Below are 230,686 nucleotides of genomic sequence, written 5' to 3'. Positions count from 1 at the left end.
TCCACACACTATTGTTATTGGTGATCGTAACCTTGATAATGGTGATGTAGAATATAAACATCGTGCTGGTGGGGATAAAGAATTGGTAAAAGTAGATCAAATCCTTGAATTTATTAAAAGCCGTCAACAATAAACATAACAATAGACAATTGTAGTAATGATAAATAGAACACAACAAGTAATAGCTCACTTTGGTTTGCAAATCGCCAAAAGAGTGAACATTATATTGTTGTGTTGCTTGATTTTTTTTATTAGCAGTTGCCAGTCAAATATTAATTCCAACCTCATTCCAAATAACTTTTATCAAGTATCTAACGATATATATCGTTCTGAACAACCCTCGTTAAAACAGATAAAACAGCTTGATAAACTCGGCATTAAAACCATAATTAATCTGCGATTATGGCATAGTGATCGAGATAAAGTTGTCAATACAGGCATCACTGAGGTTTGGATCAATATGCGAGCAGGAAATATTTCTGATAAAAAAATAATTCAAATCCTTAAAACAATCAAAAATTCACCTAAACCGATATTGATTCATTGTTGGCATGGCAGTGACCGCACAGGCGTAGTTGTTGCTATGTATCGCTTAATTTTTCAAAACTGGAGTAAACATCAAGTTATTGATGAATTAATGCAACCTGAGTTTGGACATCATTATAATATTTATCCCAATATCAAAAACTATATTGAAAATGTTGATGTAGAACAAATTCGCCACGCAGTATTTGAATAACATTCATTATTTAAGATTATTAAATCGAGTAAATAAAATAATATAGAAGTAATAGCTCAAATTGATAAAATATTCAAAGTGATATTGTCTTTTTTTTAAGCTAGAATACTTAATTATCAATCTTTTTTATGAGTTAAAAGTATGTTAAAAAAAGCAATCGCATTAATAGTATCTACGTCGTTATTATTGCAAAATGCATCGATCGTTTATGCAGATAACATTAAGCTACCCGATATGGGCACCGCAGCTGCAGCTACATTAAGCATCGGGCAAGAAAAAGAGATGGGCGATTATTATATGCGCTTGTTACGTGGTAGTGCTCCGATTATTAATGATCCGGTTTTAAATCAATACATCAATGATTTAGGAAAAAAATTAGTTTCCAAATCTGAATCAGTACAGACGCCTTTTCACTTTTATGTTATGAGAAGTAATGTACTTAATGCCTTTGCTTTTTTTGGTGGCAATGTCGTCGTTCATTCAAGATTAATATTAGATACCGATAATGAAAGTCAATTAGCATCGGTAATGGCTCATGAAATCGGGCACGTGACACAACGCCATTTGGCTCGAGCAATGGAGGCTCAAAATAGTAATAGTCCATACGTTTGGGGGGCAACACTTGGCTCGTTATTACTAACTTTAGCCAATCCAGAAGCGGGTATGGCGGCAATGACAACTACTATGGCTAGTTCAACACAAAGTATGATTAGTTTTACCCAATCAAATGAACAAGAAGCGGATAGAGTTGGGCTTAGAACATTAACTAAAGCTGGATTTGATCCTTATGCTTCTTCTGAGTTTCTACAAAAACTTGCCGATCAAAGTCGCTTTAGCAGTAAGCCACCTGAAATCTTAATGACTCACCCTTTACCTAATAGCCGTTTATCCGATATTCGTAATCGTTCATTACAATACTCAAAAAAGAATGTTACGCCATCTTTAAATTATTATCTAGCCAAAGCTAGAATAGCAATATTGATGAGTAACAAAACTAATGCAAGATTATTGATTGAAGATTATCGTAAACTGAATAATGAACAAAGTAGAATGGCGGTAATTTATGCTAATGCTTTAGTTGATTACAATAATAATAATTACCAAAAAGCCAAACAGCAATTACAACCATTACTGGATAATGAGCCCAATAATATTTGGTATATTGATCTAATGACGGATATTGATTTAGCACTTAATAATAGTAGTACTGCTATTAGTCGTCTTCAATCAGCATTAAAAAGATCACCTGATAGTTCCGCATTGCAATTAAATTTAGCTAATGCCTATGTAAAAGCACGCAATTACCAACAAGCAGTAAGTTTATTACATCGTTATACTTTTGATCATAATGATGATACTAACGGTTGGGATTTGCTAATAACCGCTTATGGTGGACTCAAGTCAAGAGCTCAAGAGATGAGTGCACGGGCTGAGTCAATCGCTCTAGAAGGAAATTTTACTGACGCGATTCGATTATTAACTAATGCTAAAACTCAAGCAAAAGGTAATCAAACCTTAATTGCAAAAATTGATGCCAGAATTAATAAATTAAAACAGTTGCAAAAACGTTATGCTGTTTATAGTAGAAGATAAACTCACATTTCAGGCTAATGCTACTAATAGCATTAGCCTGAAAATGTCAAAGAGCAATAGTAATTAATCGTCTAAATGATCAACATTATTATAAAATTTAACTGAAAATTCGCCATCTTGTTGATCATTGTTCTGTTTATAATTAACCACGCTAATACTGGTATTTAACATTCGAGGAAAATAGTTTTCATCACGATGTTGACGCCAATCACCACCATTTAAAACACAAAGTAATATTCGTAACACCGTACCATGCGATACAACTAAAATATTACCATTATCTTGTGGCGCATTTTTGACAATTTCATTTAAAGCATTTTTCATACGAGAAAGGACATCAAGATAATTTTCACCTTGATTAATAGATGCATCAAACTTTTCTGGTTCAGTTAAATAGGTATTAAATTCTGGGAATTCTTTTTTTAGTGAAGGTACATGTCTCCCCTCCCAAAGCCCAAAATCCATTTCTCGCAAACCTTCCAGTTCAAAAGTAGGAATTACATTATCATTTTCATTAATAATATAGTCCCGAGTTTCCATTGCTCGTTGTTGAGGGCTAGAATAGGCTTGTATAAATGGCGTATTTTTTAGATGCTTTCCGGTTATTTTGGCACCTAAAATGCCATTTTCAGTAAGAGGCGAATTTTGTGACCCCTGCATCTGATCTTTAATATTCCATTCTGTTTGACCATGTCTAATTAAGTATAAATTAAGATCTTTCATGCTTATTAATTACCTTCTCATTTTAATCATTCTGTTTGTTGATATTTGTCATCTCTAATCTTTGTCAAACAATTTTGCAATACATCATCCAACGGAGCATTTAATTGCATCTCTTGTAAAGTTTTCGGATGAATAAATTTTACATTAGCGGCATGTAAAAATAATCGATTAAGTTTACTATCAGTTAATAATGCATCAAATTGACTATCACCATAGCGATCATCAAATGCAATTGGATGATTAGCATATTGAGTATGCACACGAATTTGGTGCGTACGACCAGTTACTGGGCTTGCCTTAACTAAGGTTGCAAAACCGAAACGTTCTTCTACTTTAAATCTCGTTTCTGAAGGTTTACCTTCGGCATTGACCTTAACCACTCGTTCACCACTTTTAAGAACATTTTTTAGTAATGGTGCTTGTACAACTTTACATTCAGAAGGCCAATTACCTTTCACTAAAGCTAAATAATTTTTTTGCATCTGTTTCAAACGTAATTGTTCGTGCAGTGACTTTAACGCAGAACGTTTTTTCGCAATCAATAAAATACCTGATGTTTCGCGGTCAATTCGATGCACTAATTCTAAAAATTTTGCTTCTGGTCGTAAGGCTCTTAATCCTTCAATAACACCAAAACTTAGACCACTACCACCATGTACGGCAATTCCGGATGGTTTATTAATGGCCAGAATAACATCATCTTCATAAATGATCGCTTTCTCCAAATCAGCAACTTTATTTAGTTTTGTGGAAATCTCAGGCACTGTTTTTTCAGAAACGCGTATAGGAGGGATACGCACTTGGTCACCAATAGCTAACTTGTATTCTGGTTTTATTCTTTTTTTGTTAACACGGACTTCACCTTTTCTAAGTATGCGATAAATCATACTTTTAGGCACACCTTTAAGATATGTAATGAGAAAATTATCAATGCGTTGAGCCTCATTTTCTTCACTAATTGTGACAAATGAGACTTGTTGTTTTGTTTGTTGAACTTTTGAGTCCATAAGAAAAGATTAATCCACCGTTTATAAATAAAAGTCGTTTCACATTATTAAAAAATAAACTACACTACTAATGGCTAAAAATTAATATCGATTAATTTCAATAAAATGAATTTAACACGATTATAACGGAATCCGGAGGAATAAAACAGTATGTTATCTCTGCTCAATCAATACTCTCGCGGTAGAGTTGCTTGGTTTTTATTATTTCTTTCCACCTTTATTTTTGAAATAACCGCTCTCTATTTTCAACATGGCTTAGGTCTAGCCCCTTGTACATTATGTATTTATCAACGTTGTGCAATTTACGGCATTATGCTTGGTAGCTTAATTGGGCTGATTGCGCCTAGCAAACTAATTTTTCGTTTAGCGGGTATTTTGGTGTGGTTATTTAGTGCCATTAAAGGTTTTAACTTAGCAATGTTTCATGCCCATTTACAGTTTGAACCAAATTTAGGTGATACCTGTGCTATTAATGTGCAATTTCCTTCTTGGTTAGCATTAAATGAATGGTTGCCAAGCATGTTTAATGCTTATGGCTCATGTGCAGACAAAATTTGGTCTTTTTTAACTATTGAAATGTCGCAATGGATGATCATTATTTTTGCTTGTTACCTTTTGGTGAGTTTGGTGATACTCTTTTCTCAACTCTTTTCACCGAATAAAAAGTCAATCTGGAGTAAATAAACTTTTCGACTAGCACTTTTTGCTGAGTTTGTTAGAATGTGTGGCAATTTAATTTTACAAATTATCACACATTCATGCTTTTGGAATATCATCCCCCCATTGATCCGTGGCTAACTATTTTATATCAAGATGATCATATTGTTGTTGTTAATAAACAACCCGGTATATTATCTGTTTCAGGCAATAAGCCACAATTTATAGATAGTATTATCCATCGTTTACAACAAAAATATAGTTATGTTGAATCAGTCCATCGTCTCGATATGGCAACTAGTGGTATCATGGTTGCAGCTTTATCAAAATTGGCTGATAGAGAAATTAAAAAACAATTCCGCGAACGAATACCGAAAAAAAATTATATTGCCGTAGTTCATGGCCATCTTGAAAATGATATTGGCCAAGTCGAATTACCATTAATTTGTGATTGGCCTAATCGCCCACGGCAAATGGTTGACCACGAAAATGGCAAATATGCATTAACCCATTATCAAGTTATTGCTCGTAATGATGATAATACCACTAGAGTTGCACTATTTCCGTTCACAGGACGCTCCCATCAATTACGAGTTCATATGCAAGCAATCGGACATCCAATATTAGGGGATAAATTTTATGCTCATCCTGAAGCATTTTCGATGTCAAAACGATTATTGTTACATGCACAACTACTCACAATAAATCACCCTAAAACTGGGGAGAGTATGACATTTTGCTGTGAGCCTGATTTTTAAATTTTAAGCAATATTTCTATCAGTAATATTCAATTTACTAATAGCGATATAACACAAATTAGTTATGGAGTCATAAAATGCAAAAAATTGTTTTAGCTACCAACAATCAAGGAAAAGTCAACGAATTACAACAACTTTTAGCCAACGCAGGCTTTGATGTTGTAGCCCAAAGTGCATTCAATGTTCCTGATGCTGAAGAAACCGGTTTAACATTTATTGAAAATGCTATCTTAAAAGCTAGACATACTGCTAAGCTGACACAATTACCGGCGATTGCTGATGATTCTGGCTTAGTTGTTGATGCGCTCAATGGTCAACCAGGCATATATTCAGCTCGTTATGCTGGAGAACATGGCAATGATAAAAGTAATAATGAGAAATTATTACTTGCATTAAAAGATGTAGCAAAAGAAAAAAGAACCGCATCCTTTTATTGTGCACTTGCTTTTATGCGACACGAAAATGATCCAACGCCTATTATTTGTTTAGGAAAATGGAACGGATTAATTTTGAATGAACCACATGGCAATGGTGGATTTGGTTATGATCCATTATTTTTTATTCCAGAACTTAATTGTAGTGCAGCAGAACTCACCAAAGAGCATAAAAGCCAAATTTCTCATCGTGGACAAGCACTTAAACAATTAATTGCCAAAATAAAAACTGAGTACTAGCCAGATAATCTGGCTTTTCAGATCGCTGTTTATTTTCAATAATTGAACATTTTGAACTAAACAGTATATACTAGAACACCAATTATTTTGGAGTTGATATTGTGATATTATTGATAGTTAGTGGCCGTTCAGGTTCGGGTAAATCAATTGCATTACGTGCACTAGAAGATATGGGATTTTATTGTGTTGATAATATTCCTATTGCATTATTGCCCCAACTGGCTGAATCATTAAAAGATAATAATACCCCTGTTGCGGTCAGTCTAGATATTCGAAATTTGCCTGATCATTTTGATTTTAATCATGATATTCTCCAACGTTTACCTTCTTCTGTCACACCTGAAATAATCTTTTTTGATTGTAGTCGTAATACACTGATTCGACGTTATAGCGAAACCAGACGAATACATCCACTTACCAATCAAAAATATTCATTAGAAGAAGCCATCGATCGAGAAGAAACCTATTTAGAGCCTTTAAAATCACATGCGAGTTTGATGATAAATACCGACAACCTTTCTGTTCATGAGTTATCAACTATTCTTAGAACCAGAGTTTTAGGTAAAAAAGAACGAGAATTAACCATGATCTTTGAATCATTTGGATTTAAACATGGTTTACCCGTCGATGCTGATTTTGTGTTTGACGTTAGATTTTTACCGAATCCCCATTGGGATATCAATTTACGTCCATTAACCGGCTTAGATGAACCAGTTAAAAACTATTTATTAAAACATGATGAGGTAGCGAATTTCATTTATCAAACCGCCAATTATCTACAACAATGGTTGCCAATGTTAGAAAAAAATAACCGTAGCTACCTGACTATTGCCATTGGTTGTACTGGTGGGCAACATCGCTCTGTATTTATCGCTGAACAATTAGCCGAGTTTTTTAAAGCGCAAAATAAACAAGTTCAAATTCGTCATCGTACGCTTGAAAAGCAATAACTGTTGTTATTCTAGAGAATTAAGATTTGATATATCTATAAATCGTTTTTTATATTTTTCAAATATATCTTTAATTGTCGGTTTAAGTTTAGTTTTAGTTCGTGGTGTTGTAATCAACTGACTAACTTTTACTAGTTCAATATCGTCAGGTAAATTAGCTAATTTTGTACGTAAGACATTCACGGTTTGTGGATGAGGGTGACCAATAGCAATGGCATGTCCATTTTTTTGAGCTATTTTTATTGCCAAATCAAACTGCCGAGCAATAGCATATTCTTTTTGTTGATCATCTAAAAATACATCACGTCCAATAACCGCTATATTGTATTCACTTGCAGCATTTTTAACTTGAGTCTTACCTATTGTTTTACTATCTAAAAAAAACATTGAATAGTGACTTAACGCCTTCATGACGTTATGCATACCATTTAAATTTGCAGTCATTAAACTGCCCATATGATTATTCACACCAATGGCATAAGGTACACGCGAGACTGCATCATCAACGATTCTTTTTACTTCTAACTCACTCATATAGGGAAATAAAGTATCTTTCTCTAGAGGTTGTTTCCCCAAAGGAGCCATGGGTAAGTGAATAATAACATCATTACCATGTTCATGAGCAATGGTCGCAATCCGTCTAGCATTCGGTGAATGAGGTAGAACGGCAATTGTGATGTTGTTGGAGAATGAAATAATCTGTTCTTCATTGTGCTGGCGATAACCAAAATCATCTATTACTAATGCTAATTTTGCTGCTAATACATTCTTAGCATTAAATAATAAAAATAATACTCCTATTTTTAACAGATGTTTTATCATTTTAGCCAACCACTTGGATCTAATGCTTTACCATCTCGACGAATTTCAAAATAAAGGCCAGAGGTATTTTGACCACCACTGGAGCCAACAATAGCAATGGGTTGTTGAGCCCTAACTTTTTCACCTACTTCAACTAAAACTCGTTGGTTATAACCATATAAACTCATATCGCCCTTACCATGTTCAAGTGCAACAACAAATCCATAACCTTGTAACCAACTAGCTAAGATAACTCGTCCATCAGCAATGGCTTTAACTTGAGTACCATCTCTAGCATCGATGACCATCCCTTTCCAACGAAGTTCACCTTGTAATGCTTCACCAAATCGATGAACAGTATTTCCATTTACTGGCCAATTAAATTGGTGTTGTGGTTTACCAATACCACTGACTCGAGCCATTAATGCCCGCTCATTAGCATTAAGTGTGTAATTGGTATTCTTTTGTTGTTTTTCTTCTATATTTTTTGCTTGCCTAGCCTCTTCTTCGGCTATTTTTCTGCTTTCTCGTTCCGCTTGGGCAATTCTAGCCTGTAATTTTGCTTCATTATCTTTTAGCTCGTCTAATTTTTGTTGATTTTTCTGCATTGAGGATTCAAGTAGATTGATAGTTTTTTTACGATTTTGGTGATTTTTTTCTAGGGCTAACTGTTCTTGTTTCTGCTTAGTATTCAATGTTTTTTGCGTGCTCTGTGTCTTTTTCAAAGCCGTTTTCTTTTCACTAAGTTGTACTTGTGTTTCGCGAAGCATATTTATTTGCTGTTGTCGTGCTTCATTAATATAACGAAAATAAGTAATAAGACGCTCATTACGCTCACTTTGTTCGCTAGCAAAAATGAGTTTAAAGTTGGTGTTTTTTCCTAGCTTGAATGCACTTTCTAACTGTTTTGCTAACTCATTGCGTTGTTGTTGTTGTTTAATTTTTAAATCATCGATTTGCTTAATTAAAGAAATGATTTCACTATCTAGCTTTTTAAGTGTAAGACTATTTTTCTCAATTGATGTTAGTAATTTTGCTATTTCTGTTTCTTGCTCTTTAAGATCACTCATTAATTGAGTTCGCTCTTTTTTTTGCTCTGCTAAACGTTTCTCTTGTTCTTCGATTGAACGACGTAACGATTGTAATTGTTGATTATCATCAGCATACACAAAATGTGTATTTATTAATCCAATAAAAAATATAATCAACAGTTTATGATAAATAGACATGGCCTTTTTATTTTTGATTTTTTACCAAGCAATATAGATGACTTCACTATACCGATAAATGGCTAAAGATGCAAAATGAAAACTATCTTGTGTAGCTTAATCAATATAAAGTAATTAGGCATTTCACAAGCACTAATAAAAAGTATAAAATGTAGCACTATTTAATTTGTAGAAAAAATTAATTCAACCATAAAGATAACATCATGCAAAAGTTTAATGTCAAAACCTTTCAAGGGTTAATACTTACGTTACAAGATTACTGGGCTAATCAAGGTTGTACAGTGATTCAGCCATTAGATATGGAAGTAGGTGCCGGTACTTCTCATCCAATGACGTGTTTACGAGCACTTGGTCCGGAACCAATTAATGCTGCTTATGTTCAACCATCTCGCCGCCCAACTGATGGTCGTTATGGTGAAAATCCGAATAGGTTACAGCATTATTATCAATTTCAAGTTATCTTAAAACCATCACCAGACAATATTCAAGAACTCTATCTAGGATCGTTAAAGGAACTTGGTCTTGATCCAACTATCAACGATATTCGTTTTGTAGAAGATAACTGGGAAAACCCAACATTAGGTGCATGGGGATTAGGTTGGGAAGTATGGCTAAATGGCATGGAAGTAACTCAATTTACTTACTTCCAACAAGTCGGTGGGCTTGAATGTAAACCTGTCACCGGTGAAATTACCTATGGATTAGAACGACTAGCAATGTATATCCAAGGTGTAGATAGTGTTTACGACTTAGTTTGGAGCGATGGAGCATTCGGTAAAACTACTTATGGTGATGTTTTTCATCAAAATGAAGTCGAACAATCAACCTATAATTTCGAATACGCTAATATTGATTTCTTATTTTATTGTTTTGAACAACATGAAAAAGAAGCAAAATTATTACTTGAATTAGAAAAACCGCTGCCATTACCAGCTTACGAACGTATTTTAAAAGCGGCGCACTGTTTTAATTTATTAGATGCTCGTAAAGCGATTTCGGTAACTGAACGCCAACGTTATATATTACGAATCAGGACATTAACCAAAATGGTGGCTGAAGCATATTACGCATCTCGTGAAGCACTAGGATTTCCAATGTGCCAAAATTCAAGTTCTAACCAAAATGCAGCAAAGTAGGAGTTGATATATTATGCAAAAAACATTTTTAGTGGAAATCGGTACTGAAGAGTTACCACCAAAATCGCTCCGTTCTTTAGCTGAAAACTTTGCAGCTAATTTTATTGAACAACTTGATAATGCTAATTTAGAACACGGTGAGGTACTTTGGTATGCATCACCACGCCGTTTAGCGTTAAAAGTTTTGAATTTAAATGATACTCAACCAGATAGCCAAATCGTTAAAAGAGGCCCTGCAGTCAGTGCAGCATTTGATGCAAATGGTAACCCAACAAAAGCAGCCGAAGGTTGGGCTCGTGGTTGTGGAATTGATATATCACAAGCAGAACGAATTCAAACCGATAAAGGCGAATGGCTATCGTATACTCACAATCAAAAAGGACAACCTGTTGTTAATTTACTTTGTGATATGGTTAAAAATGCCCTAAATAAATTGCCGATTCCTAAACCGATGCGCTGGGCAGCTCGTCAAGTTGAATTTATTCGACCTAGTCATACAGTCACGATGTTATATGGCGATGAACTAGTACCTGGTATCATTTTAGATATTGAATCAAACCGAATCATTCGTGGTCACCGCTTTATGGGCGAGCAACAATTTACTATTGATAATGCTGACCAATATCCTGAAATTCTTGAGCAACGCGGAAAAGTTGTCGCTGACTATGACAAGCGAAAATCAATCATTAAACAGCAAGCTGAAGAAGCAGCTGCTAAACTAAATGGTAAAGCAGATTTAACTGAAAGCTTACTTGAAGAAGTTTCATCATTAGTTGAATGGCCGGTGGTATTGACTGCTAAATTTGAAGAAAGATTTTTAGCGGTTCCAGCTGAATCATTGGTATACACTATGAAAGGTGATCAAAAATATTTCCCTGTTTATGACAAACAAGGAAAATTGTTACCAAATTTCATTTTTGTTGCCAATATTGAATCCAAAGACCCGCAAGTTGTTATTTCTGGGAATGAAAAAGTCGTTCGTCCACGTTTAGCAGATGCTGAATTCTTTTATAAAACAGACTTGAAACAAAGCCTAGAAGATCGTCTTCCTCGCCTTGAAACGGTTTTGTTCCAACAACAACTAGGTACAGTTAAAGATAAAGCACTCCGTATTGAAGCCTTATCTGGTTTTATTGCTGAAAAAACTGGAGCTAATGTTGAACAAGCCAAACGAGCAGGAAAATTAACTAAATGTGATTTAGTCACCAATACTGTATTTGAATTTCCTGAAACTCAAGGCATTATGGGACGATACTTAGCGATTAAAGATGGTGAAAGTATCGAAGTTGCCACAGCTATTGAAGAACAATACAAACCACGTTTTTCTGGAGATGAGTTACCAGGTACAGCAGTTGCTAGCGCTGTCTCAATTGCTGAGAAAATGGATACACTAGCGGGTATTTTTGGTATTGGACAACATCCAAAAGGAGATAAAGATCCTTTTGCGCTTCGTCGTGCAGCTATTGGTGTATTACGCATTATTGTTGAAAAAGATTTACCTATTGATTTAGTTGAATTAGCTAATTTTGCCACATCATTATATGGCGATAAATTAACTAACCAAAATGTTGTTGATGACATTGTCAACTTTATGCAAGGTCGATTCCGAGCTTGGTATCAAGAAAAAGGATTTGCTATCGATACGATTCAAGCAGTACTCGCCATCAATCCAACCAGACCAGCTGATTTTGATGCCCGTGTCAATGCTGTAACACATTTTAGAACGTTGCCAGAAGCGTCTTCATTAGCTGAGGCTAATAAGCGAGTATCAAATATTTTATCGAAGATCGCAGATACTATTCCTGAAAATATTAACGCTTCATTGCTTGAAGCTGGCGCTGAAGGCGAATTAGCGATGCAAATAGCGGTATTAACAGATAAGTTAGCTCCTTATTTTACTAAGGGACAATATCAACAGGCTTTAGTTGAATTAGCATCACTTAAAGCACCTATAGATACCTTTTTTGAAAAAGTTATGGTAATGGTTGATGATGAAAAAATTAAACTAAACCGATTGGCTCTTTTAAAGAAATTACAAAATTTATTTTTAAAAGTTGCCGATATTTCATTATTACAATCATAATTATTAAATTGAATTTATACTCCGTGGTAATACTTGTATTACCACATAGAAGGAAACATGATGGATTCACAAAGAGACCTTTCATTTACTGCTATTTTTCAACAAACGATTAACTTTATCCGTAATCGATTTTCTCTAATAGCGATATCAAGTATTGTACTTGGGTTAATTAATACCCTAATTATAAATTGTGTAATTGATCTCGAACGCCTATTGGTAGATTTAGAATTATTTAATCAATTCGGTATGGTCACCAATTATGTTATGCAATCCCTCCTAGTTCTATATTTGGTGAATGTAGTTTTGGTTTCAATCATATTGAGCATTATCAGTAATTTATCAATGAGTAACAAACTTAATCCAAGTTTAATATTCTCGCGAATACTATCAATATGCCTGAATATACTTGGTTTTTCTGTTTTATATATGTTAATTTGTATTCCTATCGTTATTGTATTCTTACTGGTCCTTAGCATAATAGGATTGCTTCTACCCCAAATGGTATCATTACTATTAATATTGATGATAGGTTGCACCGCTTTAGTAATTTATAAGTCGATTTTTAATTATTTTCTCGTTTCAGCAGCACAACCTAACTCGATGCCTTTTTTTCAAAGATTTAGTGCCTGCCACAAGTTTTTCTTCCAAAATTGGAAAGCGCCTGTTTTAATGATTTTAATCAGCGTTATTTTTACTGGAATACTGAGTGGTATAAGTTCTTTATTAGGAAAAAATATTGTTATTGATGTTATATCTACCTCACTAGCTGTGTTTGCTGATTTCTTTATATTTAGCTTCTTTTATCGTTTATACAGCGTAAATAATAGTATTGAATCGACAAAATTAGACGATAATGACAAACTAATAATTTCTTAATTATCATTAATCCCTATTAATAAAATTTAATAGGGATTATTAATTTCTAATTCTCACCGAAAATCTTTATGTTACGGTTATTATTATGACGCCAGCCATTAGATTACTAAAAAATCAGAAAATAAAATTTAATATTCATCAATATCAGCACGATGCCGATCAGACTCGTTATGGTCAAGAAGCTGCCAATAAACTTGGATTAGAACTTAATATTGTTACCGGTCAAATATTTAAAACCTTAATCGTGAGCATCAATGGTGATAATAAGACATTGGCAGTTTGTGTTCTGCCTGTTGATTGTTCTTTAGATCTAAAACAAGTTGCTAAAATACTAGATTGTAAAAAAATTGAGTTGGCTGATCCACATTTAGCACAAAAAACGACTGGTTATGTAGTGGGTGGAATCAGTCCTTTGGGTCAAAAAAAATTATTACCGACACTGATTGATATTAGTGCTAAACAGTACCAGACAATGTTAGTTTCAGGTGGCAAACGAGGATTAGAAATCGAAGTATCCCCATATGATTTAGCCAATCTATTGAATGCCAAATTTAGCAAATTGACCACTTAAATAACCATTGAATTGATAAAGATTGATAATAATTATGAAAAATTAATAGGCTAGAGAACAAAAAAGAAGAGAACTTGATATATTAACAACAAGGCCATAACTTATCCATGTATGGCCTTTGATGCTACCCTATCAATAATGATAGGAAAAAAGCAAACAATAATTATTTGATTGCTTCTTTTAAGCTTTTACCAGAAACAAATGCTGGTACTTTGCTTGCTGCAATTTTAATTTCTTTACCAGTTTTTGGATTACGACCAGTACGAGCTTTACGAGCATTAACTTTAAATGTACCAAAACCAACTAGTTGAACCGGCTCACCAGCTTTTAGTGATTCAGTGATAGCAGCAAGAGTTGCTTCTAACGCTGTTTTAGCGGCAACTTTAGTAATATCAGCTTTACTAGCGATAGCATCTACAAGTTCTGTTTTATTCATGGAGATATCCTTACATATTTATTTTATTGTTAAAGTTAACATTTTTAGCAAAATTTAATCACTTAATTTTGCTTCTGTAAACATCATTCAGATTACATTGCTGTTAAATGTAGTCTATATTTGTGTAATGTTAAAGAAAAATTTAATAAAAATTAAAAAAATCACTCCGCAAGCGATTTAATCGCTCAAAAAAACACCAATATTACTCGTTTTAGTAGATCTTATATCCTCCTTTAAGCCTTTAATTAGATCAATCATTTCATTGTTTTCATTACTTAATAATCGAAAAATATCCCATTGTAAGTCAAACTCTTCAATAACACTAGGTAATTGCGATTGTTCTTGCTCCGAAAGTTCAATATTGTCCCTTGTCATTTCAAATTCAGCTACCGTTGTTGCCGAGATACTACTTACTTTAGCCGAATGTTCGACTATTTCACCACTGATATAAGAATGTAAAATCTCACTCAGCGCCTGACAAGCATCAATAGCTGGATAAACCATATACGGACTATCTTCATTGAGGATTGGAATTATCAATTCCAGTTTTTCGAGTTGTAAATCAAAATTGATTTTAACATTTTCTACTAATAATGACTCCCAAATTAAATCAAGAATTTTTTTATAGCCGACAGCTGATTGTTCATCTTGTTGTAAATAGCAATAATAAACAAAGTTTGGATACATTCGTTCACATAAGCAAACCATGAATAAACGCTGTTGCCATATAGCTAACTTTGCTATTCTTAATTGAACTGGATTTTTAATCATAAGTGGAACCTTTTGGACTGTTGATGTACTGCTTTTACTAAATATTGTACATGCTCAATTGGTGTATCTTGATGAATACCATGCCCTAAATTAAAAATATGGCCATTATAGTGACCAAAATCAGTCAGCACCGATTCAACTTGAGACTCTATGGTTTCTTCATTAGCGTACAATATTGAAGGATCTAAATTACCTTGTACAGCAATATTACCTTTTTGAGCAATTAGATTCAAATCCACAGTCCAATCAACACCTATTGCATCACTTCCTGATTTACAAATTGTGTCCAACCATAACCCCCCCCCTTTGGTAAATAGCGTAACAGGGACATAAGAAGTAATATTGTCACTTTTCTTACCACGCTTTAATTGGGAAAGAATTAATTGCATATAATGCAAAGAAAATTCACGATAACTCTGATGGGTAAGTACTCCACCCCAAGTATCAAATATCATAATCGCTTGCGCACCGGCATCAATTTGTGCATTTAGATACAGTGCCACACTATTAGCCAATTTTTCTAATAATAGATGTAACGCTTTGGGTTCGCAATAAAGCATTTTCTTTATTTTAGTAAAAGCTTTACTACTGCCACCTTCAATCATATAAGTGGCTAATGTCCATGGACTACCAGAAAAGCCGATTAAGGGTACTTTCCCGGCCAACTCTTGTTTAGTTAAACGAATAGCATCCATCACATATTTAAGTGATTGTTCTGGATCGGGTATTGGCAATTGTTCTATATCTACCAAACTAGAAATTGTTTTTTCGAATTTGGGGCCTTCACCAGCTTCAAAATACAATCCAAGTCCCATAGCATCGGGAATGGTTAAGATATCAGAAAAGATAATTGCGGCATCAAGTTCAAAGCGTCGCAACGGTTGTAAAGTCACTTCACATGCGAGTTCTGGCGTTTGACACATTGTCATAAAATTGCCGGCTTTTGCTCTAAGCTGTCGATATTCAGGCAAATAGCGACCAGCTTGACGCATCATCCAAACTGGCGTGTAATCTACCGGCAAACACTGTAATGCGCGTAAGTAACGATCGTTTTTCAATTGGCTCATCTTTTAGTTCTATAAATTTGCTAGTTGGTAATAAAATAGTTAAAGCGACATTTTAGTTAGCTAAAAAATAGTTTATGCGACAGTTATTTTCGTTCCGCAGGCTGAGATAATATACGCTGCGCATAACGAATTAACGTTTCGGAAATATTTTGCATTACACTACTTTCAGGAGCAAAGCGATGCCAATACAGCATCCGTCTTTGGAATAAACCTTCAGTTAAATTAACTAATTCCCCTGTTTTTAACTCTTGCTCTACTTGTAACATAGGAATCATACAACATGCAGAACCTTGTTTAGCTAACTGAACAAAAGCTTCTGACGAACTAGTGATATGGCAAATTACACTGCCTGGTGTCAAATTAAAATTTTCCTGTAAAAATGCTTGATGCATATCGTCTAAGTGATCAAAAGCGACCGCTGGTGCTTTTAAAAGTGATGAACGGGTTACCCCATTCGGAAAATATTTTTTTGCAAATTCGGGCGAAGCAACAAAGATATAATCTAATGCGCCTAATAAATCTGATAAACATCCTGGTAAAGGATTTGGTTGAATACTAATTGCCGCAACAACAGTACCTAAACGTAAAAGTTCTAAGGTATGCTCTTCATCTTTAACTTGAATATCAAAACGTAAAATATTTTTATCAAGAACTGGTTTTAATGCTGGTAAAAACCATGTTGCTAACGAATCAGCATTAATAGCAATTGATAGTGACAATGGGGTAGTATTTTGTTCATTATCACCTAACCATTGCTGTTCTAATAATTCGACTTGATGTAATAATCCGAGAAGATGTTCGCCTTGTTTGGTCGCTTTTGGAGGAATAGTTCGTACTAATAGTTGCTGACCAAAAAAGCTTTCCAATTGCTTAATACGTTGCGAAACCGCTGGTTGTGTTATACACAATTTATCGGCCGCTCGTTCAAATCCTCGTTCTTTTATCACTGCATCTAATGCTTGTAATGCTCTATAATCTGGACGCTTCATAATCTCTTTACTAATGATTTGATCTTTGCTTGGTCATTCAAGCTATTTTTATTTTGCAAAAAATTTGAAATCGATCTAAAACTTTATAGATTTTCTTAAAATACTAATGATTTTTGCTTTCCAATTGGTTACTATGCCATATATTGAACAATTTTGCTTTTAAAATTTTAAAATTTTTTTGATCAAAATCATATTTACATACGGTGATATCATGACACAAGATGAACTAAAAAAGGCTGTAGGCTGGTCAGCGCTAAAATATGTTAAGCCTGATTCATTAGTTGGCGTTGGAACTGGGTCTACTGCGGCGCATTTTATTGATGCACTTGCGACAATAAAAGATCAGATAAAAGGAACTGTCTCTAGTTCAGAAGCATCAACTGAAAAATTAAAAAGCTATGGAATTCCTGTATTAGACTGTAATGAAGTAGATAGCTTAGATATTTATGTCGATGGTGCCGACGAAATTAATCATCATATGCAAATGATTAAAGGTGGTGGAGCAGCACTAACCCGTGAAAAAATCGTATCAGCTTTAGCTAAGCAGTTTATTTGTATCGTTGATGAATCTAAAGTTGTCGATGTCCTTGGCAAATTTCCTTTACCAGTAGAAGTCATTCCTATGGCTCGTTCTTATGTTGCTAGAGAATTGTTCAAACTTGGTGGCAAACCAATTTATCGCCAAGGTGTTATTACCGATAATGGTAATGTCATTTTAGATGTTCATGATCTTGTTATTGCCAAGCCAATAGAACTGGAAAATCGTATTAACAGCATTGCTGGAGTAGTTACTGTTGGATTATTTGCCAATAAAGGGGCTGATATTGCCTTAGTCGGTACTAGTTCTGGTGTAAAAGAATTAACAAAATAAAAGATTGCATTTTTGATGGATAATTTTGTGTTTACAATCAATTAAAATATTAAGCATAGAGAGGAATAAATGGCTGTTCAGGCATTAACGAAAGACGAAAACAAGTTTATATTACTTGAAGGTATCCACCCTAGCGCAGTTGAAACACTTAAATCGGCGGGCTTTAATAACATTGAGTATCATAAGGGGGCACTATCGAAATCTGAGCTTGAAACAGCTTTAAAAGATGCCAGATTTATTGGTATTCGTTCCAGAACCCATTTAACTAAAGAGATCATCGATGCAGCGCCAAAATTAGCCGGTATTGGTTGTTTTTGTATTGGCACTAATCAAGTTGAACTTGACGCAGCGACGGTTAAAGGTATTCCGGTTTTTAATGCGCCATTTTCAAATACTCGCTCTGTAGCAGAGCTGGTATTAGCTGAAGCAATATTATTACTTCGCCGAGTACCTGAAGCTAACGCTAAAGCCCATCAGGGTAAATGGAATAAACTAGCCACAGGTTCGCACGAAGCTCGAGGTAAAAATTTAGGTATCATTGGTTATGGTCATATTGGTAGCCAATTGAGTGTATTAGCTGAATCATTAGGAATGAATGTCTTTTTTTATGATATTGAAACCAAATTATCACTAGGAAATGCCAAACAAATTCCAACAATGCGAGAATTACTTGCTATCAGTGATATTGTCAGTATGCATGTTCCAGAAAATCCAACCACAATTAAAATGATTAGCCAGCCTGAAATTGATATGATGAAAACAGGTGCAATATTGCTCAATGCATCACGTGGTAGCGTGATTGATATCGAAGCGCTAACACAAGCTTTAGAAACCAATAAACTAAGCGGTGCTGCAATTGACGTTTTCCCAACGGAACCTGCTACCAATAATGATCCTTTTGAATCACCTTTATGTAAATTTGATAATGTTATTATTACTCCTCATATTGGCGGTTCAACCAGTGAAGCACAAGAAAATATCGGTATTGAGGTTGCAACTAAATTAGCGAAATATTCCGATACTGGTGCAACCCTTTCAGCGGTTAACTTCCCTGAAGCTTCATTACCGATTCCAGCAAAAGGTTCAAGCCGTTTTATCAATATTCACCATAATCAACCTGGGGTATTAACGGCTATCAATACATTATTTGCTGAACAAGGTCTAAATATTTCTGCCCAATATCTACAAACTGATGCTAAAATAGGTTATGTCGTTATTGATATTGATAGAGTTGAACAAAATAAAGCCGAAGAGTTATTAATTAAGCTGAAAAGTGTTACAGGTACAATTCGAGCAAGATTATTGTTTTAATTTTTATCATTAAAAATGATTTGGGTCGTTATTATTTAAAAGATTAAATAATAACGACTTTCCCAAAAACATATACTCGAAAATTCCATTACGCTATTTAGTAAAAAAACTGGTAACAATTTAGAACAATTTTAATATAATAGTAAAAATGTAGCGTTTGTTACCAAATTTAACCAATAATTTCAGGCTAAAAACCCCTTTCCTCAATTTTTTTGATTTATATATTTATAATTATTTTGCTTATCTCATGATTTTAGATTTTTAAAAATAGTAAATAGCATCAGTCAAGATTGTCATTCAGAGTTAAAGTAAGTCAACAAATATTAGTTTAACAAATAAATTTAATTATCTAATTTATAAAAATATTGATGCTATAAATGATTTAAAATGGCTTTAATTTGATCATAATTTGCAAAATTAATTATTATTTTGAAATTGATTTTTAACGATTTAGTAAATATTTTTTTGATTAATTTATCCATAGACTATTGATATAACAGCAATAGTTAATAATGACTGTTTTTTACTGATGAGTTGGCGTAATTTGATATTACAAAGTTATTTTACTTTTCAATTAACAGGAGAATCTAATATGGCTAAAAGTACGACTTCGGCAAAAAAGCTACAACAAGCAGCGATTTTGTTTCCAACTGATTTAGGTCAAAAGGCATCAAAAGATATTTCCGGTGCCATGAACTCTGTATTAGCAGATGTATTTGCTTTATATTTAAAAACCAAAAACTTTCATTGGCATGTAAGTGGTCCTCATTTTCGTGATTATCATTTAATGTTAGATGATCATGGAGAAGAATTATTTGCAATGACTGATCCAATTGCTGAACGTGTCCGGAAATTAGGCGGTACAACTCTACGTTCAATTGGTCATATTTCAAAATTACAGAGTATCTCTGATAACGATGCTGATTTTGTTGAACCATCGGATATGATAGCTGAACTCTGCCAAGATAATATTAAACTTACTACTCGTATGCGTGTAGCCCATGATATTTGTGATAAATATAATGACTCGGCAACAGCAAGTTTAATTGAAGAATGGATAGATCAAACTGAAAAACGCGCATGGTTCTTATTTGAAACAGGCCGTAAATTGGACTCTTCTGGTCACTAAAATCTAGTGGCGATGAGTGATCATCCCGAATAAGAGACACATATTGTGTCTCTTTATCTTTTGAATAAGGGAGAATTACAAATGAGTAAAAAAATTGCTGTACTTGTTGGTAGTTTACGTAAAGATTCCTATAATTTAAAAGTCGCAAAAGTATTACAACAGATAGCGCCACAATCACTTTCTTTAAATATTATTGAGATTGGTGATTTACCGTTTTATAACGAAGATATTGATGTAGATTCACCACCCAAATCTTATGAACGTTTTCGTCAACAAATTGCCAATTGTGATGGTGTTATATTTGTGACACCAGAGTATAATCGAGGCTTGCCGGCAGTGATTAAAAATGCTTTAGATGTGGGTTCTCGCCCTTATGGTAAAAGTGTTTGGTCGCAAAAACCAGCTGCGGTAGTTTCTGTCTCTCAAGGTGCTATTGGTGGTTTTGGTGCAAACCATCAATTACGACAATCATTCGTTTTTCTTGATATGCCAACACTACAACAACCAGAAGCTTATATTGGTAATATTAACAGTGCTTTTGATGAAAATGGTAATATTAGTGAAAAAACTAAAGCATTTCTTTCATTGATCATTAATGGTTATGCTAATTGGGTTGAAAAACTAAGTTAATAATGATTTATTTTAATATCCACAGCCAATATAATTAGTTGTGGATATGATAAAAGTTATTTAAAACAGATTAAATGAAAAATTTCCAACCTTGCAATGAACAAGAATTATTAAACCGAGCCAGACTCGCTGCAGGTTATAGTTTCGGTGAGATCGCTAACTATTTAAATATTGCTATTCCAGCTAATCTTAATAAACAAAAAGGATGGGTAGGTAATTTAATTGAAACTTTTTTAGGTGCTAATGCTGGTAGTAAAGCCGAACGTGATTTTGCTAATTTAGGTATCGAATTAAAAACCATTCCAGTTAACAAACAAGGTAAACCACTCGAAACTACTTTTGTCAGTGTCCTCCCTTTAATGGCTAATCATGGTATAATTTGGGAAACAAGCCATGTGAAATATAAACTAAGTAAAGTTCTGTGGATCCCTATTGAAGGTGAACGAAGTATACCGCTAGCCCAGAGAAAAGTTGGCCACCCCATATTATGGACACCAACTGAACAACAAGAGCAACAACTTAAACAAGATTGGCAAGAGTTGATGGATATGATTGTACTTGGTCAGGTTGAAAAGATTACTGCCCGTTATGGCACTTATCTACAGATCCGTCCTAAAGCAGCTAATGGAAAAGCTTTGACTGAAGCTATTGGTGAAAACGGCCAAATTATATTAACGCGTCCACGAGGATTTTATTTAAAAAAATCATTTACGTTACAAATTTTGCAAAATGCGAATTGTTATATTTAAAGTGGGTCAACAATAGTATTCATCCCCCTTTAATCTTGCTTATCTTTTCTATTTTCAATAATGCTATTTCTTCCATAAATAATAAGCAATTTTTTACCTTCTACATAGAATCATATTGATAGTTTATTGATATAGCCATCGTTTACCTTAAATTAATAATTAGGCCATCTTATATTTAGTCAAAATAAAAAAGTCCAACTTGAATAAATTGGACTTTTTAAACTTGATATAGTTAAACTAAATCAAACATTAAAATTTTCGAATTTCTTTGATAATTATAAAGTTGTTTCTTTTTAATAGGCAGGTCATCGACTTCAGCTGGATTAAAGCCTTTTTCACGAAACCAGTGAATACTACGAGTAGTCAACACAAAGATCTTTTCTAACCCCAAATTGTGAGCCGTTTCTGCAATTTTTTCTAATAATAGATCACCGCGTGACGAGTTTCGGTATTGAGGATGAATAGCTACACAAGCCATTTCGCCCATTTTTTCTTCCGGATATGGATAAAGAGCTGCACAGCCAATCGTCATATTATCACGCTCAATAATGGTAAATTTATCAATTTCAATTTCTAACTGTTCTCTTGAGCGTTTAACCAAAATACCTTGTTCTTCAAGTGGACGGATTAATTCTAAAATACCACCGATATCATTTATCGTTGCGGTACGGACTTGTTCTGAATGTTCCATTGACACTTGAGTTCCAATACCATCACGAGAAAATAGTTCTTGCAGAATAGAACCATCCACTAGATAACTGACTAAATGGCTACGACGCACACCATTGCGACATGCTTTTGATGCAGCACGTAAAAAACGCGCTTCACTAGATAAATGCTTACCACTTTGCTCTTTGTTATTAACGTAATTATCGGCATCAATCGGAAACAGATCGGTAATAACATGATTGTTTTCATCAAGCACACCTTGCTCAGCACAAAAGCTTACTAATTTCTCAGCTTTAAGGCGAATAGCAACTTCAGCGGCAACATCTTCGGACGATAAGTTAAAACTTTCACCAGTAACTGATACCCCTACAGGCCCTAATAATACAATTGATCCTCGGTTCAATTGTTCATCAATTGCCTCATTGTTAATTCGCCGAATTTTCCCAGTGTGACAATAATCCACTCCGTCATCAACACCTAATGGCTGTGCAATAACAAAATTACCGCTAACAACATTGATATGTGCACCTTGTAACGGCGTATTATTTAAGCTCATTGATAAACTTGCTGTTATATTGAGCTGTAATAATCCGGTCACCTGTTTAACAATGTCTAAAGTTGCTGCATCAGTAATTCGAGTATTTTTATGATATCTAGGTTGGATATTATGACTTTTGAGTGATTCATCTATTTGGTTACGAGCACCATTCACAATAACCAATTTAATGCCTAAACTATGCAATAAACCAATGTCACTAATAATACTTGCATAATTATGACTCTTTAGCACTGCACCTGTTAATAAAATAACGAAAGTTTTTCCTTGATGAGCATTAATATAAGGTACCGAATGCCTTAAACCATCAACCAATTCAGTTGTTCTTTCTTTCATCTTATCACCACCAAAATGAATATTTATTCATATTTTTTGTATTTTTATTTATTTTTTAGTTAATAGCAAGTCTTTTTTGATAAGTTCAACAAGCTAAAGTTCGATACTGACGTAGGAAAAAACTTTTGTTAAATTAGCTAGGAATTGACAAAACATTAATTTATTAACAATGCTTATAGACAAGAGCCGTCATTAAGACGGCTCAGTAATTATTTTAGTTATTCGAGTGATTCACATTTAAATCTTCTTCATATCAATAACTTTAATAAATCTGCAGTAAACAATTAGTCCTAGTAAGGTACTCATTACGGCCATTATCAAATCAGCTAAGATAGCATAACTAACATTAATTTCGGCCAATTCAGGGATAACTCTCGGGATAATAAAGAAAGACAGGCCACTGAAAGTATACATACAACCCACAGCAAGCCCTTTGCGAGTTGGAAACATTTGTTGCATCACAACTAAGGTTAATTGTAAAACACCTCCAGCAGCAAAAAATCCCATCCCGATTGCGGTGATTAAACACATTAATGGCGATAGGTCAAAATAAAATAATAGTAAAACCAATGATGACATTGCAGGTAAGATAAAAATACAATAAATTGGTTTCAAGAATTTTTTCACTATAAAAGCAGTGATAAAGACAGAAACGATTGAAGCAGAACTATAAAAGCTAATAAGCTGTTTAGCTTCAATTGATGGCATATTAACCGCCTTAATTGCAATCGCAGGTAGCCATTGCCAAATAATCACAAAGGTTGCGGTGGTTGTGAATCCCATAATTATCAATAAAATGCCTTCAAAAGCAAAATTTGGTTTACGAATAAAGTAATCATCAGAACCTTGATTACCTTTAATTCTGGTATCTTTAGGTGGAAATTTTTTTGGTAGCAAATTAATTGCATTAATAATTAGATAGGCAGTAAAACCTAAAAATGCCCATCCATACCAAATATCGTATTTATAAAATAATCCAACAATTAGTGGCAGAATAAAACTTCCCATTGAGATAAAAGCTTTAATCAAAACACTTGCCGAACCAGATGAGCGAGGAAAACATTCAGTTAATGCAGGCATAGACCCTGTATCTAAGAAAGAGTTACCTATACCGATGGCAATAGCTAAACAAAACGCAATATCTATATCATGACAAAATGGCATACTGACGAAAAAGATAATATAACAAGCCATACCTAAATAGATAAACAATTTTCGTCCAAATTTATCAGATAGCATTCCACCGACAAACATTAATAAAATTTTTCCAATACCGATTCCTGATGCAACATAGCCAAGACCGACATTTACATCGGTATTAAGCTGTTTTGAAATGCCTTCTGCGAACTGCATAATAACAATTAAAGCAATACTTTGTATTATGTAATTAGCATATATAGAGCCAGCAATCCCATAAGAATTGACTCTTTGATTATCCATGTGTAAAACTCCAATATTAATTTAACTAGTTTAAGCGACTTAAAAAACGCAATCGCAATTAATATACAAGTGTTCACTACTATCTGAAAGTAATATATATCAATTACTTACTATTAATAGACTATTTTATTTGCTGTAATTCAAGAATCTTCAAAATTATTAAATTTATGATATGTAGATTGTTTAAATTACAAATTGATGTACTAACATTATGCCGAGGCAAATAATTTATATTTAAATAAAAAAATGGCTATTTGATTAATTATTTTGCAATTTTTCTAATATTTCAGTAAGAATTAAATTTTCGTCTTGGTCAACATTAACAACATGATGAGCGGCATCGTGATATAGAGGTAAGCGTTCAGCAAGCACTTTCTCCATCTCATCGGATATCGACATACCCGTCAATGATGGTCTCTGCGCTACATTTGGATCTTTCATCAAACGTGCCGCTAATGTCGCAGCTGGAGCTGAAAGAAAAATAACTGTGCCATGCTGTTTCATAAACTGACGATTTTGCTCAGCCAGTACCATGCCACCACCAGTTGCAATAACTCTATTGGGTTTAGCTGTCTCAATAAGCACTTGGCTTTCTCTAGCTCGAAACCCTTCCCAGCCTTCTTTTTCAACAATTTCCGCTACAGTTTTTTGCGTTGTTTCGAGTAAATGACAATCTGTATCAATAAAAGAAAATGATAACTTATTGGCTAACATTTTACCCATTGTTGTTTTGCCAGCGGCTCTTGCACCAACTAAAAAAATTGTTTTCTTCATTGTGGGTCCTTTTAAATATACAGATCTGGAAATAAGTTATCTATGCTAGAGATTCATTTAACTTTTTGCAATATTTTTTTACAGTCTAATTTAACATCATCGTAACAATATGATTTAAATAAATATAATAAAAAATAACTGTAAATAATTTATTACACATTCAATTTTAATCATAGCCTATGTGTCAAATATAGTCATTAACACAATTTTTCTAACCCTCTAAAATAGAGTTCAGTGGCAATCGATTGATGTAATCGCCATTGCAAAACATCTAAGTCAGGGTTAACTTTTTTGAATTCTGGATAACTCATAAAATAACGAATGGTGTTACTACCTACACGGTCATTAATGCTGTTTATAATCAGTTTTATTTTCTCGTTGCGAAAAGATTTTAATTCTTTCATAGCTATTGCCACATTTTCAGGAATAGGCAATGAACCGTTTTCCCACTCACGCCATGTTTCGACATCAGTCTTACCAATGTATTCACTGGCTTCTGACACTTTTAACATTAAAAATCGGCGATACGCTTGTAATTCTAAATTAGTCATAACTACTCCTTTTTAATCAATTTTAAATTTATTAAACATGGTTACTTTATTGCTTCCATAAATATTTAAAATGATGATTAAATACCTAAAATCTTAAAATATCGCTCTCATAAAATGAGAGCGAGGCTATTTATAATTTTATTTTCCTGCTAAGGCATCAATTACAGCTTGTTTTGCTTTCTCAGAAAGATCTTTGCCGGTCCAAATTTTAAATTGGGCATTTGCTTGACCAATAAACATTTCTCGACCAGAAATCGATTCCCATCCGGCTTTTTCTGCTTCTTGTCTAAATTTGGTATTGTATGGTGTATATACTATATCGTATGCAATCCCTTTACCTTTAAACCAAGCTTGTTCGTAAGGTGTCTGATCTTCAAATTTGCCTTGCATACCTAATGGGGTAGAATTGATAATAATTTGCGCTTCAACTTTATCTCTATCTTCCCATGCAACCGTTTTAAGATTAAATTCTTTAGCCAATGCCTCTGGAAGATCAGTAACAATATCCGTTACTGTAATGTCATGATAACCAAGGTCTTGTAAACCAACAACCGCAGCCCTAGCCGCACCACCAGCGCCAAGTAGTAAAACCTTCTTATACTCAGCAGGTAGTTTTTTTTGTGCTAATGGTTGCATAAAACCAATAATATCAGTGTTATCACCGCAAAGTTTGTCACCATCCCAATAAACTAAGTTAGCAGCTCCCGCTTTTTTGACGTGTTCGGTAACTTCATCTAAATAAGGAATAATAGTTTGCTTATGTGGAATAGTGACACATAAACCACGAATATTAAGTAATCTTACTGATTTAAATAAAGTAGCAATATCTTCGGGTGGTGTAGGAAATGGTACCAATACGGCAGGAATACCATAATCTTGGAATGATGTTGTATGAATAAGTGGGCTCATACTATGCCCTAATGGATAACCGATAATGCCATAGATACTGTATGGCGTGAACTGACTCATACTATCTCCTTGAAAGTAAGAAAATTAGGCCTAACAGATAATATCTGAATTCAATAGTATTAAAACATATTTATTATAAAATTAAATAGTTTTATATTGCACAACTCAACATAAGCTACGATATAATAGTTTTATTAATAATAACAACTCTCGGTATATTTATTTTTTTCAATTAGAAACTTATTTTTAAGCATAAATAAGATAATGCTTGAGAATTTGCCAGTAAAAGCGTATACTTCGCTACCTCATTATTATGGGTGTAGTGTGAGAGGTGAGACTGCTTCTCAAAAGAACTGCAGCGAACTAAAAGCCTGACGAGGTTAATTCCATTAACATATTACGCCCTAGGCTTAAGCATAGAAATTTTGGAGAATTATTGACATGTCACGAGTATGCCAAGTAACAGGAAAAGGTCCTTTAGTGGGAAATAATCGTTCTCATGCGATGAATGCTACTAAACGTCGTTTTCTACCAAACCTTCAAACTCACCGTTTCTGGATTGAGAGTGAAAAACGTTTTGTAAAATTGCGTGTATCAGCTAAAGGTATGCGTACTATCGATAAAAAGGGTATTGATGCAGTTTTAGCTGAACTTCGTGCCCGTGGTGAAAAGTACTAATAAGGAAACCATATCATGGCTAAAGGTGTACGTGAAAAAATTAGATTAGTTTCTTCTGCTGGTACCGGTCATTTTTATACCACTAGCAAAAACAAAAGAACCATGCCTGAAAAAATGGAGATCAAAAAATATGATCCTGTTGTTCGTCAGCATGTTGTTTATAAAGAAGCTAAAATTAAATAGTTTTATCTAGCAATAAAAAACCCAGCTTAAGCTGGGTTTTTTTATATTTTGAATAATCTCACCATTAAATTTATTAAATTAGATGTATAAAAAAGCTTCATTTACCTGAAGCTTTTTAGAGTAAATTTCTATTTTAAATATTCTTGCTCATAGGCTCTTGCCTTTTTATCATCAAAGACATGTTCCCAACGCGCAATAACAATTGCCGCTAATGCGTTACCCACAACATTAACAACTGTTCTACCCATATCTAAAATTCGTTCAACACCCATAATATAACCGATACCTTCAAGTGGAATACCAACACTACCAAGTGTTGCTGATAATACTAAAATTGAAGCGCCTGGCACTCCAGCAATTCCTTTTGATGCAATCATTAATGTTATTACAATGATAATTTGATCTAAGATACTTAAATCCATACCAAATAGCTGTGCTAAGAAGATGACCGTGATACTTTGGTATAATGTTGAACCATCAAGATTAAATGAATATCCAGTAGGAATAACAAAGCTTGTGATCGCTTTTGGTGCTCCATAGGCCTCCATCTTTTCAATGATTTTTGGTAATGCTGTTTCTGAACTTGCTGTAGAAAAAGCAATAACTAATTCTTCCTTCAATATTTTTAATAAGGTAAAGATATTGAACTTACATAGTTTACAAACTGCACCTAATATCAATAATGTAAAAATGATCATTGCAGAATATACAGTTAAAATCAGTTTTAATAGCGGTAGTAAAGAAGCAAAGCCATATTTAGCAACGGTTACGGTAATTAATGCAAATACACCAATTGGAGCATAACGCATAATCATATTGGTCACTTTAAACATAGTATCTGAAACTACTTTCAAGAAGAACACAAATGGTTCGCGTTGTTTATCTGGTAAAGACATTAAACCTAAACCAAAAAATACACAGAAGAAAATAACCGGTAAAACTGCACCATCAGTCATTGCTTTAAATATATTTGCTGGAATCATATCTAAGATCATGACAATCAAACCGTGAGGTTTGCCACTTAACTCTTCGGCTGCTTTAGTATATTTACTAATATCAGTTGTAGCCAAAGTTGAAGAGTCAATACCTGCACCCGGTGCAAAAACATTACCCCATAAAAGGCCTAATAAAATAGCAATTGTTGTAATGATTTCGAAATAAAGAATGGTTTTAAATCCTAATGTTCCTAAACGTTTAGATCCACCAATTCCAGCAATACCTAATGTCAGTGTACTAAGAATAATTGGTAAAACAATCATCTTAATTAAACGAATAAAGATATCACCTGCTGGTTGAAAAATATTAACAATTGAAAATTGGTAATATGAATGTAACGCATGATTAGGATCCGCTAGTTCATATAGAAAAGCACCAACAGCTACACCTAAAATCAAGGCAATTAATATTTGCCATGCAAGATTAGTTAAGATTTTTTTTATTAAGAAAGACATGTAATTCTATTCCTTATCACTGTTTTAGAAAATAAAAAAGGATTAGTCTGTGTGGCTAATCCTTTTTTATAATTAAAATTATTGCTCGGATTCTTGGGTTGAATCATTATTATCCTCACTCTGTGGCGATAGTTCCGATTCAACATCATCCTCTGTTTCAGCAATTCGCTGTAATCCGACAACCTTCTCATTTTCAGCTGTTCGAATCAACGTAACCCCTTGCGTGTTTCGTCCAACAACACTAACTTCTGATACTCGAGTTCGTACTAAGGTTCCGGCATCAGTAATCAGCATGATTTGGTCGGTTTCTTCAACCTGTACTGCACCAACTACAGCACCATTTCGCTCACTCACTTTAATAGAGATTACGCCTTTCGTTGCTCGTGATTTTGTTGGATATAACTCTTGTTCAGTACGTTTACCATAACCATTTCGAGTTGCGGTTAAAATTGCCCCATTACCACGAGGGACAATAAGTGAGACAACTTTATCATCACCTTCTAATTTAATACCTCGAACACCTGTTGCTGTTCTACCCATACAACGGACTTTATTGGCCGGGAATCGTACAACTTTACCATTGGCTGAGAATAACATAATATCTTCAGTATTGGAAATTTGCGAGACCTCATCACCATCGTCAAGCTCATCAACAATAACATCATCATTGAGTTCTTCATCATCAACAGCATCTGCTGTTTCGTTACTAGTTAAATCAACACCAATTAACTCATCATCATCACGTAAGTTAATAGCAATAATGCCACCACTTCTCGGACGACTAAATTCAATTAATGAAGTTTTCTTAACCGTACCTTGAGCTGTCGCCATAAACACACAATGCTCATCATCAAATTCACGAACAGGTAGAATCGCTGTAATACGTTCATCTGCTTCCAATGGTAATAAATTAATAATTGGACGACCACGGGAGCCTCGACTGGCTTCAGGTAATTGATAAACTTTCATCCAATATAATCTGCCACGACTTGAGAAACAAAGAATCGTGTCATGAGTATTTGCAACCAGTAATTTTTCGACAAAATCTTCTTCTTTAATTTTCGTTGCCGACTTGCCCTTACCGCCCCGACGCTGAGCTTCATAATCAGATAACGGTTGGTATTTTACATAACCTTGATGAGAAAGCGTAACTACAACATCTTCTTGAGCAATAAGATCTTCAATATTGATATCCGCACTACTTGCTGTAATTTCAGTTCGTCTTGCATCTTGGAATTGATCGCGAACAGCTTCAAGCTCTTCGCGAATAACTTCCATTAGTCTTTCTGGACTCGCTAGAATATGTAACAAACCAGCAATTTGAACTAATAGTTCTTTATATTCATCAAGAATTTTTTCGTGTTCCAGTCCTGTTAAACGATGTAATCGAAGATCTAAAATTGCTTGGGCTTGAGCTTCAGAAAGATAATAATGGCCATCACGAATACCAAATTCAGGTGCTAAATCTTCAGGACGAGCGGCATCATTACCCGCTTTTTCAAGCATTGCCGCAACATTACCTAGTTGCCAAGCTTGCGATAATAATTTAGCTTTCGCTTCAGAAGGAGTCGCCGCAGCACGAATTAATTCAATAACAGGATCGATATTAGCCAATGCTATCGCTAAACCTTCCAACACATGCGCTCGTTCACGAGCTTTGCGAAGTTCATAGATAGTTCGACGCGTTACGACTTCACGGCGGTGAAGAACAAACGCCTCGATCATTTCTCGTAAGTTTAATAGTTTCGGTTGACCTTTATGTAAGGCAACCATATTAATCCCGAAAGAAACCTGTAGTTGAGTTAATGAGAAAAGATTATTTAAAACGACTTCGCCAACTGCATCACGTTTGATTTCAATAACAATGCGCATACCATCTTTATCTGATTCATCACGCAATGCTGAAATACCTTCAACTTTTTTGTCTTTAACTAGTTCAGCTATTTTTTCGATCAGTTTTTTCTTATTAACTTGATAAGGGATCTCATTAACAATGATCGTTTCACGACCACTATGATCATCTACTTCAATCGTCGCCTTTGAACGAATATAAATAATACCACGGCCAGTTCGATAAGCATTTTCAATACCTTTACGGCCATTAATCAAAGCAGCAGTAGGAAAATCTGGACCATGAATATATTCCATTAATCCATCAACAGAAATATTTTCATCCTCAATAAATGCTAAGCAACCATTGATAACTTCTGCTAGATTATGAGGAGGGATGTTGGTTGCCATACCAACAGCAATACCTGACGAACCATTAATTAATAAATTAGGAATGCGAGTTGGCAACACGTCAGGAATCATTTCTGATCCATCGTAGTTTGGTGAAAAATCTACTGTTTCTTTATCTAAATCAGTTAATAATGCACCGGCAAACTTTTGCATGCGAATTTCGGTATAACGCATTGCCGCCGCAGAGTCACCATCGACAGAACCAAAGTTTCCTTGGCCATCAACAAGCATATAACGTAATGAAAATGGTTGTGCCATACGAACAATGGTATCATAAACGGCTGAATCACCATGTGGATGATATTTACCGATTACGTCCCCAACAACACGAGCAGATTTTCGGTAAGGTTTATTCCAATCGTATCCAGCTTCATGCATTGCGAATAAAACCCGTCTGTGAACAGGTTTAAGTCCGTCGCGGACATCAGGTAAAGCTCGCCCAACAATAACAGACATCGCATAATCAAGATAAGAGGATTTTAATTCGTCTTCAATATTGACGGGGGTTATTTCTTTGGCTAGTTCGGTCATAACACCAGGTTCTCTTATTAACTTAAATCTTAAAATAGTTCATAATTATAGCATAAAAATCGCTATTAATGCAGAACAAAACTGTTTTTATTTCAACTTATTCTGTATGAATAAACAATGTATTTTCAATTAATTGGCTTAAGCAGTTTAAAATCATTGCATGCATTTCATAAGCCATCACCTTTTTATAAGATGGAATTCTAATTTCAATATCATTTTGCCCAAGTAATCCGATCACTTCTCCACCATCAAATGCAGTTAAGGCAACAATTTTCATATCTTTAATTACGGCTTCTTGAACAGCACGAATAATCGAACGGCTATTCCCTTCACAAGTTGAAATAACTAAGATATCACCTTGTTGACCTAAAGCTTGAATTTGTCGAGCATAAATTTCTTCGTGATTAGATATCGCACTTAACAATACATTATCAGAAACTAATGCAATAGCCGGAATACTCGGTCTTTCAATATCAAGACTGGTAATTAACCGAGAGGTAAAACTTTGTATATTTGCAGCAGCTGAGCCATTACCACATCCCATAATTTTATTACCATTAAGTAATCCTCCAACGATAATATTAGCCGCTTTTTCAATTGAAGAGCCTAGAGATTCAGCCATAACAATTTGAGTTTGAATACTTTCAGTAAAATAATTTTTTATTAAATCTTGCACGTTTTTCACCTGATCATTAAAACGCATTAATTATCCATTTTTGACTTTTTCCCGTTATGGCAAAAACATCAAACCTAAACTCTGTATCTTCAATATTTAAGTTATTATTTAACATCCAAAGTTGAGCTGCCTGTTTAATTTTGTTTTGCTTAGTGAGCGAAATAGTCATTTCAGCCTCGCCAAAGTTAGCATTTTTGCGATATCTAACTTCAACAAAAACCAAACAACTCTTATCTCGCATGACTAAATCAATTTCACCAATTTGATATAGGCTATTTTTATCAAGCAACACCAGCCCTTGATTGGCTAAGAATTGGCAAGCAATATATTCATAATGCTTGCCAATATCTTTATTTTTCGTTCTGTTCTGAGGACGATTGGGATGTAACATAGGCATATTGTTGCCATGCAAGAGATCGAGTCACTTCACATTGATTACTGGTTGATAATTTACCAGTCATTCCAGCTAAAAAATTAGGCTGATAAGAGTCTAATTGATTAAAGCGATTAGCCAATCGCCAAGCATCAATTCCCATAGCGTATAATCGAGTTAAAGAATAGTCTTTTTGAATATTGCTAGGAATCATTGCCGTTGTTTTTTCTGATGAATTAATAATCAACGGAATGTCAGAATATTCAGTTTGATTCATATCATAATTAAAGTCATTCGAAGCATTTGCCACATGACTTTTAGAACTTGAATAAAGCGCTATGGATGAAGAGCCATTACCGATTGTCTTTCCTGCTCCCATATCTAGCATTGGTTTTATCAAGGTTAATTCATCATAAGATGCATAAACATAAATTGCATCAAATCCAGAAGAAGAACCATTTGAGGACATTGAAGCCGAGCCATCATCATTATTAAATGCAATCGGACTACCGGTTAAACTTATACCGCTACTATGATTAATATTGGCACGTAGCGTATTTAAATTACCAACATATTGCACATAAGCTTGTGAACCATTAGAAATTTGCGACCATTGTTTAGCAAAACTTTGAGCTACTCTTCTGCCCAACTCATTTTGTGGTATAACTAACAATGGCTTTTGTTTGTTTTGTGCAAAAATATGATCAGCAGCATCCTTTGCTTCATCTTCAGGAGATAACGCAAAAAAGCACATTTTGTTAGCGGAAACAGTTCCATCATCAACTTTATTTAATGCTAACACAGGAATAGATGGTGCTAACTGCTTTATTTGGCTTACATCAGATTTCAGTAATGGACCAACGATTAAATCAACATTTTGCTCTTGCGCTTGCTGTATTAAATTATCCATTGGTACTGATGTTGTATCTAAAACAATAACATTTTGTTGTGGTTCTTGTGGATAAAACTTAGCCGCATCAACATATCCTTGACGAATAGTGTTACCAAATATTCGAGAAGACCCACTTAGTGGTAATAATAAAGCTACTTTTTTGGAATTTACATTATCAACAGCAAGCGTTTGTTCACCAGTTATAATCGCAACAATATCTTGTGCAGGATGATTAGGATATTTTGTAGCCCAATCCAAAATAGCTCGTTTTAGTTGATTTTTGCGGTTTGTATTTTTTGCTTCAAGGACTTCTGGGCTATCACCATCTTGAACAGGTGCTTTTATATTATTACGTTGATATGTATAACTTAAATCAATCCACCCTTTCAATGTTAAGTCATTTTCAGGTACAGAAATTTTACTTAGTTGATTTGTCGATAATTTGCTAAAAAAATTCCAGGTATTATTTAAGATTTGTTTTTTTAATTTTTCTGGTGCAAATTTTTGTAAAGATAAGTAATCATACGCTTGCTCATTAAGTTTTTTAGATTTTCTATCTAAGGCTAATTTGATTGAATAATAACGATATGATTGTGAATCATTTAATTTTTCGATAGTTAATTGACTAAGATTAAATGGTTGTCCTTTTCTAATTGCTATTTCACCTTGAGATAACAATTGGTCTTTTTGTTGTTCTGCATTAAGATTAGCCGGTAGTTGAGATAATAATTTATTTGCTTGAGAAAGTTTATTCTCATTTATTAATGCTCTTATCGCCAATAACTGCCAATCGATTTTAGCACTTCCAGAGCTAGTATCTACCTGCGACAAATAATAATTGGAATCTTTAGTTTCATCATATTTAGCACTCTTTGATGAGTTAAGATGACATCCAACTAAAAGTGAAAATAATGCTAAAATAACAATAGCATAAAAGGATTGTTTTAATTTCATACACATTCTCTTATAATTTCTCATCCCCAAATTCGCTGTACATGTACAGTGACTTCTTCACGATCATGAAAAAGTTGCTTAGCCTGAATTTGTACATTTATTTGGTTGTTATTTAGTTCTTCTATTAGTAATTGTAAATTTTGTTTTACTTCTTCATAACGTTTTTTCATTGGTAGTTTGAGATTAAAAATTGCCTCTCGACACCAACCATTAATTAGCCATTTAGCTATTAACTCTGTTACTTTGGCTGGTTTTTCAACCATATCACACACCAGCCAATAAATATTATGCTTTTTAGGCATAAATTTAAAGCCATCTTCACGATAATGTTTAACTTGTCCTGTTTCCATTAGTTTTTCATTCATAGGACCATTATCTATAGCATATACCATCATACTTCTTTTGACTAATTGATAAGTCCAACCACCTGGACAAGCCCCTAAATCAACAGCATTTAAACCACCTTTAAGTCGTTCATCCCATTCTTCATAAGGAATAAAAATATGAAAAGCTTCTTCCAATTTTAATGTTGAACGACTTGGCGCATCAGCTGGAAATTTTAACCTTGGTATTCCCATATAAAAAGGAGAGTTATTTTGACTCAGGGAATAGCCAACATAACAACTATTATTATTGATAAATAATAAATGAATAACTGGTCGTGATGGATTTTGTACTTTTAACAAAATACGTTTGTTGCGTAATGCCTGACGAAGTGGAACAGTAAACTTGCGACAAAATCCTGCTAATTGCTTACCATCATTAGTATCTGCAACTTCAACACGTAAATCGCCAGCTTTATCAACAGTACCCGATAAAACATTAATTATTGGCGTAATACGATCTTCAGTTGATAAATTAGCTAATAAATCACCAGCAACAAACATTTGTCTTGCAAAAATTAACGTTCGAAATGAAATTTGTTTAATTAATAATTCAGCTTGATCGTCTTGGTAACACTCAAATATTACATAACCACTATTTTCTTTAACCTTGGCAAAACCAAATATTTCTTTTTGTGCGGCTCTATCCGTTATTTCTGCTGCACATTCTTTTTCAAACCCTGGTCGGCAATACAAAATTATTTTGTTCAGTTTTTGCATATTCTTTCTTTCAATTATTTGAAAATATTATAAAGTCATCAAACTAATCTGATTGGACTTTATTTGTATATAAAGGCGCCTCACCTTTAGGACGAGTTTTAAAGCGTCGATGTAACCACATATATTGTTCTGGTGCTTTTAATATTTCGTGTTCAATCGCTTTGTTCATAAAAGTAGCCGCTAGCACATCATCATCTATAGGATAGCCTTTAAGCTCAGGTGTAACGTAAACAGTATAGTGCCCATTCTTTTCTCGTTTAGGCGTGAAAGGAATAATTGAAGGCTGACTTAATTTGACTAAAATTCGAGTTCCAATGGTCGTCGCTGCTTTTTCTACCGCAAAGAGTGGTGCAAAAACACTATTTTTAGGACCATAATCATGATCTGGCGCATACCAAAGCAATTCACCATTCTTTAAGGCTCTTATCATGCCTTTAGTATTATAGCGATCTAACATATATTTATTCGATTTTAAACGCCCTTTTAATTGTACATAATCCATAACAGGGTTGTCGTTTGGTCGATAAACACCTACACCAGGATGACTCATACCTAAAATACGTGCACCGAGTTCTAGCGTTAAAAAGTGAATACCAATTAACAAAACACCTTGTCCAGACTGTTGTATCTGAGTGATATGTGAATCACCTTCAATTGAAGAGTGTTTTTTAAGTCTTTTGTCAGACCAGAACCATGCCATACCAGTTTCAAATATAGCAAGTCCTGTAGAAATAAAATTATCTCTTAATATTTTATCTCGTTCTTGTTCAGATTTTTCAGGAAAGCATAATTTTAAGTTTTGCCTTGCGGTCTCTTTACGCTTACCAATTAATTTCATCGAAAGTAATCCTAAACCTTTTCCTAATTGATAAATAACCGGATATGGCAGTAAAACGATCAAATATAAAATAGAAATGCCAAACCAGGTTAACCAATAGCGAGGATGTAATAATCGTTTTGTAAAAATAGGATGAATTTCTTGATTTTGACTCATATTAAGATTAAATAACCATTTAAACAAAGTTAGTCATTATATACCAATATCTTCTGTTATGCGGCAGAAAAATAAAATAATCAAAGATAACTAAAGTGCTTATCATGAAGTTGTTTGAAAAGATTACATAAAAAACACATATTAAGGATTAAATTAATTAATCCCTAATAATCAATTTCTACTTATAATTTAGAAAAAATATACCCTAAAATAGCGTTCCTCAAAATTTGTTAAGCTTTAAATTGCTACTGGCGCTTTTATTGCTGGATAAGGATCGTAATCAACAATTTCAAAATCTTCAAATTCATAATCAAAAATTGTAGGTGGTCTGCGTTTAATAACAAGCTTAGGCAAAGTTTTTGGCTCACGGCTTAATTGTAAATGTGTTTGTTCCATATGATTGGAATACAAATGGGTATCGCCACCTGTCCAAACAAAATCACCGACTTCTAAATCGCATTGTTGAGCAATCATATGAACTAATAACGAATAACTAGCAATATTAAATGGTAATCCTAAGAATACGTCACATGAACGTTGATAAAGTTGACATGACAGCTTACCTTGAGCGACATAAAATTGAAACAGAGCATGACATGGTGCTAACGCCATTTGATCAAGCTCACCAACATTCCATGCTGAAACTATCATTCTTCTAGAGTCTGGATCATTTTTAATTTGTTCGATTAGTTGCGAAATTTGATCTATTTGTCGACCATCCGCAGCACCCCAAGCGCGCCATTGTTTGCCATAAACAGGTCCAAGATCACCATTTTCATTGGCCCATTCATCCCAAATTGTTACTTTATTATCTTTTAAATAATTAATATTAGTATCACCTTTAAGAAACCAAAGTAACTCATAGATGATTGAACGTAAATGACATTTTTTTGTGGTCACTAATGGAAAACCATCTTGCAAATTAAATCGCATTTGATGACCAAAGATCGATAAAGTCCCTGTACCAGTTCTATCCGATTTAGCCGTTCCTTCGTTTAAAATTTTTTGCATTAGTGATAAATACTGTTTCATTTTTTAATAGCCTTATTGTTAAATCTATATGCATATAAAAGCATCAAGATACCACCAATGATCATAGGGAGACAGAGAATTTGTCCCATACTGATTATATTTAAAAATAATCCTAATTGTTCATCGGGTTGTCTAAAGAACTCAATTATAAACCTAAATATGCCATAACAAACTAAAAACAGTCCTGAGGCTGCACCAACTGGACGAGGTTTGCGAATAAATAAATTTAAAATAATAAATAATACTATACCTTCAAATACCATCTCATAAAGTTGTGAAGGGTGACGTGGCAAAACGCCGTTTAATTGGCTGTATAAAGAAAACCATTCTGGATTTGCTTGGACAAACATAAAATCAGCATGTGATGAAGTAGGAAATAACATACCGATTGAAGAGTTAGTTACTCGGCCCCACAATTCACCGTTAATAAAATTACCAAATCGGCCAAACATTAAACCGAGTGGTACTAATGGAGCCACAAAATCAGCTACTTGCATAAAGGTCTTTTGTGTTTTTTTAGCAAAGATAGCAATAACACAAATGGCACCAATCAAACCGCCATGGAAAGACATCCCCCCTTCCCAAACTCTGAATAGAATAGTAGGCTCTTCAAGAAATGCATCAAAATTATAAAATAATACATAACCTAAACGTCCGCCAATAAAGAGGCCCAAAAACCCCCAGAATAATAAGTTTTCAACTTGTTGTGATGTCCAATTGCTATTGAGTTTATTAGCACGACGTTTAGCTAAAAACAAGGCGCCAAGCACACCAAATAGGTACATGGCACCATACCAATGTAATGAAATAGGGCCGATTGAGAAAGCTATTGGATTAAAATTGGGAAATTGTAAAAATTGATTCATTTTTTAACACGCTGTTTATTTTTTCGTTTGTGAGCAAAGAAGTTAAACCGTTTTTTCTTAGAAAGATTTGTTACAGGTTCTTCTACTTCAGATTGTATAGTAAATGCAGGCAAAGAAAACTCCTTCATTGCTTTGCGATATACATCACGCTTAAAAGCAATAACCTGTCGTATAGGATACCAATAACTTACCCACTTCCAATCATCAAACTCAGGAGTTGAAGACATATTCAAATTAATCACTGAAGTATCAGAAATCAATTCTAATAAAAACCACTTTTGTTTTTGACCAATACATACCGGCTGATTATCCCAACGAATCATGCGTTTTGGTAATTTATACCTTAGCCAACCATTGGTCACCGATAATATTTTAACATCTTTAGGTAGTAATCCTACTTCTTCATTTAGTTCACGAAACATTGCCTGTTCTGGCGTTTCATTAAGTTTTATTCCGCCCTGAGGAAATTGCCAAGAGTTTTGTCCATAACGCCGAGCCCAAAGCACTTGACCATACCTGTTACAAATAACTATTCCTACATTTGGACGGTAGCCATCATTATCAATCACTGACTACCTCAAAAATTTATTTTTTATATTGTTAAATTGTTTCACACATATAACAATAAATAAATAGAAAAATGATACTAATAGAGTAAATATAATATTATACAGCCGATTTTGGTGATAATTTAATAATCGTTATAATGTTAATTATCGCAAAGGTAACCTCTATAGCTAAACTACCTAAAGAGCCTATCCATAAGCTATATATTATCCATAAAATACTACTTAACAATATTAGTAATCGCATCTTTTGTTGTTCAAATCTAAATAATGCAATTGTTACTAATGTTGTACCAATAACCGAGAAATAATGTATAAATTGTCGCCAATCAGGCGTTGTGAAAAAGTAAAATATCCACATCAATCCTATAAAAAACATCATGGCTAAAACATTCTTGGTATAAGTTGATGTGATGTTTCTAAAAATATTTACTATATTAAGTATAGCAGCAGGATAGGATTCTGGTCCTAATAAATAAAAATGCACAGTCATAATAATATTAACAATGGTTAATTGCCATCGAAAAGCATTATCATTACGTTGTAAAAAAGCACTAACTCCAACAAGATAACCTAAAATACCAATTAATTGCGGAATTGTTGTGTATTTTTCAATAAAATCAGAGCCAAAAAACTGGTATAAAAAGTTTAGATTATCCACTATTTACTCCTTAGACAAATGGCTTTGATAAATAACTAACAAAAAATACATGAATCCTAAAATGCAAAAAAGCCCAGCATCGCTGCTGGGCTCGTATATTTAAAAGTCTGGCGGCACCCTACTCTCACATGGGTAATACCCACACTACCATCGGCACTACGGCGTTTCACTTCTGAGTTCGGCATGGGGTCAGGTGGGACCACCGCGCTATTACCGCCAGACATATTCTGTCTTCTCTTATCTCTATTGCTGTGCATTATCTCATATCCACAACAATCCCTCAATCCGGAACAAACTGTTTGATTATCTCATAATCTATCTCTACCTTCGCGTATCCAAAACAACTCCGAGTTGTAAGGTTAAGACTCTCGGTTCATTAGTATCAGTTAGCTCAATGTATCACTACACTTACACACCTGACCTATCTACGTCTTAGTCTCAAACGGACCTTACTGATTCTCATCAGGGAAAACTCATCTCGAGGCTAGTTTCGTACTTAGATGCTTTCAGCACTTATCTATTCCGCACGTAGCTACCGGGCAATGCAATTGGCATCACAACCCGAACACCAGCGGTGCGTTCACTTCGGTCCTCTCGTACTAGAAGCAAACCCTCTCAATTTTCCTACGCCCATGGCAGATAGGGACCGAACTGTCTCACGACGTTCTAAACCCAGCTCGCGTACCACTTTAAACGGCGAACAGCCGTACCCTTGGGACCTACTTCAGCCCCAGGATGTGATGAGCCGACATCGAGGTGCCAAACACCGCCGTCGATATGAACTCTTGGGCGGTATCAGCCTGTTATCCCCGGAGTACCTTTTATCCGTTGAGCGATGGCCCTTCCATTCAGAACCACCGGATCACTATGACCTACTTTCGTACCTGCTCGAGCCGTCACTCTCGCAGTCAAGCTAGCTTTTGCCATTGCACTAACCTCCTGATGTCCGACCAGGATTAGCTAACCTTCGTGCTCCTCCGTTACTCTTTGGGAGGAGACCGCCCCAGTCAAACTACCCACCAGACAGTGTCCCTTACCTCGATTCAGAAGTATAGGTTAGAACATCAAACATTAAAGGGTGGTATTTCAAGGTCGACTCCATGCATACTGGCGTACACACTTCTTAGTCTCCCACCTATCCTACACATTAAGGCTCAATGTTCACTGTCAAGCTATAGTAAAGGTTCACGGGGTCTTTCCGTCTTGCCACGGGTACACCGCATCTTCACGGCAATTTCAATTTCACTGAGTCTCGGGTGGAGACAGCCTGGCCATCATTACGCCATTCGTGCAGGTCGGAACTTACCCGACAAGGAATTTCGCTACCTTAGGACCGTTATAGTTACGGCCGCCGTTTACTGGGGCTTCGATCAAGAGCTTCTGCTTACGCATAACCCCATCAATTAACCTTCCAGCACCGGGCAGGCGTCACACCGTATACGTCCACTTTCGTGTTTGCACAGTGCTGTGTTTTTATTAAACAGTTGCAGCCAGCTGGTATCTTCGACTGATTTCACCTCCATCCGCATGGGACTTCAATTACCATCAGCGTGCCTTCTCCCGAAGTTACGGCACCATTTTGCCTAGTTCCTTCACCCGAGTTCTCTCAAGCGCCTTAGTATTCTCTACCTGACCACCTGTGTCGGTTTCGGGTACGATTGACTATAACCTGAAGCTTAGAGGATTTTCCTGGAAGCAGGGCATCAATTACTTCAGCACCTTAGTGCCTCGTCATCACGCCTCAGAGTATCAGTGACCGGATTTGCCTAATCACACCCCTACACGCTTAACCCACCATCCAATAGGTGGTAAACCTAGCCTTCTTCGTCCCCCCATCGCAGTTATAGCCAGTACGGGAATATTAACCCGTTTCCCATCAGATACGCCCTTCGGCCTCTCCTTAGGGGTCGACTCACCCTGCCCCGATTAACGTTGGACAGGAACCCTTGGTCTTCCGGCGAGCGGGCTTTTCACCCGCTTTATCGTTACTTATGTCAGCATTCGCACTTCTGATACCTCCAGCATACCTCACAATACACCTTCTACGGCTTACAGAACGCTCCCCTACCCAACGTATCTAAATACGCTGCCGCAGCTTCGGTGCATAGTTTTAGCCCCGTTACATCTTCCGCGCAGGCCGACTCGACTAGTGAGCTATTACGCTTTCTTTAAATGATGGCTGCTTCTAAGCCAACATCCTAGCTGTCTAAGCCTTCCCACTTCGTTTCCCACTTAACTATGACTTTGGGACCTTAGCTGGCGGTCTGGGTTGTTTCCCTCTTCACGACGAACGTTAGCACCCGCCGTGTGTCTCCCATGATTAAACTTGTCAGTATTCGGAGTTTGCATCGGGTTGGTAAGCCGGGATGGCCCCCTAGCCGAAACAGTGCTCTACCCCCAACAGTTACTCATGAGGCGCTACCTAAATAGCTTTCGGGGAGAACCAGCTATCTCCCGGTTTGATTGGCCTTTCACCCCCAGCCACAGGTCATCCGCTAATTTTTCAACATTAGTCGGTTCGGTCCTCCAGTTAGTGTTAACCAACCTTCAACCTGCCCATGGCTAGATCACCGGGTTTCGGGTCTATACCCTGCAACTTAACGCACAGTTAATACTCGGTTTCCCTTCGGCTCCCCTATCCGGTTAACCTTGCTACAGAATATAAGTCGCTGACCCATTATACAAAAGGTACGCAGTCACTATTACCTAATGGTAAAGCTCCCACTGATTGTACGTACACGGTTTCAGGGTCTATTTCACTCCCCTCCCGGGGTTCTTTTCGCCTTTCCCTCACGGTACTGGTTCACTATCGGTCAATCAGGAGTATTTAGCCTTGGAGGATGGTCCCCCCATCTTCAGACAGGATATCACGTGTCCCGCCCTACTCTATAAGCTTCCACATAATGCATCTTCGTGTACGGGACTTTCACCCTCTATCGTGCGACTTTCCAGACGCTTCCACTAATACATTATGCTACCCGCTTGGGCTCCTCCCCTTTCGCTCGCCGCTACTTAGGGAATCTCGGTTGATTTCTTTTCCTCGGGGTACTTAGATGTTTCAGTTCTCCCGGTTCGCCTCATCTGACTATGGATTCATCAGATGATAGTGTAGTCACCTACACTGGGTTTCCCCATTCGGACATCAACGGCTATAGCGCCTTTTATCGGCTCACCGTCGCTTTTCGCAGATTAACACGTCCTTCATCGCCTCTGATTGCCTAGGCATCCACCGTGTACGCTTAATTTCTTAACCTTACAACTCACAGTTGTCTTGGTTTTAATTACGCTTTTTTCTCTTTCTTATCTCAATCCAACATATTTTCATACATCAGCTTGCGATAAAAACGAGAACTCGTTTCTTTCAGCTTGTTCCTAATTGTTAAAGAGCTTTATCTTTCTATTCATTCGAATATCAAATAAATACAAACATAATTTTTTTGAAAAATAGTTTCATCACATTTAATGGCGTCCCCTAGGGGATTCGAACCCCTGTTACCGCCGTGAAAGGGCGATGTCCTAGGCCTCTAGACGAAGGGGACTTAACTATTTTTCGACAAACAAACAATCTGTGTGAACACTTACGAGCGCTTCGTAAGGAGGTGATCCAACCGCAGGTTCCCCTACGGTTACCTTGTTACGACTTCACCCCAGTCATGGACCACACCGTGGTAAACGCCCCCCTTGCGGTTAAGCTATCTACTTCTGGTGCAACCCACTCCCATGGTGTGACGGGCGGTGTGTACAAGGCCCGGGAACGTATTCACCGTGACATTCTGATTCACGATTACTAGCGATTCCGACTTCATGGAGTCGAGTTGCAGACTCCAATCCGGACTTAGACGTACTTTATGAGGTCCGCTTGCTCTCGCGAGGTCGCCTCCCTTTGTATACGCCATTGTAGCACGTGTGTAGCCCTGGTCGTAAGGGCCATGATGACTTGACGTCGTCCCCACCTTCCTCCGCTTTATCAACGGCAGTCTCCTTTGAGTTCCCGACCGAATCGCTGGCAACAAAGGATAAGGGTTGCGCTCGTTGCGGGACTTAACCCAACATTTCACAACACGAGCTGACGACAGCCATGCAGCACCTGTCTCACAGTTCCCGAAGGCACTCTCGCATCTCTGCAAGATTCTGTGGATGTCAAGACCAGGTAAGGTTCTTCGCGTTGCATCGAATTAAACCACATGCTCCACCGCTTGTGCGGGCCCCCGTCAATTCATTTGAGTTTTAACCTTGCGGCCGTACTCCCCAGGCGGTCGATTTATCGCGTTAGCTTCGGAGCCCATCACTCAGGGCAACAAACTCCAAATCGACATCGTTTACAGCGTGGACTACCAGGGTATCTAATCCTGTTTGCTCCCCACGCTTTCGCATCTCAGCGTCAGTATCTGTCCAGAAGGCCGCCTTCGCCACCGGTATTCCTCCACATCTCTACGCATTTCACCGCTACACGTGGAATTCTACCTTCCTCTACAATACTCTAGTTAACCAGTTTTAAGTGCAATTCCTAGGTTGAGCCCAGGGCTTTCACACCTAACTTAATTATCCGCCTACATGCCCTTTACGCCCAGTCATTCCGATTAACGCTCGCACCCTCCGTATTACCGCGGCTGCTGGCACGGAGTTAGCCGGTGCTTCTTCTGTAATTAACGTCAATTGATGCACCTATTAGATACACCACCTTCCTCATTACCGAAAGTACTTTACAACCCGAAGGCCTTCTTCATACACGCGGCATGGCTGCATCAGGGTTTCCCCCATTGTGCAATATTCCCCACTGCTGCCTCCCGTAGGAGTCTGGACCGTGTCTCAGTTCCAGTGTGGCTGGTCATCCTCTCAGACCAGCTAGAGATCGTCGCCTTGGTAAGCCTTTACCCTACCAACTAGCTAATCCCATATGGGTTCATCAAATGGCGCATGGCCCGAAGGTCCCATGCTTTGGTCTCTCAACTTTATGCGGTATTAGCAGTCGTTTCCAACTGTTGTCCCCCTCCATTCGGCAGATCCCCATACCTTACTCACCCGTCCGCCACTCGTCATCAAGTGCAAGCACTCATGTTACCGTTCGACTTGCATGTGTTAAGCCTGCCGCCAGCGTTCAATCTGAGCCATGATCAAACTCTTCAATTTAAAGTTTGATGCTCAATAACTGTCTCTGACATTATTCAAATGAATCTTCAGTGTCACTTATCAAGACTTAATTTTTTTAGTCCGTAGACTTTTAATTTTTCGTCTCGCAAGTGCCCACACAGATTGTCTGTTTCTTCTTTTTAAAGAGCTGACAGCTTTTTAATTTACTTCACAATTTCTTGTTTCAGTTTGCTGTCTCAAGGGCTGCGTATACTACGCTACACCTTTTCATTCGTCAAGATCTTTTTTTAAAATTTTTGACCTTGCTCACTAACACGACCTTTGTCTGCTTGTCGCTGACGCCGTGTCAGTGGATGCGCATTATAGGCACTTCATTTTTTTTGGCAAGTGAAAAATTGCAATTATTTATTTGTTCGAATAAGCTTTAATCAGCATGAACGCTAATACAATGATATTTATTAAGATTATATTCAGTGAATTTTTTAGTTAATTTTTCAACCTGCTGATTATGTAATGTACTTATCACAATATTATCTAGAGTGGATAGTTCGCTTAAACTATTTAGATCATACTGATCATTAAGCAATGTATTGACTCTTGAAGCAATTGCATATCCTGAATCGATGAAAGTTGTATTAGGAAAAAGTATTTTTAACTCATCTTTAATAAATGGATAATGAGTGCAGCCAAGCACAATAGTATCGGGGATAGTAGATAAATTAAGCCATGGCTGCAATAATGTTTCAAGTTGCTGCATATCAACAGCAATCCCTTGTAGCTTATTTTCAGCGATATGAGCTAATTCTGATAAACCAAGTAACTTTACACTACAATCTGGCGCAAATTCTTGGATCAAATTATTTGTATATGCCCGTTGTATTGTTGCCTTTGTTGCCAATAAACCTATGCATTTATTTTTAGTAACTTTGCTGGCAGGCTTAATTGCAGGTACAACACCAACAATTGGAAAGGTAAAGTTTGTTCGTAAACTGGGTAAACAAATAGTGCTAGCGGTATTACATGCAATGACTGCTAAATCAATAGAGTATGATTGTAAAATGGTAGCAATGATACGATTCACTCTAGTGATTAAATATTCAGATGATTTATCACCATAGGGAAAACCTTCATTATCAAAAGCATAAATATAATGTAGATTCGGTATTTTATTATAGATTTCATTATAAATAGATAATCCACCGATACCCGAATCAAAAACTAATACTGTGGGAGATTGTTTTACAATATTCATATATAGTTAATGAAGGTTAAAAAAATAAACGAGCCATATCCTAAATTGATTAAAATTTTATGCAAGTAATTTTGTTTGCGGTAATGCTGGCTTTTTTTAGAATAAATCATTAAAATGGACGTCTAGATGGTAAAACTGCTAAACATAAGCATCTTTCATAGTTATTTTATATTTAGAGAATTGCACTAAATAAGTTAAAGAAGGTAAAACATGTCAGAATTTCTATTTACTTCAGAATCTGTATCAGAAGGTCATCCAGATAAAATAGCCGATCAAATATCTGATGCAGTATTAGATGCTATTTTAGAACAAGATCCTAAAGCACGAGTTGCTTGCGAAACTTACGTAAAAACCGGTATGGCATTAGTCGGTGGAGAAATTACAACTTCGGCTTGGGTTGATATTGAAGAATTAACCAGAAAAACCATTAATGATATTGGTTATACTAGTTCAGAAATGGGCTTTGATGCCAATTCTTGTGCAGTTCTCAATGCAATTGGTAAGCAATCGCCGGATATTAACCAAGGTGTTGATCGTCAAAATCCACTGGAACAAGGTGCTGGTGACCAAGGTATTATGTTTGGCTATGCTACCAATGAAATGCCTAACTTAATGCCAGCAGCAATTAGTTATGCTCATGATCTTATGCGTCGTCAAGCTGAAGTAAGAAAAAATGGTAGTCTCCCGTGGTTAAGACCTGATGCCAAAAGCCAAGTCACATTAATTTACCAAGATGGAAAAATTCAAGGCGTTGATACTATAGTTTTATCGACCCAACATTCAGAAGACATTGAACAAAAAGCGTTACATGAAGCGGTAATGGAAGAGATCATTAAACCAACCCTACCAAGCGAGTGGTTAACTTCAAGAACAAAATATTTTATCAATCCTACTGGACGTTTTGTTATTGGTGGTCCTATGGGAGACTGTGGTTTAACTGGTCGAAAAATTATTGTTGATACTTATGGTGGTGCCGCACGACATGGTGGTGGAGCATTTTCAGGGAAAGATCCTTCAAAAGTGGATCGTTCAGCAGCTTACGCTGCAAGATATGTTGCCAAAAATATTGTAGCCGCAGGACTTGCTGATAAATGTGAATTACAAATTTCTTACGCTATCGGTGTTGCTCACCCAACTTCTATTTATGTTAATACTTTTGGCACTGAAAAAATTGCTCAAGATAAAATTATCTCATTAATAAAAGAATTTTTTGATTTACGTCCTTATGGATTAATTCAAATGCTTGATCTTATCCAGCCAATTTATCAAAAAACGGCAAGCTATGGCCATTTTGGTCGAGATATCTTCCCATGGGAAAAAACCGATAAGGCAGCTATTCTTCGCGATGCAGCAGGATTATAAACGCGTACCAATTTATCTCCAAAATCAAGTATTGGCTTGTTTAAGAACACACTTAATTCAAGCCAATCAAATATTAACAACCAATTATAAAGAGCCTAAAATCAGTTACAAACCAAAAGGTACTATTGCTGGATGCGCATTATTAACCCGTTGGGAAATACAACTTAATAGCACAATGCTCTATGAGAATAGGGAAGATTTTATTAATGAAGTTGTGCCTCATGAATTAGCTCATCTCATTACTTTTCAATATTTTGGTAAAGTAAAACCACATGGCAAAGAATGGCAATATGTCATGTCTGAAATAATGAAAAAAGAACCAAAAGTGACCCATAATTTCAAGATTAAACGCAACGAATATATATATTTTTGTGACTGCCAAGAGCATTATTTATCACCAATACGACATAACAAAATTATAAATAATAAAACTAGTTATCGATGTCGTAAATGCGGTACTATACTAAAACTTAAAAACTTTAGTTAATTTTAAAATAAATTATGCCTAATTTTGATACCCACTTTTACAAAAGTTCTATATTTATTGTACTCTTAAGCTTTTTCTTATATATCGTAGGTAACTTTTGTCTGCCATTATATGGCAAACTAACCGTAAGTTTAGTCGAACATCTCCAGTCATTATTTTTATTATTTATGTGCGGTTATAGCTATTTTTATGCGAAAAGTGTTAAAAATCATTCAAACCTGTATAAATTTTGGATTTGGACAATATTTTGGTGGTTTATGCTGTTTGGTAGAGGTATCAGCTGGGGACGAGATTTTTTCCCAGATGTTCCTCGTTTTTATTATAAAATTATTGCTGGTATTATCATGGCAATTCCATTACTAACTACATTTTTGCCAACTATTCGCCAAGAAATAATTCGTCGATATAAATATGAAACAATTCCGGTCTGGCATCTATTTTTCGCCTTTTTATTCTTAGGTATCGCCGATACTGCTGAACACCGTCGTTTAGGTTACCAATTTTTGGTGTTAGATCCACAGCGCAAAGATTTAATTGAGGAGTTAATGGAAATACCCTGCCTGTTAAGTCTAGCTTTAACTACTTTTTATATGCAAAAAAATGAAAAAAAGAGGTTAAATAAGTCATGTTAAGCTATCGTCATAGCTATCACGCAGGCAATCATGCCGATGTATTAAAACATATTGTATTAACATTATGTATTAACTCATTAAAAGAAAAAGAAAAACCATTTTTATACTTAGATACTCATTCTGGAGCTGGTCGTTATTTACTACAAAGTGAACATTCTGAAAAAACAGGAGAATATTTATCTGGTATCAATTTAATTTGGCAACAATCCGAAACGCCTGAGTTACTAAGCACCTATTTATCGGTTTTAAAACGTTATAATCCTTTCGATAATTTAAAATATTATTTAGGCTCCCCTTTAATAGCTAAACAATTACTAAGAGAACAAGACAAAATCAATCTTACAGAACTTCATCCTACAGATTATCCATTATTGCGACAAGAATTCAGTAAAGATAAACGGGCCCGAGTTTTAAGAGAAGATGGATTTTCACAATTAAAATCAAAACTACCTCCCGAATCTCGTCGAGGAATTGTTTTGATTGATCCTTCATATGAAATAAAAGATGATTATCAAAAAATCCCTAAAGCATTATTAGAAGCATATAAACGTTTCGCAACTGGCATTTATTTAATTTGGTATCCGGTTGTTTCTCGAACTCAAACGCAAAAGATGATAGATGAAATAGTTAACTTAGGTATTAAGAAAATTTCTCAATTTGAATTTGCAATCAAACCAGATAATAATCAGAAAGGTATGACGGCTTCAGGTATGATCGTTATTAATCCGCCATGGAAATTACAACAACAAATGCAAACCATTATGCCATGGTTGAAAAACACCCTTGATACAGAAAAAACAGGGAATTATCTTATTAAGGAATTAGTTCCAGAATGATTTCTAATGGTTATAGATCAAAAATGCGAGAATCTCTCGCATTTTTGATAAACAAAGAAAAATTGGGTTCTTGTTAATCAAGGAAAGAAGTGGCAAGCAAACAGATAAATCCATAAAATTATAGTTAGTAACAAGGAAAGAAAAACCGCTGCAGAACCATAATCTTTTGCCCTACCTGATAGTTCATGCCTTTCACTACCAATACGATCAACTACGCATTCAATGGCACTATTGAGTAATTCAACAATCATCACAACACCAATTGATCCCAATAATAAAATGCGTTCATAAATTGAAAAATCGATTAACATTACTGTTATATAAGCAAGAATTAATACAATTAATTCTTGACGAAATGCGACTTCATATTTAATTGCAGACTTAAATCCCTTCAAAGAATATTTTGTTGCATTAATAATGCGTTGCAATCCGGTCGGTTTATTCATATTTACCTTCGATCCCTAAATTATCGCACATAACCGTAGTTCATAAGGCGTTGGAATCTTCTTTCAAGCAGTTCAGGTAATGCTAAACCTTCTAATTCATCCAGATCAGCTAATAATTGTTTTTTAAGTGAATTAGCAATAGCGGTATAGTCACGATGAGCACCACCAAGAGGTTCAGGTACGACAGAATCGATCAGATTCAATTTTATCAATTTGTCAGCTGTCATATTCATTGCTTCTGCTGCTACTGGTGCTTTATCAGCACTTTTCCATAAAATCGATGCACATCCTTCCGGAGAAATAACGGAGTAAGTACTATACTGTAGCATATTGACTTTATCTGCGACACCAATTGCAAGTGCTCCACCCGAGCCACCTTCACCAATGACAGTACAAATTGTTGGTACATTTAAGCGTGACATCTCACGCAGGTTACGCGCAATTGCTTCTGCTTGTCCTCTTTCTTCTGCACCAATTCCAGGATAAGCTCCTGGCGTATCAATAAATGTAATAATTGGTAACTTAAACCGCTCAGCCAGTTGCATTAATCTCAATGCTTTACGGTAACCTTCTGGAGCTGGCATACCAAAGTTACGATAGATTTTCTGTTTAGTTTCACGACCTTTTTGATGGCCAATCACCATAACAGGGCGATCATCTATACGCGCTATACCACCAACAATTGCCTTATCATCAGCATAGGCTCTATCTCCAGCTAACTCATCAAAATCAGTAAAAATTTCATTGATATAGTCTAATGTGTAAGGACGATTAGGGTGCCTAGCTAACTGAGCCACATCCCAAGGCGATAGATTAGAAAATATTTTTTTAGTCAATTCACGACTTTTCTGATTTAATTGCTTAATTTCTTTATCTAAATTAATATCTAATTCAACTTGTTGCGAATCAATATTCTTTAAGGAATTAATTTTTGCTTCTAATTCCGCTATCGGCTTTTCAAATTCCAAAAAATTGTTCATAACGCTTGTGATTGCCTCTTGTATTATTTGTATTTTATAAAAAATACGTTACTAAATTTAGTATACAGACTATTTATTAAAATAAAATTAAATCAATTTTACTATGTAATTGTCATTGAAGTCATCAATATTTATTATTAATACACTTAAACAGGTTAAATAGCACCTTTAATGTCTATTTAAATCTTTACATCTAAATAGCCCAGATTTTTTATTACTTATTCGATTAATATAACTTAATTAATCAAATTCAAAATTCACACGTTCATTACCTAGTAAGGTTTTTAGTTCTATTATTAATGCATCTTCAGGTACTATACGCCAAGTGGTACCAAATTGCAGACGTACGATGGAGTCTTCTCTTTGATAATATAAATTAACAGGCACACTACCGTGTCGATAAGGTTCAATAATTTGTTGAAGCCTTTGTAGGATTGTCCGATTAACCTCAATATCAGTTAATGTAACAGCTAACCCCTTAACATATTTAGCCCGAGCATCTTTTAAGTCAACAATGTCTCGCACAGATAATTTAAACCCACCATTGAAATCATCATGACTTACTTGACCAGAAACAATTAAAATTTTATCTTTTACAAGTAAATGCCCAAATTTATCTAATGCTTCAGAGAAAAGCATGCCATCAATTCGTCCTGACCTATCATCTAAAGTGAATAATCCAATTTTATTACCTTTTTTGGTAATCCGAACTCGGGCATCAACAACTATACCGGCAAAAGTAGCCATTTTTCCCCATCCAGTAGGTGCTGCCTCACTAATACGAACACCTCCAGAATATCGATTGAGTTCTTTTAAATATTGGGTAACCGGATGTCCGGTTAAATAAAGTCCTAATGCTTCACGTTCACCATCAAGTAAAACTTGTGCTGGTAATTCAGGTACAGCGGCATATGCGTGCTCAACTTGTTCTGGCTCTTCAGCAAGGACGCCAAACATATCTTCTTGACCAATATTCTGCGCTTTAGCGTATTGATCTGCCGCTTGCATAGCATCATTGATACTATGTAAAATAGCCGCTCTATGTGGTCCTAGTTTATCAAAAGCACCAGCCATAGTTAATTTTTCTAACACTCGACGATTAATTTTTTTCATATCCGTTCGAGCACAAAGCTCGAAGATATTTTTAAAATAACCACCGCTATTACGAGCTTCAACAATAGCTTCTATTGGGCCTTCCCCTACTCCCTTTATAGCACCAATACCGTAAACAATTTCACCTTTATCATTCACATGAAAATGGTAAAGACCACTATTAATATCAGGAGGATTAACTTGCAACCCCATTCGTAGACATTCGTCAACTAAACCAACAATTTTATCAGTATTGTCCATATCAGCAGTCATTACTGCAGCCATAAATTCAGCCGGATAATGTGTCTTTAACCATAAAGTCTGATAGGAAACAAGTGCATAAGCAGCAGAGTGAGATTTATTAAAGCCATAACCAGCAAATTTTTCAACCAGATCAAAAATATGCATTGAAAGTTCACCATCAACGCCTTGCTTTTCCGCACCTTCTTTAAAAACAGAACGCTGCTTAGCCATCTCTTCTGGTTTTTTCTTACCCATCGCTCGTCGTAACAAGTCTGCGCCACCTAGCGTATAACCAGATAGTGTTTGGGCAATTTGCATAACTTGTTCTTGATATAAAATTATGCCATAAGTTGGTTCTAATATTGGTTTAAGAGATTCATGTTGGTGATTGATATCTGGATAAGATACTTCTTCTCGTCCATGCTTACGGTCAATAAAATTATCCACCATCCCTGACTGTAACGGCCCAGGTCGAAATAAAGCAACTAAAGCGATCATATCTTCAAAACAGTCGGGCTTTAACCGCCTGATTAAATCTTTCATACCACGCGATTCCAATTGGAAGACCGCAGTTGTTTCAGCCTTTAATAATAATTGGAAAGATTCTTCATCATCTAATGGAATACGAGTAATATCAACTGTTGGCTTACCATCCCTTAACTGGCGCTCATTAATCATTTTAATCGCCCAGTCAATAATGGTTAAGGTGCGTAATCCTAAGAAGTCAAATTTAACCAGTCCTGCATATTCAACATCATTTTTATCAAATTGAGTTACAGGATGGAGCCCCTCGGGATCACAATAAATAGGAGAAAAATCAGTAATCTTAGTTGGTGATATTACGACACCTCCAGCATGTTTACCCGCATTTCGAGTAACACCTTCCAACTGTCTTGCGATATCAATAAGAGACTTAACTTCTTCATTATTATCATAAAGCTCTTGCAATTGTGGTTCAGCTTCAAATGCTTTAGCTAAGGTCATACCAGGATCAAGAGGAATTAATTTTGATATACGATCAACAAATCCATAAGGATGGCCAAGTACTCGCCCTACATCACGAATAACCGCTTTAGCAGCCATAGTACCAAAGGTAATAATTTGAGATACCGCATCTCGACCATACATATCAGCAACGTGATCAATAACCATATCACGCTTTTCCATACAAAAGTCGACATCAAAATCCGGCATGGAAACCCGTTCTGGATTCAAAAAACGTTCAAAAAGTAAATCAAATGCTAATGGATCTAAATCAGTTATTTTTAAAGCATACGCAACCAGTGATCCTGCCCCTGATCCACGCCCAGGGCCAACGGGAATATCGTTATCTTTTGACCATTGAATAAATTCCATCACGATCAAAAAGTAACCCGGAAACCCCATCTGATTTATTACGTTTAATTCTGTTTCTAATCGCTCATCATATTCTGGACGTTTTTGTTTTCGTTCTTCCGGATCAGGAAAAAGAAATTCTAATCTCTCCTCTAAACCTTCTCGAGATTTATGTACCAAAAAATCTTCCGTCGACATATCACCAGTAGGAAATTGCGGTAGGAAATATTCACCAAGCCTTATAGTCACATTGCATCGCTTAGCTATTTCTACGCTGTTTTCTAATGCCTCTGGAATATCTGAAAATAAATCGCACATCTCTTGTTCAGTACGCAAATACTGTTCAGCAGAATAATTTTTCGGTCTATTAGGATCTTCAAGTGTATTACCATCATGAATAGCAACTCGAATTTCATGAGCCTCAAAATCAGAAGGTTTCAAAAATCGCACATCATTAGTCGCCACAACAGGTAAGGAATATTGTTCAGCTAGCTGAATGGCGCTATGAATAAATAATTCTTCATTAAGGCGATTAGTACGAACTAATTCAAAATAAAAGTGTTGATTAAAATTTTCTCGATAAAAGTTAATTGCATCTTCAATAATTTCCTGATTATCGCGAATAATACCAATACCTATATCACTGTCACGACCAGCTAATATAATTAAACCATCGCGATGCGACCTTAACCATTCCTGATCAACAACCGGCATATCTCCAATATAGCCACGCTGGTAAGCTTTAGAGATTAATAATGTAAGATTTTGATAGCCTTCATTGTTTGCTGCTAACAATGTTAATCGATAAACATCATCACTTAATTGTGAATTTTTAACGGCTAAATCGGCACCAATAATCGGTTTGATGCCCTTACCCATTGCTGAACCATAAAACTTCACCAGTCCACACAGATTGGTAAAATCAGTAATGGCAAAAGCAGGCATTTGCAACTTGCTTACTTCATTAACTAAAGTACCTACTTTAGCTATGCCATCAATCATTGAAAAATCGCTATGTAAATGAAGATGAATAAACTTAGGTTCAGTCATATTTACCAAAAATAATTACCCAGAAAATTAGCCACAATTATAGCATAAACCATATGAATATTCTTATTGTCTTTATTTATCACTAAATATACCAACTAATCAATTACAAAAACGTCCGTTATAAAACAACGGACGTTAATCAAATTAGTGTAGATAAATGCGAAATGTTATTTGCGTCGTAAACCTTCAGCATTTGCAGCTTTTATTGCTGCAAATACTGTGTCGGGAGTGATTTCAGCAGGAGAATTATAAATTGACTCACCTTGCGCACAAGCTAAAATTGCCACTTGCATTAAGTCATCATCGCTAACATTAGCTAAGCCAATTTCTGCTAATGTGATTGGCAACCCAACGGACTGACAGAAATCATAAACGGTTTCAATCATTTGTGGATCACTATCAATTAACATTAACATAGCAAGTGTACCAAACGCCACTTTTTCACCATGCCAGTAATCATGTGTCTCTTCTAATGCAGTAAATCCATTATGAATGGCATGTGCAGCTGAAAGGCCACCACTTTCAAATCCTAATCCAGAAAGTAACGTATTAGCTTCGATCACATGTTCCAGTGCTGAGGTTACTACTTTTTGTTCACAAGCATTTTTAGCTTGTACACCATATTTTAACAATATTTCAAAACAAAATTTTGCTAGCGCAAATGCGGTCATTGGGCCAGGTCGCCCACTCATATTCCCTGCTTTTGATTGCCTACAATCTTCGGCTTCAAACCAAGTTGCTAAAGCATCGCCCATACCTGCAACTAAAAATCTTGCAGGCGCATTAGCGATAACTTTTGAATCAACTAAAACAACATCAGGATTTCTTGGTAGCACAAAATAGCGTTTAAATTCACCTGTTGAAGTGTAAATTACTGATAAAGCACTGCAAGGTGCATCTGTTGAGGCAAGCGTTGGCACAACAACACAAGGATAATGAATAGTTGCGGCTACAGCTTTCGCTGTATCAATAACCTTCCCTCCACCTATACCAACAATCACATCAATGTTTTGAGTTTTGGCTAACTCAATTATTCTTGTAATTTCTTCATCACTACATTCTCGGTTAAAAATATCAACGACACTTTCAATCTTATCTGATAGTGATTTTTCGATAGTTTTAGATAAATTTTTGTGGGCAGATGGACTTTCAAGCAATAACGCTTTTTTTCCAAGTCTCGCTAATTCTTCGCCTAAACTATTTTCAATTGCATTAAAGCCTTGAATGTATCGATTGGGGAAAAGTGCAGTAGTAATCATAATAACAGCTCCTAAAAATTAAAAAATCCTGCATAGATAAATCTTATTACCATTATTCAGCAAAATATTTTTTATCCATGTATTAAGTTAAAACATACGCTTTTATTAATATTAAGCTACTAAATATTTTTAAAAATGAGGTATATGCCACATTTTTTAATCTGTGAAGTGTATTATCAAAAAAAAGATAATAGAATAGGTGATTCCCATCACTTAATTGTGATGGGAAGAAAAAGATTAGATCTTCTTGAATAAAACTGAACCGTTAGTACCACCAAAACCAAATGAATTACAAAGCGCATATTCTAAGTTTTTCACTTGACGAGCTGTATGTGGAACATAATCCAGATCACAACCCTCATCAGGGTTATCAAGATTAATTGTTGGTGGAACAGCTTGATCACGTAATGCAAGCACCGTAAAGATAGATTCAACAGCACCAGCAGCACCTAATAAATGCCCAATCATTGATTTAGTTGAACTTACCATTACTTTATTAGCATTTTCTTGGAAAATACTTTTAACTGCTTGCGTTTCTGCTTTATCGCCAGCCGGAGTTGACGTACCATGCGCATTAATATATCCAACTTGTTCCGCCGTTATACCTGCATCACGAATAGCACATTTCATAGCTAATGCTGCACCACTACCATTTTCTGGAGGTGAAGTCATATGATAAGCATCGCCACTCATACCAAAACCAACGATCTCAGCATAAATTTTAGCGCCACGTTTTTTAGCATGTTCATATTCTTCTAAGAACATGATACCTGCACCATCACCAAGCACAAAACCATCACGATCTTTATCCCACGGGCGACTAGCAGCTTTAGGATTATCATTGTTTGTTGATAATGCACGAGCAGCACCAAAACCACCAATACCCAATGGTGTACTTGCTTTTTCACCACCACCGGCTAACATTGCATCGGCATCACCATAAGCAATCATACGTGCAGCATGACCAATATTATGCACACCCGATGAACAAGCAGTAGCAATAGTAATACTTGGCCCCTTTAATCCGTAGATAATTGATAAATGACCAGCAATCATATTAACTATTGTTGATGGCACAAAAAATGGGCTAATTTTACGCGGTCCACCATTGACTAATGCACTATGATTTTCTTCAATTAATCCTAGTCCACCAATACCTGAACCGATAGCACAACCGATGCGTTCTGCGTTTTCTTCAGTAACTTCAATGCCAGCATCTTGCATTGCTTGCATACCTGCAGCAATACCATATTGGATAAAATAATCCATTTTACGAGCATCTTTACGTGAAATATTATAATCTTCGCCATTAAAGTCTTTAACCATCGCTGCGAAGCGCGTTGCAAAAGGGGCTGTATCAAAGTGTTCTATAAGTTCTACGCCACTTTGACCTGCTAATAAAGCTTGCCAAGTAGACTCAACTGTATTACCTAATGGAGATATCATGCCCATTCCAGTAACAACAACTCTGCGTTTAGACACATTGTCCTCCAGAAAAGGATTGAAATGAAATTTGAATCATTGAAAATTTTATTATGAGTTTTCAGAATTAAATTATGTCAAATTCACTCTATAAAAATAGAGACATAAATAAAAACTAGGCGATCATTTGACCGCCTATTGTGAAAACTCTGCTAACCTTATTGATTTGCAGTAATATAATCAATTGCTGATTGTACAGTTGTAATTTTTTCAGCTTCTTCATCAGGAATTTCTGTATCAAATTCTTCTTCTAAAGCCATAACTAATTCAACTGTGTCAAGAGAGTCAGCGCCAAGATCTTCAACGAAAGAAGATTCATTCTTAACTTCGTCCTCTTTCACACCAAGTTGCTCAACAATAATTTTCTTAACTCGCTCTTCAATAGTGCTCATACTCTTTTTTTTCCTATAAATATCGCCGAAAGTGGCGGTGAATGTAAGTTTATAAAATGTTGAAAAAGATGCCAATCATTTTTCAACCCAATTGCTTATTTTTTGTTCAAAACTTCAAATTATTGGTTCATTTTACACTATTCTGATCAATTACACCATATACATGCCGCCATTGACATGTAAAGTTTCACCTGTAATGTAAGATGCTTCATCAGAAGCCAAAAATGCCACCGCATTAGCAATCTCAGCCGGTTCACCTAAACGTCCTGCTGGTACTTGCGCTAATGTTAACGCTTTTTGCTCATCCGTTAGTGCTTCTGTCATATCAGTTGCAATAAATCCTGGTGCAACAACATTAACTGTAATACCACGAGATGCAACTTCACGTGCCAAAGATTTACTAAATCCGATTAATCCGGCTTTTGCTGCAGAATAATTAGCCTGACCAGCGTTACCCATAGTACCTACAACTGAGCCTATAGTAATAATTCGACCATAACGTTTTTTCATCATAGTACGCATTAATGCTTTTGATAAACGAAAAACTGATGTTAAGTTAGTATTTAAAATATCTTGCCATTCGTCTTCTTTCATTCGCATTAATAGATTATCACGGGTAATACCTGCGTTATTAACTAAAATATCAATATCGCCAAACTCCGTTTTAATTGCATTAATAACTGATTCAATAGATGCTTCGTCAGTTACATTTAGTGCTAAACCTTTTCCGTTAGAGCCTAAATATTCACTTATGGCCTGTGCGCCTTTTTCTGTCGTTGCAGTACCAATCACTGTTGCACCACATGCAACTAATTTTTCTGCAATGGCCTTTCCAATTCCACGGCTTGCACCAGTTACTAAAGCAATTTTTCCTGATAGGTTCATAACTACCCCTTTTGTATTCTATTTAGTATTTTCAATTGCAACATCTAATGACGCTTTATCATTAACAGCACAAGCTGATAATGAATCAACAATTCGTTTAGTTAAGCCCGTTAAAACTTTACCTGGACCCATCTCAACTAACAGTGTTACACCTTGTTTTGCCATTTCTTCAACCGTTTCAGTCCAACGAACTGGGCTATATAACTGGGCTATTAATGCCGCTTTAATATTATCTGCCGATGATTCAACTTTAACATTAACGTTATTAATCACAGCAAATTGAGGTGGATTAAACGTCATGTTATTTAAAGTTGTCGCTAGTTTATCAGCGGCTGGTTTCATCAATGCACAATGAGAAGGAACACTTACCGCCAATGGTAACGCACGTTTAGCGCCGGCCTCTTTACAAAGCGCACCAGCACGTTCAACAGCTTCTTTATTACCAGCAATAACAACTTGGCCTGGTGAATTAAAATTAACTGGCGCAACAATTTGACCTTGAGCCGCTTGCTCACATGCTTTTTGAATTGAATCGTTATCTAAACCAATAATAGCAAACATTGCACCAGTACCACTTGGCACTGCCTCTTGCATTAATTTACCACGTAACTCGACTAATTTAATAGCATCTTTAAAATCAATCACACCAGCACATACTAATGCTGAATACTCACCCAAACTGTGACCAGCCATAAATTCTGGTTGAGGGCCATTAATACTTTGCCAAACTCGGTAAATCGCAACCGATGCAGCAAGTAATGCCGGTTGTGTTTGCCAAGTTTTATTTAATTCTTCAGCTGGACCAGCTTGAACTAAAGTCCATAAATCATAACCTAATACTTGTGATGCTTCATCGAAAGTTGATTTCACAACTGGATAATTTTCAGCAAGATCTTTTAACATACCAACAGCTTGTGAGCCTTGTCCTGGAAATACCATTGCAAATTTGGTCATTTTGAAATCCTTGATTACCTAAATAATTTATAAAATTAAAATCTAACGAGTGCTGAGCCCCAAACAAAGCCGCCACCGAAAGCTTCTAATAAAATTAGTTGCCCACGTTTAATACGTCCATCTCGTACACCTGTATCTAATGCACAAGGTACTGATGCAGCAGACGTATTTCCTTGTTTATCAAGTGTAACAATCACCTTACTCATATCCATATCAAGACGTTTAGCTGTAGCTGAAATAATCCGTAAATTAGCTTGATGTGGCACTAACCAATCTAAATCAGATTTATTGAATGTATTTTCGGTTAAAAGTTCATCAACTAGATTAGAAAGTTCTTTGACTGCAATTTTGAATACATCGTTGCCTTGCATTGTCATATAGAGAGGATCATTAAGTGAACGGCGATCAACATATGGGTATTTTAATAATTCACCATAACGGCCGTCGGCATGTAAATGAGAGGCAATAATACCTGGCTCTTCAGAAGCACCAACCACAACTGCTCCAGCACCATCACCAAAAATGATAATTGTACCTCTATCTGTTGGATCAACACCACGAGTTAACATATCAGAACCAACAACTAAGGCATATTTTATTACACCACTTTTTACATATTTATCAGCAATATCTAATGCATAAATAAATCCAGAACAAGCTGCCGACACATCGAAGGCAACCACATCACCGAGATCTAATTTAGCTTGTAATTCTGTAGCCGAGCTAGGAAAAGCGTTAGCAGACGTTGCTGTTGCAACAATAATCAAACCAATCTCTTGTTTATCAATATCCGCCATTTCAATAGCTTTAATCGCCGCTTCATAGGCCATACTAGTAACAGTTTCATCGGGTGCAGCTATCCTTCTTTCTTTAATACCCGTACGAGTAGTTATCCATTCGTCACTAGTATCCACCATTTTTTCAAGATCGGCATTAGTTCTTATTTGTTTTGGAAGATAACTTCCTGTTCCTAATATTTTTGTATACATCGAATTATTCGCTCTTGGGTAGTGCAGAAGAAAGGCTATTGGCAATCTTCTCTGGTATATTTGTTTCGATAGCTAAAATAGCTTGCTCTATTGCTGCAAAAAATGATTTTTGATTGGCACTACCGTGACTTTTAATCACAATACTTTGAAGACCAAGTAAACATGCGCCATTATATCGCCCAGGGTCTAAATAACCAAAATTTTTTACTAATTTTCTTTGCAGCCATTTACTCAAAAACTTCATAACTAATGAGTTGTGCCCTAAAAGCATTTTGAACGAAGATAGAAAAATTTTAATTAACCCTTCTACCGTTTTCAAAGTCACATTACCAACAAAGCCGTCACAAACTAATACATCTGTTTTACCAGTTAATAGCTCATTACCTTCTAAATAACCAATATAATTAATTTGATGATTAGCTTTCAAAATAGACGCAGCAGCACGAATTTTATCCAATCCTTTGATGTCTTCTTCACCAATATTAAGCAAAGCAACACGAGGATTTTCAATATGAAGAACCGATTTTGCTAGTATTTCACCCATTATAGCAAATTGAACCAGCATATCGCTATCACATTCAGCATTTGCTCCCAAATCAAGTACCACAGTATTTTGATTATTTAACGCCGGAATGGTGGCAACTAATGCTGGTCTATCAATACCGGTTAGAGAATGTAATAATAACTTAGACAACCCCATCAGCGCACCCGTATTACCAGCACTAACACAAGCTTGAGCTTTATTATTTTTTACTAACTCTAATGCAATTCTCATTGACGAACCTTGACTATGCCTAATCGCATAAGAAGGTTTCATATCATTAGTAATGATAGATGTTGATTCTGTCACCATCAAGCGACCAGTTTCTTGGTACTGGGTAACTAGCTTGGTATTTTCTTTAGATAAAAAAAATCTAACTTCCTTTATGTCACCAACAAGAAAGATAGAAAGATTTGGATAATGATGTAATGCTTGAATTGCAGCAGGAACAACAATACGAGGACCAAAGTCCCCGCTCATAGCATCTAACGCAATGGTTAGATTATCCAAAATGTCACCTGAAGATTTCTAATTACTAATTAATTATTTAGAAATCACTTTTCGGCCGCGATAATAACCATCAGCGGTTACGTGATGACGTAAATGAGTTTTACCTGATTCATCAACTGAGATATTAGCAACAGTTAATGCATCATGAGAACGACGCATACCACGTTTTGCACGAGTTTTACGATTCTGTTGAACAGCCATGGATTTACCCCTTATTCTTTAAACTAACTAAAATTGCAAATGGATTTGGTTTTTCATTCTCAGCAGGAATTTCACCAAACACCATATCTGCCTCTGACACTTCGCAGTGTTTACTATCATGCACCGGCGCAATTGGTAATGAGAGAATAATTTCGTCCTCAATTAACGCTAATATATCTACTTCACCAAACTCGTTAACTAAAACGGGTTCATAATGTTCCGGTAATGTCTCTGCTTGAGCATCGCTCTTAACAGGACTAAATTTATTCATCACATGAACTTCAGTGATAAAAGGTTTAAAACAACGCTGACAAATTTGTTCTAGCGTCATTTTTGCATCAATAGTGATAACGCAAAGTCTTTGCTCATCAAAATCAAAAGACAAATGACATTCGATATCACTTTTTGGACTTTCAATCCTTGTTGCACTTTTTGCTGGATAATATCCAACATAATCAAGTCTTTTTTGTGCTGCTTTGATTGGGTCAATTGTTAATGGTAATTTATTTTGCATAAGATATGCATGCCTACCTTAAAAATTATTAAGTGCAGCTAAAAACCACACAAAGCCATAAGGCGCGCATAATACCTTTAAATCACCATTTCGTCAATGGGCAAGCACATGATAATTTGTTTTAATTGTTGATTATTTCTTAAATATTTATAATTATAATTTTACTTATTTCTTAACAAAAAATTTTGAGGAACGGGGTTTTTTAGCGTTCACAATTGTTATTTATTTAATCACTAAATAACTTGTGTTACTCGCTTAGTTAAATCCCTTTTTTAATTGCAAATTAAATCGAGTTTATTACGATAAACGCCCAAAACTATCTTTTACAATAGCTTGAAAATCATCAAAATTACGACTATTTAACAACCGCTTAGTTGATCTCTCTTTAACAAAATTGACGACTAAGTTATAAATTCGCATCGCATCTTCGTATTCATCTTTGCTAATTGCTAATAAGAAAATAACATGCGCAATTTCATTTTTATTCCATTCAATACCTTGAGGAGCCAAAATAGTGGTAACTACTGTCTTTTTGGCCAACAACCCAACTGAATGAGGAATAGCAATATTTTCACCTATTAAAGTCGATACAATACTTTCTCGTTCTACTACCGATGGATAAAAGTCCTGTCCCACATATCCAAATTTTTCCAGCCGTTGACAAACTCTCTGGAATAGTTCGCTTTGTGTCATCGGTTTGTCAATAATTAGGAAAAATTTTTCATTAAAAAAACGCTCAATAATATATGGCATAGTGCGATCAACCATTGATAAACGCCCTAATTGTTCTAGTTGATAAGGCGTTGGAAATGGTGCTATTTTCACTATTTGCTTATCTTTTTCGTTTAAGCGAACCGTCGATACCACAAAATCTTCTTCAATATGCGTTAACTGTTCATATTCTCTATAAGAAATCGTTCGATTAATTAAAATATGAGGAAAATCGCGTTTAATTTTTGATTCAATCATACGCAAAGTAGCGTTACCCAATTCACTGACTAATAAAATTTGCACTAATCTTTTATATCCTGCACTATAATTGCGCTCTAATGCTACCCCTATATGAATTGCTAAATAGCTAATTTCGTCTTCAGTCATTTTCACATCAGTAAACTTAGGAATATTCGCTAATGCCGATAAAGTAATATCATAAGCAAAAGGATAATATTGTTTAATTTCATGTAATAACGGATTAGAAGTATGAATTTGATATTTTATACGAGATAGCAACGATGAAATATGAATTAACATATCTTGACGTAGCTTCATATCTTGTTTCAAATTATAGTGATAAGAATCATTGATATAAGATAAGATATGTTCAAATAACTCTAAACTTTTAGCTTGATTAGGTGATTCCATAATAGTGCGCGACATAATCTGCACACATAAATAGTTAAATTCAGCATCAGAAAGGGTACTACCTAAAAAATAGGAGAAGCCTTCAGAAACCTCACGTGCAGCGCCAATAACTGTCGAATCAATATTATCGACTTGATATTCGACTAATTCATACCCTTGCGTAATTCTGGTGATTGAAACGGCACAACAATAGAGCAAATACCCTTGCCCTTCCGAGGTTAATTTTAATTCAAAACGTTCAAACTGATTTTGTAGTACACTTTCCAGATAATCTAAATCAATATCAGATAATATCGTCTGAATTAACCGATTAACATTGATAGTGTCCCCTGTGATATGATGTTGCCATAAAATATCAGTTAAACATGCTCGAATAGCGGATTCCTCACCAACTAATCGCATACCTGAATAAGGACGATTATCCAGCGATAAATGGTATTTATCCAGATATTGCTTAACTTCAATAACATCATTTTGTAATGTATTACGGCTCAAAAACCATTCACCAGCAATATCATCCAATTTTACCGACTTTGATTGAGTTAAAAATGCAATTAATAAAGCGGAAACGCGCTCTTTATTAGTTCGAGGAACTCGTTCTATTTGCTGAACAATCGGAATGGTTGCATACAGATTAGGATCTGTTATGACAAGGTGATAACCAACGTTTTTAATATAATCAACTTGCGCACCATACTTATTTAATACATCGTTAAGCGCAACAATATCAGACCGAATTGTTCTGATTGATACTGTAAAACGATTTGCTAGCTCTTTTTGAGGTAGCAATTCGTTTTTTATCGTATCAAAAATATACGCTAATCGTTGATAAGGGAATAGCAATTTAGATGCCATTACTCATCCTGCTAACTTTTGCGTAATCGCTAATAGTTGTTTAACATCTTCAGTTCTTGTCGCCCCAGTTGCTTTATCAATAATTGAGGTATAAATATGTGGAATAACTTTTTTCACACCGGCATTTAAGGCAATTTTTAAAATTGCTTCATAATTGTCTAAATCTATACCACCAGTAGGTTCTAGATAGAAATCATGTTCAGCACAACATTTAGCCACATACTCATATTCATCTATATGTTTTAACCCACCCATAGGGAAATATTTAATTGAGCTTCCCCCCATATCTTTTAATAAAGCAATAGCGGTTTCAACCGGAACGATAGCAGCTGGTGATTTTGAGCTTAGTGGCCCTGTAGCTATATTAACTAATCCTACTTTCCCTGTTGGTGATACAAGACCATTAATTACCGTTTCTTTTTGTCCTAATAAAGCACGACTTGTTGCCACCCCTGTAAAAACTTGATTAACATGTTGAGGCTGTAGAACTGCAGATATTTCTGACACCATAGTAGATTGATTAGGATCACCCGCTCCCAGACCAACTGAAATAGCATTATCAATGGCTAACGCATATTTTTTCATATCTTCTATTGCTTGCTGATTATCTGGATAATTTTTAGATAACACTCCCACAACAACATAAGTTTGTGCAGCTTCATAAATAGCACTAGCATTATCAATTGAATTGGCTAATACGTTTAAACAAACGCGATCGTTAAAATAATTTGGTGTCAATTGCATTATTTAACTCCTTGGATAATTTTTATAATTTTGTTATAGACAATATCAAGCTGTTCCGCCGTTACACTACGAACATCTGCATCTACTTTACCCTCATTGGCTTTATATTCCCGAAAATAGACTGCAATCTCGCCTTGCTTCATCAGGTCTATCATTTCAACAGCACTTTTACCAATAACCTTTGCATCAAATGATATTTCTGCACGAGCAATATCTCGGCCAGCACCATCCCAGACAACTTTTGCCGATATACCATTAATAGAATTTAACTTTTCGATAAATGGTGTCATTTTGACAACCATTTCTTGCCCAGTTTCTTGTTTAGGATCGTTAATATATAACTCAATTGCCCTGGTTAAGCCTAAAATACCTTCTTTACCAACCTTCATTGGTCGGCCAATACCTTGAGACTGAAGTTTAAGCCATTCAATAGCTTGGTGGCGGCCAATAACTAAGCCACTAGTTGGCCCTTCAATTGCTTTTGCACCACTATAAATAACTAAATCAGCGCCTTGTTGATAATAGGTTTGTAAATCCTCTTCCGCTGCGGCATCAACAATTAATGGAATATTATATTTTTTGGCCACTGTTACGGCTTGCGCAACTGATAACATACTTTTTTGCACACAATGATGTGATTTAACATATAAAATAGCCGCGGTATCAGAATTAATTAATGATTCAATGTGCTCTGGTTTGCACTCATTTGCATAACCCGCTTCAACCACAATTCCACCACCTAGAGCGACCATAGTACTAATAGGAGCACCAAAATTGACGTTATGTCCTTTTGGCACAATAATTTCCCTTGCTACCCATTTATCAGAACTATGTAAATTAAATAATAAATCACGATCATCTTTAACGATTAAACCTGCGACAGCTTGCGCAATGCCAGCCGAGGCACATGATACGACCACAGCGTTTTCGACATTGAGTAATTTAGCAATGTATTGACCAGTTTTATCAACTAAATCTTTTATTTCAAAATATTCATTTAATCCGTGGGATACAGTATCAACCACTTCTGCTCTAGGTGTTGAAACACCTAAAATAGTCATTCGCCCCGAAGCATTAATCACTTTTTTCAAGTGGTATTTACTGTATATTTCTTTTTCAGTTTGAGATTCTGAGCTCATTTTTACTACCTTCTTGTGTTATTTCAATGTGTGTAACTTTTTTGGTTGTATTTGTTACGATAGCGGCTAAAGGAACAAACTGTTCATGGCATTCCCTCTGCTCACCTTCTGAATCAGTTAAAGAGACGGTTTGCTGTTTTATATCAAAAATAGTCAAATCGGCATCATAGCCAATAGCTATTTCCCCTTTATTGTTTAAATGCAATATTTGTGCCGCATTTTTAGTGACACTATCAATAATTCTAGTTTTGCTATAACCTAGACAGATAAATTTATTCATCACATTTGCTAAGCTAAATACAGGACCTTGCAAGCGATTTTTAGAATATATATCAGAGCTAATAGTGTTTGGATAAACATCTAAGCATTTAGCTCGCTCAGCTACTGCAAAACTGAAACTTTCACCACCATGACCAATATCTAAAATCACCCCACGTCCAATGGCGCGTTTAATTGAATCACGCAGATTATTCTGCTTATCAAATATTTGGTTTGGCTTACCATTAAAACAATGAGTAATAATATCGCCTTTAGTTAATAAATCTGCAATTTCATCAAGTTCAGGCGGATTATTTCCTACATGAATCATTAGTGGCAACCCCGTCTTTTTCTGCATCTCTTTCGCTTTGATTAACGGTAAAATACCATTTTCGCCAACAACGCTACGACTCATCCTAACTTTTATTCCAATAATAAAATTAGGATATTTAACTAAAGTTTGGTCAAATAACGGCACATCTATATCTTGCATATCAGCAAGCTCACTTTGTCTTATTAAACCAATTTTTGAGATATTTAAAAAAGAATAAACATGAGTTTTAGCCTGCATCGCTAAATCATAAAATTCGTCCGCATCAAGTGCGCCAACACTACCAGCATCAACCACTGCCGTCACACCAGTTTTAACACCAATGAGATCTGGTTCATCGTGGTAAATTGGTGAGTGAGCAAAGCAATGAGTATGGGAATCTATCCAGCCGGCACTTATATAGTGTTGATTTTGTAAATCCAATACTTGATTTGATGTTGCGATTATATTTTTGCCAATTTCCACAATTTTGCCTTGTTGAATGGCAATATCGGTTATTGAATTATCAATGAGTTTGGCATTTTTTATAATTAAATCATACATAATTTAATCCAATCCCCTCGACCATAATCATGATAGAGGGGACATAATATTATATAATTGGGAAGATACCGCCAAAAATCATGGCACCTAATATTGCACCACCTGTAATAGGCTTTTTCCATACATAAAATAATAGTGCACCAAGCAATGACCCTATACCAATAGGAATAGATGCAACCATAGCTGATAAAATAATCATTGGACCAAGAAATCGACCTGATGCATTTCCCGCTCCCATCATGACATCTGCGCCAAAGGTTGATCCACCACCACTGTTAACTGTAAATTTACGAATAAGGATGATAAGTAAGCCGATTACCATACCGAGCAGTAAGCCGGTTAATAACGCTACCAAAAAATTCTCAATTGGCAATGTATAGCCACCCGCTAATAACAACGCTGGCACACCTAAACCAATACCTGTTTGTAGCGCACCACCAATATCAAGTATCCCAACCAGCGATCCCTCAATGACACGCGCAAATAAAAAGCTAGCACCAAAAGCGGCTACGGCACCATAATCACCTGTCGTCATACCAGATTTAAGCATTGCAACAAATGCTATTTCGTTAAAAGCACCAATCCCATATACATAAAAAGTATGTGTTCCAGCGAAAATACCTGCAGAGAGTAATCCACAAAGAATAGGGAATGACCAATCGGCATACCAAAAACTTTTATTAATGGTTGTTTGAGTATTCATAATCTGTTGTTCCCTATATTATTTAAACCAATAAGACAAACCATCTCGGAATGAATTAATCATTTTCATATCAAATCCACGGAAATATCCGCTCATGATAAATAAAACAATTACCGCAGCTAACATGATTTTCATCACTCGATTCCAACCACTATCATCCACTCCTTTACCAATCAAAATACCTAACACTAAACCAGGTACTGCATTACCCATAATTAATTGCGCTAGCCCACCAAACAAAGTTCCCCAAAAACCACTTCTTCTACCGGCATCTAAAGCTGCCAACCAGAAAATAACCGGCATCACAGTCGCGACTAGTAAATTTGCGGCTGGAACTAAAACTTTAGTTGCGGTAATTTTTAAAGAATCAGGAATAACCGAGGTGGTTGTATTTAAAAATAACACAACAATCACACCGATAAATGCACAAGCAAAGGCCATTTTCTTAGGATCATGTAACGTTTGTGCTAAATTTCGGTTTTTTATCATCAATAGTGCAGCACCCCAGTTTGGAATGATACGATGATCAACATCTTGGGTAAATGAACCAGCAGCAACAGATGAAGCCCAGGCATTAAAAAAGAATCCTAAGCCAAATGAAAAATGTGCAGCAGGATCACCCTCACAAGAATTAAGTTCACCTAGGGTACGAAAAGCCCCCATACCTTGATAAGTTGGAGCATGAAACATTCGAGCTGCACCAGCGCCTACTCCAAATCCACACAGTCCACCAATTACAATGGACTTCAATGCTATAATTAGAATTTCCATGACTTTCCTTTTACGTTATTTAGAGATAAATTTAATATCGTTCAGATCGATAAACGTAACATTTACTGAGACATCGAGTGTGATGTCATAAAATGTCTTTTTTCTAGGTAAAAAGATAAATAAAAAGCGTTCTGTAGTTATCTTTTCAATAGCAGAAACAACACTAATATTAAGCGGTTCAATTCGTAACATGACATTATTAGTATTTTTAAGTACCTGCTTTTGCACTTGATTTAGCGCTATAGCGAACGCACGCTGCTTCGAATCTCCTTGCCCAGTTACTCTTACTTGTATCTGCTCAGTTTTTTTCATATTTCTAACCTATTTAAGAACGAGGATATTTTTTCAAAAATGCTTGGGCTATACGTTGGCCAAGTTCTACTGTATCCATAAAACCAAATCCTAGTACTTTACAACCGTCATTAATGGCTGTTTCACCTTCTTCAATTGAACGCATACCGTGTCGTTGAGAATAGCCATATTTATTTTGTGCCGTTATGGCACCTGCACCTCCACTGCCACAAAACGAAAGCCCTAGATCTGCATTCTCACTATTCATTACGTCACCCAATTTCATATCAGCTGCCATACCTGGAATAACAATTGCACGACACCCTTCTATAGAATTAATTCCCTCTGCAATTTTTTGTCCTTTGCCCATTCTATCGCCGATGACAATGATTACTTCTGCCATAATTATGCTCCTATCAATTATTGTTTTTTAAATTTATTAATTCGTTTAATTTGCTATAGCTACTTCATAATGAACAGCCAGTAAATAAGCCTCTTCCATTGGTAGACTATTGAATAATTGTATGGTTTTACGTGCAAGCATTAAGGATTGCTCTGAGAGTTCATCAAATAAAGAAGGATCAACCTCAGGTAGTTTTTCTAGCGTTTTCGCTCTTTCAACCATTGCTTTAACATGTGATAACAACATCGCTTTTTGCACGTCATTTTGGGATATTTGATGATCAGTCAACCAACGATTAATAATTTCTATCGTTTGCGCAGTCACAACTTCGGGATCTAAATCATCTTCGATCATACGGAATTGTATTTGTGCCATAGTCATTCTAATTCTCTTGTTTCTTTTTAAGATGACTTAGCCTAAAGGAAATAATTATCAATGTGGAGAGAGACTTTTTCCTATTGCAAAAGGAAATTTATTGTCAGGCAGGCTAAAAGCTATTGTAAACAAGGATTATTATGTAGGATGTAATTGAAGATTAACTAAATTGATTTTAAATTTAAATAAACTATTACTTAAAAGTATCATTAATAAATTTTTATGATATAAAAAACCCCTCTCCTCAAAATTTTTCAAGCACAGATAGTTATTTTTGCTATCGAGGCTATGAACCTAGGTAGTATTTTTGTTAAAAGAGTAAATTGCCAATTTCTTTTGGTACTTTTTAAGAAAGTTTACCAGCTGCCAGAGGCACCACCGCCACCACTACGGCCACCGCCTCCACCACCAAATCCGCCGAATGAACCTCCGCCAAAACCACCACCATTACCCCCACCGAAACCGCCTCCTCGACCACCACGTCCGCTACCGCCACTCATAGTTAAAATTCCACTTAAAATCGCACTGGCAACAAATGCTAAAAATATTAGAGGTAAGACAATATGTAATGAATAACCATTGAACAAAGTAAAACCGCCAACTGATATACCATTTAGTAAACCAGTACCTAAACTTCGGCTAGCACTACGTTTAGAGGAAGTAATCGAAAATAAGCTAGCAATAGTGAAACAAATAAAAAAGGATGCTAATCCATAACTAAATAAATTGGCACCAAAATCACCAGCAAGTACCGTTTTGAGATCTGGATCACTATTAGTCGCTGGTACCTGTTGAGAATCATTCAACTTATTAATTAAAACTGAAAGCGCATCATGTATACCTTGATAATAGTTATTTTGTCTAAATTGTGGCGCTAATTGTTCACGAATGATATGACTAGCAATTAAGTCGGTAATGATGCCTTCAAAACCATAACCAACTTCGATTCGCATCAACTTATCATCTTTAACAATTAATAATAAAATACCATTATCTTGCTCTTTTTTACCTATTTTCCACTTAATAAACACCCTATCAGCATACTGTTCAACCGTTTCATTATCGAGTTTGGGGATCATTAATACCGCGATCTGTGCACCATCAGTTCGCGTTTTTTCAAAAGTAATCAAGCTTGATTCCAAATCATCTATTTGTGATGGTTCTAAAGTATCTGATGTATCAATAATACGGCGATCAAATGTTGGAATTTCAGTTAATGCATAACTTACAGCACTAAAAAACAGTAAACAAAAGAGCAGATAATATTTTTTCATTATGCTTATTGTCCAAAATTGACTGCTGGTGGATTCGAAATTTGTTGTTCATTTTCAACAGTAAACTGTTGTTTTGGTTGTACCCCTATAACATTTGCAATCCACTTGGTTGGTAATTGACGGATATAAGTATTAAATGATTGTACTGTTTCTATATATCGACCTCTAGCAACCGTTATCCGGTTTTCAGTACCTTCCAATTGGCTCATTAAATCTTGATAAAGAGTGTTTGCTTTAAGTTCAGGGTAATTTTCACTAACAGCAATTAAGCGACTTAATGCGGAACTTAACTCTGATTGGGCTTGTTGGAATTTTGAAAATAAAGCGGGATCGCTAAGTTGATCTGCATTAATTTGGATCGAACCCACTTTCGCTCTCGCATCTGTTACCTGTGTAAAAACATCTTTTTCATGAGTTGCATATCCTTTTACTGTATTGACAAGATTCGGAACTAAATCTGCTCGACGTTTATACTGATTAATCACTTCCGACCACGATGCAGCAACTTTTTCGTCTTGAGTTTGAATACTGTTATAGTCTTTAAAAAAGAAAAATCCACCAACAATGATTAAAATAAGAATAAGCAATAGTAATTTCGATTTCATGGCAAGCCCCTGTAAATAGTTAAACTTTCAAATAACTTAAAAAAGCAATGATAATTAGAAAATACTAACCAGTAGCCTAAAAATTTTGTTACTAAACAAACTGAAAATGCTTAATTGAGGAATATATTTTTAAAACTTTTTATAAAAATAATTATGAACTATAAAATACAAAGAAGAGACTTTTAGATAGTAGATTTAATTTACATGGACTGCTCAAGTTCTTTAATAGATGTTATGCCCATGTAATTTTATTTGATTATATCTTTTTTTATGCAATTTGCGAAGAATTATCATCGGTAATTTTTTATTGGTATTGCTCATAATGCTTATTTTTAAATTTGATTTTTTAGTTTAAAAATTACTTAGATAATGACTTCAAAACATTCAAGTTGAGCCGGTTCAAAATAGATATCTGCGTTATTTGGACGGCTATCTGTATTACGGTGAGTATGTTTGAAATGAGCAGAATTAACCCAATTTTCAAAATCTTGTTTTGATTCCCATTCGGCATATGATGAAAACAATGTGTAATCTTCATAAGTTTTTCCTTTAAGGAAATAAAAACGATTAAAACCTTTCATCTCTTTTAAATGGCTATCACGATTACGCCATATTTCAATAAAAGTGTCTTCACTACCTAACTTAATTTTAAAACGATTCATTACAATATACATCTAATACTCCTTTCATACCCCATACACTCGACAAAAAAAATAGCACGTGATAACACGTGCTACTTTAGTCGATTTATCTAAAATCTATTGATTTTCTTCTGCTGAATTCAATAATTCCGCTAAGTTAGCTGTAGCTTCCTCAGCTGAAACAGTTGTTGGTTGAATTGCATCATCAGATGGCATTGCACGTTTACGCAAACGCTCTTTATGATATGCATAACCAGTACCTGCTGGAATTAAGCGACCAACAATAACGTTTTCTTTCAGACCACGAAGTTCATCATTTTTACCTGCAACTGCTGCTTCAGTTAATACGCGAGTCGTTTCTTGGAACGATGCCGCAGAAATAAATGACTCAGTAGTAAGTGATGCTTTAGTAATACCAAGCAAATCATGCAAGTAAACAATTGGTTCTTTACCTTGTGCTTCAAGCTCACGATTAATAATCTTCAAGCGTGAAACTTCAAGTTGTTCACCATCAAGTAAACGAGAACCACCAGGATGAATAACAGTTGCTTTACGTAACATTTGACGAACAATAACTTCAATATGTTTATCATTAATTTTTACACCTTGTAAACGATAAACTTCTTGAACTTCATTCACAATATAACGAGTTACTGCATTAACACCACGTAGACGTAAAATATCATGTGCTGATTCAGGTCCATCAGAAATCACATCGCCACGGCCAACTTGTTCGCCTTCGAATACGTTAAGTTGACGCCATTTTGGAATCATCTCTTCATATGGTTCACTACCATCTAGTGGAGTGATAATTAAACGACGTTTACCTTTAGTTTCTTTACCGAATGAGATAATACCATCAATTTCAGCAAGAATTGCCGGCTCTTTAGGTTTACGAGCTTCAAATAAATCAGCTACTCGAGGTAAACCACCGGTGATATCTTTAGTACCTACAGATGCTTGTGGAATCCGTGCAAGTGTATCACCAACATTAATTTCCGCACCATCTTCCAATTGTACTAATGCTTTACCTGGTAAGAAGTACTGCGCAAGCATTTCTGTACCTGCCACAAAGATATCATTACCTTTAGCATCAACAATTTTAATTGCTGGACGTAGATCTTTACCAACACCAGTACGTTCTGCTACATCTAAGATCACGATAGATGATAAACCTGTTAACTCATCAGTTTGACGAGTAATGGTTTGGCCATCGATCATATCAACAAAACGAACAAAACCTTTTGCTTCCGAAATAACTGGCATTGTATGCGGATCCCAGTTTGCTACTGTTTCACCGGCATCAACCGCTGCACCATTACCTTTGGTTAAAATCGAACCATAAGGAACTTTATAAGTTTCTTTCATTCGACCTAATTCATCAATAATAGTTAATTCAGCATTACGTGAAGTAATAACTAGTTTCTGATCTGGGTTAGTCACAAATTTAGCATTAGTTAGTTTAATACTACCTTTGTTTTTAACTTGAACACTAGATTCTGCTGCTGCTCGAGATGCCGCACCACCGATATGGAACGTACGCATGGTTAACTGTGTACCTGGCTCACCGATTGATTGAGCTGCAATAACACCGATTGCTTCACCTTTGTTCACTAAGTGACCACGAGCTAAGTCACGTCCATAACATTTCGCACAAACACCAAAATCAGTATCACACGAAACGACTGAACGAACTTTGACACTATCAACAGATTCTTGTTCAAGTAGATCACAATAACTTTCATCAAGTAATGTATTGCGAGGGATTAAAATATCCGCACTACCTGGTTTTAATACGTCTTCAGCTGTTACACGACCTAATACACGTTCACGTAATGGTTCTTTAACATCACCACCTTCGATCACAGGTGTCATTACCACACCTTCTAACGTGCCACAGTCATCTTCAATAACAACTAAATCTTGAGCCACATCAACTAAACGACGAGTTAAATAACCTGAGTTCGCTGTTTTCAATGCGGTATCAGCAAGACCTTTACGCGCACCATGGGTCGAGATAAAGTATTGAAGTACGTTTAATCCTTCACGGAAGTTTGCCGTAATTGGCGTTTCGATGATTGAACCATCTGGTTTAGCCATCAAACCACGCATACCCGCTAACTGACGAATCTGAGCTGCAGAACCACGAGCACCAGAGTCGGCCATCATATAGATGCTATTAAATGAAGATTGAACTTCTTCTTCACCTTCTCGGTTAATCACTTTTTCAGTTGATAAGTTATCCATCATCGCTTTAGCAACACGCTCATTAGCTGCTGCCCAAATATCGATAACTTTGTTATAACGTTCACCTGCAGTCACTAAACCTGATTGGAACTGTTCTTGAATTTCCGCAACTTCGATTTCAGCTTCATTGATAATTTGTAATTTCTTAGCAGGAATTTCCATATCATCAATACCAACCGATACACCAGAACGAGCTGCATAAGCAAAGCCGGTATACATCACTTGGTCAGCTAAAATAACAGTTTCTTTCATGCCCAATTGGCGATAACAAATATTTAAAATTCGTGAAATCGCTTTTTTACCAAGCGGTTGATTGATAACAGAGAAACTCATACCTTTAGGCATAATTAACCATAAGATAGCACGACCAACAGTAGTATCAATTACAGAAGTCGTATCTTCCCATTCACCAATACTGTTACGATGACTTTCAGTTATACGTACTTTAACTTTAGCATGTAATTCAACTAGACCTAAACGATACAGTTTTTCTGCTTCTTTAGGGCCGGTTAATACCATGCCTTCACCTTTAGCATTGACTTTATCACGAGTCATATAGTAAAGACCTAATACCACGTCCTGAGATGGAACGATAATAGGTTCACCACTTGCTGGTGAAAGAATATTGTTGGTTGACATCATTAACGCACGTGCTTCTAATTGCGCTTCTAACGTTAATGGAACGTGAACCGCCATTTGGTCACCATCGAAGTCAGCATTGAATGCCGCACAAACTAATGGGTGCAATTGGATCGCTTTACCTTCAATTAGGATAGGCTCAAACGCCTGAATACCAAGTCTATGAAGTGTTGGTGCACGGTTTAATAATACCGGATGTTCACGAATAACTTCATCTAAGATATCCCAAACAATTGCATCTTCACGTTCAACCATCTTCTTAGCAGCTTTAATGGTTGTTGCATAACCACGACGCTCTAATTTACCGTAGATAAATGGTTTAAATAGCTCAAGAGCCATTTTCTTCGGTAAACCACATTGATGTAAACGTAAGTATGGACCTACAGTAATTACTGAACGGCCAGAATAGTCTACACGTTTACCTAATAGGTTTTGACGGAAACGACCTTGCTTACCTTTAATCATATCGGCAAGTGATTTTAATGGACGTTTGTTTGAACCAGTGATTGCACGACCACGACGACCATTATCTAATAATGCGTCTACAGATTCTTGTAGCATACGTTTTTCGTTACGTACAATAATATCTGGTGCAGCTAAATCTAATAAACGTTTTAAACGATTATTACGGTTGATAACACGACGATATAAATCGTTTAAGTCTGATGTTGCAAAACGACCACCATCAAGTGGTACTAATGGTCGTAAATCTGGTGGCAACACAGGTAATACATTTAAGATCATCCATTCAGGTTTATTTTCTGATTGGATAAATGCTTCAATGATCTTAATTCTTTTGGTTAACTTTTTACGTTTTGTTTCAGAATTAGTGGTTGAGAGTTCATCACGTAATGCTTCACATTCAGCTTGAACATCAATATTACGTAATAATTCTTGAATAGCTTCTGCACCCATGCGTGCATCAAACTCATCACCGAACTCTTCTAACGCATCTAAATACTGTTCTTCAGTTAAAATTTGTCCACGATCTAAATTTGTCATGCCTCCATCAAGAACCATAAATGATTCAAAATAAAGTACACGTTCAATATCACGAAGTGGCATATCAAGTAATAAACCAATACGAGATGGTAATGATTTTAAAAACCAAATATGTGCAGTTGGTGATGCAAGTTCAATGTGGCCCATACGTTCACGACGTACTTTCGCTTGTGTGACTTCTACACCACATTTTTCACAAATAACACCACGGTGTTTTAAACGTTTATATTTTCCACACAAACATTCATAATCTTTAACTGGCCCGAAAATACGCGCACAAAACAATCCATCACGTTCAGGTTTAAACGTACGATAGTTAATTGTTTCAGGTTTTTTAACTTCACCAAAAGACCATGAACGAATCATATCAGGAGAGGCTAGGCCTATCTTGATAGCATCAAAATCTTCAGTTTTTGTTTGTGCTTTTAGAAACTTTAGTAAGTCTTTCACAATTGACTCCTATGGAGTTAAACCAATTAGATAACTTATCATTACTGATAAGTTATCCCTATAAATAGAAATCATTTTAGTTAGCTAAGATTACTCTTCATCTAACTCGATATTAATACCTAACGAACGAATCTCTTTTAACAATACGTTAAATGATTCAGGGATCGCAGGTTCCATACGATGATCACCATCTACAATATTTTTATACATCTTAGTACGACCGTTCACATCATCTGATTTAACAGTTAACATTTCTTGTAAGGTATAAGCTGCACCATATGCTTCAAGTGCCCATACTTCCATCTCACCGAAACGTTGACCACCAAATTGAGCTTTACCACCCAATGGTTGTTGCGTAACCAGACTATATGAACCTGTAGAACGGGCATGCATCTTATCATCAACTAAGTGATTCAATTTCAACATGTACATATAACCTACAGTTACTGGACGTTCAAATTGTTCACCGGTACGTCCATCATACAAGGTGATTTGACCTGAAGTTGGTAAATCACCAAGTTCAAGTAATGCTTTAATTTCTTGCTCTTTTGCACCATCAAATACCGGTGTTGCAAGTGGCATACCATTACGTAAATTTTGCGCCAATGTCATCACTTCTTGATCAGTAAATTCAGCAACATTTACTTTTTGTGCTGCACCTAAACCAAGGTCATAAGCTTTTTGGATAAAATCACGTAATTTAGCTAACTCTTGCTGTTCTTTTAGCATTGCGTCGATCTTTTGACCAATACCTTTCGCCGCCATACCCAAGTGAGTTTCTAAAATCTGACCGATATTCATACGAGAAGGAACACCTAGAGGATTCAATACGATATCTACTGGGCGACCTTTATCATCATATGGCATATCTTCAATTGGGTTGATTTTAGAGATAACCCCTTTGTTACCATGACGACCAGCCATCTTATCACCAGGCTGAATTTGACGTTTAACCGCTAAGTAAACTTTAACGATTTTGAGTACACCTGGTTGTAAATCATCACCTTGAGTAATCTTCATTCGTTTAGCTTCAAGTTTTTTGTTAAACTCAGCTTTAATTTCTTCGTGTTGTTCAGCTAGTTGCTCTAATTGAGCTTGCTTACTTTCATCGGCAATACCAATGGTTAACCATTTTTCACGTGGTAACGCATCTAATTTATCTGCTTTAATGCCACCAGAAATTAATACATCACGAATACGAGCAAATAATGCTGCTTCAAGGATTTTAAGTTCTTCTGTTAAGTCTTTGCGAACTTGTTTAAGTTGCATCTCTTCAATTTCAAGTGCACGTTTATCTTTCTGTACACCATCACGAGTAAAGACTTGAACATCAATAACTGTACCTGAAACACCATTTGGTACACGAAGTGAAGTATCTTTAACATCTGACGCTTTTTCACCAAAAATAGCGCGTAGTAATTTTTCTTCTGGTGTTAATTGTGTTTCACCTTTTGGTGTTACTTTACCAACCAGAATATCGCCACCTTTAACTTCAGCACCAATATAAACAATACCTGATTCATCTAGTTTAGAAAGCGCCGCTTCACCAACATTTGGAATATCTGCGGTAATTTCTTCTGCACCTAGTTTAGTATCACGAGATACACAAGATAATTCTTGAATATGAATCGAAGTGAAACGGTCATCTTGTACCACTTTTTCAGACACTAAAATAGAATCCTCAAAGTTATAACCATTCCATGGCATGAATGCCACACGCATGTTTTGACCTAAAGCCAACTCACCTAAGTCAGTTGATGGACCATCCGCAAGGACATCACCGCGCTCAACTTTTTCACCTAATTCCACACATGGAATTTGGTTAATACAGGTATTTTGGTTTGAACGGGTATATTTAGTTAAATTATAAATATCAATCCCTGTTTCACCAGCGTACATTTCATCATCGTTAACATTAATTACAATGCGTGATGCATCAACATATTGTACTGTACCACCACGACGAGCAACTGCAGTTACACCTGAGTCAACCGCTACTGCACGTTCCATACCTGTACCAACAAATGGTTTTTCTGCCTTTAATGTTGGTACCGCTTGACGTTGCATGTTTGCACCCATCAATGCACGGTTCGCATCATCATGTTCTAAGAATGGGATTAATGAAGCACCAACCGATACGATTTGTTGAGTTGATACGTCCATATAATGAACTTGTTCAGGACTATATAAACCAGACTCACCATTTAAACGACAAGTCACTAAATCTTCTTTAAAACGACCATCGTCATCAAGATTTGAGTTAGCCTGGGCAATAACAAATTCACTTTCGTCAATTGCTGATAAATAGTTAATTTCATCAGTTACCACACCATCAACTACTCGGCGGTATGGAGTCTCAAGGAATCCATACTCATTAGTACGAGAATAAACCGCTAGTGAGTTAATCAAACCGATGTTTGGACCTTCTGGTGTTTCAATCGGGCATACACGACCATAATGAGTAGGATGTACGTCACGTACTTCAAAGCCCGCTCGTTCACGTGTTAAACCACCTGGACCTAATGCAGAAATACGGCGTTTATGCGTAATTTCAGATAATGGATTGTTTTGATCCATAAACTGAGATAATTGGCTTGAACCAAAGAATTCGCGGATAGCTGCTGAAATTGGTTTAGCATTAATCATATCTTGTGGCATTAGTGAATCTAAGTCACCTAATGATAAACGTTCTTTTACAGCACGCTCTACACGCACTAAACCAATACGGAATTGGTTTTCTGCCATTTCACCAACACTACGGATACGACGATTACCTAAGTGATCGATATCATCGACTTCACCGTGACCATTACGAATGCTGATCAATTTCTTCATTACATCAACGATATCAGTTTTAGTTAAGACACTTTCGCCTTCAATATCGTCACGGCCTAAAGAACGATTAAACTTCATACGACCAACTGCTGATAAGTCATAACGCTCATCAGAGAAGAATAAGTTATCAAATAAAGCTTCAGCTGCTTCTTTTGTTGGCGGCTCACCCGGACGCATCATTCGATAAATTTCAACTAATGCACCTAGTCGATCTCGAGTAGAGTCAACATTTAATGTTTCAGAAATAAATGCACCATGATCTAAATCATTAGTGAATAATGTTTCAATTTTCTTATAGCCAGCATTAGTTAATTCAAGCAATAGCTCTAGTGAAATTGGTGTATTAGCAAAAGCAACAACTTCACCTGTTTCTTGATTTACATAATTTTTCGCTAATACTTTATTAACAATATATTCAACTGGAACATCAATCTTAGTTACTTTATCTTTTTCAAGCTCACGAATATGACGAGCTGTAATACGACGACCTTTCTCTGCGTAAACTTTGCCTTTTGATTCAATATCAAATAACGCTGTTTCACCACGTAAACGCTCTGGCACAAGATCCATTTTTAATTTTGATTTGCCCACTTCGAAAATAGTTTTTTCGAAGAACATATCTAAAATTTCTTCAGTTTCATAACCTAACGCACGCAAAATGATTGTTGCAGGAAGTTTACGACGACGGTCAATACGAGCAAAAAGATTATCTTTTGGATCAAATTCGAAATCAAGCCAAGAGCCACGATAAGGAATAATCCGAGCATTATATAAAACTTTACCAGAAGAGTGTGTTTTACCTTTATCACTATCAAAGAACACACCTGGACTACGGTGTAATTGTGAAACGATAACACGTTCTGTACCGTTAATCACAAACGTACCATTGTCAGTCATTAAAGGAATTTCGCCCATATAGACGTCTTGCTCTTTAATATCTTTAACTGTTCCTTCTGGCGCATCTTTATCATAAATAACTAAACGTAATTTAACGCGCAATGGTGCTGAGTAAGTGATCCCTCTAATTTGACATTCTTTTACATCAAATACAGGTTCGCCCATCTTAAAGCTCACGTATTGTAACTCAGCGCTACCACTATAACTTTTTATCGGAAATATTGAACGAAAAGCGGCTTCTAAACCATATTGACCTTCAGGGTCTTGCTCAATAAACTTCTGGAACGAATCAAGTTGAATAGAAAGAAGATACGGTATATCCAAGACTTGTGGACGCTTACCAAAATTCTTACGAATTCGTTTTTTCTCGGTATAAGAGTAAACCATTAGTTCCTCAACTTGCTTATCTGCTATTTTAGCATGATTAAATATTCATCAGGGTACTACGAAATAATAACGCCTGACACCTCATCGAAAATATCTATAAATATCAAATGATTAGGCTTAATAAATATATTATTTCTTTATTACTTTTTATTGATAATCTTCAAATAAAATTCTTTGACTTATTACAGCGCAAAAAGGCTGGAGGTATAAAACCCCCAGCCAGTTAGCTTGTTATCGATAAACTTACTTAAGTTCGACAACTGCACCAGATTCTTCAAGTGCCTTTTTAAGTTCATCTGCGTCAGCTTTACTAACACCTTCTTTAACAGTTGCTGGAGCTGATTCAACAAGGTCTTTAGCTTCTTTTAAGCCTAAACCAGTTGCACCACGAACTGCTTTGATAACAGCTACTTTGTTAGCGCCAACATCTTTTAAGATTACATCAAATTCAGATTTTTCTTCTGCTGCTTCAGCTGGACCAGCTGCTGCAACTGCTACAGCTGCTGCTGCAGAAACGCCAAATTTTTCTTCCATCATAGATACAAGTTCAACAACATCCATTACAGACATTTCAGCAACTGCATCTAAAATTTGTTCTTTAGTGATAGACATAATATAGTTTCCCAAATTTACATTTTTTTAATTAATAAAATTCACAATCATACTGCTATTAAGCAGCTTCTTTTTGATCGCGAACCGCTGCAAGAGTACGAACCAATTTGCCAGCTGCGGCTTCTTTCATGGTTGACATCAAGCGAGCTAATGCTTCTTCATAAGTAGGTAATGTTGCTAAGCGATCAATGTTCGCTGCAGTAATCAACTCACCTTCAAAGGCTGCGGCTTTAATCTCAAAATTATCATTTTCTTTTGCAAACGCTTTAAAAATACGCGCTGCAGCACCTGGGTGCTCATTTGAAAACGCAATTAGAGTTGGACCAACAAACGTATCTTTTAAGCACTCGTATTGAGTTCCCTCAACAACACGGCGTAATAAGGTGTTACGAACAACACGCATATAAACACCAGCTTCACGAGCAGATTTACGTAATGCAGTCATTTTTTCTACAGTTACGCCACGAGAATCAGCAACAACTGCAGATAGCGCACCTTTGGCTATTTCATTAACTTCAGCAACAATTTCTTGTTTATTTTGAAGATTTAGTGCCATTGGTATTGCTCCTGGATTAAACTAGGCAAAGCCTAGAATTACTTTAACTAACTACAAATGTAGTTAGCACAATCACGATGAGCAGAATTCCTGTATTATATCTTATCAGGTTCTGTCACCGTCTACGTAGGAAAATTAAGTAATCAAATATCAATTACACCTACGGTCTTGGACGGGGTCTGGTTAAGGCCAGACACCAACCGATTCTTTGTTTAATTGTTAATTAAACAGATGTATTTAAAGTTGCTTGATCGATAGCAACACCAGCGCCCATTGTAGTAGAAAGGCTAACTTTCTTCACAAATACACCTTTTGAAGATGCTGGTTTTGCACGTTTTAAAGCAACAAGTAATGCTTCTAAATTCTCTTTAAGTTTATCTGCATCAAAATCAGCTTTACCGATAGTAGTATGGATAATACCATTTTTATCATTACGGTAACGGATTTGACCTGCTTTAGCATTTTTAACCGCTTCAGCTACGTTAGGTGTTACAGTACCAACTTTAGGGTTTGGCATTAAGCCACGAGGTCCTAAAATTTGACCTAATTGACCAACAACACGCATTGCGTCTGGAGATGCGATAACAACGTCAAAGTTCATTTCGCCTTTTTTGATTTGATCTGCTAGATCATCCATACCAACTAATTCAGCACCAGCTTCTTTAGCAGCATCAGCATTTGCACCTTGAGTAAATACAGCAACACGAACACTACGTCCCGTACCATGTGGAAGAACGATAGCGCCACGCACATTTTGATCTGATTTACGTGAGTCGATACCTAAATTAACAGCAACATCAACGCTTTCAGTAAATTTAGCTGTAGCAAGTTCTTTCAATAAAGCGACTGCTTCATTGATATCATATAGTTTAGTAGCGTTTACTTTTTCGCGGATAAGTTTAGCTTTTTTAGATAATTTAGCCATGAATTAACCCTCCACTTCCAAGCCCATTGAACGTGCAGTTCCTTCGATAGAACGCATCATCGTTTCAATGGTTGCACCATTCATATCAGCAGCTTTTAATTCAGCGATTTCGCGAATTTGAGCGCTAGTTACTTTACCGACTTTTTTCTTATTCGGTTCACCAGAACCAGACTTGATTTTAGCCGCTTTCTTTAATAATACTGCAGCAGGCGGAGTCTTAGTTATAAAAGTGAATGAACGGTCAGAATATACAGTGATAACTACTGGAATAGGTAAACCTTTTTCCATGCTTTCTGTTTTAGCATTAAATGCTTTACAGAATTCCATAATATTCACACCGTGTTGACCAAGTGCTGGACCAACTGGTGGACTAGGATTTGCTGCACCAGCTGCAACTTGCAACTTGATGTAGGCTTGTACTTTTTTTGCCATTTTAGTTTCCTTCTCTCGGGTGCAAACGCCTCTATTAATAATAGTTATTAATAAATAGACAGCTCCCCTAAGTTAAATGAGGGCGAAATTATCCTACAACTAATACAAAAATGCAACATTTATTTGTTGAAGGATAAAACAAAAGCAGAGTTCATTACTCTGCTTCTATATATACAATAAAAAATATTAGAAAGTTTTACAGTACGTCGATAGAGTTAAGTTCTTTAAATGCAAGTTCTAAACGAGCAACTAAAGATTCTTGACCTTTACGTAACCATACTCGTGGATCGTAATATTTTTTATTCGGTGCATCGATACCTTCAGGGTTACCTAATTGACCTTGAAGATAAGCTTCATTTGCTTTGTAGTAATCTAAAACACCCGCCCAGTTTGCCCATTGAGTATCAGTATCGATATTCATTTTAACAACACCATAGCTAACTGCTTCAGCAATTTCTTCTTGAGTTGAACCTGAACCACCATGGAAAACGAAGTTTAATGATTTAGCTGGTAAATTAAATTTCTCAGATACATATTTTTGAGAATTATCTAGAATTTTTGGCGTTAATTTCACGTTACCTGGTTTGTAAACACCGTGAACATTACCGAATGATGCAGCAATAGTAAAACGTGGGCTAATTTCGCTTAAACGCTCATAAGCATAAGCAACATCTTCTGGTTGTGTATATAACGCAGAACTATCCATATGGCTATTATCTACACCATCTTCTTCACCACCAGTACAACCTAGTTCTAACTCTAATGTCATTTTCATCGCAGACATACGAGCAAGGTATTGACAACAAATATCAATATTATCTTTTAATGTTTCTTCAGAAAGATCGATCATGTGAGAAGAGAATAAAGGTTTACCTGTTTTAGCAAAGTGAGCTTCACCAGCATCAAGTAATCCATCAACCCATGGAAGAAGTTTTTTAGCACAGTGGTCAGTATGAAGAATAACTGGCACACCGTATTTTTCAGCCATAAGATGAACATGTTTAGCTCCTGAAACCGCACCTAAAACAGCAGCTTCTTGTCCATCTAATTTTAAGCCTTTACCAGCGATAAATTGAGCACCGCCATTAGAAAATTGAACAATTACTGCTGAACCAACTTTAGCTGCAGTTTCAATTACTGCGTTAATTGTATTTGTATCAACACAGTTAACAGCAGGTAAAGCAAAATTATTCTCACGCGCGATTTGAAAAACTTTTTGAACATCATCACCAGTAACAACACCAGGTTTAACGACATCAGAAATCTTTGTAGCCATTTTAATTCCTATAGATTTATTTATATAAAAAGTAAAGGATGAGTAATTGGCTCATCCTTATTATCGAAATAGAATATTAAGCTTTTGCTCTCTCTTCTAACATTGCAACAGCTGGTAGTTTTTTACCTTCAACAAACTCAAGGAATGCACCACCACCAGTAGAAATATAAGAAATTTTATCTTCAATACCAAATAAGTCAATTGCAGCTAATGTATCACCACCACCAGCGATTGAGAAACCTTGGCTATCGGCAATTGCTTTAGCAACAATTTCAGTACCACGACGGAAATTAGGGAACTCAAATACGCCAACAGGACCATTCCATAAAATAGTTTTTGCGTTTTTGATAATTTCAGCTAATACTTCTGCTGATTGATCACCTAAATCAAGAATTTGTTCATTTTCTTTAACATCTTTAACTGATTTTTCAGTTGCAGTCGCTGTTTCACTAAATTCAGTTGCTACACGAACATCGGTAGGAACAGGAATTTGACAGTTAGCCATTAATTTTTTTGCTTCAGGAATTAAATCAGCTTCGTAAAGAGATTTACCAACATTGTAGCCTTCTGCTGCGATGAATGTATTTGCGATACCACCACCAACAATAATTTGGTCAGCAATTTTTGATAAAGAATCAAGAACAGTTAGTTTAGTTGATACTTTAGAACCAGCAACAATCGCAACCATTGGACGAGCAGGATTATCAAGTGCTTTACCTAATGCATCAAGTTCAGCTGCCAATAATGGGCCAGCACAAGCAACAGGAGCAAACTTACCAGCACCATGAGTAGAAGCTTGAGCACGGTGAGCTGTACCAAACGCATCCATTACATAAATGTCGCAAAGTGCCGCATATTTTTTAGATAAAGTTTCATCATCTTTACCTTCACCTACGTTAAAACGTACGTTTTCAAGAACGACAAGTTCACCTTCGTTGACTTCAACACCATCAAGGTAATCTTTAACTAAACGAACTGGGAAAGAAACATGTTCTTTTAAGTAATCAACCACAGGTTGTAAAGAGAACTCTGGGTTATATTCGCCTTCAGTTGGTCGACCAATATGAGAAGTAACCATTACTTTAGCGCCTTTTTTAATGGCTTCTTCAATAGTAGGTAATGATGCTTTAATTCGCGCATCTGAAGTAACCTTACCATTTTTAACCGGCACATTAAGATCTGAGCGAATAAATAAACGTTTCCCTTTTAGATCAAGATCTTGCATTCTAATGATAGACATGAGACTTCCTCTTATAAATATAAAAACAATAAAATTTTTGCTATTCTAACATAAAATTTCTAATTAGGTTACAATCAATATCGGTTATATAGTAAACATTTACTCGAAATTAGTGATTTATACTTTTTATAGTAAATTTTTTTATGTAACAGCATTGACAATGGAAAGAAAATCAGGCATATTTCCCCGCCTTATTAATATGTATTTTTATTTAAACTTGGGAGTTGACTTTGGCTAATATCAAATCAGCTAAAAAGCGTGCGGTTCAATCCGAAAAACGTCGTAAACATAATGCTAGTAACCGTTCAATGATGCGTACTTATGTTAAAAAAGTTTACGCAGCTGTTGCAGCTGGTGATAAACAAACAGCTGAAGTAGCATTCAAAGACATGCAAGCAGTTGTTGACCGTCAAGCGGCTCGTGGTCTAATCCACAGAAACAAAGCTGCACGTCATAAAGCAAATTTAATTAAACAGATTAAAGCGCTAGCTTAATTTTCTAATCTGTTGACAATAGAGTTAAAGAAAATTGAAAAAAAGTGGTGTAAGCCACTTTTTTTATTTATATACTGTCATTTAAATTTATATGAATAAAAGAAAAGAGAGCATATTGTGGTTCAACGTGATTATGTAAGAAAAAAGAGCCAATCAAAATCAAAAGCTAAAAAAAATAAGTCACGAATATTGCCATCGTTAATGATATTTCTTGCGATTATCATTATTATTCTGTTTTCTGCTATTTTATACTTACTTTCAACAAATCATCCTGAAAAACCTATTGAGCGTCCAAAAGTAAAAACTGAGTCACCAGTAGCAACTCTACCTGAACAACCACAAGAACGTTGGACTTATCTTAAAGAATTAGAAACACCAAATGCGAGTAGTGGTACTAACTCTACTACAAGTGAAAGACAACAAATATTAGATAGTTTTATCAATAATTCTTCTACAACGACTCCGACTACATCAACCAATATGGAAGATAGTAAATGGTTACTACAGTGTGGTGCATTTAAAGAAAAAACAAATGCAGACACACTAAAAGCTTCTCTAGCTATGACCGGTATTAGTGGTAATATAACCATAAGTCAACAATTATATCGAGTTACTGTTGGCCCATATACAAATAAAACTGATGCACAAAAAGTATTAAACACATTAAAAACTAATGGGATCAATAATTGCATTATATCTAACTAAATGAAGGTATATTATGGGTATACTTAAGCATATGCAGTCATTTTTAGTAATGTTGTGGGCTCGAATAAATCATGATAGATTAACTACTTCAGCAGCAGAACTAGCTTACACAACCATACTTGCATTAGTCCCTCTGATAACGGTAATTTTTGCATTACTCTCAGCCTTTCCTATGTTTGACGAGGTGAGTCAATCATTAAAACAACTCATTTATAGTAATCTCGTTCCAACTGCTAGTGATACTATCCAAAATTATCTTGAGCAATTTATCGCCAATACCAAAAAAATGACCTTGGTCGGAATTATCGGCTTAATAGTGACATCACTATTACTTATTAACTCTATTAATAATGCACTTAATCGTATCTGGCGAACTAAGCGGAAACGTTCGTTCATGTATAACTTAACTATGTATTGGACTATTTTGACTTTAGGTCCTATTTTAGTTGGTTCAAGTGTTGCTGTAAGCTCTTATATATTCTCACTAAAATGGTTATCCGATGCAGCCAGTGGTGATGTACTACTAAGTACCTTACCATTTATTATATCTATTGTCGGATTTTGGTTACTTTACAGCATTATACCTACCGAATCGATACCATTTAAAGAAGCTGTAATTGGCGCATTAGTCGCTGCGATATTATTTGAAATTGGTAAACGTGCTTTTGCGCTGTACGTGACATCATTTCCTACTTATCAACTTATTTATGGTGTAGTATCCTCAATTCCTATTATGTTAGTTTGGATATATTGTTCTTGGTGTATTGTCTTATTTGGCGCTGAATTTGCAGCAACACTCACTGACTATAATAGACATAGCAAAATGCCCTTAAAACATTCTTCCCAATCGGAGTAATATAAAAATGATTGCCTTAATCCAACGAGTAAAACAAGCTTCAGTTTCTGTAAATAACCAAATTATTGGTGAAATAAATCAGGGATTATTGGTTTTACTTGGTGTTGAACAAGGCGATAATGAACAGAAAGCGCTCCGTTTAAGTGAAAAAGTGCTTGGCTACCGTATTTTCAGTGACAATGACGGCAAAATGAATCTCAATGTGCAACAAATTAATGGCAAACTATTAGTTGTTTCTCAGTTTACACTAGCGGCTGATACTCAAAAAGGTATGCGGCCAAGTTTTACAAAAGGGGCTTCGCCAGATATGGCCAATGAGCTTTACCAATTTTTTGTCAAACAGTGCCAACAGCATATTGAAACACAAACAGGGCAATTTGCAGCCGATATGCAAGTATCACTGATTAATGACGGCCCAGTAACATTTTGGCTACAAGTTTAATTATGCTGTCTTAAAGGAATGATATTCTAAAGTTTTTAATTAAATATAACGTATTTATTTAATTTTATTTAGCCATTTTAATACCACTCCTTGGTCGGTAAGCCCCCAGTTATTTAATTTATTTTCATAGAACTTCTTCAATTCGTCCCATTGATAATAAGGGTAATCGTTGGTTTTTAAAGGTAAATGGACTTCTCGCTCATTTAACATTACTTTAACTAATATAGGCTGATCAGCTTGTTCACTTCTATAAAATATCCATTGAATATTTGCTGACATTGGAATAATTTTATCGGCTTGCCAAACGGAAGGATAATCAGTTACTGGATTAGCTACCGTATTGGTACCTTCAATTTCCATCAATGTTGCTAATGGTGATACAGTTTCGGCATGAGCAAATCGCAAATTGGCATCAATATCCTTATTAGCTATCGCACTATCAGCTGTTTTTAACATATCTAATAATAGTGGTGCAGCAATCTTAATTTGGATGCCATTACTATCAAAAGCAGGACCAATTTGTAAATAATTTTTTGCTGTGACGACAGTATTAAACCATAATAGCTGATCTTGTGTGAAGTAACCGCTAAAATCAAGATGATTATCAGCTAATACTAGTGGTGAAAAGGATAATAATTCTTGATAAAGCTGATAAACAGAAAGCACAAAATTTTGCGTTTTAACTAAAGAATTTTCTGATAGCAAGATACCATTATTTAATTGATGAATAAAATCAGATGTGAAGATCAAACTTGCGATATTTTCACTCATCTCTACTGATTTAGTATCATTTTCTAAAGATTTTAGTGTATTTTTAATTATGCTATTTTTCTTATATTTAGCATAAGCAGGCGAATATTCAAAAAAACGTAACAACGTTTGCTGATCTTCTAGTTGTTGATTAACGTTTAGCTTGGAATATTTGGTTTTGAATGTATTAATAAAGATTTCAGCCGTTTCTTTAGCCCGTGGAGAGGTTGATGAAATAACCGCTATTTTTTGACCTTTAAACACTGTTGGATTATTCTTTAACATCCGTTGACTAATTAAACTTATATCTTTTCGCCCAAGATCACTAAGTTCACCATAATGATCTTTATTAAGTTCTCTAATAGTAGTAATTTGCGTTAATAATAATTTCCCTTTTTCAGTTAATTGATTATTTTTTTCCGCCAATACCAAAATTTTATAAGCAATATCTTCATATTTAGCTTTGCTGATATAGCGGGAACCATGACGACCAATATGATCAATATAAAACGCTTGATACCCACTAGGCGCAGGAGTAAGAGATTGTCTTGCATCATATTGATATGCAGTCTTTGAACCAGAAATCATCATTCCAGCAAAACTCAATGGCGTAAAAAGCGTAAGCATAATGGCTAATATCTGATTTGCTGGTTGAGTAATAGAAAAATTTTTTATAAAAGACATAATTACCCCTATCTATAATTAATAATATAAGAGCAAAATAACAGGCCATTACTTATAAGCTTATTTTATCTCATTAATAACATTATTTAACTGAAAATAATGCAATTATTTTAATAACACTCTTTCAATTTTTGAAAAAAGGATTATCTTATTATGTATTTTTTCCAACTCATTTAATTGATTTAAAACATAATGAAATTATATGGCCTTTCTGGTACTAAAATTAGTAGTGCATTTATTTCGGCATGCATTAACACCCCTTATAACACAACTCGTTTTCTTAAAGACTTGATTGCCGGAATAACTGTTGGCATTATTGCTATTCCGCTTGCTATGGCGTTAGCTATAGCAAGTGGTGTTGCACCTCAACATGGCTTATATACTGCGATTATCGCTGGTTTCGTGATAGCACTGACAGGTGGTTCTCGTTTTAGTGTTTCCGGCCCAACAGCAGCTTTTGTGGTAATTTTATATCCGGTTTCGATACAATTTGGTTTATCAGGTCTATTAATTGCTACCTTACTTTCAGGCATATTTTTAATATTAATGGGCATAATTAGGTTAGGTCGCTTAATAGAATATATTCCTCTACCTGTGGTATTAGGTTTTACCTCTGGTATTGCAATAACAATTGCAACAATGCAAATTAAAGACTTTTTTGGTTTAACACTGGAACATATGCCGGAAAACTACATCAATAAAGTTATTGAACTAGTGAAGACGTTGCCAACGATTAATATCGCCGATACATCAGTAGGATTAATAACACTTATTGTGCTAATTGTTTGGCCAAAATTTCGAATGAAAATTTCTGGCCATTTACCAGCATTAGTCGCAGGAGTATTAATAATGCTAATCTTCAATCAATTTGGCTATCAAATAGAAACAATTGGTTCACGATTCACGTATACATTGGCAGATAATACTACTGGTCATGGTATTCCGCCAGTGTTACCAGAATTTATCTTACCATGGGAACATGCTGGTTTTACTTGGGATTGGACAACATTCAGTGCGTTAATTCCAATTTCAATCACTATGGCAATGTTATGTGCTATTGAATCACTACTTTGTGCCGTAGTTTTAGATGAAATGACACATACTAAACATCATTCGAATAGTGAATTGATTGGCCAAGGTCTAGGTAATATCATTGCGCCATTTTTTGGTGGAATTTCAGCAACAGCCGCTATTGCACGTTCAGCAGCAAATGTAAAAGCTGGAGCGACTTCACCCATTGCTGCGGTATTGCATGCGTTAATTGTTTTATTGGCACTCATCTGTTTTGCGCCACTATTATCCTTTATTCCATTATCAGCAATGGCAGCATTATTATTAATTGTTGCATGGAATATGAGTGCCGTACAGCGAGTTATTTATATCATTAAACGCGCACCTAAAGATGATATTATAATCATGCTTATTTGCATGTCACTGACTGTATTATTCGATATGGTTATTGCTATAACAATTGGTATTGTATTAGCTTCTATCTTATTTATGCGTCGTATTGCAAGAATGACTCGTTTAGTCGAATTAAATCAAGGAAATGAGAAAACATTAGTACTGCGTATTAGTGGTCCATTGTTCTTTGCCGCTGCTGAGCGTACCTTTTTAGAGTTATACCAAAAAATTAATGGTTATCAAAACATTGTTCTACAGTGGGATGCAGTACCTATTCTTGATGCTGGGGGCTTAAATGCGCTTATTCATTTCATTGATGAATTACCTGCGCAGGTGGAGCTCTCAATTTGTGAATTACAATTTCAACCATTAAAAACTTTAGCCCGAGCAAAAATTGTACCAATTCCAAACAAATTAATGTTTTATTCAACTTTAGATGAAGCACTGAAAGATAAAATTTAAATGCGAAATTCGTTTTATTATATTGCTTAAATACTATACTTAGTGAAAACATAGTATCTGATTTTCACTAAGTATTTTGCATCACCTATATACCTTGTCCTTTTCCAAAATAATATAAGTAAAAGTTAGCCTTGCAAGATAGTACTTGTTTAATTCTTTACATTAACAACAAAAATAGGAAATTAATATGACAACTAATAAAAACACTATTCAAGATGTTAAGCATAAAGCGAATTGGTTTATTGTAATTGGTGTGATTTTAATTGTTCTCGGTTGCTTGGCATTGGGTTATCAATTCATGGCTACCGTTTTTTCTGTTTATTTTATCGGGTCACTACTGTTAATCGCCGGCATCATTCAAGTTATACACGCATTTAATATCAAAGGTTTTGGCCAAACAGCCTTATGGGCAATCATGGGGATTTTATATATCTTTATCGGTGGGATGGCTTTTTTCCAACCGATAGCAGTTTCATCAGCACTAACTTTATTGATTTCATTATTATTGACTATTAGTGGATTTAGCCAAATTTTTGCTGCCATGAGTAATCGCAATATCCCTCGTTGGGGATGGGTAGTTTTTTCGGGAATTATTAACATCATTTTAGGGCTAATGCTAATAGCTGGTTGGCCATATGATAGTGTTTGGGTATTAGGAATGTTTTTAGGTATCGATCTAGTTTTCCAAGGTTTTGCCTATATTGCTATTGGTTTCGCATTAAAAAATCACTAAATAGCGATAGTTTATCTTATTGCTCACAACACAGCTTGTGAGCAAGCAAAATTCCGCAACATATCAAAAATAAAAATCTGATAATTAGCAATGGCTATTTATAACTTTTATTGGTTTTCGCTTTAACCTCACGCATTGATTGCAAAATTCGATGATAATTATCTAATCTTGATGGTGCGATAGCTCCTTCTGATACCGCTTTTTGTAATAGACACCCTGGTGTATCTAAGTGATTGCAATCTCTAAATTGGCAACCACCTAAATAATCATCAAACTCAACAAAACCACCAATAACTTGCTCGGGCTCTAAATGCCATAAACCGAATTCTCGGATTCCCGGCGAATCAATAATATCGCCACCATTAGGTAAATGGTAAAGTCGAGTTGAAGTTGTGGTATGTTGGCCAAGACCCGATATCTCAGAGACCTCACCAGTTAACGTCGCTTGATCATGAGGTAATAGCAAATTAATGATACTTGATTTACCCACACCAGATTGGCCAACCAATATAGATATTTTGTCATCCAGCACCTTTTGTAAAGGTTCAATACCCTGCTGTGATAAACATGAAACATATAAAACTTGATAACCAATTTTAGTGTAAATTTGTAACTGCTGATCAATTTCCTGTTTTTTGTACTTATCAAGCAAATCGATTTTATTCAAAACAATAATCGGTGTGATATTGGTTGCTTCACAAGCAACTAAATAGCGATCGATGATATTAAACGATAATTCCGGCAATACTGCAGAAATAATAACAATTTGATCGACATTTGCAGCAACAGGCTTAACCCCATCATAAAAATCAGGTCGCACTAATTCAGAATGGCGCGGATGAACGGCTTCAATAATACCATTAGTATTTGGTTCTAAACTTTCACGCCATAATACTTTATCACCCGTTACCAAAGATGGCAGCGTACGACGAATACTACAACGATAAATAATTCCAGTGTTATCTTCAACATCAGCAGATTTGCCAAAGCGACTAATCACCACCCCTTCTTGTGGCGCAGAGAAATTAGACAGATTTTCATCTAGCTTAGTTTCTAAACGCTGCTGATGCTTAGCGGCCATACGCCTTTGTTGATTTTTTGAAAGTTGTTTTTTTGCCACGATAACTAATTTTTTGCTCAAACGATTTAGTACTTATGCTACACTACTCGGCATTAAAAAGAAAATTAATACCGCAAATTATGACTACACAATCAAATATAAACAGTAATAATCTAATCTGGATTGACCTTGAAATGACAGGGCTCGATCCAAACAGAGATCGTATTATTGAAATTGCCACCATCGTAACTGACTCTAATTTAAATATCCTTGCTGAAGGTCCAGTTATTGCTGTTCATCAATCAGATGAACAACTTGCACTTATGGATGATTGGAATCAAAAAACTCATGGTAAATCAGGCTTAATCGAACGTGTTCGACAAAGTACCATTGCCGAACAGCAAGCAGAACAACAAACAATTGAATTTTTAAAACAATGGGTGCCTGAAAACTGTTCACCAATCTGTGGCAATACCATTGGTCAAGATCGCCGTTTTCTATTTAATTACATGCCAAATTTAGAAAAGTATTTTCATTACCGTTATCTAGATGTTAGTACGATTAAAGAATTAGCCAGACGTTGGAAACCGGAAATATTAAAAGGTATCAGTAAACAGAGTTCACATCAAGCGTTGGATGATATTCGTGATTCAATTGCCGAATTAGTTTATTACCGACAACACTTTTTTAATCTAACTAATGAATTATCATGAGTATTTTATACACGATTTTACTTTATTTAATTCAACCGTTTGTCTGGATAAGACTACTTTGGCGTAGCCGTAAAGCGCCAGATTATCGTAAACGCTGGTTAGAACGTTATGGATTTTGCAAAAATAAAGTCAAATCAGGTGGAATTTTAGTACATGCCGTATCGGTCGGTGAAACCCTTGCTGCAATTCCGCTGATTAAAGCGCTGCAAAATCAATATCCACAGTTACCCATTACTGTCACAACCATGACTCCTACCGGATCAAAACAAGTTAAATCATTACTAAAAGACAGTGTTAGTCATGTCTATTTACCTTATGATTTACCTTGCGCAATACATCGTTTTTTTAAAACAGTCCAACCTAAATTAGTAATAATTATGGAAACAGAGCTTTGGCCAAACTTAATTAGCCAATGTCATAACAAAAAAATTCCACTGATCATTGCTAATGCCCGTTTATCTGAACGCTCAGCCAAAAGATACCATAAACTAGGGAAAGCAATTAGTAAATTATTCGCTAAAATCAGCACCGTTGCCGCCCAAAACAAACAAGATGGTGATAGATTTATCTCATTGGGCCTACCTGTCGATCACTTAGCGGTAACGGGTAGTATTAAGTTTGATATTGAACTCACTGACAAACAGCAACAAAATATTGCAAAGTTAAAACAGCAATGGCAACTACATCGGCCAGTATTAATCGCTGCCAGCACCCATGCTGGTGAAGATGAAATCATTTTATCAGCATTTAAACAACTCCTTAAAAATCACCCTAACTTATTACTTATTTTGGTCCCTCGCCATCCTGAACGTTTCAAAACCGTTGAAAAATTAATTGTTGATAATGATTTGAATTATATTAAACGAAGTACCAAACAGAATCCAACATCTGAAACACAAGTAATTTTGGGTGATACTATGGGAGAGCTGTTAGAACTTTATGGGATGGCAAATATTGCTTTTGTTGGCGGTAGTTTAATTGAGCATGGCGGTCATAACCCGTTAGAACCAGCACTACACCATATTCCAATTATTAGCGGTAAACACTTTTTTAACTTTAAAGTCATTGGCGAACAATTGATCGATGCTAATGGTATGCTGGTATGTAATAGTGATATTGATTCGCTTTATTTAACCATAAATAGTTTATTAAATAATGAAAGTCGTTGTCAGCAAATTGGCGAAAATGCCTATCAAGTATTAAAAAGTAATCAAGGTGCTTTAAATCGTCTATTGACGATTATTCATCACTATCTTGAGGAATGACTTGTGAATAAAAAACAGGGATTATTGATAGTTAATTTAGGAACGCCAAGTGCCGCAACGCCAATGGCAATTCGCAACTACTTGACTGAGTTTTTACTCGATCGTCATGTTGTCGATCTACCTGCTTTTATTTGGTATCCAATTTTAAAATACCTTGTACTACCTAAACGCGTCCCCTACATCATCAACCATTATCAAAAAATATGGATTGAGGGTGAATCACCATTACTTCATTTCAGTAAACGCTTAATTAATCAATTACAATTAGCATTACCTAATATACAATGTGAATTAGCCATGACCTATGGTGAACCAAACTTACTCTCGGCGTTAAATAACTTAAAGTCATGCGAACAAATTACATTATTACCGTTATTTCCACAGTATTCTACGACGACAACTCAAGCGGTATTAGATAAAGTTAAGCAACTTATTGCAGATAATAATATCAAGATTAATCTTAGCTATATTCATGATTATGCCGACCATCCAAGTTATATTGATGCTCTTTATTCACAAGTCCTGCAAGCGTTTTCAATCCATGGACAGCCAGATGTATTACTCCTTTCTTATCATGGTATTCCTGAACGCTATATTGATAAACGCCAAGACGACTATGTGCAAAGATGCCAGTTAACCACTAAATTATTGACAAACAAATGCCAAGAAAATGGTATCGACTTAACAATAAAAATGGCTTATCAATCAAAGTTTGGTAAAGGGAAATGGGTTGAACCCAACACTAGCGATATATTAGAAAAATTGGCTAAAACAGGCTCTAAATATGTCCAGGTTATCTGTCCAGGTTTTTCAGCGGATTGTATTGAGACCCTTTATGAAATTGATGAACAAAATCGAGAAATATTCCTAAATGCTGGCGGTGAACAATTTTATTACATCCCGGCCTTAAACGATACGTCTCAACAGGTTGAATTAATCAAAGATATACTTGAAAAACCGCCTTTCCTCAAAAAATTTTAACTGATTAAGATTTATTTTTAACAGGAATCAAATCTTATCAACACAACTTTAAATTGATTAATATTAAAGCCAAATAACCAACTAATCTAACTAGTGTGATTAACCTGTGTTACGATGATAGTTAAAAATTATTTGCGCTCAAAGGAGAACACTCGATGAAAATAATCATCATTGGCGCTCAAGCTGCTGGTGCCAGTGCCGCAGCAAAAGCCAAAAGAAAGGATCCTAATGCAACCATTCGCATTTATGAAAAATCAGATATTGTTTCATTTGGTGCTTGTGGATTACCTTACTTTATTGGCAATCATTTTCAAGATGAAAATGAAATGATATCTAGAACACCAAATCAATTTGCAAAAGATGGGATTGAAATCAAGACGTTACATGAAGTTATTGCTATTGATGCAAAATTAAAAAAAATTACAGTCAAAGATCTTAATACCAATAACTGTTTTGATGATGATTATGACAAATTACTTATTGCGGTTGGAGCAGTACCAATAATTCCGCCTTTAGAAAATCGCCAACTGGAAAATATTTTCACTTTACGTGATATATATGATGGTCTGGCAATAAAAAGCGCCTTGGCTAATCCACAAAATACCAATGTTGTAGTTATTGGTGCTGGTTACATAGGACTTGAAGTAACCGAATCTTTAGTGGAATTAAACAAAAATGTAAAATTAATTCAATTAGATGATAGAGTATTGGTCGATGCCTTTGATCCGGAACTTACCGAGATTATTGAAGAAAACTTAAAACAACATTGTGATTTACATCTACAAGAACGAGTACAAGGTTTTGAAGGTGTACAGACAGTTACCCACGTTATTACCGATAAAGCTAAATATGCAGCTGATATTGTCATTATAGCTACAGGGGTAAAACCTAATAGTGAAGTATATAAAGATCTGGATATTGAAACACTTAATAATGGTGCAATTATTATTGATAATTATGGCCAAACAAATATTGCAGGTGTTTATGCTGCTGGTGATTGTGTCGCACTATATCATCGAGTTAGTCAATCAATGACTTATATACCACTAGCTACTGGTGCCAACAAATTAGGTAAAACAGTTGGTGACAATTTAGCTGGTGGAAATAACCAATTCCCAGGCACACTTGGTACATCAGCATTGAAAGTCTTTGATATTGAAGCCGGACGAACAGGTCTAACAGAATCACAAACAATCAAAGCAGGGATCCCTTACAAGACAGTAATCGTTAAAGATAAAAATCACAGTAACTATGTTGAAGGGCAAACTGGCGTAATCGCTAAACTCATTTATCACGCCGAAACTCGTATTTTATTAGGTGGCCAAATAGCGGGAGGGAACGGTGCTGCATTAAGAACGAATAGTTTAGCCACAGCCATTTGGGCCAATATGAAAATTGATGAATTAGCCATGATGGACTTTTTATATGCACCTCCTTTTTCAAGACCATGGGATATTTTAAATATAGCCGGTGGTATAGCTAAATAGTATTAAAACATATTAATTATTTACAATATGTTAGGTTATTAACATTAAAAATATGTGGTAGGGTTAATAATTTATTAACCCTACCACAATAGATCATTACAGAATTAATTCAATTTTATCCAAAAGCTGGGGGTAAACCATGTCAGATGCCATTTTTCAGGGGACTTTTTTTGAAAAGTTCTTATCTATCACCCATTATCAAACCTTAATAGGCATTGGCTTATTGCTGTTTTGCTTTTTTGCGATAATGCGACCACTGCAAACCAAAAAAGTTAATTTTTCTATTCGTATGCTAGTTGGCTTAGTACTTGGTGCCGTACTGGGTTTAGGTATTCAAGCCGCTGCAGGTTTTCCAAATAGCTCAACAATTTGGATGCAAGAAATCGCAACATGGTATGGTTTATTCGGCCGAGCCTTTATAGCCTTTATTCGCATGCTAGTTATTCCTCTGATTTTCGTCTCAATTGTAAAAGTGATTATTGATTTTTCTGGTAAAGAAAATTTACCACAAATCGCATTCAGAGGTATTTTTTGGCTACTATTCACTACAGCCATTGCTTGTATTATTGGGATTATCTTGGCTAATGTATTATCATTAGGTGAACTAAGTTCAACCTCAGCCAAAACCGCTGTTGCAAAACAATATACCAATATCATTGATACATTCGTCAATCTTATCCCTAGTAACATCATTGCTTCCATGGTAAAAGAGAATATTGTTGGTTTAGTCATCTTTTCGGCATTAATGGGACTTGCAGCTAATCGCATGGAAAAAAAGAATCCTCAACCTATTGCCCTGTTTAAAACTTTTATTGAAGCACTTTATAAAATTATCATGTCAATTGCCATGACGGTCATCAAATATATGCCTTATGCGGTAATTGCCTTACTTGCTCGCACCATTATTTCCAATGGTATTCCTGCAATAGTCGAAGTATCAAGCTTTGTATTAGCAATTTACCTTGCTACCATATTAATGCTTGCAGTACATATCTTGATTGTGATGGTACATGGTATTTCACCAATCACATTTATTAAAAAAGCACTTGGTACATGGTTACTGGCTTTTACCAGCCGTTCATCAGTCGGTACATTACCTATGACAATATCAACATTGACCGTCAGAATGGGAGTAAATACCGGTACTGCTAATCTAGTAGGATCATTGGGTAGTACAATGGGAATGAATGGTTGTGCTGGATTTTTCCCTGCACTGCTTGCCGTAATGGTTGCCCATATGGTGGGCATTAATACTGATATCCAATTTTATATTATGCTAGTAATTGTGGTCGTTATAGGTTCGATTGGTATCGCCGGTATCCCAGGTACTGCAACTGTTGCAGCAACCGTTGTACTATCAGGCATGGGAATGGCAGAATACTTCCCTTTAATCGGTATGGTGCTAGCCGTTGATCCAATCATTGATATGGCCAGAACCTTAGCCAATGTATCTGGTGCAATGACAGCAGCAATTGCAACCGATCATGAAGTTGGATTAATGAATATGGATATCTATAACGATCCTAACGTGACCTTGGATAATGAGCAGTCAGAAGTTTAATGATAAAAATTACACTTTCGATGTATTCTAAACAAATAGCAAAAAGACGCCAATTGGCGTCTTTTTTATATCAGTTGATTAGGCAAAAAATTAAATCGTTTTTAACCACGCTTTAACATCATCGCCTAAACTTTTATGACGCATTGCATATTGTACAAAAGTTTGGACATAACCTAATTTATTACCACAATCATGGCTTCGGCCTTTAATGCAATACGCATCAACAGCATCATCTTCTAGTAACATCGCAATTGCGTCAGTTAATTGAATTTCACCACCAGCACCTAATGGTGTTTTGGCTAATAAAGGCCAAATTTTTTCTGACAATACATAACGACCTACCACTGATTGATTAGATGGTGCTTCTTCAATTGACGGTTTTTCAACTACACTATACATTTGTGTTACATTACCTGCAGATAACTCTTCACCACGGCAGTCAACAATACCATAAGATGAAACAAGTTCTTTTGGTACCGGCTCAACCATGATTTGGCTATGTTTAGTCTCATGATAATTATGAATCATCGCCGCTAAATTATCTTGAGTAAGATCACTTTCATACTCATCGATAATCACATCCGGTAACACAACAGCAAAAGGTTCATCACCAACTAAAGGATAAGCACAAAGTACCGCATGACCAAGCCCTTTGGCTAAACCTTGGCGAACACTTGTGATAGTAACATGTTTTGGTAGTATTCCTTGCACTTCTTGCAAGAGTTGACGTTTAACTCGCGCTTCTAACATAGCTTCAAGCTCGAAGCTAGTATCAAAATGGTTTTCAATCGAATTTTTAGAAGAATGTGTCACAAAAATAATCTCAGTTATTCCTGCTGCAATACACTCTTTAACAACATATTGTATAAGTGGTTTATCCACCACGGGTAACATCTCTTTAGGAATCGCTTTGGTTGCAGGCAACATTCTCGTGCCAAGGCCTGCGACTGGAATTACGGCTTTCTTAACTTTGCCCTTTAAAGATGGTTCAAAATTTGATGACATTTTAGTTCCTTAAAAATATATTAACTAATAATATTGTTATTACTTTCCACTCTACGACGCCCATTAACAAACGTGTTATAAACTCTTTCAGATTTTAACATATAAGAAATACAAATAACGCTCAAAATAATGTTTTTGGCTATATTAAACAAATCACGGCTTTCAATTTTAAATGTGGTAAATTGATGAGTAATAAACTGATCTAAAAGCATCAATCCAATAACTAACAGTTCAAAACAAATCATCAAAGATGGAAATTTATAATTTTTAGTGAAAAAAAGATAAAGTAAGTAGATATTAAAAAAAATAAGAATCAAATTCATACCAATTTCTAATGGATAAATCCAGTTAAGATTTTCACTATAAAAAATGGAATTTGAATTAGTAAAATTAGCCAATCTTATAAAGATAATGCTTATATAAATAATCAAAAATATATTACTGATACAACTCAAAATTAATCTTATTGCAACAACAATAAGCCAGCCACCTAATCCTCTAAGGGGTAAGTTATCAGTCATATAAATATCCTTATTTAATAATAGATAAATCCGCAGATTCGATTAATGAAGGATTATCTCTATCTTTAGCTAAAGAATCAATGGAAATATAGATAATCTGACAGTTTTCTAATACCGCTTCTTTTACTACAAATTTTGCCTTACGATCACGAGATTCCTTCTGTTTACGACTAATATACAAATCATCATAACCGTCATCATACATTGATGCTCGTTCAAATATATTAGGACTTCGCCAAAATGTCTCTTTCGGATAATCTCGTACAAAAATTTGACCAGTTAATTTGCCTTTTAAACCGACATAGTTAGTTGTTAAATGACGACTAGCTCGACTTTGAGAAAGGTAAATATGGGGATATGTTGAAACATTGCTTTCAAGTTGGTTTAACTTGAATTCAATACCTGAACGATTTTGATACTGGCAATTTTCCATTGTTAAAGGTGCAGTTCGAAAATTCAACGAACTACACCCTACAAGTAAAAATACAAAGAAAATATTAAAAACACGATACATCATTTATTGTTTACTTATAAAATATTTATAAGTAACTCCAGCCACTATTTACATCTTTTCACTAACATTTTCAGCCGTATTCGTAATTGCTTTACCGCCAGATTGAACATCTTTACCGACACCTTTAAACGTGTTACAACCAACTACCATTGTTGTCATCGCAATACTTACTATTAAAATAAATACTTTACGTAACATGTGATTCTCCTCTAGTTAGTCACATTATGATTTTATTGTGGCAAATGCTTCTGCTACACGATGTATATTATGGTGATTTAATCCCGCCACACACATTCTTCCGCTGCCCACCAAATAAACGGCGAAATCATCTTTTAGCTGTGTGACTTGCTCTTTAGAAAAACCTGTATAGCTAAACATACCTCTTTGTTTAACCAAATAATCAAAATTTTGTGCCGGTGCTGCTGTTTTTAATAAATCGACTAAGGTTGAACGCATGGTTACAATACGGTTGCGCATGGTTTGAACTTCATTAAGCCATAAAGCTTTAAGTTCCGTATTATTTAATACATATGAGACCAATTGCGCTCCATACGCAGCTGGGCTGGAATAGTTACGACGAACTGTTGCTTGTAACTGACCAAATACACAATTTGCTGCTTGGCTATCATCACATAATACGGATAATCCACCTACCCGTTCTCCATACAGTGAAAAAGTTTTAGAAAAAGAATTACTGATCAAACCACATAATCCTTTCTCAGCGACTTTTTTGATTGCATAACTATCGCTTTCTATACTTTCACCAAAACCTTGATAAGCAATATCCATAAATGGGATAAGATCACGATTTTGTAAAACTTCAATTACTTTATCCCACTGCGGCTGTGTTAAATCGACACCAGTAGGATTATGACAACAAGGATGTAATAGCACGATACTTTTAGCCGGTAAGCTATTTAATGTATCAAGCATAGCGTCAAATTTTACACCACAAGTTGTTGGGTCAAAATAAGGATATTTATTTACTTTAAAGCCTGCACCACTAAAAATAGCAATATGATTTTCCCAAGTTGGATCACTCACCCATACTTGAGAATTCGGAAAATAGTGATAAAGAAAATCAGCACCAACTTTCAGGGCACCTGACCCACCTAACGTTTGAATAGTTGCAATACGTTTAGCTTGAATAGCAGGATTATCTTCACCAAAAAGCAGTGATTGGATCGCTTGGCAATAACTAGGTAAACCACTCATTGGCAAATAAAGTTGTGCGCCTTGTTGATGTTGATAAATATAATCACGGGCCGTTTTAACACATGATAACTGCGGAACCTCACTGTTTTCATCATAATAATATCCAATACTTAAATTGGTCTTATCCTGACGGCTATCATTATTAAATTCTGCGACTAATGACAAAATTGGGTCACCAGCATACGACTCTACTTTTTCAAACATTTTTCCAACCTAATTAACCAATAAATAGCAATGTATAATTGTAGATTATTGCACCAACTCAATTAGCAATCAATCACTAAATAACAGTTTAAATATAAATAATTTTAGGCGAATAAAATCGACTTTTAAACAGCCAGATACAGATAGAAAAACATCATAACTGATGACCAAAAAATAGGAAAATTTAGCAAGAAAAGCCGCGAAAAAACTTCCCTCAACTTTTTTGCTTCATTAGCACCTATTGGTGCTAATGAATTTGGCAAACTTATTTAACAGCAATAACTTCTATTTCAACTTTAGCATCTTTCGGAATTCGAGCTACTTGCACACAAGAACGAGCTGGAAAGCTTGCTTGATTTTCGGTAAAAAATTCCTCATAGACACTATTAACATCAGCAAAATCATTCATATCAGCTAAAAAAATAGTTGTTTTAACGATATTTTTAACTTGATAACCCGCCTCAGTAACAATTGCTTTAACATTAGCTAAACTTTGCTTAGCTTGTTCTTTCACGCAAGTTGGCATCTCACCCGTTGCTGGATTAATTGGGATTTGACCTGATGCAAATAACATATTACCCAAATCGACACCTTGTACATAAGGACCAATAGCTGCAGGGGCTTTATCGGTATTAACTACTTTCACCATAGATAACTTTCTCCTTTATTTATTATGACTCTCATTTCAACAGGAACACAATTTTGTGTCAAGCCATAACAAATTTATGATCATGGGACTTCTGCAAATTTTCTGATATGATAGGTGATAATTTTTTTAATTTGTTGAGAGTTAGTATGTTTGAGAATTTAACTGACCGTTTATCACAGACATTCCGCAATATTAGTGGTCGTGGACGTCTGTCTGAAGATAATATCAAAGATGCGCTGCGTGATGTCAGGATGGCATTACTTGAAGCTGATGTTGCCCTACCTGTAGTACGGGAATTTATTAACCAAGTTAAACAAAAAGCCGTCGGTTTAGACGTGAATAAAACACTAACCCCAGGCCAAGAGTTTATTAAAATCGTTCAAGCTGAACTTACTGCAGCAATGGGTGAAGTTAATAGCTCACTTAACTTAGCTACTCAGCCTCCAGCGGTAATGCTAATGGCTGGTTTACAAGGTGCAGGTAAAACAACTAGCGTTGCAAAACTAGCAAAATTCTTAAAAGAAAAACAAAAAAAGAAAGTATTAGTTGTTTCTGCCGATGTTTATCGACCCGCAGCGATAAAACAATTAGAAACACTTGCTAAAGCAATTGATGTCGAGTTCTTCCCATCAGATATCAATCAAAAACCAGTTGATATTGTTAATAAAGCAATTTCACATGCGAAATTACAATTTTTTGATGTACTGATTGTCGATACCGCTGGTCGATTGCATGTTGATAGCGACATGATGGATGAAATCAAAGCACTACATGATGCAATCAATCCAATTGAAACACTATTTGTTGTCGATGCAATGACAGGGCAAGATGCCGCCAATACAGCTAAAGCATTTAATGATGCCTTACCACTAACCGGTGTCATTTTAACTAAAGTTGATGGTGATGCTCGTGGTGGTGCAGCATTATCAATCCGCCATATCACTGGCAAACCAATTAAGTTTTTAGGGATGGGGGAAAAAACGGATGCATTAGAGCCTTTTTACCCTGACCGTATCGCTTCGCGCATTTTAGGCATGGGAGATGTTCTCTCTTTAATTGAAGAATTACAGAGTAATGTTGATCGTGAAAAAGCGGAAAAAATCGCGAAAAAGTTAAAAAAAGGCGATAAATTTGACTTTAATGATTTCCAAGATCAGCTTAAACAGATGCGTAATATGGGTGGAATGGGGGCCATGCTGGCTAAATTACCGGGTGTAGGTCAACTACCAGATCATATTAAAGCGCAAATGGATGACAAAATCACCATCAAGATGGAAGCAATAATTGGCTCTATGACATTAAAAGAGCGAGCAAATCCTGAAATCATCAAAGGATCACGCAAACGCCGTATTGCAAATGGATCCGGAACACAAGTACAAGATGTTAACAAACTACTTAAACAGTTTGAAGATATGCAAAAAATGATGAAAAAAATGAAAGGTGGTGGCATGATGAAGATGATGCGTCAAATGAAAGGCTTAATGGGCGGAGGCATGGGTTTTCCGCCTCGATAATCGTTCACTTTACTTCTCTTGCACTTAATTACTATCGCGCTCAAACACGCGATAGTAACTCAATACCCTTAATCTTCTCGATTTAGCGCTTTAATTTTACTTGGTCGATGCATAGTTAATACCGTACCAATCGAAGAAACAATAATAAACATAATAGCTAACCACTGGTAATGTGTTAACTGTTCATGTAAAACAATTAATCCTGAAAATGCCGCAAATACTGGCGACAAACTCATTAAGGTACTAAAAGTTTGGGCTGGTAAACGGGGTAATGCGACCATATCAAGACCATAAGGAATCGCTGATGCTAACAGTGAAACCATGAAAGCTAATGGCAAAATATCCAAGGAAAACATTGCGCTACCACTTTGCCATACTCCAATAGGAAAGAGTAATACTGAAGCAACAATCGATCCGAGTGCAACACTTGGTGCACCATATATTTCGCCTGCCTTACGACCAAAAAGAATATAACCAGCCCAACAGCCTCCAGCACATAAAGCAAGTAAAAGACCTATCGGATCTAAATCACTGGCTGCTTGATGAATAGGCAACAACATAACTAATCCAATTATGGCAATAGCTAACCAAATAAAATCGGTTAATCGTCGACCGGAAAACATAGCGACCATAATTGGCCCCGTCAATTCAATTGCGACAGCAATACCTAAAGGAATACGAGAGATAGCGTTATAAAAAGATAAATTCATGCATCCCATGGCAATACCATATAAAATAATATATTTAATTGCTTGTTTAGAAATCGTTTTACGCCAAGGTTTAAAGATTATGACCAATAAAATAGCGGAAAAAAATAAACGCCAAGCAGTCATTGCTTCTGGACCAAGTACTGGGAATAAATATTTAGCAAATGAAGCGCTTGATTGCACAGAAATCATCGATACAAAAATTAAAAAAACCGGCCAAGACCTTTTGAACATGATAATAACCTTATTTGAACAATGGGATTGTTATAAAAAGGGTACAACCTATTTACATAACATAATAAAATTCAACTTGAAATATTCACCATCAATGGTAAAAAACAATGTTAATTAAACAAATTGTATAACTAATGTATTTAAAATCATCAAATAAACATCACTGTCAGTTTTCCCTTTTTACTGATAACAAGGCCAGATCTTGTAGTGCTTTTTTATAAGGAGAATCTGGTAAAATTGAAATCACATTAAACGCTTTATTTGCCTCTTGCTGGGCTGTTTCTAAAGTAAATTCAAGCGATCCGCATGACTTCATCACCTCTAAAACATGATCTAATAAATGACGGCCATTTCCTTGTTCAATTGCTTGCCGGATTAAAGCCGCATCCTGTGCATTAGCATGATGCATTGCATGTAGTAGTGGTAATGTCGGTTTACCCTCATTAAGATCATCACCCAAATTTTTACCCAATTTTTGATTACTATCGGCACTATAATCTAATAAGTCATCAATAATTTGAAAAGCAGTTCCTAAATATTTTCCATATTCTTGTAAGGCAAATTCTTGTTCTGGGGTCGCTTCAGCAAGGACTGCAGCGGAATGAGATGTCGCTTCAAATAGTCTTGCTGTTTTACGATATATCACTTGTAGATACTGTTCTTTAGTAATATCTGGATCATTACAATTAAGTAGTTGTTGGACTTCACCTTCTGCGATAACATTCGTGGCCTCAGACATAATTTGTAATACTTTAAATGATTCGGTACGAACCATCATTTGAAAAGAACGAGTATAAATATAATCACCGACCAAAACACTAGCAGCATTACCAAATAATGCATTAGCTGTTGATTTGCCTCGGCGTAAATCTGACTCATCAACAACATCATCATGCAATAAGGTTGCAGTATGAATAAATTCAATAAAAGCAGCCGTTATAATATGTTTATCACCCTGATAATTCAGTGCTTTAGCAATAAGTAGCGCAATGATTGGACGAATACGTTTACCGCCACTACTAATAATGTAATTGCCTAATTGATTGATTAATACAACATCAGAGCTAAGCTCTGCTTGTATTGCCTGATTAACCTTCACTAAATCTTCTTGAACTAGATCGAGTATCTGTTTTATCGATGGATTATTCATCAGTCTAACCGCTACAAATGAGAGATATTTACTTACTATTATCTGATAAATATTTTTATGCAACAAGTTATTGATAAATCATATTTAAAAAAATGCTACAAATGATAAGCATTTTCATTTAGAATACACGCCCTAAGGGATAAATTATTACTGCTATGAAGATCAATTTTGATATAGATATCAATACAGAAAAAGAGCCACAATCACCTATTGCTAACAAGCAACAGGATAATTATATATATGTATTTGTATCTATTGCTGTGATATCACATCTACTTTTATTAGGATTATTATTTAGCTCAGCGTTGTTTGCAAATAACATCATGGTTGATGAAGGTGATGATTCAATTAAAGCCGTAATGGTTGATCTTACTCAATTAGCAGCCCCTGAACAATCATTAGTTGAAAATACACCTGATATTAAAGGCGCAGAAAACAGTGAAATCATAGATAATAAACCTATTGAAGAACAACCCGTTGAACCTGTTGTTGAGCCTGAAATCGTTAAAGAAGAAACACCTGATCCTACACCGGAAAAAGAACCCGAAAAACCTACTGTTGAACCTGATAAACCAACAATAGTAAAACCAGAACCAAAACCGAAACCAAAAAAGAAAAAACCACCAACACAAAAAGCCTCTCGGCAACAAGTTAGACAAGAAGCAATTAGTGATAATACTGCCAAAACGTCAGTAGCACCTAAAATTTCTGATAATCAGCAATATTCGGGTAATCCAACACCGATTAGCCGAAATCGCCCAGAATATCCAAGAAGAGCACTAGACATGCGCTTAGAAGGTCATGTTATTGTCATGTTTGATGTAAATAGTGAAGGACGTGTTGAAAATATTAGAATTATTGAAGCTCAACCCAATAATATTTTTAATCGTGCAGTGATCACGGCAATGAAAACATGGAAATACAAACCAATTGCTGGTAAAAATATCAAAATGAAGATTATCTTTAATCGCGATAGTTCAATTAGTTTAGGTAATAACTAAACTGACATTTATCAATCCATAACTATCATTCAATAGTATTTATTTGAAATAAAACTTAATGGCGCTAATCTTAAATTATTGATTAGCACCTTACTTGATCATAAGTTTATTGATTGATTTGCATTAATTGTTCAATTTGTTGAGGATCTTTAGGCACCGTTGCGGTTAAAACTTCATTGCCTGAATCAGTAATTAAAATATTATCCTCTATACGGATGCCAATGCCTTTATAACGTTCAGGAACATCGGCTTCTTGATTAATATAGAGCCCTGGTTCAACCGTTAACACCATGCCTGGAGCAAGGATGCGATCACGATCGCTACCGACATCATGCACATCAATACCTAACCAATGTCCTAAACCATGCATATAAAATGTCATGTAAGCTTTATTTGCAATTAACGTCTCGATATCGCCCTGCATAATGCCAAGTTTAACTAAACCTTCAACCATAATTCGAATAATTTGTTGGTTTACTATTGATATTGAAGTACCTGGTTGTAATAATTTGATTGCCGCGTATTGTGCCGTTAACACAATGTCATATATTTCACGTTGTGACTGATTAAATTTACCGTTTATAGGAAATGTACGGGTGATATCCCCAGCATAATACTGATATTCACAACCCGCATCAATTAAGACTAAATCGCCATCTTTCAATTGGTCGCTATTATTTTCATAATGCAATATACAACCATTATTTCCCCCACCAACAATAGTGTTATAAGATGGCGAACGAGCACCATACCAAGCAAATTCATGTAAAATTTCCGCTTCTAACTGATATTCATACAAACTAGGCTGACACTTTTGCATTGCGCGAATATGTGCCTTAGCACTTATTTCACAAGCTTGGCGCAATATAGCCATTTCGAAATCCGATTTAAACATACGCATTTCATGAACAATAGGTCGCCAATCAATCATTATATTTGGGACAACAAATTTGTTGCGAACACCTTGCCTTAAATTATGTAATGTTGTTTTAACTATTTCATCAGCATATTCGTATAACTGGTCAGCATGATAAATAACCTTTCTACCATTCAATAAATTTGGCAAAAGATTATTAATATCATCAAAAAGATAAGCTTCATCTACGCAAATTTTTTCTAATGCTACCTGCTGACCTAATCGATATCCGGTCCATGTTTCCGCTAAAGGATCCTTTTTACGGTTAAATAATACGTAACGAGCTTGATTATCAGACTCCTTTATCACCGCCAATAGAGCTTCTGGCTCAGCAAAAAAAGTAAAATACCAAAAATCACTATCTTGCCGATAAGGATAGTGAGTATCATTGCTTCGCGTAACCTCTGGTGAAGCAAAAAACAAAGCGATGCTATTTGGCTCCATTTGTGCCAATAATTTATTTCGTCGCGCTAAAAGTTCTGTTTTGCTATGCATATCTACCATAACTTGCACCTTAAAAATCAATGATACTAATATTAATGAATAGTTGGGGTTATATCAGATTCGTTAAATTCATCAAAACAAAGCATCGCCGTAATCCGAACGTATTCTTTAATTTCTTCAAATGCAAAGCCTAACTCTTGCTGATCTTCATTTTCATCATAACCCAATTTAACGATTTGTCTCAGGTCGTATATTGCCTCACCAACATCACCTTTAACACGATTAATTTTAGGTTGAACCAAACCAATTCCTAATAAAAAATGATTAACCCATCCGACTAAATCATCAATCTGAGTAAATAGATCTTGATCGCCGAGTAACAATTGAAATTCAAAATCTTCATCAATAAGTTGTTGTTTAGTTGAATGATATAATTTTTCAATTTCTTTGTTTAAAGGTTCAGCAATGCTTTGCCCATCATTTAACATATCCTTAGTTAAAATTTTCCAGCTTTCATCATGATTACCTCCTGCTAAAATACCTGATAAAAAACCATGTAATTCAGCCGCTGTCATGCCGATTTTATTTTGGATAAGTTGGCGATTAAGCTCATTGTAATTATTGCTATTAGTCATTAAATCCACCTTAGTCTTAAATACCGTGAAAACACACCCCTGCACTTTCACGGATTAATAGTATATAATTTATGCCTAGCTATAAATAATAAACAGGTTATTGTGCTTTATAAAGGAAATATTTTGAACATTTTTAGATTGATCGTAGCATTGCCCTCGCTATTTTTATTCTTTGTTATGTCATTAACTGCATGTAGTTCATGGGTGCCCAATAAAGGCGTGATTGTTCTTAATGTACAGAATCAAACAAATACCTCTATAACTAGCCAAGATTTACCTAAAAATTATCATTTAGGCAACAGCGAACAAGAGCTTGAAAAATTTGAATCTTTTTGCCACGAAGAGATCCGAGCTTCACAACTTGATGGTAGTGAAGAAGTTGTGTTTGAAAATATCAAACGAGGAATTCACGGGCAGGTAGAATTTAAAAAATGTCGTGATAAAATCACTCGAATTTACCGATATTAACAATAATATCGGCTAACTTGGTTGATTTATCACCATCAAAATTAGACGAATTGTTAAAGAACAGTGAAATCTTACTAGCCTTTCACGCTGTTTTTATTTATATTGTCGTCTGAAAAAACATATTTTTGGGAGTAAAATAATTATGTACAAACAAGATGTAACCATTACTGCATCGAATGGCCTTCATACTCGCCCTGCTGCGCAATTTGTAAAAGAAGCAAAAAACTTTAATGCTGAAATTACTGTCACATCAAACGGAAAAAGTGCTAGCGCTAAAAGCTTATTCAAATTACAAACATTAGGCTTAACTCAAGGCACAACGATTACTATTTCAGCCGAAGGTGAAGATGAAAAAGAAGCAGTAACTCATTTAGTAAAATTAATTCCTGAATTGGAATAATACTCCCAATTATTATTGAACGGTTTTAATATTGAATAAGGATTAAATGTTATGGTATCAGGTATACTTGTTTCCCCAGGTATCGCTTTTGCAAAAGCGCTATTATTAAAAGAAGAACCTATTGTAATTAATAATAGGCAAATTCTTGATAACAAAATTGACGCTGAAATCGAGCGCTTTAAAGAAGCGCGTCAAAAATCAAGCGAACAGCTAAATGCTATTATGGAGAGAGCAAAGACCACATTAGGTGAAGATAAAGCTGCCATTTTTGAAGGTCACATAATGCTTCTTGAAGATGAAGATCTTGAACAAGAAGTTATCTCTCGTATCCAAAGTAAACACTCAAGTGCTGATGCTGCCGTTCAATCTGTATTTGAAACGCAAGCAAAAGAGTTAGAAAACTTAGATGACGAATATTTAAAAGAACGTGCTGCAGATATCCGTGATATTGGCAAACGTCTATTGAAAAACATTCTCGGTATTGAAATTGTTGATTTAAGTGCTATTAGCCAACCATGTATCCTAGTTGCAACTGATTTAACACCATCAGAAACTGCACAATTAAATTTAGATATGGTATTAGGCTTTATCACTGATGCAGGTGGCCGTACGTCACATACCTCAATCATGGCTCGTTCATTAGAAATTCCAGCAATTGTTGGTACATCTAATGCAACACAAGCAATCAAACAAGGTGATTTTGTTATTTTAGATGCGATTAACAATGCAATCTATATTAATCCTGATCACACAACTGAAGAAAAATTAAAACAAGTTCAAGCAAAATATATTGCTGACAAAGAAGAATTAGCAAAATTAAAAGATTTACCTGCGGTAACTCTTGATGGTCACCAAGTGGAAATTTGTGCCAATATCGGTACGGTACGTGATATTGCCGGTGCGGATCGCAATGGCTATGAAGGTGTTGGCCTTTATCGTACTGAGTTCTTATTTATGGATCGTGATGCGTATCCTAATGAAGAAGAACAATTCAAAGCATATAAAGAAGTTGCCGAATCAACTAATGGCTTATCAATTATTGTTCGTACCATGGATATTGGTGGTGACAAAGATGTACCTTATATGCATTTACCAAAAGAAGAAAACCCATTCTTAGGTTGGCGTGCAATCCGTATCTGTTTAGATCGTAAAGAGATATTACATGCACAATTACGCGCAATTCTACGTGCTTCAGCCTTTGGTAAATTACGTATCATGTTCCCAATGATTATTTCAGTTGAAGAAATTCGTATCTTAAAATCTGAAATCAATATTCTTAAAGAACAATTAACCGCCGAAGGTAAAGCGTTTGATAAAGAAATTGAAATTGGTGTTATGATCGAAACACCTGCAGCAGCAGTTATTGCTCGTCACTTAGCTAAAGAAGTTGACTTCTTCAGTATTGGTACTAACGATTTAACCCAATATACACTTGCTGTTGACCGTGGTAATGAGCTTATCTCACATCTTTATAATCCGTTTTCACCATCAGTGTTAACATTAATTAAAAATGTCATTGATGCTTCTCATAAAGAAGGCAAATGGACAGGAATGTGTGGTGAACTTGCTGGTGATGAAAGAGCAACTATCCTATTATTAGGTATGGGACTTGATGAGTTTAGTATGAGTGCTGTATCAATTCCTAAAATCAAAAAATTAATTCGTAATACCAATTACGAAGAAGCGAAAAAATTTGCTGAAACTGCACTAGAAAAAGCAACCGCTAAAGAAATAACTGATTTAATTGAAAAATATACTGCTGAAAAGCAAATTTGTTAGGAGGCCATAATGGGTCTATTTGATAAAATAAAACAGTTTGTCTCTGACGATAACAAAAATAGCATTGAAATTATTGCACCTCTTAGTGGAGAGATCGTTAAAATCGAAGATGTGCCTGATGTTGTATTTGCTGAAAAAATCGTTGGTGATGGCGTTGCAATTAAACCATCTGGCAACAAAATTGTCGCACCATTAAATGGTAAAATTGGCAAAATTTTTGAAACTAATCATGCTTTTGCGATTGAGTCAGATGAAGGTATTGAACTTTTTGTTCATTTTGGTATAGATACCGTTGAACTAAAAGGTGAAGGTTTTACTCGTGTTGCTGAAGAAGGACAACAAGTTAAAATTGGCGATACTATCATTGAAATTGATCTACCTTTACTTGAAAGTAAAGCCAAATCAGTTTTAACTCCTGTTGTAATTTCAAATATGGAAACAGTAGTTGAACTAACCAAACTAACTGGTTCTGTTGAAGCAGGTAAAACGCCAATTATGCGTGTTAAAAAATAATCATCTATAAAAAAACCTTCAGTTAAAACTGAAGGTTTTTTCTATCTACTGTAAAACTTGCTCTAACGCCATTTCTTGTATTGATTGATTAAGTTGTTAGTTGAATCATCATGAGAACTCACAGGTTTATCATCGGCTAATTCAGGTAAAATACGACCTGCTAGCTGTTTACCGAGTTCAACTCCCCATTGATCAAAACTAAAGATATTAAGAATAACACCTTGCGTGAAGATTTTGTGTTCATACATAGCAACTAATGCACCTAATGCATAAGGTGTGATTTTTTTGACTAAAATAGAGTTGGTTGGCTTATTACCAGCAAAAACTTTAAAAGGAATAATAGATTTAACTTCATCAAGGCTTTTACCAGCCGCAAGGAATTCTTGTTCTACCTGTTGTTCGGTTTTACCAAAAGCTAAAGCTTCAGTTTGTGCAAAGAAATTTGAAAGTAATTTAGGATGATGATCTCCAACCGGATTATGGCTAATTGCTGGTGCAATAAAATCACAAGGAATCAGTTTAGTACCTTGATGAATCAATTGATAGAAGGCATGTTGGCCATTAGTACCAGGCTCACCCCAAATAATAGGTCCAGTAGTATAAGTCGTTTTATTACCATTACGATCAACGCTTTTACCATTTGATTCCATATTACCTTGTTGGAAATAAGCAGCAAAACGATGCATATATTGATCATAAGGTAAAATTGCTTCAGTTTCTGCGCCACAGAAGTTATTGTACCAAAGACCAATTAACGCAAGTAATGTTGGAATATTTTTCTCAACCGGCGCTGTTTGGAAGTGTTTATCCATTGCATGGCCACCTGCTAAAAACTGTTTAAAGTTTTCAAAGCCAATGGAAAGAACGATTGATAAACCAATTGCCGACCAAGACGAATAGCGACCACCAACCCAATCCCAAAATTCAAACATATTAGCAGTATCAATACCAAACTTTTCAACTTCTTTTGTATTAGTTGATAATGCAACAAAATGCAGTGCTACTGCTTTATCATCTTTAGCTGCATCAAGTAACCATTGACGGGCAGTTTGAGCATTAGTCATCGTTTCTTGAGTTGTAAAAGTTTTCGACGCAACTAAAAAGAGTGTTGTTTCTGGATTAAGATCTTTTAATGCTTCTACAATATGAGTGCCATCAACATTAGATACAAAGTGCATCGTTAAATGGTTTTTATAAGGTCGAAGCGCTTCAGTAATCATGTGAGGGCCTAAATCTGAACCACCAATGCCGATATTAACAACATCAGTGATAGCCTTGCCGGTATAACCTTTCCATTCACCGCTAATCACTTTTTTACTAAAGGACTCCATCTTAGCAAGCACTGCATTGACATCATCCATGACATTTTTGCCATCAACATAAATTGGAGTATTAGATACATTACGAAGTGCAACGTGTAACACGGCTCGATCTTCTGTGTGATTAATTTTTTCACCACTATACATCGCGTTAATTGCGCCACTTAAATCACACTCATCCACAAGCTGATAAAGAATTTCTAATGTTTCTTGTGTTAAACGGTTTTTTGAAAGATCAACCAAAAACTCATCCTCAAACGGAATACTCAGTTTTTCGACGCGCTTTGGCTCGTCTTTTAATATTTCGGCTATAGTTTTATTATGATGTTTTTGATAACTAGCTTGAAGGGATTTCCAAGAAGATGTAGAGGTTGGATCTATTGATTTTAACATAACTCATTCCTTAAATAATATAGCATTGCTACTCATAATATAACTATGCCTAACATGATGCAAGATAAGGATTTATCGATTTAAATACACTAAACAGGAAAATAATAAAAGTTATTTTCTTTTCCTTATCAAGTAACTTGAATATAATGTTAAAGATAAGACACTTAATACACTAAACCGTTCAAAAAATGTTTTTCTAAACAATTAGTATCAATAAAATAAATATATTTCTTACATTATTATATTAGGATATTTCATGCCAAATATTCAGACACTTGTACCAGCATTAGATAAAATTGTCCGTATTTGTGATTATTTAGATAATCACCGAGGGGCTACTTTTAGTCAAATATTTCAGGATCTCAATTTACCTAAAAGCAGTACATCAACACTATTAAATGCCTTAGTTATGCATGGTATTTTGCGACAAGATCAAAATAAGTATTATCTTGGGTTAAAATTACATGAATGGGGAGATAAATCCTTAGAACAGTTTGATATCACTAAAATAGCCGAACCGTTAATGATTAAACTGCGAGATAAAACTAACTTGACCTGCCATTTAGGTGTTCTTGACGGTCTTTATTCTGTTTACATTGCTAAAATTGAAAATGATCAGGCTATTGGTATTCGTACTTGGATTGGTAAAAAATTGCCTTTACATAGCTCTGGTATTGGTAAAGCATTAATAGCTTGGTTACCAGACGAAAAAATTGATCAACTTATTCCCGAAGACAAATTAATCAAATATACCGACACAACAATAACCAGCAAGAAACAGTTAAAAAAAGAGCTTGCAAAAATTAGGTCTCAAGGTTGGGCTTATGATAATCAGGAAGATGTTCAAGGTGTTCATTGTATCGCTGCACCAATCTTCAATAAAAATAACGAACCCATCGCCGCTATTAGTATTTCGGGTGTTCTTTTTCAACTACCTGTGGATAAAATTGATAAATATTCACAATTAGTACGTGATGCATGCCAAAAATTGACGGATAAGTTTTAAATAATATTGAATCACTATGATTCAATATTATTTTAACTCATTGGATAAATTAGCTGTTAAGCTATTTTCTTAAATAACTCAATCAATTTTTGTTTATCAAAAAATACTGGATTTGCTCCGGCACAAGCATCTTTCATCGAATTTTCAGCCAATAATTCAAAATCTGGATTATCAACACCAATTTCTTTTAAAGATTTAGGAATACCTACCTCTTGTGCCAAATCTTTAATTCGTTTTATCACATAATCAACACACTCTTGATCCGTTTTATTTTTAGTCTCTAATCCGATTGTTTCTGCGATAACTCTAAATTTTTCTGGCGCATGTTTAGCATTTTCTTCTTCAACTACCGATAATAACATTGCATTACATACCCCATGAGGTAAATCATAAAGACCACCTAGTTGATGAGCCATAGCATGAACATTACCCAGACCAGCATTACTAAAGGCAATCCCATTTAAAAAACAGGCATAACTCATCTGTTCTCTTGCTTCGATATCGTTACCATTTTTAACCGCTCGAGCTAAATATTTAAAGGTTTGACCAATCGCATATAATGCGGTTGAATCAGTAACATCCATCGCGCCTTTAGCCACTACAGCTTCAATAGCATGAGTTAATGCATCCATACCTGTTGCCGCAGTTAAATTGGCTGGTTTTGAGATCATTAAATCAGGATCACTAACCGTTATTGACGCCAATGTATTCGGATCAACCATAATCATTTTTACATGTCTACTTTCATCGGTAATAACATAGTTGATCGTCACCTCAGCAGAGGTACCGGCTGTTGTTGCTATTGCCACAATTGGTAAGCATTTATGTTTACTTTTATGCATCCCTTCATAGTCAGTAATTTTACCGCCATTTGTCGCTAACACAGCAACTGCTTTACCACAGTCCTGAGGTGATCCACCACCAATAGAGACAATAAAATCACAGTTAGATTCTTGACATAATTTTAGTGCATTTTCAACATTAGCAACGGTTGGATTCGGTTTTACATCGTAAAAAATAACCGATTCAATGCCCTCTTTTGCTAAGATATCTACTACTCTATCTACAGTACCATTGCCCACTAAAAACTTATCACTAACAACAAATGCTTTCTGACAATTAAGTTTTTTAACTGGTACACCTAACTCAGATAAGCATCCTTTACCTAATAAATTAACCGGCGGAATGTAATAAATCATATTTACCTCTTAATTAATAATATTCAAAAATTCCCATAAAAAGAACTATATTTCATTATACGGAAAAATTTAATTAACAAAAAAATTATTTTCGACAATGAGAGGATGATCACAAAATTAATTTTCTTTTGAATTAATACATTGCAATTCTAAATTTTTTTACCAATAATTTGTTCTCGTCTAAGAAATAATGTTCTACATTATGAACAAGGAGAAAAAATGAATTTAGAAAAATTTAAAGGTATATTCCCTCCAGTCCCTACTATCGTTAATAAAAAAGGGGAACTAGATAAAAAAGGAATGGGCAAATTATTAGATCATCTAATCGATAACGAAGCTGATGGTGTTTTGATTCTAGGTAGTGGTGGTGAGTTCTGCCATATGCCGCCTAAGTTGCGATATGAAGTTGCTGAATTCGCAGTAAATTATATCAATAAACGTATTCCAGTTATGCTTGGCATATCAAGCCCAAGCACTGCTGAGACGATTCAATATGGCAAACATGCAGCCCAAATTGGTGCTGATGCAGTTTTAGTTGTTAATCCTTATTATGCTTTATTAAATAGTGATGCGATTTATAACCATTATAAAACTGTTGCTGAAAATATCGATATCCCTGTACTACTTTACAATTTTCCGGCATTAACCGGTCAAGATATAGGTATTGATGTTATTACAAGACTGGCAAAGGATTTGCCTAATATTATTGGTTTGAAAGATACTATTGATAATATCAGCCATACCCGAGAAATCATCAACAGAGTTCACGCCTTCCGTCCAGATTTTATCATTTTCAGTGGCTTTGATGAATATATGTTAGACACCCTTATTCTTGGCGGCCACGGTGGTATTCCTGCAACCTTTAATTTTGCACCAAAAATTACTAAAGGAATTTATAAAGCTTTCGTTGAAAAAGATTATGAAAAAGCATTCAAATTACAACGTCAACTTGCAAAATTAATGCCAGTCTATGCCATTGAATCACCTTTCTTTGGCGTAATCAAACAAGCAATAAAACTTTCTGGCGTCGATATTTCGACGGAAGTTTTAGCTCCAGTAATGCCATTAACCTCCGATAAAAAGAAAGTTCTAGAAAAATTATTATCCGATTCAAAGATTTTATAAAAATTTATTACTAATTAGTTTTAGGAGCAAATTATGAGCGAAGTATCTAAAGTAATCATACTTCATCCCAATGACGATGTTGCCATAGCTCGTTTTCCAGTATCCAAAGGGTACATGATTCAAGAAACAAATGTTTCTGTACTTTCCGATATAAAAGAAGGACATAAAATAGCACTTCACAATATCGAAAAAGATAAACCAATTAAACGCTATAATCAAATTATAGGTTATGCAATTTGTGATATTCAAGCTGGAGAACATATCCATTTACATAATTTAAAAATGGGTGATTATGGACACGAATATGACTTTTGTGCAGATAAACAAGAAACGCCAATGGCTAGTGAAAAAAGGACTTTCATGGGCTATAAGCGTAAAAACGGCCAAATAGCAACCCGTAACTATATTGGCATACTAACATCCGTCAACTGTAGTGCAACAGTTGCACGTCGCCTTGAAGATCACTTTAAAGCTAAAGGATTAGCTGATTATCCCAATATAGATGGAATCGTAGCCCTACCTCAAAGTTTTGGTTGTGCCATGGATATGAAAGGTGATTTGATGAAGATGATGCAACGCACAATGAGTGGTTATGCAAATCATCCTAACTTTGCCGGTATTCTAATAATTGGACTTGGTTGTGAATCAAATCAAATCAAAGATCTTATTCAAGTAAAAGGATTAAATGAAGGTCCTATGCTACAACATATGACTATTCAAGAAACTGGTGGATCACAAAAAACTTTCGATAAAGGTGTAACTATTATTGAAAGCATGTTAAATGAAGCAAATCAATACACCAGAGAAGAAGTGCCTGCATCAGAATTAGTTTTGGCACTTGAATGTGGTGGTTCTGATAGTTATTCAGGCATTTCTGCTAATCCTGCACTTGGCGTAGCTGTCGATTTACTCGTACAACAAGGAGGTACAGCAATACTCGCCGAAACCCCTGAAATTTATGGTGCTGAATATATCCTTACTCGCCGAGCGACTTCCAAAGAAGTGGGCGAAAAACTAATTAATCGAATCTTATGGTGGGAGGATTATGCCAAAAGATGTCACGCAGAATTAAATAATAATCCATCTGCAGGCAATAAAGAAGGTGGATTAACGACCATTCTTGAAAAATCACTTGGCGCGATTTGTAAAGCAGGAAGTACTAATCTGATTGATGTATATGAATATGCAGAACCAGTAACCGCAAAAGGCTTGGTATTTATGGATACCCCTGGATATGACGCATTTGCATGCACGGGCCAAATTGCTGGTGGAGCCAACATTATGTGTTTTACAACAGGAAGAGGATCTGCATATGGTTCAAAACCAACACCATGCATAAAGATCGCATCCAACAACTTTCTATGGCGTCGCCAAGAGGAAGATATGGATATTAATTGTGGTGATGTAGCTGATGGACAAGAAACATTAGAGCAAGCAGGTAAGCGAATATTTGAAACAATCTTAGCTGTTGCTTCTGGTGAAAAGACTAAAAGTGAAAAATTTGGATACGGCTCACTTGAATTCGTCCCATGGCAGCCCGGTGCAATTATGTAATATTTCTTTTAAATCTTAATGATATTACAAATAAGGAGAAAACTATGTCATTTGTTGATGAATTACTTAATGATGTAAAAATACCTAGGATGGTAAGGGTTAAGCAACACTTTGAGTCACCCGAAGAAATTCAAGATATTGATGCCAAAGTTCACGCTGAATTTTCGAAGCCAGAAATCAAAAATTTAATAAAAAAAGACATGTTCATTGCAGTTGGTCTCGGTAGTAGAGGTATAGCCAAAATACACTTAATTGCAAGAGCGGTGATTAATGAGTTAAAAGCTCTAGGCGCTAAACCTTATGGTGTTCCAGCTATGGGGAGTCATGGAGGAGCTACTGCGGAAGGACAAATTCATGTACTTGAAAAATTAGGTATGACAGAGGAATTTTTAGGATGTGAAATTCGCTCTTCAATGGAAACAATAAAAGTAGGACAGTTACCTAATGGGCTTGAAGTATTAATGGATAAAAATGCCATGCAAGCTGATGGTATTATTTGTATTAATCGTATAAAAGCACATAACGCATTTACTGCACCAATTGAAAGTGGAATTATAAAAATGCTTTCAATTGGTTTTGCTAAACAAAAAGGCGCTGATTCTTGCCATACTTATGGATTTGGTTGTATGGCAAATAATATTGTCGAGATGGCAAAAGTTAAAATTGCCAATACACCTTTCTTATTCGGAATCGGAACAATCGAAAACGCCTATGATCAAGTTGTTGATATCGAAGCTATTCCTGCCAATAAACTTGAAGAGCGCGAAAAAATATTGTTATCAAAATCGAAAAGCTATTTCCCAAAAGTGATGTTTGATAATGTCGATGTTTGTATTGTTGATCTAATGGGAAAAATTTATTCTGGTGGAGGTATGGATTGTCATGTAACAGGCCGAGCTTGTACACCATTTATGCAACCTATTGCCACAATCCGTCCTGATCGTATAGTTGTTTTAGATCTACATGAAAAAAGTGGTGGAAATGCTACCGGAATGGGATTTGCGGATTTTTCAACTCAACGTTTGTTAGATAAAGTAGATTTTCCTGAGACTTATCCAAATGTACTAACCTCTCGATTAAGCCAAGATGGCTATGTACCAGTAATATTAGCTAATGATAAACAAGCCATGCAAGCAGCTATTAAGACATGCATTATTTTAGATGGACGAAAAGAAGCACGCATTATCAGAATAGCTAATACATTACATATTGATGAGTTTTATATTTCAGAAAATATGCTTGAAGATGCAAAGTCAAATCCACAAATCGAGATTCTAACTAAACCTGAATACATATCTTTTGATGACAATAACAATGTAACTGATATAGGTATTGGCATGTAAATATGTGATTAATAATAGCTAAGAATTATTAAAAATTTAAATTATAGTCTTCAATTGAAGGCTAGGGAGTTCTCTATGAGTAATATTAACTTATTATCGGTAATAAAAAAAACAAAAATTCGATTAATTCCATTTATGTTAATACTTTATGTTTTAGCATTTTTAGACCGTTCAAATATTGGTTTTGCCAAAGAAAGTTACCAAATTGACATTGGATTAAGTAATGAAGCTTATGCACTAGGAGCAGGATTATTTTTTGTAGTATATGCATTTTTAGGTGCACCAGCAAACTTATGTCTAAAGAAATTTGGTGCCAGAAATTGGATTGGTGTAACTACATTAGCTTGGGGTGTTTTATCAGCAGGAATGGGATTTGCTGATTCAGAAGTTAAATTCTTAACAATCAGGATATTACTTGGTATTACTGAAGCTGGGTTCTTTCCAGGTATGATCTATTTAACATCACAATGGTTCCCTCAAGCAAATCGTGCCGCCGTGATGGGCTTATTTTATATGGGGGCGCCATTAGCTATGGCATTCGGTTCACCGCTTTCTGGCGCTCTTTTAGAACTTCATGGATTTTTAAACCATCCGGGATGGTTTTGGATGTTTATAATTGAAGGTGCACTTGCAATTATTGCAGGTATTTGGACATTCTTCTATTTAGACAATACCCCTGAAACAGCAAGATTCTTATCTGCCGAAGAAAAACAACTACTGGCAAATCAAATGCAATCAGAAGAAAACAACAAGAAAGCTGCTTCAGCTAAGCTTATGGATGCATTAAAAAATCCAAGAATATGGCACTTTGCTATTATTTATGGTTGTATTCAATGTGGTGTATATGGTCTTATCTTCTTTTTACCAAGTCAAGTTGCTAGCATCATGGGAAGCAAAGTTAACTTCATGACATCTTTAGTTACAACATTACCATGGTTATGCGCATTATTAGGTACATTTTTTATACCTAGATATTCAGATAAAGTTCAAGAAAGACGTAATACCTGTGCAACAACATTATTAGTCGGTGGACTAGCATTGGGATTATCGGCTTATGTTGGAGCTGTACCTGCCATTATTGCGCTATGTATCGCGGGTACAGCTTATTTTGCCTGCCAACCTATTTTCTGGATTATGCCTTCATCAATTCTAACTGGTAATGCGTTAGCTGCTGGTATTGGTTTTGTCAATATGTTTGGTGCATTGTTTAGTTTTGGCGCCCCTATTTTAAGACAACATTCTGAAAATATCATCGGTACTCCTGCTGCCGGTTTATTATCAATTGGTATTGTGGTGGTAATTGGTTCTATTCTTATTTTTATTCTGCCCAAAAATGTAGGTACAAATAATTAGGTTATAAAAAAATAACCAAATAAATTAAGTAAGATACAAATTAAATAACTAATCTAAATAATACAATGTATTTAGAATCAATTTTAAGTACATTGTATTTTGGAAAACTTTAAAGGTTTAAATAATGCATATTCATCTGGACATAGTTGGAGGGATAGCAGGAGATATGTTCTGCTCAGCAATACTAGATGCATTTCCTGAACTAGAATCCCCATTACGGATCTTTTTATCTCGTTTAGCTATATTTAACACATATCAATTTGAAATCAAAACAACACGGCAAAAAGAGATTCTAGGTAAACAATTTGTTGTTTTAAAAAATAATCAATCAATTGATGATACTCAACATCTGACATTAAAACCATTAAAAGCGCAATCTCACTTTATCACTCAAAACACTCAAACAACTAATCATGAACACTATACATGGAAAGACATCTTAGAAAAATTAAATCAAATTAAAGCAAATGATAAAATTTACCAATGTGCAAAAGAAATTTATATGATTCTTGCTCAAGCAGAAAGCGAGATACATGGCATTGATTTACAAAATATAGCTCTACATGAAGTAGGTGCCGACGATGCCATAATCGATATAATCACAGCTGCATTTCTAATCACCAATAGCAATGTATCAAGTTGGTCTTGTTCCGCTCTACCATGGGGACAAGGTTCGATAAAATGTGCACATGGAACCTTACCCGTTCCTGCGCCAGCTACATTAAAAATACTAACAAATTTTCAATGGATTCATGATGATGAAATTGGTGAGCGCATCACCCCAACAGGTGCGGCTATTCTTACTTGGTTAATGAAGCACAATTCAAGCTTCTTAAATGGTTCATTTGTTAAAAGTGGTTATGGTTGCGGACAGCGAACTTTTAAACAAAAACCAAATATTTTAAGAGCCAATGTTTTTACAACACAATCACAAGCTAATTTAGAACAAGATAGTATTTTTATTATTCAATGTGATATTGATGATATGACATCTGAAAGCCTTGCAATAGCAGAAGATAAATTAAGGATATTATCTGGCGTAATTGATTTAGTTAGCCTACAAATAAAAGGCAAAAAAGGACGTTGGATGAACCGAATAGAGATATTATGTTTATCTAAACAATTAACCGATATCTGCCACCAATTATTTATAGAAACCAGTACATTAGGCGTTAGATATTGGCCTGTTAATCGTTTCAAACTTTCAAGAAAGCAGATCACGTTAAATGTAGACCAACAACAATGGCCAGTGAAAATCGCTACTCGCCCTAATCATAATTACACGGCGAAATTAGAATCTGACAAATTAAAATTAATAAATCAATCATATGCTGAATGCCAAATAATTAAATATAAAATTGAGCAAACAGCCTTAAAAAACCTTAGTCAAAAATTTAATGATCATGAAAAGGATATCAAATCATGACAACTTTAGATATTGAATCAACCATTTTATCACTAACAAAATGGTTCCAAACAATCACAACATGCACAATTGCGACAAGTGGTGGCATTGATAGTATGTTACTTGCTTATATAGCCAATAAAACTATAGGAAAAGAAGCTCTAATTGCTCATTCAACATCGGTTTCTGTTCCTATTTTAGATGCTAATCGTATCCGAGAATATGCCAACAAATATTGTTGGCATATAGAATTTATTGATGCTGGAGAGTTAAATAATGAATCTTATAGAAATAACCCCGTCAATCGCTGTTATTACTGTAAAAGCTGTCTATTTGAAAAATTGAAAAAACTAAACCATGGCGTTTTGATAACTGGAACAAATCTAGATGATTTAGGTGATTATCGACCAGGACTAATAGCAGCAAAAGAACAAAATGTAAGACAACCCTATGTTGAACTAAACATTGATAAAGCAATGATAAGGGAAATAGCTAATTATTTTCAACTTGATGATTTAAAGGATATTCCTGCATCACCTTGTTTATCAAGTCGTATTGAAACAGGTGTTAAAATTAACGCTAATTATCTACAAACAATTGATAAAATTGAAAATATCATTCGTTTAGAATTAAAAGCATCTTTGGTTAGATTTCGGATACGTAATGATAAAGTAGTACTTGAATTGGAATCTCATATTGTTGAACAATTAACAAATTATCAAAGAGATCTTATTATCAATAAAATAAAAATTATCATTACTCCGCTAGCCATTCCACATGATATCGAAATATCAACTTATGAAAAAGGAAGTGCGTTTATTGGTGTTAAAAACAGTTGATTATATTTCAAAGGAGCAATAAAAATGAAATCCACTGATATTATTATGGATTTTGAACGAAGCCAAAGATGCGGTATTTCAGAAGCTGTGTTTAGCCAATATAAAACAGTTACACAACTTGAAAAGATCTTATCTATTGCTGAACAAAACCAAACATCACTACTATTCACTCGTTTATCTTATAAAAAATATAATAATTTAAATAACTATTGGCAAAAACAAATCAAGTATCATGAAATTAGTCAATGTGCTATATTTGCTAAACAAGAATCAGTATATGAAAAAGAACAAACTCATATAGCTATTGTCTCTGCTGGTTCGTCTGATGCTTCAGTGTGTGAAGAAACACTAATTACATTAAATTACCATGACATAAAAGCAGATTTATATCAGGATATTGGTGTTGCAGGATTATGGCGTCTACAACAACAACTTTCTAACTTACAAAAATACAGCATTATTATTGCTATTGCAGGTATGGAAGCGGCATTACCTACTGTTTTAGCTGGCCTTATTGATACTCCTATTATTGCTGTGCCGACATCCGTAGGATATGGTGTAGCTAGTGGAGGACATGTTGCTCTCAATGCTTGCTTATCAAGTTGCGCAGGAGGAATTATGACAATGAATATTGATAATGGCTATGGTGCTGCCTGTGCTGCAATAAAAATTTATAAAAAAATAATTAAAAATTCAAAATAAAAAGCGAGAAGATTAAGTGATATTAGCGAATAATATTGATGATAATATTTTAAGGGATCTTATCATTTATTGGGCAAACCGAGCAAAAGAGTACAGTCAAACCAATCAAGATGAACTAGCAACTGAAAAAAGAATTATCTGGCAAAAGTTAATTCTGCATCATGCTCCACAAAAAGAAAAACTACGTGTATTAGATATAGGCGCTGGGCCCGGCTTTTTAGCTATCACGTTAGCTTTAGCCGGACATGAGGTAACTGCTGTAGATGCTACTGAAGAAATGATAAATCAAGCAAAAAACAATGCAATACAATACCAAGTAAAGGTTAATTTTGTTTTATCAGATGTTCATTGCTTACCATTCGAAAACAGTAGTTTTGATTTAATTATATTGCGTAATGTTACGTGGAATTTGAGTAATCCAACTTTAGCATATCAAGAATGGTTTAGAGTGTTAAGTGCTAAAGGTAAATTACTTAATTTTGATGCCAACTGGTACCTATTTCTTTTTAATAAAGATCTTTATTCACAATATATGCAGGATAGACAAAATACCATGAATTATGGCATTGAAGATCATTATCGACAAACCAATACGCAAGAAATGGAACGAATCGCCAAATTACTACCATTGAGTAAAGAAATTAGACCTGAATGGGATAAGAAGATTTTACAATCAATTGGTTATAAAAATATTCATATTGAAAACGATATATCAAAGATAGTCTGGGATGAAATTGAACAAATTAACTATCATTCAACGCCAATGTTCTTAATAGCAGCAGAAAAACAATAAAAACATATTTCGCATAGAAATATAATTACTTAGGTTCGAGTTACTGAATTTGATTTGTAAAAATAATTGAGGATTCTATACCATGTTATTAAGTTTTAAGTATGAGTAAACTACTCATAAAAACGTGCAAAAATGAGTAAAGATATAATAACATTAACCTTTAACCAGTGTTTTTGCCAATAGTATGGTATGTATTAATCTTTATCAATCAATATTCTTATTGGTTAATTATTTTTTCAGATAATTATTATCTTTGCTTGATTGATAAAGTTTATTTGTAAAAATAATTGAGGAGTCTATACCACCTAACTAATATTTGCATGTTATCTTATTTATACTACTAAATCGTTTCTAATTTAAAACCACACTATTTCATCATTTCAATTTAAATCACAACATTCAAATTTAAGACATCTTATAAATTAGACTATTTTAAATTCCTTTATATTGGAACAACCCCAAAAATTCCAATATAAAGGAATAACCAATTGTAAATTATAAATTTTTTATGATCAAGTTCACAATAATGCGATTAAATAGTTGTACCAATATTTGATGAAAGTACAATCTACTTCATCCAATATACAGGATAAAAGTACAATATATAGGAATGTATGTCTAAAGTACCCGCTTTACAAAGAACAATCAAAATACTTAACTTTATCTCATCTAAAGGTAGATGCAGTGCCGCAGAAATAATCAATGGCCTACAAATACCTAAAAGTTCTGCTTATCTTTTACTAGAAGAACTAAAGTCATATCAATTTATTAAACAAGATCAGAATGGTGATTATTTTTTATGGATCAAATTAGTTGAGTTAGGTGAGCTTGCTTCAAATTGTTTTGATATTAGAGAAATAGCCAAAAAACATCTTGCCAGATTAACCAATAATACCGGGCTTTTAACTCATTTAGGAATTTTAGATAACAAAACCGCTTATTATATTTTGAAATGTGAATCACACAGCACGATCAGTGTTCGTTCTTATGTAGGAAAACAAGTATCGCTTTATCGTTCTGGCGTCGGCAAATGCTTATTAGCCTTCCAACCTAGCGAAAAAATATCTGAAATCGTTAACCAACTTTCTTTCGAACAAAAAACTGCAAATACAATTATGTCCATTAGTTCATTACATACTGAATTGGCCAAGATTCGTCAACAAGGTTGTAGTTTTGATAATGAAGAGGATTATATCAATATAAGATGCATAGCGGCACCTATATTTAATGCACAAAATAATATTGCTGCGGCAATATCGGCTGTAGGAACAACATTTCAAATAACCGACCATGTATTACCGGAAATTACGATTAAAATCAAGGAATGTGCAAAAGATATCTCAAAAGAATTGGGTTGTCTTATGTACGAATAATTTTTGTAACTTTTAAAGGAGAAATTAAATGAAGCTACCAAAAATAAAAGAAGTAAGAGCTTATTTTATGGGAGGAGCAACCGCCGAGAAAGGTAGTGGCGGGGCAGACTATCACGATCAGGGCGGCCACCACTGGATCGACGACCATATCGCCACGCCAATGAGCAAGTATAAAGACTATGAACAATCACGTCAATCTTTTGGTATTAACGTCCTTGGAACACTTATTGTCGAAGTTGAAGCTGATAATGGACAAATTGGATTTGCCGTATCAACAGGCGGAGAAATGGGATGTTTTATTGTTGAAAAACATCTAAATAGATTTATTGAAGGAAAATGTGTTTCTGATATCAAACTAATTCACGACCAAATGATGAATGCAACTATGTATTATTCTGGTTCAGGTGGTTTAGTGATGAACACGATATCATGTGTAGATTTAGCCCTTTGGGATCTATTTGGTAAAGTGACTGATCTACCTGTCTATAAATTATTAGGTGGTGCAGTCCGTGATGAAATTCAATTTTATGCAACTGGTGCTCGCCCTGATTTGGCAAAAGAGATGGGCTTTATTGGTGGCAAGATGCCTACACATTGGGGACCACATGATGGAGATCAAGGCATCAAAAAAGATGCGGAAATGGTTGCCGACATGCGCGAAAAGTGTGGACCTGATTTTTGGCTAATGCTTGATTGCTGGATGAGTCAAGACGTAAATTATGCCACAAAACTTGCTTATGCTTGTGCGCCTTATAACTTAAAATGGATTGAAGAATGTTTACCTCCGCAACAATATGAAGGATACCGAGAGTTAAAACGCAATGCACCGCCAGGAATGATGGTCACATCTGGTGAACATCATGGAACAATTCAATCATTTAGAACATTATCTGAAACTGGAATTGATATCATGCAACCAGATGTTGGTTGGTGTGGAGGCTTAACCACATTACTTGAAATTGCTGCAATTGCGAAATCAAAAGGACAACTGGTCGTACCTCATGGTTCATCCGTTTATTCTCACCATGCAGTAATTACATTCACAAATACCCCATTTAGTGAGTTTTTAATGACGAGTCCTGATTGTTCAACACTCCGTCCGCAATTTGATCCAATATTGATTGATGAACCCGTTCCTGTAAATGGAAGAATTCATAAATCAGTACTTGATAAACCAGGATTTGGTGTTGAATTAAATCGTGAATGTAAATTAATTCGTCCTTATTCTCATTAATTATATGAGGAAGAATAAGTTTATTTATTGATTTATTGCAGTTTTAAAAGGAACTTAAAACTGCGATTTTAGATTCAATAAAATTATTTTCTTCATATGAACATCATTTATATCTCTGTAATTTTTATGGAGAGGGGGATTTTTATGTCTAATATTCTCGAAAAAGCGGTAAGCAAAACCCGTTTAAGACTTGTTCCATTCATGTTAATACTATACGTATTAGCATTTTTAGACCGTGCAAATATTGGCTTTGCCAAATCAGCATATCAATTAGATACAGGGCTCAGCAATGAAGCATTTGCACTTGGAGCCGGTATTTTCTTCGTAGCTTATGCTTTTTTAGGCGCACCAGCCAATTTATTAATGCGTAAATTTGGTGCTCGTTACTGGATTGGCGGTACAACTTTAGTATGGGGATTATTATCCGCCGCAATGGCTTATGCTGATTCTGAATGGAAATTTTTAACCGTTCGTGTACTGCTTGGTATGGCGGAAGCTGGTTTCTTCCCGGGGATGATCTATTTAACTTCGCAATGGTTCCCACAAAAGCATCGCGCAGGAATAATGGGGTTATTTTATATGGGAGCACCTTTAGCGCTAACATTTGGCTCACCGCTATCTGGTGCTTTATTAGAAATGCATGGCTTTTTAGATCACCCAGGTTGGTACTGGATGTTTATTATTGAAGGTATTCTTGCTGTTATAGCTGGTATTGTTACTTTTATTTACCTTGATGACAACATCAGTAATGCTAGATTTTTAAATGAAAATGAAAAACAAGCATTACAAGAAAAATTATCATCAGAAGAGAGTGTAAAAACAACATCTAAAATAATCGATGCTATCAGTAATGTCACTGTTTGGCATCTAGCCATTATTTACATGATAATTCAAATTAGTGTTTATGGGCTAATTTTCTTTTTACCAACACAAGTTGCTCAATTAATGGGAACAACGGTTGGTTTTAAAGCCTCACTCGTAGCGGCAATTCCTTGGATTGCTGCATTATTCGGTACTTATTTTATTCCTCGATATTCAGACAAAGTTGGAGAAAGAAGAAATATCGCTGCTATAACATTATTGGTAGCAGGTCTAGGTATTGGAATTTCTGCACTTGCAAGTCCTAGTATTGCAATTATTGCCCTTTGTTTTGCGGCGATTGGTTTTATTGCGGTACAACCTGTTTTTTGGACTATACCAACTAACCTTTTATCTGGAGCAGCCCTAGCTGCAGGCATAGGATTTATTAATATGTTTGGTGCATTTGGTGGTTTTTTAGCACCAATTATTCGTGTAAAAGCAGAAACGCTTTTTAATAACAATATAGCAGGCTTACTAACTTTAGCACTGATAACAATAATCGGCACTATAACTATATTCATGCTAAAACAAACTAACAAAAATAGTTAACAAACAGAGCTTATTGATTTTATCAATAAGCTCCTAATACATTAGGGATAACATAATGAAAAAACTATTGGAAAATAAATTTAAACAAGAAATTACCAAAGGAAATTTACAAATTGGCCTTTGGTTATCTTCAGCGACATCTTATATGGCTGAAATTGCTGCAACCTCAGAATATGATTGGTTACTACTTGATGGTGAACATGCACCAAATACAGCACAAACATTACTCACCCAGCTACAAGCAATCGCTCCATATGCCAGTCATCCTGTCGTGCGCCCTTTAGAAGGTAGTCAAGCTAACATAAAACAGATTTTAGATATTGGTTCTCAGACATTATTAATACCAATGGTTGAAACAGGCGAACAAGCAAAGGCTGTAGTTTCAGCGACACGTTATCCACCCGAAGGAACCCGTGGCGTAGGTGCTAGTGTAGCAAGAGCTGCCCGCTGGGGAAAAATTGAAAAGTACATGCAACAAGTCAATGATTCACTTTGTCTGTTAGTACAAGTTGAAAGTAAAAAAGCACTCGAAAATCTTGATGAAATTGTTATGACCGAAGGAGTAGATGGCGTATTTATTGGCCCTGCAGATTTATCCGCATCCTTAGGTTATCCAGATAATGCTGGGCATCCAGAAGTACAAAAAATAATTGAAAAAACAATTAGAAGAATTAGGCAATTAGGTAAAGCTGCTGGGTTTTTAGCTGTTGATATCGAAATGGCGCAAAAATGTATCTCATGGGGAGCAAATTTCGTTGCTGTAGGTGTGGATACAATGCTGTATATGCAGGCTATTGATGAAAGATTAAAACACTTTAAACAGTTAAAAAGCCCCAATAAATCATCTTCAGTTTCATATTAATAAAGAAAGAGGTTAAAAATGAGTCATAGAATGATTTTGAATCAAACCGCATATTTTGGGGTGAATTCGATTCATAATATTATAGATGAAGTAAAAAAACGCGGCTATCAAAAAGCTTTAGTTGTTACTGATAAAGAACTGATTAAATTTAAAGTTGCAACTAAGGTTACTGAGTTACTTGATTCGGCAGAATTAGATTATCAAATATTTGATGAAGTTATGCCTAATCCAACAATTAGTATAGTAAAACAAGGAATAGAGATATTTAAGCAATCAAATGCAGATTATTTAATAGCGATTGGTGGTGGTTCACCGCAAGATACCGCTAAAGCGATTGGAATTGTAATAAATAATCCTGAATTTTCTGATATTCGTAGTTTAGAAGGTTTAGCAGAAACCAAAAAACCGTCTATCCCAATCATTGCTATTCCAACCACATCGGGAACAGCAGCAGAAGTGACTATCAATTATGTTATTACCGATGAAGAAAATAAGAGAAAATTTGTCTGTGTAGATCCTCACGATATACCTGTTTTGACTTTAGTTGATCCTAATATGATGATTAGTATGCCAGCCAGTTTAAAAGCAGCAACGGGGATTGATGCACTGACTCATGCAATAGAAGGCTATATCACAAAAGGTGCATGGGAGATGAGTGATATGTTTCATTTGAAAGCAATTGAAATTATCTCTCGTTCACTACGCGATTCGGTGAATGGTGATCTCAATGGCGTTGAACAAATGGCTTTAGGTCAATATATTGCTGGAATGGGATTCTCAAATGTTGGTCTCGGCTTAGTTCATGGTATGGCACATCCATTAGGTGCTTTTTATAATGTTCCTCATGGTGTTGCGAATGCAATATTACTTCCTCATATCATGCAATATAATGCACCGTACACAGGTGAAAAATATCGTCATATAGCCAAAGCAATGGGGATAAAAAATACTGAAGATATGACAATTGAAGATGCTCGAAATGCAGCCGTGAATGCCGTTTTCCAATTAAATAATGATGTCAAAATTCCAACAAACTTACATATGGTTGGCGTGAAGAAGGAAGACATAACAGCATTAGCCGAAGCAGCGTATGCTGATGTATGTACACAAGGAAATCCAAGAGAAACAAATATATCAGATATTGAAAAACTATATCACTCAGTTTTTTAATTTTAGTAACTTAACATAATTAGCAATATTTAATAATTATCAAATAGATGGAGTTATTCATTTAATAAATCCATCTATCATTAAAGTTAATCATCAATTGTCAAATTACGAGTCGTTAAATCAAATGGCGTTAATTGATAAACGTAATAGTTAAGCCAATTACTAAATAGTAAATAAGCATGACTTCGCCATGTTGCTTTCGGAGTTAAATTAGGATTATTTTCTGGGAAATAATTAAAAGGGATTTCAGGGTTTATACCAGCTTTCAAGTCACGATAATACTCATTAGCCAAAGTAAATGAATCATATTCTGGATGCCCAGTAACAAACGCCATTCGTTTATCAGCGGTTGCCATTAAGTATGGGCCAGTTATATCTGACTCAGCTAAAATATTTAAATCGGTATAGTTTTTAATTTTATCAATTGGAAAATCAGCATTACGAGAATGTGGTGCTAAAAATGTATCATCAAAACCACGGGTTAAAATAGCATTTGGTTGCAAGATTTGGTGTTGATAAACACCGGATAACTTTTGTGAACGGGTGAATTTAGGTAAATCATATAAGACATTTAATGCCGCTTGCACCGCCCAACAAACAAACATAGTTGAAGTTACATGATCTTTCGCCCAAGTAATAATTTCAGCTAACTTAGGCCAATACACAACATCTGAAAAAGCGACTTTACCTAATGGTGCTCCAGTAATAATAAGTCCATCAAAATTCTGTTCACGAATATCATCAAAATCACAATAAAAGCTATTCAAATGTTCTATTGGCGTATTTTTAGATTCACGCTGATCTATTCTTAATAACTGAATATTCACCTGTAAAGATGAGTTAGAAAGTAACCGCAAAAATTGATTTTCAGTCTCTATTTTTTTCGGCATCAAATTTAAGAAAAGAAGCTTAAGTGGACGAATTTCTTGAGTATTAGCACGCGTTGAAGTCATCACAAATACATTTTCATTACGAAGAACATCAACTGCCGGTAATGAATCAGGAATACATATAGGCATAACAAAAGCTCCTAACAATAATAAATTATCTTCTATAACACTGAAAAACGGACGTCTAGAAATCTATATAGCTAAATATAGAGCGTTTTAAAAAATTTGTCGAGTATTTATTGGAAAATAAATAGAATATTTTAAACAAAATCAGAATAATAACTGCGTTATTTGGTTAATGCTGCTGCAAAATAAAACTAAAAAGCTCGAGTATCTGTCCGCCAAGTATCGGCTGTTAATGCTTCACCAAAATAACTATTGATAAGTTTTTGAGTAATATCACTTAGCGGCGAAGCTAAAACTTCGGCAGTATTACCATATTCGACCACTTCACCATTATTCATCACGATAATTTGGTCACTAATATGTTTCATCATACCGATATCTTGTGTGACATAAACATAAGATATCTGTTGCTCTTCTTGTAATGACAACATTAAATTAACAATTTGTGAACGCATTGAAATATCTAATGCGGCTAAAGCTTCATCAAGAATTATCACTTTAGGCTTTAAAATTAGAGCTCTAGCTAAAGCGACTCGTTGTTTTTGGCCTGCAGCCATCACTGACGGATAATAAGAGGCATGTTCCGGTAATAAACCAACTTGTTTTAAAACATCATTGATTAATTTTTCCCGTTCATGACTGCTATAATTGGCATTGCGTTTAAGTGGAATTTCAAGCAATTGGCCAATACGAAGCCGTGGATCAAATGAACTTTCAACATGTTGGAATATCATGCGAATCAGTTGAGAACGATGGCCAAAATCGCCATATTCTACTTTGTTACCATCAATCCAAATATCGCCACTATCTGGTTTAATCATACCAACCAGCATTTTAGCTAATGTCGATTTTCCGGAACCATTTTGTCCAATTATGGCTAACGTTTTCCCTTCATTTAGCGAAAATGACAAAGGTTTGACAGCATCAATTTGTAAATGACCAAAGAGTCCTTTAGGGATTTTAAATCGCTTTGATAAATTTCGGACTTTTAATATTGGGTTCATTAACTATTCCTATATCTCAAACTACTCATCAGTATTTAATGGAAAATGACAGGCTACCGAATGATCTTTGATTGGGATAAGTTCTGGTGCTTGTATACATTTTTTTTGTGCATAAGGACAACGAGGCCCCAATCGACAACCAATGGGTAAATGTTCCAATGATGGAATAACGCCAGGTAAGGTATTTAAAGGGCTTTTATGCGGCATCGCTTTACCAAAATCAGGAATAGCATAAATCAATGCCTGAGTATAAGGGTGATAAGGTGATTTAATCAAATCTTCACTATCAGCAACCTCAACTGTTTGTCCGCAATATAGGACATTGATACGATCAGTCCAGCGAGTAACCATTTGCAAATCATGGCTAATCAATAAAATAGTTGTCCCCATATTTTGATTCATACTCGCAAGCAAACGAAATATTTGCGCTTCGGTTGTCGCTTCCATGGCATTGGTTGGTTCATCGGCAATAAGTAATTTAGGTTGATTAGCTAATGCTATAGCGATCATCACTTTTTGACATTCGCCTTCCGTTAATTCAAATGGGTATGATTTAAGTATTTCTTTATGATCTTTAATCCCAACACGATGTAGTAACTCAATCGCGCGATTCTTACGCCAAAACAGTCGTTGCCACCAATGACCTTTAAATGTTCTTCGCGGAATGGCCTCAATTAATTGTTGGCCAATTTTCATAGACGGATCTAAACAAGATTGTGGCTCTTGGAATACCATCGAAATATTATCACTAATCACTTTTCGCCGTTGTTTCGGTGTCAACTTCAATAAATCAACATCATTAAAATAGAAGCGATCAGCAGAAATCTTCCAATTATGATTAGTGACACCAAGTATCGCTTTAGCAATTAGACTTTTACCTGAACCTGATTCACCAACTAGACCTCGAATTTCGCCTTCTGATAGTTTTAAATTGACGCGATCAATCGCCCGTAACAGGCCATCAGGAGTAATAAATTCAATAGTTAAATTACGAATGTCTAATAGTGCCATGATTAATGCCCTACTCGCTGACCATATAACCCAAAATTGAATAAATAAACCAAAATAATCGTAACAGAGACGGCAATTCCTGGAGCTAAAAAGGCTAATAAATTAACATCCATTATGTCTTTCATCTTAAACATCATCATGCCTAAATCAGGTCGAGAAAAATCATTCGCAAAGCCTAAAAACGTAATGGTTGTGATAGCTAAAATAACAGAACCAAATAATGACACTATCTCGGTCAAATAAACCGGTAGGATATTAGGTACAATATAATGATTTAAAATAGAAAATGAAGATAAACCATCAAGTCGATAAGCGGTGATGTAAGTTTTATTCCATTCTTTAATAACACGTTGATGGATATTATAAATAAATCTTGGCGCATAAGATAAACCAATGATCACTAAGATATTGGTAATATCATCTTCTAATAGCAAACTAATTACAATCACACCCAATAATGGTGGCACAACCATAAAGAATCTAAAGATAAATAAGATAAACGGTCGAATAAATGCGACAAAAAACATCAAATAATTAATCACACCACCAATGATAATGACATAAAAAACCGCTTTTAATGTCATTGAGATAGTTGACCGATAGCCGATCAATAAATAATCGAAAATATCTTGTCCTTGAGCCGTTGTTCCTAATATATGATTGATATCACCAGTTGGCCACCAAGCAGGAGGTAAAGAAGCGACATATACTGGATTTAAATGAGCATGAAAAAACCATTTAGTTGATAATGCAATAAAAGCTATGCCCAAAATCCCATAAAAACTGACAATTAAGTACAAATTACTATGCAGTTTATGCAAGCATATTTTCATGTTCTTGGCTAACTGGTTCATCCTAGACATAATGTTCCTTATGACGTAATGGATAAATAGCAATAGCAGTTATCTCACCTAATAAAGTTAATAAGCTAATTACTGTTCCACAAGCAAGGATTGCTATCGAAATAATAAAATAATTATGATTACGATAAGCCAACATAACCCATTGGCCAAGACCAACACGGTTAAACAAGATTTCAATCACCATCGTTGAAAATAATAGAGTCGTTGTATTATATGTCAATTGTGGGATTGTCGCCGGAATCGAATTTGGTAATAAGTGTCGGCGTAAAATCTTAAATGGTGAGCGCTCGCGTATAATTGCCATTTTAATATAGTTTTGCCTTGAAGTGTTTTTAACATTTTCACTGACTAATTGAATAGTCACAATGCTTGGCTGAATCGCTAAAATGATTGTTGGCAAAAGTAAATAATGCAGTTGTTCCCAAAGTGCCGGTAATTTGTCTGCTCGCGATGAAAGAATAATATCTAATAAAGAACTCCCCGTTACTGATATTGATATATCGAAGTTCATTGACATTGGCAATGTTGATGAAAGATAAAACATCACTAATGTTGCTAACATAACAATCGGACAAGAATAAAAGATTAAACAACCTAATCGAATTGTGGTATTTAGCCAATTTGTATTACTTAAACCAAGAAAAATCCCTAACGGAATACCAATAAATAACGCAACAAGTAACGCTAAAATACAAAGCTCAAATGTCGTTAATAACGTATCGAAAAAAGGAACTGTTTCACCAGACATTAACCTAAATTGACCTTGCAATAGTTGCTTAAAAAAAGCGCTATAGGCATCAATAAAAGTTAAATCACTAAAAATAGATTGAGGAACAAAATAAACCAGACAAAAGCTGATCTGGGCAAGCACGCAGATAATAAATAAAAACGTCACTATTTTTTTTAAAATATAGATAATCATTGTTTATCTTTATCGCTATTATGAGTTAAGAATAACGGCGACATTTGTCACCGTTATTTATCTATACACTACTCAGGTATAACCGGTTTACTTGCTGCAGCATAAGCGTGATCTTGCGCACTTAAGCCACCCGCATTACCTTTACCTTCATAATGATAATCTAACTCTTCTCGAGTTTTTATCCCACTATTAGATTCTACATAATCTGGAGCAGGAGCCTTTGTCATTGCTGATGAAGAATAACCAGCAGTCGTTTCTGTTGCCGGCATGGTGACAACTTCATCGGTCTGAGGTTTATTTTCTTGAACATCAATATCAGCTTGAGAGCTAGTTGCTGCTTTTGGTTGTGGTTTTGGGTCACTAACAACCGCTTTTTCAGCACTATTAGTATTCACCTCATCTTTAATTACGATTGGTAATAAAAGTGAAGGAATGACTGGTACGACGTTATTTGGTTGTTCACTATTCACTTGACTATAATCAACCGCTACCCGACCTAATGCTAGCTCTAAAGACGCAGCAGCAAATGACAACGGCACTGGCGACTGTTTTAGTTCAGTATTTTTACCACGACGTTTGGTACGCGGTGTATTCATACGCAAATGTCGAGATGTGCGTCGTTGACGTTTTGGTTGTGATTCGCCAACAGCTTTATTTTCACCTGTTTCTGGAACAATAATTGGTAACAATAAAGAAGGGATCACAATACGCTCTTTTTCGTTCTGAACTGGCGCATCACTATTTTTGACCCGAACACTCTTAGTTAAGTTTCGTGGTTGTCTGCGTGGCTTAGCTTCTTTTTGTTTTGGTTGTGCAGTCTCATTAACTACTTTATCTGCCTTGATATTATTCGCTGTATTGGTGTTGCCATTGTTATTTTGTTTGCTACGACGATTGTTACGTGTCGGCTCTTTAACTTCTTCAGTAGTTATATTATTTGCTGCAGCTGCCGCATTATTGTTACGATTATTACGTTGACGTCGATTATTTGAACGTTGATTGTCTCGTCGTCTATTTTGCTGAGGTTTAACTTCAGGTTTTGGAGCCTCTTTTTCAGTCACAAATAGTTGGCGAATCTTTTTAAACAATCCACCGAATAAACCAGTTGATGTTTCAACTTTTTTCGGCTCAACTTTTGCTTTTGGCGCTTTGCTTGCTTCTACTTTAGGGCCAGATAATACTGCTTCTTCTACCACCAATTCAGTAACTTGATCTTCTTCCTCTTCTTCAAGCTCACGAATCAATTTAGGTAAATTATAGCTTAATACATCGGTCTCTTCACCACGACGTTTACGAATGACTTTATAAAGAGGAGTTTCCATCTCTTCATCACCAGCAATAACGATTTTAACATCTGGATGCATTCTTTCAATATTGGTAATGGCTCGACGTTTTTCATTAAGCAAATAACTTGCAATTGGCACTGGCACAATCACGTCAATCTGCACAGTATTATCTTTCATCGCTTCTTCTTGAATTAAGCGAAGAATTGACAGTGATAATGAGTTATTATCACGAACCGTACCTGTCCCTTGGCAACGCGGACAAATATGGTGAGTAGCTTCACGCAACGAAGGGCTTAAACGTTGACGAGACATCTCAAGTAGACCAAAACGAGAAATACGTGTGGTTTGAATTCTTGCTCGGTCAGTTTTCATCGCTTCTTTCAAGCGATTTTCAACTTCACGCTGATTACGGATTGGCGTCATATCGATAAAATCGATAACAATTAAACCACCTAAATCACGTAAGCGTAATTGACGAGCAATCTCTTCCGCTGCTTCAAGGTTAGTATTAAATGCAGTCTCTTCAATATCGCTACCACGGATAGATTTCGCTGAGTTGATATCAATAGCAGTTAATGCTTCGGTCGCATCAATAACAATAGAGCCACCAGATGGTAATCGAACTTCACGCTGGAATGCTGATTCAATCTGCCCTTCAATTTGGAAATGGTTAAATAATGGTACATCACCCTCATAAAGTTTTAGGCGACTAACATACTCAACTCGGCCTAAATCAGCTAATCGTTTTTTAGCAATTTCAAGTACTTTTGGATTATCAATGAGAATATCACCAACATCATCACGCAAGTAATCACGGAATGCACGAGTAATAATATCGCTTTCTTTATGGATTAAACTTGGCGCTGGATGATTTTTAGATTCATTTTGAATCGCAGTCCAATAGTTGACTAAAGCATTCAAATCCTGTTGCAACTCATCCTGGCTTTTACCAACCCCTGCTGTTCTCGCAATAACCCCCATACCTTTTGGTTTTTCTAGTGCATCAATAATACGCTTAAGGTCAGCACGCTCTTCACCTTCAATACGACGAGAAACGCCGCCAGCTCTAGGATCATTTGGCATTAAAACTAAATAGCTACCGGCTAAACTAATATAAGTCGTTAAAGCGGCACCTTTTTTACCACGAATTTCCTTTTCTATTTGAATAAGAACTTCTTGGCCTTCTTGTAAATGTTTAATACTACGACGACCAGAGATATTGGAAGGGAAATAGCTTTCAGCGATCTCTTTTAGAGGTAAAAAACCATCTCGTTCACCACCGTAAGAGACAAATGCAGCTTCTAAACTAGGATTGATTTTAGTGATTTTGCCTTTATAAATATTGGCTTTTTTTTGTTCGTGACCAAGGCTTTCGATATCTAAATCATACAAGCGTTGGCCATCAACAAGGGCAACACGCAGCTCTTCTTGCTGGGTTGCGTTGATTAGCATTCTTTTCATTATTCTACACTCTTCATTAATCTAAATTAACTGTAGGTAGAATTTTATTATTAACAATAAACGCTTATTTTTAACAATGATAAACAATAGTACTTACTTAAATATTTTTTATACCGTATTCATTATTTTATTTGTGTTATTTTTGTTATTATTTTATGTGAAATCAGTATAACTTATCCAACATCAATACACTTTTTAGAGGTAATATTACATTCAAAACACCTATGCACTTTTTGAACACCACTAAACATACAATTATTGATATTATTTCAATGATGAGTTTGCAAATTCTATTTTTTCTACAATTTAACAAACCACTAAATCTTTATATGATTGTTTAAAATAAACATATTAATTAATTATAATAATTCTACTTACGCTATTTTATTTTGACAAACTGTAATGTCTAACGCCATTGCTGCATTACATGGATAAAATATCCGTGTCTATTATTCACGTTTCAGCAACGGATAGCAAGTAAATTAAACTGACTATTTTATAAACAATTTAATACTGGTTTTGTACTGCCCTAAAATTAAACTGAAAACACAATAAAAAAAGGCTTTATCCATTAATTTTTCATCATTTAATTGGGAATAACTTTGGCAAATTTTTTATATCAATTTATAACACATTTCATGAATTTAAAAACTTAACTTTAACAATTGTGTATATGCCAATTTAGTCCGTATAATATTAAACAACTATCGATTATAAAATGAACTATGAGATAATATTTAGTTATGGAATCGCCAGAAAAAGTAGCATTGCTTGATTATACCCAGCGTTGGATCGCTCAATTTGAACATGCTCTACAAAGTGAAGAATTACATGGTTTACCCTCGCCTTGCATTATCAAAACTGAAAATCTAGTCGTTTATTGGCAACCTTTTTTACTTAATCCTCCAAGAGATTTAACCATAGCAGAACAAGTTATTAACATCAAAATCCACCCAAGTGCACATACATTTTACGGTACACAATATGCTGCAAATCTGACAGCAAAATTTGCTGACGTTAATTTAATTTTATTGCAAGCATGGAATGACGATGACTTTTCAAATTTAGAAAAAAATTTAATTGCTCACCTATCGCAACAAAAAAAATTAAAGCGAACGCCGACCATTTTTATCGCCTCAACCAATGAAGATACTGAAATCGTCGCATTAAATAATTTGACTGGTGAAGTAGTTAAAGAAGATTTAATAACTGGACAATTGACAACATTATCATCTGATTTAGCGTCATTTCTTGAAAAACTTATCGTTATAGCATAATAATTAGCTTTCGATAATCACTAAGCTGTGGTACAAATGAGGTTCAAGTGCATTGTGGTTTACAAATTGTAACTTGCCAAACAATATGTATATAATGCAATAAGTGTCACTAAAAGAAATAGGTAACTTATGTTTGAATATTTATTAGCAGCACCAGCAGATCCTATTTTAGGCTTAGCGGATCTCTACAACAAGGATGAACGTACCAACAAAATTAATTTAAGTGTTGGTGTTTATAAAGATGAAACCACCAAAACACCTATTTTAGAAAGTGTAAAAAAAGCTGAGCATCTATTGCTAGATGATGAAACCACAAAAAGCTATTTACCCATTGATGGTGTTAATTCATTTAATATTGCCACTCAAGTTTTACTGTTCGGTAGTGAAAATCAACGAGCGAGAACTGCGCAAGCCCCTGGCGGAACCGGTGCATTACGCATTATGGCAGATTTTTTATCTCGCCGTACGAAAATAAAACGAGTTTGGATAAGCAATCCATCGTGGCCTAATCATCGTAGCGTATTTCAAACTGCGGGATTAGAAGTTCGAGAATACCGTTATTATGATGCTCAAACTCGAAGCCTAGATTTTGATGGTTTAATGAGTGATTTGAATCAAGTTATTGCCGGTGAAGCAGTGCTATTTCATGGTTGCTGCCATAACCCTACCGGTATCGATCCGACTCCAGAACAATGGCAAACAATTTCAGAGTTAGCCTTAAAAAATGGTTGGTTACCACTATTTGACCTCGCTTATCAAGGGTTTGGTCAAGGTATAGAAGAAGACGTATATGGACTTAGACTGTTTGCGAATAATCAACCTGAATTACTGATTGCTAGCTCTTACTCAAAAAGTTTCGGTTTATATAATGAGCGTGTTGGTGCATTCACTTTAATTGCAGCTGATAGCGAAATTGCCGATCGAGCATTTAGTCAGGTCAAAACTATTATCAGAGCCAACTACTCTAATCCTCCAGCTCATGGTGCTAAGATTGTCTCTTATATATTAAACAATGCTGAATTAAAAGAAGAGTGGATTGATGAATTAACTGGCATGCGTCAACGTATTCATCGTATGCGTCAACTATTTGTGAAAACGCTACAAGACAAAGGCGCTAACCAAGATTTTAGTTTTATTGCCAAACAAAATGGTATGTTTTCATTTAGTGGTTTAACTGAAGAACAAGTACTTAAATTGCGTAATGATTATAGTATTTATATTGTTAATTCAGGACGAATCAATGTTGCCGGAATGACTATCGATAATATGTCTAGACTTTGTGAATCAATTGTCGAAGTTTTATAGTATAAACTAAAATAACGTATATTCTTCATAATTGGATGTGTTTAAGGTTAAATTGAACCAAATTCACATCCAGTTTTAGTGAAAATATTATAAAAAAAATAATAAATAGATAGTTATAAAACTCACAAAAACTGCTCCTCAATTTTTTCAAAAATTTAATTGAAACATTATTCTATATTCTATTTCCTTTATTAGTTACTAACTTGTTTATATGCTAAAATATCACCATGTTTTAACATCACCTCAATTGAATCTAATTATGCCAATTTGTTATATTGCCTTAGGCAGTAATCTTAACGATCCATTAGAGCAAGCTAATCAAGCTATTGCGGCCTTAAAACAATTACCTGAAACAGTTGTTTCTGATATATCGCCATTTTATCGTAGCAAACCATTGGGGCCACAAGATCAAAATGATTATCTCAATGCAGTCATCAAATTAACCACGTCTCTGACACCAATAGCACTATTAGATCATTTACAAGCCATTGAAAAGTCACAAGGTAGAGTTCGTAAAGAAAATCGCTGGGGGGCAAGAACATTAGATTTAGATATATTGTTATATGATGACTTAGTTATAGATACAGAAAGGCTTACCATACCACACTATCATATGAAAAAGAGAGAATTTGTGCTTTATCCTTTATTTGATATTTCACCAGACCTAATATTACCTGATAACGATAACCTATTTAATTTATTAACAAAATGTCCCATGAATGGATTGAAAAAATGGCATGAATAATTAATCTTATTAATAACATATAGTTGTAAATTTTTATGGTCTAAATGCAAAAAAAATAATAAAAAAAATTTGCCAAAGGCTAAATTATTGCTATAGTTTACCGCTCGCAAATAATCTGTACTTAAGGGGGATTGCTGTGAAAAAGGAACAAAAAGTAAATACATCTTCTCTTAGCCTGCTTGCTATTGCTGGGCTTGAGCCTTATAAAGAGGCGAAAGATGAGGAGTACATGAATCCTAAGCAATTAAAACATTTCAAACTTATCTTAGAAGCATGGCTGTCACAGTTACAAGGTGAAATGGGTAAAACAGTTTCTCACATGCAAGATGAGGCTGCAAATTTCCCAGATCCGGCTGACCGTGCTACTCAAGAAGAAGAATTTAGCTTAGAATTAAGAGCGCGTGACAGAGAACGTAAATTAATCAAAAAAATTGAAAAGACATTAAAGAAAATTGAAATCGATGATTTTGGTTTTTGTGAATCATGCGGTGTTGAAATTGGTATTCGTCGTTTAGAAGCAAGACCGACAGCTGATCTATGTATCGATTGCAAAACATTAGCTGAACTTCGTGAAAAACAAATGGGTATGTAATTTCCATTTAAACTATTATTTTACTCAATACGCCCATGCAATATATTGGTCGTTTTGCACCCTCACCATCTGGACCATTGCATTTTGGTTCGTTGGTGACGGCTCTCGGTAGTTACCTACAAGCCAAAGCCAATTTTGGTAAATGGCTTGTTCGCATTGAAGATATTGACCCTCCACGAGAAGTCAAAGGCGCCTCATCCTTAATATTAAAAACATTAGAAGCTTTCGAACTGCATTGGGACGACCAAGTTTTATATCAATCAAATTGTAGTGAGCGTTATCGAGCCGTATTACAAACGCTTATTACTCAGCAAAAAGCTTATTATTGTGATTGTACCAGACAAAGGATCCATAATCTTAGCAATGGGATATATGATGGCTTTTGTCGTGATCGACAGTTAGCATCAACTAACCAACAACAATGTGCTATTCGATTAAAGCAAAGTCAGCCAGTTTTTTCTTTCGATGATAAAATTCGTGGTCAACAAACTGTTGATCCAGCCAATGCTCAAGAGGATCTTATTATTCATCGCAAAGATGGGCTATTTGCTTATAATTTAGTTGTAGTATTAGATGATAATTATCAAGGAATAACTGAAATTGTTCGAGGAGCAGATCTACTACCCGTTACAGCTAAACAAATTTCGCTTTATCGATTATTTAATTTTACTATTCCTAATTACTGCCATTTACCATTGGCTTTAGATAATCATGGTAATAAGCTGTCAAAACAAAACCATGCTAGCCCTATTGATAGTAAAAATACGAATTTATTAACTGCACAAGCATTACAGTTTTTAGGTCAGCAATTACCGGAAAGCTGGCAAGATGCCTCACAAAAACAGTTATTAGATTGGGCAATAACTCACTGGAAAATTAACCAAATACCGAAACAAAACCAAGTGTTAACCACCGATATAAGATAAATTAGGTGTGATGCCTAGATTATGCTCATGTAATAAATGTTTTTCTGGTTTTATTAATAGTGAAGCTAACACGCGTGCTTTAAGTTGTGCTTTCTGTTCTGGACTGTTTAGCAAATCCCGTAAATCAACAGCTGCATCACCAAAAAGGCAATAATGTAATTTACCAAGCGATGAAACCCGTAATCGGTTGCAACTTTTACAAAAATCCTGCGAATAAGGCATAATTAGACCAATTTTACCCTGATAATCACTATGAGCATAAACTTTCGCTGGGCCAGATAATGCCTCTTTTGCTTGTAATTGCCAACCTTGTTCAACAAGTTGAGACTCCATCGCTTGACCAGCTAAATGAAAATGATTAAATAATTGACGGCTTTCGGTTGTTTCCATTAGTTCAATAAAACGTAATTCTACTGGTCGGTGTTTAATCCAAGCTAAATAATCACTCAGATGATCATTCATATTTTTCATTAGAACGGTATTAATTTTGACTTTCTCAATACCAACATCTAATGATTTTTCAACTCCTTGCATTAACTCTTGGAGTTTGTCTTGGCCAGTTATTCGTTTAAAAATATAAGGAGAAAAACTATCAATACTAATATTAATGGCATTAAGCCCAGCTTGTTGCCAATAATGGACATTTTTTAATAATCGTGAGCCATTGGTCGTAATTGCCAATTGTTTAATACTTGGATAAGCCGAAATAATTGACAAAATATCCATAAAATCTCGACGCAAAGTCGGTTCACCACCAGTTAAGCGAATTTTATGCACACCAAGTTCGGTAAATGTTGATATGACATTATCAATTTCATTTAACGATAAAAATTTATGATCTTTATTAGGTCGATACCCATTAGGTAAACAATACTGACATTGAAAGTTACATAGTTCAGTAATTGATAAACGCAAATATTGAAAGCGACGCTGATAATTATCCACTAATTGCATATATATAATAAACACCTTATCCAAATCGGGAAGCATAGCCATTTCTGTGCTATACCGCGGCTAAATTACCATATGAATAATATTATCACTTAGGCAAATCAGCTTCAGAGTTTAGTTTAGTCTAGCATAGCGTTTATTTTTTGACTATGAACAATTATTTAATATCAATCTAATAAAAAACAATTTATTTTTATCTAACATTCAACATAGTTATTACTATACTCAGTAGCGATAATGCTAAGCCAATCAGGTAATGTCCTTGTTTAGCTGGCTCTAGCCGTAAAAAAAATCTGTTTTCATTGATAACACACTTATTTAATAACTAAAATTGCGATAATTTTTTACTACAATGATATTTAAATCATTGGTTAATGTAATATTGAAAAATTCAATTTGAAAAAATAGTTACATATTTTCATGTTAAATTAATTTAATTGATAAATTAGGTTATTATCAGCTTTACTTATTTTTTATTCTGTTTGAATATATAATGATTTTTTGTCGATAAAACCGTCAAATGGAGGTTGTAATGATTACCCATATTAGTCCATTAGGATCAATGGATTTACTTGCCCAAGCAGAAGTCGATATTCTGAAAAAGTCAGCAAATAGTGAACTATACCAATTATTTAGAAATTGTTCACTAGCCACACTAAATGCAGGTAGCAAAACTGATAATACTCAAGAATTATTGGATAGATTTAAATCTTTCGAAATTAACGTTATCAGCAAAGAACGAGGGGTCAAATTAGAGCTTATTGATGCTCCTGAAACCGCATTTGTCGACAAAAAAATTATTCGCTCCATTCAAGCCAATCTATTTGCGGTGTTGCGTGATATCCTGTTTTTAAATAGCCAAATTAGTGCAATTAAACATTTGGTGCCTAATGATAAACTAGAAAAAGAACACTCCTATTACATCACCAATCTTGTTTTCTCAATTTTACGTAATGCCAATGCTTTACATGTGGGTGAAGAACCTAATTTAATTGTCTGTTGGGGTGGGCATTCCATTAACGAAAGTGAATATTATTATGCTCGTCAGGTTGGTATGCAGTTAGGGCTACGCGAACTCAATATCTGCACTGGCTGTGGACCGGGTATTATGGAAGCACCAATGAAAGGGGCTGCAGTTGGTCACGCTCAACAAAGGATCAAAGATAGTCGCTTTATTGGTATGACCGAACCATCCATTATTGCCGCAGAGCCACCAAATGCACTGGTTAATGAACTTATTATTATGCCGGATATTGAAAAAAGACTTGAAGCCTTTGTGCGTATGGCGCACGGTATTGTTATCTTTCCTGGAGGCCCTGGTACCGCAGAAGAATTGCTTTATATTTTGGGGATAATGCTCAATCCTGCTAATAAAAATCAAACTTTACCAATTATTTTAACTGGTCCCAAAGAGTGTGAAGATTATTTTACTGCAATTGACCAATTTATCCGCAACACCTTAGGAGAAGAAGCAACTAAACTGTATGAAATTATCATTGATTCGCCAGAACAAGTCGCTCGCATCATGAAACATGGCGTCAAACAGGTTAAATCATCACGTTTAGCGACTGGAGATGCTTACGGATTTAACTGGTTACTTAAAATTGATGAATCATTACAGCATCCATTTGAACCAACTCATGAAAATATGGCATCACTTAATCTACATAAAAATCAACCTGTTGAAATGTTAGCAGCTGACTTACGTCGAGCTTTCTCAGGTATTGTAGCCGGTAATGTTAAAGAATTCGGTATGAAGCAAATTGCCGAACATGGACGCTATAAATTACAAGGCGATCCAGAAATTATGAAACAATTAGATAATTTACTGCTTAGCTATGTGAAACAAGACCGTATGAAGCTACCTGGAGGTAGTGCTTACCAACCTTGTTATGAAATTTGTTATTAACGCTAAAATTAAATAACTTCTTTTCCGCCGATAGTTAAATTCTAAGACTAAATTGCAGAATTAAATCGGCGGAATATTTTCAGCAAGAAAAACGCTACAAATCACTTAAAATATCTAGTGCTTCAGATACTTTCTTAACCGCAAAGATCTGCATATTTTCTGGTTTCTTTTTCGGCATATTGGCAATAGGTACTATCGCTTTTTTAAAGCCATGTTTAGCCGCTTCTGAAATACGCTCTTGGCCACTTGGTACCGGTCTGATTTCACCACCTAATCCTATTTCACCAAAGATTACCACATCTTGTGGTAAAGGACGATTACGGAAACTCGATACCAATGCGGCAATTAATGCTAGATCAGCGCTCGTTTCAGTCACTTTTACCCCACCGACAACATTAACAAAAATATCCTGATCGGCCATTTGTAAACCACCATGACGATGTAAAACAGCCAATAACAGTGCCAATCGGTTCTGATCAAGTCCGACAGTTACTCGTCTTGGATTACCATAAACAGAGTGATCAACTAACGCTTGGATCTCAACTAATAATGGCCGAGTGCCTTCCCACAGCACCATTACTGAACTACCTGATAACATCTCTTCACCACGACTTAAAAAGATTGCTGATGGATTACTAACCTCTTTCAAGCCTTGTTCGGTCATGGCAAACACACCAAGCTCATTTACGGCACCAAAACGATTTTTATGGCTACGCAAAGTACGGAATCGAGAATCTGCATCGCCATCAAGTAAAATCGAGCAGTCAATACAGTGTTCAAGCACTTTAGGGCCTGCCAGTGAACCATCTTTAGTCACATGGCCAACCATAATAATGGCAATTCCTTTGGTTTTGGCAAAACGAGTTAAATAAGCTGCTGTTTCTCGAACTTGTGCCACACTGCCTGGCGAAGATTGGATATCAGCAAGATGCATCACTTGAATTGAATCGATAACCATTAATTTTGGTTGAGATTGTTCGGCCAGTAAACAAATCTGCTCGATACTGGTTTCAGACAACATATTAATATTATCAGTAGGTAAACCTAAACGATAGGCACGCATTGCCACTTGTTGCAATGACTCTTCACCAGTAACATAGAGTGTATTCATTTGTGCAGACAATTTACTCATTGTTTGCAATAACAAAGTACTTTTACCGGCACCAGGATTACCACCAATTAAGATAGCACTACCTGGTACCACGCCACCGCCAAGTACGCGGTCAAATTCAGAAAATCCAGTTGAAAATCGAGGTAAGGCCTCTAAACTAATCTCAGATAGTTTTTGGATCTTAGTTTGCCCTGCACCACCAGCATAACCGGTTAATCGATCATTGCGTGATGAGGTACTAGCTAACCTCACTTCAGTAATAGTATTCCAAGCATGGCAAGCACTACATTGACCTTGCCAACGAGGATAATCGGCGCCACAATCATTACATACATAAGCGCGCTTTACTGTTTTGGCCAAATTTTTCTCCTAACCTTCACTTAATAAACTGGTAGATAGAATGCACCATAAACCAGTTAAATCAGCATAATTGATACTAATTCTTGCTTTTTCAACGACTTTCGGCTTGCCGTGATAAGCAACTCCAAGTCCGGCAATTCGAATCATCATTAAATCATTAGCGCCATCGCCAATTGCAACCGTTTGTTCAATCGGAATATCTAAAGAAGCGGCCAATTGTTGTAGCGTTCGCGCTTTATATTTAGCATCAACAATTTGCCCTATCACTTTACCAGTTAACTGGCCTTTTTTAATTTCTAACTCATTGGCATGAGCAGCAACCAGTTTCAACTTCTGTTTTAAATGGTCAGCAAAATAGGTAAATCCACCAGAAACAATAGCAACATGCCAATTTTTTTTATGTAGCTCTTTAACTAAATAAATTAATCCCGGCGTTAGCGGTAGTGTTTTTTTTACTTGCTCTAAAATATCTTGTGGAGCACCAGTTAACGTCGCCACGCGTTTGCGTAAGCTGGAGGCAAAATCAAGTTCACCTCGCATAGCAAGTTCAGTAACTGCAGCAACTTGTTCACCCACACCTTGTAGCTTTGCCAACTCATCAATACATTCAATACCAATAGCTGTTGAATCCATATCCATAACCAATAGGCCAGGAGAATGTAAGGTTGGTAAATTATCGATTGGTGCAACATCAATCCCTAAGCTTAACGAAATCGATTTGGCTTTTTTCGGCATTACCCCTGCAATACGTACAATTTGATAGGTTTTAATTTTCCATGAAGAAACCACAACCATCGGCATTGCTAGCTGTCTTTGAAATTTTGACAGCAAGGTTTTATTTAACTTTTTACCATAAATAATCCAACCGGTTTTTCCGGCATTGTAATCTAATGGGACTACTTCACAACCATTTAAAGATAAAGGTAAACCTTGCCAATATTGTATATTTTCAGGGAGATCACTATAGGTTAATGTGTAAGCCATATTTCGAGAGTCTTAAAAGTGCAAAACAGATTCGGAATTTACCATATCTGCCAAAGATTGTCCAAGTAACGATGATAAGATGTTATTGATTAAATTTTATCGCTTAAAAAACCCCGTTCCTCAAAATTTTTTGAGTAAGAATTTAATTCATCATTAATCATTGCAAATCAACTAACAATTAAAAAGACAAAAATGACAACTAAACTCCTTCACCCCATAAACAGAGTTGTTCAAGCGCGGGACCAACTTTTTCACCAAGTGGAGTTAGTTTATATAACACTTTAAGTGGTGGTTTTTGGCCATAAACACGGCGAATAATAAGCCCATCTTGTTCCAATTTTTTAAGTTGAATGCTTAATGTCATATCGGTAACTTCTGGAATCAATATCTTTAACTCACTAAATCGTTTTTCCCCTGAAAGTAAATAATAAAGGATTACACCTTTCCATTTTCCACCAATTAAATCCATTGCTAAACTTATTGGGCAATAATAAGTTTTATTGTTATAGCGTTTTGACGGTCGTTCTTCACCACTTTGCATACATATTCCTAACTATACTATCAAGTTTGATAGATATTGCTTAAAAAATATTTGTCAATAAACTAAATAGAGTAACTCAATTTTTTATAGTATAAAAACAAAGGAAATTTTATGCCATTAATTATTTTAGCTCATCCTAATATTGAACAATCAACAGCCAATAAAACTATTGTTGAAACCTTACAAAATGAAGTTAAAGATCTTGAAGTTCGAAATATTCATCAGCTTTATCCAAACTATCAAATTAATGTGCAAGAAGAACAAACCGCATTGCTAAGACACGAGCTAATCATTTTACAATACCCGATGTATTGGTTTAATATGCCAGCGATCCTAAAATTATGGTTTGATGAAGTATTTACTTATCAATTTGCCTATGGTTCAAAAGGCGATAAATTAAAAGATAAAAAATTACTAACCAGTTTAACTATCGGACAAGTTGAGAAAAATTATAGTGATTATGACCCTAATATAATCGATCATCTACATCAACCAGTAAAACTATCTGCACTTTATAGCCAAATGCAATACCTAACACCAGTTGTTTTATATGGGGTATCACCAGTAACCGCTGAGCCAAATGAAATAAAGGCCAAAGCAATACAACATAGTGAAAAATTAGTTACAATGATTGAAAAATATAAACAATAGAATAATGGTGATGATTTATATTTGCATAATAAATCATCAAACATTATTACTAATAACTATTCTTTCCTTAATACAGCATAGAAAAAACCATCACCAGCCAATTCAGTCGGTAAAAACTGCCTAAGTTCTCCCTGCTGTTTGGCGTTGGGGGTTTGTTGTAAAAAACGGGCGATTTGTAACTTATTCTCCTCTGGCAATACCGAGCAAGTGGCATAAACTAAAGTGCCACCAGCTTTTAAATAAGGCCAGATACGTGTCAAAATAGCATATTGTAGTTCGGTGAGCTGAGCGATATCGCTATCACGTCGTAACCATTTTATATCAGGATGACGACGAATAACCCCGGTAGCCGAACACGGAGCATCAAGCAAGATGCGATCAAACTGACGCCCATCACACCACTTTTCAGGAGTTAAACCATCACCAACTTTGACTTGTGCATGTTGTTTTAGGCGTGTTAAATTTTCATCAATTCGTTTAACGCGGTTGGCATCAACATCTACAGCTAATACATTAGCTGTTGGCGCAAGTTCTAAAATATGGGTGGTTTTACCGCCAGGAGCGGCACACATATCTAAAATTTGCTCACCATTTTTAGGTGCTAATAGATAAGCCGCATATTGTGCTGATAAATCTTGTACTGTTACCGCTCCTTCAGCAAAAAACGGTAATTTAGTCACATTTACCGCCGTAGTTAAACGAATAGCACAGGGGATATCAGCAAAAGACTCGGAAGCAATCTGTTGTTTTTCAAGTAATTGTTGGTATTCACTAACCGAATAATGGTTAAGATTAACTCGTAACCACATAGGTGGTTTCTGATTATTCGCATTAACAATTGCTTGCCACTGCTCTGGATAAGCTGATTTTAAACGATTTAATAACCAACTAGGATGTAAGGTCTGACTAATTTGTTGTTTACTATCTTGCTGAAATTTTTGTTTTAATGATGCCTGTTGGCGTAAAAATTCACGTAAAACGCCATTAATCACACCTTTTAATTGCGTTTTTTTTAAATCATTAACCGCACCAACTGTTTCCCCTACAGCGGCATGTTCAGGAATTCGAGTATAAAGAATTTGGTACAATCCAGTTAACAATAAGTAATGTAAAATTCTATTTTTCCCAGTTAAGACCTTACTCATTAAGTTATGAATATAGAAATCCAGTTCAGGTAGCACTCGTATTACACCAAAACAGATCTCTTGCACTAGTGCTTTGTCTTTATCAGCAACTTGATGATTCAAAGAAGCTAAAGCCGTACTAAGTGATTGTCCTTCTTCAAGTACCGCAAAGATAGCTTTTGCACAAAACGCACGAATATTTTGGTATGGCTTTTTATTCATAACTAATAATAACCTTAATTCTTTTGATTGTTTAAAGAATCAATGATCCCACCCATCCAGCAATAAATAACGGAATATTGAAATGGGTAAAAGTTGGAATAACACTGTCTCTGATATGGTCATGCTGTCCATCACTATTTAAACCAGCAGATGTGGCTAAAATAGTATCTGAAGGTGGTGAGCCAGCATCACCGATAGCTCCTGATGCACCAATTAAACAAACTGTCGCAATTGGTGAAAATCCTAATTGAACGCATAACGGAACATAAATTGCCGCAATAATTGGAACAGTAGAAAATGACGAGCCAATTCCCAACGTAATGACCAAACCAACTAACATCATCATGAAAGAGGCCACGACTTTGTTACCAGCAAATAACGATGCACTATTAATGACTAAAGGTTCTATTTCATGCGTCTGTTTTAATACTTCGGCAAACCCTTGCGCAGATATCATCACAAAACCAATCATTGCCATCATTTTGATACCATCGGTGAAGATTCCGTCCGCTTCGCCCCATTTGATTGAACCTGAAACAATAAAGCAAATAAAACCAATTAACGCACCTAATATCATCGATCCAGTACAAAGTTGCACGGTGAAAGAAAGAACAATCGCTAATAATGAGATAATAAGTGAACGAGCACTTACATTACTAAACTGTTCGGCATGACTCTCTTCACGGATAAGTTCATACTGTCTCGGTTTACGATAACTGACAAAAATAGCCCATAGTAAACCAACAAACATACCGAAAGCAGGAATAGCCATAGCATGCATGACATTAACATGACTAACATCCATTCCAGACGAAATAATATTTTTTAACAAAATTTGATTTAGAAAGATATTACCGAATCCGACCGGTAAAAACATATATGGCGTAATCAAACCAAATGTCATAATACACGCAATCATTCGTCTATCTAGTTGTAATCTCGACATCACATATAAAAGTGGTGGAATTAAAAGCGGAATAAAGGCGATATGAATTGGAATAATATTCTGTGAGGAAATACTAACTAACCCGATAATAATAAGTAATAACCATTTAATTCGTGTTTTGGCATCATTAGTAGTTAATTGTTTAATGGCTTTATCAGCTAATAATTCTGGTAATCCTGATTTAGAAATAGCCACGGCAAACGCACCTAACATAGCATAAGATAAGGCAATATTAGCCCCGTTACTAATACCTGTATTAAAAGCGTCTATGGTTTCTTTTAGGGTTAGATGACTGCATAAACCACCTGCAAATGCACCAATAATTAAGCTAATTACCACATGAACTCGGCAAAGCGAAAGCACTAACATTAAAATAACAGCAACAACAACTGCATTTACTGAGGAAAACAGCTCAAGAATAGTATTCATAAATAGATTCTTCGTAGCGAGATAAAGGTGGTTATTCTAGGCGATAGCTATTTAAAGTGCAATTGTTAGTATACGCTTACTCGCATAAAGCCTTTTTTAATCACCAATTAACTGACCATGTTAAAATGTGAATCAATAAAACAAATAATATTGTTATATCTTTAGGTTGTAGCACACTTAATCTCGTGTCATTATAAAAACAATAGCAAAACTGAAATTACAATTAAATAATTATCCTATTGGATTAAAAAAGCTAAGGTCTAAATTGCCAGCTTTTTGGCTAAACAAAGTTAATATATACAAACATCATGGTATATGATCAGTTTTGGACAAAATTTAGATTAGTTACGGAGAATTTCAAATGAGAAGTAATATTGATGGTCATTTTCTATTGATTGGTTTAATGGCTTATCCGATTCGTCATAGTTTGTCACCGCAAATGCAAAATACCATTTACTCTAAATTAAATATTCCATTTATTTATTTAGCATTTGAAGTCGATCAACCAAAGCTACTCGATGCAATAAAAGGTTTACGAGCACTTGGGTTACGAGGTAGTGCTATTTCAATGCCCAATAAACAACTTGTTTGCCAATACCTTGATAAATTAACACCTGCGGTAGAAATGAGTGGTGCCTGTAATACGATTTCAAATGATAATGGCGTATTGACCGGTTATAACACTGACGGCATTGGTTATATGCGTATGCTAGCAGAAGCTGGCATTAATATGCTAGATAAAAAAATAACCGTTCTCGGTGCCGGGGGTGCGGCAACCGCAATTGCCGTACAAGCAGCTCTTGATGGTGTAAAAGAAATTGCTATTTTTAATCAGAAAGATGAGTGCTATACAAAGATAGAATCGGTAATAAAAAAATTAAATGAACAGACAAAATGTAAAGTACATATTACCGATCTAGCTGATGAGAATGAGCTAAGAAAACAAATTGCTGATAGCGATGTACTTTGTAATGCCACTGGTGTAGGAATGAAACCATTAGAAAGTCAAAGTTTAATTACCGATCCAACAATCTTGCGATCAGATCTCGTTGTTACAGATTGTATTTATAGCCCACGCAAAACTAAGCTATTAGAAATGGCCGAACAACAAGGATGTAAAACACTCAATGGCATCGGTATGATGCTATGGCAAGGAGCGGCACAAATAAAAATTTGGACAGGCGAAGATGCACCAATTGATTATGTCAAAGAACAAATGGGATTTAATGATTAATTTTGTGGTGAACAGGAAATAAAATGAATATAGTAACAGTTAAACAGCTTGAGATAGGTAAAGGTACTCCAAAAATAATTGTGCCAATTATTGGGAAAACCGAAGATGAACTCATTGATGAGGTAAAGTTTTTACAAACTATTGATTTTGACGTTTTAGAATGGCGAGTTGACCACTTTACGCAAGTTGATAATATTGATGCAGTCAAATCCATAGCACAAAAAATAGCGACCTTATTGCCCAATAAACCAATTTTATTTACTTTCCGTACCGCAAATGAAGGTGGCGTAAAACCATGGCCATTAGATGCTTATATACAGCTAAATAAAGCAATGGCAAGTAGTGGCTTAGTTGATTTAATTGATGTTGAAGTCTTTATTGGCGATGACAATGTAAAAGCAATTATCGATATTGCCCATAAAAATAGCGTATTCGTGGTTGCCTCAAACCATGACTTTGAAAAAACACCATCACAAAGTGATATTGTGTATCGATTAAGAAAAATGCAAGACTTAGGTGCAGATATTCCTAAAATTGCCGTGATGCCACAAAATACTAATGATGTATTAACATTACTTGCCGCAACCAGCGAAATGAATGAAAAATTTGCTACACAACCAATTATTACCATGTCAATGGCCGGTCTTGGTGCAATCAGCCGCATTGCAGGGACAACCTTTGGTTCAGCCATGACATTTGGTGCCGCCAAAAACGCCTCAGCTCCAGGTCAACTCGATGTTAAACAATTACGTTACATTTTAGATGTAATGTATCAAAGCAAAGCTTGATAATAGACTGATGCCATCACGATTTAAACTGGATTGTGATGGCTAGTTTTCGCTCATTAATACAACCATTGTGATAACTTAATTTCAATAAACTATATAGTGTTGCTATTAATATGTCTTTATAATGGGTAGGCATAGGCATCTATAAATTAAAACAATCTAGCTGAAAGATTATGCAAATTAACTAACAGTTAGACAATAACACATATATACTTGGATTAATGTTTATTGTTAAAAAGTAAAATAACAATATAAATTTGCAATTTATGCATCGACAAGTCAGTCGATAAACGAATGGCTAACAATGATTTAATTATATAATTAGCCACAAAATATGAGGTTTATTTTTATGTTTTCTTGGTGGACAAAAGTTTATTTTTCACTAATTCAGATCCCTGTTAAGCTTTTTGTTAAAAGTAAACCAATTCCTACCGATCCTATTACTGAATTGGATCTCGATATCCATCGACCAATTTTGTATGTGCTACCTTATAATTCGCAAATTGACTTAATGGTAGTGAGATCACTTTGTCTTAAATATGATTTGCCAGATCCTTTACTAGGCATTGATATTAATGGTAATACTATTCCTGCTTATATTTATATTGATAAAGGGCCGGGTATTTTTGCGTCTAAAAAACAAAAAAATAAATCAATTGAAATTTTAAGGGAATATATCTCTGCGCATCAACAAAATGATGAACTAGATGTGCAAATGTTACCAGTTTCCGTTATGTTCGGGCGAAAACCAGATAAAGAAGGTAAAAAAATGCCTTCACTACAAGTTTTGGGCGCAACGTATAAACTTTATAAAATCTTAATTTCTGGCCGCGACTGTTATACTCGATTCTCTCGAACGGTATCATTTAAAAATATTAAGGTTGACGATAATCAAGATATCTCTGTTTTAGCCCACAAACTTGCTCGAGTCGCACGCATACACTTTGCCAAACAAAGGGCTGCCTCTGTTGGTCCGAAGTTACCTATTCGTCAGGAGATGCTTAACAAATTACTTACTAATCCTGCCCTTGCCGAAGCTATACAAGAAGAAGCTAAAAGCAAAAAAATAGATCAGGATAAAGCCAAAAAGAATGCCCTATCATTATTAAACGAAATTGCAGCTAATTTTTCTTACCGCATGCTTAGAGTGACCGATTTTGTTCTGACTTGGGCATGGAATAGACTTTATCAAGGTTTAAAAGTTACCAATGCTGACCCAGTTCGAGAATTAGCTGAAAATGGCCATGAAATTGTCTATGCGCCATGTCATCGTAGTCATATGGATTACTTATTACTATCCTATGTACTTTATCGACAAGGACTGGTGCCACCACATATTGCCGCAGGAATTAATTTAAACTTCTGGCCAGCAGGCCCTATTTTTAGACGCTTAGGGGCATTTTTTATTCGCCGTTCATTTAAAGGTAATAAACTTTATACCGCTGTATTTCGAGAGTATTTAGCTGAGTTATTTATTCGAGGTTATGCGGTCGAGTATTTCATCGAGGGTGGTCGATCACGCACAGGTAGGTTACTTGATCCTAAAACAGGAATGTTAATGATGACAGTCCAGACTTTATTGCGCGGTGATCCTCGTCCAATTACAATAGTTCCTGTTTATATTGGTTATGAACATGTTTTAGAAGTTGCCACTTATGCCAATGAACTTCGTGGTGCAAAAAAAGAAAAAGAGAGCTTGTGGCGTACAATTAAAGCATTTTTAAAATTGAAAAAATTAGGCTTTGGTTATGTTAACTTTGGTGATCCTATCCCTTTAAATCAATTTTTAAATCAACAAATTCCCGATTGGCGAGATGCGATTGATCCAACAGGAACACAACGCCCTAGCTGGTTAACACCCACAGCTAACCTGCTGGCTACACAAATAATGGAACACATAAATTCATCTGCTGCAATTAATGCGATGAATTTATGTTGTTCAATATTGTTAGCTGCTGACCAATGTACATTAACCAAAGTAAAATTATTAGAAAATATTGATTATCTCTTAAAATTATTAAAAAACATTCCTTATTCCAACTTAATTACCATTCCTGATCAAACTGCTGAACAGATGTTCGAACATGCTAAAGAAATGGGCAAATTTGTCATTACCACGGATGAAGTTGGTGAAATGGTAGGTTTAACAGCCGATCAAGCAGTATTGATGACCTATTATCGTAATAACATTCAGCATTTACTGATCATTCCAGCAATTGTCGCGCGAATTTTGCTTAAAAATAACCGTATTTCGCTTGATGAAGTACTTATGCAAGTCAAACTGCTGTTCCCATTAATAAAATCAGAACTATTTTTATATCACAATGATGAACAACTAACTGAGTATGTGAATAAAATTATTGCAACTTATGCTGAATTGAATCTAATCAGTTACACGCCAGACAAATTAACCTTGAACTACTTAAAAATGTCAGGTTTACAGCTATTGGCATCATCCTCAAAAGATACATTACAACGCTATGTCATTGCATTTTCATTATTGCAAAAAGATCCAACCATCAGCCGAGCAAGTTTGGAAAAAGAAGGGCGATTAATAGCAGAACGTTTATCGATACTTCATGGTATTAATGCACCAGAATTTTTCGATAAAGGCGTCTTTTCAACATTGGTTGCTTCACTAAGAGAACAAGGTTATTTAGATGATAAAGGTGATGCTAATTTAGCGAAAATCGAAATCATGAATAAAATTCTTAAACCTCTTATTACCACCCGTGTAATGCAAACCATCGACGAAATTAATCCAAAATAATAAATTGGTTAAGGCTTACTTGATTATTATCAGTAAGCCAAATATACTGCATTTATAATCATTAATTTAAACAATTTTTTCACTTAATTAATTTCACTAACAATATATTTATATCTAAATAAAACCCTAAAACAATTAAATAGCAAACGCTATTTTTGACATATATCAAACTTTTGAATATTTATCCCTTTATTTCCATTCAATTAAATATTATCATTACAATTAATAAGGATGTTTATCCATTCCAACATAACAATCTAAATAATGTAATGTCAGCTTTTTAAGGAGTTCATATGCTATTTAACCGTAGACAGTTCTTTAAGATCTGTGCTGGTGGCATGGCAGGAACCACAGTAGCTACGCTGGGTCTTGCCCCGAGCATAGCTCTTGCACAAACTCGCCAATATAAATTATTAAAATCAAAAGAGACGCGAAACAATTGTACTTACTGCTCCGTTGGATGTGGAATGCTCCTCTATAGCCGAGGAGATGGAGCAAAAAATGCCGAATCATCTATTTTTCATATCGAAGGTGACCCTGACCATCCTGTTAGCCGTGGCTCTCTTTGTCCGAAAGGAGCTGGAGTACTTGATTATATTAAAAGCGAACAACGGGTTAAATATCCTGAATATCGTGCTCCTGGTTCTGATAAATGGCAACGGATTAGTTGGGATGAAGCAATTGATCGCATTGCACGACTCATGAAAGCTGACCGAGATAAAAACTTTCAAGAAAAAAATGCACAAGGTACGACAGTTAATCGCTGGACAACAACCGGCTGGTTGGTAACCTCAGCAGCGAGTAATGAAACAGGTTGGTTAGCATTTAAAGTTGCTCGTTCATTAGGAATGTTAAGCCTTGAAACCCAAGCTAGGGTTTGTCATGGTCCTTCTGTTTCTAGCTTAGCTGCGACATTCGGTCGAGGCGCGATGACCAATAATTGGAATGATATCAAAAATGCTAATGTGGTTATCGTTATGGGGGGTAATGCTGCTGAAGCCCATCCGGTTGGATTTAAATGGGCTATTGAAGCTAAAATTACTAACGGTGCAGAACTGATTGCAATTGATCCACGTTTTCATCGAACTGCCTCCGTCGCCGATCATTATGTACCAATTCGTGCTGGTTCTGACATTGCTTTTTTACTTGGCATTATTAACTACCTTATCTCACATAACGAAGTAAACTTTGAATATCTAGTTACCCACTCTAATGCCAGTTTAATTGTCCGTGATGATTTTAACTTCGATACAAATAGTGGTTTATTTAGTGGTTATGATGCCGCTAACCGCCAATACGATCAAACCAGCTGGGCATATCAAAAAGATGAAAATGGTTATGCATTAAGAGATAAAACACTAAGTCATCCACGTTGTGTATGGAATTTATTAAAACAACACGTTAGTCGTTATACACCAGAAGTGGTGAATCAAATAACCGGTAGTCCAATAGACGGTTTTTTACATGTTTGTCGATCTCTTGCTAGTACCAAAACCAATGATCGTGCAGCAACTTTTCTATATGCTTTAGGTTGGACTCAACATACTTATGGTTCGCAAATTATTCGTACCGCGGCAATGATTCAATTGATTCTTGGTAATATTGGTGTCATGGGTGGCGGTATAAATGCGCTTCGCGGTCACTCCAATATTCAAGGATTAACAGATGTTGGTTTACTGTCTAATCGTTTGCCTGCTTATCTTGACTTACCAAAAGAATCGCAAACTTCACTTGAGCAATATCTAACAGAAAAAACCCCTATACCACTCGGTCCAAATGAGGTCAATTTTTGGGGTAATTACCCGAAATTCTTTGTTAGCTTTATGAAAGCGATGTACGGCGAGAATGCCACTCAAGATAACAATTGGGGATTTGATTGGTTACCAAAATGGGATAAAACCTATGATGTTTTAAGATTCAGCAAAATGATGCGTGATGGTCAAGCTAATGGTTTTATTTGCCAAGGTTTCAACCCATTAGCAGCACTGCCTGATAAAAACAGTATCCGTGATGGATTATCTAAGCTTAAATTTTTAGTTAGCATTGATCCAATGCCAACCGAAACCGCCGAGTTTTGGAAAAATCATGGCGAATCCAACGATGTTGATCCAAGCAAAATTCAAACAGAGGTATTTAGGCTTCCGGCTAACTGCTTTGCTGAAGAAAACGGAACAATTGTTAACTCATCACGTTTATTACAATGGCACTGGGCAGCAGCAAGACCACCTTACGAATCACTTTATGATCCAGAGATTATTGCCCGCATTTACTTAAGAATTAAAGAGCTTTATGAACAAGATGGTGGTGCTTATCACGAACCAATTAACAATTTAAGCTGGGATTATCTAGATCCAGAAGGTCCATCGGCTGAAGAACTAGCTAAAGAGTGTAATGGTCGAGCATTAACTAACTTAACTGATGATAATGGCAATATTATTTTGAAGAAAGGCCAACTATTAAGTGGTTTTTCACAATTAAAAGCTGACGGCTCTACCTCATCAGGAATCTGGATATTCTGTGGTTCTTGGACTGAACAAGGTAACCTAATGGCACGCCGAGATCCTAGTGATCCATCCGGTAAAGGTATCCATGCTGGCTGGGCATGGGCATGGCCAATGAATCGACGAGTGCTGTATAACCGCGCCTCTGCCGACGAAAATGGTAAACCATGGGATCCAAATCGAGTATTAATCAAGTGGAACGGTACAAATTGGGATGGTAATGATATCGCTGACTTTACAGGTACATTATCACCAAACTCTGGTGCCGGTGCATTTATCATGAATAATGATGGTTTAGGTGGATTATTCTGCTTAAATCGTTTGGTTGATGGCCCATTCCCTGAACATTATGAGCCATTTGAAACACCAATTTCCAATAATCCAATGCATCCTAAACAGGTGAATAATCCTGTTGCTAGAGCATTTAAAGAAGATCTTGCACGTTTGGGTAAAGCAGACGAGTTTCCTTATGTCGGCACAACTTATAGTATCACTGAACATTTCCATTTCTGGACTCAACATGCAAGACTAGCATCAATAACACAGCCAGAACAATTTATTGAATTAAGTGAAAATCTTGCCAATAAGAAAGGCATAAAATTAGGCGATACGGTAAAAGTTACCTCATATCGAGGTTATATCAAAGCGAAAGCAGTTGTGACAAAACGTTTACCAACTTTGACTGTTGATGGTAAAGAAATCGAAACCATAGGAATTCCAATTGTATGGGGATTCACTGGTCAAACGAAAAAAGGCTTTTTGGTTAATGAATTAACACCTCATTTAGGTGATGCTAATTCACAAACACCAGAATATAAATCTTTTTTAGTTAATATCGAAAAAGTTACTACAGCGGCATAAGAGGGAGGATAAATTATGTCATTACAAACTCAAGATATTATTCGCCGCTCAGCAACTAACGCTTTAACCCCTGCACCTCGTGTACGAGATTATCAGCAGGAAGTTGCCAAGTTAATTGATGTAACTACCTGTATCGGTTGTAAAGCTTGCCAAGTCGCTTGTAGCGAATGGAATGATCTGCGTGCCGAAATAGGTAATAGCGTCGGTGTTTATGACAACCCAGCGGACTTAGAACCTAAAGCATGGACCGTTATGCGCTATTCAGAAGTTGAAATTAATGGCAAATTTGAATGGCTTATTCGTAAAGATGGTTGTATGCACTGTTCTGATCCTGGCTGTCTAAAAGCGTGTCCGTCGGAAGGGGCGATTATTCAATACGCTAATGGTATTGTTGATTTTCAATCGGAACACTGTATTGGATGTGGATATTGTGTGGCCGGCTGTCCATTTAATATTCCTAGAATCAGTAAAGAAGATAATCACTCTTATAAATGTACCTTATGTGTTGATCGCGTTGCAGTTGGCCAAGAGCCAGCCTGTGTAAAAACGTGCCCAACGGGAGCGATTCATTTTGGCACCAAACAAGATATGATTCGTCATGCCGAGCATCGAATTACTGATTTGAAAAAACGTGGATTTGAACACGCTGGTCTCTATAATCCAGAAGGTGTGGGTGGCACACATGTTATGTATGTTTTACATCATGCCGATCAACCTGAACTTTATCATGGCTTACCAAAAGACCCACAAATTAGTGAAATTGTTAAATTCTGGAAAGGTGCTTGGAAGCCACTATCCGCAGCGGCTTTTGTCGCTACTTTTGGTGGATTGCTGTTCCATTATATGGGTGTCGGTGCTATTGAAGTCGATGAAGAAGATATAGAACATGAAAAAGAAGCAGATAAACAAGCAAGAAAACGTTTAGGATTGCCTATTTTTGGCCGAAAAAATACGCCTAATTCGTCGCAAACGGAGGCTCATCATGAATAAAAAAGGAATGATATTAAGAACACCACTTATTGTACGTTTCTGTCATTGGTGTATGGTCTGTTTGTTTATTCTAACGGCACTATCTGGTTTGTCCCTGTTTTTTCCATCCATTAAGCTATTTGGATTTTTTCTTGGTACACCACAACTAGTTAGAGCGTTGCATCCAATCATTGGTTGTGTCGTATTCGTTTTATTAATGTTTATGTTTATAAAACTCGCACATCATAATATTCCAAATAAAAATGATCTGTTATGGATTAAAAACTTTAAACACGTCATTATGGGTAAAGAAGAAGGTATTCCGATCGGTAAATATAATGTTGGTCAGAAATTTCTATTCTGGTGCATTATGAGTCTGATCTTTGTATTATTTGTCACAGGCTTAATTATGTGGCGTCGCTATGTTTCCGATTATTTCCCAATTCAAATAGTCCGTATTGCCATATTTTTACATTCTTTTGCAGCTATATGTCTTATTTTATTAGCCATTGGGCATGCTTATATGGCACTTTGGGTAAAAGGTTCAATAAAAGGTATGATAACTGGCTATGTTTCTCGAGCTTGGGCGCTTAAAAATCATTCATCATGGTACGAAGAAGAAATGAAAAAAGTTTATCAGCAAGAACTTAATGCCGAAAGTGAAACTAAGGTTGAACAATCACCGCAAACTGAGCAAAAACCTGCTTTATAAAGTCTAATAGTAGATCTGCTGATATTAATCAGCAGATTAGCTAAATGGCTAAATCAATTCTGGATAAAACCTCAAAGTGGTAATCAATAATGAGTATAAAAATCATTTCGCAAGAACAACTCGAACAACAAAATATAAGCTCAGTAATTAGGCAGATCCCATTGCTATTTTATCCATCAACGAAAACACTTTATATTCACCGCGCGGCACGTTTAAAAACTTTAGCCGAAAATAACCCATTAAGCGATTATTTACTATTTTGTGCAAAAATAGCAGAGCAACAAGCCAAATTAATTAACCAACAAAACACTATTGAAGCACCAAATTTACTCAATAATGACTTAGCGCCATTAAGTTTAGAGAATTTACCATTAAATGATATTTGGCAAGATTATTTATCTGAACTATTAAATTCTTTTTCCGATACCAGCGAACAAATCGATGCCGTAATTCAACGATTAAAACAAAATAATCCTGAACAACTTCAAGAAAAAGCAATTAGTTTACTACAAGGTAAATTTGATCTAGTCGAAGGCAACGAATCTATATTTATTTGGTCTGCATTATCGGTTTATTACAGTCAACTGGCTAATCAAATTAAAGGAAAAGCAGTCGCTGAAAATACTGATCAAAGTTGGCTATGCCCTGTTTGTAATAGCCTACCGGTTGCTAGTGTGATTCAACTTGGCGGTAATAATGGTTTAAGATACCTTCATTGTAGTTTGTGTGAAAGCGAATGGTATGTACCACGGGTAAAATGTACTTGTTGCGATAATATGCAAGATATCCAATATTTCTCATTAGATAACGAAATGGCAGCAATAAAAACTGAATGTTGTGATGCCTGTCATAGCTATCTGAAAATTTTAGATCAAGATAAAGATCCTCACATAGAAGTTATTGCCGATGATGTAGCATCATTAATCTTAGATATAAAAACAGAAGAAGAAGGATTCGCAAAAAGTGGGATAAACCCATTTGTTTTTGCACAAAAATAAAATTTTCAATTAGGAACATTTTATCTTTTTATAATAATTAATTATAAAAATATTACTTAACATTTTAAATTATTAAGACTAAAATAATATCACTGTACTAGTTTATGAGTTCTTGATAATGAAACGTTATTTATTATTGATAGTGATGTTAGTAATTACATCATTTTCCTGTTTAGCTGATACCATAAAAAATGTTGCGATAACAGCAATTGTTGAACATCCTTCATTAGATCAAATCCGTGATGGGGTAAAAGACGAGTTAATCGCAAGTGGTTTTAAATTGAATGAAAACTTACAGGTACAATATCGAAGTGCCCAAGGTAGTAGTGCTACAGCCGCACAAATTGCACGCCAATTTGTCGCAGCTAAACCTGATGTTATCGTCGCTATAGCGACACCAAGTGCCCAAGCAACGGTTGCCGCGACCAAACAAATCCCAGTCGTCTTTGCTGGAATTACCGATCCAATTGCAGCTAAATTAATCAAAAACTGGGAACCAACACATAACAATGTTACAGGCGTTTCAGATTATCAAGAAATAGGCCCTCAAATTGAGTTTATGAAGAAAATTGTACCTAATGTAAAAGCTGTAGGTTATATTTATAGTCCTAGTGAAATTAACTCAACTGTAGTGCTAAAAAACCTACAACAGCAACTTAGCCAACAAAATATATCATTAATAGCGGTACCTGCTCAACGTACCGCAGATATCTCAACTGCGGCCAATACACTTAAAGGAAAAGTTGATCTTATTTATACGACAACAGATAACAATGTTGTTTCGGCTTATGAATCACTAGTTAAATTTGCCAACGAAAATAAAATACCTCTGTTAGCATCATTCCCCGATGCAATTGAACGTGGTGCAGTTGCCGCTTATGGTATGAGTTATTACGATGTTGGCCGCCAATCAGGCAAACTTGTGGTAAGAGTTTTAAATGGTGAAGCACCAGGAAATATTACGCCAGAAATAGGTCAAGCATTACGTTTGGTGGTCAATATTGATGCCGCTAAGAAGCAAGGCATTGATTTATCAGCAGATGTTATCGAATCAGCCTATAAAGTTATCGGTCAAAAATAAATCCTTATCTTAAATAATCATCAAATCCCTTGCTCATTGAAATGAGCAAGGTTTTAAAAACCCCTCTCCTCAAAAATTATTACTATCGTTTATTGGTAAATAACGCATTTATTTCGACAAAAATAACACAAACTGTAACAAATAATTTACACATATACTTTCTTTTAACTATAGAAAATTGTCCGATTTTGCTTTATAGTAAGCAAATATTTAGATTGAATGTAAAATAAATATTACAGGAGTAGCAAATGCGAAATTCAATAATCAAACTTTTTATGTTACTCAGTTTATCCGCAGTAACATTTTTTTCATCTGCAGATAATAAAACCGAACAAAAATTTGTTGCTATCACCGCTATTGTCGAACATCCTGCCTTAGATAATGTCCGTAAAGGTGTTGAAGATGAGTTAAAAGATAATGGCTATATTGCTGGTGAAAACCTAAAATTGCAATTTGCTAGTGCCCAAGGTAGTAGCGCTAATGCTGCCCAAATCGCTAAACAATTTGTTGCCAATAAACCAGATGCTATCGTAGGGATTGCTACACCAAGTACCCAAGCGTTAGTTGCTACCACTAAATTAATCCCTATCGTTTTTACTGCTGTAACGGATCCAGTTGCAGCTAAATTGACGCCAAGTTGGGAAGCATCTAAAACAAATGTAACCGGGGTTTCCGATGCTTTATCATTAGAATCACAAATCGATATGATGTTAAAAATCAAACCAGATGCAAAAAATATCGGTTATGTTTACAGTCCTAGTGAAGTTAATTCAACAATTGTACTTAAAGAATTACAAGTTGCACTTGAAAAACGTGGCATGAAAATCATCGCTGCACCAGCACAACGAACCTCTGACATTTCAACTGCAGCAAGAAGTTTAAAAGGAAAAGTTGATCTGATTTATACAACAACCGATAATAACGTCGTTTCGGCCTACGAAGCTTTAGCTAAAGTTGCCAATGAAAACAAAATTCCACTAGTAGCATCTGATCCTGATTCAGCTGAACGAGGAGCGATTGCCGCTTTAGGAATGAGTTATTATGATCTTGGCCGTCAAGCTGGTAAAATTGTTATTCGAATTCTTAACGGTGAAAAACCAGGTGATATTGCACCACAAGTTGGCAATATCACACAGTTAACAATTAATAAGAAAGCGGCTGAACGTCAGGGTGTAACGCTATCGGAAGAAGTATTAAAATCAGCGGCAAAAGTTGTCGAAAAATAATTTAAATCGTTTTAATAACTAAACCGCCAAATTTGGCGGTTACTTTTTTAGTGGATTTTTTCATGTCATTTGAATTTTTATTAGGCTCAATTGGAATAGGACTTATTTACGCATTAGTTAGTTTGGGTGTGTTTATCTCATTTAGATTACTTGATTTCCCCGATCTAACTGCTGATGCTAGTTTTCCACTTGGTGGTGCAGTATGTGGATTATGCATGTACGTTGGTATTGATCCATGGATAGCAACATTTTTAGGTATGTTTGCTGGTTGTATTGCAGGAGCAATGACTGGACTACTCTATGTTAAACTTAATATATTGCAATTACTATCCAGTATTATTGTAATGATAGGTCTATATTCTATTAACTTAAGAATTTTAGGGATAGGCCCATATATTATGGACGAAACCCCAAGAATGGCAGGATCTCCTAATTTATCATTGCTAGATGCAAAAACTATTTTTTCACCATTTATGGCTGAAGATTACAGCAATCAATATCTAGTACAACCTATGATAATTTTAGCGTTTGTTATAGTTTTTTGGCTGCTACTTAATCTATTTCTAAATACTCAAGTTGGATTAGCACTAAGAGCAACCGGTACTAATCAACGAATGGCAAAATCTCAAGGCATTCCAACGGGGGCGATCACTATTTTAGGGATGGCAATATCAAACGGATTAATCGCTCTAGGTGGTTCATTATTCGTACAAACACAAGGTGGTGCCGATATCACTATTGGAGTTGGTACCATTGTTATCGGTCTTGCTTCAATTATTATTGGCGAAAGTATATTCCCAACAAAACGAATCTGGGCAGTTATGATTGCAGTTATTTTTGGCGCAATCTTATATCGGTTATTTATCGCTTTTGCGCTCAGTAATGAATTCTTACAAGAAATTGGTGTAGGTACTGAAGACCTAAATCTTATTACAGCAATATTGGTTGTATTGGCATTAGTATTACCAAAACAACTAAAAAAATATTCTAAAAAAAGAGGTAAGTAAGCATGATTAAAGTAGGACAATTACAATTGACGTTTAATAAAGGAACGCCAATTGAAAATCATGTATTACGTGGTTTGAATCTCAATATCAAAAAAGGGGAATTTGTTACTATTATTGGTAGTAATGGTGCAGGAAAAAGTTCATTACTTAATGTCATTAGTGGTGATCTGATTGTTGATTCTGGCCATATTATCATCAATAATAAAAGTGTTACACGTTGGCCAGCTTGGAAAAGAGCTGGAATGGTGGCACGAGTATTCCAAGATCCAATGGTTGGAACTTGTGAAAACCTAACCATAGAAGAAAATTTAGCTATCGCTTACAACCGTGGTAATAATTTTACTTTACGACCAGCTTTAAATCGTAGACTGCGTGCTCTATTTAAAGAGAAACTAGCAACGCTAAATTTAGGTTTAGAAAATAGACTATCAGATATGATGGGCTTGCTTTCTGGTGGACAAAGGCAAGCAGTTAGCCTACTCATGTCAACATTACAACCATCCAAGATATTATTACTTGATGAACATACCGCAGCTCTCGATCCCAAAACAGCACAATTTGTTTTGGATCTGACTAATGAAATTGTTCAGAAAAACCAATTAACCACTATGATGGTGACTCATTCAATGAAACAAGCATTAGAATATGGCACAAGAACAGTGATGCTACATCAAGGACAAGTAGTACTTGATGTGTCAGGAGAACAACGAGATAAGCTAACAGTCACAGATTTATTAGATATGTTTGAAAAAACCCGTGGTGAAAAAGTAACTGACGATGCCTTATTATTAGGTTAATAAATCAAGAAGCAATATTTAATAGCTGAATATTGCTTCTTATCCAACAAGATTCGTTTAAATAATTCATTATTTTTCTTGTAATTGTTGGCGAACATTCATTAAAGCAAATCCAAGCAAATTTTTTCCACACCACATTAGCGGATTATCAATATTAGGATCATCCTGAGACAATCCTATGCCCCATATTTTATCAACCGGACTTGCTTCTACTAATATTCTTTGTTTGGTTGATAATATAAAATCCGTCAACTTTGGATTCTGTGAAAACTTAGCATAATTACCATTTATGACAATATTAAAGCAGTGTTCATCCCAAATATCCGGTATGAATCCTTTTACTTGACGCCCTAATGCCTTTGCTAATCCAGGAGAATTAGCAGTAAGTATTTTTGATAATATTTGCTCATCACCGAATAATCTTGCTTTCTCAGCCATCATATAATGTTCTGCAGTTGGATAGTAAATATTATCAACCTCAAAACGACTTGGATACCATTGGCTAAAACAACTCTTTGTTACGATAGAAGGTTGCTTTTCAACATGTCCCCAAAAGTATATATATTTATATCGTTTACCACTTTTATATTGCTGGCGTAATTGCAATAAATCCATATAAATTCCTTATCATCACTGATGAATATGTTATATGTATTTCCATCAAATACCAATATTGTATTAGTAAAAAATATTTTTTTTTAATAGAAAAGAACTGTATACCATTCATATAACAAAAATAATGATGCCGATAAGAAGTATTTAAGATTATGTATGATATGCAAAAAAATATAACGTTATATTTTTGTGATAAGCGTTGGGCGTTGTATAGAAATTATTTGACTATCTACAATAGTATTATCACATCAACTTATACTAAGAATTTGTTAGCCATGATGGTTTTTATAGGATTGATGTGGATATTTTACTTTTTCACAACGCCTGATTGGCGACAATTTATTAACCCTAGAATGCAAAAAAGCCCAGCATCACTGCTGGGCTCGTATATTTAAAAGTCTGGCGGCACCCTACTCTCACATGGGTAATACCCACACTACCATCGGCACTACGGCGTTTCACTTCTGAGTTCGGCATGGGGTCAGGTGGGACCACCGCGCTATTACCGCCAGACATATTCTGTCTTCTCTTATCTCTATTGCTGTGCATTATCTCATATCCACAACAATCCCTCAATCCGGAACAAACTGTTTGATTATCTCATAATCTATCTCTACCTTCGCGTATCCAAAACAACTCCGAGTTGTAAGGTTAAGACTCTCGGTTCATTAGTATCAGTTAGCTCAATGTATCACTACACTTACACACCTGACCTATCTACGTCTTAGTCTCAAACGGACCTTACTGATTCTCATCAGGGAAAACTCATCTCGAGGCTAGTTTCGTACTTAGATGCTTTCAGCACTTATCTATTCCGCACGTAGCTACCGGGCAATGCAATTGGCATCACAACCCGAACACCAGCGGTGCGTTCACTTCGGTCCTCTCGTACTAGAAGCAAACCCTCTCAATTTTCCTACGCCCATGGCAGATAGGGACCGAACTGTCTCACGACGTTCTAAACCCAGCTCGCGTACCACTTTAAACGGCGAACAGCCGTACCCTTGGGACCTACTTCAGCCCCAGGATGTGATGAGCCGACATCGAGGTGCCAAACACCGCCGTCGATATGAACTCTTGGGCGGTATCAGCCTGTTATCCCCGGAGTACCTTTTATCCGTTGAGCGATGGCCCTTCCATTCAGAACCACCGGATCACTATGACCTACTTTCGTACCTGCTCGAGCCGTCACTCTCGCAGTCAAGCTAGCTTTTGCCATTGCACTAACCTCCTGATGTCCGACCAGGATTAGCTAACCTTCGTGCTCCTCCGTTACTCTTTGGGAGGAGACCGCCCCAGTCAAACTACCCACCAGACAGTGTCCCTTACCTCGATTCAGAAGTATAGGTTAGAACATCAAACATTAAAGGGTGGTATTTCAAGGTCGACTCCATGCATACTGGCGTACACACTTCTTAGTCTCCCACCTATCCTACACATTAAGGCTCAATGTTCACTGTCAAGCTATAGTAAAGGTTCACGGGGTCTTTCCGTCTTGCCACGGGTACACCGCATCTTCACGGCAATTTCAATTTCACTGAGTCTCGGGTGGAGACAGCCTGGCCATCATTACGCCATTCGTGCAGGTCGGAACTTACCCGACAAGGAATTTCGCTACCTTAGGACCGTTATAGTTACGGCCGCCGTTTACTGGGGCTTCGATCAAGAGCTTCTGCTTACGCATAACCCCATCAATTAACCTTCCAGCACCGGGCAGGCGTCACACCGTATACGTCCACTTTCGTGTTTGCACAGTGCTGTGTTTTTATTAAACAGTTGCAGCCAGCTGGTATCTTCGACTGATTTCACCTCCATCCGCATGGGACTTCAATTACCATCAGCGTGCCTTCTCCCGAAGTTACGGCACCATTTTGCCTAGTTCCTTCACCCGAGTTCTCTCAAGCGCCTTAGTATTCTCTACCTGACCACCTGTGTCGGTTTCGGGTACGATTGACTATAACCTGAAGCTTAGAGGATTTTCCTGGAAGCAGGGCATCAATTACTTCAGCACCTTAGTGCCTCGTCATCACGCCTCAGAGTATCAGTGACCGGATTTGCCTAATCACACCCCTACACGCTTAACCCACCATCCAATAGGTGGTAAACCTAGCCTTCTTCGTCCCCCCATCGCAGTTATAGCCAGTACGGGAATATTAACCCGTTTCCCATCAGATACGCCCTTCGGCCTCTCCTTAGGGGTCGACTCACCCTGCCCCGATTAACGTTGGACAGGAACCCTTGGTCTTCCGGCGAGCGGGCTTTTCACCCGCTTTATCGTTACTTATGTCAGCATTCGCACTTCTGATACCTCCAGCATACCTCACAATACACCTTCTACGGCTTACAGAACGCTCCCCTACCCAACGTATCTAAATACGCTGCCGCAGCTTCGGTGCATAGTTTTAGCCCCGTTACATCTTCCGCGCAGGCCGACTCGACTAGTGAGCTATTACGCTTTCTTTAAATGATGGCTGCTTCTAAGCCAACATCCTAGCTGTCTAAGCCTTCCCACTTCGTTTCCCACTTAACTATGACTTTGGGACCTTAGCTGGCGGTCTGGGTTGTTTCCCTCTTCACGACGAACGTTAGCACCCGCCGTGTGTCTCCCATGATTAAACTTGTCAGTATTCGGAGTTTGCATCGGGTTGGTAAGCCGGGATGGCCCCCTAGCCGAAACAGTGCTCTACCCCCAACAGTTACTCATGAGGCGCTACCTAAATAGCTTTCGGGGAGAACCAGCTATCTCCCGGTTTGATTGGCCTTTCACCCCCAGCCACAGGTCATCCGCTAATTTTTCAACATTAGTCGGTTCGGTCCTCCAGTTAGTGTTAACCAACCTTCAACCTGCCCATGGCTAGATCACCGGGTTTCGGGTCTATACCCTGCAACTTAACGCACAGTTAATACTCGGTTTCCCTTCGGCTCCCCTATCCGGTTAACCTTGCTACAGAATATAAGTCGCTGACCCATTATACAAAAGGTACGCAGTCACTATTACCTAATGGTAAAGCTCCCACTGATTGTACGTACACGGTTTCAGGGTCTATTTCACTCCCCTCCCGGGGTTCTTTTCGCCTTTCCCTCACGGTACTGGTTCACTATCGGTCAATCAGGAGTATTTAGCCTTGGAGGATGGTCCCCCCATCTTCAGACAGGATATCACGTGTCCCGCCCTACTCTATAAGCTTCCACATAATGCATCTTCGTGTACGGGACTTTCACCCTCTATCGTGCGACTTTCCAGACGCTTCCACTAATACATTATGCTACCCGCTTGGGCTCCTCCCCTTTCGCTCGCCGCTACTTAGGGAATCTCGGTTGATTTCTTTTCCTCGGGGTACTTAGATGTTTCAGTTCTCCCGGTTCGCCTCATCTGACTATGGATTCATCAGATGATAGTGTAGTCACCTACACTGGGTTTCCCCATTCGGACATCAACGGCTATAGCGCCTTTTATCGGCTCACCGTCGCTTTTCGCAGATTAACACGTCCTTCATCGCCTCTGATTGCCTAGGCATCCACCGTGTACGCTTAATTTCTTAACCTTACAACTCACAGTTGTCTTGGTTTTAATTACGCTTTTTTCTCTTTCTTATCTCAATCCAACATATTTTCATACATCAGCTTGCGATAAAAACGAGAACTCGTTTCTTTCAGCTTGTTCCTAATTGTTAAAGAGCTTTATCTTTCTATTCATTCGAATATCAAATAAATACAAACATAATTTTTTTGAAAAATAGTTTCATCACATTTAATGGCGTCCCCTAGGGGATTCGAACCCCTGTTACCGCCGTGAAAGGGCGATGTCCTAGGCCTCTAGACGAAGGGGACTTAACTATTTTTCGACAAACAAACAATCTGTGTGAACACTTACGAGCGCTTCGTAAGGAGGTGATCCAACCGCAGGTTCCCCTACGGTTACCTTGTTACGACTTCACCCCAGTCATGGACCACACCGTGGTAAACGCCCCCCTTGCGGTTAAGCTATCTACTTCTGGTGCAACCCACTCCCATGGTGTGACGGGCGGTGTGTACAAGGCCCGGGAACGTATTCACCGTGACATTCTGATTCACGATTACTAGCGATTCCGACTTCATGGAGTCGAGTTGCAGACTCCAATCCGGACTTAGACGTACTTTATGAGGTCCGCTTGCTCTCGCGAGGTCGCCTCCCTTTGTATACGCCATTGTAGCACGTGTGTAGCCCTGGTCGTAAGGGCCATGATGACTTGACGTCGTCCCCACCTTCCTCCGCTTTATCAACGGCAGTCTCCTTTGAGTTCCCGACCGAATCGCTGGCAACAAAGGATAAGGGTTGCGCTCGTTGCGGGACTTAACCCAACATTTCACAACACGAGCTGACGACAGCCATGCAGCACCTGTCTCACAGTTCCCGAAGGCACTCTCGCATCTCTGCAAGATTCTGTGGATGTCAAGACCAGGTAAGGTTCTTCGCGTTGCATCGAATTAAACCACATGCTCCACCGCTTGTGCGGGCCCCCGTCAATTCATTTGAGTTTTAACCTTGCGGCCGTACTCCCCAGGCGGTCGATTTATCGCGTTAGCTTCGGAGCCCATCACTCAGGGCAACAAACTCCAAATCGACATCGTTTACAGCGTGGACTACCAGGGTATCTAATCCTGTTTGCTCCCCACGCTTTCGCATCTCAGCGTCAGTATCTGTCCAGAAGGCCGCCTTCGCCACCGGTATTCCTCCACATCTCTACGCATTTCACCGCTACACGTGGAATTCTACCTTCCTCTACAATACTCTAGTTAACCAGTTTTAAGTGCAATTCCTAGGTTGAGCCCAGGGCTTTCACACCTAACTTAATTATCCGCCTACATGCCCTTTACGCCCAGTCATTCCGATTAACGCTCGCACCCTCCGTATTACCGCGGCTGCTGGCACGGAGTTAGCCGGTGCTTCTTCTGTAATTAACGTCAATTGATGCACCTATTAGATACACCACCTTCCTCATTACCGAAAGTACTTTACAACCCGAAGGCCTTCTTCATACACGCGGCATGGCTGCATCAGGGTTTCCCCCATTGTGCAATATTCCCCACTGCTGCCTCCCGTAGGAGTCTGGACCGTGTCTCAGTTCCAGTGTGGCTGGTCATCCTCTCAGACCAGCTAGAGATCGTCGCCTTGGTAAGCCTTTACCCTACCAACTAGCTAATCCCATATGGGTTCATCAAATGGCGCATGGCCCGAAGGTCCCATGCTTTGGTCTCTCAACTTTATGCGGTATTAGCAGTCGTTTCCAACTGTTGTCCCCCTCCATTCGGCAGATCCCCATACTTTACTCACCCGTCCGCCACTCGTCATCAAGTGCAAGCACTCATGTTACCGTTCGACTTGCATGTGTTAAGCCTGCCGCCAGCGTTCAATCTGAGCCATGATCAAACTCTTCAATTTAAAGTTTGATGCTCAATAACTGTCTCTGACATTATTCAAATGAATCTTCAGTGTCACTTATCAAGACTTAATTTTTTTCAGTCTGTAGACTTTTAATTTTTCGTCTCGCAAGTGCCCACACAGATTGTCTGTTTCTTCTTTTTAAAGAGCTGACAGCTTTTTAATTTACTTCACAATTTCTTGTTTTAGTTTGCTGTCTCAAGGGCTGCGTATACTACGCTACACCTTTTCATTCGTCAAGATCTTTTTTTAAAATTTTTGACCTTGCTCACTAACACGACCTTTGTCTGCTTGTCGCTGACGCCGTGTCAGTGGATGCGCATTATAGGCACTTCATTTTTTTTGGCAAGTGATTATTGCAAAATTATTTTTGTTTGTCTTTTTTTTACACAAGGTGAGCTAAAAACAAACTAAAATGATACATTTTGTAGCAATTTTACCTTTTTAATTTTTATTTTGTTAGTTAAATTCTTTAATAAAAGAAAAATCAGATGGCAAAATTTAAAATAACTATCGCCTAAATAACGATATCCATAACCATTTGCTTTTGAACATCCAGCTATATAGTCTTACTTTTTTATTGTTTTCGTTATTCTCTCATCATAAATAGAATAGCGAATATAGTAGTATTATTAATTAATGCGCTATTTTGCGAATTAACATTCACATCATTCACCATTATTAAAAATATACAGCGTTTAAATTAAACGCTGTGGTTCTATTATAATTCTGCTTTAATTTTTTTCGGTAAATCAGCTAAACTATCAATTAACCAATCTGCTTGTGCTAACGCCTCTTCGGTTATTTCATCGCCGGTTTTAACTAATACTGTTTTTTTAACCCCAGCTCGTTTCCCTGATAACAAGTCAGAAACCCTATCACCAACCATATAAGAATTTGCTATATCGATATTGAGTTCTTTAGCCGCAGATTGAATCATACCAGGACTTGGTTTGCGACAGTCGCATTCATCCACTAGTGGATCATGAGGACAATAATAGACACCATCTAAATCAACACCACGATCTTGTAGTGACCAATCCATCCATTCAGTTAAGGTATCAAACTGCTCTTGAGTAAATTTATTTCTAGCAATTCCTGATTGATTAGTGGTAATAACTAATAGAAAACCCATCTTTTTCAATTCTTGCATTGCGTCAATCACACCATCAATAAAGTGAAATTTATCAATAGTGTGTACATAATTATAATCTATATTAATTGTCCCATCTCGATCTAAAAATATAGCAGGTTTCATGTTTAATCATCTTCCTTTTATATGGATTTTTTTCTAACTTTATATAGGATATTATTGATTGACTTAGATGTCTAGACGTCTTAATATTTATCTATTCAGATTTTTGTTGTTATATATCATGATAAAATTAGAACATATCTCAAAAACATTTGAGCAAAATAAAACTATTATTCATGCCTTAAAGGACATTTCACTACATGTTCCAGAAGGTAAAATTTATGGTGTGATTGGCAAATCCGGCGCAGGTAAAAGTACATTAATACGTTGCGTTAACTTGTTAGAAAAACCAACAAGTGGAAAAATATTTTTTGATAACCAAGATATCACCCATTTATCTAATCGAAAGTTAATTGAAGTTCGTCGAAAAATTAGCATGATTTTTCAACATTTCAATTTGCTTTCTTCTAGAACGGTATTTGATAATATTGCTTTTCCTCTTGAACTCAATAGAACACCTAAAGCAGTCATTAAACAAAAAGTAAATGAACTTATTGATCTTGTTGGTTTAAGTGAAAAAGCGAATGTTTATCCAGCTAATTTATCTGGTGGACAAAAACAACGCGTCGCTATTGCTAGAGCACTAGCCAGTGATCCAAAAGTATTATTATGTGATGAAGCAACGAGTGCTCTTGACCCAGAGACAACCCGTTCTATTTTAGAATTATTAAAAGATATCAACCAGAAACTAGGCTTAACCATTTTATTAATCACTCACGAGATGGATGTAGTTAAGCAGATTTGTGACCAAGTAGCAGTAATTAGTGATGGCGAGTTAGTTGAACAATCTTCAGTTGGCGAGATGTTTTCACATGCAAAAACGGATATTGCAAGACAATTCATTCAATCAACATTGCATCTCACAATTCCAGATGACTATTTAGCAAGACTGACACCAGAACATAAAGAAGGACTTAATCCGCTGGTTCGCATGGAGTTCACAGGAGTTTCGGTTGATTTACCACTACTATCGCAAATAGCAAAAGAGTTTGAAGTTGATAGTAATATTATTAGCGCTCAGATGGACTATGCTGGCGGTGTTAAATTTGGTTTAATGTTGACAGAAATGAAAGGCAAACAAAAAAGTACTGCATCGGCAATTGCGTTTTTAGAAAAGAATAATACTAAAGTTGAGGTGTTAGGTTATGTTTGATTTTCTTCCATCATTTAAACCATTTGAATCATTAATATTATATTTATCTCATTTTGATTTTTGGTCAGATTTTATTGCTTTCGCCTCTTCTTTTGAAGGATTTAGTGAAGCGATGATAATAAAAATAGCGCAATCTACTGACGATACTATTTATATGGTTACCTTGTCAGCCTTCTTTGGTCTGCTTATTGGTTTACCTATAGGTATATTGCTTTATACCACACGTAAGGGACAGATATTAGATTGTACTATTTTAAATAATGTTATTTCATTTATTGCAAATTTCTTTCGTTCAATACCATTTATTATATTAATTGTATGGATTGTTCCTTTTACTGCTTTATTAATGGGTACATTTATTGGTAAACAAGCGGCAGTTGTACCATTAAGTATAGGAGTAGCACCATTAATAGCTCGGATGATTGAAAATGCATTATTAGAAGTACCGAAAGGTTTAATAGAAGCAGCGCGCTCTATGGGGGCGACACCATTACAAATTATCTATAAAGTTTTATTACCAGAAGCATTACCTGTCATTGTAAATAGTATGACCATTACACTCATCACATTAACAGGATATATTGCTATGGCAGGTGCTGTAGGTGCCGGAGGCCTAGGTCAACTTGCAATACAGTATGGATACATCAGCCATAAACCAGCAATAACAAATTTAGTAGTGTTTATATTAATAATTTTTGTATTTTTTATTCAATTTTTAGGTAATACTATAGTTAAACGTGTTACCCATCATTAATCATGGAGAGAGTTATGTCTATAAAAAAATTAGCACTAATAACCACACTGGTCAGTGCATTTTTCTTAACTGGTTGTGATAACAAACAAACAACTGCAACTGATAACAAACCTGCAGAACCAGCAAAAGTTAGTCCTTTAAAAGTTGGAGTAATTGCTGGAGCAGACCAAGAAGAAGCAGAAATAGCGCAACAACAAGCAAAAGAACGATTTAATCTTGATATCGAACTAGTTATTTTTAATGATTATGTCACGCCTAATAGAGCCTTAAACGATGGTTTAATTGATGTTAATGTGTTTCAACATAAACCATATTTAGACGAACAAATGAAAGAACAAGGCTATAAATTAGCAGTAGTTGGTAATACTTTTGTTTTCCCAATTTCTTCTTATTCAAAAAAACTAAAACCAATTGCAGCCGATGAGCAAGTTGGAGAAGGTGTCAAAGTAACTTCACCTCGTGGTGAAACATACTTCATTCCAGCTAATTCAACCATTGCTATACCTAATGACCCTACTAATTTAGGCCGTGCTTTACTTTTATTACAACATGAAGGAATGTTAACGGTTGATAAAGCTAAAGGTTTATTACCTACTGTATTAGATATCACCAGCAATCCATATAACTATAAAATTGTTGAACTTGAGGCACCAATGTTGCCACGTTCTTTAGACGACTCACAAGTTGATTTAGCAATAATTAATAACACGTTTGCAGCTCCGGCAAATTTAATCCCAAGCAAAAATGGTATTTTTGTTGAAGATAAAGAATCACCATATGTCAATGTTATTGTTTCTCGTGAAGAGAATAAGGACGATGAAAGAGTTAAAAACTTTGTTAAAGCTTATCAATCTGATGCTGTAGCTAAAAAAGCCGATGAAATTTTCAAAGGTGGCGCTATTCGTGGTTGGTAATAGTACATTCGCAAACTATGATTAACTTACTCCCATCGACTATTGTCGATGGGAGCACATTTATAACAATTACACAATAATTCAATAATGACATCTCAATTTGAGCCGATTGGCATCATTCACTCACCCTATACTGAAAAATTTGCTGTACCACGCCAACCTAATCTTGTAACAGCAGCTGAAGGTGAACTACATTTGCTAGATAGATTTAATGATCCTATGAGTATTAAGGGATTAGAACAGTTTTCACATATATGGTTATTATTTCATTTTCATCATATTGATGCTAATAAACAGAAATTAACTGTCCGTCCGCCTCGTTTAGGTGGCAATAAAAGTTTAGGTGTATTTGCGACAAGATCACCATTTAGGCCCAATAATATTGGGCTCTCAGTCGTTGAATTACTAGATATTATTATTGAAAACAAACAGGTGATATTAAAACTAGGCGGTTTGGATCTAGTAAATGGTACACCAATAATTGATATAAAACCCTACTTACCTTATTGTGATAGCCATCCAGAGGCAATAGCGGGTTATGCGCAACTTCTTCCAACACAAAAACTTAAGGTAACATTTTCATCTGAAGCTGACATATTTTTACAAAGCCAACTACAGCATTATCCACAACTAAGCGAACTAATCGAACAAGTTATTTCTCAAGATCCGAGACCGGCTTATAAACAAAAAAGTCTTCATGAACAAAGTTATGCGATTACCCTATATCATTTCAATATAATGTGGAAAGTATTAGGGGATGCAGCCATTGTAGAAAATATTCAGATAATTAGTTAGTCGTACAAATACACTAATAAAAAATAATAAATTATTGATTTAATATATTTAGGAATTAATCGGACAGTTTGTAAAGATAATTTCAAAAAAAAGTTATGCGAGACCGATAATATTTATTTGGTGTGTTGAAATTATTCTGATAAATTAGCTGTGGGTTTAATTCCTTATATTTCACTTTGCCACTAAAATTTAATAATCTTAGTGGCTCTTTTATAAATCAATGATAATTATTACTTTTCTTGTTTCTTAACTCTGCTATATCAATAGCATCGAACAGATAATGTTTACCGCAGTAATCACAATGAATATCAATCTTACCACCATCTTCATTGAGAATATCATCAACTTCGTTATCTGGTAATGTCATTAAGCTATCTTCACAACGTTGTCGCGAACAACCACACTTAAATACAATATCGTGCGTCTCAAATAAACGAACTTCTTCTTGATTATAAAGACGATATAATATCTCATCAGTTGGCAATTGGAATAACTCATCACTAGTGATAGTCTCCGTCAATGCACCGAGATGTTCAAATGATTGTTCAATATCTTCATTAGCTGGTAATACTTGTAATAAAATACCTGCCGCCATAGGTTTGTTATTATGAACCCCCGTTTTGACAAATAAACGGGTAGGAAGTTGTTCAGATTGCATAAAGTAATTTTCAATACAACCAATTAAAGTGTCTTTTTCAAGGCCAACAATACCTTGATAACGCTCCCCTTTTTTAGGTGTAATGGTAATGACGATATAGCCGTTACCCACCATCTCTTTAAGTGTGGCATTATCCGCTATTTCACCATTAACTCGAGCAACTCCACGTAATTGCTGTTCATTATTACCATTTACTACTGCTAATGTCAGCGGGCCATCACCTTGCAATTGAACCGCGATATCACCATCAAATTTTAAAGTAGCAGTTAACAAACTGGTTGCTACTAACAATTCACCTAATAAATTTTGTACCGCTATAGGATAAGTATGGTTTTCTAAAATTGCTTGGTAAGTATTTTCAAGTCGAGTAATCTCACCTCGAACCGAATGATTATCAAATAAAAACCGATTTAAAGTATCCATATTAATTCTTGTCGCCTTGTTGTCTATCATATTTAAATTTAATTAATGTTCGCCGCTCTTTTTTATCTGGTCGTCGATCAGGATGCGGCATAGTTAATGCATTAAGTTTTCGAGCTTCAGCGATATTTTCTCGTTTGGTGATGCTTTCTAAGGTCTCTTGGTAAAGATATTCAGCTTCTCTAGCAGGCCTACGTTGATCACTAATAGCTAAAACACGAATTGTTTTTTGTTCATTGCCCTGTCTAAGGGTTAATATAGCACCAACTTCAACAATTTTACTTGGCTTTGCTCGTTGACCATTATAGTGGACTTTGCCACCATCAATCATATCACGAGCGATGGAACGAGTTTTATAAAACCGAGCCGCCCATAACCATTTATCTAATCTTACTAGATACATCGTTTCCTCATTTAAAACTTAATACATCTTAAAACAGATATAAGGATAATTTTATTAAAATCAATGCTGTGAATAAATAGAATACTCATTATCGTTAGTAAAAAATGTTCCCGATAGACTAAACGGTGAAATTTCACCATGTAAATCAACACGATAATTTGATGATTCTGGTGGCGTTTGGACTATCTGCCATTGATTTAGCAATTCACTAGTAATACCTTTAGCAATAATATGCAATGATTCAAACTCAGTTTGCAAAGGATTTATCGTTGCAATTGCGTCAAGTTTACCACTATTAATTAATGCGCTAAAACTTAATAACGCTCGATGCTGACTATCAAAACTGAGTGATAAATTAGGATATTTAACCGCAATTTTATTAATTGTTGCATCATTAGCTTTAAAAAATAACGAACCTGAATATATACCAATCCTTTTATCTTCCACTAGCCTAACATTGGTTCCAGAAACATTAAAGCTAGCGAGATTAAATGGATAATCTGACTTAGTGCTGATTAACGTACTTGGCATAACAGTTAACTGATCAATATCGACTTGATTAAATATACTCGGTAATAACCGTTGTTTGAAGTTATCAGGTAACTGATAATTAACACTGGCTAATAATAATGTTTTTAGATGTAATACATTATTTCTCCAGCTACCAGTTAAACGGATATTACCGTCATTCCACTCCGCGATCGCTTTTAAAATGTCTACTTCATCGTCTTTAAAAGATAGTTGTAGTAATAATGATGAAAGTTTTTCATCAAACCATACAACATTATCAGCACTAATAACAAAATTACTTTGTTTTAACTGCCATTGATTATCATCATAATCAATATTGGTTATGTCTATATTACCCTTTTCAATAGTTAAATTAGGCAATTGAATATTACTATCAAAGATTGAAAATTCTTGTAATTTGAATTTTGGCAGTTCAGACAAATATCTGTTTAAATCAGTCTCATTATTGACGTTAAAATGTATATTGTTTAATTTTAATTGTGCTATATCCAAACTATCATCTGCTAGCATTTTTAATTTACTAACAAAAAAACCATTACCAATATTACCACCTAAATTAGTAAGTGAAGTGATACCATCACGATAATATCCTTGCAGTAACACACTATTTACAGCCATTTGCTTAAATAATACTTGCTGGGCAGTTAAATCGAATTGATATGGTTGTTTACTTGACAAATCAAACGGCTTTATACCACCATTAATTTGTTGTAATAACAATGGTTCTTGAGCATTATTCAATGAAAATTTTACGGTTGTGTTGTAAAACCGTAACATATTGGCCGTAAATATCGATTGGCTGATTTGAGAATCATCTAGCGTGCCATCAATGACATTAATATAATTAAAATGATGGAATTGCCACAAATTTTGCTTATCAAACCCAACGATTAATTTGCCAATATTAGCAACTTCTTGCTGATCTTTTTTTACCAATAAATTATCAACGCTTAACTCATAAAAATTAGCAAAGGAATGATTTATTTTGCCAATTGTAATAGAATAGGCACCCAGCTTTGATAATTGTTGGCTTACTATTTTGGCACCAAAATTGGTCTGTAACAAAAAATAACCAACTACAATTAACAACCAGAAAATCGAAAAGAGGATGATTAAACTAAATCGTAATCGTCTCATAAATAAGCTAAATAGTTAGAATGAAGGGTTGAGTTTGTATTACGATACCTGATTTTGGTTAAAATAGCACTTGATTTTGCTATAAATGATTTGTTGTTAAACCAGTTTTGAAGTTAATATATAACTAAAGCCAATTGTAACATTAGAATAACAAACCAAATTAATAATTTATCTCTCTTTTGATTAAGATGAACATTTGTTATTCTTTTTATTTACTATATAAATAGGAAAAAACCGAGATGAAACAGATCCCAATGACAGTAAAGGGAGCCGAATTATTACGTGCAGAACTTGAAGAACTTAAAAATGTAAAAAGACCTCAAATTACTGCCGCTATTGCTGAAGCTAGAGCTCACGGTGATTTGAAAGAAAACGCTGAATATCATGCAGCGAGAGAACAACAAGGATTTTGTGAAGGTCGTATTCAAGAAATCGAAGGTAAATTGTCGCAAGCACAAATTATCGATATCACTAAAGTTAAAAATACTGGTCGCATTATATTTGGTGCCACAGTCACCGTTGTGAATATTGATACTGATGAAGAAACAACCTACCGAATTGTTGGCGACGATGAAGCAGATTATAAACAGAATCTAATTTCAGTTAATTCACCGATTGCTCGTGGACTTATTGGCAAGGAAGATGGTGATACAGTACAAATTAAAACACCAGGCGGTGATGTTGAATTCGATATTGTTAAAGTTGAATATATTTAATTAAACTGTTGCAAAAAAATAGGGCGACTAGCCCTATTTTTTATTTTGGTAGTGTAATTTTTTTATCTTCACTCGGTCTGTATATCGTAAAAATAGAACCCACCTGTTGAACTGCTAAAGCTTTGGTTTCGCGGATGATTGCTTCACAAATTAACTTTTTAGTTTCACGATCTTCAGCGGATACTTTAACTTTTATTAACTCATGGAAATTTAAGGCATTTTCAATTTCTGCTAGCACACCTTCGGTAAATCCATTAGCCCCAATCATCACTATCGGTTTTAAATGATGAGCTTCACTTTTTAAATACTGTTTTTGTTTATTCGATAAATTCATTAATTTTTTATCACATTAAGTTGTAATTTTGCTATTCTACCCTTATATATATTTGTAATCAATTGAAGTGACCTCATTACATTAAGGATTTATTCTCTGTGAGTAACAAAAAACGCTCAGCAAGCTCTACTCGTTGGCTTAATGAACATTTTAACGATCGTTTTGTGCAACAAGCACAAAAAAAAGGCCTGAGATCCAGAGCATGGTTTAAATTAGAAGAAATACAAAAAAGTGACAAATTATTCAAACCGGGAATTACTGTGGTGGATTTAGGCGCTGCGCCGGGAGGATGGTCACAATATGTTGCATCACTCATTGGAAATAAAGGACGAATTATTGCCTGTGATTTATTACCGATGGATCCCATCGTTGGCGTTGACTTTCTGCAAGGTGATTTTCGTGATGAAGCGGTATTAAATGCCCTACTTGAGCGAGTTGGTAAAGAAAAAGTACAAGTTGTTATGTCTGATATGGCACCAAATATGAGTGGACAACCTGCCGTTGATATACCAAGAGCTATGTATTTAGTTGAACTGGCATTAGATATGTGTAAAGACGTTCTTGCTCCAAATGGGAGTTTTATCGTTAAAGTATTCCAAGGCGAAGGTTTTGAAGAGTATCTAAAAACAGTAAGATCACTGTTTAAAACAGTCAAAATTCGTAAGCCTGAAGCTTCGCGAGCTAGGTCTCGAGAAGTATATATTGTAGCAATGGGGATGAAGTAGCCAGCCGTACAATTTTGTAGTACCATACTTGGTTAATTTTAGTCGTAACTATTAATTTTATGAGAGGTTTTTCTTTTGAACGACATGGTAAAGAATTTACTGATCTGGGGTGTTATCGCCGTCGTATTGATTGCTGTTTTCAGTCAATTCAGCTCAATATCCAATAGCGGCCCTCAAGTCGATTACACCAAATTTAATGCGGATGTAACGGGTGGCAAACTTAAAGAAGTGCATATAAATGGTCGCGAAATTGTTGCTACTACTAAAGGTAGCAATAGTTATGTTACCTATATACCTTATTTTGATGAAAAGTTAGTTGATAATTTGGTATTAAATGATGTTGCGGTCTATGGTAGCCCAGACGAAAAACCAAGCTTATTAGTTAACATTTTAATCTCTTGGTTCCCGATTATTTTACTACTTGGTTTCTGGTTCTTTATCATGCGCCAGATGCAAGGCGGTGGTAAAGGTGGGCCAATGTCGGTAGGCAAAAGTAAAGCTAAAATGTTAACACCTGACCAAGTTAAGACTAAATTTAGCGATGTTGCAGGTAGTGAAGAAGCGAAACAAGAAGTTACCGAAGTTGTCGATTTTTTAAGAGATCCTGGAAAATATCAAAAACTTGGTGGTCGTATTCCAAAAGGTATTTTAATGGTTGGGCCACCAGGTACCGGTAAAACATTACTAGCTAAAGCCATCGCTGGTGAAGCAAATGTTCCTTTCTTTAGTATTTCTGGTTCAGACTTTGTTGAAATGTTTGTTGGGGTGGGTGCTTCACGTGTTCGTGATCTATTTGAACAAGCACGTAAACATTCACCATGTATTATCTTTATTGATGAAATCGATGCTGTTGGACGTAAACGTGGTGCCGGCTCAATGGGTGGTCATGACGAACGTGAACAAACTCTTAACCAAATGTTAGTTGAAATGGATGGTTTCGAAGCTAATAGTGGCATTATCATTATTGCGGCAACCAACCGTGTTGATATTCTAGATCCAGCCTTACTTCGTCCTGGTCGTTTTGACCGCCAAGTACAAATTGGCTTACCGGATATGAAAGGTCGTGAACAAATTCTAGCAGTTCATGTGCAAAAAGTGCCACTTGGTTCTGATGTTAATTTATCGGTGCTTGCTCGTGGTACCCCAGGTTATTCTGGTGCAGAATTGGCAAACCTAGTCAATGAGGCAGCACTATTTGCAGCTCGTCGTAACAAACGTTTAGTCACTATGGACGAATTTGAAGAAGCTAAAGATAAGATCAATATGGGTACAGAGCGACGTTCGTTAACCATGACACAAGAGCAACTTATCTCAACCGCTTATCATGAAGCTGGACACGCCATTATTGGTTATTTAATGCCTGATCATGATCCAATCCATAAAGTAACTATCATCCCCCGTGGCCGAGCATTAGGGGTAACATTCTTCTTACCTGAAGGTGATCGGGTTAGTGAAAGCCGAGAAAAACTAGAAGGTGATATTGCCACACTATATGGTGGACGTCTTGCCGAAGAACTGATTTATGGTATTGATAAAGTTTCAACAGGAGCATCAAACGATATTAAAGTTGCCACTCAATATGCCAGAGCAATGGTTACCCAATGGGGCTTTTCTGATCGTTTAGGTCCGTTATTTTATGAAATGGATGATAATTCATCTTATGGACGACCAAAAGATATCTCTGATGAAACAGCGCGAATTATTGATGAAGAAGTTAAAAAAATTATCGATCGTAACTTTGAACGAGCACGTAAAATTTTAACTGAAAATATGGACGTACTTCATGCGATGAAAGATGCATTAATGAAATACGAAACCATTGGCGCAAAACAAGTTGCTGATTTGATTGCTCGTAGACCAATTACTGCTCCAGAAGATTGGACTGAAAGTGATGAACAAGCAGCAAAAGAGATACCAAATGAGGGAACAGACATACCACCTCAATCAGAAAATTAATTACGACTAAATCTAAAACGCGCTTCGGCGCGTTTTTTATCATCCAACAGCAATTAATTTTGTAAAATAATAAACCAGTACTAACAATCATACTTCAGCATTGCAACAGTGCAATTAGCATTAAAAATATTAATAAAATAAGGCCTAAAATCATGGAAATTCGTTTTCAAAATCACGTAATGGATCTCTCTTTTCCTCAAGTAATGGGAATTGTTAATATGACGCCAGATTCTTTTTCTGATGGCGGTAATTACAACAATCTTGATGATGCTATGCGGCGAGTTGATAATATGATTCAAGCTGGGGCAACCTTTATTGATGTTGGCGGAGAATCAACTCGACCTGGTGCTGCTGATGTTTCAACCAGTGAAGAACTTGATCGGGTTATACCGTTAGTGGAAAAAATTGCTCGTTATTTTGACGTTTGGATTTCAGTTGATACATCAAAACCAGAGGTCATCACAGAAGCGGCTAAAGCTGGTGCACATTTAATTAATGATATTCGGGCATTAACTTTACCTGGAGCATTACAAGCAGCACAAAAAACGGAATTACCAGTATGTATTATGCATATGCAAGGTGATCCCAAAACGATGCAAAATGCACCTCATTACCAACAAGATATCTATCAAGAAGTCGATTCATTTTTTACTGAACATATTCAACGATGTGTAACTGCTGACATTGCTCGGGAAAAAATCATCCTTGATCCAGGCTTCGGATTTGGCAAAACGTTAGCCCATAACTATCGTCTATTGGCTACACTGGAAAAATTCCATCACTTCAATTTGCCTATTTTGGTTGGCATGTCAAGAAAATCGATGGTCGGGCAAGTGCTAAATGTTCCCCCTAAAGAACGTGTATTAGGTAGTGTTTCTTGTGCAGTTATTGCAGCAATGAAAGGAGCGCAAATTATCCGTGTTCATGATGTCAAAGAAACCTTCGATGCCATGCGAATAGTGCAAGCCACATTAGCAGAACAATCATTTTAGTCTGTAGAATTTCTTCTTATTGTTATTTAAATAGCTAGCCGTTAAAGATTGTCTAAAACGGCTAACTATTTAGATTGGTTAAACTACTCCGAAATGAACGAGTAATACAAAAGTTATATTATTTTAGGGTTGCCATATATTCTTCTAAGTGTGATTTAATTACTGTCACATGAGGACCATAAATAACTTGAATACCTTGGCCATTAATAATTACACCTTTTGCTCCAGTTGATTTTAAAATATCTTTATCAACTAATTGATTATCATGTACAGAAATTCTCAATCTTGTGGCACAACAATCTACATAAGTAATGTTTTCTTTGCCACCTAATCCATCTAATATAATACTTGATAGCTCATTGTTATTTTTAGCTTTCTTCGCATTTTCAACATCTTTTTTGGTATATAATTTAGTTTCCTCGTTATCGTCTTCTCGACCTGGAGTTTTAAAATTAAATTTTTTGATCAAGTAACTAAATGTAAAGTAGTATATTGGGAACAATGGAAGACCAATCAGAATAACATTAACCCAATGTGTTTTACTATTTCCTTGTAAAACACCAAATAATACGAAATCAATTAAACTTCCAGAGAATGTTTGCCCTACACCAACATCGAAAATATGACAAAGCATAAAAGATAAACCAGCATACAAACAATGAATAAAGTAGAGTAAAGGACCAGCAAATAAGAAAGAAAACTCAATTGGTTCAGTAATCCCTGTCAAAATAGCCGTTAAAGTTGCAGAAACGAGTAGACCTAAGACCATTTTGCGATTTTGTGGTTTAGCAGTACGATAAATAGCCAATGCTGCACCAGGAATACCAAATAAATAAAATGGAAATTTACCAGCCATAAAGCGTGTGGCTTCAACTGAAAATTCAGTTGTATTAGGGCTAGCAAGTTGAGCAAAGAAAATATTTTGTGCTCCAGCAATAAGATTGCCATCAATCATTGCCGTACCACCAACTCCAGTCTGCCAGAATGGCATATAAAATACATGATGCAAACCAAATGGAATTAAAGCTCGCTCAATAAATCCATAAATAAATGTACCTGCATAGCCCGATTCATTGACTAATTTGCCTAATAATAAAATTCCATATTGGATAGAAGGCCAAATATAAAACATTAAAATACCGACAAATAAATAAACGAATGCTGTAACAATAGGAACAAAGCGCGAACCACCAAAGAATGATAAAATAGCAGGTAACTCAATTCGATAATACCGATTATGTAAAGCAGCGACACCTAATCCAACAATAACACCACCAAAAACGCCCATTTGTAGAGTCTGAATACCAACCGCATCACCTAAAGAACCATCTGGTAAGGCACCTTCTTTTAAAAGCCCTTTTAGCTCTAATAGCGCATGAATAGTTGAATGCATAATAAAAAAGCCAACCGCACCAGATATTGCTGCAACCTCTTTTTCTTGTTTTGCCATTCCCATTGCTACCCCAATAGCAAAAAGAATAGGCAGATTAGAAAATATTACACTACCCGCATTTTTCATGATGGTTAAAAAAGCATGTAACAAAGTTCCTTCGCCTAAAAAGCTTTGTAATCCATAGGACACAATTGTTGTTTCATTGGTAAATGACGCTCCAATACCTAACATTAACCCAGCCACAGGAAGAAGAGCAATAGGTAACATAAAAGAGCGACCAACCCGTTGCAATACACTAAAAAAAGTACTTTTCATTGTAGTTAACCCTATTTTTTATTAAAAGACACAGTGAACGCACCAAATAGTTCACAAAAATAATTTTATATGTAAACAAATTTAATTTAAAGAGATCTAGTTCACATAATTTTAATAAAAAATTAATTTATATGGCTTTATTGACGTAAAAACAACAAAAAATAGAGTATAAATTATCTATAATGTTTAATTTTGTGAATTAAGACCTTCATCGCAATAAAGGCCTTAAAAGTTAGGAGAGATTACGGAGTTCATTTAGCGTCTGTTTATAGGATTTATCTTTATTAAACAACCCAGCAGTTCCCAGTATAAAATATTCAACATAAGGCGATAGCTGTTCGATGATATTTGGGCTTATCGCACCATCAATGGCAATAGAAGTATTGAGATTTCTATCTTTAATCATATCACTTAATCGCTTTATTCTATCGATAGAGTTAGCGATAAAAGGTTGTCCGGCAAAACCTGGATTTACTGACATTATCAAAACAACATCAATTAGATCTAAAACATCTTCTAACACACATAATGGTGTACCTGGATTAATAGCAACGCCTACTTTCTTACCTGTTGATTTAATTTGATTTAGAGTTCGATGTATGTGGGTTAATGTTTCAACATGAACATAAATAATATCGCAGCCAAGTTGAGCAAATTTTTCTATATATGGTGATGGATTAGTTACCATTAAATGAACATCATAAGGAATTTTTGACAACTTACTCACCGCTTTAATATCTTCTATACCTAATGCGAAATTAGGTACAAAATTACCGTCCATCACATCAATGTGAAACATGTCTACACCAGATTCTTCTAATGACTTCAATTCAACTTCTAACTTGGAAAAGTCAACACACATAAGCGAAGGACAAAATTTACTCATGAAATTCTCCTTTTTGAATAGCATCGATTTGATCTATTCTATTTTGATGACGGCCGCCTTCAAATTTCGCCATTAACCATTGTTCAACAATCATTTTTGCAAGTTCACTCCCCACTACACGGGAACCAAAAGCAAGAATATTAGTATTATTATGTTCACGTGATAATTTTGCAGAATAAGGATCACTACAAACAACCGCTCTTATTCCTGAACATTTATTTGCCGCAATTGAAATACCAATACCAGTGCCACATATTAATATTCCTAAATCGGCTTCTTTTGAATTGACAGCCCTTGCCACTTTATTGGCATAAATCGGATAATCGGTTCTTTCTGTTGATGGCGCACCAAGATCAATCACTGTAATATTCTTAGTCTCCAAATAATCAATGATATCTTTTCTTAAAATATATCCAACATGATCATAACCAATTGCAATTTTCATATATTCCCACCTCGCTGACTAAAAAAAACACAATTTACTTCACGCTCAAAAATATTAACGTTAATTTATTTTTTTGTAAAGTTATAGGAAGAAATAAAAAAATCTTTTTTTACAATGTGCTTAAATTGAAATTGGGTTAAAATTACCCGAAAAATGTTATGGAGAGAAACCATGAAACAAACACATGATCCAGAAAATTCTAATGCTTTAGCAATTGGAGCAATGATTCGTATTTCACTTTCTAGTTTAAGTAATACTGAACAACGAATTATTGAATGGATGATGACTAAAGGAAATTTAAAGCCTAGAACAAGTATTAAAGAAGTGGCAGAAGAATTATCCGTTTCAGAACCATTATTAGTAAAAGTATCTAAAAAATTAGGTTACTCTGGTTTTAGAGAAATTCGAAAAGCATTACTTTCTTATTTTGATGCGCTACCTTTCGATAAAGAACAAGAACTATCTGAAAAAGATAATGTCGAAAATATTATTGAAAAAGTTTTTAATAACTCAGTACAAGCTTTAAAAGAAGCCCAATCTATTGTTGATGCTAAAATAATATCAAAAGCAGCAGAATGGATTTTTCATGCTAACCGTATCGTTATTCTTGGTGTCGGCGGTTCAGCTATTGTTGGTCAGGATTTTGAACATAAATTATTGAGAATTGGGATTCACAGCCATACTTATAGTGATCACCATTTGATGGTAATGGTGGCGAGTCAATTAAAAGAAAACGATGTAGTTATTGCAATATCTCAATCAGGAAATACAGCGGAAATATGTAATGCAATATTGGTTGCGAAAAAGAATAAAGCTAAGATTATTTGTATTACTAATAATCATCAATCTGAACTAGCTGAAATTTCCGACTTATCTATCTTTAGTCCAGCTAAAAATGGTCCATTACTAGGGCAAAATGCTGCAGCTCGAATTATCCAACTAACTTTATTAGATACATTATTTATCGCAATTGTGGTCTTAGATCACGAAAAATCAAAAGTTCATTTAGAACGTAGTATTGATGTAGTAAAACCATTACATAAAAATGCACAATATATTGAATAATATTATTTTTAATTAAATATAAAAGTTGAGTTATCAAAAACGCCTTTCCTCAAAATTTTTAATTGTGGTTAAAATATGTAAAAAATATTAAGGAATCTATACCATTAACTTGCAAATAATATTTCTGTTTTATTACTAGCAATCGAATAACCTTAAAGGTAGGCAAATGCCTACTTTACCTATATTACAATAGTATTCCGCTTACTAATAAGGCTAGCGCATTAAATTTAATAATTTAAACAGTTGAGAATAATCTTGTAAAAAATATTGAGGAGTCTATACCACCATTTTACTTTTTTACTAAGCAACGCTTTTACAATTTAAGATATATCGTTTAAAGTGATTAATGTTCGCGATGAAAGTTAAATAATGATGGTAAATGTGTTTTTAACTAACCAAGATCGCTATAAATATAAACAATCCTATATAATTATTATTCATAAACGCTTTAAAACAATTGCTTCTATCACGGTCTTTGATTAACCATTGTTGATAAATAAATAGCAATAAGGCGATGATTAAACCAATATAATAAAATTGCTGAAAATGATTGTTTATGCCGATCAATGTCAGGCAAACTAAGGTTATGATTTGCAGTAATCCAATAATAAACTTGTCATAGTCACCAAATAGGATAGCAGTGGACTTGATGCCTATTTTAAGATCATCATCGCGATCGACCATAGCATATTCGGTATCATAAGCTATTGTCCAACATACATTAGCTAGACACAGAAACCAACAAGTTATCGGAAATTGAGCTATTGTTGCCGCATAGGCCATTGGAATTCCCCAGCTAAAGGCAATGCCTAAAGTCACCTGAGGTAAATGTGTGTAACGTTTCATAAATGGATAAAGCATTGCCGTGATTAATGCAAAACCAGCCATTAACCAAGTTAATTTATCCAAAGTAAGCAATAAACCAAGCGCAATAAGCAGTAATACGAATAAAGTGTATAAGGCATTTTTTTCGCTCAATGCACCACGGGCGAGAGGACGATTCTTAGTACGTTCGACTTTACCATCAAAATGCCGATCAGCGTAATCATTAACCACACAGCCAGCTGAGCGCATAACAATCACACCAACAACAAACACAACAACAACATGAACAGATGGCGTAGATGTAGCAAGCCAAATCGCCCACAATGTTGGCCAAAGTAGCAGTAAGGAACCAATTGGCTTGTCTAATCGCATCAGTTGTAAATAAGCTAACATAGGTTGTCATTGTCCCGAATCATAATAGGTGGATTATACCTGTTCGTTAAAAAGCTGCAAACAACAGCTATCAATGCATATTTTGACTTAAATAAGTGAGCGCTTTATTTGCTATATAATCAGAGTTATACCATTTGTAAATATTGTTCAGCAATAATCGCTAATGCTTGATAAAATAGACTGACTTGATTTTGTTTTACGCAATCCAAATACATTGGTGCCCAATTTAAAAGGTATTCGGTCATTAATTGCTGTGCAGCAGCAAATTGCTGCTTTTCTAGTAGTATCGCATATGCCATTAACATCAATCCAAACTGATCTTCTGGCTCATTCATACCCGTATCAAGAGTCAACCCTTGCTGCTGTAAAAATTCCCGATAGCGTTCTTGTGATTCACCCATTAGTAGTTTTTCTTGATCTAAATAGACTGAACCCCATGGTGGCGCCGACATAATGCCTTGCCCTTCAAATAATAGTGAGAATTGATATTCTATTTCTGCATGCTGTATCTGAGTACTCAAGATTTGGCATTGTTCAGTTACTAATTGTTGGTTTGGCCACTTTGCTAACTGATCTAGCTGTAATAATCCATCAATTAAACCAGTGACTTGTTTACTGGTAGGCGGATAATAAAAAAAAGCGCCTAATAATTTCGCCAACGTGATAGAAGTCAGGTTATCCAAATTATTCAATCCTATATTGATTAGCCAATTAATTATGCCATTACCATCAATTACCGCACAATTAAACGGTTATCATCCACAAATTATAAAAAGTGATACGTCCGCAAATTTCTGCGATAAATACGCCAATAAAAGCCAATAGATAAATCATTACCTGATGTTGCTTTCTTAAAATCGCAAATAAAACCAATGTGATAGAAATAATTAATAATGCGCACTGTGCTATTATCCAGCAATATTGATTAGAGGTTAAGTCTGGAGCAATTTCACTCATTAACTTTAAGTAAGGCATTTTTAATAGCAGAATCAGTAAACTACCAATAAAAAAAGCGCAATAACCTGCTCGATATAGTCCTAACCAAGTAACAGCAATTCCTCCCAATACCAACATCGCAGTATACATTTGTATCGCGGTATAACAACTATCCCACGTTTTTATTGTTGCTAACATATAGGTTAATACGATGGTCCAAACAAAAAATAGGCTTAAAATAACCAAGATCATCGCCAATAAATAGTTTAAATGTGGTATACGGTTAATTTTTTGGCATAGAGGTTTGATGATTTGTAATTTGGTACTATTTGGATAAAAGACAAAATAATTAAGCAATACAAAAGCAAATGTCATAGCAAATAATAAGCCAAAGGTAAAAATTTCATTACTCATTGGTGAACGGCCGATACCAAAAATCACATTGAATGCACGTAATGGTTGACCTAAATGAAATGAAGCAATCGCCATACCAATCGCCATGAAAATTAACGCTACTGCATTAATTTTTTGAGTGATAGCTAATTTGTTTTTTGAACGATAAACAAGATAAAACAAACTACTAAGTAAGATCATTCCTGCGGATAATTGTCCAAATATCGTAAAAAATACCAGTGGAAGTTCATGCATACTAGACCTCCTCAGGATTAAGCACTTTACCAAGCGAGTCACCCGATATTTTAGCTTGCGCATGTGGCTTTATCACAATACTTGGTTTGGTTAAATCTGAACTAGGTAATGGAGCAATATCGCACTCATCACCATAACGTTGACGCAAGGTATTAATGTCATCAAAATCTAAAGCGCGTTGAGGACAAGACTCAACACATACAGGTTTTAAACCTTGCGCTACACGTTCATAACAACCATCACATTTAGACATTACCTTTTTTTGATGATCATATTGTGGTGCACCGTAAGGGCAACGCATTTCACAATAGCGACAACCAATACACACATCTTGATTGACTACCACTAACCCATCTTCTTGGCGTTTATGCATAGCTCCTGTTGGGCAACCTTTTACACAGGTTGGCTCTTGACAATGATTACAAGAGATTGACAAATAATAGGTAAATGTATCATTTTGCCAACATCCATCTACTTGCTTCCATGTACCACCGCCATATTCATAAACACGGCGGAAATGGACACCAAGCGCATTATCTTTTTCATCTTTACAACTTACTTGGCAAGTTTTGCAACCAGTACATTTGGTAGAATTAATATAAAAACCATATTGCATTTGAACCATCTCCTTCCGATTAAGATGCCGACGGCATAGCTGCTATTGGTTTAACTTCAACCAAATTGGTATGCTGAGGATTAGATTTAGCAAGCACAGAGGGTCGTAAGGAGGTTAAACGATTAATGCAACCACCAATATCAATGCCAGCAGCATTAGTCTTGGCCCATAATCCTTGCGGAAGAGCGATAATTCCCGGTAGTATCCGTGGTGTCACTTTAGCTGGAATGTAAAGTCGACCGCGGTCATTATAAACTTCAACCAATTGACCATGCTTTATCTGTCTTTGTTCTGCGTCCACTGGATTAATCCAGAGACTACTAGCTACCGCTTCTCGCAGTTGCGGAAGATTACTATAACTTGAATGACAATGCCCTTTGATATGAAAACCGATTAATTGTAATGGATATTTCGCTTGTGTTTGCAGGTCTTCACTGCCCTCTATTGCCGGTAAATATGCCGGTATAGGATAAAGTTTATCATCGTCATCAAACTCCCATTCATTGGCAATTTTGGCTAATGCTTCTGAATAAATTTCGATTTTACCTGACGGCGTATTTAATGGATTTTTTATTGGATCATCGCGAAAAGCTTTTAATCCGATCTGTGCATCGCTATCAGCTAATTTACGATCAACAATCCCCATTCCATCTGTTTCAGCAAAAGTCGGTAAATTAGGATTGAGCTTACGCATTTTTTCATAACTATAAGCAATCCAATCATCTTGACTCCGACCTTCAGTAAATTTATCTTTAACTGCCATTTTTGCTGACAATTCTGTCAAAACCTCATAAGCAGGACGATTTTCCCAAAGTGGTTTTATTGCTCGTTGCAAACGAATAAAATAATGATAAGCACCTGATGCATATGAATTATTGATTAAATCATTACTCTCTACAGATGAAACATCCGGTAACAGTAGATCAGCATATTTTGCTGAAGCAGTCATATGGGTATCCCAAACTAAAATAAATTCACATTTCGATTCGTCTTGTAAAATTTGGTGAGTCCGATTGAGATCGGCGTGTTGATTACCAATAACATTGCTAGCATAGCTCCAGATAAATTTAATACCCACATCTAATTTATCTTTACCTTTTATATAAGAATTTTTCGCAGTCATGCTTAACGGTTCATCAATTGCCTTCGTCCATAAAAAGAAAGGAATACTGGTTTTAACAGGGTTAACCATATTCAAGCCAGGCACAGGATAAGTTACGCTACCACCCCAAGTACCAATGTTAGTACCACGCTTACCAAACTGACCGGTGATAACCGGTAGGATCATAATCGCCCTTGTAGTATGCTCACCATTTTGCCAGCGCTGTGGCCCCCAACCTTGTGAAATCCATGCTGCTTTAGCATTAACAATATCTAATGCCAACTGCCGAATTTGTTTGGCTGGAATGCCGGTTTTTTTAGCTGCCCATTCAGGCGTTTTTGCGGTTCTGTCGTGCCCTAGTCCCAAAATATAAGATTTGTAATCGCTAAAAGGCGGAGCACTATCAGGTAATGTATCAGCATTCCAACCCACACAATATTGGTTAAGCATCGCCTCATCAACACGATCTTCTTCAAGCAACGCATAAATAATTGCAGCGACTAACGCAGCGTCAGTACCAGGAATAATCGGCAGCCACTCAGCATTATAACCAACGACACTTTCACTACGGCGTGGATCAATAATAATTACCCTTGCTTTACTTTGTGCTAATGCAGTATATAACTCAGCAACCTGCCCACCGCCCGACATTCTAGTTTCAGCAACATTATGTCCAAACATCACAACTAGATCAGAATGTTTGATTTGGTCTAGCAACGACTCTTTAGCATTACCATATATAAAAGGCTGAATAGCGGTGATCTGTCCACTTGAATAATCACCATGATAATTAAGGTGGCCACCGATACAACTTAAAAATCGCTTACAGGCATTACGACCTGAGATATTTGCCCCTGTCGTACCCGTACCATATTGGTAATAAATAGCTTCATTGCCATAGCGATTAATAGTGTATTTGAGTTTCTCTGCTAATAGATCGATAGCTTCGTCCCACGAGATGCGTTTAAATTTGCCTTCACCCCGTTTACCGATTCGTAGCATTGGATATTTTAGCCGTTCCGGATCATAAGTACGCCAACGCACAGCTCGTCCTCGCAGACAAGGACGGATTTGATGTTGACCAAAGATCGCATCATTAATCCCTTCTTCAGCAGATATTTTAGTAATAATATCGTTTTTAACATGTACTTTTAACGGGCAACGACTACCACAGTTAACTAAACATGCACTATAAAAAATCTTTTCTTGATTCGTTGGATTAGGTACCGAGGTGTTGGCAAGATCTGTCTCTGGCGAGGCATAAGCAAAAGGTAATTGTAAATCATTAGTTAATGCGGCCACACTACCGATTGCTAATGATTTTTGTAAAAAATCGCGCCGAGTTATCTGATTATCTGACTTGCTCATCCTATTCGCTTATTTATATTTGGCATGTCATTATCATAATACTACAGTTAAAATTATAAAACAGAAAAAAGACTAAAATCGAAATTAACTTAAAATAAATTAATGAAATAAGAATTATTATCAATAAAAAAATAGCTTTGCTTTTTATTATAAATTTAATTTCATGCATCTTAAGGAAAGATTGGTATAATAAGCCCATTTAATCGAATAAACAGAAAAGTTATGTCACAATCCACTTATAATGCAGTTGATATTGAGGTCTTAAAAGGGCTCGATCCTGTTCGTCATCGTCCTGGAATGTATACTGACACCGCTCGCCCCAATCATTTAGGGCAAGAGGTGATTGATAATAGTGTCGATGAGGCTATTGCTGGCCATGCTCGCCAAGTGAAAGTAACCCTTTATGAAGACAATTCACTTGAGGTTATTGATGATGGTCGAGGTATGCCTGTTGATATCCATCCTGAAGAAGGCGTACCGGCTATTGAACTATTACTTTGTCGCTTACATGCTGGTGGTAAGTTCTCCAACAAAAACTATCAATTTTCTGGTGGTTTACATGGGGTGGGTATCTCTGTTGTCAATGCCTTATCCAAACGCGTAGAAGTCACCGTAAACCGTGATGGACAAGTTTACCAAATCGCCTTTGAAAATGGTGATAAAGTTGAAGATTTACATGTAATTGGCACCTGTGGCCGACGAAATACTGGTACAAAAGTACGTTTTTGGCCGGATGAAAAATATTTTGATTCACCTCGCTTCTCAGTACCTCGCCTAACTCATTTGCTTAAAGCGAAAGCTGTACTTTGCCCGGGACTGGAAATCATTTTTAAAGACAAAATTAACAGTACTGAGCAACGCTGGTGTTATCAAGACGGTTTAAAAGATTATCTGATAGAGTCAGTTAGTGGTTACACACTATTACCGGAACAGCCATTTACTGGTAGCCATACAGGTGAAACAGAAGCGGTTGAATGGGCATTACTTTGGTTACCAGAAGGTGGTGAATTATTAACTGAAAGTTACGTTAACTTAATTCCTACTGTGCAAGGTGGCACCCATGTCAACGGTTTACGTCAAGGATTACTTGATGCCATGCGTGAATTTTGTGAGTTTCGTAATTTATTACCCCGCGGTTTAAAATTGACCGCCGATGATATTTGGGAACGCTGTGCCTATGTGTTATCAGTAAAAATGCAAGAACCGCAATTTGCTGGTCAGACCAAAGAACGTTTATCATCAAGACAAAGTGCAGCTTTTGTTTCAGCTATTGTTAAAGATGCATTTAGCCTGTGGTTGAATCAAAATGTACAAATTGCCGAATTACTTGCTGAGATGGTAATTTCCAGTGCTCAAAAACGCTTAAGAGCATCCAAAAAAGTCATCCGTAAAAAACTGACCAGTGGTCCGGCCTTACCGGGTAAATTGGCCGATTGTTCGTCACAAGATTTAAGTCGTACTGAACTATTTTTAGTCGAAGGTGATTCTGCAGGCGGGTCAGCTAAACAGGCTCGCGATCGTGAATATCAAGCAATTATGCCGTTGAAAGGTAAAATATTAAATACTTGGGAAGTCTCATCTGACGAAGTATTAGGATCGCAAGAAATTCATGATATTTCAGTAGCTATTGGTATTGATCCTGATAGTGATGATTTAAGTCAATTACGCTACGGTAAAATCTGTATTTTAGCCGATGCTGACTCAGATGGATTGCATATTGCCACGTTACTGTGCGCACTATTTGTTCGTCACTTTCGAGCCATGGTTGAACATGGACATATTTTTGTCGCCATGCCACCACTGTATCGTATCGATTTAGGCAAAGAAGTTCATTACGCCCTTGATGAAGAAGAAAAAGAAGGGATTTTAGATCAGCTTAAACGTAAAAAAGGTAAGCCAAATGTTCAACGTTTCAAAGGGTTGGGTGAAATGAATCCATTACAACTTCGCGAAACCACAATGGATCCTAACACCCGTAGATTAGTTCAGTTATCACTAGATAATGCCGAAGAAACAATGGCATTAATGGATATGTTACTGGCGAAAAAACGTGCCGAAGATCGCCGAGAATGGTTACAAGAAAAAGGTGACCAAGTTGAACTTGATGTCTAATATACAGAATAATTTAGAGGAACAATAATGAGTGAAATAACTCATGACGGAGTAGAAGTTCAGTCGCTACGAACATTTACCGAAAGCGCCTATTTAAACTACTCAATGTATGTCATTATGGATCGCGCATTGCCGTTTATTGGCGATGGCTTAAAACCAGTACAACGTCGCATTGTTTATGCAATGTCAGAATTAGGGCTAAATGCTCAAGCAAAATTTAAAAAATCAGCCCGTACTGTCGGTGACGTTTTAGGTAAATACCATCCTCATGGTGATAGTGCCTGTTATGAAGCAATGGTATTAATGGCGCAACCGTTTTCTTATCGATATCCATTAGTTGATGGGCAAGGAAACTGGGGGGCACCCGATGATCCGAAATCATTTGCTGCAATGCGTTATACCGAATCACGTCTATCAAAATATGCCGAATTATTGTTAGGTGAGTTAGGACAAGGCACTGTTGACTATACGCCAAATTTTGATGGTACATTACAAGAGCCAAAAATGTTGCCAGCTAGATTGCCGAATATCTTATTAAACGGTACTACCGGTATTGCGGTAGGTATGGCAACCGATATTCCACCTCATAACATTCGTGAAGTGGCGAATGCAGCTATTATGTTAGCTGATAATCCAAAAGCAACACTTAGCGAAGTGATGGAGCACATAAAAGGCCCTGACTTCCCAACAGAAGCAGAGATTATTACCTCTCCGGAAGATATCGCCAAAATTTATAAAACTGGCCGTGGCTCAATACGTATGCGAGCAGTTTGGAAAAAAGAAGATGGCGACATTGTTATTACTGATCTGCCACATCAAGTTTCTGGTGCTAAAATTTTAGAGCAAATTGCTAGCCAAATGCGCGCTAAAAAACTACCGTTAATTGAAGACTTACGTGACGAATCCGATCACGAAAATCCGACTCGTCTGGTTATTGTGCCACGTTCTAATCGTGTAGATCTAGAGCAAGTAATGAATCATCTATTTGCCACTACTGATCTAGAAAAAAGCTATCGTGTTAATATGAACATGATTGGACTAGATAATCGTCCATCTGTTAAAGGATTGGTTGAAATCCTAACTGAATGGTTAGAATATCGACGCATTACCGTAACCCGTCGCTTAAATTATCGCTTAGATAAAATACTAAAAAGACTACATATTTTAGATGGTTTATTAATTGCCTTCCTAAATATTGATGAAGTAATTGAAATCATTCGTCATGAAGATGACCCAAAAGCAGAATTAATTCAGAGATTTGCCTTAAGCGAAACACAAGCTGAAGCTATCTTAGAATTAAAACTCCGCCATTTAGCTAAACTAGAAGAAATTCGTATCAAAGGTGAACAAGCCGAACTGGCTAAAGAGCGAGATCAACTGCAAGCATTATTAGCTTCACCAAGAAAGTTAAGTAATTTAATCAAAAAAGAGCTACAAGCTGATGCTGAAAAATATGGTGATGAACGTCGTTCACCAATTGTCGAGCGCAGTGAAGCCAAAGCAATTACTGAACAAGAGTTAATCCCTTCTGAACCAGTTACAATCGTATTATCAGAAATGGGTTGGGTCAGAGCTGCTAAAGGCCATGATATCGATCCTGTAGGATTAAGTTATAAAGCAGGTGATAGTTTTAAAACCGCAGCAAAAGGTAAAAGTAATCAACCAGTGGTATTTATCGATTCAACTGGTCGCAGTTACGCTATTGAGCCAAGTACATTACCATCAGCTAGAGGACAAGGCGAACCTCTTACTGGTAAACTGGCATTACCAGCTGGAGCAACCATTGAACATGTATTGATGTCAGGCAATGAACAACAAAAATTCTTACTTGCATCGAGTGCTGGATACGGTTTTATCTGTCAATTTAATGATTTAATTGCCCGCAACCGTAATGGTAAAGCAGTGATTAATTTATCTAAAGATGCAGATGTATTAGCACCAATAGAGATTTTATCAGAAGAAAGCTTGCTGTTATCAATTACTAAAGCAGGAAGAATGCTGATATTCCCAGTAAAAGATTTACCAGAATTATCTAAAGGTAAAGGCAATAAAATTATTTCACTCTCTGGTAGCGATGATAGCCTAGCTTATATGATGTTGATAACACCAGAAACATCTATAACTCTATATGTTGGTAAACGCAAACTTACACTTTATCCAGCTGATTTACAAAAATTTAGAGCGGAGCGTGCTCGTAAAGGCACATCATTACCACGTGGATTGCAAAAAATAGATCGAATTGAGGTAAACGAATAATATGTCTTTGATCTGGTCCATTATTACCGGTTTAATACTGAGTTCAGTATTAAAATCTGGGTGGGGATTTATACTCGGATTATTTATTGGCCCAATGCTATATCAAGCATTTGGTAATAAATTGACTGAGAAAAGGACACAATCTAATCCAAACTTATACTTAACGGTTGTTTTTGAAGTATTAGGGCATTTAAGTAAAGCTAAAGGGGTTGTTACTCGTGATGATATTAATCTGGCTCGGCAAGTTATGGATCGTCTTCAACTTGATGCGACAAGTCGTCAATTAGCGCAAGAATCATTCAATCGTGGTAAAGCGAGTGATTACCCACTTCGATCACGATTAAGTGAGTTATATCACCAATATCGTTATCGACGTAATGTCTTAAATATCTTTTGCGAACAATTAATTCAAGCTGCTTTAGTTGATGGTCATTTAGATGACAAAGAATCGGAGATTCTTTTCATTGTTGCCGATGAGTTTCGTATTCCACGGCCGCAAATGGCAATATATATTCAAATGATGATGGGAAGCTTTCATTTCCGTCAAGAATATCAGTACAATCAACAAAACAGTCAACATCAATATCAACAAAATCATAATTATAATGGTTCCCAAAGCAGTACTAGGCAATCAGATTTAGCAAATGCTTATAAAATATTAGGAATAAATTCATCTGCTGAAATTTCTGAAATTAAAAGAGCCTATCGTAAATTAATGAATGAACATCATCCAGACAAATTGGTATCCAAAGGCTTACCAAAAGAGATGTTAGAAGCAGCCAAAAAGCGAGCACAAGAAATTCAAGCTGCTTACGATCTTATAAAATCATCACGTGGCTTTAAATAGAGATTACTATATATGATGCATTGGCGCTCGATTATAAGAATTATCGGTTTATTAATATCACTATTGTCAGTATTTATGTTAATACCTGCACTAGTGGCGTTAATATATCGTGACGGTGCTGGTGCTATTTTTGTTCGTTCATTTTTCGCAGCATTAATTTTAGGTGTGTTATTGTGGTTTCCTAATCGTCATCAACGCCATGAATTAAGTACTCGAGAAGGCTTTTTCATTGTTGTATTATTTTGGGTCGTTTTAGGCACTATTGGCGCATTCCCGTTCCTATTTGATAATCATATCAATCTTAATTTAACCACAGCTTTTTTTGAGTCTTTTTCTGGATTAACAACCACTGGCGCCACTACGATTGTCAATTTGGATCATTTACCCAAAGCGCTACTTTTCTATCGTCAAATGCTGCAATGGTTAGGCGGTATGGGGATCATCGTACTTGCGGTTGCAATTTTACCATTATTAGGAGTCGGGGGTATGCAGCTCTATCGTGCTGAAATTCCTGGTCCTCAAAAAGACAGTAAAATGCGACCACGTATTGCCGAAACAGCCAAAACACTTTGGTCGATTTACATTTTACTCACTACCTTATGTGCAATAAGTTTGTGGTGTGCTGGAATGGATATCTTTGATGCTATTTCACATAGCTTTTCAACGATATCAATGGGTGGTTTTTCTACCCACGATAACAATTTAGCTTATTTTAATAGTGCAACAATTAACTATATTGTTACCTTGTTCCTCATTTTGTCAGGATGTAATTTTGCTCTACATTTTGCTGCGTTAAATGGTATCTCAGTGAAAGTGTATTGGCGTGATCAAGAATTTAGAACCTTTATCTTTATTCTGCTTATCTTAATTATTATCTGCGCTTTAGTGATCTATATTTATCAGCCACAACGCCATCTTAGTGTCGACAAAATTGTTTTACAAGTCGTGTCTGTTTCAGCAACAGTAGGCTTTACCGTCGACGATATTAATACTTGGCCATCGTCATTACCCATCTTTTTATTATGTGCTTCGTTTATTGGTGGCTGTGCTGGTTCTACTGGTGGTGGACTAAAAGTTGTTCGGGTACTACTACTATTTATGCAAGGTTCACGAGAGTTAAAACGACTTATTCACCCTAATGCAATTTATACCTTAAAACTCAATAATCGTGTGGTACCAGAACGTATCATTGAAGCGGTATGGGGATTCTTTTCTGCCTATGCATTAGTATTTTTAGTGAGTTTGTTTATTATTATGGCAACAGGAATTGATGCAACTGACTCATTTTATATCGTTGCTTCATCGCTAAATAATTTAGGCGTTGGCCTTGGTAGTGTCAGTGATAATTTTGCTCATGTCAGTGATATGGTGAAATGGGTCATGGTCGTTGACATGTTATTTGGTCGACTAGAAATATTTACTTTATTAGTTTTATTCACGCCGACATTCTGGCGAAGTTAATTTTTACGCCTAATAAAGGCTTTTAATCAACAATTTTCCATAAAATAGTCAAAAAGTTAAATATTTTATTGATTATTTTGCTAATTACAGACAGAATTACTAAGCAGCATGTGCTGTGATCATTAGAGGTAATCACCTGACATATGGAATGGATCATGGATCCTACAATCTGGATTGGTTTATCCACTCTAGTTGTACTTGAAATCGTCCTTGGCATTGATAACATTGTTTTTATTGCCATTCTTGCGGAGAAACTTCCGCCTCAACAACGAGATAAAGCACGCATTACAGGCCTTGCTTTTGCATTAATAACCCGAATATTGTTATTAATGTTTACTGGCTGGTTAGTTACTCTCACCACCCCACTATTTTCTATATCAGGTATTAGTTTCAATGCTCGGCAATTAATTATGTTGCTTGGCGGAATATTTTTGCTGTTTAAAGCGACAATGGAACTCAATGAGCGTTTAGAAGGTGCATCACACGAGGATGGAAAACCGAAAAAAACCTCACATTTTTGGACTGTTGTTGCACAAATCGTGGTACTTGATGCCGTATTCTCACTTGATTCAGTCATTACTGCAGTGGGAATGGTTGACCATATACCCGTTATGATTATCGCAGTTTGTATCGCCATTGCGATTATGATGGTGGCAAGTAAACCATTAGCCTATTTTGTTAACTCCCATCCAACGATTGTTATTTTATGTTTAAGCTTTTTATTGATGATTGGCTTTAGTTTAGTTGCCGAAGGTTTCGGTTTTGTCATTCCCAAAGGCTATTTATATGCAGCTATCGGCTTCTCGATTATGATTGAATTCTTTAATCAACTAGCCATATTTAACCGTCGAAAAGCATTAAACAAAAAACCTCTACGCGAACGTACCGCCGAAGCTATTTTACATTTACTTAAAGGCGATGCTGAAGAAGATCCTGATAGCCATACCATTGATGTGGTATCTGATAATAATAAAAAAACTTCAGTATTTAATCATCAAGAATTAAACATGGTTGAGCGAGTATTAGGTTTAGCTCAACGTTCAGTAAGCAGTATCATGACATCTCGATTAGATGTTGATATGGTCAATATCAATGATGATCGAGAAGTAATATTAAAAGAAATTTTTGACAATCCTCATTCACGTTTAGTAGTGACTGATAATGCTTCAATTGATGAACCATTAGGTATCATTCAAGTTAATGATCTGTTAAAAGATATTTTACAAAATAAACAACCCTTTGATATTAATTCATTAATCAAACAACCATTAATTTTTCCTGAAACAGTATCTTTACTTGTAGCGCTGGAACAATTCAAAAAAGCCAAAACTCACTTTGCTTTTGTGGTTGATGAATTTGGATCAATGCAAGGTGTGGTGTCAGTGACCGATGTTATTGAAACCATTGCTGGTGACTTTCCAACTGAAGAAGAAGAGATCGATGCTAAACATGACATCCAATGTTTAGATGATAATAGTTGGATTGCAAATGGCTATATCCCAGTAGAAGAATTAGTAAGATTTGTACCGATTCCGATTGATGATAAGCGAGAATATCATACCCTTGCGGGATTATTGATGGAAAAAGCCCAACATCTACTCAATGTGGGTGAAACCATACAGATTGGTGACTATCTATTTGAAGTCGCCGAGATTGAAAGTCATCGGATTTTAAAAGTAAAAATAACTAAAAATAAATTAGATATTTTGGCTAACTAATCTATTGATAATCAGTATGTTATCCAGTGTACCATTAAATAGCTAAAAACTATGTTAGCGCTAAGTTATAAGCATAATTGATCACTAATAAAATGCTATTTGTTATTTAGAATAACGCTTGACCAAAATAAATTACTGGCAATAATAGCGCAGTGTTTTTACGTTTTTTAAAGATATGAAGTAATCACTTTATATCTTTTTTATTTTTACCGTAAATTCACTTCGGTAAAAATAAAGATATAAAATTATATCAAAATGGATCACTATCAACCTAAATTGGGCTTTAATTTATGAATTCACTATTCGAAAAAATCTTTCAATTAAAAGAGAAAAAAACCACCCCTGGTACCGAATTTATCGCCGGTTGTACCACCTTTTTAACCATGGTTTATATCATCTTTGTTAATCCTTCAATCTTATCTGCAACAGGAATGGATAAATCAGCAGTGTTTGTCCTAACTTGTGTTGTCACCGCTTTTGCGACAATTATGATGGGATTATTTGCCAATCTACCGATTGCTTTAGCACCTGCCATGGGGCTAAATGTCTTTTTTGCTTATGGAATATGCGGTGCAATGGGCTATTCTTGGCAAGTTGGGATGGGAGCGATATTTTGGGGATCATTGGTCTTTTTTGCATTATCACTATTTAAAGTCCGCCATTGGTTAATCGAACATATTCCACAATGTTTACGCGCTGGTATTAGTGCTGGTATTGGCTTATTTATTGCTTTTATGGGATTCCAAAATATGGGTATTGTGGTCGCATCGCCAGCTACATTACTAACCTTAGGCAATATTTTGTCACTTAAAGTCTTATTAGGTTCGCTTGGATTTTTTATTATCGTTATCCTTGCTACCCGCAATTTTCATGCTGCCGTGTTAGTTTCTATTCTTGTCGTGACCCTACTAGCACTATGGCTTGATCCAAATATTAGTTATCAAGGAATTGCAGCCGTTCCACCGAGTGTTGGCAGCGTTGTTGGCCATGTTGACCTTGCTGGTTCACTGAATATTGGTATCCTCGGGGTAATCTTTTCAGTAATGATTGTCAGCTTGTTTGATTCATCGGGTACTATTTTAGCTTTAACTGATAAAGCAGGACTTTCTGACGAAAAAGGTCGTTTTCCTAAAATGCGTCAAGCTTTATTAATTGATAGTTTCAGTTCTTCACTTGGTGGGTTATTTGGTACTTCATCTGTATTAACTTACATTGAAAGTTCCGCAGGCATTTCAGTTGGTGGACGTACAGGCTTAACTGCAGTGGTGGTTGGCTTATTATTTTTAATGATGACTTTCTTATCACCTTTAGCACATTTAGTACCACCTTATGCCACATCAGGCGCACTAATTTTTGTTGGTATCTTAATGGTATCAAGTTTAATGAAAGTTAACTGGTCTGATTTAACTGATGCAACACCAGCATTTATTACCGCATTAATGATGCCATTTGCTTTTGCTATTACTGAAGGGGTCGCACTTGGCTTTATCTCTTATGTGATATTAAAAACATTTACTGGTAAATTTAAAGAATTAAATCTTTGTGTGATAGTTTTTGCACTACTGTTTGCTTTAAAATTCATCTTTATCGATCATCATTAATTTCATCAAACTATTTCTACCATTAACATGGTAGAAATAGCTTCTTCCCCCCATAAAATTATTTCATCTGAAATATCAAACAGACTACAACAATCATTTTACCTTCTTTAAACCCTTTATAGAATTTGATCTGAGTCACAAAAAACAAAAAACATAAAATCGCTACAAAATTTAGTAATTGTTGTTGTTGTTAAAACTCATGCATATTGATTACCTGATTTAGCAACGTTTAGTTATCCAGAAAACTTAGTAACCAATATATAGATTTTAAGTTAATTAATGGTATTTAGAGGTACATTATGAGTCAATATTATGAAAAAATAGAAAGAGTTAAATACGAAGGAACACAAACTAATAATCCTTTTGTGTTCAGGCATTACAATCCAGAGCAGATAATTTTAGGAAAAACAATGGCTGAGCACTTACGCTTTTCTATCTGTTATTGGCACACTTTTTGTTGGGCTGGCACCGACATGTTTGGTGCAAATTCATTTAATTATCCGTGGCAAAAAGGGGCTGATCCACTAGCTAATGCCAAAGCAAAGGCAGATATTGCTTTTGAATTTTTTTATAAAATGAATGTTCCTTTTTATGCATTTCATGATGTCGATGTTGCCCCAGAAGGTAATTCAATTCAAGAATACATCTCTAATTTATCCATGATGACGGATATCCTGTTACAAAAGCAACAAGAAACCGGCGTTAATTTATTATGGGGAACCGCTAACTGTTTCACAAATCCAAGATATGCAGCTGGTGCGGCAACCAATCCCGATCCGGAAGTTTTTGCCTGTGCTGCCACTCAAGTTGTCCATGCAATGAATGCTACTCATAAGTTAGGTGGTCAAAATTATGTATTATGGGGTGGTCGGGAAGGTTATGAAACGCTGTTAAATACTAACTTACGCCAAGAACGTGAACAACTCGGTAAATTTATGCAATTAGTTGTCGAAAACAAACACAAGATTGGTTTCAATGGCGCATTATTGATTGAACCAAAACCACAAGAGCCAACCAAACATCAATATGATTATGATGTTGCAACCATTTATGGCTTTTTAAAACAATTCGGCTTAGAAAAAGAAATCAAGGTCAATATTGAAGCGAATCATGCAACACTTGCCGGCCATTCATTCCAACATGAGGTAGCTTCAGCTATTGCCTTAGATATATTTGGTTCACTTGATGCTAATCGGGGTGATCCACAATTGGGATGGGATACAGATCAATTTCCGAATAGTGTCGAGGAAAACACACTAGTTATGTATGAAATATTAAAAAGTGGCGGATTTACCACTGGTGGACTTAACTTTGATGCCAAAATAAGACGACAAAGCATTGATAAATATGATGTATTTCATGGGCATATTGGTGCTATCGATACGATGGCATTATCATTAAAATGTGCAGCGAAAATGATTGAAGATAAATTATTAAATCAAAAAGTAGCTGAGCGTTATGCCGATTGGGACAAAAATTTAGGTAAAGATATTTTACAAGGGAATATGTCCCTACAAGAAATTGCACAATATAGTCTTGCAAACAACCTGCAACCTAAAGCACGTAGCGGTGCACAAGAACAATTAGAAAATATTGTTAATAAATCTATTTTTGGCTAAAAAAATCATTGTGTATTTATCTATCAGAACTATTATATTTATAGTTCTGATAGCTGCATAATGGAGGCAGATATGTATATTGGTATTGATTTAGGCACCTCTGGTGTCAAAGTAATTTTAATGGATGAAAAACAACGCATTATGGCGTCAAATACAAAGTCACTCACCGTAACCCGTCCTCACCCATTATGGTCAGAACAAGATCCCCAGCAGTGGTGGCAAGCAACAGATTCAGCACTACAAGAACTTAGCCATCAACATGACTTAACACTAGTCAAAGCAATTGGCTTAAGTGGACAAATGCATGGAGCAGTACTATTAGATAGTTCATCTCAAATATTAAGGCCAGCAATTTTATGGAATGACGGCCGTTGTGATATTGAATGTCATGAATTAGAACAATTAGTGCCAAATTCTAGAAAAATTACTGGCAATTTGATGATGGCAGGTTTTACTGCACCCAAAATAAAATGGGTGCAAAAACACGAGCCAGAAATATTTGCCAAAATAGATAAAGTACTTTTACCAAAGGATTATTTACGCTTTAAAATTACAGGCGAATATGCATCAGATATGTCTGATTCTGCTGGCACTATGTGGTTAGATGTTGAAAAACGTGATTGGAACGATCAATTGTTAAATGCTTGTGGTTTAAGTCGACGACATATGCCAACCTTATTTGAAGGCAATCAAATAACTGGTTATGTTACTGATGATATTGCTAAACGTTGGAAAATAAATTCAATTCCAGTTATTGCCGGTGGTGGCGATAATGCTGCCGGTGCTATCGGTGTTGGTCTTTATCAACCAGGACAAGCAATGCTTTCACTTGGTACTTCAGGGGTTTATTTCGCCGTTACTGATCGGTTTATCAGCCAACCTGAACAGGCAATTCATAGCTTTTGCCATGCATTACCTAATCGTTGGCATCTTATGTCGGTTATGTTAAGTTGTGCTTCATGTCTTGATTGGGGATGCCAATTGTTAGACATTAAAGATGTTGCTACATTATTTAGCTTAATAGAAGAACAACCATCTGACGATAAACCGCCAATCTATTTTTTACCTTATCTATCAGGTGAAAGAACACCGCATAATAACCCTGAAGCTAAAGGTGTATTTTTTGGCTTAACCTATCAACATAATAAAGTCGATTTAGCTAAAGCAATCTTGTTAGGTGTGAGTTATGGCCTAGCAGATGGTATAGATGTAGTAAAACAAACAGGCATTTCACCCAATAAAATTATTGTTATTGGTGGCGGAGCTAGAAGTAAATATTGGCGCCAATTAATTAGTGATATCTCTGGTTATACTATAGTTTATTGTGAGGGTGGCGAAGTTGGTCCCGCTTTAGGCGCCGCTAAACTGGCACAAATCGCTTGTAACCCAGATAGTGATTTAGGGCAATGGTTAGCACCATTACCAACCATTCAAACTCACCAGCCAGATAGGGAAAAACATGAATATTACCAACAACAGCGTGCTATGTTTAGAAACATTTATCAACAATTAAAACCGCTAATGTCTTGATATTAAAAAGCAGAAGATCTTTTATAACACTCTTCTGCTTTTTAGCCAGTTAATAAATCTATTTTTTAACTTTATGTTAATTTGATTATAGTAAATTAAGATTGGTAAATTTATTTCTGAAATCCTTCGGTGTTATACCATATAACTTTTTAAATAAAAAGTAAAAATATTGCACTGATGGATAGCCACATTGCTCAGATATTGCTTGAATCGATAATGAAGATTCAATTAATAGATATTTGGCTCGATTAAACTTCTCTTCATGAATGACTGTGTGAATGGTTTTACCTAATGATGTTTTAAAGCGAAGTTCTAAATTAGAACGAGATATTTGCAATTCCGAAGTCACTTGATCTACTTTAATACCTTTACAAGCATAATCACGGATATAATGAATAGCTTGTATAACATAAGGATCTTGTATTGAACGGTAATCGGTCGAACGACGTTCAATAACTTTTTTCGGTGAAATTAACCGTGGTGAGGTAGAGACCTTTCCTTTATTAAATATTTTTTGCAATAATTTAGCGGCTTCAAATCCCATCTCCTCGGTTCCTTGTTTTACAGTAGATAAGGAAACCATCGATAGATCATTGATTACTTCTTCATTATCTATACCAATTAAGCATAACTCTTCAGGTATTTTTATTTCAACTCTATCACAAGCTTGTAAAATATGATGAGCTCTAGCATCATTTACGGCAATAATGCCGGTATTAACTGGCAGAGATAATAACCATTTAGAGAGTTTATCTAAGCTATCTTGCCAATTATCAAGAGATGTAGTTGTTCCTTGATAAATAAACCCTTCATAACCCTTTTGACTTACAATTTGCTCAAAAAACTGTTCTCTTACTGCCGCCCAACGACAAGATCGATGTGATGGTAGGCCATAAAAGGCAAATTGATTAATGCCTTTAGAACATAAATGATTAAAAGCACTCTCAATAATCGCAAAATTATCCGCAGCAACATAAGGAACCTTTGGATAACTTGAATTATCATGATGTGAACTACCTACCCCAATTATTGGAATATCAACATTGGTTAGTAGATCTTGAATATCTGGATCATCAAAATTAGCAATAATACCATCGCAATCAAAATGGAAAGCTGTGTTTGTGTCATAACGCATGGTTTCGGAAATATAGATATTCCAGTGAATATTATTCGCTTTTAGAAAATCACCTATTCCTTTAAGGATTTGTCGATCATAAATATTGTTTGCATTAAATAGCAAAACAACTTTGTAACTTTCAACCTGTGTATCTTTCATTGTCACATTTATATATTGGTATTAATTTATATCCCATCTATTAGGATAAACTAGTGCGATAAAAAGCACCAATAAAATAAAAAAATGTATTTTTATTTCGCATTTATTCATGCATAAAAATTATTGATAAATAACATAAAGAACCTGTGCTAATACTTGACATTATAGCTATTGAGGTCTAGAATCTTGCGACCCAAAACTTATATAAATAGGCTTTGGGCTACAGTTATTAATTACGTATCTAAAAAGCAATTTTTAAATTTATTTTAATTAATCAGGAGCTTATTAATGGCAACAATTAATCAGCTGGTACGCAAACCAAGAGCACTAAAGGAAGCGAAAAGTAACGTTCCTGCACTTGAAGCATGCCCGCAAAAACGAGGTGTATGTACACGTGTTTACACCACTACACCTAAAAAACCAAACTCAGCATTACGTAAAGTATGCCGTGTACGTTTAACCAACGGTTTCGAAGTAACTTCTTACATCGGTGGTGAAGGTCATAACTTACAAGAACATAGCGTGATTTTAATCCGCGGTGGTCGTGTTAAAGATTTACCTGGTGTTCGTTATCACACTGTTCGTGGTGCATTAGACTGCGCAGGTGTTAAAGATCGCAAACAAAGCCGTTCTAAATACGGTGTGAAACGACCTAAAGCTTAATGGAACTCCGTTAAGTAAGGCCAAACTATATAAATTCCATATAACTCATTTGAGTTTTGGGTAAACCTGAAAATTTGTAACATATAAACGGAGTATTCCAATGCCACGTCGTCATGTTGTCGGTCAAAGAAAAATTTTACCTGATCCGAAATTCGGTTCAGATTTGCTGGCGAAATTTGTAAATATTTTAATGATAGATGGTAAAAAATCTGTCGCAGAATCAATCGTATATTCAGCTCTTGATAAATTAGCTGAGCGTAGTGGAAAAGACCACTTAGCAGCTTTCGAAGTTGCATTAGATAACGTAAGACCAACTGTAGAAGTTAAGTCTCGTCGCGTTGGTGGTTCTACATACCAAGTTCCTGTTGAAGTGCGTCCTGTTCGTCGTAATGCACTTGCAATGCGTTGGATTGTAGATGCTGCACGTAAACGTGGCGATAAATCAATGGCATTACGCCTAGCGAATGAACTTATGGATGCTTTTGAAAACAAAGGTACCGCTGTGAAAAAACGCGAAGATGTTCATCGTATGGCTGAAGCTAATAGAGCGTTTGCACACTATCGTTGGTAATTTAAGCGCTTATATAAGACGCTTGAAATTAGACTGATAATTAATAGTTATTATCAGTCCCCCAAAAGATATTTTATAAGCAAACGATTCTAAATAGAGGATTAATATGGCTCGTACAACCCCTATAGCACGCTACCGTAATATCGGTATCAGTGCACACATTGACGCAGGTAAAACTACGACAACTGAACGTATTTTGTTTTACACTGGCGTAAGTCACAAAATTGGTGAGGTTCATGATGGTGCAGCTACCATGGACTGGATGGAACAAGAACAAGAACGTGGTATCACTATCACTTCTGCAGCAACTACTGCATTCTGGTCTGGTATGGGTCAACAATTTGAACCACACCGAATCAATATCATCGACACCCCGGGACACGTTGACTTCACAATCGAAGTTGAACGTTCTATGCGTGTTTTAGATGGTGCGGTAATGGTTTACTGTGCGGTTGGCGGTGTTCAACCTCAATCAGAAACAGTATGGCGTCAAGCAAACAAATATAAAGTTCCACGTATCGCTTTCGTAAACAAAATGGACCGTATGGGTGCTAACTTCTTACGTGTTGTTGATCAAATCAAAACTCGTTTAGCCGCTGTACCAGTTCCATTAGTATTACCTATCGGTGCTGAAGAAGGCTTTACTGGTGTAGTTGATTTACTTAAACGTAAAGCAATTAACTGGAATGATGCTGATCAAGGTGTAAGTTTCACTTATGAAGATGTTCCTGCAGATATGGTTGAGCAAGTCGAAGAATGGCGTGCAAACTTAATGGAAGCAGCAGCTGAAGCAAATGAAGAGTTAATGGAAAAATACCTTGGTGGTGAAGAGTTAACTGAAGAAGAAGTTAAATTAGCATTACGTGAACGTGTGCTTGCTAACGAAATCATCTTAGTAACTTGTGGTAGTGCCTTTAAAAACAAAGGTGTTCAATTCATGCTTGATGCAGTAATTGAATATTTACCAGCACCAACAGATGTTCCAGCAATCAAAGGTGAATTACCAAATGGTGAAGCAGCAGAGCGTCATTCAAGTGATGATGAACCATTCTCATCATTAGCATTTAAAATTGCAACTGACCCATTTGTTGGTAACTTAACATTCTTCCGTGTTTACTCTGGTGTAGTAAATTCTGGTGATACTGTTCTTAACTCTGTTAAAGATAAAAAAGAACGTTTTGGTCGTATCGTTCAGATGCACGCTAACAAACGTGAAGAAATTAAAGAAGTTCGCGCAGGTGACATTGCAGCAGCTATCGGTCTTAAAGAGGTAACAACTGGTGATACATTATGTGCTGAAAGTGCTCCAATTATTCTAGAAAGAATGGAGTTCCCAGAGCCGGTAATTTCTGTTGCTGTTGAACCAAAAACTAAAGCTGACCAAGAAAAAATGGGACTTGCTTTAGGTCGACTAGCACAAGAAGATCCTTCATTCCGTGTTCACACCGATGAAGAATCAGGTCAAACAATTATTTCTGGTATGGGTGAGCTTCACTTAGAAATCATCGTTGACCGTATGAAACGTGAATTTAAAGTGGAAGCAAATGTTGGTAAACCGCAAGTTGCTTACCGTGAAACCATTCGCAATGAAGTTGAACAAGAAGGTAAATTTGTTCGTCAGTCTGGTGGTCGTGGTCAATATGGTCATGTATGGTTAAGAATTAAACCATTAGAAGCTGGTGGCGAAGGCTACAAATTCAACAATGAAATTGTTGGTGGTGTGGTTCCTAAAGAATACATCCCTGCAGTTGATAAAGGCTGTCAAGAACAAATGAAAAATGGTGTTCTTGCTGGTTACCCAATTGTTGATGTTGAAGTTACCATCTTTGATGGTTCTTACCATGATGTCGACTCATCAGAAATGGCATTTAAAATTGCCGGTTCAATGGCGTTTAAAGATGGCTTCATGAAAGCTAAACCTGTGCTTTTAGAACCAATCATGAAAGTAGAAGTTGAAACCCCTGAAGATTATATGGGTGACGTTATCGGTGACTTAAACCGTCGTCGTGGTATGATCGAAGGAATGGAAGATACTGCAACTGGTAAAACAGTTAAAGCACAAGTTCCACTTTCAGAAATGTTTGGTTATGCAACAGACCTTCGTTCACAAACACAAGGTCGTGCTTCTTACTCAATGGAGTTCTTGAAGTACAATGAAGCGCCAACCAATATTGCAACTGCAATTATTGAAGCTCGTAAAGCGAAATAATTATTTATATAAATAAGTAACACTTCCCTATTGTTAGGGAAGTGATTTAATAAAGGAACATTAAGATGTCTAAAGAAAAATTTGAACGTACAAAACCCCACGTTAACGTTGGTACAATCGGCCACGTTGACCATGGTAAAACAACTTTAACTGCAGCGATCACATCAGTATTATCTAAAAAATACGGTGGTCAAGCTCGTGCATTCGATCAAATCGATAACGCACCAGAAGAAAAAGCACGTGGTATCACCATCAATACTTCACACGTTGAATACGATACACCAACTCGTCACTATGCACACGTAGACTGCCCAGGCCATGCTGACTATGTTAAAAACATGATCACTGGTGCGGCACAAATGGACGGCGCTATCTTAGTAGTAGCAGCAACTGATGGTCCAATGCCACAAACTCGTGAGCACATTCTTTTAGGTCGTCAAGTAGGTGTACCTTACATCATCGTATTCTTAAACAAATGTGATATGGTTGATGATGAAGAATTATTAGAATTAGTTGAAATGGAAGTACGTGAACTTCTATCTCAATACGATTTCCCAGGTGACGATACACCAGTAATTCGTGGTTCAGCGCTTAAAGCGTTAGAAGGCGATGCAGCATGGGAAGACAAAATTGTAGAATTAGCAGAAGCATTAGACAGCTACATTCCAGAACCAGAGCGTGACATTGATAAACCATTCTTATTACCAATCGAAGACGTATTCTCAATCTCAGGCCGTGGTACAGTAGTAACAGGTCGTGTAGAGCGCGGTGTAATCAAAGTTGGTGAAGAAGTTGAAATCGTTGGTATCAAACCGACTACTAAAACAACTTGTACTGGTGTTGAAATGTTCCGTAAATTACTAGACGAAGGTCGTGCTGGTGAGAACGTAGGTGTATTATTACGTGGTACAAAACGTGAAGAAATCGAACGTGGTCAAGTATTAGCAAAACCAGGTTCAATCACTCCACATACAGATTTCGAATCAGAAGTGTATATTCTAAGTAAAGATGAAGGTGGTCGTCATACTCCATTCTTCAAAGGTTACCGTCCACAGTTCTACTTCCGTACAACAGACGTAACAGGTACTATTGAATTACCAGAAGGCGTAGAAATGGTAATGCCAGGTGATAACATCAAAATGACAGTATCATTAATTCACCCAATCGCAATGGCAGACGGCTTACGTTTCGCTATCCGTGAAGGTGGTCGTACTGTTGGTGCTGGTGTTGTTGCTAAGGTTATCAAATAATTTAAGCTTAACTAAAGAGCATGTTAAATGCTCTTACCAGTTCAAAAAAGGTGCACTTTGTGCACCTTTTTTATTTGCTATCTAATCAATACTATTCGAATAACTGAAACAACTTAACTGATTTCCGCTTACCTGTAGCAAAACTTATCATCCTTTGCACTTTGTTGACTAAAAATAGACTAACTATTCAAATTTTATAAAAATATAGCTAACTAAAATGAACGTTGTGAAGGAAGTGTAAGTTGGTGAAGATAGGTTGTTTTTAAAATTGTTACCTGATTCAATTTAATTTCAATTATTTTTTGTTTACGCCAACTAGAAATTAGTCGGCTTAACGTTTCATAACGGATACCAAGCTTAGTTGCCAATTGACTGCGTGATATTGGTAACACAAAACTTATATCTTGTTTAGAAGATAACGATAAAATATAAGCCGCTAAACGCTGTTCTGCCGAACTGGATGTTAACCAATCGATGTTATTAATTTGTTCGTATAGTTTACTACTAAATTGCACTAACAAGCGTTGCATAACAATAGGATTATTCATACAAACTTGTAATACGCTATTTTTTTCAAGTAATAATAATGAGCAATTAGTTTTTGCTCGAATTGTCATCGGAAAGCGATTATGTGGCATAAACACTGCCGCAATGGCAACTAATTCATAAGGTGAAAAAATTCCAAAAACTTTTTCTTCACCTAAATAAGTATTTCTAAATACCTCGACTTCACCAGCAAGAACCAAAGAACAACCAGAAAATGGCATACCTTCATAGCTAATTAGCTCACCGATACTAAATTCCATATAACTAGCATTTTCAAGGATCGGTATTAATGCATCAGTGGCTAGCCCATCAAACATTTTTACATTATTTAACCAAGTCAAAATCTCATCTTGCGTTGGTATATTTTTGACAAATGTCATAGGGATTACTTAATGATAACTTTAGAATGACTTCAATATAATTGATAATAATTCTTATTTCAATAAATAAAGCTTTATTATTAATCACTAATAAATATATGAAATATAATGTTTTTTGTTAACAATAATAATTTAACTACTTATAACCTATATCATAAGCATTGGCCAAAATAACAATTATATTTTGTTTTGCACTTACTGAAAAACAGGAGCATCTTATGCCAAATAATACTATTCCCCCAGCACAAGAACTCAATTTAGCTTCATTAATTAAACAAACGGAGCAAGGTATTGCTAGTCGAGTGTTAGCTAAAACATCTGGTGGTAACTTAACCTTATTTGCTTTTGATAAAGGACAAGGGCTCTCTGAACATAGCGCACCATTTGATGCGATCGTTATGGTCATAGAAGGGCAATTAAATTTAATTATTGATGGAGAAACAGTTAAAGCAGAGCCAGGAACGATAGTAAAAATGCCAGCTAATATCCCTCATGCTGTTGAAGCACCAACAACAGCAAAAATGCTATTAATAATGTTGAGAGAAATCACATTAAAGACTAATTAAACTAAGGACAGACAATGGAACAAATTAAAAAAGAAGCTGGCCATAAATTTCTTGCTCGTTTAGGGAAAACAAGGTTACGCCCAGGGGGAAAGAAAGCCACGGAATGGTTATTTAAACAAGCAGAATTTACTCCACAAAGTCGGGTTTTAGAAATTGCATGTAATATGGCTACAACATCTATTGACATTGCCAAACGATTTAATTGCCATATTATTGGTATAGATATGGACAAATCGGCATTAACAAAAGCTAAACAAAATGTTATAAAAAATAATGTTAGTCAGTTAGTCGATATACAGCAAGCCGACGCATCCAAATTACCTTTCGCTGATAACAGCTTTGATGTTGTAATTAATGAAGCGATGTTAACCATGTATGCCGATAAAACGAAAGCTCGCCTACTCAACGAGTATTTTCGAGTATTAAAACCAGGTGGAAGATTATTAACGCATGACATTATGTTAGTAGATCCAGAAAACTCTCAAAACGTAATGGCACAGATTCATAATGCGATCAATGTTAATGCACAGCCTATGAGTCATGATGAATGGATTAATCTTTTTTCAACTATAGGATTTATCAATATAAAATCAGAAAATGCCGCTATGACGTTAATGTCACCACGAGGTATGATTACCGATGAAGGATTTTTTGGTGCAATCAAAATTGTTGGTAATGCACTACATAAACAAAATCGACCACAATTTATCCAAATGTTTAAAACATTTAGAAAAAATAAAAAATCCCTTAATTACATTGCTATCTGTAGTGTCAAACCGAAATAATAAAAAAATTAGGTATAGCTGAATATCATGACTAAACAGTCTTTTTTTGCTATAGTGGGCGTCATTTTATTTAATTTGGATTAATGAAAAACTATGGAATCTATACCTAATTGCCCAGCTTGCCAATCTGAACACACTTACCACGATGGTACTTTTTATGTTTGTCCGGAATGTGCACACGAATGGGATCCAAATCAAGAAACTTCGACAACAGATGAATTACAAGTTAAAGATAGCAATGGCAATTTGTTAGTTGATGGCGATGATATTATTTTGATTAAAGATTTAAAATTAAAAGGCTCATCAACCGTCCTCAAAAAGGGTGCTAAAGCTAAAGGCATTCGTCTAGTAGACGGTGATCACGAAATTGATTGTAAAATCGATGGCATGAAAGTAATGCTTAAAGCCTGTTTTGTTAAAAAGGCTTAATGATTTAAAGCAACAAGCAACTTTTTTAATATAAGCTAATAAATTGACTTTGTTAGCTTATATCTTTATTTTTCCAGACCAAATCCACAACCTTTAATAAAAAAACAATATTTCACCACCTATAAAAATAAATACTTCTGGTAATCTTCATTTAAATGTGGTATAAAACGCGCGCTATATTTCAGATTATTTTTATTGAAAATAATAATGAAACATCAGCATAAAATTTAATAATTAATTAACGTTATAACACACACATATCATTACTCTTTGCCGGGGTGCCTTTTACTTAAAGTAATAAGGTCGGATAAAGCGGATATGTGGAGGCATAACCCCAACGTAAAAATGAGGAAATCATGACTACAGTATCAATGCGCGATATGTTACAAGCAGGTGTACATTTTGGACACCAAACTCGTTATTGGAACCCAAAAATGAAACCATTTATTTTTGGTGCTCGTAACAAAGTTCACATCATCAATCTTGAAAAAACAGTACCAATGTTCAATGAAGCATTAGCTGAATTAAACAAAGTTGCTGCGCGTAAAGGTAAAATTTTATTTGTTGGTACAAAACGTGCTGCAAGTGAAGCAATTAAACAAGCAGCTGAAAGCTGTGGACAATACTACGTTAATCACCGTTGGTTAGGTGGTATGTTGACTAACTGGAAAACAGTACGTCAATCAATCAAACGTTTAAAAGATTTAGAAACACAAGCTAATGATGGTACATTTGATAAATTAACCAAGAAAGAAGCACTTATGCGTGCTCGTGAAATGGCTAAATTAGAAAATAGCTTGGGTGGAATTAAAAATATGGGTGGCTTACCCGATGTGATTTTTGTTATTGGTGCAGACCATGAACATATCGCAATCAAAGAAGCTAACAATTTAGGTATTCCAGTCATTGCTGTTGTTGATACTAACTCAGATCCAGATGGTATTGATTACATTGTTCCTGGTAATGATGACGCAATCCGTGCAATTCAATTATATGTAAATGCAGTTGCTGAAGCAGTACGTTCAGGTCGTGAACAAAATCAATCTCCAGTATCTGAAGAAAGCTTTGTTGAAGAAGCTCCAGCAGCAGAATAATAAACTCAAATATTTTCAGGGTCGATAATATCGTCGACCCATTCTAATGAAAATCATCATAATGGTTAAATAGAGGATTTTAAAATGGCTGAAGTTACCGCTTCTATGGTAAAAGAACTGCGCGAAAGAACTGGCGCAGGTATGATGGAATGTAAAAAAGCATTAGTTGAAGCAAATGGTGATATCGATCTTGCTATCGACAACATGCGTAAATCAGGTCAAGCCAAAGCAGCTAAAAAAGCTGGTCGTGTGGCAGCTGAAGGTGTAATTATTTCTAAAATTTCAGCAGATAAAAAAGTTGGTGTTATTTTAGAAATTAACTGTGAAACTGACTTTGTTGCTAAAGATGCTGGTTTCTTAGAATTCAGTGATAAAGTAGCAACAGCTGCTTTAAATGATCAAATCACTGATATCGCAGCTTTACAAGCAAAATTTGAAGAAGAACGTACTGCATTAGTTGCAAAAATTGGTGAAAACATCGGTATCCGTCGTGTTCAACAAATCACTGGCGATGTAGTTGGTAGTTATCAACACGGTGCACGTATTGGTGTTTTAGTTGCAGCTAACAGTGGTTGTGATGAAGAATTAGTTAAACACATTGCAATGCACATTGCAGCAAGCAAACCAGAATATGTTGACCCTAGCGATGTACCTGCAGATGTGGTTGAGCATGAACGTAATATTCAAATTGATATTGCAATGCAATCTGGTAAACCTCGTGAAATCGCAGAAAAAATGGTTGAAGGCCGTATGCGTAAATTCACTGGTGAAGTATCACTTACTGGTCAACCATTTGTAATGGATCCAAGCAAAACAGTTGGTGATTTACTTGCTGAGAAAAAAGCGACTGTTGCATCATTTATCCGCTTTGAAGTGGGTGAAGGTATCGAAAAAGTCGAAGTTGATTTTGCGGCAGAAGTGGCTGCGATGTCGAAACAATCTTAATTGTTTTATTAAAACCGCCTTCATGGCGGTTTTGTTTATCCACAAAATATTTTAAAATGATTGCCAGCTAGTTATGCTAGCTTTTTAAGTAATTAAATAACGAAATAGTGAGACTTCATATGGTAACCCCTTTCTATAAACGTATCCTTCTTAAACTTAGTGGTGAAGCGCTGCAAGGTGATGAAGGTTTTGGTATTGATCCAACCGTTCTTGATCGTATGGCACAAGAAATTAAAGAACTTATCGATATGGGAGTTCAGGTTGCTGTTGTTATTGGGGGTGGTAATCTATTTCGTGGTGCAGGACTTGCTAAAGCAGGTATGAACCGTGTTGTTGGTGACCATATGGGTATGCTTGCCACAGTAATGAACGGTCTTGCTATGCGTGATGCGTTGCACCGAATTGAAGTTAATGCCCGTTTGATGTCGGCAATTCCATTAAACGGCGTTTGTGATGATTATCGCTGGACTGAAGCAATCAGCTTGCTTAAACATGGTAAGGTCGTTATCCTTTCGGCTGGAACCGGTAACCCATTTTTCACAACTGACTCAGCAGCCTGTTTACGAGGTATTGAAATTGAAGCTGATGTGGTTTTAAAAGCAACCAAAGTTGATGGTGTTTATTCAGCCGATCCCGTAAAAAATCCTAATGCAACACTTTATAAAACACTTAATTACGAGAAAGTGTTAGATGATGAATTAAAAGTGATGGATTTAGCCGCATTTACATTAGCACGTGATCATAATCTACCAATTTGTGTGTTTAATATGAATAAACCCGGCGCATTACGTCGCGTCATTCTAGGCGAATCAGAAGGAACATTAATCAATAATCAGGCTACAGTTAGCTGCTAGTCTTATTTATTTAAAAAGGTTTTTTATTATGCTAAATGAGATTCAAAAAGAAGCGCAAGAGCGCATGGAAAAAAGTATTGATGCGTTTCAGAATCATATTTCTAAAATTAGAACTGGTCGTGCATCGCCAAGTTTATTAGATGGCATTATGGTTGAGTATTATGGTAGCCCAACACCACTTCGTCAATTAGCCAATATCGTTGCTGAAGATGCAAGAACCCTTGCAATTACAGTATTTGATAAATCATTAACACCATTAATTGAAAAAGCAATTTTAACTTCAGATTTAGGATTAAATCCGGCATCAGCGGGGACCGTTATTCGAGTTCCTCTGCCACCGCTTACTGAAGAGCGCCGTCGTGATTTAACTAAAATTGTTCGTGGTGAGGCAGAGCAAGGCCGTGTATCGATCCGTAATATCCGTCGTGATGCCAATGATCAAATCAAAGCATTATTGAAAGATAAAGAAATTTCTGAAGATGATGAACGTAAATCACAAGATTTAATTCAAAAAGCAACCGATGCTGCTATTAAAAAATTAGATGCAGTACTTGCTGAGAAAGAGAAAGAATTAATGGAATTCTAATCTATTTCAAAAATTCATAAATATCATTTTGACGCCCAGTTTTATTAAACTGGGCGTTTTTATTTATTTCTTTAACATATTAATACTAGTTGTTGTATTTCAAATTCTCATAAATTAGCGATATAATGTTATTAAAGTAACATTATTTGTTTATATTTGTTATTTTTATAACATTACTATTTAGAAATTAACAACATTAACTAGATTTAACATTAATAAAAAATTTAAGGAAACCTTTATGGATTATGCAAAGTATATTGATCATACTTTATTAGCGATGAATGCGACTGAAGATCAGATTCGAAAACTCTGTGATGAAGCAAAAGAATATCATTTTTATTCTGTCTGCGTTAATTCTGGCTATGTCCCTTTAGTGGCAGAGTTATTAAAAGGTAGTGATGTAAAAGTATGTTCAGTAGTCGGTTTTCCACTTGGTGCTATGCTTACGTCAGCTAAAGCTTATGAAACAGAAATGGCTGTTAAAGCTGGTGCAGAAGAAATTGACATGGTAATCAATGTCGGTTGGCTAAAAAGCAATAATTGGAATGCAGTTAAAAATGATATCGAAGCAGTATTCAAAGCCTGCGGTTCTGTACCATTAAAAGTTATCTTAGAAACTTGCTTATTAACCAAAGAAGAAATTGTTAAAGTTTGTACAATTTGTAAAGATATTGGCGTTGCTTTTGTCAAAACATCTACCGGCTTCAGTACTTCTGGCGCAACAGTTGAAGATGTAAAATTAATGCGTGAAACGGTCGGTAAAAATATGGGCGTGAAAGCGTCTGGTGGTATTCGTGATCGTATGACTGCCGAAAAAATGGTTCAAGCTGGTGCAAATCGTTTAGGCGCAAGTGCTGGTATTGCAATCGTTTCAGGTAGCAGTACATCATCTAGCAATTACTAATCAATCATAACAATAAGTTACATATATATTATGTAGCTTATTGTTATTTAGGAAAAACAATGGAAACTCAACCACAAAAAAGAATAAATGAACTCCTTGAAATCCTAAAAAACACTGACAAGATCCATTTAAAAGCAGCGGCTGAAAAATTAGCCGTGTCAGAAATGACTATCAGACGTGATCTTAACAATTTCCCCTCCTCATTAATTGTCTTAGGTGGCTATATTGTCAATGAAGACCGTCATTCAATCGCAAAGTATTTCGTTTCAGATCAGCAGGATAAGCAAGTTGAAGAAAAAGCTTATATTGCAAAACTTGTTAGTCAATTTATCAATGAAAACGACACAATATTTTTTGATTGTGGCACCACCATGCCTTTTATCATTAACGCAATAGATAATGATATTGCATTTACTGCTATCTGTTATTCATTAAATAGTTTATTGGCACTACAACATAAACCTAAATGTAAGATCATTTTATGCGGTGGTCAATTCCAACCAAATAATGCTATCTTTACAAGTTTACATCAATCCAACCAGTTAGATTCTATCTGTCCGAATAAAGCCTTTATTTCAGCAGCAGGTATTGATTTGCAACAAGGGGTAACTTGTTATCATTTTGAAGAATTAGAGATGAAGCAACAAGCAATGAAAAAATCAGCGCAAAAAATCTTGATTGCCGATCATACTAAATTTAATCAAATAAAGCCGGCATTTATTAGTGAATTGACTTTGTTCGATCAGATAATTACTGATAAACTGCCGGATGAGCAATTTGTCTCTTTTTTTAATGAAAACAACATAAGTTTAATTTACTAATATGAAAAATATCACAATTTTAGGCTCAACTGGTTCAATAGGTTGCAGCACTTTGGCCGTTATTCGACAAAATCCAGATCTATTTAAAGCATTTGCTTTAACTGGTGGGCAGAATGTTGGCAAAATGACTGAACAATGTTTAGAATTTAGACCAAATTATGTCGCAATGGCTGATGAACAGGCGGCACAGCAACTTAGAAAAAATCTGCTTGAGCTAAAATTAAATATTGAAGTATTACATGGTCAACAAGCTATATGCGATTTAGCTGAGCTTACTGAAGTAGATATGGTTATGGCAGCTATAGTCGGGGCTGCAGGATTAAAACCAACCCTTGCCGCCATAAAGAAAGGCAAACGAATTTTATTAGCAAATAAAGAATCTTTGGTAACTTGTGGTCATTTATTTATGCAGGCAGTCAAACAATATGGTGCACAGCTATTGCCTGTTGATAGTGAACACAATGCAATCTTTCAGAGCCTACCTACAACAGTCCAACAAAATTTAGGATTTGCTAATTTAACCGATTATGGTATCACTAAAATTGTCCTAACGGGTTCTGGAGGACCATTTAGAGATTTACCACTCAATCAATTATCTAGTGTCACACCCGAACAAGCTATTGCTCATCCTAACTGGTCAATGGGTAAGAAAATCTCTGTCGATTCGGCTACCATGATGAATAAAGGACTAGAATATATTGAAGCCCGTTGGCTATTTAATGCTAGTGCTGACGAGATGGAAATTATAATTCATCCACAATCAATAATACATTCAATGGTTCGTTACCAAGATGGTAGCGTAATTGCCGAGCTCGGAATGCCTGATATGTGTACACCAATAGCCTATGCTATGTCATATCCAGATAGAATTTCCTCAACGGTCCCAGCATTAGATTTTACTAAAATTTCATCACTCACTTTTACTCAACCTGATTTTAATCGCTATCCTTGTTTAAAATTAGCGATTGATGCATTTAATCAAGGACAAGCCGCGACTACGGCACTTAATGCGGCTAATGAAATTGCTGTAGAGGCATTTCTTCAAAACAAAATCGGCTTTATGGATATTGCTAAACAGGTATCAACAGTTTTAGAAGCACTTGATTTTCCTGAACCAACCACGATTGAAGACGTATTTGCTATCGATCTATGGGCAAGACAAACCTGCATAAAATTATAGCTATACGGCCAAAAAGTTAAGATTAATGTTCTTATATTTAAATCTTAAGAATTATCGCTAGATTGATTATTTTGCACTTGCTCACTAATTGCCTGCACAATAGCTGCCTTATGTACCTCATCGCTATAATCTTGGTTCTTTTCTGGACTAATTCCTAATTTAAAAAATAAAGCATTATCTTTATCGACTTGCGGATTAGATGTAGTTAATAACTTATCACCATAAAATATTGAATTAGCACCGGCTAAAAAAGCCAGTGCTTGCATTTGCTCATTCATTTGTTCTCTTCCTGCTGACAAGCGTATATAAGATTTAGGCATCATAATACGAGCGACAGCTAGCATTCTAATAAAATCAAATGGTTCAATATCTTTTTCATTTGCTAACGGAGTACCTTTAACCTTGACTAAATTATTAATGGGAACACTTTCTGGGTGTTCGTCTAAATTGGCAAGTTGTATCAATAAATTGGCTCGATCTCTTAAAGTTTCCCCCATACCCAAAATACCACCCGAGCAAATTTTAATACCAGCTTCTCTTACATAAGCCAATGTTTGTAAACGCTCACTGTATGTACGAGTAGTAATTATTTGCTGATAAAACTCAGGTGAAGTATCTAAATTATGATTATAAAAATCTAAACCAGCATCGGCTAATGCGTAAGCCTGTAGCTGGGATAATTGTCCCAGAGTCATGCAGGTTTCCATCCCCAGAGCTTTAACACCTTTTACCATCTCCAAAAGATAAGGCATATCGCGATTTGTTGGATGCTTCCAAGCAGCACCCATACAAAAACGTGTAGCCCCAATAGCTTTGGCTGTTTTAGCTTCTTCAACTACTCTTTGTACTTCAAGTAATTTTTCTTTTTCTAAGCCAGTATCATGATGGATAGACTGAGGACAATATTTACAATCTTCAGGACAAGCACCGGTCTTTATTGATAACAGGGTAGAAACCTGTACTTTATTCGCATCAAAATATTGTCGATGTATGGTTTGTGCTTTGAAAATAAGATCATTGAAAGGTAATTGAAAAATATCCATTACTTCAGACAATACCCAGTCATGACGAATGCCATTTAATGACATAGAAAATCCTTTTAACAATCAACATAAATCTGCATGCATCATAATACATAACCCCATATTGTCAACAATTTAAATTTAAAATAGTTTACATTAAAAGAGCTATTTTGCTATACAAAAGTTTATTGAACTGAAAACAGATATCTTGCACATAAAGTTATTCATTCGCGAGTAAATTGATACAAGGCTCGAGCAACAAACTAGCTAATATTTTCTCATTTTCTGTCATTTTATTAGCCATTTGTTTAGCGTATAAAGCAGGATTATCGCTTATAAATGATTGCAAAAATGCACTCTATCATTTAGTGCAATTAATGCGCTTTTAATGTTTTATGTACACGACAAGGGGTGCCCATAGCAATAACATTGCTAGGTATATCACGATCAACAATGCTTCCGGCAGCAATAACACTATTATCACCAATTGTTACACCCGGTAATACAATAACATTACCGCCAATCCAAACATTATTACCAACCGTAATCGGTTTAGCAAACTCCAATCCACTACTCCTTGTTTGGCTATCAAGTGGATGACCTGAAGTATAAAAACCACAATTAGGCGCGACAAGGACATTATCACCAAATGTTACTTTAGCTGCGTCTAATATAATACAATTAAAATTAGCAAAAAAATCCTCGCCGATTTCAATATTATAGCCGTAATCACACTGAAAACCGGGCATTATGGTAAATTTCCGTTTCGTTTTTCCTAATAATGTCTTGAATAATTGTTGCCGTTTATCAATAGCACTTGGCGATAATTGATTTAACTGAAAACAGATATCTTGGGCGTAAAGCCGTTCATTTTCAAGTTCATCGATACTAGGATCATAAAGTAGTCCTGTTAGCATTTTTTGTTTTTCTGTCATTATTTACACCATTTGTTTAGCCATTAGCGCTGGGTTATCACTAATAAAGGATTGTAAAAATGCACTATCCGGTAATGCTGTTAATGCGCCTTTTTTAGTAGTCGCCAATGCCCCACAAGCGCTGGCTATCGTCATCATACTTTCTAACATTAATTTATCTTCCGGCATTCCCGATGAAGCAATACTGCTAAGTAATCCAGCAACAAACGCATCGCCTGCACCTGTTGTATCAATACTATTAACATGGAAAGAGTCAAAACTAAACGTTTTACCTTGCCATAACACAATACAACCGTCTTTACCTTTAGTGATTAATTTAAGCGGTGCATTATAATGTTGTTGCAGTTTATTAAGTGCTACATGCCAATCTTGGCTTTCCGTTAACCAAAATAGCTCTTCATCTGAAAGTTTAAGAATATCTGCATCGTGACAAAATTGGGTAATAATGGTGCGCATTTCATTTTTATCCTGCCACATTTGTTCGCGCAAATTAATATCAAAGCTAATTAAGCCATTTTTGGCAGTCAGTTTTTCAATGGCTGTTTTTAATGTTTGTCGACAGGTTGTGCCAACTAACGCCAAAGAACAAAAATGTAAAATGTCCTGATTAAAATCCGGCAATGCTTGTTCAGATAAAAATTGATCAGCTGAAGGCGAAACAAGAAAAGTGAAACTGCGTTCACCATTATCTCCTAAATCAACTACCACAGTACTCGTTCTATGCTCATCGTCCTTTTCAAGACTTTGACAATCAACATGATGTTCACAAAAAGTTTTTTCCATAAAGTGGCCAAATGGATCATTACCGACTCGACCAATAAAAGCCGATGGTAGCCCTAACTTAGCTATCGCAATGGCAACATTCGCTGGAGCACCGCCAGCACAGGCTCGATAGTTCATTTCACCAAATGGCAATAAGTCAATAACGGCATCACCAAGAGACCATACTTTTGTATTTTTCATTTTGTCACTCATTTTATTGTTAAAAAGGATTGAATGTATGTAACACGATTAATGTTATTGCACTATACTTTTCGATTAAATTAGTTAATTAATGACTAATTAATTGATATGCTGATAATCAATATTAATAATAAACTAAATCATTGATAAAAAAAATCATTGTTAACGTTAAAAATATGTGACTAGTATCACATAAATTAACGGTTATTTTATTATAAGTTAACGTTAACAACTATTTTGAGGTAGTATGTAATTATATTAACTTAACTCAATTTGAACGAAGGTAATGTTATGAATACTGCAATTGATAAAGCAAACCAAGCTGTAGAAAAACTAGAACAACAAATAAATAAACAGTATTACCCTCATTTTCATTTAGCACCACCAGCTGGCTGGATGAACGATCCCAATGGTTTAGTTTATTATAAAGGGCAATATCATGCCTTTTACCAACATCATCCTTATGATGAAAATTGGGGGCCTATGCATTGGGGTCATGCGGTAAGTGATGATCTGATTACATGGCGAAGATTACCTATTGCTATTGCACCCGATCATGATTATGACCAAAGCGGTTGTTTCTCTGGTTCAGCCGTAGATAATAATGGTGAACTGTGTTTAATTTACACTGGTCATATCTGGCTAAATGGCCAAGGTAATGATGAACATATTCGTGAAACCCAATGTCTTGCTACCAGTAAAGATGGTATTCATTTTGAAAAACATGGTACTGTGCTGACACCAAAAGAAGGGATTATGCATTTTCGTGATCCTAAAGTTTGGCAACAACAAGGAAAATGGTGGATGGTGGTTGGGCAACGAGAAGCCAATGACATTGGGCAAGTATTGCTTTATCGTTCAACTGACTTAAAAGATTGGATATTTGATCAAGTGCTTATCAGTGATATTGATCCTAATGTTTATATGCTTGAATGTCCTGACTTTTTCCCATTGGGTGATAAATGGATCTTGATGTTTTCACCGCAAGGCATGCACGCTAAAGGTTATCAATATCGTAATCGATTCCAATCGGGTTATATTGTTGGCGATTGGCAACCTGGTAAACCATTTACCGTCATTAAATCATTCCAAGAGATGGATTTTGGTCATGATTTTTATGCACCACAATCATTTCTTGCCGCTGATGGTCGCC

The 230,686-nt window shown here is 35.8% G+C and carries 205 protein-coding genes, 2 tRNA genes, 6 rRNA genes and 1 riboswitch (2 of these 214 only partly in view); of the genes, 103 read left to right on the top strand and 110 right to left on the bottom strand.

Annotated elements, in window-relative coordinates; translation table 11 throughout:
* The 3 genes from proS to bepA form a co-directional block, all read left to right on the top strand.
* A protein-coding gene (gene proS / locus AC5LWZ_RS03020; protein WP_198201443.1) for a proline--tRNA ligase crosses the window boundary here: on the top strand, positions 1-133 show its end. 1,583 nt of this gene lie to the left of the window's left edge; the window shows 133 of its 1,716 coding nt (coding positions 1,584-1,716); the start codon falls outside the window, past its left edge; it ends in the stop codon at positions 131-133.
* A 24-nt stretch (positions 134-157) separates the two neighbouring features.
* Positions 158-739 (top strand): tyrosine-protein phosphatase, encoded by a 582-nt coding sequence (locus AC5LWZ_RS03015; RefSeq protein WP_198201444.1) that lies wholly within the window; start codon positions 158-160, stop codon positions 737-739.
* A 141-nt stretch (positions 740-880) separates the two neighbouring features.
* Complete coding sequence (gene bepA / locus AC5LWZ_RS03010; protein ID WP_198201445.1) at positions 881-2,332, top strand: beta-barrel assembly-enhancing protease; 1,452 nt, start codon at positions 881-883, stop codon at positions 2,330-2,332.
* A 63-nt stretch (positions 2,333-2,395) separates the two neighbouring features.
* Here bepA and AC5LWZ_RS03005 read toward each other — a convergent pair whose 3' ends face one another.
* Together AC5LWZ_RS03005 and rluC are read right to left on the bottom strand one after the other, a co-directional pair.
* Complete coding sequence (locus tag AC5LWZ_RS03005) at positions 2,396-3,055, bottom strand: histidine phosphatase family protein (RefSeq protein WP_198201446.1); 660 nt, start codon at positions 3,053-3,055, stop codon at positions 2,396-2,398.
* A 26-nt stretch (positions 3,056-3,081) separates the two neighbouring features.
* A complete protein-coding gene (gene rluC, locus AC5LWZ_RS03000) occupies positions 3,082-4,062 on the bottom strand; it encodes a 23S rRNA pseudouridine(955/2504/2580) synthase RluC (protein WP_110448676.1) in 981 nt (326 codons plus the stop codon).
* A gap of 150 nt (positions 4,063-4,212) precedes the next feature.
* Here rluC and dsbB point away from each other — a divergent pair, with 150 nt between their 5' ends.
* The 4 genes from dsbB (at position 4,213) to rapZ (ending at position 7,101) form a co-directional block, all read left to right on the top strand.
* Positions 4,213-4,746, top strand: a complete 534-nt coding sequence (gene dsbB / locus AC5LWZ_RS02995; protein ID WP_110448675.1) for a disulfide bond formation protein DsbB — start codon at positions 4,213-4,215, stop codon at positions 4,744-4,746.
* A gap of 74 nt (positions 4,747-4,820) precedes the next feature.
* Positions 4,821-5,477 carry a bifunctional tRNA pseudouridine(32) synthase/23S rRNA pseudouridine(746) synthase RluA gene (rluA, locus tag AC5LWZ_RS02990; protein ID WP_110448674.1) on the top strand — a complete coding sequence of 219 codons (657 nt, stop codon included), beginning with the start codon at positions 4,821-4,823 and terminating at the stop codon, positions 5,475-5,477.
* Positions 5,478-5,554: 77 nt separating this feature from the next.
* Positions 5,555-6,151, top strand: coding sequence for an XTP/dITP diphosphatase (locus AC5LWZ_RS02985; protein ID WP_198201447.1), 597 nt, complete (start codon positions 5,555-5,557; stop codon positions 6,149-6,151).
* A 101-nt stretch (positions 6,152-6,252) separates the two neighbouring features.
* Complete coding sequence (gene rapZ / locus AC5LWZ_RS02980; protein ID WP_110448672.1) at positions 6,253-7,101, top strand: RNase adapter RapZ; 849 nt, start codon at positions 6,253-6,255, stop codon at positions 7,099-7,101.
* 6 nt (positions 7,102-7,107) lie between these two features.
* On the opposite strand, the gene AC5LWZ_RS02975 is transcribed toward rapZ, so the two are convergent.
* Both AC5LWZ_RS02975 and envC read right to left on the bottom strand, forming a co-directional pair.
* Positions 7,108-7,923, bottom strand: coding sequence for a divergent polysaccharide deacetylase family protein (locus AC5LWZ_RS02975; RefSeq protein ID WP_198201448.1), 816 nt, complete (start codon positions 7,921-7,923; stop codon positions 7,108-7,110).
* Positions 7,920-9,131, bottom strand: a complete 1,212-nt coding sequence (gene envC / locus AC5LWZ_RS02970) for a murein hydrolase activator EnvC (protein WP_198201449.1) — start codon at positions 9,129-9,131, stop codon at positions 7,920-7,922. Before envC ends, AC5LWZ_RS02975 begins: the two co-directional genes overlap by 4 nt.
* Positions 9,132-9,334: 203 nt before the next feature.
* Between envC and glyQ the strand changes: the two genes are divergently transcribed.
* From glyQ to ybaK, 4 genes are all read left to right on the top strand, one after another.
* Positions 9,335-10,267: a glycine--tRNA ligase subunit alpha gene (gene glyQ / locus AC5LWZ_RS02965; RefSeq protein ID WP_198201450.1), complete on the top strand. Its 933-nt coding sequence runs from the start codon at positions 9,335-9,337 to the stop codon at positions 10,265-10,267.
* A 10-nt stretch (positions 10,268-10,277) separates the two neighbouring features.
* Positions 10,278-12,350 (top strand): glycine--tRNA ligase subunit beta, encoded by a 2,073-nt coding sequence (glyS, locus tag AC5LWZ_RS02960; RefSeq protein WP_493464171.1) that lies wholly within the window; start codon positions 10,278-10,280, stop codon positions 12,348-12,350.
* Positions 12,351-12,407: 57 nt separating this feature from the next.
* Complete coding sequence (locus AC5LWZ_RS02955; protein WP_198223317.1) at positions 12,408-13,226, top strand: hypothetical protein; 819 nt, start codon at positions 12,408-12,410, stop codon at positions 13,224-13,226.
* A gap of 85 nt (positions 13,227-13,311) precedes the next feature.
* Positions 13,312-13,797 carry a Cys-tRNA(Pro) deacylase gene (gene ybaK / locus AC5LWZ_RS02950; protein ID WP_493463941.1) on the top strand — a complete coding sequence of 162 codons (486 nt, stop codon included), beginning with the start codon at positions 13,312-13,314 and terminating at the stop codon, positions 13,795-13,797.
* A 163-nt stretch (positions 13,798-13,960) separates the two neighbouring features.
* Here the strand turns inward: ybaK and AC5LWZ_RS02945 are convergent, their stop codons facing one another.
* The 4 genes from AC5LWZ_RS02945 to AC5LWZ_RS02930 form a co-directional block, all read right to left on the bottom strand.
* Positions 13,961-14,233 carry an HU family DNA-binding protein gene (locus AC5LWZ_RS02945; RefSeq protein WP_065558407.1) on the bottom strand — a complete coding sequence of 91 codons (273 nt, stop codon included), beginning with the start codon at positions 14,231-14,233 and terminating at the stop codon, positions 13,961-13,963.
* 177 nt (positions 14,234-14,410) lie between these two features.
* The gene (locus AC5LWZ_RS02940) at positions 14,411-15,004 is read right to left on the bottom strand and encodes a YjaG family protein (RefSeq protein WP_493463940.1); all 594 of its coding nucleotides are present in this window, start codon (positions 15,002-15,004) and stop codon (positions 14,411-14,413) included.
* On the bottom strand, positions 15,001-16,071 hold the full coding sequence (gene hemE, locus AC5LWZ_RS02935; protein WP_493463939.1) for a uroporphyrinogen decarboxylase: 1,071 nt from the start codon (positions 16,069-16,071) through the stop codon (positions 15,001-15,003). The genes AC5LWZ_RS02940 and hemE overlap by 4 nt, the downstream gene beginning before the upstream one ends.
* 83 nt (positions 16,072-16,154) lie before the next feature.
* Positions 16,155-17,060 carry a LysR family transcriptional regulator ArgP gene (locus AC5LWZ_RS02930; protein WP_065578265.1) on the bottom strand — a complete coding sequence of 302 codons (906 nt, stop codon included), beginning with the start codon at positions 17,058-17,060 and terminating at the stop codon, positions 16,155-16,157.
* Positions 17,061-17,271: 211 nt separating this feature from the next.
* On the opposite strand from AC5LWZ_RS02930, the gene rpiA reads away from it, so the two are divergent.
* The 5 genes from rpiA (at position 17,272) to mutH (ending at position 21,750) form a co-directional block, all read left to right on the top strand.
* Positions 17,272-17,931 carry a ribose-5-phosphate isomerase RpiA gene (gene rpiA, locus AC5LWZ_RS02925; RefSeq protein ID WP_294893214.1) on the top strand — a complete coding sequence of 220 codons (660 nt, stop codon included), beginning with the start codon at positions 17,272-17,274 and terminating at the stop codon, positions 17,929-17,931.
* A 69-nt stretch (positions 17,932-18,000) separates the two neighbouring features.
* Complete coding sequence (serA, locus tag AC5LWZ_RS02920) at positions 18,001-19,242, top strand: phosphoglycerate dehydrogenase (RefSeq protein WP_294882456.1); 1,242 nt, start codon at positions 18,001-18,003, stop codon at positions 19,240-19,242.
* 592 nt (positions 19,243-19,834) lie between these two features.
* The gene (locus AC5LWZ_RS02915; RefSeq protein WP_065578262.1) at positions 19,835-20,371 is read left to right on the top strand and encodes a Dps family protein; all 537 of its coding nucleotides are present in this window, start codon (positions 19,835-19,837) and stop codon (positions 20,369-20,371) included.
* Positions 20,372-20,452: 81 nt separating this feature from the next.
* The gene (locus AC5LWZ_RS02910; protein WP_493463938.1) at positions 20,453-21,001 is read left to right on the top strand and encodes an NADPH-dependent FMN reductase; all 549 of its coding nucleotides are present in this window, start codon (positions 20,453-20,455) and stop codon (positions 20,999-21,001) included.
* Positions 21,002-21,075: 74 nt separating this feature from the next.
* Entirely contained in the window at positions 21,076-21,750 is a 675-nt protein-coding gene (mutH, locus tag AC5LWZ_RS02905; RefSeq protein ID WP_493463937.1) for a DNA mismatch repair endonuclease MutH, read from the top strand.
* Positions 21,751-21,982: 232 nt separating this feature from the next.
* On the opposite strand, the gene argA is transcribed toward mutH, so the two are convergent.
* From argA to aroE, 5 genes are all read right to left on the bottom strand, one after another.
* On the bottom strand, positions 21,983-23,311 hold the full coding sequence (argA, locus tag AC5LWZ_RS02900; RefSeq protein ID WP_110448659.1) for an amino-acid N-acetyltransferase: 1,329 nt from the start codon (positions 23,309-23,311) through the stop codon (positions 21,983-21,985).
* A 237-nt stretch (positions 23,312-23,548) separates the two neighbouring features.
* Positions 23,549-24,751, bottom strand: coding sequence for an MFS transporter (locus AC5LWZ_RS02895; protein ID WP_493463936.1), 1,203 nt, complete (start codon positions 24,749-24,751; stop codon positions 23,549-23,551).
* 258 nt (positions 24,752-25,009) lie between these two features.
* Positions 25,010-25,525 (bottom strand): shikimate kinase AroL, encoded by a 516-nt coding sequence (aroL, locus tag AC5LWZ_RS02890; protein WP_198222052.1) that lies wholly within the window; start codon positions 25,523-25,525, stop codon positions 25,010-25,012.
* A 197-nt stretch (positions 25,526-25,722) separates the two neighbouring features.
* The gene (locus AC5LWZ_RS02885) at positions 25,723-26,076 is read right to left on the bottom strand and encodes an Aca2/YdiL-like domain-containing protein (protein ID WP_110448656.1); all 354 of its coding nucleotides are present in this window, start codon (positions 26,074-26,076) and stop codon (positions 25,723-25,725) included.
* A gap of 138 nt (positions 26,077-26,214) precedes the next feature.
* Complete coding sequence (aroE, locus tag AC5LWZ_RS02880) at positions 26,215-27,045, bottom strand: shikimate dehydrogenase (RefSeq protein WP_110448655.1); 831 nt, start codon at positions 27,043-27,045, stop codon at positions 26,215-26,217.
* A 381-nt stretch (positions 27,046-27,426) separates the two neighbouring features.
* Between aroE and rpmB the strand changes: the two genes are divergently transcribed.
* Positions 27,427-27,663 (top strand): 50S ribosomal protein L28, encoded by a 237-nt coding sequence (rpmB, locus tag AC5LWZ_RS02875; protein ID WP_034884345.1) that lies wholly within the window; start codon positions 27,427-27,429, stop codon positions 27,661-27,663.
* Positions 27,664-27,678: 15 nt separating this feature from the next.
* Positions 27,679-27,846, top strand: a complete 168-nt coding sequence (gene rpmG / locus AC5LWZ_RS02870; RefSeq protein ID WP_034884348.1) for a 50S ribosomal protein L33 — start codon at positions 27,679-27,681, stop codon at positions 27,844-27,846.
* A 128-nt stretch (positions 27,847-27,974) separates the two neighbouring features.
* Here the strand turns inward: rpmG and gltP are convergent, their stop codons facing one another.
* From gltP to murI, 16 genes are all read right to left on the bottom strand, one after another.
* The gene (gene gltP, locus AC5LWZ_RS02865; protein WP_181414705.1) at positions 27,975-29,285 is read right to left on the bottom strand and encodes a glutamate/aspartate:proton symporter GltP; all 1,311 of its coding nucleotides are present in this window, start codon (positions 29,283-29,285) and stop codon (positions 27,975-27,977) included.
* Between the two features lie 90 nt (positions 29,286-29,375).
* Positions 29,376-32,069, bottom strand: a complete 2,694-nt coding sequence (gene gyrA, locus AC5LWZ_RS02860; RefSeq protein WP_110448653.1) for a DNA topoisomerase (ATP-hydrolyzing) subunit A — start codon at positions 32,067-32,069, stop codon at positions 29,376-29,378.
* A gap of 97 nt (positions 32,070-32,166) precedes the next feature.
* Entirely contained in the window at positions 32,167-32,745 is a 579-nt protein-coding gene (locus AC5LWZ_RS02855; protein WP_086359253.1) for an SIS domain-containing protein, read from the bottom strand.
* A gap of 16 nt (positions 32,746-32,761) precedes the next feature.
* The gene (locus tag AC5LWZ_RS02850) at positions 32,762-33,142 is read right to left on the bottom strand and encodes a YraN family protein (protein ID WP_198222048.1); all 381 of its coding nucleotides are present in this window, start codon (positions 33,140-33,142) and stop codon (positions 32,762-32,764) included.
* Entirely contained in the window at positions 33,096-34,964 is a 1,869-nt protein-coding gene (locus AC5LWZ_RS02845) for a penicillin-binding protein activator (protein ID WP_493463935.1), read from the bottom strand. Before AC5LWZ_RS02845 ends, AC5LWZ_RS02850 begins: the two co-directional genes overlap by 47 nt.
* 20 nt (positions 34,965-34,984) lie before the next feature.
* A complete protein-coding gene (gene rlmM / locus AC5LWZ_RS02840; RefSeq protein WP_198201471.1) occupies positions 34,985-36,058 on the bottom strand; it encodes a 23S rRNA (cytidine(2498)-2'-O)-methyltransferase RlmM in 1,074 nt (357 codons plus the stop codon).
* Positions 36,059-36,110: 52 nt separating this feature from the next.
* Positions 36,111-37,061 carry a Kdo(2)-lipid IV(A) acyltransferase gene (locus AC5LWZ_RS02835; RefSeq protein ID WP_493463934.1) on the bottom strand — a complete coding sequence of 317 codons (951 nt, stop codon included), beginning with the start codon at positions 37,059-37,061 and terminating at the stop codon, positions 36,111-36,113.
* A gap of 237 nt (positions 37,062-37,298) precedes the next feature.
* A complete protein-coding gene (gene thyA / locus AC5LWZ_RS02830) occupies positions 37,299-38,093 on the bottom strand; it encodes a thymidylate synthase (RefSeq protein WP_198201461.1) in 795 nt (264 codons plus the stop codon).
* Positions 38,090-38,959: a prolipoprotein diacylglyceryl transferase gene (gene lgt / locus AC5LWZ_RS02825; RefSeq protein WP_493463933.1), complete on the bottom strand. Its 870-nt coding sequence runs from the start codon at positions 38,957-38,959 to the stop codon at positions 38,090-38,092. The genes thyA and lgt overlap by 4 nt, the downstream gene beginning before the upstream one ends.
* A complete protein-coding gene (gene rppH / locus AC5LWZ_RS02820; protein WP_198201463.1) occupies positions 38,956-39,528 on the bottom strand; it encodes an RNA pyrophosphohydrolase in 573 nt (190 codons plus the stop codon). Before rppH ends, lgt begins: the two co-directional genes overlap by 4 nt.
* A gap of 97 nt (positions 39,529-39,625) precedes the next feature.
* Positions 39,626-40,186 carry a YgjV family protein gene (locus AC5LWZ_RS02815; RefSeq protein ID WP_198222040.1) on the bottom strand — a complete coding sequence of 187 codons (561 nt, stop codon included), beginning with the start codon at positions 40,184-40,186 and terminating at the stop codon, positions 39,626-39,628.
* Positions 40,187-40,291: 105 nt separating this feature from the next.
* Positions 40,292-40,407, bottom strand: a 5S ribosomal RNA gene (gene rrf, locus AC5LWZ_RS02810).
* A 134-nt stretch (positions 40,408-40,541) separates the two neighbouring features.
* Positions 40,542-43,439, bottom strand: a 23S ribosomal RNA gene (locus AC5LWZ_RS02805).
* 210 nt (positions 43,440-43,649) lie between these two features.
* Positions 43,650-43,725 (bottom strand) — tRNA-Glu (locus AC5LWZ_RS02800).
* A 53-nt stretch (positions 43,726-43,778) separates the two neighbouring features.
* Positions 43,779-45,316: ribosomal RNA gene (locus tag AC5LWZ_RS02795) — 16S ribosomal RNA — on the bottom strand.
* The 16S, 23S and 5S rRNA genes sit together here with 1 tRNA gene alongside, the layout of an rRNA operon.
* 385 nt (positions 45,317-45,701) lie before the next feature.
* Positions 45,702-46,529: a glutamate racemase gene (gene murI, locus AC5LWZ_RS02790; protein WP_110448539.1), complete on the bottom strand. Its 828-nt coding sequence runs from the start codon at positions 46,527-46,529 to the stop codon at positions 45,702-45,704.
* Between the two features lie 210 nt (positions 46,530-46,739).
* Here murI and metK point away from each other — a divergent pair, with 210 nt between their 5' ends.
* The 4 genes from metK to AC5LWZ_RS02770 all read left to right on the top strand — a co-directional run bounded on the left by metK (position 46,740) and on the right by AC5LWZ_RS02770 (position 49,846).
* A complete protein-coding gene (gene metK, locus AC5LWZ_RS02785) occupies positions 46,740-47,891 on the top strand; it encodes a methionine adenosyltransferase (protein WP_198201722.1) in 1,152 nt (383 codons plus the stop codon).
* Positions 47,875-48,378: a SprT family zinc-dependent metalloprotease gene (locus tag AC5LWZ_RS02780; RefSeq protein ID WP_493463932.1), complete on the top strand. Its 504-nt coding sequence runs from the start codon at positions 47,875-47,877 to the stop codon at positions 48,376-48,378. The genes metK and AC5LWZ_RS02780 overlap by 17 nt, the downstream gene beginning before the upstream one ends.
* 257 nt (positions 48,379-48,635) lie before the next feature.
* Positions 48,636-49,010 (top strand): hypothetical protein, encoded by a 375-nt coding sequence (locus AC5LWZ_RS02775; RefSeq protein WP_110448542.1) that lies wholly within the window; start codon positions 48,636-48,638, stop codon positions 49,008-49,010.
* Complete coding sequence (locus tag AC5LWZ_RS02770; protein WP_493463931.1) at positions 49,004-49,846, top strand: 23S rRNA (adenine(2030)-N(6))-methyltransferase RlmJ; 843 nt, start codon at positions 49,004-49,006, stop codon at positions 49,844-49,846. The genes AC5LWZ_RS02775 and AC5LWZ_RS02770 overlap by 7 nt, the downstream gene beginning before the upstream one ends.
* Before the next feature lie 77 nt (positions 49,847-49,923).
* On the opposite strand, the gene AC5LWZ_RS02765 is transcribed toward AC5LWZ_RS02770, so the two are convergent.
* From AC5LWZ_RS02765 to pgk, 32 genes are all read right to left on the bottom strand, one after another.
* Positions 49,924-50,292, bottom strand: coding sequence for a diacylglycerol kinase (locus AC5LWZ_RS02765; RefSeq protein ID WP_144190411.1), 369 nt, complete (start codon positions 50,290-50,292; stop codon positions 49,924-49,926).
* A gap of 20 nt (positions 50,293-50,312) precedes the next feature.
* Positions 50,313-51,272, bottom strand: coding sequence for an acetyl-CoA carboxylase carboxyl transferase subunit alpha (gene accA, locus AC5LWZ_RS02760; RefSeq protein WP_493463930.1), 960 nt, complete (start codon positions 51,270-51,272; stop codon positions 50,313-50,315).
* 240 nt (positions 51,273-51,512) lie between these two features.
* Positions 51,513-54,992 (bottom strand): DNA polymerase III subunit alpha, encoded by a 3,480-nt coding sequence (gene dnaE / locus AC5LWZ_RS02755; RefSeq protein WP_294892994.1) that lies wholly within the window; start codon positions 54,990-54,992, stop codon positions 51,513-51,515.
* A 167-nt stretch (positions 54,993-55,159) separates the two neighbouring features.
* Entirely contained in the window at positions 55,160-56,251 is a 1,092-nt protein-coding gene (locus tag AC5LWZ_RS02750) for a glycerol dehydrogenase (RefSeq protein WP_294892995.1), read from the bottom strand.
* 237 nt (positions 56,252-56,488) lie between these two features.
* Positions 56,489-57,733: a beta-ketoacyl-ACP synthase II gene (gene fabF, locus AC5LWZ_RS02745; RefSeq protein ID WP_065614599.1), complete on the bottom strand. Its 1,245-nt coding sequence runs from the start codon at positions 57,731-57,733 to the stop codon at positions 56,489-56,491.
* Between the two features lie 158 nt (positions 57,734-57,891).
* Positions 57,892-58,125 carry an acyl carrier protein gene (gene acpP / locus AC5LWZ_RS02740; protein WP_025316503.1) on the bottom strand — a complete coding sequence of 78 codons (234 nt, stop codon included), beginning with the start codon at positions 58,123-58,125 and terminating at the stop codon, positions 57,892-57,894.
* A gap of 150 nt (positions 58,126-58,275) precedes the next feature.
* A complete protein-coding gene (gene fabG / locus AC5LWZ_RS02735; protein WP_110448548.1) occupies positions 58,276-59,010 on the bottom strand; it encodes a 3-oxoacyl-ACP reductase FabG in 735 nt (244 codons plus the stop codon).
* A gap of 18 nt (positions 59,011-59,028) precedes the next feature.
* Positions 59,029-59,964 carry an ACP S-malonyltransferase gene (gene fabD, locus AC5LWZ_RS02730; RefSeq protein WP_493463929.1) on the bottom strand — a complete coding sequence of 312 codons (936 nt, stop codon included), beginning with the start codon at positions 59,962-59,964 and terminating at the stop codon, positions 59,029-59,031.
* Between the two features lie 35 nt (positions 59,965-59,999).
* Entirely contained in the window at positions 60,000-60,953 is a 954-nt protein-coding gene (locus AC5LWZ_RS02725) for a beta-ketoacyl-ACP synthase III (RefSeq protein ID WP_110448550.1), read from the bottom strand.
* 4 nt (positions 60,954-60,957) lie between these two features.
* Positions 60,958-62,004, bottom strand: a complete 1,047-nt coding sequence (gene plsX, locus AC5LWZ_RS02720) for a phosphate acyltransferase PlsX (protein WP_232350190.1) — start codon at positions 62,002-62,004, stop codon at positions 60,958-60,960.
* A gap of 33 nt (positions 62,005-62,037) precedes the next feature.
* Complete coding sequence (gene rpmF / locus AC5LWZ_RS02715; protein ID WP_025316508.1) at positions 62,038-62,205, bottom strand: 50S ribosomal protein L32; 168 nt, start codon at positions 62,203-62,205, stop codon at positions 62,038-62,040.
* A 4-nt stretch (positions 62,206-62,209) separates the two neighbouring features.
* Positions 62,210-62,719: a 23S rRNA accumulation protein YceD gene (yceD, locus tag AC5LWZ_RS02710; RefSeq protein WP_086320900.1), complete on the bottom strand. Its 510-nt coding sequence runs from the start codon at positions 62,717-62,719 to the stop codon at positions 62,210-62,212.
* A 297-nt stretch (positions 62,720-63,016) separates the two neighbouring features.
* Positions 63,017-64,936: a BglG family transcription antiterminator gene (locus tag AC5LWZ_RS02705; protein WP_110448552.1), complete on the bottom strand. Its 1,920-nt coding sequence runs from the start codon at positions 64,934-64,936 to the stop codon at positions 63,017-63,019.
* Between the two features lie 3 nt (positions 64,937-64,939).
* Entirely contained in the window at positions 64,940-65,680 is a 741-nt protein-coding gene (dagF, locus tag AC5LWZ_RS02700; RefSeq protein ID WP_198222303.1) for a 2-dehydro-3-deoxy-phosphogluconate aldolase, read from the bottom strand.
* On the bottom strand, positions 65,680-66,819 hold the full coding sequence (locus AC5LWZ_RS02695) for a DgaE family pyridoxal phosphate-dependent ammonia lyase (RefSeq protein WP_198201735.1): 1,140 nt from the start codon (positions 66,817-66,819) through the stop codon (positions 65,680-65,682). Before AC5LWZ_RS02695 ends, dagF begins: the two co-directional genes overlap by 1 nt.
* Positions 66,797-67,951 (bottom strand): amidohydrolase/deacetylase family metallohydrolase, encoded by a 1,155-nt coding sequence (locus tag AC5LWZ_RS02690; RefSeq protein WP_198222305.1) that lies wholly within the window; start codon positions 67,949-67,951, stop codon positions 66,797-66,799. Before AC5LWZ_RS02690 ends, AC5LWZ_RS02695 begins: the two co-directional genes overlap by 23 nt.
* 49 nt (positions 67,952-68,000) lie before the next feature.
* A complete protein-coding gene (locus AC5LWZ_RS02685; protein ID WP_086358844.1) occupies positions 68,001-68,654 on the bottom strand; it encodes a DUF4310 family protein in 654 nt (217 codons plus the stop codon).
* Positions 68,655-68,672: 18 nt separating this feature from the next.
* Positions 68,673-69,425 (bottom strand): DUF4311 domain-containing protein, encoded by a 753-nt coding sequence (locus tag AC5LWZ_RS02680; protein WP_110448556.1) that lies wholly within the window; start codon positions 69,423-69,425, stop codon positions 68,673-68,675.
* Between the two features lie 15 nt (positions 69,426-69,440).
* Complete coding sequence (locus AC5LWZ_RS02675) at positions 69,441-69,737, bottom strand: DUF4312 family protein (RefSeq protein ID WP_110448557.1); 297 nt, start codon at positions 69,735-69,737, stop codon at positions 69,441-69,443.
* Positions 69,738-69,750: 13 nt separating this feature from the next.
* On the bottom strand, positions 69,751-70,119 hold the full coding sequence (locus AC5LWZ_RS02670) for an SFCGS family glycine-rich protein (RefSeq protein WP_198222307.1): 369 nt from the start codon (positions 70,117-70,119) through the stop codon (positions 69,751-69,753).
* 45 nt (positions 70,120-70,164) lie between these two features.
* On the bottom strand, positions 70,165-70,494 hold the full coding sequence (locus AC5LWZ_RS02665; protein ID WP_110448617.1) for a PRD domain-containing protein: 330 nt from the start codon (positions 70,492-70,494) through the stop codon (positions 70,165-70,167).
* A gap of 356 nt (positions 70,495-70,850) precedes the next feature.
* On the bottom strand, positions 70,851-71,768 hold the full coding sequence (locus tag AC5LWZ_RS02660; protein WP_493463928.1) for a TPM domain-containing protein: 918 nt from the start codon (positions 71,766-71,768) through the stop codon (positions 70,851-70,853).
* 5 nt (positions 71,769-71,773) lie between these two features.
* Entirely contained in the window at positions 71,774-72,373 is a 600-nt protein-coding gene (locus tag AC5LWZ_RS02655; RefSeq protein WP_086358839.1) for a LemA family protein, read from the bottom strand.
* A 362-nt stretch (positions 72,374-72,735) separates the two neighbouring features.
* The gene (locus AC5LWZ_RS02650) at positions 72,736-73,047 is read right to left on the bottom strand and encodes an antibiotic biosynthesis monooxygenase family protein (RefSeq protein WP_065614605.1); all 312 of its coding nucleotides are present in this window, start codon (positions 73,045-73,047) and stop codon (positions 72,736-72,738) included.
* Positions 73,048-73,131: 84 nt separating this feature from the next.
* A complete protein-coding gene (rpoC, locus tag AC5LWZ_RS02645; protein ID WP_198201739.1) occupies positions 73,132-77,352 on the bottom strand; it encodes a DNA-directed RNA polymerase subunit beta' in 4,221 nt (1,406 codons plus the stop codon).
* Positions 77,353-77,442: 90 nt separating this feature from the next.
* Positions 77,443-81,471, bottom strand: coding sequence for a DNA-directed RNA polymerase subunit beta (rpoB, locus tag AC5LWZ_RS02640; protein WP_198247865.1), 4,029 nt, complete (start codon positions 81,469-81,471; stop codon positions 77,443-77,445).
* A 243-nt stretch (positions 81,472-81,714) separates the two neighbouring features.
* Positions 81,715-82,083 carry a 50S ribosomal protein L7/L12 gene (rplL, locus tag AC5LWZ_RS02635; protein WP_034901671.1) on the bottom strand — a complete coding sequence of 123 codons (369 nt, stop codon included), beginning with the start codon at positions 82,081-82,083 and terminating at the stop codon, positions 81,715-81,717.
* Between the two features lie 58 nt (positions 82,084-82,141).
* Positions 82,142-82,639, bottom strand: a complete 498-nt coding sequence (gene rplJ / locus AC5LWZ_RS02630; RefSeq protein ID WP_086362789.1) for a 50S ribosomal protein L10 — start codon at positions 82,637-82,639, stop codon at positions 82,142-82,144.
* 223 nt (positions 82,640-82,862) lie between these two features.
* Positions 82,863-83,564, bottom strand: a complete 702-nt coding sequence (rplA, locus tag AC5LWZ_RS02625) for a 50S ribosomal protein L1 (protein WP_198201741.1) — start codon at positions 83,562-83,564, stop codon at positions 82,863-82,865.
* Positions 83,565-83,567: 3 nt separating this feature from the next.
* The gene (gene rplK, locus AC5LWZ_RS02620; RefSeq protein ID WP_110448561.1) at positions 83,568-83,996 is read right to left on the bottom strand and encodes a 50S ribosomal protein L11; all 429 of its coding nucleotides are present in this window, start codon (positions 83,994-83,996) and stop codon (positions 83,568-83,570) included.
* 196 nt (positions 83,997-84,192) lie between these two features.
* The gene (gene fbaA, locus AC5LWZ_RS02615; RefSeq protein ID WP_493463927.1) at positions 84,193-85,272 is read right to left on the bottom strand and encodes a class II fructose-bisphosphate aldolase; all 1,080 of its coding nucleotides are present in this window, start codon (positions 85,270-85,272) and stop codon (positions 84,193-84,195) included.
* Between the two features lie 76 nt (positions 85,273-85,348).
* The gene (pgk, locus tag AC5LWZ_RS02610; RefSeq protein WP_198201742.1) at positions 85,349-86,512 is read right to left on the bottom strand and encodes a phosphoglycerate kinase; all 1,164 of its coding nucleotides are present in this window, start codon (positions 86,510-86,512) and stop codon (positions 85,349-85,351) included.
* A 230-nt stretch (positions 86,513-86,742) separates the two neighbouring features.
* On the opposite strand from pgk, the gene rpsT reads away from it, so the two are divergent.
* The 4 genes from rpsT (at position 86,743) to dtd (ending at position 89,009) form a co-directional block, all read left to right on the top strand.
* A complete protein-coding gene (gene rpsT, locus AC5LWZ_RS02605) occupies positions 86,743-87,006 on the top strand; it encodes a 30S ribosomal protein S20 (RefSeq protein WP_034901681.1) in 264 nt (87 codons plus the stop codon).
* Positions 87,007-87,123: 117 nt separating this feature from the next.
* Positions 87,124-87,711 (top strand): SPOR domain-containing protein, encoded by a 588-nt coding sequence (locus tag AC5LWZ_RS02600; RefSeq protein ID WP_493463926.1) that lies wholly within the window; start codon positions 87,124-87,126, stop codon positions 87,709-87,711.
* 13 nt (positions 87,712-87,724) lie between these two features.
* Positions 87,725-88,567 carry a virulence factor BrkB family protein gene (locus tag AC5LWZ_RS02595; protein ID WP_198201743.1) on the top strand — a complete coding sequence of 281 codons (843 nt, stop codon included), beginning with the start codon at positions 87,725-87,727 and terminating at the stop codon, positions 88,565-88,567.
* Positions 88,568-88,574: 7 nt separating this feature from the next.
* Positions 88,575-89,009, top strand: a complete 435-nt coding sequence (gene dtd, locus AC5LWZ_RS02590; RefSeq protein WP_034901687.1) for a D-aminoacyl-tRNA deacylase — start codon at positions 88,575-88,577, stop codon at positions 89,007-89,009.
* A 54-nt stretch (positions 89,010-89,063) separates the two neighbouring features.
* Here dtd and AC5LWZ_RS02585 read toward each other — a convergent pair whose 3' ends face one another.
* Complete coding sequence (locus tag AC5LWZ_RS02585) at positions 89,064-90,443, bottom strand: histidine-type phosphatase (protein WP_493463925.1); 1,380 nt, start codon at positions 90,441-90,443, stop codon at positions 89,064-89,066.
* A 192-nt stretch (positions 90,444-90,635) separates the two neighbouring features.
* Here AC5LWZ_RS02585 and dauA point away from each other — a divergent pair, with 192 nt between their 5' ends.
* A complete protein-coding gene (dauA, locus tag AC5LWZ_RS02580) occupies positions 90,636-92,309 on the top strand; it encodes a C4-dicarboxylic acid transporter DauA (protein WP_198201745.1) in 1,674 nt (557 codons plus the stop codon).
* A 187-nt stretch (positions 92,310-92,496) separates the two neighbouring features.
* Complete coding sequence (locus AC5LWZ_RS02575; RefSeq protein WP_493463924.1) at positions 92,497-93,042, top strand: HdeD family acid-resistance protein; 546 nt, start codon at positions 92,497-92,499, stop codon at positions 93,040-93,042.
* Positions 93,043-93,136: 94 nt separating this feature from the next.
* On the opposite strand, the gene rsgA is transcribed toward AC5LWZ_RS02575, so the two are convergent.
* Complete coding sequence (rsgA, locus tag AC5LWZ_RS02570; RefSeq protein ID WP_198222363.1) at positions 93,137-94,162, bottom strand: small ribosomal subunit biogenesis GTPase RsgA; 1,026 nt, start codon at positions 94,160-94,162, stop codon at positions 93,137-93,139.
* Positions 94,163-94,242: 80 nt separating this feature from the next.
* On the opposite strand from rsgA, the gene orn reads away from it, so the two are divergent.
* From orn to AC5LWZ_RS02545, 5 genes are all read left to right on the top strand, one after another.
* Positions 94,243-94,815, top strand: a complete 573-nt coding sequence (gene orn, locus AC5LWZ_RS02565; protein ID WP_065614655.1) for an oligoribonuclease — start codon at positions 94,243-94,245, stop codon at positions 94,813-94,815.
* Positions 94,812-96,080 (top strand): lipid IV(A) 3-deoxy-D-manno-octulosonic acid transferase, encoded by a 1,269-nt coding sequence (gene waaA, locus AC5LWZ_RS02560; protein WP_493463923.1) that lies wholly within the window; start codon positions 94,812-94,814, stop codon positions 96,078-96,080. The genes orn and waaA overlap by 4 nt, the downstream gene beginning before the upstream one ends.
* A gap of 3 nt (positions 96,081-96,083) precedes the next feature.
* Positions 96,084-97,061 (top strand): ferrochelatase, encoded by a 978-nt coding sequence (gene hemH / locus AC5LWZ_RS02555; RefSeq protein WP_306244578.1) that lies wholly within the window; start codon positions 96,084-96,086, stop codon positions 97,059-97,061.
* A gap of 155 nt (positions 97,062-97,216) precedes the next feature.
* Positions 97,217-98,548, top strand: a complete 1,332-nt coding sequence (locus AC5LWZ_RS02550; protein ID WP_294882490.1) for a CoA-disulfide reductase — start codon at positions 97,217-97,219, stop codon at positions 98,546-98,548.
* Positions 98,549-98,687: 139 nt separating this feature from the next.
* Positions 98,688-100,109, top strand: a complete 1,422-nt coding sequence (locus tag AC5LWZ_RS02545) for a cation:dicarboxylate symporter family transporter (protein ID WP_198201750.1) — start codon at positions 98,688-98,690, stop codon at positions 100,107-100,109.
* 90 nt (positions 100,110-100,199) lie between these two features.
* Here the strand turns inward: AC5LWZ_RS02545 and galU are convergent, their stop codons facing one another.
* The 6 genes from galU to AC5LWZ_RS02515 form a co-directional block, all read right to left on the bottom strand.
* Positions 100,200-101,114 carry a UTP--glucose-1-phosphate uridylyltransferase GalU gene (galU, locus tag AC5LWZ_RS02540; protein ID WP_493463922.1) on the bottom strand — a complete coding sequence of 305 codons (915 nt, stop codon included), beginning with the start codon at positions 101,112-101,114 and terminating at the stop codon, positions 100,200-100,202.
* A gap of 20 nt (positions 101,115-101,134) precedes the next feature.
* A complete protein-coding gene (locus tag AC5LWZ_RS02535; protein WP_198201752.1) occupies positions 101,135-101,635 on the bottom strand; it encodes a DUF2569 domain-containing protein in 501 nt (166 codons plus the stop codon).
* 10 nt (positions 101,636-101,645) lie between these two features.
* Positions 101,646-102,095 carry a hypothetical protein gene (locus AC5LWZ_RS02530; RefSeq protein WP_110448574.1) on the bottom strand — a complete coding sequence of 150 codons (450 nt, stop codon included), beginning with the start codon at positions 102,093-102,095 and terminating at the stop codon, positions 101,646-101,648.
* 102 nt (positions 102,096-102,197) lie between these two features.
* Positions 102,198-102,347, bottom strand: coding sequence for an entericidin A/B family lipoprotein (locus AC5LWZ_RS02525; protein WP_110448575.1), 150 nt, complete (start codon positions 102,345-102,347; stop codon positions 102,198-102,200).
* Positions 102,348-102,371: 24 nt separating this feature from the next.
* On the bottom strand, positions 102,372-103,568 hold the full coding sequence (locus tag AC5LWZ_RS02520) for an amino acid aminotransferase (RefSeq protein ID WP_294893008.1): 1,197 nt from the start codon (positions 103,566-103,568) through the stop codon (positions 102,372-102,374).
* A 265-nt stretch (positions 103,569-103,833) separates the two neighbouring features.
* Positions 103,834-104,217, bottom strand: a complete 384-nt coding sequence (locus tag AC5LWZ_RS02515; RefSeq protein WP_306244564.1) for a RidA family protein — start codon at positions 104,215-104,217, stop codon at positions 103,834-103,836.
* Between the two features lie 146 nt (positions 104,218-104,363).
* Here AC5LWZ_RS02515 and ffh point away from each other — a divergent pair, with 146 nt between their 5' ends.
* Entirely contained in the window at positions 104,364-105,731 is a 1,368-nt protein-coding gene (gene ffh, locus AC5LWZ_RS02510) for a signal recognition particle protein (protein ID WP_065651701.1), read from the top strand.
* 68 nt (positions 105,732-105,799) lie between these two features.
* Here the strand turns inward: ffh and AC5LWZ_RS02505 are convergent, their stop codons facing one another.
* The gene (locus AC5LWZ_RS02505) at positions 105,800-106,672 is read right to left on the bottom strand and encodes an EamA family transporter (protein ID WP_493463921.1); all 873 of its coding nucleotides are present in this window, start codon (positions 106,670-106,672) and stop codon (positions 105,800-105,802) included.
* A 166-nt stretch (positions 106,673-106,838) separates the two neighbouring features.
* Positions 106,839-107,822 (bottom strand): octaprenyl diphosphate synthase, encoded by a 984-nt coding sequence (gene ispB / locus AC5LWZ_RS02500; protein WP_294893010.1) that lies wholly within the window; start codon positions 107,820-107,822, stop codon positions 106,839-106,841.
* A 155-nt stretch (positions 107,823-107,977) separates the two neighbouring features.
* Between ispB and AC5LWZ_RS02495 the strand changes: the two genes are divergently transcribed.
* Positions 107,978-108,823: a TonB family protein gene (locus tag AC5LWZ_RS02495; protein WP_493463920.1), complete on the top strand. Its 846-nt coding sequence runs from the start codon at positions 107,978-107,980 to the stop codon at positions 108,821-108,823.
* Positions 108,824-108,929: 106 nt separating this feature from the next.
* On the opposite strand, the gene pepP is transcribed toward AC5LWZ_RS02495, so the two are convergent.
* Together pepP and AC5LWZ_RS02485 are read right to left on the bottom strand one after the other, a co-directional pair.
* Positions 108,930-110,243 carry a Xaa-Pro aminopeptidase gene (gene pepP, locus AC5LWZ_RS02490; protein WP_493463919.1) on the bottom strand — a complete coding sequence of 438 codons (1,314 nt, stop codon included), beginning with the start codon at positions 110,241-110,243 and terminating at the stop codon, positions 108,930-108,932.
* A 32-nt stretch (positions 110,244-110,275) separates the two neighbouring features.
* A complete protein-coding gene (locus AC5LWZ_RS02485; protein WP_086362765.1) occupies positions 110,276-110,818 on the bottom strand; it encodes a UPF0149 family protein in 543 nt (180 codons plus the stop codon).
* A gap of 123 nt (positions 110,819-110,941) precedes the next feature.
* Between AC5LWZ_RS02485 and AC5LWZ_RS02480 the strand changes: the two genes are divergently transcribed.
* The 4 genes from AC5LWZ_RS02480 to crr all read left to right on the top strand — a co-directional run bounded on the left by AC5LWZ_RS02480 (position 110,942) and on the right by crr (position 113,978).
* Entirely contained in the window at positions 110,942-111,286 is a 345-nt protein-coding gene (locus AC5LWZ_RS02480; protein ID WP_034901722.1) for a hypothetical protein, read from the top strand.
* 142 nt (positions 111,287-111,428) lie between these two features.
* On the top strand, positions 111,429-111,686 hold the full coding sequence (gene ptsH / locus AC5LWZ_RS02475; protein ID WP_034901724.1) for a phosphocarrier protein Hpr: 258 nt from the start codon (positions 111,429-111,431) through the stop codon (positions 111,684-111,686).
* Positions 111,687-111,737: 51 nt separating this feature from the next.
* Positions 111,738-113,465 (top strand): phosphoenolpyruvate-protein phosphotransferase PtsI, encoded by a 1,728-nt coding sequence (gene ptsI / locus AC5LWZ_RS02470; RefSeq protein ID WP_034901725.1) that lies wholly within the window; start codon positions 111,738-111,740, stop codon positions 113,463-113,465.
* Between the two features lie 9 nt (positions 113,466-113,474).
* Positions 113,475-113,978 carry a PTS glucose transporter subunit IIA gene (gene crr, locus AC5LWZ_RS02465; RefSeq protein WP_065614627.1) on the top strand — a complete coding sequence of 168 codons (504 nt, stop codon included), beginning with the start codon at positions 113,475-113,477 and terminating at the stop codon, positions 113,976-113,978.
* Positions 113,979-114,040: 62 nt separating this feature from the next.
* Here the strand turns inward: crr and pgi are convergent, their stop codons facing one another.
* Positions 114,041-115,690 carry a glucose-6-phosphate isomerase gene (gene pgi, locus AC5LWZ_RS02460; RefSeq protein ID WP_493463918.1) on the bottom strand — a complete coding sequence of 550 codons (1,650 nt, stop codon included), beginning with the start codon at positions 115,688-115,690 and terminating at the stop codon, positions 114,041-114,043.
* A gap of 256 nt (positions 115,691-115,946) precedes the next feature.
* Here pgi and AC5LWZ_RS02455 point away from each other — a divergent pair, with 256 nt between their 5' ends.
* Positions 115,947-116,696 (top strand): IclR family transcriptional regulator, encoded by a 750-nt coding sequence (locus AC5LWZ_RS02455; protein WP_086362760.1) that lies wholly within the window; start codon positions 115,947-115,949, stop codon positions 116,694-116,696.
* A 56-nt stretch (positions 116,697-116,752) separates the two neighbouring features.
* Here AC5LWZ_RS02455 and AC5LWZ_RS02450 read toward each other — a convergent pair whose 3' ends face one another.
* Positions 116,753-117,895, bottom strand: coding sequence for an iron-containing alcohol dehydrogenase (locus tag AC5LWZ_RS02450; protein WP_110448584.1), 1,143 nt, complete (start codon positions 117,893-117,895; stop codon positions 116,753-116,755).
* A gap of 219 nt (positions 117,896-118,114) precedes the next feature.
* Here AC5LWZ_RS02450 and AC5LWZ_RS02445 point away from each other — a divergent pair, with 219 nt between their 5' ends.
* From AC5LWZ_RS02445 to fucO, 13 genes are all read left to right on the top strand, one after another.
* A complete protein-coding gene (locus tag AC5LWZ_RS02445) occupies positions 118,115-119,020 on the top strand; it encodes a dihydrodipicolinate synthase family protein (RefSeq protein ID WP_493463917.1) in 906 nt (301 codons plus the stop codon).
* A 33-nt stretch (positions 119,021-119,053) separates the two neighbouring features.
* Positions 119,054-120,574, top strand: a complete 1,521-nt coding sequence (locus tag AC5LWZ_RS02440; RefSeq protein ID WP_198201760.1) for a UxaA family hydrolase — start codon at positions 119,054-119,056, stop codon at positions 120,572-120,574.
* 44 nt (positions 120,575-120,618) lie between these two features.
* Positions 120,619-121,917 (top strand): nickel pincer cofactor-dependent isomerase, group 22, encoded by a 1,299-nt coding sequence (locus tag AC5LWZ_RS02435; RefSeq protein ID WP_198201761.1) that lies wholly within the window; start codon positions 120,619-120,621, stop codon positions 121,915-121,917.
* A gap of 75 nt (positions 121,918-121,992) precedes the next feature.
* Positions 121,993-123,270 (top strand): MFS transporter, encoded by a 1,278-nt coding sequence (locus AC5LWZ_RS02430; protein WP_198201762.1) that lies wholly within the window; start codon positions 121,993-121,995, stop codon positions 123,268-123,270.
* A 124-nt stretch (positions 123,271-123,394) separates the two neighbouring features.
* Positions 123,395-124,696: a nickel pincer cofactor biosynthesis protein LarC gene (larC, locus tag AC5LWZ_RS02425; RefSeq protein WP_198201763.1), complete on the top strand. Its 1,302-nt coding sequence runs from the start codon at positions 123,395-123,397 to the stop codon at positions 124,694-124,696.
* The gene (gene larE / locus AC5LWZ_RS02420) at positions 124,693-125,514 is read left to right on the top strand and encodes an ATP-dependent sacrificial sulfur transferase LarE (RefSeq protein ID WP_198201764.1); all 822 of its coding nucleotides are present in this window, start codon (positions 124,693-124,695) and stop codon (positions 125,512-125,514) included. The genes larC and larE overlap by 4 nt, the downstream gene beginning before the upstream one ends.
* Positions 125,515-125,538: 24 nt before the next feature.
* Positions 125,539-126,216 carry a nickel pincer cofactor biosynthesis protein LarB gene (gene larB, locus AC5LWZ_RS02415; protein WP_493463916.1) on the top strand — a complete coding sequence of 226 codons (678 nt, stop codon included), beginning with the start codon at positions 125,539-125,541 and terminating at the stop codon, positions 126,214-126,216.
* Between the two features lie 16 nt (positions 126,217-126,232).
* Positions 126,233-127,009, top strand: a complete 777-nt coding sequence (locus tag AC5LWZ_RS02410) for a class I SAM-dependent methyltransferase (protein WP_493463915.1) — start codon at positions 126,233-126,235, stop codon at positions 127,007-127,009.
* Positions 127,010-127,623: 614 nt separating this feature from the next.
* Positions 127,624-128,382, top strand: a complete 759-nt coding sequence (locus AC5LWZ_RS02405) for an IclR family transcriptional regulator (protein ID WP_110448589.1) — start codon at positions 127,624-127,626, stop codon at positions 128,380-128,382.
* Positions 128,383-128,410: 28 nt separating this feature from the next.
* Entirely contained in the window at positions 128,411-129,616 is a 1,206-nt protein-coding gene (gene rhmD / locus AC5LWZ_RS02400; RefSeq protein WP_086362754.1) for an L-rhamnonate dehydratase, read from the top strand.
* A 144-nt stretch (positions 129,617-129,760) separates the two neighbouring features.
* Positions 129,761-131,026, top strand: a complete 1,266-nt coding sequence (locus AC5LWZ_RS02395; protein WP_198222333.1) for an MFS transporter — start codon at positions 129,761-129,763, stop codon at positions 131,024-131,026.
* A gap of 55 nt (positions 131,027-131,081) precedes the next feature.
* Complete coding sequence (gene yfaU, locus AC5LWZ_RS02390; RefSeq protein WP_198222335.1) at positions 131,082-131,888, top strand: 2-keto-3-deoxy-L-rhamnonate aldolase; 807 nt, start codon at positions 131,082-131,084, stop codon at positions 131,886-131,888.
* An 18-nt stretch (positions 131,889-131,906) separates the two neighbouring features.
* Positions 131,907-133,058, top strand: a complete 1,152-nt coding sequence (gene fucO, locus AC5LWZ_RS02385; RefSeq protein ID WP_110448593.1) for a lactaldehyde reductase — start codon at positions 131,907-131,909, stop codon at positions 133,056-133,058.
* Positions 133,059-133,144: 86 nt separating this feature from the next.
* Here the strand turns inward: fucO and metA are convergent, their stop codons facing one another.
* The 6 genes from metA to rne all read right to left on the bottom strand — a co-directional run bounded on the left by metA (position 133,145) and on the right by rne (position 140,621).
* Positions 133,145-134,077: a homoserine O-acetyltransferase MetA gene (metA, locus tag AC5LWZ_RS02380; RefSeq protein ID WP_086362750.1), complete on the bottom strand. Its 933-nt coding sequence runs from the start codon at positions 134,075-134,077 to the stop codon at positions 133,145-133,147.
* 188 nt (positions 134,078-134,265) lie between these two features.
* Positions 134,266-135,078 carry a peptide ABC transporter ATP-binding protein gene (locus AC5LWZ_RS02375; protein ID WP_493463914.1) on the bottom strand — a complete coding sequence of 271 codons (813 nt, stop codon included), beginning with the start codon at positions 135,076-135,078 and terminating at the stop codon, positions 134,266-134,268.
* A gap of 21 nt (positions 135,079-135,099) precedes the next feature.
* Positions 135,100-136,089 carry a putrescine export ABC transporter ATP-binding protein SapD gene (sapD, locus tag AC5LWZ_RS02370; RefSeq protein WP_086362748.1) on the bottom strand — a complete coding sequence of 330 codons (990 nt, stop codon included), beginning with the start codon at positions 136,087-136,089 and terminating at the stop codon, positions 135,100-135,102.
* Between the two features lie 2 nt (positions 136,090-136,091).
* Positions 136,092-136,952 carry an ABC transporter permease subunit gene (locus tag AC5LWZ_RS02365; RefSeq protein WP_198201771.1) on the bottom strand — a complete coding sequence of 287 codons (861 nt, stop codon included), beginning with the start codon at positions 136,950-136,952 and terminating at the stop codon, positions 136,092-136,094.
* Positions 136,945-137,874 carry an ABC transporter permease subunit gene (locus AC5LWZ_RS02360; protein WP_294893016.1) on the bottom strand — a complete coding sequence of 310 codons (930 nt, stop codon included), beginning with the start codon at positions 137,872-137,874 and terminating at the stop codon, positions 136,945-136,947. Before AC5LWZ_RS02360 ends, AC5LWZ_RS02365 begins: the two co-directional genes overlap by 8 nt.
* A gap of 68 nt (positions 137,875-137,942) precedes the next feature.
* The gene (rne, locus tag AC5LWZ_RS02355) at positions 137,943-140,621 is read right to left on the bottom strand and encodes a ribonuclease E (RefSeq protein ID WP_493463913.1); all 2,679 of its coding nucleotides are present in this window, start codon (positions 140,619-140,621) and stop codon (positions 137,943-137,945) included.
* 743 nt (positions 140,622-141,364) lie between these two features.
* Here rne and syd point away from each other — a divergent pair.
* The 5 genes from syd (at position 141,365) to gluQRS (ending at position 145,466) form a co-directional block, all read left to right on the top strand.
* Positions 141,365-141,898 (top strand): SecY-interacting protein, encoded by a 534-nt coding sequence (gene syd / locus AC5LWZ_RS02350; protein ID WP_493463912.1) that lies wholly within the window; start codon positions 141,365-141,367, stop codon positions 141,896-141,898.
* A 129-nt stretch (positions 141,899-142,027) separates the two neighbouring features.
* Positions 142,028-143,203, top strand: a complete 1,176-nt coding sequence (locus AC5LWZ_RS02345; protein ID WP_493463911.1) for an amino acid aminotransferase — start codon at positions 142,028-142,030, stop codon at positions 143,201-143,203.
* 259 nt (positions 143,204-143,462) lie between these two features.
* Positions 143,463-143,948 (top strand): 2-amino-4-hydroxy-6-hydroxymethyldihydropteridine diphosphokinase, encoded by a 486-nt coding sequence (folK, locus tag AC5LWZ_RS02340; RefSeq protein WP_198201776.1) that lies wholly within the window; start codon positions 143,463-143,465, stop codon positions 143,946-143,948.
* Between the two features lie 136 nt (positions 143,949-144,084).
* The gene (dksA, locus tag AC5LWZ_RS02335; protein WP_110448602.1) at positions 144,085-144,540 is read left to right on the top strand and encodes an RNA polymerase-binding protein DksA; all 456 of its coding nucleotides are present in this window, start codon (positions 144,085-144,087) and stop codon (positions 144,538-144,540) included.
* 35 nt (positions 144,541-144,575) lie between these two features.
* Positions 144,576-145,466: a tRNA glutamyl-Q(34) synthetase GluQRS gene (gene gluQRS, locus AC5LWZ_RS02330; RefSeq protein WP_294893018.1), complete on the top strand. Its 891-nt coding sequence runs from the start codon at positions 144,576-144,578 to the stop codon at positions 145,464-145,466.
* On the opposite strand, the gene moaA is transcribed toward gluQRS, so the two are convergent.
* A complete protein-coding gene (gene moaA / locus AC5LWZ_RS02325; protein WP_493463910.1) occupies positions 145,446-146,420 on the bottom strand; it encodes a GTP 3',8-cyclase MoaA in 975 nt (324 codons plus the stop codon). The genes gluQRS and moaA overlap by 21 nt on opposite strands.
* A riboswitch (molybdenum cofactor riboswitch) is annotated at positions 146,417-146,542 on the bottom strand. It overlaps the preceding gene by 4 nt.
* A 407-nt stretch (positions 146,543-146,949) precedes the next feature.
* Between moaA and ppnN the strand changes: the two genes are divergently transcribed.
* Complete coding sequence (ppnN, locus tag AC5LWZ_RS02320; RefSeq protein ID WP_493463909.1) at positions 146,950-148,326, top strand: nucleotide 5'-monophosphate nucleosidase PpnN; 1,377 nt, start codon at positions 146,950-146,952, stop codon at positions 148,324-148,326.
* A gap of 94 nt (positions 148,327-148,420) precedes the next feature.
* On the opposite strand, the gene radA is transcribed toward ppnN, so the two are convergent.
* From radA to AC5LWZ_RS02305, 3 genes are all read right to left on the bottom strand, one after another.
* Entirely contained in the window at positions 148,421-149,797 is a 1,377-nt protein-coding gene (gene radA, locus AC5LWZ_RS02315) for a DNA repair protein RadA (protein ID WP_294912630.1), read from the bottom strand.
* A gap of 9 nt (positions 149,798-149,806) precedes the next feature.
* A complete protein-coding gene (serB, locus tag AC5LWZ_RS02310; protein ID WP_493463908.1) occupies positions 149,807-150,781 on the bottom strand; it encodes a phosphoserine phosphatase in 975 nt (324 codons plus the stop codon).
* Between the two features lie 199 nt (positions 150,782-150,980).
* The gene (locus AC5LWZ_RS02305; RefSeq protein ID WP_086362729.1) at positions 150,981-151,322 is read right to left on the bottom strand and encodes a winged helix-turn-helix transcriptional regulator; all 342 of its coding nucleotides are present in this window, start codon (positions 151,320-151,322) and stop codon (positions 150,981-150,983) included.
* Positions 151,323-151,433: 111 nt separating this feature from the next.
* Between AC5LWZ_RS02305 and AC5LWZ_RS02300 the strand changes: the two genes are divergently transcribed.
* Entirely contained in the window at positions 151,434-151,973 is a 540-nt protein-coding gene (locus AC5LWZ_RS02300; RefSeq protein WP_493463907.1) for an NAD(P)H-dependent oxidoreductase, read from the top strand.
* Between the two features lie 56 nt (positions 151,974-152,029).
* On the opposite strand, the gene rsmB is transcribed toward AC5LWZ_RS02300, so the two are convergent.
* The gene (gene rsmB, locus AC5LWZ_RS02295) at positions 152,030-153,319 is read right to left on the bottom strand and encodes a 16S rRNA (cytosine(967)-C(5))-methyltransferase RsmB (protein WP_493463906.1); all 1,290 of its coding nucleotides are present in this window, start codon (positions 153,317-153,319) and stop codon (positions 152,030-152,032) included.
* A 31-nt stretch (positions 153,320-153,350) separates the two neighbouring features.
* Positions 153,351-154,694: a Na+/H+ antiporter family protein gene (locus AC5LWZ_RS02290; protein ID WP_493463905.1), complete on the bottom strand. Its 1,344-nt coding sequence runs from the start codon at positions 154,692-154,694 to the stop codon at positions 153,351-153,353.
* Between the two features lie 361 nt (positions 154,695-155,055).
* Between AC5LWZ_RS02290 and AC5LWZ_RS02285 the strand changes: the two genes are divergently transcribed.
* From AC5LWZ_RS02285 to AC5LWZ_RS02235, 11 genes are all read left to right on the top strand, one after another.
* A complete protein-coding gene (locus AC5LWZ_RS02285; protein ID WP_493463904.1) occupies positions 155,056-155,928 on the top strand; it encodes a shikimate dehydrogenase in 873 nt (290 codons plus the stop codon).
* 23 nt (positions 155,929-155,951) lie between these two features.
* The gene (gene aroD / locus AC5LWZ_RS02280) at positions 155,952-156,716 is read left to right on the top strand and encodes a type I 3-dehydroquinate dehydratase (RefSeq protein ID WP_493463903.1); all 765 of its coding nucleotides are present in this window, start codon (positions 155,952-155,954) and stop codon (positions 156,714-156,716) included.
* Positions 156,717-157,050: 334 nt separating this feature from the next.
* Complete coding sequence (plsB, locus tag AC5LWZ_RS02275) at positions 157,051-159,486, top strand: glycerol-3-phosphate 1-O-acyltransferase PlsB (RefSeq protein WP_493463902.1); 2,436 nt, start codon at positions 157,051-157,053, stop codon at positions 159,484-159,486.
* Positions 159,487-159,779: 293 nt separating this feature from the next.
* Positions 159,780-162,848, top strand: a complete 3,069-nt coding sequence (fdnG, locus tag AC5LWZ_RS02270; RefSeq protein WP_493463901.1) for a formate dehydrogenase-N subunit alpha — start codon at positions 159,780-159,782, stop codon at positions 162,846-162,848.
* A 15-nt stretch (positions 162,849-162,863) separates the two neighbouring features.
* The gene (gene fdxH, locus AC5LWZ_RS02265; protein WP_086358780.1) at positions 162,864-163,838 is read left to right on the top strand and encodes a formate dehydrogenase subunit beta; all 975 of its coding nucleotides are present in this window, start codon (positions 162,864-162,866) and stop codon (positions 163,836-163,838) included.
* Entirely contained in the window at positions 163,831-164,529 is a 699-nt protein-coding gene (locus AC5LWZ_RS02260; protein WP_493463900.1) for a formate dehydrogenase subunit gamma, read from the top strand. The genes fdxH and AC5LWZ_RS02260 overlap by 8 nt, the downstream gene beginning before the upstream one ends.
* Positions 164,530-164,618: 89 nt before the next feature.
* On the top strand, positions 164,619-165,527 hold the full coding sequence (gene fdhE, locus AC5LWZ_RS02255; protein ID WP_110424358.1) for a formate dehydrogenase accessory protein FdhE: 909 nt from the start codon (positions 164,619-164,621) through the stop codon (positions 165,525-165,527).
* 118 nt (positions 165,528-165,645) lie between these two features.
* Positions 165,646-166,608, top strand: a complete 963-nt coding sequence (locus tag AC5LWZ_RS02250) for an ABC transporter substrate-binding protein (protein ID WP_065578409.1) — start codon at positions 165,646-165,648, stop codon at positions 166,606-166,608.
* A gap of 248 nt (positions 166,609-166,856) precedes the next feature.
* On the top strand, positions 166,857-167,834 hold the full coding sequence (locus AC5LWZ_RS02245) for an ABC transporter substrate-binding protein (RefSeq protein WP_198201785.1): 978 nt from the start codon (positions 166,857-166,859) through the stop codon (positions 167,832-167,834).
* Between the two features lie 62 nt (positions 167,835-167,896).
* On the top strand, positions 167,897-168,841 hold the full coding sequence (locus tag AC5LWZ_RS02240) for an ABC transporter permease (protein ID WP_110448614.1): 945 nt from the start codon (positions 167,897-167,899) through the stop codon (positions 168,839-168,841).
* Positions 168,842-168,843: 2 nt separating this feature from the next.
* Positions 168,844-169,638, top strand: a complete 795-nt coding sequence (locus AC5LWZ_RS02235; RefSeq protein ID WP_198201787.1) for an ABC transporter ATP-binding protein — start codon at positions 168,844-168,846, stop codon at positions 169,636-169,638.
* A 69-nt stretch (positions 169,639-169,707) separates the two neighbouring features.
* On the opposite strand, the gene ybiA is transcribed toward AC5LWZ_RS02235, so the two are convergent.
* The 6 genes from ybiA to gmhB all read right to left on the bottom strand — a co-directional run bounded on the left by ybiA (position 169,708) and on the right by gmhB (position 176,933).
* Complete coding sequence (gene ybiA / locus AC5LWZ_RS02230; RefSeq protein WP_198222361.1) at positions 169,708-170,253, bottom strand: riboflavin biosynthesis intermediates N-glycosidase; 546 nt, start codon at positions 170,251-170,253, stop codon at positions 169,708-169,710.
* Between the two features lie 397 nt (positions 170,254-170,650).
* Positions 170,651-170,766, bottom strand: a 5S ribosomal RNA gene (rrf, locus tag AC5LWZ_RS02225).
* 134 nt (positions 170,767-170,900) lie between these two features.
* A 23S ribosomal RNA gene (locus AC5LWZ_RS02220) occupies positions 170,901-173,798 on the bottom strand.
* A gap of 210 nt (positions 173,799-174,008) precedes the next feature.
* Positions 174,009-174,084, bottom strand: a tRNA-Glu gene (locus tag AC5LWZ_RS02215).
* A gap of 53 nt (positions 174,085-174,137) precedes the next feature.
* A 16S ribosomal RNA gene (locus AC5LWZ_RS02210) occupies positions 174,138-175,675 on the bottom strand.
* Between the two features lie 721 nt (positions 175,676-176,396).
* Positions 176,397-176,933, bottom strand: coding sequence for a D-glycero-beta-D-manno-heptose 1,7-bisphosphate 7-phosphatase (gene gmhB / locus AC5LWZ_RS02205; RefSeq protein ID WP_110448620.1), 537 nt, complete (start codon positions 176,931-176,933; stop codon positions 176,397-176,399).
* Positions 176,934-177,051: 118 nt separating this feature from the next.
* On the opposite strand from gmhB, the gene metN reads away from it, so the two are divergent.
* From metN to tsaA, 4 genes are all read left to right on the top strand, one after another.
* Entirely contained in the window at positions 177,052-178,083 is a 1,032-nt protein-coding gene (gene metN / locus AC5LWZ_RS02200; protein WP_294883366.1) for a methionine ABC transporter ATP-binding protein MetN, read from the top strand.
* Between the two features lie 112 nt (positions 178,084-178,195).
* Positions 178,196-178,837, top strand: a complete 642-nt coding sequence (locus tag AC5LWZ_RS02195; RefSeq protein ID WP_110448643.1) for a methionine ABC transporter permease — start codon at positions 178,196-178,198, stop codon at positions 178,835-178,837.
* A 14-nt stretch (positions 178,838-178,851) separates the two neighbouring features.
* Positions 178,852-179,751 (top strand): MetQ/NlpA family lipoprotein, encoded by a 900-nt coding sequence (locus tag AC5LWZ_RS02190; RefSeq protein ID WP_110448622.1) that lies wholly within the window; start codon positions 178,852-178,854, stop codon positions 179,749-179,751.
* An 87-nt stretch (positions 179,752-179,838) separates the two neighbouring features.
* Positions 179,839-180,546: a tRNA (N6-threonylcarbamoyladenosine(37)-N6)-methyltransferase TrmO gene (gene tsaA / locus AC5LWZ_RS02185; RefSeq protein WP_232350176.1), complete on the top strand. Its 708-nt coding sequence runs from the start codon at positions 179,839-179,841 to the stop codon at positions 180,544-180,546.
* A gap of 217 nt (positions 180,547-180,763) precedes the next feature.
* Here tsaA and hslO read toward each other — a convergent pair whose 3' ends face one another.
* The 3 genes from hslO to AC5LWZ_RS02170 are packed head-to-tail and all read right to left on the bottom strand — an operon-like array spanning position 180,764 to position 183,695.
* Positions 180,764-181,627 (bottom strand): Hsp33 family molecular chaperone HslO, encoded by an 864-nt coding sequence (hslO, locus tag AC5LWZ_RS02180; RefSeq protein ID WP_294911113.1) that lies wholly within the window; start codon positions 181,625-181,627, stop codon positions 180,764-180,766.
* 1 nt (position 181,628) lies between these two features.
* Positions 181,629-182,027 carry a ribosome-associated heat shock protein Hsp15 gene (hslR, locus tag AC5LWZ_RS02175; RefSeq protein WP_065578171.1) on the bottom strand — a complete coding sequence of 133 codons (399 nt, stop codon included), beginning with the start codon at positions 182,025-182,027 and terminating at the stop codon, positions 181,629-181,631.
* A 60-nt stretch (positions 182,028-182,087) separates the two neighbouring features.
* A complete protein-coding gene (locus tag AC5LWZ_RS02170) occupies positions 182,088-183,695 on the bottom strand; it encodes a hypothetical protein (protein WP_493463899.1) in 1,608 nt (535 codons plus the stop codon).
* Positions 183,696-183,934: 239 nt separating this feature from the next.
* Here AC5LWZ_RS02170 and greA point away from each other — a divergent pair, with 239 nt between their 5' ends.
* A complete protein-coding gene (gene greA / locus AC5LWZ_RS02165) occupies positions 183,935-184,411 on the top strand; it encodes a transcription elongation factor GreA (protein WP_065578173.1) in 477 nt (158 codons plus the stop codon).
* 40 nt (positions 184,412-184,451) lie between these two features.
* Here the strand turns inward: greA and yhbY are convergent, their stop codons facing one another.
* Positions 184,452-184,745 carry a ribosome assembly RNA-binding protein YhbY gene (gene yhbY / locus AC5LWZ_RS02160; RefSeq protein ID WP_065614154.1) on the bottom strand — a complete coding sequence of 98 codons (294 nt, stop codon included), beginning with the start codon at positions 184,743-184,745 and terminating at the stop codon, positions 184,452-184,454.
* 98 nt (positions 184,746-184,843) lie between these two features.
* Between yhbY and rlmE the strand changes: the two genes are divergently transcribed.
* The 3 genes from rlmE to folP all read left to right on the top strand — a co-directional run bounded on the left by rlmE (position 184,844) and on the right by folP (position 188,418).
* Positions 184,844-185,470, top strand: a complete 627-nt coding sequence (gene rlmE / locus AC5LWZ_RS02155; RefSeq protein ID WP_493463898.1) for a 23S rRNA (uridine(2552)-2'-O)-methyltransferase RlmE — start codon at positions 184,844-184,846, stop codon at positions 185,468-185,470.
* A gap of 75 nt (positions 185,471-185,545) precedes the next feature.
* Complete coding sequence (ftsH, locus tag AC5LWZ_RS02150) at positions 185,546-187,426, top strand: ATP-dependent zinc metalloprotease FtsH (protein WP_370527386.1); 1,881 nt, start codon at positions 185,546-185,548, stop codon at positions 187,424-187,426.
* 152 nt (positions 187,427-187,578) lie between these two features.
* Positions 187,579-188,418: a dihydropteroate synthase gene (folP, locus tag AC5LWZ_RS02145; protein ID WP_110448626.1), complete on the top strand. Its 840-nt coding sequence runs from the start codon at positions 187,579-187,581 to the stop codon at positions 188,416-188,418.
* A 118-nt stretch (positions 188,419-188,536) separates the two neighbouring features.
* Here the strand turns inward: folP and AC5LWZ_RS02140 are convergent, their stop codons facing one another.
* The 3 genes from AC5LWZ_RS02140 to rpiB form a co-directional block, all read right to left on the bottom strand.
* On the bottom strand, positions 188,537-190,126 hold the full coding sequence (locus AC5LWZ_RS02140) for a PTS transporter subunit EIIC (RefSeq protein WP_110448627.1): 1,590 nt from the start codon (positions 190,124-190,126) through the stop codon (positions 188,537-188,539).
* A gap of 232 nt (positions 190,127-190,358) precedes the next feature.
* The gene (gene rpe / locus AC5LWZ_RS02135) at positions 190,359-191,012 is read right to left on the bottom strand and encodes a ribulose-phosphate 3-epimerase (RefSeq protein WP_110448628.1); all 654 of its coding nucleotides are present in this window, start codon (positions 191,010-191,012) and stop codon (positions 190,359-190,361) included.
* Entirely contained in the window at positions 191,005-191,457 is a 453-nt protein-coding gene (gene rpiB, locus AC5LWZ_RS02130) for a ribose 5-phosphate isomerase B (RefSeq protein WP_110448629.1), read from the bottom strand. Before rpiB ends, rpe begins: the two co-directional genes overlap by 8 nt.
* Before the next feature lie 171 nt (positions 191,458-191,628).
* On the opposite strand from rpiB, the gene AC5LWZ_RS02125 reads away from it, so the two are divergent.
* Positions 191,629-192,522: an SIS domain-containing protein gene (locus AC5LWZ_RS02125; protein ID WP_110448630.1), complete on the top strand. Its 894-nt coding sequence runs from the start codon at positions 191,629-191,631 to the stop codon at positions 192,520-192,522.
* 387 nt (positions 192,523-192,909) lie between these two features.
* On the opposite strand, the gene ubiA is transcribed toward AC5LWZ_RS02125, so the two are convergent.
* From ubiA to AC5LWZ_RS02100, 5 genes are all read right to left on the bottom strand, one after another.
* Positions 192,910-193,740, bottom strand: a complete 831-nt coding sequence (ubiA, locus tag AC5LWZ_RS02120; protein ID WP_493463897.1) for a 4-hydroxybenzoate octaprenyltransferase — start codon at positions 193,738-193,740, stop codon at positions 192,910-192,912.
* A gap of 125 nt (positions 193,741-193,865) precedes the next feature.
* Positions 193,866-194,423, bottom strand: coding sequence for a TorD/DmsD family molecular chaperone (locus AC5LWZ_RS02115; RefSeq protein ID WP_493463896.1), 558 nt, complete (start codon positions 194,421-194,423; stop codon positions 193,866-193,868).
* A 61-nt stretch (positions 194,424-194,484) separates the two neighbouring features.
* A complete protein-coding gene (locus tag AC5LWZ_RS02110) occupies positions 194,485-195,324 on the bottom strand; it encodes a dimethyl sulfoxide reductase anchor subunit family protein (protein ID WP_493463895.1) in 840 nt (279 codons plus the stop codon).
* Between the two features lies 1 nt (position 195,325).
* Positions 195,326-195,940, bottom strand: coding sequence for a DMSO/selenate family reductase complex B subunit (locus tag AC5LWZ_RS02105; RefSeq protein WP_110448633.1), 615 nt, complete (start codon positions 195,938-195,940; stop codon positions 195,326-195,328).
* Positions 195,941-195,959: 19 nt separating this feature from the next.
* Positions 195,960-198,410 (bottom strand): DMSO/selenate family reductase complex A subunit, encoded by a 2,451-nt coding sequence (locus tag AC5LWZ_RS02100; RefSeq protein WP_198222648.1) that lies wholly within the window; start codon positions 198,408-198,410, stop codon positions 195,960-195,962.
* A 222-nt stretch (positions 198,411-198,632) separates the two neighbouring features.
* Here AC5LWZ_RS02100 and parE point away from each other — a divergent pair, with 222 nt between their 5' ends.
* From parE to xylB, 8 genes are all read left to right on the top strand, one after another.
* Positions 198,633-200,522 (top strand): DNA topoisomerase IV subunit B, encoded by a 1,890-nt coding sequence (parE, locus tag AC5LWZ_RS02095; RefSeq protein ID WP_110448635.1) that lies wholly within the window; start codon positions 198,633-198,635, stop codon positions 200,520-200,522.
* A gap of 27 nt (positions 200,523-200,549) precedes the next feature.
* Positions 200,550-202,778: a DNA topoisomerase IV subunit A gene (gene parC, locus AC5LWZ_RS02090; RefSeq protein WP_065578182.1), complete on the top strand. Its 2,229-nt coding sequence runs from the start codon at positions 200,550-200,552 to the stop codon at positions 202,776-202,778.
* A gap of 1 nt (position 202,779) precedes the next feature.
* Entirely contained in the window at positions 202,780-203,625 is an 846-nt protein-coding gene (gene djlA / locus AC5LWZ_RS02085) for a co-chaperone DjlA (protein ID WP_198222644.1), read from the top strand.
* A 15-nt stretch (positions 203,626-203,640) separates the two neighbouring features.
* Complete coding sequence (locus AC5LWZ_RS02080; RefSeq protein WP_110448645.1) at positions 203,641-205,086, top strand: TrkH family potassium uptake protein; 1,446 nt, start codon at positions 203,641-203,643, stop codon at positions 205,084-205,086.
* 143 nt (positions 205,087-205,229) lie between these two features.
* Positions 205,230-206,804: a TerC family protein gene (locus AC5LWZ_RS02075; RefSeq protein ID WP_367274796.1), complete on the top strand. Its 1,575-nt coding sequence runs from the start codon at positions 205,230-205,232 to the stop codon at positions 206,802-206,804.
* A gap of 290 nt (positions 206,805-207,094) precedes the next feature.
* Complete coding sequence (locus AC5LWZ_RS02070) at positions 207,095-208,405, top strand: NCS2 family permease (RefSeq protein ID WP_086320145.1); 1,311 nt, start codon at positions 207,095-207,097, stop codon at positions 208,403-208,405.
* Between the two features lie 299 nt (positions 208,406-208,704).
* Positions 208,705-210,024 (top strand): xylose isomerase, encoded by a 1,320-nt coding sequence (gene xylA / locus AC5LWZ_RS02065; protein WP_493463894.1) that lies wholly within the window; start codon positions 208,705-208,707, stop codon positions 210,022-210,024.
* Between the two features lie 72 nt (positions 210,025-210,096).
* Positions 210,097-211,554 (top strand): xylulokinase, encoded by a 1,458-nt coding sequence (gene xylB / locus AC5LWZ_RS02060; protein ID WP_493463893.1) that lies wholly within the window; start codon positions 210,097-210,099, stop codon positions 211,552-211,554.
* Between the two features lie 85 nt (positions 211,555-211,639).
* On the opposite strand, the gene AC5LWZ_RS02055 is transcribed toward xylB, so the two are convergent.
* Positions 211,640-212,830, bottom strand: coding sequence for a XylR family transcriptional regulator (locus AC5LWZ_RS02055; protein ID WP_493463892.1), 1,191 nt, complete (start codon positions 212,828-212,830; stop codon positions 211,640-211,642).
* A 288-nt stretch (positions 212,831-213,118) separates the two neighbouring features.
* Here AC5LWZ_RS02055 and rpsL point away from each other — a divergent pair, with 288 nt between their 5' ends.
* The 4 genes from rpsL (at position 213,119) to tuf (ending at position 217,523) form a co-directional block, all read left to right on the top strand.
* Positions 213,119-213,493, top strand: coding sequence for a 30S ribosomal protein S12 (rpsL, locus tag AC5LWZ_RS02050; RefSeq protein ID WP_034883792.1), 375 nt, complete (start codon positions 213,119-213,121; stop codon positions 213,491-213,493).
* Positions 213,494-213,593: 100 nt separating this feature from the next.
* Positions 213,594-214,064 carry a 30S ribosomal protein S7 gene (gene rpsG / locus AC5LWZ_RS02045; RefSeq protein WP_065578189.1) on the top strand — a complete coding sequence of 157 codons (471 nt, stop codon included), beginning with the start codon at positions 213,594-213,596 and terminating at the stop codon, positions 214,062-214,064.
* 106 nt (positions 214,065-214,170) lie between these two features.
* Positions 214,171-216,273 (top strand): elongation factor G, encoded by a 2,103-nt coding sequence (gene fusA, locus AC5LWZ_RS02040; protein WP_110448642.1) that lies wholly within the window; start codon positions 214,171-214,173, stop codon positions 216,271-216,273.
* A 65-nt stretch (positions 216,274-216,338) separates the two neighbouring features.
* Positions 216,339-217,523, top strand: a complete 1,185-nt coding sequence (gene tuf, locus AC5LWZ_RS02035; protein ID WP_034900851.1) for an elongation factor Tu — start codon at positions 216,339-216,341, stop codon at positions 217,521-217,523.
* A 212-nt stretch (positions 217,524-217,735) separates the two neighbouring features.
* Here the strand turns inward: tuf and AC5LWZ_RS02030 are convergent, their stop codons facing one another.
* Complete coding sequence (locus AC5LWZ_RS02030; protein WP_493463891.1) at positions 217,736-218,449, bottom strand: Crp/Fnr family transcriptional regulator; 714 nt, start codon at positions 218,447-218,449, stop codon at positions 217,736-217,738.
* Between the two features lie 218 nt (positions 218,450-218,667).
* Between AC5LWZ_RS02030 and AC5LWZ_RS02025 the strand changes: the two genes are divergently transcribed.
* The 10 genes from AC5LWZ_RS02025 to ispC all read left to right on the top strand — a co-directional run bounded on the left by AC5LWZ_RS02025 (position 218,668) and on the right by ispC (position 226,613).
* Positions 218,668-219,015 carry a cupin domain-containing protein gene (locus AC5LWZ_RS02025; RefSeq protein WP_493463890.1) on the top strand — a complete coding sequence of 116 codons (348 nt, stop codon included), beginning with the start codon at positions 218,668-218,670 and terminating at the stop codon, positions 219,013-219,015.
* 14 nt (positions 219,016-219,029) lie between these two features.
* Complete coding sequence (locus AC5LWZ_RS02020; RefSeq protein WP_493463889.1) at positions 219,030-219,800, top strand: class I SAM-dependent methyltransferase; 771 nt, start codon at positions 219,030-219,032, stop codon at positions 219,798-219,800.
* A 93-nt stretch (positions 219,801-219,893) separates the two neighbouring features.
* Complete coding sequence (locus tag AC5LWZ_RS02015; protein WP_065579134.1) at positions 219,894-220,229, top strand: zinc ribbon domain-containing protein YjdM; 336 nt, start codon at positions 219,894-219,896, stop codon at positions 220,227-220,229.
* A 356-nt stretch (positions 220,230-220,585) separates the two neighbouring features.
* Positions 220,586-221,323, top strand: a complete 738-nt coding sequence (rpsB, locus tag AC5LWZ_RS02010) for a 30S ribosomal protein S2 (protein ID WP_198201589.1) — start codon at positions 220,586-220,588, stop codon at positions 221,321-221,323.
* Positions 221,324-221,407: 84 nt separating this feature from the next.
* A complete protein-coding gene (gene tsf, locus AC5LWZ_RS02005; RefSeq protein ID WP_110448719.1) occupies positions 221,408-222,268 on the top strand; it encodes a translation elongation factor Ts in 861 nt (286 codons plus the stop codon).
* A 119-nt stretch (positions 222,269-222,387) separates the two neighbouring features.
* Complete coding sequence (gene pyrH / locus AC5LWZ_RS02000; RefSeq protein WP_493463888.1) at positions 222,388-223,122, top strand: UMP kinase; 735 nt, start codon at positions 222,388-222,390, stop codon at positions 223,120-223,122.
* A 28-nt stretch (positions 223,123-223,150) separates the two neighbouring features.
* Positions 223,151-223,708, top strand: coding sequence for a ribosome recycling factor (gene frr / locus AC5LWZ_RS01995; RefSeq protein WP_065579130.1), 558 nt, complete (start codon positions 223,151-223,153; stop codon positions 223,706-223,708).
* Positions 223,709-223,946: 238 nt separating this feature from the next.
* Positions 223,947-224,612: a deoxyribose-phosphate aldolase gene (gene deoC, locus AC5LWZ_RS01990; protein WP_493463887.1), complete on the top strand. Its 666-nt coding sequence runs from the start codon at positions 223,947-223,949 to the stop codon at positions 224,610-224,612.
* Between the two features lie 59 nt (positions 224,613-224,671).
* On the top strand, positions 224,672-225,433 hold the full coding sequence (gene deoR, locus AC5LWZ_RS01985; protein ID WP_493463886.1) for a DNA-binding transcriptional repressor DeoR: 762 nt from the start codon (positions 224,672-224,674) through the stop codon (positions 225,431-225,433).
* Between the two features lies 1 nt (position 225,434).
* Positions 225,435-226,613, top strand: coding sequence for a 1-deoxy-D-xylulose-5-phosphate reductoisomerase (ispC, locus tag AC5LWZ_RS01980; protein ID WP_086363554.1), 1,179 nt, complete (start codon positions 225,435-225,437; stop codon positions 226,611-226,613).
* Positions 226,614-226,657: 44 nt separating this feature from the next.
* On the opposite strand, the gene bioB is transcribed toward ispC, so the two are convergent.
* The 3 genes from bioB to AC5LWZ_RS01965 all read right to left on the bottom strand — a co-directional run bounded on the left by bioB (position 226,658) and on the right by AC5LWZ_RS01965 (position 229,533).
* Positions 226,658-227,701: a biotin synthase BioB gene (gene bioB / locus AC5LWZ_RS01975; RefSeq protein WP_493463885.1), complete on the bottom strand. Its 1,044-nt coding sequence runs from the start codon at positions 227,699-227,701 to the stop codon at positions 226,658-226,660.
* A gap of 308 nt (positions 227,702-228,009) precedes the next feature.
* Positions 228,010-228,573 (bottom strand): sugar O-acetyltransferase, encoded by a 564-nt coding sequence (locus tag AC5LWZ_RS01970; RefSeq protein ID WP_367275189.1) that lies wholly within the window; start codon positions 228,571-228,573, stop codon positions 228,010-228,012.
* Positions 228,574-229,533 carry a PfkB family carbohydrate kinase gene (locus tag AC5LWZ_RS01965; RefSeq protein WP_493463884.1) on the bottom strand — a complete coding sequence of 320 codons (960 nt, stop codon included), beginning with the start codon at positions 229,531-229,533 and terminating at the stop codon, positions 228,574-228,576. It lies immediately after the preceding gene.
* Between the two features lie 291 nt (positions 229,534-229,824).
* On the opposite strand from AC5LWZ_RS01965, the gene AC5LWZ_RS01960 reads away from it, so the two are divergent.
* Positions 229,825-230,686, top strand: partial view of a glycoside hydrolase family 32 protein gene (locus AC5LWZ_RS01960; protein ID WP_294883987.1) — the 5' portion only. Its footprint extends 608 nt past the window's final position; 862 of the gene's 1,470 nt are visible here — the first part of the coding sequence; its start codon is at positions 229,825-229,827; the stop codon falls past the right edge of the window.

The sequence above is a fragment of the Gilliamella sp. LMG 34362 genome, from assembly GCF_984569125.1.
This window is presented reverse-complemented; position numbering and strand designations above follow the sequence as displayed.

Bases quoted from the DNA above. Each gene is read 5' to 3' on its own strand.
- AC5LWZ_RS03015 (WP_198201444.1), top strand. From the start codon at position 158: ATGATAAATAGAACACAACAAGTAATAGCTCACTTTGGTTTGCAAATC.
- bepA (WP_198201445.1), top strand. From the start codon at position 881: ATGTTAAAAAAAGCAATCGCATTAATAGTATCTACGTCGTTATTATTG.
- AC5LWZ_RS03005 (WP_198201446.1), bottom strand. From the start codon at position 3,055: ATGAAAGATCTTAATTTATACTTAATTAGACATGGTCAAACAGAATGG.
- rluC (WP_110448676.1), bottom strand. From the start codon at position 4,062: ATGGACTCAAAAGTTCAACAAACAAAACAACAAGTCTCATTTGTCACA.
- dsbB (WP_110448675.1), top strand. From the start codon at position 4,213: ATGTTATCTCTGCTCAATCAATACTCTCGCGGTAGAGTTGCTTGGTTT.
- rluA (WP_110448674.1), top strand. From the start codon at position 4,821: ATGCTTTTGGAATATCATCCCCCCATTGATCCGTGGCTAACTATTTTA.
- AC5LWZ_RS02985 (WP_198201447.1), top strand. From the start codon at position 5,555: ATGCAAAAAATTGTTTTAGCTACCAACAATCAAGGAAAAGTCAACGAA.
- AC5LWZ_RS02975 (WP_198201448.1), bottom strand. From the start codon at position 7,923: ATGATAAAACATCTGTTAAAAATAGGAGTATTATTTTTATTATTTAAT.
- envC (WP_198201449.1), bottom strand. From the start codon at position 9,131: ATGTCTATTTATCATAAACTGTTGATTATATTTTTTATTGGATTAATA.
- glyQ (WP_198201450.1), top strand. From the start codon at position 9,335: ATGCAAAAGTTTAATGTCAAAACCTTTCAAGGGTTAATACTTACGTTA.
- AC5LWZ_RS02955 (WP_198223317.1), top strand. From the start codon at position 12,408: ATGATGGATTCACAAAGAGACCTTTCATTTACTGCTATTTTTCAACAA.
- ybaK (WP_493463941.1), top strand. From the start codon at position 13,312: ATGACGCCAGCCATTAGATTACTAAAAAATCAGAAAATAAAATTTAAT.
- AC5LWZ_RS02945 (WP_065558407.1), bottom strand. From the start codon at position 14,233: ATGAATAAAACAGAACTTGTAGATGCTATCGCTAGTAAAGCTGATATT.
- AC5LWZ_RS02940 (WP_493463940.1), bottom strand. From the start codon at position 15,004: ATGATTAAAAATCCAGTTCAATTAAGAATAGCAAAGTTAGCTATATGG.
- hemE (WP_493463939.1), bottom strand. From the start codon at position 16,071: ATGAGCCAATTGAAAAACGATCGTTACTTACGCGCATTACAGTGTTTG.
- AC5LWZ_RS02930 (WP_065578265.1), bottom strand. From the start codon at position 17,060: ATGAAGCGTCCAGATTATAGAGCATTACAAGCATTAGATGCAGTGATA.
- rpiA (WP_294893214.1), top strand. From the start codon at position 17,272: ATGACACAAGATGAACTAAAAAAGGCTGTAGGCTGGTCAGCGCTAAAA.
- serA (WP_294882456.1), top strand. From the start codon at position 18,001: ATGGCTGTTCAGGCATTAACGAAAGACGAAAACAAGTTTATATTACTT.
- AC5LWZ_RS02915 (WP_065578262.1), top strand. From the start codon at position 19,835: ATGGCTAAAAGTACGACTTCGGCAAAAAAGCTACAACAAGCAGCGATT.
- AC5LWZ_RS02910 (WP_493463938.1), top strand. From the start codon at position 20,453: ATGAGTAAAAAAATTGCTGTACTTGTTGGTAGTTTACGTAAAGATTCC.
- mutH (WP_493463937.1), top strand. From the start codon at position 21,076: ATGAAAAATTTCCAACCTTGCAATGAACAAGAATTATTAAACCGAGCC.
- argA (WP_110448659.1), bottom strand. From the start codon at position 23,311: ATGAAAGAAAGAACAACTGAATTGGTTGATGGTTTAAGGCATTCGGTA.
- AC5LWZ_RS02895 (WP_493463936.1), bottom strand. From the start codon at position 24,751: ATGGATAATCAAAGAGTCAATTCTTATGGGATTGCTGGCTCTATATAT.
- aroL (WP_198222052.1), bottom strand. From the start codon at position 25,525: ATGAAGAAAACAATTTTTTTAGTTGGTGCAAGAGCCGCTGGCAAAACA.
- AC5LWZ_RS02885 (WP_110448656.1), bottom strand. From the start codon at position 26,076: ATGACTAATTTAGAATTACAAGCGTATCGCCGATTTTTAATGTTAAAA.
- aroE (WP_110448655.1), bottom strand. From the start codon at position 27,045: ATGAGTCAGTTCACGCCATACAGTATCTATGGCATTATCGGTTATCCA.
- rpmB (WP_034884345.1), top strand. From the start codon at position 27,427: ATGTCACGAGTATGCCAAGTAACAGGAAAAGGTCCTTTAGTGGGAAAT.
- rpmG (WP_034884348.1), top strand. From the start codon at position 27,679: ATGGCTAAAGGTGTACGTGAAAAAATTAGATTAGTTTCTTCTGCTGGT.
- gyrA (WP_110448653.1), bottom strand. From the start codon at position 32,069: ATGACCGAACTAGCCAAAGAAATAACCCCCGTCAATATTGAAGACGAA.
- AC5LWZ_RS02850 (WP_198222048.1), bottom strand. From the start codon at position 33,142: ATGCCTATGTTACATCCCAATCGTCCTCAGAACAGAACGAAAAATAAA.
- AC5LWZ_RS02845 (WP_493463935.1), bottom strand. From the start codon at position 34,964: ATGAAATTAAAACAATCCTTTTATGCTATTGTTATTTTAGCATTATTT.
- AC5LWZ_RS02835 (WP_493463934.1), bottom strand. From the start codon at position 37,061: ATGAGTCAAAATCAAGAAATTCATCCTATTTTTACAAAACGATTATTA.
- thyA (WP_198201461.1), bottom strand. From the start codon at position 38,093: ATGAAACAGTATTTATCACTAATGCAAAAAATTTTAAACGAAGGAACG.
- lgt (WP_493463933.1), bottom strand. From the start codon at position 38,959: ATGAATCAATTTTTACAATTTCCCAATTTTAATCCAATAGCTTTCTCA.
- murI (WP_110448539.1), bottom strand. From the start codon at position 46,529: ATGAATATTGTAAAACAATCTCCCACAGTATTAGTTTTTGATTCGGGT.
- metK (WP_198201722.1), top strand. From the start codon at position 46,740: ATGTCAGAATTTCTATTTACTTCAGAATCTGTATCAGAAGGTCATCCA.
- AC5LWZ_RS02780 (WP_493463932.1), top strand. From the start codon at position 47,875: ATGCAGCAGGATTATAAACGCGTACCAATTTATCTCCAAAATCAAGTA.
- AC5LWZ_RS02775 (WP_110448542.1), top strand. From the start codon at position 48,636: ATGCTGTTTGGTAGAGGTATCAGCTGGGGACGAGATTTTTTCCCAGAT.
- AC5LWZ_RS02770 (WP_493463931.1), top strand. From the start codon at position 49,004: ATGTTAAGCTATCGTCATAGCTATCACGCAGGCAATCATGCCGATGTA.
- AC5LWZ_RS02765 (WP_144190411.1), bottom strand. From the start codon at position 50,292: ATGAATAAACCGACCGGATTGCAACGCATTATTAATGCAACAAAATAT.
- accA (WP_493463930.1), bottom strand. From the start codon at position 51,272: ATGAACAATTTTTTGGAATTTGAAAAGCCGATAGCGGAATTAGAAGCA.
- dnaE (WP_294892994.1), bottom strand. From the start codon at position 54,992: ATGACTGAACCTAAGTTTATTCATCTTCATTTACATAGCGATTTTTCA.
- AC5LWZ_RS02750 (WP_294892995.1), bottom strand. From the start codon at position 56,251: ATGATTACTACTGCACTTTTCCCCAATCGATACATTCAAGGCTTTAAT.
- acpP (WP_025316503.1), bottom strand. From the start codon at position 58,125: ATGAGCACTATTGAAGAGCGAGTTAAGAAAATTATTGTTGAGCAACTT.
- fabG (WP_110448548.1), bottom strand. From the start codon at position 59,010: ATGAACCTATCAGGAAAAATTGCTTTAGTAACTGGTGCAAGCCGTGGA.
- fabD (WP_493463929.1), bottom strand. From the start codon at position 59,964: ATGACCAAATTTGCAATGGTATTTCCAGGACAAGGCTCACAAGCTGTT.
- AC5LWZ_RS02725 (WP_110448550.1), bottom strand. From the start codon at position 60,953: ATGTATACAAAAATATTAGGAACAGGAAGTTATCTTCCAAAACAAATA.
- rpmF (WP_025316508.1), bottom strand. From the start codon at position 62,205: ATGGCTGTTCAACAGAATCGTAAAACTCGTGCAAAACGTGGTATGCGT.
- yceD (WP_086320900.1), bottom strand. From the start codon at position 62,719: ATGCAAAATAAATTACCATTAACAATTGACCCAATCAAAGCAGCACAA.
- AC5LWZ_RS02705 (WP_110448552.1), bottom strand. From the start codon at position 64,936: ATGGCATCTAAATTGCTATTCCCTTATCAACGATTAGCGTATATTTTT.
- dagF (WP_198222303.1), bottom strand. From the start codon at position 65,680: ATGCAATTGACACCAAATTATTTTAACGATCGCGTTTGTTTAAACGTA.
- AC5LWZ_RS02695 (WP_198201735.1), bottom strand. From the start codon at position 66,819: ATGAGCTCAGAATCTCAAACTGAAAAAGAAATATACAGTAAATACCAC.
- AC5LWZ_RS02690 (WP_198222305.1), bottom strand. From the start codon at position 67,951: ATGTATGATTTAATTATAAAAAATGCCAAACTCATTGATAATTCAATA.
- AC5LWZ_RS02685 (WP_086358844.1), bottom strand. From the start codon at position 68,654: ATGAATACTCAAACAACCATTAATAAAAGTTTTTGGTATGCCGATTGG.
- AC5LWZ_RS02680 (WP_110448556.1), bottom strand. From the start codon at position 69,425: ATGGAAATTCTAATTATAGCATTGAAGTCCATTGTAATTGGTGGACTG.
- AC5LWZ_RS02675 (WP_110448557.1), bottom strand. From the start codon at position 69,737: ATGAAAAAAACTGAGCAGATACAAGTAAGAGTAACTGGGCAAGGAGAT.
- AC5LWZ_RS02670 (WP_198222307.1), bottom strand. From the start codon at position 70,119: ATGGCAGAAGTAATCATTGTCATCGGCGATAGAATGGGCAAAGGACAA.
- AC5LWZ_RS02665 (WP_110448617.1), bottom strand. From the start codon at position 70,494: ATGGCACAAATACAATTCCGTATGATCGAAGATGATTTAGATCCCGAA.
- AC5LWZ_RS02660 (WP_493463928.1), bottom strand. From the start codon at position 71,768: ATGAAAAAATATTATCTGCTCTTTTGTTTACTGTTTTTTAGTGCTGTA.
- AC5LWZ_RS02655 (WP_086358839.1), bottom strand. From the start codon at position 72,373: ATGAAATCGAAATTACTATTGCTTATTCTTATTTTAATCATTGTTGGT.
- AC5LWZ_RS02650 (WP_065614605.1), bottom strand. From the start codon at position 73,047: ATGTATATTGTAATGAATCGTTTTAAAATTAAGTTAGGTAGTGAAGAC.
- rpoB (WP_198247865.1), bottom strand. From the start codon at position 81,471: ATGGTTTACTCTTATACCGAGAAAAAACGAATTCGTAAGAATTTTGGT.
- rplL (WP_034901671.1), bottom strand. From the start codon at position 82,083: ATGTCTATCACTAAAGAACAAATTTTAGATGCAGTTGCTGAAATGTCT.
- rplJ (WP_086362789.1), bottom strand. From the start codon at position 82,639: ATGGCACTAAATCTTCAAAATAAACAAGAAATTGTTGCTGAAGTTAAT.
- rplA (WP_198201741.1), bottom strand. From the start codon at position 83,564: ATGGCTAAATTATCTAAAAAAGCTAAACTTATCCGCGAAAAAGTAAAC.
- rplK (WP_110448561.1), bottom strand. From the start codon at position 83,996: ATGGCAAAAAAAGTACAAGCCTACATCAAGTTGCAAGTTGCAGCTGGT.
- fbaA (WP_493463927.1), bottom strand. From the start codon at position 85,272: ATGGCTACAAAGATTTCTGATGTCGTTAAACCTGGTGTTGTTACTGGT.
- pgk (WP_198201742.1), bottom strand. From the start codon at position 86,512: ATGTCTATCATTAGAATGCAAGATCTTGATCTAAAAGGGAAACGTTTA.
- AC5LWZ_RS02595 (WP_198201743.1), top strand. From the start codon at position 87,725: ATGGGTATACTTAAGCATATGCAGTCATTTTTAGTAATGTTGTGGGCT.
- dtd (WP_034901687.1), top strand. From the start codon at position 88,575: ATGATTGCCTTAATCCAACGAGTAAAACAAGCTTCAGTTTCTGTAAAT.
- AC5LWZ_RS02585 (WP_493463925.1), bottom strand. From the start codon at position 90,443: ATGTCTTTTATAAAAAATTTTTCTATTACTCAACCAGCAAATCAGATA.
- dauA (WP_198201745.1), top strand. From the start codon at position 90,636: ATGAAATTATATGGCCTTTCTGGTACTAAAATTAGTAGTGCATTTATT.
- AC5LWZ_RS02575 (WP_493463924.1), top strand. From the start codon at position 92,497: ATGACAACTAATAAAAACACTATTCAAGATGTTAAGCATAAAGCGAAT.
- orn (WP_065614655.1), top strand. From the start codon at position 94,243: ATGACTACACAATCAAATATAAACAGTAATAATCTAATCTGGATTGAC.
- waaA (WP_493463923.1), top strand. From the start codon at position 94,812: ATGAGTATTTTATACACGATTTTACTTTATTTAATTCAACCGTTTGTC.
- AC5LWZ_RS02550 (WP_294882490.1), top strand. From the start codon at position 97,217: ATGAAAATAATCATCATTGGCGCTCAAGCTGCTGGTGCCAGTGCCGCA.
- AC5LWZ_RS02545 (WP_198201750.1), top strand. From the start codon at position 98,688: ATGTCAGATGCCATTTTTCAGGGGACTTTTTTTGAAAAGTTCTTATCT.
- galU (WP_493463922.1), bottom strand. From the start codon at position 101,114: ATGTCATCAAATTTTGAACCATCTTTAAAGGGCAAAGTTAAGAAAGCC.
- AC5LWZ_RS02535 (WP_198201752.1), bottom strand. From the start codon at position 101,635: ATGACTGATAACTTACCCCTTAGAGGATTAGGTGGCTGGCTTATTGTT.
- AC5LWZ_RS02525 (WP_110448575.1), bottom strand. From the start codon at position 102,347: ATGTTACGTAAAGTATTTATTTTAATAGTAAGTATTGCGATGACAACA.
- AC5LWZ_RS02520 (WP_294893008.1), bottom strand. From the start codon at position 103,568: ATGTTTGAAAAAGTAGAGTCGTATGCTGGTGACCCAATTTTGTCATTA.
- AC5LWZ_RS02515 (WP_306244564.1), bottom strand. From the start codon at position 104,217: ATGGTGAAAGTAGTTAATACCGATAAAGCCCCTGCAGCTATTGGTCCT.
- ffh (WP_065651701.1), top strand. From the start codon at position 104,364: ATGTTTGAGAATTTAACTGACCGTTTATCACAGACATTCCGCAATATT.
- AC5LWZ_RS02505 (WP_493463921.1), bottom strand. From the start codon at position 106,672: ATGTTCAAAAGGTCTTGGCCGGTTTTTTTAATTTTTGTATCGATGATT.
- ispB (WP_294893010.1), bottom strand. From the start codon at position 107,822: ATGAATAATCCATCGATAAAACAGATACTCGATCTAGTTCAAGAAGAT.
- AC5LWZ_RS02495 (WP_493463920.1), top strand. From the start codon at position 107,978: ATGAAGATCAATTTTGATATAGATATCAATACAGAAAAAGAGCCACAA.
- pepP (WP_493463919.1), bottom strand. From the start codon at position 110,243: ATGGTAGATATGCATAGCAAAACAGAACTTTTAGCGCGACGAAATAAA.
- AC5LWZ_RS02485 (WP_086362765.1), bottom strand. From the start codon at position 110,818: ATGACTAATAGCAATAATTACAATGAGCTTAATCGCCAACTTATCCAA.
- ptsH (WP_034901724.1), top strand. From the start codon at position 111,429: ATGTACAAACAAGATGTAACCATTACTGCATCGAATGGCCTTCATACT.
- ptsI (WP_034901725.1), top strand. From the start codon at position 111,738: ATGGTATCAGGTATACTTGTTTCCCCAGGTATCGCTTTTGCAAAAGCG.
- crr (WP_065614627.1), top strand. From the start codon at position 113,475: ATGGGTCTATTTGATAAAATAAAACAGTTTGTCTCTGACGATAACAAA.
- pgi (WP_493463918.1), bottom strand. From the start codon at position 115,690: ATGTTAAAATCAATAGATCCAACCTCTACATCTTCTTGGAAATCCCTT.
- AC5LWZ_RS02455 (WP_086362760.1), top strand. From the start codon at position 115,947: ATGCCAAATATTCAGACACTTGTACCAGCATTAGATAAAATTGTCCGT.
- AC5LWZ_RS02450 (WP_110448584.1), bottom strand. From the start codon at position 117,895: ATGATTTATTACATTCCGCCGGTTAATTTATTAGGTAAAGGATGCTTA.
- AC5LWZ_RS02445 (WP_493463917.1), top strand. From the start codon at position 118,115: ATGAATTTAGAAAAATTTAAAGGTATATTCCCTCCAGTCCCTACTATC.
- AC5LWZ_RS02440 (WP_198201760.1), top strand. From the start codon at position 119,054: ATGAGCGAAGTATCTAAAGTAATCATACTTCATCCCAATGACGATGTT.
- AC5LWZ_RS02435 (WP_198201761.1), top strand. From the start codon at position 120,619: ATGTCATTTGTTGATGAATTACTTAATGATGTAAAAATACCTAGGATG.
- AC5LWZ_RS02430 (WP_198201762.1), top strand. From the start codon at position 121,993: ATGAGTAATATTAACTTATTATCGGTAATAAAAAAAACAAAAATTCGA.
- larC (WP_198201763.1), top strand. From the start codon at position 123,395: ATGCATATTCATCTGGACATAGTTGGAGGGATAGCAGGAGATATGTTC.
- larE (WP_198201764.1), top strand. From the start codon at position 124,693: ATGACAACTTTAGATATTGAATCAACCATTTTATCACTAACAAAATGG.
- larB (WP_493463916.1), top strand. From the start codon at position 125,539: ATGAAATCCACTGATATTATTATGGATTTTGAACGAAGCCAAAGATGC.
- AC5LWZ_RS02405 (WP_110448589.1), top strand. From the start codon at position 127,624: ATGTCTAAAGTACCCGCTTTACAAAGAACAATCAAAATACTTAACTTT.
- rhmD (WP_086362754.1), top strand. From the start codon at position 128,411: ATGAAGCTACCAAAAATAAAAGAAGTAAGAGCTTATTTTATGGGAGGA.
- AC5LWZ_RS02395 (WP_198222333.1), top strand. From the start codon at position 129,761: ATGTCTAATATTCTCGAAAAAGCGGTAAGCAAAACCCGTTTAAGACTT.
- yfaU (WP_198222335.1), top strand. From the start codon at position 131,082: ATGAAAAAACTATTGGAAAATAAATTTAAACAAGAAATTACCAAAGGA.
- fucO (WP_110448593.1), top strand. From the start codon at position 131,907: ATGAGTCATAGAATGATTTTGAATCAAACCGCATATTTTGGGGTGAAT.
- metA (WP_086362750.1), bottom strand. From the start codon at position 134,077: ATGCCTATATGTATTCCTGATTCATTACCGGCAGTTGATGTTCTTCGT.
- AC5LWZ_RS02375 (WP_493463914.1), bottom strand. From the start codon at position 135,078: ATGAACCCAATATTAAAAGTCCGAAATTTATCAAAGCGATTTAAAATC.
- sapD (WP_086362748.1), bottom strand. From the start codon at position 136,089: ATGGCACTATTAGACATTCGTAATTTAACTATTGAATTTATTACTCCT.
- AC5LWZ_RS02365 (WP_198201771.1), bottom strand. From the start codon at position 136,952: ATGTCTAGGATGAACCAGTTAGCCAAGAACATGAAAATATGCTTGCAT.
- AC5LWZ_RS02360 (WP_294893016.1), bottom strand. From the start codon at position 137,874: ATGATTATCTATATTTTAAAAAAAATAGTGACGTTTTTATTTATTATC.
- rne (WP_493463913.1), bottom strand. From the start codon at position 140,621: ATGAAAAGAATGCTAATCAACGCAACCCAGCAAGAAGAGCTGCGTGTT.
- syd (WP_493463912.1), top strand. From the start codon at position 141,365: ATGGAATCGCCAGAAAAAGTAGCATTGCTTGATTATACCCAGCGTTGG.
- AC5LWZ_RS02345 (WP_493463911.1), top strand. From the start codon at position 142,028: ATGTTTGAATATTTATTAGCAGCACCAGCAGATCCTATTTTAGGCTTA.
- folK (WP_198201776.1), top strand. From the start codon at position 143,463: ATGCCAATTTGTTATATTGCCTTAGGCAGTAATCTTAACGATCCATTA.
- gluQRS (WP_294893018.1), top strand. From the start codon at position 144,576: ATGCAATATATTGGTCGTTTTGCACCCTCACCATCTGGACCATTGCAT.
- moaA (WP_493463910.1), bottom strand. From the start codon at position 146,420: ATGCAATTAGTGGATAATTATCAGCGTCGCTTTCAATATTTGCGTTTA.
- ppnN (WP_493463909.1), top strand. From the start codon at position 146,950: ATGATTACCCATATTAGTCCATTAGGATCAATGGATTTACTTGCCCAA.
- serB (WP_493463908.1), bottom strand. From the start codon at position 150,781: ATGGCTTACACATTAACCTATAGTGATCTCCCTGAAAATATACAATAT.
- AC5LWZ_RS02305 (WP_086362729.1), bottom strand. From the start codon at position 151,322: ATGCAAAGTGGTGAAGAACGACCGTCAAAACGCTATAACAATAAAACT.
- AC5LWZ_RS02300 (WP_493463907.1), top strand. From the start codon at position 151,434: ATGCCATTAATTATTTTAGCTCATCCTAATATTGAACAATCAACAGCC.
- rsmB (WP_493463906.1), bottom strand. From the start codon at position 153,319: ATGAATAAAAAGCCATACCAAAATATTCGTGCGTTTTGTGCAAAAGCT.
- AC5LWZ_RS02290 (WP_493463905.1), bottom strand. From the start codon at position 154,694: ATGAATACTATTCTTGAGCTGTTTTCCTCAGTAAATGCAGTTGTTGTT.
- AC5LWZ_RS02285 (WP_493463904.1), top strand. From the start codon at position 155,056: ATGAGAAGTAATATTGATGGTCATTTTCTATTGATTGGTTTAATGGCT.
- aroD (WP_493463903.1), top strand. From the start codon at position 155,952: ATGAATATAGTAACAGTTAAACAGCTTGAGATAGGTAAAGGTACTCCA.
- plsB (WP_493463902.1), top strand. From the start codon at position 157,051: ATGAGGTTTATTTTTATGTTTTCTTGGTGGACAAAAGTTTATTTTTCA.
- fdnG (WP_493463901.1), top strand. From the start codon at position 159,780: ATGCTATTTAACCGTAGACAGTTCTTTAAGATCTGTGCTGGTGGCATG.
- fdxH (WP_086358780.1), top strand. From the start codon at position 162,864: ATGTCATTACAAACTCAAGATATTATTCGCCGCTCAGCAACTAACGCT.
- AC5LWZ_RS02260 (WP_493463900.1), top strand. From the start codon at position 163,831: ATGAATAAAAAAGGAATGATATTAAGAACACCACTTATTGTACGTTTC.
- fdhE (WP_110424358.1), top strand. From the start codon at position 164,619: ATGAGTATAAAAATCATTTCGCAAGAACAACTCGAACAACAAAATATA.
- AC5LWZ_RS02250 (WP_065578409.1), top strand. From the start codon at position 165,646: ATGAAACGTTATTTATTATTGATAGTGATGTTAGTAATTACATCATTT.
- AC5LWZ_RS02245 (WP_198201785.1), top strand. From the start codon at position 166,857: ATGCGAAATTCAATAATCAAACTTTTTATGTTACTCAGTTTATCCGCA.
- AC5LWZ_RS02240 (WP_110448614.1), top strand. From the start codon at position 167,897: ATGTCATTTGAATTTTTATTAGGCTCAATTGGAATAGGACTTATTTAC.
- AC5LWZ_RS02235 (WP_198201787.1), top strand. From the start codon at position 168,844: ATGATTAAAGTAGGACAATTACAATTGACGTTTAATAAAGGAACGCCA.
- ybiA (WP_198222361.1), bottom strand. From the start codon at position 170,253: ATGGATTTATTGCAATTACGCCAGCAATATAAAAGTGGTAAACGATAT.
- gmhB (WP_110448620.1), bottom strand. From the start codon at position 176,933: ATGAAACCTGCTATATTTTTAGATCGAGATGGGACAATTAATATAGAT.
- metN (WP_294883366.1), top strand. From the start codon at position 177,052: ATGATAAAATTAGAACATATCTCAAAAACATTTGAGCAAAATAAAACT.
- AC5LWZ_RS02195 (WP_110448643.1), top strand. From the start codon at position 178,196: ATGATAATAAAAATAGCGCAATCTACTGACGATACTATTTATATGGTT.
- AC5LWZ_RS02190 (WP_110448622.1), top strand. From the start codon at position 178,852: ATGTCTATAAAAAAATTAGCACTAATAACCACACTGGTCAGTGCATTT.
- tsaA (WP_232350176.1), top strand. From the start codon at position 179,839: ATGACATCTCAATTTGAGCCGATTGGCATCATTCACTCACCCTATACT.
- hslO (WP_294911113.1), bottom strand. From the start codon at position 181,627: ATGGATACTTTAAATCGGTTTTTATTTGATAATCATTCGGTTCGAGGT.
- hslR (WP_065578171.1), bottom strand. From the start codon at position 182,027: ATGTATCTAGTAAGATTAGATAAATGGTTATGGGCGGCTCGGTTTTAT.
- AC5LWZ_RS02170 (WP_493463899.1), bottom strand. From the start codon at position 183,695: ATGAGACGATTACGATTTAGTTTAATCATCCTCTTTTCGATTTTCTGG.
- greA (WP_065578173.1), top strand. From the start codon at position 183,935: ATGAAACAGATCCCAATGACAGTAAAGGGAGCCGAATTATTACGTGCA.
- yhbY (WP_065614154.1), bottom strand. From the start codon at position 184,745: ATGAATTTATCGAATAAACAAAAACAGTATTTAAAAAGTGAAGCTCAT.
- folP (WP_110448626.1), top strand. From the start codon at position 187,579: ATGGAAATTCGTTTTCAAAATCACGTAATGGATCTCTCTTTTCCTCAA.
- AC5LWZ_RS02140 (WP_110448627.1), bottom strand. From the start codon at position 190,126: ATGAAAAGTACTTTTTTTAGTGTATTGCAACGGGTTGGTCGCTCTTTT.
- rpe (WP_110448628.1), bottom strand. From the start codon at position 191,012: ATGAGTAAATTTTGTCCTTCGCTTATGTGTGTTGACTTTTCCAAGTTA.
- rpiB (WP_110448629.1), bottom strand. From the start codon at position 191,457: ATGAAAATTGCAATTGGTTATGATCATGTTGGATATATTTTAAGAAAA.
- AC5LWZ_RS02125 (WP_110448630.1), top strand. From the start codon at position 191,629: ATGAAACAAACACATGATCCAGAAAATTCTAATGCTTTAGCAATTGGA.
- ubiA (WP_493463897.1), bottom strand. From the start codon at position 193,740: ATGTTAGCTTATTTACAACTGATGCGATTAGACAAGCCAATTGGTTCC.
- AC5LWZ_RS02110 (WP_493463895.1), bottom strand. From the start codon at position 195,324: ATGCATGAACTTCCACTGGTATTTTTTACGATATTTGGACAATTATCC.
- AC5LWZ_RS02105 (WP_110448633.1), bottom strand. From the start codon at position 195,940: ATGCAATATGGTTTTTATATTAATTCTACCAAATGTACTGGTTGCAAA.
- AC5LWZ_RS02100 (WP_198222648.1), bottom strand. From the start codon at position 198,410: ATGAGCAAGTCAGATAATCAGATAACTCGGCGCGATTTTTTACAAAAA.
- parE (WP_110448635.1), top strand. From the start codon at position 198,633: ATGTCACAATCCACTTATAATGCAGTTGATATTGAGGTCTTAAAAGGG.
- parC (WP_065578182.1), top strand. From the start codon at position 200,550: ATGAGTGAAATAACTCATGACGGAGTAGAAGTTCAGTCGCTACGAACA.
- djlA (WP_198222644.1), top strand. From the start codon at position 202,780: ATGTCTTTGATCTGGTCCATTATTACCGGTTTAATACTGAGTTCAGTA.
- AC5LWZ_RS02080 (WP_110448645.1), top strand. From the start codon at position 203,641: ATGCATTGGCGCTCGATTATAAGAATTATCGGTTTATTAATATCACTA.
- AC5LWZ_RS02075 (WP_367274796.1), top strand. From the start codon at position 205,230: ATGGAATGGATCATGGATCCTACAATCTGGATTGGTTTATCCACTCTA.
- AC5LWZ_RS02070 (WP_086320145.1), top strand. From the start codon at position 207,095: ATGAATTCACTATTCGAAAAAATCTTTCAATTAAAAGAGAAAAAAACC.
- xylA (WP_493463894.1), top strand. From the start codon at position 208,705: ATGAGTCAATATTATGAAAAAATAGAAAGAGTTAAATACGAAGGAACA.
- xylB (WP_493463893.1), top strand. From the start codon at position 210,097: ATGTATATTGGTATTGATTTAGGCACCTCTGGTGTCAAAGTAATTTTA.
- AC5LWZ_RS02055 (WP_493463892.1), bottom strand. From the start codon at position 212,830: ATGAAAGATACACAGGTTGAAAGTTACAAAGTTGTTTTGCTATTTAAT.
- rpsL (WP_034883792.1), top strand. From the start codon at position 213,119: ATGGCAACAATTAATCAGCTGGTACGCAAACCAAGAGCACTAAAGGAA.
- rpsG (WP_065578189.1), top strand. From the start codon at position 213,594: ATGCCACGTCGTCATGTTGTCGGTCAAAGAAAAATTTTACCTGATCCG.
- fusA (WP_110448642.1), top strand. From the start codon at position 214,171: ATGGCTCGTACAACCCCTATAGCACGCTACCGTAATATCGGTATCAGT.
- tuf (WP_034900851.1), top strand. From the start codon at position 216,339: ATGTCTAAAGAAAAATTTGAACGTACAAAACCCCACGTTAACGTTGGT.
- AC5LWZ_RS02030 (WP_493463891.1), bottom strand. From the start codon at position 218,449: ATGACATTTGTCAAAAATATACCAACGCAAGATGAGATTTTGACTTGG.
- AC5LWZ_RS02025 (WP_493463890.1), top strand. From the start codon at position 218,668: ATGCCAAATAATACTATTCCCCCAGCACAAGAACTCAATTTAGCTTCA.
- AC5LWZ_RS02020 (WP_493463889.1), top strand. From the start codon at position 219,030: ATGGAACAAATTAAAAAAGAAGCTGGCCATAAATTTCTTGCTCGTTTA.
- AC5LWZ_RS02015 (WP_065579134.1), top strand. From the start codon at position 219,894: ATGGAATCTATACCTAATTGCCCAGCTTGCCAATCTGAACACACTTAC.
- rpsB (WP_198201589.1), top strand. From the start codon at position 220,586: ATGACTACAGTATCAATGCGCGATATGTTACAAGCAGGTGTACATTTT.
- tsf (WP_110448719.1), top strand. From the start codon at position 221,408: ATGGCTGAAGTTACCGCTTCTATGGTAAAAGAACTGCGCGAAAGAACT.
- pyrH (WP_493463888.1), top strand. From the start codon at position 222,388: ATGGTAACCCCTTTCTATAAACGTATCCTTCTTAAACTTAGTGGTGAA.
- frr (WP_065579130.1), top strand. From the start codon at position 223,151: ATGCTAAATGAGATTCAAAAAGAAGCGCAAGAGCGCATGGAAAAAAGT.
- deoC (WP_493463887.1), top strand. From the start codon at position 223,947: ATGGATTATGCAAAGTATATTGATCATACTTTATTAGCGATGAATGCG.
- deoR (WP_493463886.1), top strand. From the start codon at position 224,672: ATGGAAACTCAACCACAAAAAAGAATAAATGAACTCCTTGAAATCCTA.
- ispC (WP_086363554.1), top strand. From the start codon at position 225,435: ATGAAAAATATCACAATTTTAGGCTCAACTGGTTCAATAGGTTGCAGC.
- bioB (WP_493463885.1), bottom strand. From the start codon at position 227,701: ATGTCATTAAATGGCATTCGTCATGACTGGGTATTGTCTGAAGTAATG.
- AC5LWZ_RS01965 (WP_493463884.1), bottom strand. From the start codon at position 229,533: ATGAAAAATACAAAAGTATGGTCTCTTGGTGATGCCGTTATTGACTTA.